This is a genomic window from Haemophilus parainfluenzae (assembly GCF_900450995.1).
GTDB lineage: Bacteria > Pseudomonadota > Gammaproteobacteria > Enterobacterales > Pasteurellaceae > Haemophilus_D > Haemophilus_D parainfluenzae_O.
Window position 1 is genome coordinate 1,523,358 of sequence record NZ_UGHY01000002.1, and the last position, 230,686, is coordinate 1,754,043.

The 230,686-nt window shown below is 41.0% G+C and carries 231 protein-coding genes, 4 tRNA genes, 3 rRNA genes, 1 other RNA gene and 15 pseudogenes (2 of these 254 only partly in view); 124 read left to right on the top strand and 130 right to left on the bottom strand.

What is annotated here, in order from left to right:
* Positions 1–934, bottom strand: the 5' portion of a protein-coding gene (gene nhaB / locus DX522_RS07715; RefSeq protein WP_115180378.1) for a Na(+)/H(+) antiporter NhaB. 605 nt of this gene lie to the left of the window's left edge; the window shows 934 of its 1,539 coding nt (coding positions 1–934); its start codon is at positions 932–934; its stop codon lies off the left edge, out of view.
* Between the two features lie 133 nt (positions 935–1,067).
* On the opposite strand from nhaB, the gene fadR reads away from it, so the two are divergent.
* From fadR to ruvX, 4 genes are all read left to right on the top strand, one after another.
* Positions 1,068–1,787: a fatty acid metabolism transcriptional regulator FadR gene (gene fadR, locus DX522_RS07720; RefSeq protein WP_115180903.1), complete on the top strand. Its 720-nt coding sequence runs from the start codon at positions 1,068–1,070 to the stop codon at positions 1,785–1,787.
* Positions 1,788–1,855: 68 nt separating this feature from the next.
* Positions 1,856–2,590: a 16S rRNA (uracil(1498)-N(3))-methyltransferase gene (gene rsmE, locus DX522_RS07725; protein ID WP_115180379.1), complete on the top strand. Its 735-nt coding sequence runs from the start codon at positions 1,856–1,858 to the stop codon at positions 2,588–2,590.
* Positions 2,590–3,150: a YqgE/AlgH family protein gene (locus tag DX522_RS07730; RefSeq protein ID WP_115180380.1), complete on the top strand. Its 561-nt coding sequence runs from the start codon at positions 2,590–2,592 to the stop codon at positions 3,148–3,150. The genes rsmE and DX522_RS07730 overlap by 1 nt, the downstream gene beginning before the upstream one ends.
* Positions 3,150–3,569, top strand: a complete 420-nt coding sequence (ruvX, locus tag DX522_RS07735) for a Holliday junction resolvase RuvX (RefSeq protein ID WP_049362326.1) — start codon at positions 3,150–3,152, stop codon at positions 3,567–3,569. The genes DX522_RS07730 and ruvX overlap by 1 nt, the downstream gene beginning before the upstream one ends.
* A 48-nt stretch (positions 3,570–3,617) precedes the next feature.
* On the opposite strand, the gene pgeF is transcribed toward ruvX, so the two are convergent.
* On the bottom strand, positions 3,618–4,355 hold the full coding sequence (gene pgeF, locus DX522_RS07740; protein ID WP_115180381.1) for a peptidoglycan editing factor PgeF: 738 nt from the start codon (positions 4,353–4,355) through the stop codon (positions 3,618–3,620).
* A 1-nt stretch (position 4,356) separates the two neighbouring features.
* Positions 4,357–5,329: pseudogene (gene rluD, locus DX522_RS07745) on the bottom strand (23S rRNA pseudouridine(1911/1915/1917) synthase RluD).
* Between the two features lie 109 nt (positions 5,330–5,438).
* On the opposite strand from rluD, the gene DX522_RS07750 reads away from it, so the two are divergent.
* The 7 genes from DX522_RS07750 (at position 5,439) to DX522_RS07780 (ending at position 11,911) form a co-directional block, all read left to right on the top strand.
* Complete coding sequence (locus DX522_RS07750) at positions 5,439–6,230, top strand: outer membrane protein assembly factor BamD (RefSeq protein WP_115180382.1); 792 nt, start codon at positions 5,439–5,441, stop codon at positions 6,228–6,230.
* A 92-nt stretch (positions 6,231–6,322) separates the two neighbouring features.
* A non-coding RNA gene (gene ssrS, locus DX522_RS07755) (6S RNA) lies at positions 6,323–6,520 on the top strand.
* A 26-nt stretch (positions 6,521–6,546) separates the two neighbouring features.
* The gene (locus DX522_RS07760; protein ID WP_115180904.1) at positions 6,547–7,119 is read left to right on the top strand and encodes a 5-formyltetrahydrofolate cyclo-ligase; all 573 of its coding nucleotides are present in this window, start codon (positions 6,547–6,549) and stop codon (positions 7,117–7,119) included.
* A 135-nt stretch (positions 7,120–7,254) separates the two neighbouring features.
* Complete coding sequence (gene clpB / locus DX522_RS07765; protein ID WP_115180383.1) at positions 7,255–9,825, top strand: ATP-dependent chaperone ClpB; 2,571 nt, start codon at positions 7,255–7,257, stop codon at positions 9,823–9,825.
* Positions 9,826–9,937: 112 nt separating this feature from the next.
* Positions 9,938–10,531 (top strand): molybdopterin adenylyltransferase, encoded by a 594-nt coding sequence (gene mog / locus DX522_RS07770; protein WP_115180384.1) that lies wholly within the window; start codon positions 9,938–9,940, stop codon positions 10,529–10,531.
* 1 nt (position 10,532) lies between these two features.
* Entirely contained in the window at positions 10,533–10,871 is a 339-nt protein-coding gene (glnB, locus tag DX522_RS07775; protein ID WP_115180385.1) for a nitrogen regulatory protein P-II, read from the top strand.
* The gene (locus tag DX522_RS07780; protein ID WP_115180386.1) at positions 10,871–11,911 is read left to right on the top strand and encodes an AI-2E family transporter; all 1,041 of its coding nucleotides are present in this window, start codon (positions 10,871–10,873) and stop codon (positions 11,909–11,911) included. Before glnB ends, DX522_RS07780 begins: the two co-directional genes overlap by 1 nt.
* A gap of 82 nt (positions 11,912–11,993) precedes the next feature.
* Here the strand turns inward: DX522_RS07780 and secF are convergent, their stop codons facing one another.
* The 28 genes and pseudogenes from secF to DX522_RS07915 all read right to left on the bottom strand — a co-directional run bounded on the left by secF (position 11,994) and on the right by DX522_RS07915 (position 36,549).
* A complete protein-coding gene (gene secF / locus DX522_RS07785) occupies positions 11,994–12,968 on the bottom strand; it encodes a protein translocase subunit SecF (protein ID WP_115180387.1) in 975 nt (324 codons plus the stop codon).
* Positions 12,969–12,978: 10 nt separating this feature from the next.
* Positions 12,979–14,829 carry a protein translocase subunit SecD gene (gene secD / locus DX522_RS07790; protein ID WP_115180388.1) on the bottom strand — a complete coding sequence of 617 codons (1,851 nt, stop codon included), beginning with the start codon at positions 14,827–14,829 and terminating at the stop codon, positions 12,979–12,981.
* Between the two features lie 23 nt (positions 14,830–14,852).
* The gene (gene yajC / locus DX522_RS07795; protein ID WP_005695468.1) at positions 14,853–15,143 is read right to left on the bottom strand and encodes a preprotein translocase subunit YajC; all 291 of its coding nucleotides are present in this window, start codon (positions 15,141–15,143) and stop codon (positions 14,853–14,855) included.
* 102 nt (positions 15,144–15,245) lie between these two features.
* Positions 15,246–15,473, bottom strand: coding sequence for a sulfurtransferase TusA family protein (locus tag DX522_RS07800; protein WP_115180389.1), 228 nt, complete (start codon positions 15,471–15,473; stop codon positions 15,246–15,248).
* A 3-nt stretch (positions 15,474–15,476) separates the two neighbouring features.
* Positions 15,477–15,989: a hemerythrin domain-containing protein gene (locus DX522_RS07805; RefSeq protein WP_262054195.1), complete on the bottom strand. Its 513-nt coding sequence runs from the start codon at positions 15,987–15,989 to the stop codon at positions 15,477–15,479.
* Between the two features lie 64 nt (positions 15,990–16,053).
* Positions 16,054–17,202: a tRNA guanosine(34) transglycosylase Tgt gene (gene tgt, locus DX522_RS07810; RefSeq protein ID WP_065243046.1), complete on the bottom strand. Its 1,149-nt coding sequence runs from the start codon at positions 17,200–17,202 to the stop codon at positions 16,054–16,056.
* Between the two features lie 111 nt (positions 17,203–17,313).
* Complete coding sequence (gene queA, locus DX522_RS07815; protein ID WP_115180391.1) at positions 17,314–18,405, bottom strand: tRNA preQ1(34) S-adenosylmethionine ribosyltransferase-isomerase QueA; 1,092 nt, start codon at positions 18,403–18,405, stop codon at positions 17,314–17,316.
* Positions 18,406–18,839: 434 nt separating this feature from the next.
* Positions 18,840–19,133, bottom strand: a complete 294-nt coding sequence (cas2, locus tag DX522_RS07820) for a CRISPR-associated endonuclease Cas2 (RefSeq protein ID WP_115180392.1) — start codon at positions 19,131–19,133, stop codon at positions 18,840–18,842.
* A gap of 3 nt (positions 19,134–19,136) precedes the next feature.
* On the bottom strand, positions 19,137–20,150 hold the full coding sequence (gene cas1c / locus DX522_RS07825) for a type I-C CRISPR-associated endonuclease Cas1c (protein ID WP_115180393.1): 1,014 nt from the start codon (positions 20,148–20,150) through the stop codon (positions 19,137–19,139).
* Between the two features lie 454 nt (positions 20,151–20,604).
* Positions 20,605–21,357: a nucleotide-binding protein gene (locus DX522_RS07830; RefSeq protein ID WP_262054196.1), complete on the bottom strand. Its 753-nt coding sequence runs from the start codon at positions 21,355–21,357 to the stop codon at positions 20,605–20,607.
* Between the two features lie 65 nt (positions 21,358–21,422).
* Entirely contained in the window at positions 21,423–22,073 is a 651-nt protein-coding gene (gene cas4, locus DX522_RS07835; protein WP_115180394.1) for a CRISPR-associated protein Cas4, read from the bottom strand.
* An 88-nt stretch (positions 22,074–22,161) separates the two neighbouring features.
* Entirely contained in the window at positions 22,162–23,103 is a 942-nt protein-coding gene (gene cas7c, locus DX522_RS07840; protein ID WP_115180395.1) for a type I-C CRISPR-associated protein Cas7/Csd2, read from the bottom strand.
* 22 nt (positions 23,104–23,125) lie between these two features.
* Positions 23,126–24,091 (bottom strand): type I-C CRISPR-associated protein Cas8c/Csd1, encoded by a 966-nt coding sequence (locus DX522_RS11710; protein ID WP_262054197.1) that lies wholly within the window; start codon positions 24,089–24,091, stop codon positions 23,126–23,128.
* Positions 24,088–25,188 carry a type I-C CRISPR-associated protein Cas8c/Csd1 gene (locus tag DX522_RS11715; RefSeq protein WP_262054198.1) on the bottom strand — a complete coding sequence of 367 codons (1,101 nt, stop codon included), beginning with the start codon at positions 25,186–25,188 and terminating at the stop codon, positions 24,088–24,090. The genes DX522_RS11710 and DX522_RS11715 overlap by 4 nt, the downstream gene beginning before the upstream one ends.
* Positions 25,185–25,367, bottom strand: a pseudogene (locus DX522_RS07850) (type I-C CRISPR-associated protein Cas5); the annotation flags it as partial. The gene DX522_RS11715 and the pseudogene DX522_RS07850, both read right to left, overlap by 4 nt.
* A 91-nt stretch (positions 25,368–25,458) precedes the next feature.
* Positions 25,459–25,854 (bottom strand): hypothetical protein, encoded by a 396-nt coding sequence (locus DX522_RS07855; RefSeq protein WP_129110922.1) that lies wholly within the window; start codon positions 25,852–25,854, stop codon positions 25,459–25,461.
* Between the two features lie 51 nt (positions 25,855–25,905).
* Positions 25,906–26,736 (bottom strand): hypothetical protein, encoded by an 831-nt coding sequence (locus DX522_RS07860; protein WP_115180397.1) that lies wholly within the window; start codon positions 26,734–26,736, stop codon positions 25,906–25,908.
* Between the two features lie 49 nt (positions 26,737–26,785).
* Positions 26,786–27,265 (bottom strand): enoyl-CoA hydratase, encoded by a 480-nt coding sequence (locus tag DX522_RS07865; protein WP_111353654.1) that lies wholly within the window; start codon positions 27,263–27,265, stop codon positions 26,786–26,788.
* Between the two features lie 3 nt (positions 27,266–27,268).
* A complete protein-coding gene (locus DX522_RS07870) occupies positions 27,269–28,003 on the bottom strand; it encodes a DUF4376 domain-containing protein (RefSeq protein WP_115180398.1) in 735 nt (244 codons plus the stop codon).
* 10 nt (positions 28,004–28,013) lie between these two features.
* The gene (locus tag DX522_RS07875; protein ID WP_115180399.1) at positions 28,014–28,913 is read right to left on the bottom strand and encodes a phage tail protein; all 900 of its coding nucleotides are present in this window, start codon (positions 28,911–28,913) and stop codon (positions 28,014–28,016) included.
* Between the two features lie 17 nt (positions 28,914–28,930).
* Positions 28,931–29,509 (bottom strand): phage tail protein, encoded by a 579-nt coding sequence (locus tag DX522_RS07880; protein ID WP_115180400.1) that lies wholly within the window; start codon positions 29,507–29,509, stop codon positions 28,931–28,933.
* A complete protein-coding gene (locus DX522_RS07885; protein ID WP_115180401.1) occupies positions 29,502–30,602 on the bottom strand; it encodes a baseplate J/gp47 family protein in 1,101 nt (366 codons plus the stop codon). The genes DX522_RS07880 and DX522_RS07885 overlap by 8 nt, the downstream gene beginning before the upstream one ends.
* 8 nt (positions 30,603–30,610) lie before the next feature.
* A pseudogene (locus tag DX522_RS07890) lies at positions 30,611–30,969 on the bottom strand (GPW/gp25 family protein).
* A 54-nt stretch (positions 30,970–31,023) separates the two neighbouring features.
* On the bottom strand, positions 31,024–31,530 hold the full coding sequence (locus DX522_RS07895) for a phage baseplate assembly protein V (RefSeq protein ID WP_115180402.1): 507 nt from the start codon (positions 31,528–31,530) through the stop codon (positions 31,024–31,026).
* Positions 31,517–32,581: a phage late control D family protein gene (locus DX522_RS07900; protein WP_115180403.1), complete on the bottom strand. Its 1,065-nt coding sequence runs from the start codon at positions 32,579–32,581 to the stop codon at positions 31,517–31,519. Before DX522_RS07900 ends, DX522_RS07895 begins: the two co-directional genes overlap by 14 nt.
* Positions 32,574–32,807: a tail protein X gene (locus tag DX522_RS07905; RefSeq protein WP_115180404.1), complete on the bottom strand. Its 234-nt coding sequence runs from the start codon at positions 32,805–32,807 to the stop codon at positions 32,574–32,576. Before DX522_RS07905 ends, DX522_RS07900 begins: the two co-directional genes overlap by 8 nt.
* Positions 32,788–33,732 (bottom strand): phage tail protein, encoded by a 945-nt coding sequence (locus DX522_RS07910; protein ID WP_115180405.1) that lies wholly within the window; start codon positions 33,730–33,732, stop codon positions 32,788–32,790. The genes DX522_RS07905 and DX522_RS07910 overlap by 20 nt, the downstream gene beginning before the upstream one ends.
* 12 nt (positions 33,733–33,744) lie before the next feature.
* Positions 33,745–36,549 carry a phage tail tape measure protein gene (locus DX522_RS07915; protein WP_115180406.1) on the bottom strand — a complete coding sequence of 935 codons (2,805 nt, stop codon included), beginning with the start codon at positions 36,547–36,549 and terminating at the stop codon, positions 33,745–33,747.
* Between the two features lie 45 nt (positions 36,550–36,594).
* Between DX522_RS07915 and DX522_RS07920 the strand changes: the two genes are divergently transcribed.
* On the top strand, positions 36,595–36,909 hold the full coding sequence (locus DX522_RS07920) for a hypothetical protein (protein WP_115180407.1): 315 nt from the start codon (positions 36,595–36,597) through the stop codon (positions 36,907–36,909).
* On the opposite strand, the gene DX522_RS07925 is transcribed toward DX522_RS07920, so the two are convergent.
* From DX522_RS07925 to DX522_RS08040, 24 genes are all read right to left on the bottom strand, one after another.
* Entirely contained in the window at positions 36,894–37,040 is a 147-nt protein-coding gene (locus tag DX522_RS07925; protein ID WP_262054199.1) for a GpE family phage tail protein, read from the bottom strand. The genes DX522_RS07920 and DX522_RS07925 overlap by 16 nt on opposite strands.
* Positions 37,024–37,308, bottom strand: coding sequence for a phage tail assembly protein (locus tag DX522_RS07930; protein WP_005640664.1), 285 nt, complete (start codon positions 37,306–37,308; stop codon positions 37,024–37,026). Before DX522_RS07930 ends, DX522_RS07925 begins: the two co-directional genes overlap by 17 nt.
* Positions 37,309–37,396: 88 nt before the next feature.
* Entirely contained in the window at positions 37,397–37,915 is a 519-nt protein-coding gene (locus DX522_RS07935) for a phage major tail tube protein (protein WP_005640661.1), read from the bottom strand.
* A gap of 12 nt (positions 37,916–37,927) precedes the next feature.
* Positions 37,928–39,313 carry a phage tail sheath family protein gene (locus tag DX522_RS07940; RefSeq protein WP_115180408.1) on the bottom strand — a complete coding sequence of 462 codons (1,386 nt, stop codon included), beginning with the start codon at positions 39,311–39,313 and terminating at the stop codon, positions 37,928–37,930.
* Positions 39,314–39,323: 10 nt separating this feature from the next.
* The gene (locus tag DX522_RS07945) at positions 39,324–39,791 is read right to left on the bottom strand and encodes a Gp37 family protein (protein WP_115180409.1); all 468 of its coding nucleotides are present in this window, start codon (positions 39,789–39,791) and stop codon (positions 39,324–39,326) included.
* Positions 39,792–39,802: 11 nt separating this feature from the next.
* Entirely contained in the window at positions 39,803–40,237 is a 435-nt protein-coding gene (locus DX522_RS07950) for a gp436 family protein (RefSeq protein ID WP_115180410.1), read from the bottom strand.
* Entirely contained in the window at positions 40,237–40,524 is a 288-nt protein-coding gene (locus tag DX522_RS07955) for a hypothetical protein (protein WP_115180411.1), read from the bottom strand. Before DX522_RS07955 ends, DX522_RS07950 begins: the two co-directional genes overlap by 1 nt.
* A gap of 74 nt (positions 40,525–40,598) precedes the next feature.
* The gene (locus tag DX522_RS07960) at positions 40,599–41,525 is read right to left on the bottom strand and encodes an inorganic pyrophosphatase (protein ID WP_115180412.1); all 927 of its coding nucleotides are present in this window, start codon (positions 41,523–41,525) and stop codon (positions 40,599–40,601) included.
* Positions 41,526–41,536: 11 nt separating this feature from the next.
* Positions 41,537–42,649 carry a peptidase gene (locus DX522_RS07965; protein WP_115180413.1) on the bottom strand — a complete coding sequence of 371 codons (1,113 nt, stop codon included), beginning with the start codon at positions 42,647–42,649 and terminating at the stop codon, positions 41,537–41,539.
* A gap of 233 nt (positions 42,650–42,882) precedes the next feature.
* Positions 42,883–43,380 (bottom strand): phage virion morphogenesis protein, encoded by a 498-nt coding sequence (locus DX522_RS07970; protein WP_115180414.1) that lies wholly within the window; start codon positions 43,378–43,380, stop codon positions 42,883–42,885.
* Between the two features lie 115 nt (positions 43,381–43,495).
* Entirely contained in the window at positions 43,496–44,749 is a 1,254-nt protein-coding gene (locus tag DX522_RS07975) for a phage minor head protein (protein WP_115180415.1), read from the bottom strand.
* A gap of 13 nt (positions 44,750–44,762) precedes the next feature.
* Entirely contained in the window at positions 44,763–46,232 is a 1,470-nt protein-coding gene (locus tag DX522_RS07980) for a DUF935 domain-containing protein (RefSeq protein ID WP_115180416.1), read from the bottom strand.
* 2 nt (positions 46,233–46,234) lie between these two features.
* The gene (locus tag DX522_RS07985; RefSeq protein ID WP_262054200.1) at positions 46,235–47,407 is read right to left on the bottom strand and encodes a terminase large subunit domain-containing protein; all 1,173 of its coding nucleotides are present in this window, start codon (positions 47,405–47,407) and stop codon (positions 46,235–46,237) included.
* 117 nt (positions 47,408–47,524) lie between these two features.
* The gene (locus DX522_RS07990; protein WP_115180417.1) at positions 47,525–48,073 is read right to left on the bottom strand and encodes a DUF3486 family protein; all 549 of its coding nucleotides are present in this window, start codon (positions 48,071–48,073) and stop codon (positions 47,525–47,527) included.
* Positions 48,074–48,082: 9 nt separating this feature from the next.
* Positions 48,083–48,385, bottom strand: a complete 303-nt coding sequence (locus DX522_RS07995) for a hypothetical protein (RefSeq protein ID WP_005661693.1) — start codon at positions 48,383–48,385, stop codon at positions 48,083–48,085.
* The gene (locus tag DX522_RS08000; protein WP_005661694.1) at positions 48,382–48,690 is read right to left on the bottom strand and encodes a hypothetical protein; all 309 of its coding nucleotides are present in this window, start codon (positions 48,688–48,690) and stop codon (positions 48,382–48,384) included. The genes DX522_RS07995 and DX522_RS08000 overlap by 4 nt, the downstream gene beginning before the upstream one ends.
* A 116-nt stretch (positions 48,691–48,806) precedes the next feature.
* Positions 48,807–49,064 carry a DUF2681 domain-containing protein gene (locus DX522_RS08005; RefSeq protein WP_115180418.1) on the bottom strand — a complete coding sequence of 86 codons (258 nt, stop codon included), beginning with the start codon at positions 49,062–49,064 and terminating at the stop codon, positions 48,807–48,809.
* On the bottom strand, positions 49,061–49,288 hold the full coding sequence (locus DX522_RS08010) for a DUF2644 domain-containing protein (protein ID WP_115180419.1): 228 nt from the start codon (positions 49,286–49,288) through the stop codon (positions 49,061–49,063). The genes DX522_RS08005 and DX522_RS08010 overlap by 4 nt, the downstream gene beginning before the upstream one ends.
* Positions 49,272–49,628 carry a hypothetical protein gene (locus DX522_RS08015; RefSeq protein WP_115180420.1) on the bottom strand — a complete coding sequence of 119 codons (357 nt, stop codon included), beginning with the start codon at positions 49,626–49,628 and terminating at the stop codon, positions 49,272–49,274. The genes DX522_RS08010 and DX522_RS08015 overlap by 17 nt, the downstream gene beginning before the upstream one ends.
* Positions 49,629–49,773: 145 nt before the next feature.
* Positions 49,774–50,319, bottom strand: coding sequence for an N-acetylmuramoyl-L-alanine amidase (locus tag DX522_RS08020; RefSeq protein WP_115180421.1), 546 nt, complete (start codon positions 50,317–50,319; stop codon positions 49,774–49,776).
* A 93-nt stretch (positions 50,320–50,412) separates the two neighbouring features.
* Complete coding sequence (locus DX522_RS08025; protein WP_115180422.1) at positions 50,413–51,591, bottom strand: hypothetical protein; 1,179 nt, start codon at positions 51,589–51,591, stop codon at positions 50,413–50,415.
* Complete coding sequence (locus DX522_RS08030; RefSeq protein WP_115180423.1) at positions 51,591–52,559, bottom strand: nucleoid-associated protein; 969 nt, start codon at positions 52,557–52,559, stop codon at positions 51,591–51,593. Before DX522_RS08030 ends, DX522_RS08025 begins: the two co-directional genes overlap by 1 nt.
* 22 nt (positions 52,560–52,581) lie before the next feature.
* The gene (locus DX522_RS08035) at positions 52,582–52,974 is read right to left on the bottom strand and encodes a hypothetical protein (RefSeq protein ID WP_115180424.1); all 393 of its coding nucleotides are present in this window, start codon (positions 52,972–52,974) and stop codon (positions 52,582–52,584) included.
* Positions 52,975–53,484 carry a helix-turn-helix domain containing protein gene (locus tag DX522_RS08040; protein WP_262054201.1) on the bottom strand — a complete coding sequence of 170 codons (510 nt, stop codon included), beginning with the start codon at positions 53,482–53,484 and terminating at the stop codon, positions 52,975–52,977.
* A 101-nt stretch (positions 53,485–53,585) separates the two neighbouring features.
* Here DX522_RS08040 and DX522_RS08045 point away from each other — a divergent pair, with 101 nt between their 5' ends.
* The 15 genes and pseudogenes from DX522_RS08045 to DX522_RS08105 all read left to right on the top strand — a co-directional run bounded on the left by DX522_RS08045 (position 53,586) and on the right by DX522_RS08105 (position 61,454).
* Positions 53,586–53,777: a DNA-binding protein gene (locus tag DX522_RS08045; RefSeq protein ID WP_007525026.1), complete on the top strand. Its 192-nt coding sequence runs from the start codon at positions 53,586–53,588 to the stop codon at positions 53,775–53,777.
* A gap of 82 nt (positions 53,778–53,859) precedes the next feature.
* Positions 53,860–54,012: a hypothetical protein gene (locus DX522_RS11720; RefSeq protein WP_005708272.1), complete on the top strand. Its 153-nt coding sequence runs from the start codon at positions 53,860–53,862 to the stop codon at positions 54,010–54,012.
* A complete protein-coding gene (locus tag DX522_RS08050; protein ID WP_115180426.1) occupies positions 54,009–54,305 on the top strand; it encodes an IclR family transcriptional regulator in 297 nt (98 codons plus the stop codon). The genes DX522_RS11720 and DX522_RS08050 overlap by 4 nt, the downstream gene beginning before the upstream one ends.
* A gap of 10 nt (positions 54,306–54,315) precedes the next feature.
* The gene (locus DX522_RS08055) at positions 54,316–55,293 is read left to right on the top strand and encodes a hypothetical protein (protein ID WP_115180427.1); all 978 of its coding nucleotides are present in this window, start codon (positions 54,316–54,318) and stop codon (positions 55,291–55,293) included.
* A gap of 9 nt (positions 55,294–55,302) precedes the next feature.
* Positions 55,303–57,123, top strand: a complete 1,821-nt coding sequence (locus DX522_RS08060) for a DDE-type integrase/transposase/recombinase (protein ID WP_115180428.1) — start codon at positions 55,303–55,305, stop codon at positions 57,121–57,123.
* Positions 57,124–57,141: 18 nt separating this feature from the next.
* Positions 57,142–58,314: pseudogene (locus DX522_RS08065) on the top strand (AAA family ATPase).
* An 8-nt stretch (positions 58,315–58,322) separates the two neighbouring features.
* Positions 58,323–58,526: a hypothetical protein gene (locus DX522_RS08070; protein ID WP_115180429.1), complete on the top strand. Its 204-nt coding sequence runs from the start codon at positions 58,323–58,325 to the stop codon at positions 58,524–58,526.
* Entirely contained in the window at positions 58,519–59,040 is a 522-nt protein-coding gene (locus DX522_RS08075) for a host-nuclease inhibitor Gam family protein (protein WP_115180430.1), read from the top strand. The genes DX522_RS08070 and DX522_RS08075 overlap by 8 nt, the downstream gene beginning before the upstream one ends.
* Entirely contained in the window at positions 59,040–59,261 is a 222-nt protein-coding gene (locus DX522_RS08080) for an ANR family transcriptional regulator (RefSeq protein ID WP_115180431.1), read from the top strand. The genes DX522_RS08075 and DX522_RS08080 overlap by 1 nt, the downstream gene beginning before the upstream one ends.
* Positions 59,258–59,416, top strand: coding sequence for a hypothetical protein (locus DX522_RS11725; RefSeq protein WP_192574169.1), 159 nt, complete (start codon positions 59,258–59,260; stop codon positions 59,414–59,416). The genes DX522_RS08080 and DX522_RS11725 overlap by 4 nt, the downstream gene beginning before the upstream one ends.
* Positions 59,413–59,820, top strand: coding sequence for a hypothetical protein (locus DX522_RS08085; RefSeq protein ID WP_005661837.1), 408 nt, complete (start codon positions 59,413–59,415; stop codon positions 59,818–59,820). The genes DX522_RS11725 and DX522_RS08085 overlap by 4 nt, the downstream gene beginning before the upstream one ends.
* 44 nt (positions 59,821–59,864) lie before the next feature.
* Entirely contained in the window at positions 59,865–60,344 is a 480-nt protein-coding gene (locus DX522_RS08090) for a hypothetical protein (protein WP_005640641.1), read from the top strand.
* Positions 60,320–60,694 (top strand): hypothetical protein, encoded by a 375-nt coding sequence (locus tag DX522_RS08095; RefSeq protein WP_005661833.1) that lies wholly within the window; start codon positions 60,320–60,322, stop codon positions 60,692–60,694. Before DX522_RS08090 ends, DX522_RS08095 begins: the two co-directional genes overlap by 25 nt.
* Positions 60,691–61,077 carry a regulatory protein GemA gene (locus DX522_RS08100; protein WP_115180432.1) on the top strand — a complete coding sequence of 129 codons (387 nt, stop codon included), beginning with the start codon at positions 60,691–60,693 and terminating at the stop codon, positions 61,075–61,077. The genes DX522_RS08095 and DX522_RS08100 overlap by 4 nt, the downstream gene beginning before the upstream one ends.
* Positions 61,077–61,454, top strand: a complete 378-nt coding sequence (locus DX522_RS08105; protein ID WP_115180433.1) for a Mor transcription activator family protein — start codon at positions 61,077–61,079, stop codon at positions 61,452–61,454. Before DX522_RS08100 ends, DX522_RS08105 begins: the two co-directional genes overlap by 1 nt.
* A gap of 147 nt (positions 61,455–61,601) precedes the next feature.
* On the opposite strand, the pseudogene cas5c reads toward DX522_RS08105, so the two are convergent.
* From cas5c to DX522_RS08125, 4 genes and pseudogenes are all read right to left on the bottom strand, one after another.
* Positions 61,602–62,153: pseudogene (gene cas5c, locus DX522_RS08110) on the bottom strand (type I-C CRISPR-associated protein Cas5c); the annotation flags it as partial.
* Between the two features lie 7 nt (positions 62,154–62,160).
* Positions 62,161–64,632, bottom strand: a complete 2,472-nt coding sequence (gene cas3, locus DX522_RS08115) for a CRISPR-associated helicase Cas3' (protein WP_115180434.1) — start codon at positions 64,630–64,632, stop codon at positions 62,161–62,163.
* Between the two features lie 255 nt (positions 64,633–64,887).
* Positions 64,888–66,267 carry a tRNA 5-hydroxyuridine modification protein YegQ gene (gene yegQ / locus DX522_RS08120; protein WP_115180435.1) on the bottom strand — a complete coding sequence of 460 codons (1,380 nt, stop codon included), beginning with the start codon at positions 66,265–66,267 and terminating at the stop codon, positions 64,888–64,890.
* 178 nt (positions 66,268–66,445) lie between these two features.
* Positions 66,446–67,762 carry an NCS2 family permease gene (locus DX522_RS08125; protein ID WP_115180436.1) on the bottom strand — a complete coding sequence of 439 codons (1,317 nt, stop codon included), beginning with the start codon at positions 67,760–67,762 and terminating at the stop codon, positions 66,446–66,448.
* 199 nt (positions 67,763–67,961) lie between these two features.
* Here DX522_RS08125 and DX522_RS08130 point away from each other — a divergent pair, with 199 nt between their 5' ends.
* A complete protein-coding gene (locus tag DX522_RS08130) occupies positions 67,962–68,492 on the top strand; it encodes an inorganic diphosphatase (protein WP_005695476.1) in 531 nt (176 codons plus the stop codon).
* Between the two features lie 617 nt (positions 68,493–69,109).
* On the opposite strand, the pseudogene DX522_RS11470 reads toward DX522_RS08130, so the two are convergent.
* Positions 69,110–69,324: pseudogene (locus DX522_RS11470) on the bottom strand (MerR family transcriptional regulator); the annotation flags it as partial.
* Between DX522_RS11470 and DX522_RS08140 the strand changes: the two are divergent.
* Positions 69,322–69,489 (top strand): annotated as a pseudogene (locus DX522_RS08140) (S-formylglutathione hydrolase); the annotation flags it as partial. The pseudogenes DX522_RS11470 and DX522_RS08140 overlap by 3 nt on opposite strands.
* Before the next feature lie 215 nt (positions 69,490–69,704).
* Here the strand turns inward: DX522_RS08140 and DX522_RS08145 are convergent.
* The 6 genes and pseudogenes from DX522_RS08145 to DX522_RS08170 all read right to left on the bottom strand — a co-directional run bounded on the left by DX522_RS08145 (position 69,705) and on the right by DX522_RS08170 (position 75,173).
* Positions 69,705–70,181, bottom strand: coding sequence for a hypothetical protein (locus DX522_RS08145; RefSeq protein ID WP_115180438.1), 477 nt, complete (start codon positions 70,179–70,181; stop codon positions 69,705–69,707).
* Positions 70,178–70,351: a YoaH family protein gene (locus DX522_RS08150; protein ID WP_115180439.1), complete on the bottom strand. Its 174-nt coding sequence runs from the start codon at positions 70,349–70,351 to the stop codon at positions 70,178–70,180. The genes DX522_RS08145 and DX522_RS08150 overlap by 4 nt, the downstream gene beginning before the upstream one ends.
* A 21-nt stretch (positions 70,352–70,372) precedes the next feature.
* A pseudogene (locus tag DX522_RS08155) lies at positions 70,373–70,672 on the bottom strand (tRNA pseudouridine(65) synthase TruC); the annotation flags it as partial.
* Between the two features lie 24 nt (positions 70,673–70,696).
* Positions 70,697–71,350 (bottom strand): annotated as a pseudogene (locus DX522_RS08160) (IS3 family transposase); the annotation flags it as partial.
* 154 nt (positions 71,351–71,504) lie between these two features.
* Positions 71,505–71,858 (bottom strand): helix-turn-helix domain-containing protein, encoded by a 354-nt coding sequence (locus tag DX522_RS08165; RefSeq protein WP_115180098.1) that lies wholly within the window; start codon positions 71,856–71,858, stop codon positions 71,505–71,507.
* 90 nt (positions 71,859–71,948) lie between these two features.
* On the bottom strand, positions 71,949–75,173 hold the full coding sequence (locus tag DX522_RS08170) for a S8 family serine peptidase (RefSeq protein WP_115180440.1): 3,225 nt from the start codon (positions 75,171–75,173) through the stop codon (positions 71,949–71,951).
* 204 nt (positions 75,174–75,377) lie between these two features.
* Here DX522_RS08170 and galE point away from each other — a divergent pair, with 204 nt between their 5' ends.
* The 4 genes from galE to DX522_RS08190 all read left to right on the top strand — a co-directional run bounded on the left by galE (position 75,378) and on the right by DX522_RS08190 (position 80,613).
* Entirely contained in the window at positions 75,378–76,394 is a 1,017-nt protein-coding gene (gene galE / locus DX522_RS08175) for a UDP-glucose 4-epimerase GalE (RefSeq protein ID WP_005700019.1), read from the top strand.
* A 79-nt stretch (positions 76,395–76,473) separates the two neighbouring features.
* Positions 76,474–77,748 carry an MFS transporter gene (locus DX522_RS08180; RefSeq protein WP_115180441.1) on the top strand — a complete coding sequence of 425 codons (1,275 nt, stop codon included), beginning with the start codon at positions 76,474–76,476 and terminating at the stop codon, positions 77,746–77,748.
* 98 nt (positions 77,749–77,846) lie between these two features.
* Positions 77,847–78,491 carry an adenylate kinase gene (gene adk, locus DX522_RS08185; protein WP_115180442.1) on the top strand — a complete coding sequence of 215 codons (645 nt, stop codon included), beginning with the start codon at positions 77,847–77,849 and terminating at the stop codon, positions 78,489–78,491.
* 97 nt (positions 78,492–78,588) lie between these two features.
* Entirely contained in the window at positions 78,589–80,613 is a 2,025-nt protein-coding gene (locus DX522_RS08190) for a hypothetical protein (RefSeq protein WP_115180443.1), read from the top strand.
* 73 nt (positions 80,614–80,686) lie between these two features.
* On the opposite strand, the gene lipA is transcribed toward DX522_RS08190, so the two are convergent.
* From lipA to DX522_RS08240, 10 genes are all read right to left on the bottom strand, one after another.
* Positions 80,687–81,649 (bottom strand): lipoyl synthase, encoded by a 963-nt coding sequence (gene lipA / locus DX522_RS08195; protein ID WP_115180444.1) that lies wholly within the window; start codon positions 81,647–81,649, stop codon positions 80,687–80,689.
* Positions 81,650–81,710: 61 nt separating this feature from the next.
* The gene (gene lipB / locus DX522_RS08200) at positions 81,711–82,352 is read right to left on the bottom strand and encodes a lipoyl(octanoyl) transferase LipB (protein ID WP_115180445.1); all 642 of its coding nucleotides are present in this window, start codon (positions 82,350–82,352) and stop codon (positions 81,711–81,713) included.
* Position 82,353: 1 nt separating this feature from the next.
* Positions 82,354–82,632, bottom strand: coding sequence for a DUF493 family protein YbeD (gene ybeD, locus DX522_RS08205; protein WP_049362289.1), 279 nt, complete (start codon positions 82,630–82,632; stop codon positions 82,354–82,356).
* Between the two features lie 107 nt (positions 82,633–82,739).
* The gene (locus DX522_RS08210; protein WP_115180446.1) at positions 82,740–83,927 is read right to left on the bottom strand and encodes a D-alanyl-D-alanine carboxypeptidase family protein; all 1,188 of its coding nucleotides are present in this window, start codon (positions 83,925–83,927) and stop codon (positions 82,740–82,742) included.
* A gap of 18 nt (positions 83,928–83,945) precedes the next feature.
* The gene (locus tag DX522_RS08215) at positions 83,946–84,806 is read right to left on the bottom strand and encodes a septal ring lytic transglycosylase RlpA family protein (protein ID WP_115180447.1); all 861 of its coding nucleotides are present in this window, start codon (positions 84,804–84,806) and stop codon (positions 83,946–83,948) included.
* Between the two features lie 54 nt (positions 84,807–84,860).
* Entirely contained in the window at positions 84,861–85,976 is a 1,116-nt protein-coding gene (gene rodA / locus DX522_RS08220) for a rod shape-determining protein RodA (protein ID WP_115180448.1), read from the bottom strand.
* Positions 85,976–87,952: a penicillin-binding protein 2 gene (mrdA, locus tag DX522_RS08225; protein WP_115180449.1), complete on the bottom strand. Its 1,977-nt coding sequence runs from the start codon at positions 87,950–87,952 to the stop codon at positions 85,976–85,978. Before mrdA ends, rodA begins: the two co-directional genes overlap by 1 nt.
* Positions 87,953–87,967: 15 nt before the next feature.
* Positions 87,968–88,435, bottom strand: a complete 468-nt coding sequence (rlmH, locus tag DX522_RS08230; protein ID WP_115180450.1) for a 23S rRNA (pseudouridine(1915)-N(3))-methyltransferase RlmH — start codon at positions 88,433–88,435, stop codon at positions 87,968–87,970.
* A 39-nt stretch (positions 88,436–88,474) separates the two neighbouring features.
* Positions 88,475–88,783: a ribosome silencing factor gene (gene rsfS / locus DX522_RS08235; protein ID WP_005695495.1), complete on the bottom strand. Its 309-nt coding sequence runs from the start codon at positions 88,781–88,783 to the stop codon at positions 88,475–88,477.
* A 152-nt stretch (positions 88,784–88,935) separates the two neighbouring features.
* Positions 88,936–90,588, bottom strand: coding sequence for a putative transporter (locus tag DX522_RS08240; protein ID WP_115180451.1), 1,653 nt, complete (start codon positions 90,586–90,588; stop codon positions 88,936–88,938).
* Positions 90,589–90,753: 165 nt separating this feature from the next.
* On the opposite strand from DX522_RS08240, the gene DX522_RS08245 reads away from it, so the two are divergent.
* From DX522_RS08245 to mreD, 4 genes are all read left to right on the top strand, one after another.
* Positions 90,754–92,544, top strand: a complete 1,791-nt coding sequence (locus tag DX522_RS08245; protein ID WP_115180452.1) for an ABC transporter ATP-binding protein/permease — start codon at positions 90,754–90,756, stop codon at positions 92,542–92,544.
* A gap of 171 nt (positions 92,545–92,715) precedes the next feature.
* Complete coding sequence (locus tag DX522_RS08250) at positions 92,716–93,771, top strand: rod shape-determining protein (protein WP_049362275.1); 1,056 nt, start codon at positions 92,716–92,718, stop codon at positions 93,769–93,771.
* An 86-nt stretch (positions 93,772–93,857) separates the two neighbouring features.
* Positions 93,858–94,922 carry a rod shape-determining protein MreC gene (gene mreC, locus DX522_RS08255; protein ID WP_070582548.1) on the top strand — a complete coding sequence of 355 codons (1,065 nt, stop codon included), beginning with the start codon at positions 93,858–93,860 and terminating at the stop codon, positions 94,920–94,922.
* Positions 94,922–95,410: a rod shape-determining protein MreD gene (gene mreD, locus DX522_RS08260; RefSeq protein ID WP_014064067.1), complete on the top strand. Its 489-nt coding sequence runs from the start codon at positions 94,922–94,924 to the stop codon at positions 95,408–95,410. The genes mreC and mreD overlap by 1 nt, the downstream gene beginning before the upstream one ends.
* Before the next feature lie 38 nt (positions 95,411–95,448).
* Here the strand turns inward: mreD and rhlB are convergent, their stop codons facing one another.
* The 8 genes and pseudogenes from rhlB to DX522_RS08300 all read right to left on the bottom strand — a co-directional run bounded on the left by rhlB (position 95,449) and on the right by DX522_RS08300 (position 101,717).
* Positions 95,449–96,708, bottom strand: coding sequence for an ATP-dependent RNA helicase RhlB (rhlB, locus tag DX522_RS08265; RefSeq protein WP_115180453.1), 1,260 nt, complete (start codon positions 96,706–96,708; stop codon positions 95,449–95,451).
* A gap of 89 nt (positions 96,709–96,797) precedes the next feature.
* A pseudogene (locus DX522_RS08270) lies at positions 96,798–97,079 on the bottom strand (GNAT family N-acetyltransferase).
* Positions 97,076–97,282 carry a DNA gyrase inhibitor YacG gene (yacG, locus tag DX522_RS08275; RefSeq protein WP_005695505.1) on the bottom strand — a complete coding sequence of 69 codons (207 nt, stop codon included), beginning with the start codon at positions 97,280–97,282 and terminating at the stop codon, positions 97,076–97,078. The pseudogene DX522_RS08270 and the gene yacG overlap by 4 nt, the downstream one beginning before the upstream one ends.
* A complete protein-coding gene (coaE, locus tag DX522_RS08280) occupies positions 97,275–97,895 on the bottom strand; it encodes a dephospho-CoA kinase (protein ID WP_115180454.1) in 621 nt (206 codons plus the stop codon). Before coaE ends, yacG begins: the two co-directional genes overlap by 8 nt.
* Before the next feature lie 86 nt (positions 97,896–97,981).
* On the bottom strand, positions 97,982–98,659 hold the full coding sequence (locus tag DX522_RS08285) for a prepilin peptidase (protein WP_115180455.1): 678 nt from the start codon (positions 98,657–98,659) through the stop codon (positions 97,982–97,984).
* The gene (locus tag DX522_RS08290) at positions 98,656–99,879 is read right to left on the bottom strand and encodes a type II secretion system F family protein (protein ID WP_115180456.1); all 1,224 of its coding nucleotides are present in this window, start codon (positions 99,877–99,879) and stop codon (positions 98,656–98,658) included. The genes DX522_RS08285 and DX522_RS08290 overlap by 4 nt, the downstream gene beginning before the upstream one ends.
* Before the next feature lie 8 nt (positions 99,880–99,887).
* Complete coding sequence (locus DX522_RS08295; RefSeq protein WP_115180457.1) at positions 99,888–101,267, bottom strand: GspE/PulE family protein; 1,380 nt, start codon at positions 101,265–101,267, stop codon at positions 99,888–99,890.
* A 6-nt stretch (positions 101,268–101,273) separates the two neighbouring features.
* Positions 101,274–101,717 (bottom strand): prepilin-type N-terminal cleavage/methylation domain-containing protein, encoded by a 444-nt coding sequence (locus tag DX522_RS08300; protein WP_115180458.1) that lies wholly within the window; start codon positions 101,715–101,717, stop codon positions 101,274–101,276.
* A 143-nt stretch (positions 101,718–101,860) separates the two neighbouring features.
* Between DX522_RS08300 and ampD the strand changes: the two genes are divergently transcribed.
* From ampD to tadA, 6 genes are all read left to right on the top strand, one after another.
* Positions 101,861–102,424 (top strand): 1,6-anhydro-N-acetylmuramyl-L-alanine amidase AmpD, encoded by a 564-nt coding sequence (ampD, locus tag DX522_RS08305; RefSeq protein ID WP_115180459.1) that lies wholly within the window; start codon positions 101,861–101,863, stop codon positions 102,422–102,424.
* 484 nt (positions 102,425–102,908) lie between these two features.
* On the top strand, positions 102,909–103,502 hold the full coding sequence (gene rppH, locus DX522_RS08315; RefSeq protein WP_115180460.1) for an RNA pyrophosphohydrolase: 594 nt from the start codon (positions 102,909–102,911) through the stop codon (positions 103,500–103,502).
* Positions 103,502–104,296: a sulfite exporter TauE/SafE family protein gene (locus DX522_RS08320; RefSeq protein ID WP_115180461.1), complete on the top strand. Its 795-nt coding sequence runs from the start codon at positions 103,502–103,504 to the stop codon at positions 104,294–104,296. Before rppH ends, DX522_RS08320 begins: the two co-directional genes overlap by 1 nt.
* Positions 104,297–104,304: 8 nt before the next feature.
* A complete protein-coding gene (lgt, locus tag DX522_RS08325; RefSeq protein ID WP_115180462.1) occupies positions 104,305–105,114 on the top strand; it encodes a prolipoprotein diacylglyceryl transferase in 810 nt (269 codons plus the stop codon).
* A gap of 10 nt (positions 105,115–105,124) precedes the next feature.
* Complete coding sequence (locus tag DX522_RS08330) at positions 105,125–105,976, top strand: thymidylate synthase (RefSeq protein WP_115180463.1); 852 nt, start codon at positions 105,125–105,127, stop codon at positions 105,974–105,976.
* Positions 105,977–105,985: 9 nt separating this feature from the next.
* On the top strand, positions 105,986–106,504 hold the full coding sequence (tadA, locus tag DX522_RS08335; protein ID WP_111304820.1) for a tRNA adenosine(34) deaminase TadA: 519 nt from the start codon (positions 105,986–105,988) through the stop codon (positions 106,502–106,504).
* Here tadA and ung read toward each other — a convergent pair.
* Complete coding sequence (gene ung, locus DX522_RS08340; protein ID WP_262054294.1) at positions 106,501–107,175, bottom strand: uracil-DNA glycosylase; 675 nt, start codon at positions 107,173–107,175, stop codon at positions 106,501–106,503. The two genes, tadA and ung, sit on opposite strands and share 4 nt — an antisense overlap.
* 250 nt (positions 107,176–107,425) lie before the next feature.
* Here ung and grcA point away from each other — a divergent pair, with 250 nt between their 5' ends.
* The 11 genes and pseudogenes from grcA to DX522_RS08400 all read left to right on the top strand — a co-directional run bounded on the left by grcA (position 107,426) and on the right by DX522_RS08400 (position 115,953).
* Positions 107,426–107,809 carry an autonomous glycyl radical cofactor GrcA gene (gene grcA, locus DX522_RS08345; protein ID WP_005697846.1) on the top strand — a complete coding sequence of 128 codons (384 nt, stop codon included), beginning with the start codon at positions 107,426–107,428 and terminating at the stop codon, positions 107,807–107,809.
* Positions 107,810–107,976: 167 nt separating this feature from the next.
* Positions 107,977–109,772: pseudogene (gene lepA, locus DX522_RS08350) on the top strand (translation elongation factor 4).
* Positions 109,773–109,784: 12 nt separating this feature from the next.
* On the top strand, positions 109,785–110,834 hold the full coding sequence (lepB, locus tag DX522_RS08355; RefSeq protein ID WP_115180465.1) for a signal peptidase I: 1,050 nt from the start codon (positions 109,785–109,787) through the stop codon (positions 110,832–110,834).
* Between the two features lies 1 nt (position 110,835).
* Positions 110,836–111,519 carry a ribonuclease III gene (gene rnc / locus DX522_RS08360; RefSeq protein WP_115180466.1) on the top strand — a complete coding sequence of 228 codons (684 nt, stop codon included), beginning with the start codon at positions 110,836–110,838 and terminating at the stop codon, positions 111,517–111,519.
* Positions 111,516–112,430, top strand: coding sequence for a GTPase Era (gene era, locus DX522_RS08365; protein ID WP_115180467.1), 915 nt, complete (start codon positions 111,516–111,518; stop codon positions 112,428–112,430). Before rnc ends, era begins: the two co-directional genes overlap by 4 nt.
* A gap of 78 nt (positions 112,431–112,508) precedes the next feature.
* Entirely contained in the window at positions 112,509–113,114 is a 606-nt protein-coding gene (locus DX522_RS08370) for a CDP-alcohol phosphatidyltransferase family protein (protein WP_115180468.1), read from the top strand.
* Between the two features lie 11 nt (positions 113,115–113,125).
* Positions 113,126–113,758 (top strand): lysophospholipid acyltransferase family protein, encoded by a 633-nt coding sequence (locus DX522_RS08375; RefSeq protein ID WP_115180469.1) that lies wholly within the window; start codon positions 113,126–113,128, stop codon positions 113,756–113,758.
* Between the two features lie 9 nt (positions 113,759–113,767).
* Entirely contained in the window at positions 113,768–114,700 is a 933-nt protein-coding gene (locus DX522_RS08380) for a phosphatidate cytidylyltransferase (protein ID WP_262054295.1), read from the top strand.
* A gap of 93 nt (positions 114,701–114,793) precedes the next feature.
* Positions 114,794–114,919, top strand: a complete 126-nt coding sequence (locus tag DX522_RS08385; RefSeq protein ID WP_115180471.1) for a helix-turn-helix domain-containing protein — start codon at positions 114,794–114,796, stop codon at positions 114,917–114,919.
* Complete coding sequence (locus DX522_RS11730; protein WP_262054202.1) at positions 114,920–115,147, top strand: hypothetical protein; 228 nt, start codon at positions 114,920–114,922, stop codon at positions 115,145–115,147.
* A complete protein-coding gene (locus tag DX522_RS08400; RefSeq protein WP_262054296.1) occupies positions 115,135–115,953 on the top strand; it encodes an IS3 family transposase in 819 nt (272 codons plus the stop codon). The genes DX522_RS11730 and DX522_RS08400 overlap by 13 nt, the downstream gene beginning before the upstream one ends.
* Before the next feature lie 44 nt (positions 115,954–115,997).
* On the opposite strand, the gene DX522_RS08405 is transcribed toward DX522_RS08400, so the two are convergent.
* A complete protein-coding gene (locus DX522_RS08405) occupies positions 115,998–117,212 on the bottom strand; it encodes a pyridoxal phosphate-dependent aminotransferase (RefSeq protein WP_115180473.1) in 1,215 nt (404 codons plus the stop codon).
* A gap of 155 nt (positions 117,213–117,367) precedes the next feature.
* Between DX522_RS08405 and DX522_RS08410 the strand changes: the two genes are divergently transcribed.
* The 4 genes from DX522_RS08410 to DX522_RS08425 are packed head-to-tail and all read left to right on the top strand — an operon-like array spanning position 117,368 to position 122,519.
* Entirely contained in the window at positions 117,368–118,648 is a 1,281-nt protein-coding gene (locus tag DX522_RS08410; protein WP_115180474.1) for an isochorismate synthase MenF, read from the top strand.
* Between the two features lie 5 nt (positions 118,649–118,653).
* A complete protein-coding gene (gene menD / locus DX522_RS08415; RefSeq protein WP_115180475.1) occupies positions 118,654–120,360 on the top strand; it encodes a 2-succinyl-5-enolpyruvyl-6-hydroxy-3-cyclohexene-1-carboxylic-acid synthase in 1,707 nt (568 codons plus the stop codon).
* 45 nt (positions 120,361–120,405) lie between these two features.
* Entirely contained in the window at positions 120,406–121,149 is a 744-nt protein-coding gene (gene menH, locus DX522_RS08420; RefSeq protein WP_115180476.1) for a 2-succinyl-6-hydroxy-2,4-cyclohexadiene-1-carboxylate synthase, read from the top strand.
* 53 nt (positions 121,150–121,202) lie between these two features.
* Positions 121,203–122,519, top strand: a complete 1,317-nt coding sequence (locus tag DX522_RS08425) for an MFS transporter (protein WP_115180477.1) — start codon at positions 121,203–121,205, stop codon at positions 122,517–122,519.
* A gap of 140 nt (positions 122,520–122,659) precedes the next feature.
* On the opposite strand, the gene DX522_RS08430 is transcribed toward DX522_RS08425, so the two are convergent.
* The 9 genes from DX522_RS08430 to nrfA form a co-directional block, all read right to left on the bottom strand.
* The gene (locus DX522_RS08430; protein ID WP_115180478.1) at positions 122,660–123,754 is read right to left on the bottom strand and encodes a 5-methyltetrahydropteroyltriglutamate--homocysteine S-methyltransferase; all 1,095 of its coding nucleotides are present in this window, start codon (positions 123,752–123,754) and stop codon (positions 122,660–122,662) included.
* 110 nt (positions 123,755–123,864) lie between these two features.
* The gene (locus tag DX522_RS08435; protein WP_115180479.1) at positions 123,865–125,067 is read right to left on the bottom strand and encodes an NAD(P)/FAD-dependent oxidoreductase; all 1,203 of its coding nucleotides are present in this window, start codon (positions 125,065–125,067) and stop codon (positions 123,865–123,867) included.
* A gap of 3 nt (positions 125,068–125,070) precedes the next feature.
* Entirely contained in the window at positions 125,071–126,126 is a 1,056-nt protein-coding gene (gene nrfF, locus DX522_RS08440) for a heme lyase NrfEFG subunit NrfF (protein ID WP_115180480.1), read from the bottom strand.
* A 1-nt stretch (position 126,127) separates the two neighbouring features.
* Positions 126,128–126,658: a DsbE family thiol:disulfide interchange protein gene (locus tag DX522_RS08445; protein WP_115180909.1), complete on the bottom strand. Its 531-nt coding sequence runs from the start codon at positions 126,656–126,658 to the stop codon at positions 126,128–126,130.
* Positions 126,658–128,556 carry a heme lyase NrfEFG subunit NrfE gene (gene nrfE, locus DX522_RS08450; RefSeq protein WP_115180481.1) on the bottom strand — a complete coding sequence of 633 codons (1,899 nt, stop codon included), beginning with the start codon at positions 128,554–128,556 and terminating at the stop codon, positions 126,658–126,660. Before nrfE ends, DX522_RS08445 begins: the two co-directional genes overlap by 1 nt.
* Before the next feature lie 152 nt (positions 128,557–128,708).
* Positions 128,709–129,674 carry a cytochrome c nitrite reductase subunit NrfD gene (gene nrfD, locus DX522_RS08455; protein ID WP_049363046.1) on the bottom strand — a complete coding sequence of 322 codons (966 nt, stop codon included), beginning with the start codon at positions 129,672–129,674 and terminating at the stop codon, positions 128,709–128,711.
* Positions 129,671–130,348, bottom strand: coding sequence for a cytochrome c nitrite reductase Fe-S protein (nrfC, locus tag DX522_RS08460; protein ID WP_005695543.1), 678 nt, complete (start codon positions 130,346–130,348; stop codon positions 129,671–129,673). Before nrfC ends, nrfD begins: the two co-directional genes overlap by 4 nt.
* The gene (gene nrfB / locus DX522_RS08465; protein ID WP_115180482.1) at positions 130,348–131,013 is read right to left on the bottom strand and encodes a cytochrome c nitrite reductase pentaheme subunit; all 666 of its coding nucleotides are present in this window, start codon (positions 131,011–131,013) and stop codon (positions 130,348–130,350) included. Before nrfB ends, nrfC begins: the two co-directional genes overlap by 1 nt.
* Before the next feature lie 72 nt (positions 131,014–131,085).
* Positions 131,086–132,609: an ammonia-forming nitrite reductase cytochrome c552 subunit gene (nrfA, locus tag DX522_RS08470; protein ID WP_177991529.1), complete on the bottom strand. Its 1,524-nt coding sequence runs from the start codon at positions 132,607–132,609 to the stop codon at positions 131,086–131,088.
* A gap of 304 nt (positions 132,610–132,913) precedes the next feature.
* Between nrfA and DX522_RS08475 the strand changes: the two genes are divergently transcribed.
* On the top strand, positions 132,914–133,633 hold the full coding sequence (locus DX522_RS08475) for a DUF554 domain-containing protein (RefSeq protein ID WP_115180483.1): 720 nt from the start codon (positions 132,914–132,916) through the stop codon (positions 133,631–133,633).
* A gap of 21 nt (positions 133,634–133,654) precedes the next feature.
* On the opposite strand, the gene mutM is transcribed toward DX522_RS08475, so the two are convergent.
* The 4 genes from mutM to radC form a co-directional block, all read right to left on the bottom strand.
* Positions 133,655–134,470 (bottom strand): DNA-formamidopyrimidine glycosylase, encoded by an 816-nt coding sequence (gene mutM, locus DX522_RS08480; protein ID WP_115180484.1) that lies wholly within the window; start codon positions 134,468–134,470, stop codon positions 133,655–133,657.
* 72 nt (positions 134,471–134,542) lie between these two features.
* Complete coding sequence (gene rpmG, locus DX522_RS08485) at positions 134,543–134,713, bottom strand: 50S ribosomal protein L33 (protein WP_005613503.1); 171 nt, start codon at positions 134,711–134,713, stop codon at positions 134,543–134,545.
* A gap of 11 nt (positions 134,714–134,724) precedes the next feature.
* Entirely contained in the window at positions 134,725–134,961 is a 237-nt protein-coding gene (gene rpmB, locus DX522_RS08490) for a 50S ribosomal protein L28 (RefSeq protein ID WP_005599762.1), read from the bottom strand.
* A 218-nt stretch (positions 134,962–135,179) separates the two neighbouring features.
* Positions 135,180–135,845 carry a RadC family protein gene (gene radC / locus DX522_RS08495; RefSeq protein WP_115180910.1) on the bottom strand — a complete coding sequence of 222 codons (666 nt, stop codon included), beginning with the start codon at positions 135,843–135,845 and terminating at the stop codon, positions 135,180–135,182.
* Between the two features lie 201 nt (positions 135,846–136,046).
* On the opposite strand from radC, the gene coaBC reads away from it, so the two are divergent.
* From coaBC to crp, 5 genes are all read left to right on the top strand, one after another.
* On the top strand, positions 136,047–137,249 hold the full coding sequence (gene coaBC / locus DX522_RS08500) for a bifunctional phosphopantothenoylcysteine decarboxylase/phosphopantothenate--cysteine ligase CoaBC (protein ID WP_115180485.1): 1,203 nt from the start codon (positions 136,047–136,049) through the stop codon (positions 137,247–137,249).
* 73 nt (positions 137,250–137,322) lie between these two features.
* Positions 137,323–137,778 carry a dUTP diphosphatase gene (gene dut / locus DX522_RS08505; protein WP_115180486.1) on the top strand — a complete coding sequence of 152 codons (456 nt, stop codon included), beginning with the start codon at positions 137,323–137,325 and terminating at the stop codon, positions 137,776–137,778.
* 3 nt (positions 137,779–137,781) lie between these two features.
* A complete protein-coding gene (gene slmA, locus DX522_RS08510; RefSeq protein WP_005698358.1) occupies positions 137,782–138,435 on the top strand; it encodes a nucleoid occlusion factor SlmA in 654 nt (217 codons plus the stop codon).
* Positions 138,436–138,456: 21 nt separating this feature from the next.
* A complete protein-coding gene (locus DX522_RS08515; protein ID WP_005695554.1) occupies positions 138,457–138,675 on the top strand; it encodes a YheU family protein in 219 nt (72 codons plus the stop codon).
* Between the two features lie 16 nt (positions 138,676–138,691).
* Positions 138,692–139,360 carry a cAMP-activated global transcriptional regulator CRP gene (gene crp / locus DX522_RS08520; RefSeq protein ID WP_070712795.1) on the top strand — a complete coding sequence of 223 codons (669 nt, stop codon included), beginning with the start codon at positions 138,692–138,694 and terminating at the stop codon, positions 139,358–139,360.
* 509 nt (positions 139,361–139,869) lie between these two features.
* Here the strand turns inward: crp and nagE are convergent.
* Positions 139,870–141,336 (bottom strand): N-acetylglucosamine-specific PTS transporter subunit IIBC, encoded by a 1,467-nt coding sequence (nagE, locus tag DX522_RS08525; protein ID WP_115180487.1) that lies wholly within the window; start codon positions 141,334–141,336, stop codon positions 139,870–139,872.
* A 230-nt stretch (positions 141,337–141,566) separates the two neighbouring features.
* Here nagE and DX522_RS08530 point away from each other — a divergent pair, with 230 nt between their 5' ends.
* From DX522_RS08530 to nagA, 6 genes are all read left to right on the top strand, one after another.
* Positions 141,567–142,256, top strand: coding sequence for an N-acetylmannosamine-6-phosphate 2-epimerase (locus tag DX522_RS08530; RefSeq protein ID WP_115180488.1), 690 nt, complete (start codon positions 141,567–141,569; stop codon positions 142,254–142,256).
* An 11-nt stretch (positions 142,257–142,267) separates the two neighbouring features.
* A complete protein-coding gene (locus DX522_RS08535; protein WP_115180489.1) occupies positions 142,268–143,206 on the top strand; it encodes an N-acetylmannosamine kinase in 939 nt (312 codons plus the stop codon).
* Positions 143,199–144,065: a MurR/RpiR family transcriptional regulator gene (locus tag DX522_RS08540; protein ID WP_005698439.1), complete on the top strand. Its 867-nt coding sequence runs from the start codon at positions 143,199–143,201 to the stop codon at positions 144,063–144,065. Before DX522_RS08535 ends, DX522_RS08540 begins: the two co-directional genes overlap by 8 nt.
* A gap of 9 nt (positions 144,066–144,074) precedes the next feature.
* Positions 144,075–144,953, top strand: coding sequence for an N-acetylneuraminate lyase (nanA, locus tag DX522_RS08545; protein ID WP_005695560.1), 879 nt, complete (start codon positions 144,075–144,077; stop codon positions 144,951–144,953).
* 91 nt (positions 144,954–145,044) lie between these two features.
* Positions 145,045–145,848 (top strand): glucosamine-6-phosphate deaminase, encoded by an 804-nt coding sequence (gene nagB, locus DX522_RS08550; protein WP_115180490.1) that lies wholly within the window; start codon positions 145,045–145,047, stop codon positions 145,846–145,848.
* 36 nt (positions 145,849–145,884) lie between these two features.
* Positions 145,885–147,030, top strand: coding sequence for an N-acetylglucosamine-6-phosphate deacetylase (gene nagA / locus DX522_RS08555; protein ID WP_115180491.1), 1,146 nt, complete (start codon positions 145,885–145,887; stop codon positions 147,028–147,030).
* A gap of 64 nt (positions 147,031–147,094) precedes the next feature.
* Here nagA and recF read toward each other — a convergent pair whose 3' ends face one another.
* From recF to dnaA, 3 genes are read right to left on the bottom strand one after another with little or no spacing between them, the layout of a single operon-like run.
* Positions 147,095–148,177, bottom strand: a complete 1,083-nt coding sequence (gene recF, locus DX522_RS08560) for a DNA replication/repair protein RecF (protein WP_115180492.1) — start codon at positions 148,175–148,177, stop codon at positions 147,095–147,097.
* Positions 148,178–148,182: 5 nt separating this feature from the next.
* Positions 148,183–149,283 carry a DNA polymerase III subunit beta gene (gene dnaN / locus DX522_RS08565; RefSeq protein ID WP_014064018.1) on the bottom strand — a complete coding sequence of 367 codons (1,101 nt, stop codon included), beginning with the start codon at positions 149,281–149,283 and terminating at the stop codon, positions 148,183–148,185.
* A gap of 10 nt (positions 149,284–149,293) precedes the next feature.
* Positions 149,294–150,661: a chromosomal replication initiator protein DnaA gene (gene dnaA, locus DX522_RS08570; RefSeq protein WP_115180493.1), complete on the bottom strand. Its 1,368-nt coding sequence runs from the start codon at positions 150,659–150,661 to the stop codon at positions 149,294–149,296.
* 318 nt (positions 150,662–150,979) lie between these two features.
* On the opposite strand from dnaA, the gene rpmH reads away from it, so the two are divergent.
* The 11 genes and pseudogenes from rpmH to rlmC all read left to right on the top strand — a co-directional run bounded on the left by rpmH (position 150,980) and on the right by rlmC (position 160,245).
* Positions 150,980–151,114 (top strand): 50S ribosomal protein L34, encoded by a 135-nt coding sequence (rpmH, locus tag DX522_RS08580; protein WP_005539760.1) that lies wholly within the window; start codon positions 150,980–150,982, stop codon positions 151,112–151,114.
* A gap of 12 nt (positions 151,115–151,126) precedes the next feature.
* Positions 151,127–151,495, top strand: a complete 369-nt coding sequence (gene rnpA / locus DX522_RS08585) for a ribonuclease P protein component (RefSeq protein ID WP_014064016.1) — start codon at positions 151,127–151,129, stop codon at positions 151,493–151,495.
* The gene (gene yidD / locus DX522_RS08590; protein ID WP_049374607.1) at positions 151,450–151,713 is read left to right on the top strand and encodes a membrane protein insertion efficiency factor YidD; all 264 of its coding nucleotides are present in this window, start codon (positions 151,450–151,452) and stop codon (positions 151,711–151,713) included. Before rnpA ends, yidD begins: the two co-directional genes overlap by 46 nt.
* Positions 151,713–153,341: a membrane protein insertase YidC gene (yidC, locus tag DX522_RS08595; RefSeq protein ID WP_115180494.1), complete on the top strand. Its 1,629-nt coding sequence runs from the start codon at positions 151,713–151,715 to the stop codon at positions 153,339–153,341. The genes yidD and yidC overlap by 1 nt, the downstream gene beginning before the upstream one ends.
* Before the next feature lie 127 nt (positions 153,342–153,468).
* On the top strand, positions 153,469–154,827 hold the full coding sequence (gene mnmE, locus DX522_RS08600; protein WP_115180495.1) for a tRNA uridine-5-carboxymethylaminomethyl(34) synthesis GTPase MnmE: 1,359 nt from the start codon (positions 153,469–153,471) through the stop codon (positions 154,825–154,827).
* A gap of 23 nt (positions 154,828–154,850) precedes the next feature.
* A pseudogene (locus tag DX522_RS08605) lies at positions 154,851–155,285 on the top strand (manganese efflux pump MntP family protein); the annotation flags it as partial.
* 68 nt (positions 155,286–155,353) lie between these two features.
* Positions 155,354–157,231: a peptidylprolyl isomerase gene (ppiD, locus tag DX522_RS08610; RefSeq protein WP_049383336.1), complete on the top strand. Its 1,878-nt coding sequence runs from the start codon at positions 155,354–155,356 to the stop codon at positions 157,229–157,231.
* 100 nt (positions 157,232–157,331) lie between these two features.
* Entirely contained in the window at positions 157,332–157,682 is a 351-nt protein-coding gene (gene hinT, locus DX522_RS08615) for a purine nucleoside phosphoramidase (RefSeq protein ID WP_115180496.1), read from the top strand.
* Complete coding sequence (locus tag DX522_RS08620) at positions 157,682–158,029, top strand: DUF1425 domain-containing protein (protein WP_049363082.1); 348 nt, start codon at positions 157,682–157,684, stop codon at positions 158,027–158,029. The genes hinT and DX522_RS08620 overlap by 1 nt, the downstream gene beginning before the upstream one ends.
* Positions 158,030–158,032: 3 nt before the next feature.
* Positions 158,033–159,076 carry a beta-N-acetylhexosaminidase gene (gene nagZ / locus DX522_RS08625; RefSeq protein ID WP_115180497.1) on the top strand — a complete coding sequence of 348 codons (1,044 nt, stop codon included), beginning with the start codon at positions 158,033–158,035 and terminating at the stop codon, positions 159,074–159,076.
* Positions 159,073–160,245, top strand: coding sequence for a 23S rRNA (uracil(747)-C(5))-methyltransferase RlmC (rlmC, locus tag DX522_RS08630; protein WP_049383332.1), 1,173 nt, complete (start codon positions 159,073–159,075; stop codon positions 160,243–160,245). Before nagZ ends, rlmC begins: the two co-directional genes overlap by 4 nt.
* 33 nt (positions 160,246–160,278) lie before the next feature.
* Here the strand turns inward: rlmC and DX522_RS08635 are convergent, their stop codons facing one another.
* The 5 genes from DX522_RS08635 to DX522_RS08655 all read right to left on the bottom strand — a co-directional run bounded on the left by DX522_RS08635 (position 160,279) and on the right by DX522_RS08655 (position 164,779).
* Positions 160,279–161,112 (bottom strand): metal ABC transporter permease, encoded by an 834-nt coding sequence (locus DX522_RS08635; protein WP_239649452.1) that lies wholly within the window; start codon positions 161,110–161,112, stop codon positions 160,279–160,281.
* Positions 161,105–161,956, bottom strand: coding sequence for a metal ABC transporter permease (locus DX522_RS08640; protein ID WP_049381584.1), 852 nt, complete (start codon positions 161,954–161,956; stop codon positions 161,105–161,107). Before DX522_RS08640 ends, DX522_RS08635 begins: the two co-directional genes overlap by 8 nt.
* A gap of 3 nt (positions 161,957–161,959) precedes the next feature.
* Positions 161,960–162,868, bottom strand: a complete 909-nt coding sequence (locus tag DX522_RS08645) for a manganese/iron ABC transporter ATP-binding protein (RefSeq protein WP_115180498.1) — start codon at positions 162,866–162,868, stop codon at positions 161,960–161,962.
* On the bottom strand, positions 162,868–163,749 hold the full coding sequence (locus tag DX522_RS08650; protein WP_075875732.1) for a metal ABC transporter substrate-binding protein: 882 nt from the start codon (positions 163,747–163,749) through the stop codon (positions 162,868–162,870). Before DX522_RS08650 ends, DX522_RS08645 begins: the two co-directional genes overlap by 1 nt.
* Before the next feature lie 154 nt (positions 163,750–163,903).
* Complete coding sequence (locus tag DX522_RS08655; protein WP_115180499.1) at positions 163,904–164,779, bottom strand: D-alanyl-D-alanine carboxypeptidase family protein; 876 nt, start codon at positions 164,777–164,779, stop codon at positions 163,904–163,906.
* Between the two features lie 303 nt (positions 164,780–165,082).
* On the opposite strand from DX522_RS08655, the gene DX522_RS08660 reads away from it, so the two are divergent.
* The 7 genes and pseudogenes from DX522_RS08660 to DX522_RS08690 all read left to right on the top strand — a co-directional run bounded on the left by DX522_RS08660 (position 165,083) and on the right by DX522_RS08690 (position 171,446).
* On the top strand, positions 165,083–166,231 hold the full coding sequence (locus DX522_RS08660; RefSeq protein ID WP_049381580.1) for a bifunctional tRNA (adenosine(37)-C2)-methyltransferase TrmG/ribosomal RNA large subunit methyltransferase RlmN: 1,149 nt from the start codon (positions 165,083–165,085) through the stop codon (positions 166,229–166,231).
* Between the two features lie 69 nt (positions 166,232–166,300).
* Positions 166,301–166,843, top strand: a complete 543-nt coding sequence (pilW, locus tag DX522_RS08665) for a type IV pilus biogenesis/stability protein PilW (RefSeq protein WP_049383322.1) — start codon at positions 166,301–166,303, stop codon at positions 166,841–166,843.
* Between the two features lie 74 nt (positions 166,844–166,917).
* A complete protein-coding gene (locus DX522_RS08670; RefSeq protein ID WP_115180500.1) occupies positions 166,918–167,913 on the top strand; it encodes a helix-turn-helix domain-containing protein in 996 nt (331 codons plus the stop codon).
* 18 nt (positions 167,914–167,931) lie between these two features.
* On the top strand, positions 167,932–169,038 hold the full coding sequence (gene ispG, locus DX522_RS08675; RefSeq protein ID WP_049383318.1) for a flavodoxin-dependent (E)-4-hydroxy-3-methylbut-2-enyl-diphosphate synthase: 1,107 nt from the start codon (positions 167,932–167,934) through the stop codon (positions 169,036–169,038).
* A 9-nt stretch (positions 169,039–169,047) separates the two neighbouring features.
* Positions 169,048–170,318, top strand: a pseudogene (gene hisS, locus DX522_RS08680) (histidine--tRNA ligase).
* A gap of 18 nt (positions 170,319–170,336) precedes the next feature.
* Positions 170,337–170,951: a YfgM family protein gene (locus tag DX522_RS08685; protein ID WP_115180502.1), complete on the top strand. Its 615-nt coding sequence runs from the start codon at positions 170,337–170,339 to the stop codon at positions 170,949–170,951.
* A gap of 51 nt (positions 170,952–171,002) precedes the next feature.
* On the top strand, positions 171,003–171,446 hold the full coding sequence (locus tag DX522_RS08690) for a methyltransferase family protein (RefSeq protein ID WP_115180503.1): 444 nt from the start codon (positions 171,003–171,005) through the stop codon (positions 171,444–171,446).
* Positions 171,447–171,501: 55 nt separating this feature from the next.
* Here DX522_RS08690 and sodA read toward each other — a convergent pair whose 3' ends face one another.
* Positions 171,502–172,149, bottom strand: a complete 648-nt coding sequence (gene sodA, locus DX522_RS08695) for a superoxide dismutase [Mn] (protein ID WP_115180504.1) — start codon at positions 172,147–172,149, stop codon at positions 171,502–171,504.
* A 283-nt stretch (positions 172,150–172,432) separates the two neighbouring features.
* On the opposite strand from sodA, the gene ccmA reads away from it, so the two are divergent.
* From ccmA to DX522_RS08755, 12 genes are all read left to right on the top strand, one after another.
* A complete protein-coding gene (ccmA, locus tag DX522_RS08700) occupies positions 172,433–173,074 on the top strand; it encodes a cytochrome c biogenesis heme-transporting ATPase CcmA (protein WP_115180505.1) in 642 nt (213 codons plus the stop codon).
* Positions 173,075–173,080: 6 nt separating this feature from the next.
* The gene (gene ccmB / locus DX522_RS08705) at positions 173,081–173,746 is read left to right on the top strand and encodes a heme exporter protein CcmB (protein WP_115180506.1); all 666 of its coding nucleotides are present in this window, start codon (positions 173,081–173,083) and stop codon (positions 173,744–173,746) included.
* A 68-nt stretch (positions 173,747–173,814) separates the two neighbouring features.
* Positions 173,815–174,555 (top strand): heme ABC transporter permease, encoded by a 741-nt coding sequence (locus tag DX522_RS08710; RefSeq protein ID WP_065243893.1) that lies wholly within the window; start codon positions 173,815–173,817, stop codon positions 174,553–174,555.
* A gap of 29 nt (positions 174,556–174,584) precedes the next feature.
* On the top strand, positions 174,585–174,788 hold the full coding sequence (gene ccmD / locus DX522_RS08715; protein WP_075875723.1) for a heme exporter protein CcmD: 204 nt from the start codon (positions 174,585–174,587) through the stop codon (positions 174,786–174,788).
* Positions 174,785–175,315, top strand: coding sequence for a cytochrome c maturation protein CcmE (gene ccmE / locus DX522_RS08720; RefSeq protein WP_075875722.1), 531 nt, complete (start codon positions 174,785–174,787; stop codon positions 175,313–175,315). Before ccmD ends, ccmE begins: the two co-directional genes overlap by 4 nt.
* Positions 175,315–177,264, top strand: coding sequence for a heme lyase CcmF/NrfE family subunit (locus DX522_RS08725; protein WP_115180507.1), 1,950 nt, complete (start codon positions 175,315–175,317; stop codon positions 177,262–177,264). Before ccmE ends, DX522_RS08725 begins: the two co-directional genes overlap by 1 nt.
* 51 nt (positions 177,265–177,315) lie before the next feature.
* On the top strand, positions 177,316–177,861 hold the full coding sequence (locus DX522_RS08730) for a DsbE family thiol:disulfide interchange protein (protein ID WP_005698393.1): 546 nt from the start codon (positions 177,316–177,318) through the stop codon (positions 177,859–177,861).
* On the top strand, positions 177,861–178,325 hold the full coding sequence (locus DX522_RS08735; RefSeq protein ID WP_115180508.1) for a cytochrome c-type biogenesis protein CcmH: 465 nt from the start codon (positions 177,861–177,863) through the stop codon (positions 178,323–178,325). Before DX522_RS08730 ends, DX522_RS08735 begins: the two co-directional genes overlap by 1 nt.
* Positions 178,325–179,242 (top strand): c-type cytochrome biogenesis protein CcmI, encoded by a 918-nt coding sequence (ccmI, locus tag DX522_RS08740; RefSeq protein ID WP_115180509.1) that lies wholly within the window; start codon positions 178,325–178,327, stop codon positions 179,240–179,242. Before DX522_RS08735 ends, ccmI begins: the two co-directional genes overlap by 1 nt.
* A complete protein-coding gene (locus DX522_RS08745; RefSeq protein ID WP_115180510.1) occupies positions 179,242–179,640 on the top strand; it encodes a VOC family protein in 399 nt (132 codons plus the stop codon). The genes ccmI and DX522_RS08745 overlap by 1 nt, the downstream gene beginning before the upstream one ends.
* Complete coding sequence (locus tag DX522_RS08750; RefSeq protein ID WP_262054203.1) at positions 179,615–180,253, top strand: hypothetical protein; 639 nt, start codon at positions 179,615–179,617, stop codon at positions 180,251–180,253. Before DX522_RS08745 ends, DX522_RS08750 begins: the two co-directional genes overlap by 26 nt.
* 5 nt (positions 180,254–180,258) lie before the next feature.
* Positions 180,259–180,555: a hypothetical protein gene (locus tag DX522_RS08755; RefSeq protein ID WP_070712744.1), complete on the top strand. Its 297-nt coding sequence runs from the start codon at positions 180,259–180,261 to the stop codon at positions 180,553–180,555.
* Positions 180,556–180,613: 58 nt separating this feature from the next.
* Here DX522_RS08755 and hda read toward each other — a convergent pair whose 3' ends face one another.
* From hda to ffh, 6 genes and pseudogenes are all read right to left on the bottom strand, one after another.
* The gene (gene hda / locus DX522_RS08760; protein WP_115180511.1) at positions 180,614–181,309 is read right to left on the bottom strand and encodes a DnaA regulatory inactivator Hda; all 696 of its coding nucleotides are present in this window, start codon (positions 181,307–181,309) and stop codon (positions 180,614–180,616) included.
* A 70-nt stretch (positions 181,310–181,379) separates the two neighbouring features.
* A pseudogene (locus DX522_RS08765) lies at positions 181,380–182,626 on the bottom strand (nucleobase:cation symporter-2 family protein).
* 120 nt (positions 182,627–182,746) lie between these two features.
* Positions 182,747–183,373 (bottom strand): uracil phosphoribosyltransferase, encoded by a 627-nt coding sequence (gene upp, locus DX522_RS08770; RefSeq protein ID WP_005695610.1) that lies wholly within the window; start codon positions 183,371–183,373, stop codon positions 182,747–182,749.
* Between the two features lie 121 nt (positions 183,374–183,494).
* On the bottom strand, positions 183,495–183,833 hold the full coding sequence (locus DX522_RS08775; protein WP_115180512.1) for a hypothetical protein: 339 nt from the start codon (positions 183,831–183,833) through the stop codon (positions 183,495–183,497).
* A 182-nt stretch (positions 183,834–184,015) separates the two neighbouring features.
* A pseudogene (locus DX522_RS08780) lies at positions 184,016–186,258 on the bottom strand (nitric-oxide reductase large subunit).
* 241 nt (positions 186,259–186,499) lie between these two features.
* Positions 186,500–187,891, bottom strand: coding sequence for a signal recognition particle protein (gene ffh, locus DX522_RS08785; RefSeq protein WP_075916204.1), 1,392 nt, complete (start codon positions 187,889–187,891; stop codon positions 186,500–186,502).
* Positions 187,892–188,030: 139 nt separating this feature from the next.
* Between ffh and DX522_RS08790 the strand changes: the two genes are divergently transcribed.
* The 3 genes from DX522_RS08790 to selD all read left to right on the top strand — a co-directional run bounded on the left by DX522_RS08790 (position 188,031) and on the right by selD (position 191,263).
* Positions 188,031–188,816, top strand: coding sequence for an inner membrane protein YpjD (locus DX522_RS08790; RefSeq protein WP_075916206.1), 786 nt, complete (start codon positions 188,031–188,033; stop codon positions 188,814–188,816).
* 78 nt (positions 188,817–188,894) lie between these two features.
* Entirely contained in the window at positions 188,895–190,163 is a 1,269-nt protein-coding gene (locus DX522_RS08795; RefSeq protein ID WP_115180513.1) for an HlyC/CorC family transporter, read from the top strand.
* A 62-nt stretch (positions 190,164–190,225) separates the two neighbouring features.
* Positions 190,226–191,263, top strand: a complete 1,038-nt coding sequence (selD, locus tag DX522_RS08800; RefSeq protein WP_115180514.1) for a selenide, water dikinase SelD — start codon at positions 190,226–190,228, stop codon at positions 191,261–191,263.
* A 47-nt stretch (positions 191,264–191,310) separates the two neighbouring features.
* Here selD and DX522_RS08805 read toward each other — a convergent pair whose 3' ends face one another.
* Positions 191,311–193,128 carry an AMP-dependent synthetase/ligase gene (locus tag DX522_RS08805; RefSeq protein ID WP_115180515.1) on the bottom strand — a complete coding sequence of 606 codons (1,818 nt, stop codon included), beginning with the start codon at positions 193,126–193,128 and terminating at the stop codon, positions 191,311–191,313.
* A 224-nt stretch (positions 193,129–193,352) separates the two neighbouring features.
* Complete coding sequence (gap, locus tag DX522_RS08810) at positions 193,353–194,372, bottom strand: type I glyceraldehyde-3-phosphate dehydrogenase (RefSeq protein WP_115180516.1); 1,020 nt, start codon at positions 194,370–194,372, stop codon at positions 193,353–193,355.
* A gap of 219 nt (positions 194,373–194,591) precedes the next feature.
* Here gap and gmk point away from each other — a divergent pair, with 219 nt between their 5' ends.
* From gmk to rrf, 10 genes are all read left to right on the top strand, one after another.
* Positions 194,592–195,218, top strand: a complete 627-nt coding sequence (gene gmk / locus DX522_RS08815) for a guanylate kinase (protein ID WP_041918290.1) — start codon at positions 194,592–194,594, stop codon at positions 195,216–195,218.
* Between the two features lie 60 nt (positions 195,219–195,278).
* Positions 195,279–195,545, top strand: coding sequence for a DNA-directed RNA polymerase subunit omega (rpoZ, locus tag DX522_RS08820; protein WP_005698386.1), 267 nt, complete (start codon positions 195,279–195,281; stop codon positions 195,543–195,545).
* Positions 195,546–195,623: 78 nt separating this feature from the next.
* A complete protein-coding gene (gene spoT / locus DX522_RS08825; RefSeq protein WP_115180517.1) occupies positions 195,624–197,744 on the top strand; it encodes a bifunctional GTP diphosphokinase/guanosine-3',5'-bis pyrophosphate 3'-pyrophosphohydrolase in 2,121 nt (706 codons plus the stop codon).
* Entirely contained in the window at positions 197,744–199,825 is a 2,082-nt protein-coding gene (recG, locus tag DX522_RS08830) for an ATP-dependent DNA helicase RecG (RefSeq protein ID WP_115180518.1), read from the top strand. The genes spoT and recG overlap by 1 nt, the downstream gene beginning before the upstream one ends.
* A 32-nt stretch (positions 199,826–199,857) precedes the next feature.
* The gene (gene murI, locus DX522_RS08835) at positions 199,858–200,643 is read left to right on the top strand and encodes a glutamate racemase (RefSeq protein ID WP_115180519.1); all 786 of its coding nucleotides are present in this window, start codon (positions 199,858–199,860) and stop codon (positions 200,641–200,643) included.
* 324 nt (positions 200,644–200,967) lie between these two features.
* Positions 200,968–202,506 (top strand): 16S ribosomal RNA (locus tag DX522_RS08840).
* 82 nt (positions 202,507–202,588) lie between these two features.
* Positions 202,589–202,665 (top strand) — tRNA-Ile (locus tag DX522_RS08845).
* A 53-nt stretch (positions 202,666–202,718) separates the two neighbouring features.
* Positions 202,719–202,794 (top strand) — tRNA-Ala (locus DX522_RS08850).
* A 244-nt stretch (positions 202,795–203,038) separates the two neighbouring features.
* Positions 203,039–205,933, top strand: a 23S ribosomal RNA gene (locus tag DX522_RS08855).
* Between the two features lie 149 nt (positions 205,934–206,082).
* Positions 206,083–206,198, top strand: a 5S ribosomal RNA gene (gene rrf / locus DX522_RS08860).
* The 16S, 23S and 5S rRNA genes sit together here with 2 tRNA genes alongside, the layout of an rRNA operon.
* Positions 206,199–206,356: 158 nt before the next feature.
* Here the strand turns inward: rrf and glnE are convergent.
* From glnE to orn, 8 genes are all read right to left on the bottom strand, one after another.
* Positions 206,357–209,290, bottom strand: coding sequence for a bifunctional [glutamate--ammonia ligase]-adenylyl-L-tyrosine phosphorylase/[glutamate--ammonia-ligase] adenylyltransferase (glnE, locus tag DX522_RS08865; protein WP_115180520.1), 2,934 nt, complete (start codon positions 209,288–209,290; stop codon positions 206,357–206,359).
* A gap of 3 nt (positions 209,291–209,293) precedes the next feature.
* Entirely contained in the window at positions 209,294–210,247 is a 954-nt protein-coding gene (gene miaA, locus DX522_RS08870; protein WP_115180521.1) for a tRNA (adenosine(37)-N6)-dimethylallyltransferase MiaA, read from the bottom strand.
* A gap of 1 nt (position 210,248) precedes the next feature.
* Complete coding sequence (gene mutL, locus DX522_RS08875; protein ID WP_115180522.1) at positions 210,249–212,093, bottom strand: DNA mismatch repair endonuclease MutL; 1,845 nt, start codon at positions 212,091–212,093, stop codon at positions 210,249–210,251.
* 8 nt (positions 212,094–212,101) lie between these two features.
* The gene (locus DX522_RS08880; protein ID WP_115180523.1) at positions 212,102–213,715 is read right to left on the bottom strand and encodes an N-acetylmuramoyl-L-alanine amidase; all 1,614 of its coding nucleotides are present in this window, start codon (positions 213,713–213,715) and stop codon (positions 212,102–212,104) included.
* 11 nt (positions 213,716–213,726) lie between these two features.
* A complete protein-coding gene (gene tsaE, locus DX522_RS08885; RefSeq protein WP_115180524.1) occupies positions 213,727–214,197 on the bottom strand; it encodes a tRNA (adenosine(37)-N6)-threonylcarbamoyltransferase complex ATPase subunit type 1 TsaE in 471 nt (156 codons plus the stop codon).
* 115 nt (positions 214,198–214,312) lie between these two features.
* Positions 214,313–214,388, bottom strand: a tRNA-Gly gene (locus DX522_RS08890).
* A 20-nt stretch (positions 214,389–214,408) separates the two neighbouring features.
* Positions 214,409–214,484 (bottom strand) — tRNA-Gly (locus tag DX522_RS08895).
* A gap of 93 nt (positions 214,485–214,577) precedes the next feature.
* A complete protein-coding gene (gene orn, locus DX522_RS08900) occupies positions 214,578–215,126 on the bottom strand; it encodes an oligoribonuclease (protein WP_115180525.1) in 549 nt (182 codons plus the stop codon).
* Between the two features lie 75 nt (positions 215,127–215,201).
* On the opposite strand from orn, the gene rsgA reads away from it, so the two are divergent.
* The 6 genes from rsgA to DX522_RS08930 all read left to right on the top strand — a co-directional run bounded on the left by rsgA (position 215,202) and on the right by DX522_RS08930 (position 223,445).
* Positions 215,202–216,239 (top strand): small ribosomal subunit biogenesis GTPase RsgA, encoded by a 1,038-nt coding sequence (rsgA, locus tag DX522_RS08905; RefSeq protein WP_014065698.1) that lies wholly within the window; start codon positions 215,202–215,204, stop codon positions 216,237–216,239.
* Positions 216,240–216,401: 162 nt separating this feature from the next.
* The gene (gene ptsH, locus DX522_RS08910; RefSeq protein ID WP_005695633.1) at positions 216,402–216,659 is read left to right on the top strand and encodes a phosphocarrier protein Hpr; all 258 of its coding nucleotides are present in this window, start codon (positions 216,402–216,404) and stop codon (positions 216,657–216,659) included.
* Between the two features lie 78 nt (positions 216,660–216,737).
* Positions 216,738–218,465: a phosphoenolpyruvate-protein phosphotransferase PtsI gene (gene ptsI / locus DX522_RS08915; protein ID WP_115180526.1), complete on the top strand. Its 1,728-nt coding sequence runs from the start codon at positions 216,738–216,740 to the stop codon at positions 218,463–218,465.
* A gap of 59 nt (positions 218,466–218,524) precedes the next feature.
* Entirely contained in the window at positions 218,525–219,025 is a 501-nt protein-coding gene (gene crr / locus DX522_RS08920; protein WP_115180527.1) for a PTS glucose transporter subunit IIA, read from the top strand.
* 72 nt (positions 219,026–219,097) lie between these two features.
* Complete coding sequence (gene manA, locus DX522_RS08925) at positions 219,098–220,297, top strand: mannose-6-phosphate isomerase, class I (protein WP_115180528.1); 1,200 nt, start codon at positions 219,098–219,100, stop codon at positions 220,295–220,297.
* A 121-nt stretch (positions 220,298–220,418) separates the two neighbouring features.
* Positions 220,419–223,445: a glycoside hydrolase family 2 TIM barrel-domain containing protein gene (locus DX522_RS08930; protein WP_115180529.1), complete on the top strand. Its 3,027-nt coding sequence runs from the start codon at positions 220,419–220,421 to the stop codon at positions 223,443–223,445.
* 52 nt (positions 223,446–223,497) lie between these two features.
* Here the strand turns inward: DX522_RS08930 and DX522_RS08935 are convergent, their stop codons facing one another.
* The 3 genes from DX522_RS08935 to DX522_RS08945 all read right to left on the bottom strand — a co-directional run bounded on the left by DX522_RS08935 (position 223,498) and on the right by DX522_RS08945 (position 225,011).
* Positions 223,498–224,319, bottom strand: coding sequence for an IS3 family transposase (locus tag DX522_RS08935; RefSeq protein ID WP_115180530.1), 822 nt, complete (start codon positions 224,317–224,319; stop codon positions 223,498–223,500).
* The gene (locus DX522_RS12060; RefSeq protein WP_115180531.1) at positions 224,304–224,657 is read right to left on the bottom strand and encodes a helix-turn-helix domain-containing protein; all 354 of its coding nucleotides are present in this window, start codon (positions 224,655–224,657) and stop codon (positions 224,304–224,306) included. The genes DX522_RS08935 and DX522_RS12060 overlap by 16 nt, the downstream gene beginning before the upstream one ends.
* A 90-nt stretch (positions 224,658–224,747) precedes the next feature.
* Complete coding sequence (locus DX522_RS08945) at positions 224,748–225,011, bottom strand: GrxA family glutaredoxin (protein WP_005695639.1); 264 nt, start codon at positions 225,009–225,011, stop codon at positions 224,748–224,750.
* 131 nt (positions 225,012–225,142) lie between these two features.
* On the opposite strand from DX522_RS08945, the gene DX522_RS08950 reads away from it, so the two are divergent.
* Positions 225,143–226,042: a RimK family alpha-L-glutamate ligase gene (locus tag DX522_RS08950; RefSeq protein WP_115180532.1), complete on the top strand. Its 900-nt coding sequence runs from the start codon at positions 225,143–225,145 to the stop codon at positions 226,040–226,042.
* Between the two features lie 37 nt (positions 226,043–226,079).
* Here DX522_RS08950 and DX522_RS08955 read toward each other — a convergent pair whose 3' ends face one another.
* Entirely contained in the window at positions 226,080–226,682 is a 603-nt protein-coding gene (locus tag DX522_RS08955; protein WP_115180533.1) for a chalcone isomerase family protein, read from the bottom strand.
* A 110-nt stretch (positions 226,683–226,792) separates the two neighbouring features.
* Entirely contained in the window at positions 226,793–228,187 is a 1,395-nt protein-coding gene (fumC, locus tag DX522_RS08960) for a class II fumarate hydratase (RefSeq protein ID WP_115180534.1), read from the bottom strand.
* Between the two features lie 238 nt (positions 228,188–228,425).
* Between fumC and DX522_RS08965 the strand changes: the two genes are divergently transcribed.
* The 4 genes from DX522_RS08965 to DX522_RS08980 all read left to right on the top strand — a co-directional run.
* Entirely contained in the window at positions 228,426–228,857 is a 432-nt protein-coding gene (locus DX522_RS08965) for a DNA polymerase III subunit chi (protein WP_049364362.1), read from the top strand.
* 70 nt (positions 228,858–228,927) lie between these two features.
* Positions 228,928–229,245 (top strand): N(4)-acetylcytidine aminohydrolase, encoded by a 318-nt coding sequence (gene yqfB / locus DX522_RS08970; RefSeq protein WP_115180535.1) that lies wholly within the window; start codon positions 228,928–228,930, stop codon positions 229,243–229,245.
* Positions 229,242–229,697 carry a hypothetical protein gene (locus DX522_RS08975; protein ID WP_115180536.1) on the top strand — a complete coding sequence of 152 codons (456 nt, stop codon included), beginning with the start codon at positions 229,242–229,244 and terminating at the stop codon, positions 229,695–229,697. The genes yqfB and DX522_RS08975 overlap by 4 nt, the downstream gene beginning before the upstream one ends.
* Before the next feature lie 88 nt (positions 229,698–229,785).
* A protein-coding gene (locus DX522_RS08980; RefSeq protein ID WP_115180537.1) for a valine--tRNA ligase crosses the window boundary here: on the top strand, positions 229,786–230,686 show its beginning. It continues 1,964 nt past the right edge of the window; the window shows 901 of its 2,865 coding nt (coding positions 1–901); its start codon is at positions 229,786–229,788; its stop codon lies off the right edge, out of view.

The window sequence follows — 230,686 nt, forward strand, 5'->3', positions numbered from 1 at the left end:
AGCCTAAGATCAACCAAACCGCGATAATAGCTTGGACAGAAAGACGAATCTTATCTTGTTTAGACATTTTTTGTGCATTTTCGCGATCTAAATCCGCTAAGACTTGCCATACTTCTTCTGGTAGTTTTTCGCCATAACCGAATGCTTTAAATTTTTCAACTAAAATACAAGTGAGTAATCCACAGATAAAGACAGGAACAGTGACTGGCGCCATACGGAAGAAAAATTCAATGAAATTCCATTTAGCTTGTTCTGCAATGATTAAGTTTTGTGGTTCGCCCACCATGGTCATTACACCACCGAGTGCAGTCCCCACGCCAGCGTGCATCATTAAACTACGTAAGAAAGAGCGGAATTTTTCTAAGGTTTCGTGATTATTGATTTTGTTATCATCAGAAATATCAACCGCATCTTGTAGGTTTTTGCCTGATGCGACTTTGTGATAAACCCCATAGAACCCCATGGCAACACTGATAATGACTGCTACAACTGTTAGTGCATCTAAGAATGCTGAAAGAAAGGCAGCACTGAAACAGAATGCTAAAGAAAGGGCGATTTTAGAACGAATGCGCACTAATAGTTTGGTGAAGACATAAAGCAAAAGTTGCTTCATAAAATAAATACCAGTCACCATGAAGATTAAAAGTAAAACCACTTCAAAGTTTGCTACGATCTCTGCTTTAACGTGTTCCGCATTTGTCATACCAATAGCAATGGCTTCAAATGCTAATAAACCACCTGGTTGAAGAGGGTAACATTTTAATGCCATGGCTAGGGTGAAAATAAATTCTGCGACGAGTAACCAGCCAGCCACAAATGGGCTTACCCAAAAAAATAAAATTGGATTAATTACCAGGAAGGCAATAATGGTTAATTTATACCAATCTGGACTCGTTCCCAGAAAGTTTTTCATAAATGCTTGTGTGTAAGTCATATCGAACTCCGTTTTTTATAGTCCTGTCATTGTAATATATACTGCTTTAAAGGATAATAGACCAGTTGAAGATTTAGTGAATAAATCACATTTTTTTGATCTTTTTAGACTTTTTTATATTTATTTCATACTCATGCAAACAGATAATACCCTTTTACGGGCTCAAAGCCCAGCCGCGCTTGCCGAAGAATATATTGTTAGAAGTATTTGGGATGATGTATTTCCCGCTGGCACTAACCTTCCTTCTGAACGTGATTTAGCTGATAAAATCGGCGTCACACGCACGACATTACGTGAGGTATTACAGCGTTTGGCTCGTGATGGCTGGCTTACCATTCAACATGGCAAACCGACAAAAGTCAATGATATTTGGGATACAGCGGGTCCAAGCATTATTGAAACCTTAATTACTTTAGATCGTCAAAGCGCGCCGTTAATCATTGAAAATATGCTTTCATTGCGTAGTCGTATGTCTGAATCTTATATTTATGAAGCTGTAAAAAATTCGTATAAAGCTTCGGTTGGTTTGTTTAAGGGGCTAGATTCATTAGAAAATACTGCTGAAAGCTATATGGAATTTGACTATGCGCTATTTCGTCAGTTTACCGTAATGGCTAATAAACCTTTCTATCGTTTGATTTTTAACAGTTTGCGTGGGGTTTATCACAAAATAGGGTTATTGTTTTTCAGCAAAGAAAAACATCGCCAAGTAACTTATGATTTCTATGTTGAATTGCGTGAGATTTGCGAAAAAGGCCAGTCAGATTTGGTGGTGGACTGTATTCGTAAACACAAACAAGTTACTTCCGCTTACTGGCGAGCCATTTTAGAAAATTTGCCAAAAGATTTATAGCAGCAGAATAATATTAAAAGTGCGGTTGAAAATGACCGCACTTTTCCTTATATCAAAGACTCAATATTATGCGAATTCCAAGAATTTATCATCCCGAATCCCTTAAAAATCAATCTATTTGCCAACTTTCAGAGGACGCGGCTAATCACGTAGGACGTGTGCTTCGTATGACTGAAGGTGAGCAAATTGAATTATTTGATGGAAGTAATCATATTTATCCAGCGAAAATTATTGAAGCGAGCAAAAAAGCCGTTAAGGTGGATATTCTTGGTTGTGAATTAAGTGATAAAGAGTCGAATTTATCGATTCATTTAGGGCAGGTTATTTCACGTGGTGATCGAATGGAATTTACCATTCAAAAATCCGTAGAGTTGGGCGTGAATGTGATTACACCATTATGGTCAGAACGCTGTGGCGTGAAGTTAGATGGTGAGCGTATGGATAAGAAAATCCAACAATGGCAAAAAATTGCCATTGCAGCTTGTGAACAATGTGGCCGTAACGTTGTGCCAGAAATTCGTCCGTTAATGAAATTACAAGATTGGTGTGCAGAAAATGATGGCGCGTTGAAATTGAATTTACATCCAAGAGCCCAATATTCTATTAAAACCTTGCCTTCTATTCCCAAAGAAGGGGTTCGTTTGCTTATTGGTTCAGAAGGCGGTTTATCACCTCAAGAAATCGCTCAAACTGAACAACAAGGATTTACTGAAATTTTATTAGGAAAGCGTGTGTTACGCACAGAAACGGCTTCTTTAGCAGCGATTAGTGCGTTGCAAATTTGTTTTGGAGATTTGGGATAATGATGGATTTACAAGGGCAATTTTTAATTGCGATGCCACAGTTGGAGGATTATTTCCAAAATACTGTGGTGTATATGTGTGAGCATAATGAGCAAGGTTCGATGGGCTTAGTGATTAATCAACCCACTGATTTAAGTATTGCTGAGTTGTATTCAAAAATGAATTTTATGATGAAAAATGACCGCACTTTTAGCAATGAACTTGTGCTTGCAGGTGGGCCGGTACATTCTGAGCGTGGTTTTATTCTGCATAAGAAAACTGCGAAAGAATTTGAGCATAGTTATAAAATTACCGATGAGATGTATCTCACCACATCGGCTGATATTGTGGAAACCTTTGGTTCAGAGGATGCGCCCGAAAAATATCTTGTTTCGCTCGGTTGTGCCAGTTGGACAGCGGGACAGCTAGAACAAGAGATTGCAGATAATGCATGGCTAGTCGCGCCAGCGTCAGACACCATTTTATTTGAAACGATTTATGAAGATCGTTACCCCGCCGCGAATCAATTATTGGGGATTAATCCTCATAATTTTGTCTTTTCACAAGTAGGGCATAGTTAATGGACATCACGGCAATCGCGTTTGATTTTGGCACAAAAAGCATTGGTTGTGCCGTCGGGCAAAGTATCACGGGGACGGCGCAAGCGTTACCGGCATTTAAAGCGCAAGATGGAATTCCAAATTGGGATGCTATTGAAAAATGCTTAAAAGACTGGAAACCTGATGTTATTGTGGTGGGGTTGCCTTTAAATATGGATGGTACCGAGCAAGATTTAACACTTCGTGCGAAAAAATTTGCCAATCGCTTAAATGGTCGTTTCGGTATCAAAGTCGAACTGCAAGATGAGCGCTTAACGACGGTTTCTGCTCGAGATGAAATTTTTCAGCGTGGTGGTTATCGTGCTCTCAATAAAGGTAAAGTAGATGGGATCTCTGCTTGCCTGATCTTAGAAAGTTGGTTTGAAAACTATTCAGAATAAGCCAAAAATAAACCGCACTTTAAGGTGCGGTTTGTTGTATTGATAGGTTTATTTTTTTATCCAAATTAGACTCGCCATTCTTCCTGTTTTGCCATCTCGACGATAGGAAAAGAAGCTCTCTTTTTCATTGAATGTGCAATGCTCCCCGCCGTAAATTTGGGTAATTCCTAATTTGTTGAGACGTTGTGTGGCGATTTGATAAAGATTGCCAAGGTATTTTCCTGCTTCATTCGGATCGGGTCGAAAAGCCATTTCTGCAATCGGGTTAAAAGCCATAAATTGCTCAATCACTTCTTTACCAACTTGGAATGCATTAGGGCCGATAGCAGGGCCAAACCACGCAATAATCTCTTCGGGGGCAGATTGGAAACATTTCACGGTTTCTTCTAATACACCATCACAGAGCCCACGCCAGCCCGCATGTGCCGCAGCTACTTCAGTCCCTTGCTTATTGGTGAATAAAACCGGCAAGCAATCAGCCGTCATCACTAAACATACTTGGTTAGGTTGATTGGTGTAAACCGCATCAGCTTCGAAATTATTGCCCTCATAAGGTATCGTAATCACACGAGTACTGTGCGTTTGATTTAAAAACAACGGGAAATGTGGCAGATTAAATTTTTCGACCAATAAAGTGCGGTTAGTTTTGACTGCACTTTTATCATCTTCGACATGATCACCCAAATTGAAACTATCGAAAGGCGGCAGGCTTACGCCACCTTCTCTTGTGGTTGTAAAAGCTTGGATATGTGGTGGAACATTCCAGTTTGGAACAATGGTTTTCATCTTAGTAATCCAACTCGTCTTTGTGTTCGAGGTAATCCGCTTTTAAGGCATGCAGTAATTCGACAAAGTCATCTGGCAATGGGGCATACCATTCCATCATTTCACCTGTGATAGGATGAGCTAAACGCAACATAACCGCATGTAAGGCTTGGCGTTTAAAATTGCGTAGCACCTCAGTGAAGGCTTCGCTTGCATTTTTAGGTGGGCGAGGGCGGCCTCCGTAAGTTTGATCACCCAATAGTGGATGTGCAATATGTGCCATGTGAACACGAATTTGGTGAGTACGGCCCGTTTCTAAACGTAAGCGTAAGCGGGTGTAATTACGGAAATTCTCCATAATGCGATAGTGCGTCACAGCTGGTTTACCCATTGGGTGAACCGCCATCAATGTGCGTTTTGTGGCATGACGAGCCATTGGCTGATCTACGGTGCCACCTTTGGTCATAATGCCACTAGCAACGGCTTCGTATTCACGAGTGATCTTACGTTTTTGTAAATCGCGCACAAGTTTCGTTTGTGCAGGAATCGTTTTAGCGACAACCATGAGACCCGTTGTGTCTTTATCTAAACGATGCACAATCCCTGCGCGCGGTACTTCGGCAATAGGTGGATAGTGATAGAGTAGCGCGTTAAGTACCGTGCCATTTGGATTGCCTGCACCAGGGTGAACCACAAGATCTTTAGGTTTGTTAATCACGATAATATCGTCATCTTCATAAACGATATTGAGCGGAATATTTTGTGGCTCAAAACGGTTTTCATCTTCCACTTCTACCGAAATTTCAATTTGCTCTCCGCCATAAACTTTTGCACGGGGATATCGGTAATTTCACCGTTCATTTTTACTTGTTTTGCTTCAATCCAGGTTTTTAAACGCGAACGGGAATATTCTGGAACAACTCTGCGAGGGTTTGGTCTAAACGCTGTCCCATTTGTTCGGGCTGAACTTCAGCCGTTAAGGTAATTTGTGGCATAAAAAATCCATCTAAAAATTTAAAAAGTTGGCTTATTGTGTAATGTTCTATACAATATTCGTTAATTGTAACTTATTTATTGATTTTCGTAAAAATTAAGGAAAAAAGAATGCGTAAAATAAAATCTCTCGCGCTTATTGCTCTTACCTCATTCGCTATTGCAGCTTGTAGCAGTGGTAATAAAGAAGTGGAGCAAGCTTCTGTTGATGAGCTTTATTCAAAAGGCGCGGCTGCATTACAAGAAGGAAGCTATTCTGACTCGATTCGTTATTTAAAAGCAGCGACAGAGCGTTTCCCTGGTAGTACTTACCAAGAGCAAGCAATGCTTGATTTAATTTATGCAAACTATAAAACACAAGATTACACAGCAACGTTGGTTACTGTAGATAACTACTTACAGCAATTCCCACAAAGTCCAAACCGTGACTATGCAGTGTATATGGCGGGTTTAACAAACTTAGCGACTGCCGATAACATGATCCAAGATTTCTTTGGTATCGATCGTGCAACGCGTGAAACAACTTCAATGAAAACGGCGTTTTCTAACTTCCAAAGCTTAGTGCGTGCGTTCCCAAATAGCCCATATTCACAAGATGCGGTAGCACGTATGGCGTATATCAAAGACTCATTAGCACGTCATGAATTAGAAATTGCTAAATTCTATGCAAAACGTGATGCGTGGGTTGCGGTATCAAACCGTGTAGTGGGTATGTTGCAACAATATCCGGATGCAAAAGCGACTTACGAAGGTTTATTCTTAATGAAAGAAGCATACGAGAAAATGGGTTTACAACAATTAGCGAACCAAACCCAGCAAGTTATCGATGCGAATAAAGATAAACAATTTGCGGAAGTTAAAAAACCGGAAGAGTCTGATTTAACTCAACCAGTTAAAAAATAATTCTCGTCCCTTGTGGGACGAGCTTGAATAAGCAAAATTATTCAAATAAAGGCTAGTCAAACTAATCAAATTGAGCTAGTATAAATTTAAAAGATTTCCTGGGGTGTTCGTGGATGGGTTATGTCCCTGAGCCGATACTTAGAACTTTATAAATCGGTTTCCCGCCATTGGTGTGTAGGCTTGACCTTTGACTTTGTCATTGGACTAAAGAAACCTAAAAATGGCCTTACCGGTTTCCTTGGACCGTCGGGTTCAAGGACTACTACTCGTAGCGGCACTCTGGGACCTTCCTCTTAAATCCATTCTTTCCAATCGAATGAAATCAACACAGCAAACGCTTCGCAATCAGCTCCGTCAACAAATTCGTAAAACACGAGCCAATTTGACCGCACTTCAGCAGCAACAGGCAGAAGATTCCATCACTCAGCAAGCGCTTGCATTAATTGAAGCACAAAATGCGCAGCATATTGCCTTGTATGTTTCCTTTGATGGTGAAATCTCCACGGAGAAACTGATCAAAACCCTTTGGGCACAAGATAAACACGTTTATTTGCCGGTATTGCACCCTTTCAATCCTAATCATCTTTTGTTCTTACGTTATTTGCCAGATACACCAATGGTGAAAAATAAATTTGGCATTTGGGAGCCCAAACTTAATGTACAAAACGTATTGCCTTTGGATGAATTAGACATTCTTTTTACACCACTTGTTGCTTTTGATAAACAAGGGAATCGTCTTGGCATGGGCGGTGGTTTTTATGACCGAACCTTACAAAATTGGCAAAATTCTTCTTTTATTCCTGTGGGATTAGCTCATCAATGTCAGCAAGTTGAACAACTTCCAACAGAAGTATGGGACGTGCCACTTCATCAAATCTTAGTTGCTTAAACCTATCAAGAAGTAAAATTTGATAGAAAAAATTAAAAATTGTCGATTTTTTCTCTTGAAATACCAAAAAAGGGTCTTATTTAATTACTCATAAAGGGGATGACCCCGAGTATTTAATGCAGGAGAAGATAAGATATGAATATTGAAAAATTTACCACTAAATTCCAACAAGCACTCAGTGAAGCACAGTCATTAGCGCTTGGTAAAGATAATCAGTTTATCGAACCAGTGCATTTATTGGCCGCACTTTTAAATCAACAAGACGGTTCAATTGCACCAATTTTAACGACCAGTGGTGTGAATGTAGCGTTATTGCGTAATGAATTAAACGCCGAATTGAATAAATTGCCACAAGTGTCGGGTAATGGCGGTGATGTGCAAATTTCCCGTCAATTACTTAATTTGTTGAATTTATGTGACAAATTAGCTCAACAAAAACAAGATAAATTTATTTCTAGTGAATTGTTCTTATTAGCCGCGCTTGAAGAGCGAGGCACATTAAATGACATTTTGAAAAAATGTGGTGCGAAAAAAGAACAAATTCTACAAGCGATCCAACATATTCGTGGAGGAGAAAGCGTGAACGATCAAAATGCAGAAGAAAGCAGACAAGCTCTTGAAAAATATACCATTGATTTAACAGCTCGTGCTGAAAGTGGCAAACTCGACCCGGTTATTGGTCGTGATGAAGAAATTCGTCGAGCCATTCAAGTATTGCAACGTCGTACCAAAAACAACCCGGTATTAATCGGTGAGCCTGGTGTAGGTAAAACCGCTATTGTAGAAGGTTTAGCACAACGTATTGTTAATGGTGAAGTGCCTGAAGGCTTAAAAAACAAACGTGTACTTTCTTTAGATATGGGTGCTTTGATTGCCGGTGCGAAATACCGCGGTGAGTTTGAAGAGCGCTTAAAAGCTGTTTTAAATGAATTATCAAAAGAAGAAGGTCGCGTGATCCTCTTTATTGATGAAATCCATACCATGGTTGGTGCAGGTAAAACTGATGGTGCGATGGATGCGGGTAACTTATTAAAACCAAGTTTAGCACGTGGTGAATTACACTGTGTGGGTGCAACAACACTAGATGAATATCGTCAATATATCGAGAAAGATGCCGCACTTGAGCGTCGTTTCCAAAAAGTCTTTGTGGATGAGCCAAGTATCGAAGATACCATTGCGATCTTACGTGGTTTGAAAGAGCGTTATGAGATCCATCACCATGTAGATATTACTGACCCGGCAATCGTGGCAGCAGCAACGCTTTCACACCGTTATATTTCCGATCGTCAATTGCCGGATAAAGCTATCGACTTAATCGATGAAGCCGCTTCGAGCATCCGTATGGAAATTGACTCTAAACCAGAGCCGCTAGATCGTCTTGAACGCCGTATTATCCAATTAAAATTGGAACAACAAGCATTACAAAAAGAAGAAGACGAAGCAAGTCGTAAGCGTTTAGACATGTTAGAAAAAGAGCTTGCTGATAAAGAACGCGAATACGCTGAACTTGAAGAAGTTTGGAAATCAGAAAAAGCGACCCTTTCAGGTTCACAACACATCAAACAAGAGTTAGATGCGGCGAAAACTGAAATGGAACAAGCACGTCGTGCAGGTGATTTAAGTAAAATGTCTGAGCTTCAATACGGTCGTATTCCTGAATTGGAAAAACAACTTGCTGCCGCTGAAACCAGCGAAGGCAAAGAAATGACCTTATTGCGCTATCGTGTGACTGATGAGGAAATTGCCGAAGTGCTTTCTAAAGCAACAGGTATTCCTGTTTCTAAAATGATGGAAGGTGAGAAAGAAAAACTCTTACGCATGGAAGAAGAATTGCATAAACGCGTGATCGGTCAAGAAGAAGCGGTAGATGCGGTAGCAAATGCGATTCGTCGTAGCCGTGCAGGGCTTTCAGATCCTAATCGCCCAATTGGTTCATTCTTATTCTTAGGACCAACTGGTGTAGGTAAAACAGAGCTTTGCAAAACTTTGGCGAAATTCCTCTTTGACAGTGAAGATGCGATGGTACGTATCGATATGTCAGAGTTTATGGAAAAACACAGCGTATCTCGTTTAGTGGGGGCACCTCCAGGCTATGTCGGCTATGAAGAAGGTGGTTATTTAACTGAAGCGGTGCGTCGCCGTCCATATTCGGTGATTTTGCTCGATGAAGTGGAAAAAGCACACGCAGATGTATTCAACATTTTATTACAAGTGTTGGATGATGGTCGTTTAACTGATGGTCAAGGTCGTACAGTAGACTTCCGTAACACCGTGGTGATTATGACCTCTAACTTGGGTTCTGATTTAATCCAAGGCAGCAAAGACGAAAGCTATGGCGAAATGAAGGCCTTAGTGATGTCAGTGGTGAGCCAACATTTCCGTCCGGAATTCATCAACCGTATTGACGAAACGGTGGTATTCCATCCACTTGGCAAAGACAATATCCGTGCGATTGCAAGCATTCAATTAGAACGTCTAGCAAAACGTATGGAAACTCGTGGCTACGAATTAGTGTTTACCGAAGCGTTATTAGATTTCATTGGTGAAGTCGGTTACGACCCAATTTATGGGGCGCGTCCATTAAAACGTGCAATCCAACAAGAGATCGAAAACAGCTTGGCTCAACAAGTTCTATCTGGTCAATTATTACCAGGTAAAGTGGTCACCGTGGATTATGTGGATGGCAAAGTTCAAGCCAGACAATAATTTGTAAAATGAAAAGCCATTTAGTGAAAGCTAAATGGCTTTTTTATGCTTTGGTAAAAGATAAAATAGGGTAGAATGACGCTGTTTATTGCGTATAAAAATGAGGAAGAAAATGACCGTACTTTTAAAAATTGGTTTGGTTTCAGTGTCAGACCGTGCATCAAGTGGTGTGTATCAAGATCAAGGGATTCCCGAATTACAACAATGGTTAGAACAAGCATTGGTGGATCCTTTTGAAGTGGAAACTCGATTAATTCCAGATGAGCAGCCATTAATTGAACAAACACTGAAAGAATTAGTGGATGAGCACCATTGTCATTTAGTGCTTACAACAGGTGGTACCGGACCAGCAAAACGTGATGTGACACCTGATGCCACATTAGCGGTAGCCGATCGTGAAATGCCTGGATTTGGCGAGCAAATGCGTCAAGTGAGTTTACATTTTGTGCCGACAGCGATTTTATCTCGTCAAGTTGGTGTAATTCGTAAAAACAGCTTAATCTTGAATTTACCAGGGCAGCCGAAAGCCATCAAAGAGACTTTAGAAGGCGTGAAAGATGAGCAAGGCAAGGTCTTAGTGAAAGGGATTTTTAGTGCGGTGCCTTATTGTTTGCAATTAATTGATGGTATTTATATTGATACCAAGCCTGAGGTGATTACAAGCTTCCGACCAAAAGCCGCACGTCGCGAAAATTTGGAGAAATAAGATGAAAAAAATCGAAGCCATTATTAAGCCATTTAAATTAGATGATGTGCGTGAAAATCTATCTGATATTGGCATTAGCGGAATGACCGTGACTGAAGTCCGTGGTTTTGGTCGTCAAAAAGGGCATACAGAGCTTTATCGTGGTGCAGAATATATGGTGGATTTTCTGCCTAAAGTGAAAATCGAAATTGTCGTGCCAGATGATTTGCTTGAGCAATGCCTTGAAACCATTATTGAAACCTGCCAAACAGGCAAAATCGGTGATGGAAAGATCTTTGTTTATGATGTAGAACGCGTGATTCGTGTTCGTACAGGCGAAGAAAATGAGGAAGCCATTTAGTGGAAAAAAACTTAAATTTTAACCGCACTGTAGTCGCTATGGCGGCTTTAGTGATTGTGTTTGCGGGAATTAAACTGGCGGCAGAGATTGTTGTGCCTTTTTTATTGGCATTATTTATCGCCATTATTTGCTCGCCAGTGATTAAAGCAATGACACAACGCAAAGTGCCACATGGTATTGCGATTGCCTTGTTGTTTATCTTGATTTTAATTGTATTCTTTTTCCTGGCGGGATTAATTAACAGCAGTGTGCAGGAATTTACACGCTCGATCCCTCAATATAAAGTGCTGCTTTCGGAGCGTATAAATGACGTCATAGCATTAGCTCAAAAACTGAAATTGCCGATTGTGATTTCTCGCGAAGCCATTATGGAGCATTTTGATCCGAGTGTGATTATGAACTTTGTGAGCCGTTTATTATTAAACTTTTCTGGCGTCGTGACGAATGTTTTTGTGTTGATCTTAGCGGTGATTTTTATGCTACTTGAAGCACCGACGATGAAGTATAAACTTGCTTTAGTGTTAAGTGATAATGAACATGATGTTGTCGCGGAAGAACATCATATTGATCGTATTTTAGACGGTGTGATTAGTTATCTTGGCGTGAAAACAGTGATTAGTTTGCTTACCGGTATCTCGACGTGGATTTTGTTGGATGTGATGGATGTCCAATATGCCATTTTATGGGCGACGTTAAGCTTCCTATTAAATTATATTCCGAATATTGGTTCAATTATTGCAGCGGTGCCTATTATTGTTCAAGCGTTATTGCTGAACGGATTTGGTGTAGGAATGGGCGTAACCGTCGGTATCATTGCATTAAATATTGTGATCGGTAATATTATTGAACCGAAAATGATGGGTAAAACCTTAGGTCTTTCTACCTTGGTCGTATTCTTTTCATTACTTTTCTGGGGATGGTTACTTGGTACGGTAGGTATGTTACTTTCTGTGCCGCTGACAATGGCGTTTAAAATTACGTTGGAAAGCTCCGAATCAACGAAGAAATATGCGGCTTTATTAGGTGATGTAAACGAATAAAGTGCGGTCATAAAATGACATTATTTTAGCAATAAAAAAGCCACCGCTATGGTGGCTTTCTTTTTATCTTGTGTTCGATAGGTTAAGGTAAATCATCGACTTCTTTATCCACTTTTGGTGAAATCATATGTTCACGGCGTAGGCCGATATCATAAGCAATCGCAATCGCGATAAAGATTGATGAGTAAGTACCAAAACCGATACCAATTAATAACGCTAATGAGAAGTTATGAATTGATGGACCACCAAAGAAGAACAAGGCAATCACAACAAGAAGCGTTGTGAGAGATGTCATGATGGTTCTCGATAAGGTTTGCGTTAGGGAAATATCAATAATATCAATGGTTTCTACACGGCGAATTTTGCGGAAGTTTTCACGCACACGGTCGAATACCACGATACTATCGTTGATGGAATAACCTACAACGGAAAGAATTGCTGCCACGAAGGTTAAATCCATTTCGACTTGTAATGCAGAGAATACACCGAGTGTAATCACCACATCATGCGCAAGTGAGGCAATACCACCAAAACCTAAACGCCATTCAAAACGTGAGCCAACGTAAATTAACATCATTGCCAAAGTCGCAAGGGTCGCATAAACAGCACCTTGAGCCAGTTCTTCACCGACGTTTGGACCCACAAATTCAATACTGTTAATATGAATATTTGGATCAATCGTTTGAAGCATGCTTTTAACGTGATCACCAATGGCAGAATCGTTATTGTCAGCTGGTAATCGGATCATCACGTCTTGTACAGAACCAGTTGTTTGTACAATCGGGCTTGCAATACCATTTTGATTTAATGTGCCACGGATTTTCTCTAAATCAGCCGGTTGTGAGAAGTGAGTATCAAATACCACACCACCGGTAAAATCCAAGCCCCAGTTGAAGCCTTTTGTCACAATGAAGAAGAGGGAAATCGCCATTAAAATCGCAGAAAATGCGTATCCCACAAATCTCACTTTCATAAATTCAGTGAGAGGGAATGGCAATTTAATCCCATTCACTTCACGGATAAAATGTCCGTTTTTATCTTTTGCAAATAATCTCATCTTATCCTACCTAAATTGATAATTTTTCAAGACGTTTACCGCCGTATAGGAAGTTCACGATAGCACGTGTTCCGGTAATTGCCGTAAACATTGAAATTGCCACACCTAATGCAAGAGTTACCGCAAAGCCTTGAATTGGGCCAGTACCCACAGCATAAAGAATGATTGCCGTTAAAATTGTAGTTAAGTTTGCATCGAAGATGGAGGTGAATGCACCGTTATAACCTTCGTTAATGGCTTGCTGGATTGGACGACCATTACGAATCTCCTCTTTGATACGCTCAAAAATAAGTACGTTGGCGTCCACCGACATCCCCAGGGTTAATACGATACCCGCAATCCCCGGCATAGTGAGTGTTGCACCTGGTAGGATAGACATCAAACCAACTAATAAAACGATATTAATCACCAAGGCAAAGCTTGCGATAATACCGAAGATTTTATAGTAAATCAGCATGAAGACAATGACGGCAATTAAGCCCCAGAAGCTTGCATCAATACCTTGTTCTACGTTTTGTGCACCAAGAGAAGGTCCGATTGTACGTTCTTCAACGATTTGCACTGGCGCGATTAATGCACCTGATTTTAATAACATAGAAAGGTTTTGTGCTTCTGCAGAGCTACTTACACCAGTAATTTGGAAGTTAGAACTAAAGCGACCTTGAATGGTTGCGACGTTAATGACTTCTTCATTTTTCTCTAAAATGGTTTTGCCATTTTCGTCTTTTTTACCGTTGTCTTTGTATTCTACATACAAGGTTGCCATTGGTTTCTTATAGTATTTCTTGGTGGTTTGCGACATGATTTCGCCACCTTCACTATCCAAGGTTACACTTACTTGTGGCGTACTGGTGTTTTGGTCTAAACCCGAGCTTGAGTTGATGATGTGCTCACCACCCAATACGGCACGTTTGTAAAGTGCAACAGGTCTACCTTGACGGTCGTATTTGATTTCTGTATCAGAAGGCAACATACCACGAGCAGCGGACTCAGGGTTCACTAACGAATTCACAATGCGGAATTCAAGTGTTGCGGTTGCCCCTAAGATTTCTTTTGCACGCGCCGTATCTTGAACACCCGGTAATTCGATTACGATACGTTCTGCACCTTGACGTTGGATAACCGCTTCAGCTACGCCTAATTCAGCGACACGTTTACGTAAAATCGTTAAGTTTTGCTCGATCGCTAAGTTACGTGATTCTGTTAATGCCGCTTCAGAAAGGGCAAGGTTTAAGGTGTTGTCACCAATATCAGACACGTCTAATGTTGGGTGTAACTGACGAATAATACGCGCTGCTTTTGACATTTGGTCTGCGTTTTCTAATGTGACCGTTGTACCAAATTTGTCGCCATTTTTAATCGCCGTAAACTGAATTTTTTCTTTACGTAATTCGTTGCGTAATGTGTCTTGTAACTGTTCTTGGCGTTTAGCAAGGGCGGAATTCATGTCCACTTCCATCAAGAAACGTACCCCACCACGTAAGTCCAAACCCCATTTCATCGGGTTAGCACCAATGCTGCTTAACCAAGCCGGTGTTGCCGGTGCAAGGTTTAATGCTGTGGTGTAGTTGTTGCCAAGTTTTTCTGCAATTTTATCTTTGGCAAGAAGTTGGTCATCTGTGTTGGTGAAACGGGCAAGAATAGAGCCATTTTCAAGAACGATAGATTTGGTTGGAAGGTTATTTTCTTTCAGTACGTTTTGTACTTCAGTTAATGCGGTGGTGTCTGCTTGTTGTCCGCGAGTACCAGAAATTTGCACCGCAGGATCTTCACCATAGATATTTGGAAGAGAGTATAAAGCACCAATGGCGACCACAAGGATCACCATTAGATTCTTCCATAATGGGTAACGATTTAACATAGTTTTCCCTTTAGGAATTTAAATTAGAGAGATTTTACAGAACCTTTCGGTAATACTGAAACGATATAGTTACGGTTAATCGTGATTTCAGTAGTATCGTTTAAAGCGATAACAATTTCAGCACCTTCGGTTACTTTAGTGATTTTACCAATCAAACCACCGGCGGTTAATACTTCAGTGCCTTTCGCTAATTCAGACATTAATTTTTTGTGTTCTTTATTACGTTTTGCTTGTGGGCGGTAAATCATAAAATAAAAAATTAAACCGAAGATCACGAAAATAAATAATGTGGACATTGGGCTTTGTGCTTCCATTGTGTTTTCCTTATAAAATGAAAAGTTAAAAGTGTGCGTAAAATACCATAAAACGGCATTCAGTAAAAGCCGATGAAGGCAATAACGCCTAGAATTTTGGGATTAATTGATTTTTTTCAAGCAAACTTCGAAGATTTGTTCGGAAAGCCAATGTTGCTCCACTAATTCACATTGATTTTCTTCACAAAAAACAACAAAGTTTTCTACCGCACTTTGACGATTTAATTGCAAAACTAATTCATCATTTGGCGCTAAATTTGCCAAAGCCTTCTTCGCGGTTAAAAGCGGAATCGGGCAGGAAAGTGCGGTCAAATTTAATTGATATTTCATGATTTAAGCTTGGCGACGAGCAAACATAATTTTGCCCATAGCCGTGAGTTGTTCTGCTGATAAATATTGCTTACCAAGCTCAAATAGCGGCTCTTCAAGGGCAATGTGTCTATCATAGCTCGCCACAAACAGCGTAATCAGCCTTTCATCTACATCAGTGCGTTTTTCAACAATTAATTCTTCTAGCTGCTCGGAAAGCTTTGTCCAATTTTCATGCAAAGTAACATGTTGGCGTTCTAATTCATCCACCGACTCTTTCGCTTGAGGTGCTTTTTCAATTAAAGCGGGGAAAAAGTCTTTTTCTTCATCATCATGGTGAAGTGGTGCAGCATGATTAAAATACTGCAAAATAGTTTTCACATCATTTAATACGGCTTGATTCACGCCATTTTTTTCTAAATAACTAGGAAGAATGGTGAGCTGCTTGCAAAAGCGTTTCACTTTACTATGACAAGCATAAAGCATATCAATCGGCTCATTCCAAGTGGCAAATTGTTGAGGTTCGAGGATTTGCATAAGGTTTCCTTTGTTAAAAAGTGCGGTCAAAAAACGCTTCATTTTTCTACCGCACTTTCATCAATTATGATTTATCCGCTAATTGTAATGGTGGAACAGGTTTGCCCATGCGAGCATAGAATTCCACCACAAAATCATCAAAACGATCGTCTTCGATAGCTTGACGAATTTCCGCCATTAAACGTTGATAATAGCGTAAATTGTGAATGGTATTTAAGCGTGCACCTAAAATTTCACCGCATTTATCTAAATGATATAAATAGGCTTTTGTGTAGTTTTTACAGGTGTAGCAATCACATTCAGGATCTAATGGGCTCGTATCATCGCGATATTTTGCATTACGGATTTTAACAATGCCGTCAGTCACGAATAAATGACCGTTACGTGCGTTACGGGTTGGCATTACGCAGTCAAACATATCAATACCACGACGCACGCCTTCCACTAAATCTTCCGGTTTACCTACGCCCATTAAATAACGCGGTTTATCAGCCGGGATTTGTGGGCAGATGTATTCTAAAATGCGGTGCATATCTTCTTTAGGTTCGCCTACCGCTAAACCGCCCACCGCATAACCGTCAAAGCCAATATTCACTAAACCTTCTAGTGATACTTTGCGTAATTCTTCAAATACGCCGCCTTGAATAATACCGAATAGCGCATTTTTATTGCCTAATTCATCAAAGCGATCGCGGCTGCGTTTTGCCCAACGAAGAGACATTTCCATGGATTTTTTCGCATAATCGAAAGTCGCTGGATAAGGCGTACATTCATCGAAAATCATCACGATGTCAGAACCTAAATCATATTGAATTTCCATGGATTTTTCAGGTGAAAGGAAAATGCGCTCACCGTTAATTGGGTTTTGAAATTTCACGCCTTCTTCGGTGATTTTACGTAATTTACCTAAACTAAATACTTGGAAACCGCCACTGTCAGTCAAAATCGGGCGATGCCATTGCATAAAGTCATGTAAATCACCGTGTTTACGCATGACTTCTTGACCTGGACGAAGCCATAAATGGAAGGTGTTACCCAATAAAATTTCAGCACCCGTCGCACGCACTTCTTCTGGTGTCATGCCTTTTACCGTGCCATAAGTACCCACTGGCATAAATGCAGGGGTTTCAACGGTGAACGTACCTTGTGGACGTTCAAATACCAAGCGACCACGACGCGCATTGCCACTGGTTTTATCTAATTCATATTTCATTTTTTTCCTCAACGAATAAACAGTTCGTAGGTTGTTGTTCAATAAAAAAGCCTGTTAGTACAGGCTTCTTGATAGGTATTTTATGAGTTGGTTGAAAATAAGTCAAACCACTTATTCTAACCCTTTCACATTGGGATTTTTAGTAATGAACATCGCATCGCCATAACTGAAAAAACGGTAGCGATTTTCGACCGCACTTTTATAGGCGTTCATGGTGTGGCTAAAGCCTGCGAAGGCAGACACCAACATAATCAATGTGCTTTCTGGCAAGTGGAAGTTGGTAATCAACGCATCCACCACGCGGAAGGACTTGCCTGGATAAATAAAAATGGACGTATCAGAAAAATAAGGTTCAATTAAATCAGGGTTGCCATTTTCTTCTGCAGATAGGGCGGCAGTTTCGACAGAACGTACTGATGTTGTACCTACTGCAATGACGCGTTTGCCCACTTTTTTCGTTTCAATAATGGCATTGCAGACTTCTTGAGAAAGCTCCACATATTCCGCGTGCATAATGTGATCTTCAATATTTTTAACACGTACGGGTTGGAATGTGCCTGCGCCCACGTGCAAGGTCACAAATTCAAAATTAACGCCTTTTTCGTGTAATTTTTGTAACAGTTCATCATCAAAATGCAAGCCAGCCGTTGGCGCAGCCACTGCACCAGGCACTTTGTTATACACGGTTTGATAGCATTCTTGATCCGCTTCTTCATCAGGGCGATCAATATAAGGCGGCAAAGGCATATGACCGATTTCTTGTAACACATCAAGCACATTGCGACTTTTATCCGATAATTCCACTTCAAAAAGCGTATCTTGACGACCCACCATAATGGCTTTTACGCCATTATTCTCACCCAGTTTATCTTCGCCTAAAAATAATTCTGCGCCTTCTTTCGGGGCTTTTGATGAGCGAATATGCGCTAAGAAATGATGTTCACTTAAAACACGTTCGACCAACACTTCAATTTTCCCGCCGCTGGCTTTACAACCAAACATACGAGCAGGGATTACGCGCGTATTGTTAAAAATCAACAAATCCCCTTCGTCGATTAAATCCAATACATCCGTAAAAGTGCGGTGAGAAATTTCCCCGTTTTCGCCATTAAGCTGTAGCAAACGGCAAGAAGAGCGATCTTCTTTAGGGTAACGAGCAATCAGCTCATCTGGTAAGCCAAAATGAAAGTCAGAAACACGCATAATTGTAAATCATGAAAGCTAAAAATGGGGCATAGTCTAGAGCGAATAAGGGGGAAATACAAGGGGGAATATTGTTGGGCATGAATCGGGTTGAGAGATAGAGTGGGAAGGCAAATATTATACTATTCAAATTTATTAAGTTTTGTTTCAACGCATAGCCACCCGAAGGTGGCTGCAACGTTATTCATCTCGCTTTACTTGCGATGATTTGGTTTCAACGCATAGCCACCCGAAGGTGGCTGCTCCCTACATAAAAAAGCAAGACAAATCAGCAAATTAAATACCGTATTTCGCTAACTGATTTTATGATAAGGAGTTTAGTTAGTATAACGGCCACATTGTCGTTATACAAATAGATTAACTTATCCAAATTGTTAAAGAAAACAAAGATCGCTATCCCATCAGGGTTTTAATGAGAACAACAGGTTAGCGAACTAAATGACAAACACGTCTTTAAATACATCTACTGCCGGTTTTGCCCCATGATGCTCCACTTTATTACGCCACTTACTGCCTAAATGATAAAAACGCAGGCTGTCACATGTGGGGTCGTAGGTTTCCAACAGTTTGCTTTTCAACATAACCCATTGGTCAGGCGTGACATCGCATTCAAATACCGAATATTGCGCCCGCACGCCGTAATCTAAGCAATGTTTTGCGATACGACGCAATCGCGCTTGCCCGTTTGGATCGTCAAAAGAAATATCATAAGTAATCAGCATTAACATGGTTTATCTCATCAAAAACGGTGGATATTCCGCCAAATCTCCGCGTAAATGGCGCGCCAACAGCATTGCCTGAATATACGGCAGCAACCCGATTTCCACTTCCTCCCCCAAAAACGGATGAACGATTTTCTCCTGCTTTTTCGCCTGCAAGGCTTGGAACAACAGCTTACGCGCATCGGCTTTTAAGCTTACCGCGCCGCTTGCCTCGGTAACGAAATCCTGCGGTTTGATTTGCCCGCGGTTAATTAGCGACAACACCAACCTGTCAGCCCACCACGCGCGGAATTCTTCCAAAATATCCTGCGCCAAACTGTCGCGCCCCGGTCGATCGGCGTGCAGAAAGCCCACCTGAGGATCCAGCCCCACGCCTTGCAGCGCGCCGCTGATGTCCTTGCCAAGAATACTGTACACAAACGACAACAGCGCATTCACCCCGTCTCTGGGCGGGCGGCGGTTGCGTCCGTCAAAAGTAAAGCCGCTTTTTTCGCTCAAAAGCTGTCCGAATACGCGAAAATAACGCGCCGCCGCATCGCCCTCAATGCCGCGCAACACGTCAAGCCCGTCCGCGCCCCTCAACTGCCGCAGCGAAATATTCAAAGAATCGACCGCACTTTGAATCGCCGCATTCTCGCCATAATTGCGAATCTGCCGTTGAAGCACCCGCTTACTCGCCTGAATCTTTGCAGCAATGATATTGCGCGCAATCGGCGCGGGATTTTGCTCCGACACCCGATACTGCGCCCGACGAAGCAGCACATTGCCGCTCTGCCGCCCCTGAAGTCTCCCCAAGAAACGTCCGTTTTCGGTAAAAAACGCCAAATTCACATTATTTTCACCGCAAAACCCCAGCAAAAACGGCGACACCAGCACATTCCCAAAACAGAAAATATGCCCGATGGAATGCACCGGCAACTGCGCCACCTTCTTACGCTCCTGCTCCACCACCAGCGTCTCTCGCTCCTTATGCAGATAGCTGCCTTGGGTGGTGATATAGAGCGTGTTTTGCAGTTTGCGCATGGGGAACTCCTTGGGGTTTGACCGCACTTTTTTGGTGTGATGGATTTGAGCTACCTGAAAAATGTTAGGTTGGATTACGTAAGATGTCTTAACCCAATAAAACGATTTATTCTCCCAAATATAGTTTTCAGACGACCTTGGTTGTAGGAAATCGTCGTGTTATTTACACTTTTTCTACGGCAGACAGCTTTTATTTTTGCTTGAATGATTCTTAAGCAGCTATCCGTCATTATCAAGAACAGAGCGGGTTTCCCGTGTCTATCAACATTTTTGACAGTTCCGGATAGCTGCTCAAACGGGTCTTCAAGCAAAAGCCAAAAGTGTAAACAACGCTGTTGATTCCCACACCGTCATTTTGCTAGGGACTCTTTCAATCAAAACCTAAGTTATGCTTACAAAATCGAATATCACATAAAAAACAAGCTAATTAACTATAAATTACAACTTTTAAGAGTTACGATGATGCTCTAGCAATATTCTCTGGCGTCATTTTAAAACCACTTTGATTTAATCTTTCCACAAGCCTTGGAACAGTCTCTCTCACATGTTCGTTAAAAGATATATATAAAATTCCATTAGCATCAGATGGGACCTCTAAATGTCCTTTCTTTAAAATAGCCACTCTACTTCTACCAATGGATGATAATAACATCCCCATTTCTAAGACGACATTTTGTCTAGCCCTAGGCTCAGCCTCCTCTGGTCTTGAACTTTTTGAATATCCCATATCACCTGGAGTTAATAGAACAATACCAAAAGTGACTTCAGAAGGATTCTGTCCAATTTCTTTTTCCAAAGCTTCAATGATAGTTAATCCTCCTCCGCTAGTATTTTGCAATACAAAGGGTTCAATTCCTAATTTATGAAGAACCAATTCTAACTGTTCTCTTGCTGCGGTATCGTGACCATGAACGACAAAAACTTTTCCTTTAGCCTCTATTTGAGCAGGAGTAACAGGCTCATTACTAATTTTATTTGAGTGTTGTATCTTGCTGCCACATATTCTATGAACGAATTCAGATAAGTTTTCATCTGTTTTCCCTTGTAAATTTACAGTTCCATTGCTAGACCAAAAATTTAATATGGAACCATTTGGGAATCTAAAGCAATAACAACCATTATTTTGTTTTTCATCATAATTAGAAAAGCCTCCTTCAGTTAATTGGCTTTTTAATTCATCGATATTTCCTGAAAATTTCATTTTCATTTAAGCTCCTTTACTAATAAAAAACTAGATATATCAATAATACATTACTAGGGTAAACCTGAACATCACTCCCCAAACAACTCCGCCACATACCCCACACTCCTATCCCGTTTCCCCAATAACTCCGGCTGGCAAATCTCTACCAGCGAGCAGGCTTTGCAGCGTTTGGCGTAGTCGGGCAGCGGGGTTTGGCCGCTGATTAGGAGTTCGCGGACGGCGGCGATGGTGGCGAACGTGCGGGTTCGGAGGTCGTCTGAAAAGACGACGGGGATGCGGTGGCGGGTTTGCATATACCACAGCGCGCCCTCGCTGACGGTTTGCCCCGTCATTTCTTCCAAACACAAGCCTTGGGCGCAAAGCTGGATTTCGTCTATCGGGTCGAGTTTGGGCTTGCCGCGCTTGTATTCCACGGGTTTCAGACGGCCTGTTTTCGTGTCCACTTCCACCAAATCCAACACGCCGCTGATGCCCAGCTTCTCCGCTGACACATGCACCGTCCGCTCAAAACGCACGCCCTTACGCGTTTCCGGCTCGCCCGAATCCACCCGCTCATGCAGCGCCTTGCCCTGCGCAGTCAAATAATTCTCCGCCCACGCCTGCTCGTTGTGAATCAAGGCACATTGACGCGGACAGAAGGCGTAGTGTTGCAGGGCAGAAAGGGGAATCAGGCGCGCATCCTGATTTTCCCCTTGGGTTTCGGTTAAAAGTGCGGTCACAAAAAACTCCGTTTTTTGAATGTTAGCTACGCCAGCTGCTCCGAAATCATATAAGTGATTTATGAGTATTTTTTGAATGTTTTAGAAGTTAAAAACCATCAAGGATTTCAGGTTTCAATGTTTCTTCACTTTCCTTAACGGTAAGTTTCTCTTCGGTTATATCCTCAATCAGACCATCAATGGATTTATTTTTTATTCTCTCTTCAATAATTTTTCTCAACTTACCATGCACTTTAGCTGAAGAATATTGCCCTGCTTTGCTGTTGTGTTCCCACCAGATGAGTTTCAGCACCTGCATGCTGCCTTCGGGGCGGGCGGATGATGCGTCGCCTTCAAAGAGTTTGGTGAGCACGGCTTTGATTTTTTCGGCATCGTCGTCTGAAAAACCGGTGCGCTCGGCAAGCTGCGGCGACATTGCACCGAAGGCAACGTACACGCCCTGATCGACGCGGTGCTTCATGCCCATAGTGTCGGAGCTTTTTTTCACATCACTATCGCCATCACCATTCACGCTTTTAGTGATCTGTGTACTAGTAATATTAATTGGCTCAACACTAAACGCAGAGTGGATGGTAACTGGACCACGAACAGCAATAGACACACCATCTTCATCCTTCCCGCTAAAAGCAAAAACTTGACCAAAGCTACGTACATCTAGCCATTTTTCACAAGCTTTTTTGGCTATTTCATCTTTTTTTAACTCGTTCTTAGCTGACTTTTGCTTATCTGCATTTTCACCCTTGGTTTCTTCAATGCTGTTTTTGCTGTCTTTTAAATATTTAATAAACACGTCATAACGGTTTTTTAAACTCACCATGCCATCATCTTTACGTTCGTTTGCTTGAACAAAAATTGGGTATTTTTTATCCTGTAAACGGTCTCGAATTTTACGTTTTAAACAGACGTCTGTCATTTCGCCGAAGCCTTGGAAATCGGCACGCGGACGGTTACCGTTTAAGGGGTCGCCGTTAGGGTTGGCGTTGGTTACTTTCAGGATTAAGGCGAAGTCGATTTTTTGGGTTAAGCTCATTTTGGTTTTCCTTTAAGTTGGGTTATTCGTGGGTTTTGGATTTATTGGCTGAAAGCTCGGCAATACGACGGGTGATTTCCATTTTTTGGCAGTGGTAGCCCAAGAGAAATTCGCCGCTTAATTTGTCGTCGGAGGTGAAATCATTGGTGGCAAATAATTCCATAATTTCGCCGATTGCCTGTACACCGGTATCTTTGCCATTGTTGCGCAGGCGTTCTTGATAGGGTTTCAATGCCAGCTCAATATTACGCCATGTGGCAAATGGGTGTTCGGCGAAACGCTGCATATAGCGCTCGGCGGTGGTGGCGCGTTTTTCGCCCGCCAAATACAGGGCGTAGGATTCGGTGTTTTCGGCGACGGCAAGCAGCCTGCCGTACAAGTAGTCGCGCGAGCGGTTTTGGGTATCCAAACTCATAGGGTAAGTTCTCCGTTGTGATAAATCGTGATGACGAGCGCGCCAGCCTTTGTATAGGGCGCAGGCAACGCCGATGTTTCTTTGCCAATTTGCAGATCGGATTTTTTCTCCATCTTCAGGGCGATGATTTGCAAAAGGACTGCAGGCTACCTTAAAACTCTTTTGCACTAAATCTTCAGGGATCGGCACGAATGTTCCGCCTGCGATAACGGGCAGAAGGCGAGCGTAAAGCTGTTTTTTGAGCGTATCGGACAGGGATTTGCCGTACACGGCTTCGGCAATGCTGTAAGGCGACGGCGGGACGAAAGCCCAAAGGGTTTTCTTTTTATCTGATTTTTTAGCATTCGGTTGCTCAATGCTGTAACGCTGATACCAAGAAAAATCGTCAATCCATGCATCCAAATTAGCGAAATAGTCGGCAGGCAGAAATTCTTGGTAATAGGTCAGTGCCATGCGCCCCGGCGTGGCAGAATCGAGCATAATCAGGGAGATTTGTTCGTGGGCTTTCAATTCTGCCTGATAGCCGTGCAGTTTCTTTTTGATAATTTGTGCAGCAGCACGCCCGATATTCACCGACCAATCGGGGACGGTTCTGAGTTTTCAGGTAGCCTTTGGGCGACGATTTCATCAGGATTTTCAACCGCACTTATGTCCAGGTTATCCCAATCGATTTCGCTGGAAATGTCTTTCATCGGAGATGGGACGGGTTTACCGCTGATTGCCCAGGCGACGGTAACTTGATCTCCGTTTCGGATGCCTTGGCGTTTTATAAGCCACTTCAGCATATTAAAGGCTTTTTGAGAAACATCTCTCCCCAAAGCTACTGCTTGCTTGTCTGATAAGAACCGACCAAGAAAAGTAAAGCCACTGGTATCATTAGCAGAAACCAATTTCGCATTACCCTCAATTTTGGGATAAGCCTTTGCCGCATAATCTCTTTCACCAGTGATGTAGCATAATTCTGGTTGTTCACTTTCTTCTCTAGACTGGCTTTCTTGATATTTTATCCATTGTTTTTTTATACTGTTTTTACTCCATAAATCCGAATGTGGGTCGTTAGATATTTCAACAGCCCATACAATGGTCAAGCTAAAAGGATCATCTTTTCCTGCCGACAAAATATTATCCTTGAAAGAAAAAATCTGTTTCTCTAACAAATCTTCAATCAATGAACCTTTTTGAATATATTGCAAAACAATATTTATTTCTTTCAAATTTCCGAACTCAGTCCAGCCAGATAATTGCTTTTCATAAAACTCAAAACAATCTTTATATTTTGCTTTTTCCGTATCGGCAAATTTCTGTTTATCTTCATCAGTCCCTGCAAGAAATTCTTTCCATTTCTTTCCGTTGTCCTTCTCAGCCACTTTAGAAAGATATTCAATTGTTAAGTAATTTCCCGCTGTTTTAGCAATATATTGCAAGCCATCATGTAATGCATAAGAAGCGATAGTTGATCCTGCACGTTTTGATGATTTTTCAGTTACCTGTATCGGAACTTGTTTCTTTACCTCAAATCTCTCTGCCCCAACGAGCTCTGCTTTATCATTCAAAATAACTTTTAAATGAACCGCTTTGGACATATGAAACGGCAATGCCAAATTTTCATCATCCAAACCTTGCTCTTGGACATATTCATACGTCCGATAAAGTTTCTGCATCCAGCTCATAATTCCAGCTCCTTGTCTTCATCTTCCACAGGCTTAACGTTTTCGCCGCGCTTGAACGGTTTTTCAGGCTGCATTTTGCGGATAAATCGGGTTTTCAGACGACCTTCTGTATCGTCGATGCTTGGAAACTCAATCACACCGTTTTGCATATTCGCCATCCAAAAACGGCTGACCAATTTAAAACCGCGCAATATAACTAGAGCTAAAAAAGCGAGATACTAAAAATATCTCGCTTTTTTCATATTCTGTAACAGCATTACAAATTTTAGGTTAGTATGCTATTACGTCTAGTGGGTCAGTATCAGCTATTTCAAACGAAAAACTATCGATATTGTTTTCATTCAAATCAGATAGGTAATTTTTCAAAATTGAAATTACTTCTTCTTTCGACCCTTCTTCTATTTGCCCTTTCGTTAATACATTAGAAGATCGAACTCTCCCATCTAAAATGGTTAGCCTAATTTCCCATTTGTCAAAAAAGACCCAATCTTCTTGTTTTTCATTGAGAGAGTGCTTCCATCGAGATAATTTTGCATTACGAACTTTATTAAAAGTTGTTTCGGTTGAATCATCTAAACAGTTATGGAATGCCAAATGTATTGCGTTTCCTGAAGATGCCATAAATTGCCTCATTTTAAAAACATAAACAATAATTTCCTCACACATAAAAATGTGTTTAGATATTAGATGTGGTTATAATCTAGAATTTCAATGGTGTTAGAATTTATAGATCATATTATCTTCATATTTCCCCGAATAACTCGCCGATGCATTTACCACAATTCTTTTCACACCGTCAAAAACCTGCCAATTATCCACCTTATCTTCTTGTATATACTCAATAAACCGCACAAACTCCGATTTTGTTGAGCTGAAGAAAATATAAGGTGGTCGGGTGATATTGACCAGTCGCAAAAAGTCAATCAAGTCAAAATACGTAGCTTGCTTGTAACTTTCTTGTCTGGTGCAGAGATAAGGCGGATCTAACACAAACAACGCTTTGGGATTATCCGCAAATTTCGGTAGCAACGTATGGAATGACTCCCGCACAATTTCTACACCATCCAAATAACCATCCGCCTTTGGATAATCTGACTGGCGAATACAATGCCAAAAATCACACTGGAACAAGTCCTCAAGAGTTGCAACTTGCTGTCCGCTAAATAGTAACCAGCTAGCCAAGCAGTTTAAGTCTTTGTAACCCTCGAAATCTTGAATGATTCTGACGCATTCTGCCCTGCAATCCTTCGTCATTCGTTTGTTTTTTGGCGTAGCGTTACTAACTGCGGAGTAAAGCTCGGCTCGTAACTTGTTAATATCATCAATATGCACTAATCGTTCTGCGTAGCCGTCAAAATCGTTGTAGATTACTCGCGCTTTCGGTTTGATGTGTTTAGCTGCATGGCTTAATAATCCTGAACCACCGAAGGTATCAATAATCGTCCAGCCTTCGCCATCACCTTCAATGTTTTCATTTAGCACCGTTGCAAAGTGCTTTAGAAACATTCTCTTTTGTCCAACAAACGGTAGCGGTGCTTGTTTAAACATAGTACGCTCCGTTTGTTTGTTTGTTTGTTTGTTTGTTTGTTTGTCATTATTATCCCTTAATAAACATTGCAGCCAACTGATTCGGGCTAAATCGCCAACCTTCTTCACTCCCATGAATCGCATTAAAACACCATTCAGAACAAAAATACTTGCTGCGTTTTTGCTTAATGCTCAACACAATGCCAAGCGCACCCCACCAATCATAAGCCTTGCCAGAAGTGCGGTTAAAATAAGCTTTAATTTGCTCCTCGGTGACCTCGTTAAGGGGGATTAAATCCCATTTGGTGTTATCGGATACATCAATTTGTTTGCAACGCACGCCGCCATCTTGCACGCTGGATGAGTAGCAATCGAACACGGTTTGATGTTCGTAATGATGCCCGTTGGTAAATTCAATGCGTTCCACGGCGATTTCACAGTGGGAGTATTTGCCCTTCGTGAAAAAGCGAGTAGCTCGGTCGGCAAGGGCTTTGAATGGTTCTTTTCTCCAATCACGTTTGTGTTTGTATAACGCCAAATAAATTGCCATAAGCTACTCCGTAAAAGTCGTCGTCCAGCCGTCTGAAAAATCGTAATTGAGCGGATTTTCCACCTGTTCCATTAAATGCTTGTGGCGTTCTGCGTTGGCAAAATCCGCTTGCTCATCGGCAATCAGTTGCAAGGAAAGCTCGTCCAAAATAGCTCCATTAAATGGAACAAACGCATTCTCCATAGTTTTCCATTGCATATTGGGCGGCAGCTGCTCAAGCGTTCGCATAAAGGTGTATTGCTGACGGCTTTCATCATTGGAATGAAACCATTTACCAATCGACCGTACAAACACACCTCCGCGTAAGTTGTCGTGGCGTTTTTGTTTAATACGTTCCCACATTTCGGCTTGTTGTTGGGATTTGATTTCGGCAATTTTCGCTTCATCTTTCACCCATTCTGTGCCATTCCACTTGCACGGTTCAGCAAGAGGCTCAAGCACAGTTAAATTATCAGGCAATTCACCCAGTGCAGTATGTTCTACTTTTTCGCCTGTTTCCTTGCTGTAATAGGTGCCACGATGGTCGGCTTGATATTGCCAACTGTTATCTGCTCGCACAATGACAAAGCCTTGTTTCGGTTGTGGCGGTGCATCTAAATAACTGCCTGCGGAAAGGCTTCCGCCTTCGCTCACATATTCGGTGGTGCTGTGGCTGTAAATATCTTGGTTGTCAGTGCAATACACGGTGATTTCGCCACTGGTTTCGGCAAAGCCGTCTTGATTAAATGTTACGGTCATGTTGTACTCCTTATGCGGCTAGGCAGATGTAGTGATAGGCGATATTGCGTGGGCGGTTTTCGTTAGCCGTTGGAACAACTTTACTTGCATCAAAGTTAAACCAACCGATACTTCTGCCGTCATTGCCTACGCCATCAGGTGTTGTCACAGCTCTTAATCTCTGAGTGTTGTTGCCATTATATGGGTCAAAAATAGCACCGGACGGACTTCTGAAGATCCATCCGTTATCTGTTCCAACCTGCCCTGTAATATTCCGAATCGCATCTCCCTGTGCCGACAACAACCCACGCCCCGCATCAACCCCACGACCATTATCCCAACCGCGAATAAACTCCCCGCGTAAATCAGGCAACTGTCCTGACGGATATTTCTGTGCTAATTTTGGATATCGACGAGTATCAAACCGCTGTCCGTTCATGGCTAAGCAACCTGTTGGGACGGTAGAGAGTGGATAAGGGATAGGGATACCAATAAATAAATCATGTAAGGCATTAAAATCAGTGGCATTGGCTTTTTTCCCGATTTCTGCCAGCAATGTGGCTTTTAAATTTGCATCACCAGCTAATGCACGTGCCAATTCTTCTAACGTGTCTAATGCTGCTGGGGCTGACCCTACCAATGCAGCGATTGCGGTTTTTACAAATTCTGTAGTCGCAATTTGAGCATTATTCGTCCCTGCCGCAGCCGTTGGTGCAGTGGGTATGCCCGTGAATGCAGGGCTGGCTTTGGGGGCGTAGCCAGTGCGGTCTTGGTTGATACCGTCCACTTGGTCTTTTAGCCAATTCGTTCTCGCACCCAGTTCTTTGGCTTGGCGATTATCAATGCCGTCTGGTCCGCCCATTACAGGGTCGGATGTTTCCAGTTGATAGATGTTTTCCACCCATTGTCGGGTTAAGGTTAAATTTGCCATTTTGTTTCCTTTTTGAGTTAAGCTGTGCCTCGGTTAAATCTGCCGTTACGTATTGCCATACCGTTGTGCCGAAGTGTTGCTTGACGGTAGTCTAAGCTCGCTAACACACAGCGAGCAGGAGCAAAAACACGCAAGGTTTTTCGCAGTAAATCGGCTTGGTCGTTGGTGATGGCTTGTTGCAAAATTACGCGGTAATGCGCCCATTTTGAACGGTCGCCGTGGTAGTAAGTGCTATCTCGGATAAATGAACCGTCGCGACGTTTGTCAAACAAGCCTTCAATAATCTCCACTTCGCCAAATCCCAGCTGGCGAATAATTTCTCGCATTGCCCACGGTGTGCCTTTGTAGCGGTGCAGTTCGACGGCTCGCTTGATGAGTTTCCGTTTGGCTTCTACACTTTCTGCAAGTAACCAGCCGTCATAGCTGGTGACACTCCATTTTTCGGCAAGCAGTTCTAAAAACTCGGTCGGGACTAAATCCACAAAGCTAGTCATAATTTGCGATTTATCCAGCCGATTTAACCGCTTGCTAAGGTCAGCAAGTGCGGTCAATTTAGGCGAAGTTTCGATAATGCTGGGATATTGCAACTTAGCCATCTTTCCGCTCCGCGTTAATGTTTATTGTGATGCTTTCGCACTCTGCCCATTGTTCAGGCGTGAGCTCGGTAAGTTGTGGGCTTGCCAAATGCACGTTGTACACGCCCGCTACTTTCAGCACGCTTTGAATATCAAGCGGTACGATGTCCAGCCCTAATTTCTGTGTGCGAGATGAAAGGTAGGTTCGCAAAGCGGTTTCAGCATGAGTTTTCACTTCATTTTCAGCTACTGTTGCCAGCAAATCTAAATTGGCGACCACACGATAGCTTTTGCGTTCAGGTGCAGCCACAATCACGGTGTCGCACAGCGGTCGGCGTTTTTCGCCACTGATGTAATGGCGAATTTTTTCCTGCAAAATCTCAGACGGCAGTCCGTGCTTGGTCAATACTGTGACTTTGACCGTGCCGCCTTGAGGAGTGGAAATCGCCACATCAGAAATCACTTGCGACACGCTACGAGTGTGATATTCGTAAGCGGCAACTGAACCGCAAGTGGTAAAAGCTTCAGGCGCAAGCAAAATCCGCTTGCGGTAGGCATCATCGCTTTCAGTGTCGATACCATTTGCCGACACATCAATATTGGAGACGGTTACATCGGCTGGCAGTTCACTTTTGAGCGTTTTTACTTGCCCGATTTGCCAGCTATTGCCACTTTCGCCTGTGGTTTGGCAAATCGCCGTTACATCCACATATTGCTCGGTGGGGTTAATGCGCACTTCGGTTTGGGTGGAGAATAATAGGCTATCGGTTGCACCAACCAGCGTGCCTTGTGGAATAACAATGGCGGAATGCGAACCACTCACGCTAAAACGCAAAGTGACTTCGGCAGCTTGGTCTGATAAGCGATAACAGCCCATCGGCTCACCGCATAAATCTAAAGCAAGCCCTGTGGCAAATTGCGGAAAAGTTTGCAAAAAAGCGTGGTTAATACCTTGTCGCACCAGCATTTCTCGGTAAGCATAAGATTGAATAATAGAGCGTTCAATGTGGGCAGGTTGCAATGTTTTACTTGTACGCTGCTCGTAGTCGGCAATGATATCGGCTAAAATTTGCTTGATGTCGTCAGAGACAATTTTTACGTCTTCTTTTTTCACTGCGGTTCCTACATTACGAGTGTGGTTTGATAAATCTCCCGATACACTTCATTCACTAACACCCAATAAATCGTCAGCTCAAAATGCGGAGCCTGTCCGTTAATGTCGATATGATCAACCTCGATGCGGGGTTCCCATTTTTGCAGGGCAAGCGTGATTTCACGCACCATATTTGGCAGGGCGACATCTTCGGGCTGGTCAATATATTGAAAATGATCCGACCCAAATTCAGGGCGAAGAATATCCGTGCCTTTGAGGGTGTTGAGAATGTTGGCAATACACTGATGAATATCATCAATGCCTTGCACCGCTTGGTTTTCCGTGGGGCTAATTGCCAGTGGGTTGAGTGTATCGTATTTGTATTCATAGCCTTGATGATACAAGGCTATATGAAGGTGGGCTTTTAAACTGATTTAAAGAATTAGGCTTGAGATGGGCTGGTTGGCTTGCCGTCACCTTGTTCGATGTGGTGATGATTTTTAAGGGAAATACCGTCAGCAATCACATCGCCACCATTTACGTTCACATTACCGTTGTTCACTTCCACTTCGCAATTATTGACGATAACTTTACCGCTGGTGTGAATGGTTAAATCGCCTGATTTACGGTCGTGGGCAATAGTTGTGCCGTTTTTAAATTTTTTGAACCAAATGTCGCCATTGGCAACAGGCGTTTTGTCTTGCTCGTTATAAATCGCCCCCAATACGCAACCACCTTCACCACGTGCATCGAGTAAAATCGCCACCAGTTCACCCTCATCGGGTAAGCAGTAAAACTGGTTGCCGCCTGCGTTGGGCGTTAAGAATGAGAGCCACGCGGTTTCTAAATCTTCAAGGGCGGGGATTTTACACCGCACTTTATGACTTTTCGGGTCGATTGCCGACACAATGCCTTCTTGATAGGTCGCACCAAAATTATGGGTTTGCATTCGTCATCTCCATGCCTAAAGTCATCAAATCATCGGGGATAAATTCCAACATTCGCACTTCGATGTTGGTGATGTAACCTTGTGTGCGTGAAATACTGTGGCGAGATTGCTTGATTAAGTATTTGCCCGAAAATACGCCCAAATTTTTAAGCATAATGGTTGAGCCTGCCACCAGTTTGGGATTGCCAATGAGCGTAATATCGCCTGCACTTTGGTCTTCGTTTTGCTCGCTTAATGCTGCGTCACCTCTGGCATCAATCTGTTCTTGGCTTTCGCCACGGGTGGTAATTTTGAGCGTATCGCCACTTGCCGCCTGTGCCTGCTGCATTTTCGGGCGAAGTGCGTTGGCTTTTTTGCTTTTTTTTACCACTTTTTTACCGCTTGTATCAAAGCCCTTGATTTCCACCTGCTTTGCCGTGTCTTTAATGCGATCACGCAAGCGAATGCTGATACACTGGGTTTCGTCCAATACTGCCACAGGCTCGGTTTGCCCGAGTTCATCTTTATCGGTAAACACCAGTTGATTGCCCACAATCTTGAAACTGTGATGATATTCACGAGCAAGGCGTGCTAAAAATTCCACGTCGCGTTCTTGATATTGGGTAATGCGTTGAATAGGAATTTGGCGAATTTTGCCCACCACTTTGAGTTTCAAGCGATTTGCCACCGCTGCCACCACTTGGGCGAGCGTGGTGTTCTCGTAGGCTTTGGGTTTTAATGTGCGGTTAGCTTTGCTAATGCCAGTGGATAAGGCTCGCAAGGTAATGCTGGACGGACGATAGCCATATTCTACCTCGTCAATCTCAAATGCCCCAATTTGCACCAGAGACTCGCCCTGATAGCCAATCGCCGCCTTGAGTTTGTCGCCCTGTGTCGGAAACCATTGGCGAATCCATTTGCCACTGATGTCCTCAAAGGAAACAGAAAGCTCATCCGATTGTCCTTCCAAATAGTCGGTGTAGGTCAGCTCAATCAAGGACGGCTCAATCTCCGCCGTGATATTGGTTTTCTCATAAAAGAGCGTTAAATCAGGTTTTTGCACGTTACTCATCGGCATTTCCTCGCAACCAAGGCGGCAGATTTTCGTTTTGGGTTGGTTTCACGTTCAGCACAGGGATAAACACCGTCGCTCCTGTGGGTAACACTTCGCAAAAACTCAACTGCGGATTAGAAGAAATCAAGCGACCATATTCCAACGCATCGCCATAGTAATAATAGGCAAGGTTATCCCAACGTTCGCCTTGTTTGACGATGTGTTTAAGGACGGTTTGTGTCATCGTTTACCTCCGTTTCGGCTGGATTTTCTTCATCGGTTCGCAGTACAATCCAAGCGGTCATTTTTGCCACAGGATTTGCCAAATTGTCTAACCGTTCATTGATATTGCTCAGACTCTCATCGGCAGGTTTAAACCAATCGTCCCAGCCGCTTGATTCGGCTTTACTGAAACTCTGTTTCATTATTTGCAAATTGTCATACACCGCCGACACATCACTGCTAAATTCGCTGACCACAGGCAAGAAATCTCGCACGCCAGCCAATGCCGACTGCATTCCCGCCACGTCGCCAAAACTCCCCAAGGCGTTATTTAAATTCGCCAGCGTGCTCGGCAAGTATGCCAACGCTGATGCAGGATCGCTTACCAGTTGGCGAACCACGGCAACGGTATTGAGGACTTCGTCCACCGCTCGTTTACCTTGCTGATAAATCTCCACCGCATGGCTGACGGCACGTTTTGCGGTAGAAAGCGTATTGACTAAGCCTTGCGGCAAAATCGAACCGAGCAAGGATTTTCCACCCACATTTAACGCCGCACCCAGTAGGCTGTTTTGTCCATTGCCGACAAACTCTTTCAAGCTGATATTCATCTCGCGAGCTAAGGCATTACCTTTGCCGTCGGTAAATAGTGTGGTTGATGAAATATCGGTGATCACAAAATTGCCTTTGTATTTTGAACCCCACATCAAGGCAAGGGCGTCTTGCTTGGCTTTTGCCGAAAGTAGCGATTGATAACGACTTTCCACGCCGCCAATTTTGTGGTGCAGGCGAATGGCAAAGGATAAATCTGTCAGTTTTTCACCCATCGCTTGCAGTTTTGGCTTGCCTTTGAGCACCGCGTGTTCAGCAAAATCTGCAGAATGGGTCTCTGAAAAGTCGGTCAAATTGACCGGCTCAAAGGCGATATTGCCTAGCATAAAATACATTGTTGTTTCTCCTTAGTAGGCTCTCCGCTGACGTTGGTCTAGCACGCGATTAAGCAGGCGTTCAAATTCCACAAAGCTCATATTCAACCCTTGCTGCACCTGTTCCATTACGCCCTGATTTTGGCTACCGTTCACGTTAATGGTCGGGTTGAAATTGACCACGATGCCGTTGTGCTGATTGGTTTCATTATTTGTAACGGCGTTTCGGTTTAACGGTTGATAATCGTGAAAGATTGACGCTTCTGTCTCCCTCTTTTGTAAAGATGGGTTAGGGGAGATTTGGGCGTCAGGGTTAAAATCAGGCGTGCGGAAATCGGTCGATTGATTAAGTCCAAGCAGATTACCAACAAAATTCGCCCCGAATTTCACATCGTCCCACAGTGTGCCGAAAAAGCCTTTTTTCTCGTTTAACAGCGGTTTAAAGGCGGTTTCAACGCTATTTAAAACAGGCTCAAATTTCACCGCACTTGAGAGATTTTTGCTGGCTTCTGTGGCGAGTGGTTGGGCGTTATCCATCCCGATTGCCAAGCCTTCCACCACGTTTACACCGTAACCCTTAAAGACGCGGCTTGGCGAATGAATGCCGAGTTTTTCTTTAAACCACGATGTGATATTTCCACCGAGATCTAGCACACTTTGTTTTACCGTCTCCCACGTGTTTTTGATGCCGTTTACTAATCCGCTGATAATATTCGAACCAAATTCGGTAAACTTCGCTGGCATATCAATACCAAACCACGACAACACGGTGGAAAATACTTGCTGGAATAATCCGAGTGGCGACCAGTTGAGAATAGTGGCGGTGATGTTGCCAATGCCTGAGTTGAAGAAGTTGGTGATGTTATTCCAAAGTTGCCCGAAGTAATCCGACACACCTGTCCACGCACTCGAAACCCATTCAGTTGCTCCTGTCCAAATGCCTTGCACCCAGTTGCAGAAGTTTTGGAAGTAACCTGTGACTTTCGTCCAAAGGTTGGAAAACCAAGCTGAAACAGGTTCCCAATTGTCATAGATGAGATAGGCGGCAACAGCGATGGCGGTAATGGTTAAGCCGATAGGGTTGGTAAGCAAAGCTTTCCCTAATCCAATAAAAGCTTTTTTCGCAACACCAAAGGCTGAGCCAAGCCATTTCATTACTCTACCTGTTTTGGTAACTGTACCCGTTAAGGTTTCAAGTTCTTTGGCTGCTTTAATTGCCTTAAATACTTTAAATGGCATAAATGCTGCTGAAAAAATGGATGCTATGCCACTAAACGCAAATTTTGTTGCTAATACGCCTGTGCTTAGTAAGGAAAAACCGCCTACAGTAGCAGCGATCCACTTAATCGCTGTTTTATGCTCGCTGACAAAAGGTGTCAATGTATCTTCAACAAAACCTTGTAGTGCTTTCGCTCCCGATTTAATATCATCGGCAAAAACAGACCCTATATTCCCGACCGCACTTTCCCATGCACCGCCTAAACTCTCAAGGGCAGAACCAAGTGTTTTCGTTTTTTGGGCGACGCGTTCTTCAATACTGGCTTGGTCTTTCATTTTCTGTAAGAAATCTTGTAAGCCTGTCGTTCCTTTTTCACCTAATAACAAGGCGACACGCTTACCCTCAGTGCCAAACATTGCATCAGCCACATCTTGTGCAGCTTGGTCGCCAAATTTTGCTCGGATTTTTTGCAGTTTCTCAAGCTCCTTGACCATTCCGTCAATACCTTTGAAATTGCCTTTTTTATCCCAGAAGTCAAACTTCACACCGCTTTTTTTGAGAATATCCCGAGCTTCTGCCTTCATCCCTTTTTTGGCTTCAGCAATCATTTGCGGACCTTTACTCATTCTGTCAAGCATTGTTGAAAAGTTTGTACCGAATGATGTGCCTTCTAAACCTTGTTGAGCAGCAAGCCCCTCAATCGCAAAAATTTTCTGTGAGTTTTCTAGCCCTGTTAATTTCATCGAACGAACATTAGACGCATAGTAGGTCATTGCCCCATACATATCGTCTTTTTTCATACCTGCAGCAAACATTGCTCGTTGTAAATCGTCTGCTGATGCTCCAAGTTCAGCTTCTGATAAACCGTGAGATTCCATCATCTTTGCAAAGAACTCACCTCCTTGCTCTTGATCCATTTCAAGTAAAACGTTGAGTTTTGCCGATGTTTTTAAGCCACCGTTAATCAAAGTGTCATCAGAGACACCTTGCATTTTCATTGCTTTGGCGAGCTTGTAGAAATCTTCACGCGTTCCTGGTAAATCCGTGCCAAGTTGGTCGGCTATTTTGCCGATTTCCTTAAATTTGCCGAATGTGCCGTCAGCCTTCATCATTGAAATTTTCAGATTATTTGCTGCTTCTTCCTGTTGCATATAGGTTTTCACAGCATTCCACGTAGGTAACGCTACGCTAGCTGTTATTGCGGTAGATTTAGCTAACTTACCTTTTAATTCATCACGGTTTTGTTTGCGTGCCTGTTGTTTTTCTAAAGTACTAGATAAGGAACGTTGAGCTTTTTCAGAAGATTGAATAGCACGGGTAAAATATTGTTGCTTTTCTGCCGTACGAGCAATTACTGCCTGCATTCGTTCATAACGGCGAGTAAGCTTACCAATATTCTGATCTCCTGAAAGATAGGCAAGTTGCATTTTTTGATGTAGTGCGGCTTGACGTTCTTGCCATTTCGCCATTTTTGCACCCAATTTTTCGTTTTGCTGGGTTGCTTTACCCAAATTATTAGAAAGGTTTTCAATGGTTTTATTCGCCTTTCCAAAGGCAGCAGAAAAACTACCTTTTAAAGAGGCACCAATAACTAAACCGAGTACTAAATTATTTGCCATTTTTTGCTCACTATGTTAAATATACGAAAAATTCAGGAGGCATTTATGTTTGGCTTGTTCAAAGAAATCATAGAAGACTGGAAAGATTACGATATAGTAGAAAAAGCCTACTGGTCTGTGATAGGTTTATTGTTTTCTATCGGTTTTTTAGCGTTTTCTTGGTGGTATTGGGTAGGTATGTTTAATGCCACAGACAACTTCTTTATTGCTTTTGGTGTGGGTTTTATTCTTTATCTTGTATTAGGCACAATTATCGCGTTAGTAACTGCCCCTTTAATGACCTTGCTTTCTTTAAGTGCTGCAACAATCACAGGGGCAATTATTGGACTGGTTAAATTTTATCGTCAAGCACGTATATAACCCGCCTTAACTTGACGGTTGGCTTGAGCAAGCCAGTCGTCTAATTCTTTTAACGTCCAATTATTGATTTCTTCTGCAGAAAAGCCAAACCACCAAACCACATCAGCAATCGCATTATTTAACGTCTCCATCGGTATCATCTGAACCAAACAGAAATCGTTGTACCTGAACATAATCTTTCCATTTGATTAAATCCATATCTTCCAACACCAAACCACAGCAAAGTGCTGCAACGATAATTTCACGATCTTCGTTAGTTTTACCTTGCTGACTTGCTGTACGAAAATCTTTTACCAATGGTTCACGCACTTTTAACTCTTCGAGCGTTGTGCCATCAGGTAATTGGACAGGGCTAGACAATTTAATGGTTGTGCGAACCGCATCGACTTTTTGAGACATAAAAAACTCCTTGTGAGTGTGTTGTTTAACTTTCACAAAGGAGTTTACTTAAATGGGCTTTAAAGGTCGTTTAAACTGCTTTAAAGAATTACTGCCCGATATTAGTGCGGTATTTTTGCAATACATCTTGACCGTTTACGCGATAGATGTTGGCAAGCACATCTACAAACAAAATTTCTTTGCCTGCCAGCGTTTGCTTGATAGACATAATTTGGAAGCTGTCGGAATGTTCCGTTGCTTCTTTATTCTTTAAGCTTCCACCTGTCGTCTTGTTAAATGCCACGTTCATCGTGGTGACAAGTGATTCTTCCGCAGCCAAGCCGCGAGAATCAAATACCTGCACATTAGAACGTGCCATAAGCTGCACATTTTTATAAGGGTTATAGGCGTTTACTCGCACTTCAGGATAGAAACTATCCCAAATCACTTCGCCTTCCATTGCGTTCAACCCTGCAGGGAGTTTGATTGTGCCGTGTAGCCCTAAGCCTTTGTGTTCAATAAACTCGAACTCGATGTCAGGCAATTTAAACTCTTTGGCTTTGCCAAGTAGCGAGTTGCCGTTCATATACACATTGGCGTTCACAATCTGATGAATTGCGGTACTCATAATTTTCTCCTTCTAGCGTTGTGACACCAAGTTCACTAAGTATTTACGGGTCATTACCGATTTATTGCTGATAAGCTCGGCTGGCAATTTCGGCGTGTATTCATACATCAACGGCACGTGACCTTTGCTAAATTCATCCACCAAGTCGGTATCGTAGTCAAGGCTGACGCGATAACCTACAATACTTGGCAAGGCTCGCAAATAGGTGTCCACTGTTTCCAATAAACTGTCAATCAACGCATCATCAATCGGGCGGTCGATAAATTGCAACTCGGTGCGGCGAATGCTTTCGTCGATTAAATCACCTGTGCGCAACGCCGTTTCAAAATTGATGATATGGGTTACCGTTGGATAGTTTGACGAACGGTTACCCCATAAGCGGAAGCCTGTGCCAAAGCTATTGAAAATCGTGGTAATACCCACCGCGTTAAGCAGGTTGGTTTCCGATTGCTCATCGTCCACGCGAGCGGTTAAAGGCACTTCCATCCCAATTACGCCTTGCAATTGACGGTTTGAAGTGGAGAACCAATAGCCGTTGTCGGTATCGGTTTTCATCCGCAAGCCTGCTGCGTGCACCGCTAAACTTTCAAGCGTATTGCTAGAGCCCAACGCATAAGGGAAGAAGTGGCGCACACGTTCAGAACTTGCGGAGGCATTCAATACACCAATCGGGCCGCGAGCTTGAATCGCTTTAGAAAGCGATGTGCCTTTCGGCAATTGCACATAAGCCACTGCTTTTAACTGTTCAGCTAATGTTGAAAGAGCCGCTGCACAGCTTGCCGTTTTGTCAAACTCTGGGCAGATTAAAATTTTGGCATCCGCACCGTATAAATTGAAACCGTCACGCACCAATTCCAAGCCTTTGCGTTTGCCGGTAGCAGCGTCAATACCGCCTTTGATGTCCGCTTCGGTCACTTTTTCAGGATCAGCATAAGCGTAAGTCGCTTTTAACCCTTCGTGGCGTGTAGTAAAGGTAATTTCACCTGTTTGCAAGTTTACGCTGTAATCAGTGCCTTCTTGCAAGGTTTGGCTAGATGATTGAATGCTGATGTTCAATAAGCCTGCTTTCGCTGTTTTTGCCATTAAGGTGGAGCTGTCTTGTGTTAAGACTTCGTCTGTAATGTCAGTTTTGTGTTTTTTCGGATCTAACACATTGACCACATACACCTTACCTGCGGCATAGCGAGCCAATACGTCAAAAGCGTCTGGCAACGTGAAGCCTTGGTTTAAAATCACACCAAATTGAGCAAAATCTTTGGTGGTTTGGCACACGGTCAATTCATTGACTGCGCCGATAGGTGCAGTCCCTACGATGCCAATAATTGCACCGTCCACCGTTTCCACCGCGACAGAACCGCCTGCCACGCGTGTTGTTTTCGTTCCGTGATGAAACGCCATAATGTTCTCCTTATGGTTCTTTGCGGCGATAACGTGCCGCGGTAAATTTTGGTAAATTTTGCGGCTGGTGTGCTTCCACCTGCCACGTTTCGGTTTGAATAACCAGTTGGTATTGCCACAGCCCATTGTCTTCGCCTGCAAACTCTTCGCTAATCAAATGACAAGCGGTGCAATTGGTCGGCTTAAATCCCACAATCGCCAGCCGTAACTGGTCGAGCATTTCCAACGCCCCTGTATCATCGTGCTGACTGCGGGCAATCACCGTGAGGGCAATCAGCACTTTGCGGCGTTGTTGGATAATGTCGGTGCTATCAAGGCTTTCAAATTTTGACCCAGCATACTGCACCAACACCGCACCGAATGGGTCGAGCAGGTTATAGTGTTCAAGGTCATCAGGGAACAGTTCGATGCTGAAACTCGTGGTCTTCTGTTCGACATGGTCTCTGATGCTTTGCAAAATGGGTAAAGTGGCACTCATTGATGCTCTCCTTAATAGCCCGACAAATCCAATTTCTGTGGCGCACGGGCTTTAAACTTTAAAGCGGACGGCAAGTTGTCATCTTCTGCCATTCCGACTTCCAGCAAGCCCAAATGCAATTTGCCATCGGCAATACGTTCTAAATCTTTTAATGCTTGGGCGTGCGCGTCTTTCACATTGGGCGGAAAGCCTTTGCCATCGGGACGGCGTGAATAAAGCCAGTAGCGAGCCAGTTGTAGGCAAATGTTACGCACTAAGGTCGGCACTTGATTTAACGGCAACTGATAACGCGATCGAAGATAACCGTCCACGGTTTCAGTGGCGTATTCGCACGCTTTGGCAATCACAGCTTGGTTGGCTTCTGTTGCTCTGCTATTATCCGTTGAAAGTTGTCTTAACGTGACTTCGTCCATCACGTCCGTTAAATCTTGTGCCTGAATGTACATTATTCTTTGCCTTCGCCTTTGTCGTTTTTATTCGCTTTTTCCGCTTCTTTACGGGCTTTTTCTTCCGCTGCTAAGCGAGCCTTTTCTTCCGCTGCTAAACGAGCTTTTTCAGCTTCTGCTTCCGCCTGCTTGCGTTTTTCGTCTTCGGCTTCGTCTAATTGCACATAAAGCGAAATGCGAGCGGCTTCTTCGTCAGTCAGTTCGAGCTTATCGCCTTGCTCATAGCGTTGATTGTTGTGGTAAATCGCCATGGTGCTGATGACGGCGTAGAGTTTGGTTTTGTCCATTGGTTTTCTCCTAGTGAAACGGTGTTACAAATCTCCCCTAACCCCTCTTTACTCAAGAGGGGGATTTTTTGAGGTTATAAGCAACCTTTGATTAAGTAGCCTGCCGATGCACCGAGTAAGTGCGGTTTGTGAATATCGGTGGTGCGGATCACTTCGAGCTTGCCACCGTTTTCTTTGTAGGTATCCACAAATAAACCACCTTGACGACGGACGGTGTAACCATAAGACGGCTCGTAAACCGTGCCTTTGCGTTCGGTTGAACGTGGCGCAACGTAAGCAAGTACAATAGCGTCCGACCAGATGTCTTTAAGCTGATTGCTTTCTTCGTAAACGGCTTCGCCGATTTTCACGGTGTCGATACCAATCAATTTGGCGAACACTTCAGGCGTTACAATCGCCACCTGTGAGTATTTGAGTTTTTCAATCACCGCAGGGTGTTCTTTCAACGCCGCCCACACATCGCCTGCAATCACGCATACATTCGGCTTGCGACCAATCGCACGCTTCACGGCACGAATGCCGGTGTCGAACATCGCAAAAATGTCTGCTTGTTTGCTGGTGATTTTTGATGTACCGCTTAACGTGATTTTGTTGCCGCTGTCGTATTTGTTTTCGTCTAAGGCGAGCGTTGCCACTTCTTTTTCACGACCGAGTGCAATCACATCTTGGGTGGTGTTTAAGGCGAATTGACGGAGCGAGAAAATTGCTTCGTTTTCTTCGCGGTAGTCGATGGCGTATTCTACATCGTGCTCTTCCAACGCCACGTCGATTGCCGTGATGTCTTCAGGGTCTAAACGGTTTGACGTGCCGCGTAAGTTACGCACCGTGCTAGGTAAGCGGAATGCAAGGCGACCGAATTTCGGAATTTTGCCCGCTTCTTTGTCGATTTCGACGGTCGGCATTAACATTTCGCCGATGAGTTCTAAATTGTGATAACCCTGTGCCAATTTGGTTAAAACAGGATCTTGCACACGGAGTGCTGCGAGATTGTGAGCAGTCATAAATTTCCCTTCTATTGATAAATTGCGTTAAAGGCGGCGGTGTAGCTCACGCCGTGTTCTTTGGCATACGCCATAATTTTTTGGTCAGCTTCGATGCTGGCAGGGTTTGTGCCTTCGGCATATTCCACCGTACCATCTTGCGGTGCTGCCGCTTTGTCTTTGGTGGCGACTTCACCGAAGTTCACCACTTGTGGCTGAGCACCCAAAAAGGCTTTGAGTTTGCTGTGTAGGTTTTCGCCTTCGCTAAATTCAACTACACCACCTTGCATTGTGGTGGAAGCATAGTTCAATAAATCTACCGCTTGCTGTTTAGCAATCGGGGCAAGTTTGCCCGCTTTGACTAAGCCTTCGGCAAAGTCGGCATTTTCGGCTTTGGCTTGGTTGAGCGCGGTTTCAGCTTTTTCGGCTTTCAATTTTTCGTTTTCTGCCTTGAGCTGTTCAATTTCTTCAGGTGTCATTTCAAGTTCTCCTTCGGTTGATTGAGCTGGGTCTGAAGTTGGGTTATTCGGTTCATTAAAATTCGGCACAGGAAAACCTGCTTCATCTTGTTGATACCGTTTCAAATCATTGCGGATAGATTCTTCTACCACGCTATTGACTAAATAATCAGGCAATGCTTTGTCGGCTTCATCTTGTCCGTGTTTGCCAATCAGCCATTCACGCAAACGTCGCCACAAACCTGCTTCCGCCCAGTCGGAAAAATCCACTACGCCTTGTTCGTTTTCGGCAAATTCAGGGTTACGCAAGCCTTTTACGGCGGGTGGCATTGCCCCTAAGAAACCGACGTGGCGTAAGTACAAACTGCCCGAGCAAGGATTGTTTGGGCTATCGGCAAGATAGAACGAAGACGACACTTTCTTAAATCGTCCTTTTTCCACCATTTCGGCAAATTCAGGATCCACTTGGTCGAACTCGGCTTTGAGTACATCACCGTCCAACTCAAGGCGTTTTACCCAGCCATAGGCAGGTGCATTGTGTTTTGGGTGTCCAACTACCGCGGGGGATTCGTGAAAGTTTACGTCGTAGGCATTGACGGCTTGTTGCAAATCATCGATGGTAATTTCCACTTCTACGCCATTTGCATCTAGTCGTTTGCCAGCTTTGAAAATTTCAATCAGGGTCATTCGGTTCTCCTTGTGTTGCGAACATCATAGAAAAAACGACCGCTTGTTACTTTTAAACTGGTTTAAGGAATGAAAATGTGAAAGAGAAAGTGAGAAGGGAGTGAATGGGGCGTTTTGGCGTGTTTATCGGTGTTTATAAACACGCCCAAGGAGATTTAGACGATAATTTATCGAATAGGATTTAAAACGCCACAATGGGCGTTTTATGCGTTATTTTTGAAAATTGGGCGATACTATAGATTTTGGTCGATTTGGCGTTGTAAAACAGCCTTTGCTTTCTCTAATAATTTTTGCTCATTTTGTGAATTGACACCTAACCACGGACGAGCAGGAATTTTTGACTGTTTAGCGAAGACGGTGTTGTCGCCTTTACCAAATTTTAATCGCTTGCCTTTCTTCGGTTTAATGACACCACCGAATTGGTGCAATCTGGCATACTTGGCATCTGAACTAAATTCAACGCCGTTGTCATCGTAGTTGTAAGCCGTTCTCTCAGATAAATAACCTCGATGTTTTAAGATTTTGTCGTTGCCTTTTATCTCTTGGGTTATCGGCGAAAGCGGTTGCCAGTTATTGCCTTCAGGATCAACTTCCTGCTTAAAGCGTTCCGTATGGATTTTTTTCAAGGTTTCGCCCAGCACGCCATAGAGCTTGCGAGGGTGTTGCAGTTGTTGGGCAATACTGTGGAGTTTTGCGGCTGCTTGGATGTCGTTGAGGGTGATTTTGATCATAACATTTGCCTTTTAAAAAAGAGTGGCGTATAGTCATTTTAACGGTGGGGGTTTCCTACTGGAAAGGTTGTGCTGTCAAAGGCTCATTATCCTGTTCGAATCAGGCAAACCACCGTTATAATTTCCCCCACAACACTTCATATTTGTGCATTCCTGACTTATCTGTAAACACACTCGCCGTTCTGACCAAATTGACTCTATGAGGTAGCTTTTTCTTACTTAATTCATCTTTCAGTTTGATTTCATAGTCCATTTTTACCGCAACTTTGCCTTGCTCGGTTTCATAGATAAAAAGCAAGGTGGGTAATTTCTGATCACGTTCCAACAAAATCACCTTTGGATTTCTCAACTTCTCTGGCAACTGCTCCCAAAACTCAATCGGCAGGTTAATGCCTTTGGTTTGCTTGGTATCACGCAAGGCGTGCAATACATCTTCATCACGCACGGCAATCACGGCAGATTGTGGAGCTTTTTCAAGTGCGGTCAATTTATCAATCACTTTGGCTGGGATTATGCCCACGTTTTTCATTTGTCCACGTGCCATTTTTTCGGTGGCAACGGTATCTACCATCGACTTCATCGCGCCGTTTAACATCATCACGGCACGCGGATTTTGTAACACGTTTTCAATCAGTAGGCTGGCAAGTTTTGGCTCGGCATTGACGAACTTATTGAACAACAGCTGATCCACGTCCGTATTTCGCCCTGCAGTCAAGCGTTCAAAATTATGCGGTTGAAATCCTACATCATAGCCTTTCGGTACACGTACCATTCGTGGATTGCCGGAACGTGTGCCTACTAGTTTTTCTTCCCATTTGATTTCAGGCGATGGACTGACGGTTTTACCCATCTCTTTCAAATCATCCTCATCGTGGGCGGTCACGGTGCAGTGGCAGCCATAGGCTTTAATGGGGTAGTAATAACGCCAAAATGGATCGCTTGCCGGCAAAATCGTGCCGTCCAAATCAATATGCTCTTGGCGTGGATGGGCGTTGTCGTGGTGATGATATTCCCAATAAGGCATCACATCGGCAAGGTCTAAATGCTGCTGCAACCGTCCGCGATTGTAAGCAGCATAAACGTTGGTGTCGTAAATAATACGGGTTCGCCAATTTCTGCCGCCGTTGTAATCCCAGCCTGTGCGAGCGACAACCTCATCAAAACGCTTGCGGAAGCCTTCCAGTGTTTCGCCGTTGTTGATGGCTTCATCTACCGCTTCACGAAAGGCAAGTAGCACCTCATTGCGGTTTGCTCCTGCGACCATAAAAAAGTAGTCGTGTTCTTCGCCCAATACGTCCAAATAGCTGTTGGTTGGTAGATTGAGCTTTTTCTCAAAGTATTTGACTTGATTTTCAAAAGTGAATTTCATTCACAAATCTCCCCTAGCCCCTCTTTACGAAAGAGGGGGACTTGACACGCTCATCTTCTACGGATTGTCGCCCTGCAAACTGTGCCGCAGTTGAACCCCACGCTAGCAGTTCGCCATATTCGGCATAGCTGAGTTCTGGGATTAGGCTATCAAGTTGGTTGCGAAAATCTTCCAAACTTTCAGCTTGCCCTAAGCGGTCGCGAATATCGTGTAGCCAAGTTTCAACAACGGCTTCGCCTTCCACTTCCAACTGTTCGCCAATGGTTTCAATCACGCTTTTGGGGATTGGCTCGGCAAAATCCACCTTATCCGTCCCTTTCTTTTGTAAAGATGGGTTAGGGGAGATTTCTTGCATCACAATATCGCCCTCTTCAAAACCATAAGTGCGGTGGATATATTGCTCGGTAAAGCTCACGCCGATTTCGGTCAAAATCTTGTCGCGTTCCGCCTGCAGTTTGTCAATGCTTTCTTGCTCGAATAGCTCGAAGGTTGGCAAGGTGTCCACGCTGAAATTGAGTTCACAAATCCACGCCAGCAACTGATTGAACACGCCTTCCACAAGGCTGGCGTCATCGTTGCGAATATCACGCGTCACTTCTAGCCCGGCGGTGGCAGAGGCTCGGTTAGCTTCCGCTTCAGTGGTTTGGTTTTGACCGAGTAACGCAATGGCGATTTCTGATTTGCAGTAACGTAAGAAATCATCGAATACTTGTGAGCTTGCCCCTTTGCTTGCACTTTCTTTTAAATCAATGGAACTATCTTCAGGAATGGCAGCTACGGCGGTTCCCAACATCTTTTCCATACTATCCAAAAGTTCATCAATTTCGTGAATTTGGGCTTGGCGTGGGTGTTTACCGACCAGCCACGGGCTGCCATATTTTTCCATAAATTCCAACCAGAATTTAAAGCCTCCTTTCTTAAACGTTGCCGCCCAGAAGCAGAGCGAAAGATCGCCCAAGCCATACGGGTTGATATAGGTCGCATTTTGGGTTGCCAGCAACATTCGATAAGGTGGCAGTTCTTCGCCGTTGATGTTCTCTTTGGTACGAAGTTTAAGTTGGTTTTCCTCATCGAAGACGAACCACTCTTGCGGTTTGCCGACAATGGCAACAGGCAACAACAAGCCGTCTTTGCTTTCCCACATCACTTCCAACGCCTGATAACCAAACAACGTGGCATCTAAAATTTGGCTGATAATATGCGACATCGGCAAGCGGTCGAAAAATGCGGTTAAAATCTCATCCGTTTTTTCATTGCCTGTTGGGGTAATGCGCCATTCTAGCCCTTTGATTGCCGCTTTTCTGCGGCGAACACAGCCGCCTACGTGGCTGTCGGATAGGATTTCACGGTAAGCCGAAATATCCTTGCCCATTTTTTTCAACACAGGATCGGGGTTCGGCAGGTAGTGCATAAACGCCCAATAATCCACCGCGTTGGCACGGCTGGCGATGATGCCGATTAGGTCTTTTTTCTTTGGTGTCATCGTTAATATCCTACGGTTAAATCCTTGCTTTTACGCGGTCGGCGGCTGTGTGCCATTACAGGCTGCATCACGGCATCGGTTGCCGCAGTTAATGCTAAAAAGCACGCCCAAGTGCGGTCAGCGTGACCGTTGCTATCGCTTTCAGCGGTAAAGCGTGGCGTGCCGTTTGCCCCTGTAATTTTTTTGAGTTTATGTAAATCTTCTCGCAAATTGCTGTTGCCTTGCGGTATACGAATTTTGCGATCTTCAAAGGCGGTTTTGCCAATAGTTGCCATTTTGAGCTTGGTCGATAAATTAAACAGCGTGCCTGCAATGCGTTTGCCGTGTTCAGCTTGGGCATCTTCTACCATTTTTTCGCCCATTCCTGTTTGGTCAAGATTGCCTGCCACAACGTGATACTGCTTCATAATGCGGTTGAGTTCGGCAAGTTGTTCACGCAATGGCACACGTTTGAGTTCCACGATTTCACGCGTCCAATAAACATCGCCCACCAATTCAATCACCCAAATAACGGTTAAGTCGTTACGAGCCGCAATATCCATTCCCACAAAGCACGAACCGCCTTGATAAAGTTCAGGCTTGCCTGCTTGTTCGTGTTCAACGGCATCAATCAAGTCGTAAGAAAGCCAGCTGCTTGCTTCATCAAGCCATTTGAGTTCAAACTCTTGAGCCCACGCATCTTCATCATTCAAACCTTTGCGGAGTTGTTCGATATTACGCGGTAAACCGTCTGCCACCGCTTGGTAAATATCCACGGTGTGGCGTGACCATTCGGTATTCTCCAAGTCGGTCATCAACTCGTAAAACTTGTTGCCCTTGCCGTTAGGCGTTGAAACCACACGTAACTTCCAGCCTGCGGAAATGACAGGGAACAGAGCTTTCCAGATTTCACGACTGTCGGCGTGGAACGCAAATTCATCTAAAAACACATTCGCCGAAAAACCACGAGCAGTGTCGGGGTTAGCTGGTAATGCTGTGATTTTGGAACCATTGGGGAAAATCACTTCCAACGCATTGATGGTTGGGCTAAAAGGCACTTCAGCAATTTCACACGCCACGCCAATGGCTTCAAGGTGGCGTTTTACGCCCTCATTGATGGCTTCTTTCGCTTGGCGTTCGCCTCGCGATAAAATGACCCATCGGGTGCGTTCTCCCGAGCTTCCGCTGCCAAACAATCCAGCACAATTTCAAAGGTGGTGGTAAAGGTTTTGCCCGATTGACGGCTAAACATCGCCACTTTGAAACGGCTATCATCTTGCAGCCAGCGTTTTTGGTAATCGTATAAAACGGTGTTATTGGTTGATACCATAGATTTCCAAAATACTTTGTCGCACACGCTCGAGTGTCGGTAAATCTGAGCCGTCTTTTTCGGCGGTGCGTGCGAGTTCATCCAGTTTTGCCTGCACTTTGGCTTTGTGTTCGGCTTGATATTCTTTCAGCTTCACACTTGCCGTCGTCATTGAGGCGATGTTTTTGCCAATCATACCCAGTGCTTTTAGGCGGTCTTTTACGCTTAGGCTTTCCACATTGCGGGCTTCAATCAGCAAATTCATTAAATCAGTTTGCACCAGCCGCATTAGGGCGTCCGATTGGCTATCTCCCTCATCGTCTACCTGCTCGGTAATGAGCTTTGCCACTTCTGCCGCGTCTTTAATCGCTTTCAGGCGACTTTCAATTTGTTTGCCATAACGATGAATTGCCGACTTGCTGATTTGATAGCCCTTCTCACGCAGGAGATTTTCCAATTCCACATAACCTGAAAAACCGTTCTCAGTTAAGGCGCGTTCCAGCCAGCGGCGAACATCTTCGGGCAGTTTTTCAATACTTGAGCGAGGTGCCATAATTTCCCCTTACGCCCAATACTTTTCAGGGCGGGCAATACCGGCTTGGCAGTCGATGGTGTATTCCACAATGTCCACACCCAAGCGGTTAATATCTGCAAACCACACGCCGTGCGGTTGTTTGGTCAGTTCCACCAGTTTGCGGTCGGAAAGGTATTCCAACTGCTGGCGGATTTCGTGCGGTGTTACATTTGGGTAAATGCCTGCCATCACATCACGCAAAAATTGTTCGCTGGTGGTGTATGGCATGGCTTTGTGTAAAGTATTGAGCAAGTGCCAACGCATACCTTCTCGGCGGGCTTTTTCCATCATTTTGCACTCTCCATTTTGTATAAATCACTTAAGGTTTTGTGTAGGGCGTCCATTTTAGCTTCCAGCACCGTTTGCCCACGAATGTAGTCATCACGCAGGACATAAACGAGCGGCAGACTCGACTGCATTTGGTTGAATTGCTTTTCCAATTCTTCCACTTTGTCGTTTACTTTAAGCTGGTTTTGGTGGCGCTCACTCAAACTGTTTTGGAACTGCGATACTAAAATCTTGGCAAAGCCAAAACAGCAACCGAGAAACGACAGCAACAACCCGACCAAGTGCCAAAATTCCACGTTAATGGTCATTGTTCGTCTCCTTGCAGATTTCCCGATAGGTCGCGTTATGCACCGCAATTTGACGGAGTGTTTCGGTAGTATCTTGGCGACTGGCTTTAATTACCCCAAAACCTGAGCAGCTTGGGTTAATCACGGAGATCGCCTTGTTGTTGCAGGCGGTCAATAAGCCCATTGCGATCAGAAGTGCGGTTGTTTTCTTCATTCTTTTTTCTCGTTTCAAAATGTTTCACTTGAGTTTGAGCTACTACTTTTTCTTGTTGCAGTTGCTCGTTTTGCTTAAACAAGCGGTCGATTTCTTGCCCTGCCTTGCGAATTTTGTAGCAAGCCACACCCACACCAAGCAATACAATGGCAGAAAAGCCTAAAATCAGATAAAAAATCATTCTTCTCGCCCCCGATTATTTAACGCATTAGCAAAACCTTTGGTCGCCACGCCACCACCGCAGAATAGGGCGAAGGTGGTAAAGAGTTCGCCTACATAAGTGCGGTCAAGCCAGACGGCATACACCAAAATGCCTGCCATCAATAACGCTCCGAAAAATTGGATAAAGGCGGTGGTGGAAAGACGACCGTTATCGTTGGTAATCAACTCACTCAGTTTTTTCATTTTCTTTTTCCTTGTTGAAATAGTTTTGTTGGGCTGAAGCATAGCCAAAGAAAGTCAGGATACTCGCACAAACAAAGTAGCCGTAATATGCCAACATAATGCCAAGCAAAGTATTTGTGATCATTTCCCAATGATACTTAGCTTTGGTGTATTGGAATCTCGGCTTTGAAGAGCCAAAGAACATTGCCAATATCGCAAGTGCGGTCATAAAGTAAAAGAACCATTCATAGGCTTGTACAAGGTTTTTAATGCCTAATTCATTGGCAGAAATAAAACCACCGAAAATAATGATTTCCCATACCAAAGAGAAAAAGGTAATTCCGCGAATTTCTCGTTTCATTTTAGTAACTCCAGCGTAAGTAAAAGGCAGTAGCAGCGGTTGTGCCACCGTTGATTTTGCGATTTCGTTTGGCGTTGCTACTCATTCGCCAACCTCGTGTAAATTGCTTCTGATGGTTTGGAAAACGTATTGATGCACTCATCATTTATCCCTTAAATAAATGCTCAACATTCACGACCTCTTCGCTATCCAGCCAGCTCCACACATCAAAGCACGGGCAGTCTTTAATCCATTCGTTTGGGCTGATTGTGCCGTCACCGTTGAGGTCTGGGCTTAGATCACGATGTCCACAAATGCGAGCACTGGGATATTTGGCTTCTAATTGGCGAAGCAAGTGGTGCAGAGCTTTCCATTGGGCTTCCGTATATTCGCCGTGATTGCGTTTGTCTTTGGTAATCCCTCCGACCAAGCAGATACCAAGGCTGTAAAGGTTATGCCCTTTAACGTGTGCGCCTATTTCGCCCTCTTTGCGACCAGTTTCGACAGTGCCGTCGGTGTCAATCACAAAGTGGTAGCCAATATGTTGTAAGTGCGGATTGAATTGCTTGTAATTGCCAGCTAAACGCTGAAAGCCACGCTGTTTGTGCCAGTCGTTAATACGCTCTGCAGCGGTTTGGGTAGCGGTGCGAAGTTGCTTGCCGTTTTGAGTGGCTGAGCAGTGGATCACGATTTTGGTGATGGGAAAAGACATAAAAAAACTCCTATTAACTTTTTATAATTAGTTTAAAAGTTAATAGGAGTTTAGATATGATAGAGCTTTTCGCCTTTTAAACTGATTTAGAAATCAGCCGTAAACAACCTCTATAATATGGAGATAAAGACAAAATTTTGTGAAGGCATAGAAGAAACAACTTCCAACAACAACTAATAATAGCCAGTAAAGCATTTCTTGCTTTTTGAGTAACGTTTCAATTTTTTCTTTATCTTTTTGCCAATCTGGTTTTAATTGTACTGGTACTTTACCTTTTTGTTCAAATTGCTCGACATCATTTCTTAGATTATCTAATACTTGTTTTTGATAAGTTAATCCTAGAAAACACATCGCACAATAAAAACAAAGTGCCACATATACTAACCAGTTATCCCCTGATTTCAGGGATGTAGGAATAGCTGTTAAAAGTGGCAAACCCAAAAATTGAGGCAACATTTTACTGATACTGTCATTCACTCTAGAGACAAACTTTTCGCTATTTTCTGTGAGTTTTTTCACAAATTTCTCATAGCTGAAATTTTCCATATAGAGTGCATATTGTTTTCGCACGGCTTCATCAATTTGTGCAATTTGCTGTAGCACATCAATAATACTCGCCCCTTGCGGTAAGGTGTCTGCAAAAACAAAGGCTAAAATAGACTTTTTCTCATCAATATGTGAACTGGTCTCTTCATCATTAAGCCAATCACCAAAATCAAGCATTAGCTGTAGCTGTTGACTATCTAATTCTTGTAATGAGTCACAGAATGATGAAAGTTGTTTAGGCACATCAATCGACAGCTCAAAGGTTTTCTTACTAAAAAAAATCAGTTTCTTATTCACGTTATCAGAATAAGATGCCATAGAAATAAGTTGATATAAAAAGGCTTTAATTCCCTCATAATTCAAAAGGTATTGTGGCTTTTCTACATCATCAAACGCGATGTTTTCAGATTTAATAAAGTACGGCTTGTTACTCATCTTCGGATTGTGAAGATGAGTCATATCCCCTTTTACAAATCCTTCAAAATCATCATACAAACGCCCCAATGCAAGTGCAGGAGAGCCAATGACTAATGGAATAGCGTGGTTGGCTTCTAATTCATTGCTATCCGTTTGGATACCTGACTCATCGTAATGCTCATCAGATGAAAGAAATTTAAGTAATTCAACATCTTCTGCAGAATTAGAGCAAAAGATCGCCTTATCCGAGTTCTCAACAAACTCAGATTGACGGTAAATTTTAGCTAAATCTGCAAAAGTGATTGTCATTATTCAAAGGCTCCTAATAATCCTTCTGGTGGGTTATTGATAATAATTTTACCATTATTCAGCTCAATATCGCCACTTGAAACAGCAGTGCGATCAAAACTTAAACGCCAATGCTTTGTTTTACCCGTAAATGTTGAGAGTTTTTTAATGGAACGTTTATCAGGAATAAAACCATCTGCAATGCCATTTTCAGCATCTGCCAGTTTATCTTTTAATTCTTGTGGGTTTTCAGACCACACGCGATTAGCGAACGTTTCAGCAGAGAATGGCTCTTCATTTTCGCTTATTTCGTATAAGTATGCTTGAGAACGTTCAAAGAAAGCGGTCTTCTGCTCAATATCTAATTCTTGCTCAGTGGCAAATTCTTCTAGCCGCTCGACCAGTTTTTTCGTTTCTTGTTGGGCAATAAGCACATCATTACAACCTAAGAAAGACTTAAAGTATTGTGCAATATCGCCCTGTCCTTTTAAAAAGCTAATATAACGCTGTTCACCTGCTTGCCACGCGGTTAAGTTAATGCGTCCTGCATATTTTAAGTGTTCAAGGGCAAGTACTTCTTCTTCCTCTAACTGCCAGTCTGTTGTAGAAAAAGCAGTTTTCTCAGACAACATCGCAATTAAGAGATATTCACTATGGTTTTCTTCAAAGTGAATAATAAAGACTTTTCCGCCTGTCGCTAAAAGTTGCTCTTGAATACGGTTAGATAACGTATTCATCATTCTTTCTGTGGCGTTATAGAAATCTTGATTTTCCAAATACTCACGCACAATTCTAGGCATCGGGTAGCTATCTTCATCGGCATCAAATTTACCAAATCCCTTTCCTGCCTTTCCTGAATAGGCTTCGACTAATTTATTTAGAAAATTTAAATGTACGTTGGTCGGTACAATTTCAGTTGGGCTAGGAACAATGCTTGGGCTACCTTGCGCTTCTTTATTTAAAATATGGTAAATAATATGCTTAATCATATTTTGATTCCTTAATGATAAATTACTGTTGTTCTGCTATTTTTAGCCACATGAAAAGCCATAGCAGGCCGCCGAAAAAGAACCATGTCATTTCGGGCGAATGAAAGTATTGTGAACCGATATAGCTAATCACAATACTTAATACAAAACCTACTAAGCCAATTAAAGAGCAAAAGCCTTTTTGTTTTTCTCGCTCACGTTGCTCTGCAATCTGTTCTTGTTCATTGAAATACTGCTTAATCCCAAAGGTGCATTTGCCGTTGTAGCAGTATTCATTGAAACGGTAGCTTTCGCCGCCGCACTGTGGGCAAATCACGATGTGTGGGCTGTTTTTATCAATCGCTTTTTCGGGTTGATGAAAGTGGGCTTCATTTATGTTGTTAAACTGCTCAACATTGTCAATTTTAAAATCCATTTATTTCCCTTTGTTGAACTGAATGCCACCTTCAAGGTGTTCGATGTTGTTTTGTTGTTCTACGTTGCCAATGTGCATTTTTGTAGCGGAATTGCCTTGCGTTGTGTTAGCCTTCGCCGCCATTTTGGCAACATTCAAAATCATTTCTTTGCCTTCCTTATCAGCGGTCCGGAAATACTGCAAAAGCAGGTTCTCGGCTGGCATTAAATTTTCCATTTCTCGGTTTGGGTCAAAGTGTGGCTCATCAGGCTTAGGCATATCTTTTAACATTTCCTGTTCTATCGCTTCATAGGTTTCACGGCGATGTCCAAGCAAGATGTAATCCATATCAAGGTTTAATTCTGGACATTTGGCTTTTAGGGCGAAGAGTTCTTTTTCGGGGAAACTTTCTCTCGTTTTTCTTCCATTAAAAGCCGTTGGCTTCATACCTAAAATTTCAGCAATCTCTTTATCCGTTGCTACATTTAGTTCATTTTTTAAGCGAAGTAACTTTTCTTTAAAGGAATTCATAATTTAGCCCTTGATAAATCCATAAATAGGTATAAAATCCACAAATGTGAATTAAGTTGTTTTAACTTACTGAATTATACCACAACAATAGGAGCTAAATAATGAGCAATGAAGCAAAAACCCCCGATCAAATTCGATTGGAGTTTTATCGAAATGGGCAAACTTTTCAGCAATGGGCGATTGAAAATGGCTATCACCCCGTGTTGGTGAGTAAGGTGCTAAACGGTGCCGTGAAAGCCAATCGTGGAAAAGGTTTGGAAGTTGCCGTGAAATTGGGCTTAAAAGCCGCTTAAAACTTCTTTTGCTCTTTAACAATTTGGAAAAAACAGCGAAAAATCGACCGCTCTTTATTTTAGAAAATAATAGGAGAACAAGATGAAACTGTTAAACAGACTAATGAGTTACCTACTCAGAAAACAAGGTTACAAAGTGATTGACCCTATCACCCAAATTGATTTATCCACGCCAGCGTTTATGCGTGATCCGAATGCGGTGGCTCGGTTGAAAGAGAAAGGATTTTTACAATGAAAAAAATTAACGGTACGCAGCGTGCGTTGCGGATTTTAAAAGCCCTGAAAGGGCGAACGTTGGACGGCTTAAGCAATAAGGATTTGTGCGAAGCGATTGATGAAACACCGGTGAATATCACGCGAGCCACGGCGATTTTAGAAAGCGAAGGCTTTTTGCGCAAGTTGCCGACTGGCAACTGGACGCTCAGTTTTGCCCTGCTCAACCTTGCGGTGTGTTATGAGCAGGATATGCAGGCAGTGAATGAACGGTTTAATGAAGTACGCCATCGAGTGATGACAGGTGGTTTTTAAGGAGTGAACAATGACAGATTTAAGATTAAGTGAACAGCAAGATGCGGTGGCGTTAGCCGCAAAAGCAATGACCCAAGATATTGTAGAAGCCCACGAAGCTATGGGTATGGTTAGAGCGTTTGGCTTTGTAAACAAACTGCTGACCGTCGGCACTCTTAAAGTTATGAGAGAAGTTAAAGAAGCCAAGAAATACAAAGGGTTAGTAACCTACATTGACGGAGAACTGACGACGGTCGGCAGTTGGGAAGAGTTTTGTAAGGCTTGCGGATTAACTAGACAAAAAGTTGATGAAGATTTGCAAAACCTTTCTAAATTCGGAGAAGAATTTTTAGAAACCAGCCAACGCCTCGGCTTAGGCTACCGCGAAATGCGAAAACTTCGCCAGTTACCCGAAGAAGCCCGAGCGGAAATTGTGGACGCGGATTATTCTGCAACAACGGATAAAGAAGAGCTGATTGAGAAAATCGAAGATTTAACCGCCCAGCACGCAAAAGAGAAAGAAGCCTTGCAAGCTCAACTCAAACGCAAGTCGGACGATTATGAAGCACAGGCGAAAGTGCTTGCCACTAAAAATGAGCGCATCAACCACTTAGATTTGGAGCTGGCGAAGAAAACCAAAGCGATTGAAACCCAAACACCCGACCAACGTGGCGGTGCGTTACGCGAAGTGGCAGCGGAGATTAGCTATAAAGCGGAAGCGGTGCTGCGCGGACAAGTGTTCCAAGCCTTTGAAGCCTTAACCGCCCACACCGAAAGCACAGGCATTGACCATAAGCAGTTTATGAGTGGCGTGCTGGCGGAGTATCAGTTGATTTTGTCGGAGTTGAAAGAACGCTTTGGACTAGACGACACGCCAAGCGGTGAAGCCTTGCCGGAATGGGCGCGAGAAGATTATCAGCCTGACGGCAAGTTAGATGAAAGTGAAAGTAGTATTTTGGACGAGATTGAGAAAGATGCACTCATTCAAGATGCAGAAGTGGTGGGTTAAGGAAATGCAATGGCAATACTACCGAGCGTTCTCGCCCAATATGCCGACCGTGTGGAGAAAGCAGGCTTTGGCGAGAAGGAAAAAATTATTGAAGAAGGGTGCAACAAAACAGGCTTAAGCCGTGCCACTTTTCTTCGGCAGATTAAACCGTTTCGACCGGCAAGCGGTCGCAAAGTGCGGTCGGATAAAGGGAAGCATCAAATGGAAAGCAATGAGCTGAAATTGATTAGTGCGGCGTGGTTACACCTACGGCGCAAAAACGGCAAAACGATGGCAACCTTGGAGCGGATTTTGGATATTTTGCGCGCCAATAACAAAGTGAAAGCGGAGTTTGTGGACAATCAAACCGGCGAAGTTCGCCCTTATTCGGCAAGTTCAGTGGAACGTGCATTACGCAATGCCAATTTGCACCCTGACCAGCTGTTACGCCCTGCCCCTGTAGTGCAGTTGCAAAGCCGACACCCGAACCACGTTTGGCAAATCGACCCGTCTTTGTGTGTGTTGTATTACCTGAAAGAAACCGGCAAAGGCAATGGGTTGTGCGTAATGGAAGCGGAGCAATTCTACAAAAACAAGCCGGCGAATGTGGCGAAAGTAGAACCACAACGAGTGTGGCGGTATGTAATTACCGACCACGCCAGCGGGGTGATTTATGTGGAATATGTGTATGGCGGTGAAACGGCGGAGAACATTTCGGAAACCTTTATCAACGCCATTCAGAAGAAAGATAACCCTGCCGAGCCGTTTTTCGGTGTGCCGAAAATTTTGATGTTCGACCGCGGTTCTGCCAATACATCGCAAATGTTTACGCACTTGCTGAACCAGTTAGATGTGAAAATTGAAGTGCCGAAAGCCCACAACGCCCGAGCCAAAGGGCAAGTGGAAAAAGGCAACGATATTGTGGAACGGCAATTTGAAAGTGGGCTGCGATTTATGAATGTGAGTGGTTTGGCAGAGTTGAACCAGCTTGCCCACCAATGGATGCGGTATTTCAACGGAAAAGCCATTCACAGCCGACACGGTATGACACGCTACGGTGCGTGGCGAAAAATCCACGCTAATGACTTGTTATATCCGCCAAGCCGTGAAATTTGCCAAGAGCTGATGATTACCGCACTCACGGAGCGATTGGTGACGGATAAGCTGGAAATCGGCTTTGAAAACCGAAGATACGATGTGCGTGATGTGCCTGATGTAAAAATCGGCGAGAAAATCACGGTGGGCAAAAATCCGTACCGCCCTGAATGTGTGCAGGTGCAGTGTTTTGAGCAGATTTTTGCCGATGACGGCACAATGAGCCTGAAACCTTACTGGGTGGTGCTTGAACCAGTAGAAATCAACGATCTGGGCTTCCGCGTGGATGCGGCGATGATTGGCGAAGAGTACAAAGCCCACCGTAAAACGGTGTTTGAAACCCACAAGGAACAGGCGGAGCAACTGGCTTATGGTGTAGAAACCGAAGACGAGTTGAAGCGTGCGAAGAAAGCCAATGCCCCGTTATTCAACGGCGAAATCAACCCTTACAAACACATTGAAGAAAGCAAGCTGACGTGGTTTTTACCGAAAAAAGGACAAGAACACGAACTCACTACCAACGCCCGACGGGTGGAGCAAAAGCCGATGTCGGCGGTGGAATTTGCCAAAAACGGCAAGGCACGCTGGGGCGAGTTGTGGAATGGCGAGTGCTATCAATGGGTGAACGGCAAATATCCGCAAGGTGTGCCACAGGTGGAAGTCGAACGGTTGCTGGGGCTGGGGTTTGATGAGTTTAAGGCGGAGTTTGTTGCACCAGAGCCAACAAAATCACATTTGAAGTTGCTCGCAGCTTAATGATGAACGGAGCATTTTATGCTGAAACTAAAACAGGTGCTGATTGATAAGGGCGTGAGCCTGCGACAGTTGGCACAGATGATGAACGTGTCGCCTGCGACCATTTCCCAGTTGATTAACCACGATCAGCGGGTGAGGGATTGGGCGGCATTTGAGAAGAATTTAATAGCGGCTTTGCAAAAAATTGGGATAAACCAACCGCTTGCAACGCTATTAGAAAAGGAAGCGACAGGGGAAAGTTTGGCGACCGAGCCTGCCGCTTCCGCCCTTAAAACAACACAAGAGATTAAGGACGAGATTATGTTACTCGCAAAACAGGCTTTATTTCCAGCCACTAAGAAACATTTTTCATTACCGATTGACCCTTTTTCCGTCGATATTCGCTCGGCTGACGAAGTTTTCGCCACGTCTGACATTCGTTATGTGCGGGAGTAGCTCTATCAAACCGCCAAGCACGGCGGTTTTATGGCGGTGGTAGGCGAAAGCGGTGCAGGTAAATCTACGCTCAGACGAGATTTGATTGACCGTATTCGCGCCGAAAACGCCCCGATTGCGGTGATTGAGCCTTACATCATCGCAATGGAAGACAACGACATCAAGGGCAAAACGCTCAAAGCGGCACATATTGCCGAAGCGATTATTTCCACCCTTGCCCCATTGCAAAGCGTGAAGCGTTCGCCTGAAGCACGCTTCCGCCAGTTGCACCAAGTGTTGAAAGAAAGCTGTAAATCGGGTTATTCCAACGTGCTGATTATTGAAGAAGCCCACTCGTTGCCCATTCCCACACTCAAACACTTGAAACGCTTTTTTGAGTTGGAAGACGGTTTTAAAAAGCTGATTTCGATTGTGTTAATTGGTCAGCCTGAATTGAAGTTGAAGCTGTCGGAACGCAACACGGAAGTCCGCGAAGTGGTGCAACGCTGTGAAGTGGTGGAACTCGCCCCGCTTGATGCAGAGTTGGAAAACTATGTGGCATTCCGCTTGGCAAAAGTGGGCAAAAAACTGAGCGATATTTTTGAAGAAGACGCGTTTTTGGCGGTTCGACAACGCTTAACGGCGGTGGGACGAAATAAAACCACGACCAGTTTGTTGTATCCATTGGCAGTCAATAATTTGCTCACAGCAGCGATGAACTTAGCGGAAAGTTTGGGCGTACCGAAAGTGAATGGCGATGTGGTGATGCAGGTTTAGGGGGCGAGATGAAGAAAACGATCTTGATTTTGACCGCACTTTTGTTGGTTGGGTGTGATGACGGAATGATACAAAAGCAAACGTGGGCTTATGCCGAGCTTTGTATCAGCGGTGTGGTTTATCTCCGCTCACCCAATGGTAGCTTAACCCCAAAAATTAACGCAGATTTTTATCCTTACACTTGCACAAAAGGAGTAACAAATAATGGCTAAACGAGCAACAAGAGTAAAAAGCGAAGTTCAAGAAATCGCCCTGCAAACCCAAGATGAAGTGGCGTTGGCGATTAAGCAGAGCGGCGATTTGGAACGTGAGCAGGTGCGATTGGTTTCCCTGCAAGCGGATGAGAAAGCGGCGGTTGATGAAAAATACACGGCTCAACTGACCGCACTTAAGGAACAGGTGAAGCCGTTACAAAAAGCAGTTCAGGCGTATTGTGAAAGTCGCCGTTTGGAACTGACCAACGGTGGCAAGCAGAAGACGGCGTACTTTACCACAGGCGAAGTACAATGGCGTGCCAAACCGCCGAAGGTGGGGATTAGTTCGATGGCGAAAGTGATTGAAAATATCAAGAACTTGGGGCTGTTTCAGTTCTTACGCGTGAAAGAAGAAGTGAACAAAGAAGCCTTGCTTGCTGACCCGAATAACGCCAAGGCGATTGCAGGTGTGAGTATTCGGGAAAATGAAGAAGAATTTGTCATCAAACCGAATGATGAGGAGGTGCGCTAATGGGGCGAAGACCGAAAATCGACCGCTATGTTCTAGAAGAAGCCTATCGCGAAGCAACGGAAACCGCAGCAGCAATGGAACGTTCGGGCAATTATGCCCGAGCTAGTGAATTGTGGGGAGAAGCAGCAAAACAAGCGGTAACACTCAAACAACGTGAGTGGTGCAACACACGCAAAACCTACTGTAAAACATGGCAAGGTAAACGGGAGAAAAGACAATGATTTCCACACTAGATGCCTTAAAAATGCAACTTCGCCAAGCGATTATTCAGCTGGAACAGGCTGAAAAATCACTAGATAAAGAAGAAATGATGCACGCCAGTATTTATGTGCAGAATGCGAAGGGGATTTTGATGAAAATGGGGGTAAGACTGTGACAAACCATTATATCTCTATCATCAACATTGAACTTGAACCAACAAAAGACGATTTAACGTTCAAAATAGGTATTAACTATAAACCCAAACCACCGAATGCAGTAAGCAATATTGTGACTGATTTAATGGCTACAATGCCAGTCATTCTAACAAAAACATGGAATGATATGATTAAGTTAGCTCCCGAAATTGAAAATGGTTTTATGGCTACGCTTCACTTTGATTTCTTTCGAGATGAAGATGGGGATTGGGCAACTAATGGGCATATCGATAAAAAAGAAGGCATTGATCCATTATTGATGGGATTAGCAAAAATGATTTTTACTGATGATCCTGTTATTCAAAAAATACTGGAAACAAATGAAGAACCTAAATATGTTCAACACTTTGATCCAACTTGCTAACTAAACCGCCTTCGGGCGGTTTTCTTGTATTAGGAGAACCGAAAATGAAAGTGAAATGTAGTGCGTGTGGAGCGTTGCATTCGTTGGACGCGTTGATTGCCAACAAAGCAGCAAGTGATGCCTTAAATGCGGCATTGTTGGTGAGTGGTGAGTTAGGCGAAGCCTTAATTCGTTATTTGGGGCTGTTTCGTCCTGCGAAAAGTTCGCTCACGTTCGACCGTGTGGCAACCTTGCTGGGCGAACTCACACCGATGATACAGGCTAAGATTATCAAACGTGATGGGCGTGAGTTTCCTGCACCGCCTGAGGCGTGGATTTATGCCATTAACCAAATGATGGCGAACCGTGTCAATTTTACCCTGCCGATGAAGTCACACGGTTATTTGTTGGAAATTATTGCAGGCTACAAGCCTATCGGCACAGCGGTGGCTGTGCAAAATCCTGAGCAAAATCGACCGCTTGCAAGCAATAAAATGAACGCAATTAAAGGAGCGTTGGAATGGGGCAAAACAATCAATGGCTAAAACCTGTGCTAGCTCAAGGCGTGGCAATGTTATTGCTGTTACGCCTAAAAAATTCGCCAACGGAAGATGTGATACAGCCAACACTGGAGGCGTGGTATCGGGTGATCACTTATAAAAAGTCGTGGGATATGGAGTTGGATAAGGTGCGGTTTGAGACGGCATTTATGACACTTGGGCAGACTTGTGATTGGTTCCCCACACCAAAACAACTGCTAGAAGCCTTGCCACAGCGTGAATATCCTGAGCTTCCGCCACCACCGCCAAAAAGTGTAGAAGAAATGGCACTGGAAAAGGCACAAGCGGAAAGTAATTTACAAAGATTGAAAGCAATTTTAAGGGGTAAACGATGAGAAAACGATTATTGCAGCTGGTGCATATTGGGAAAAGTCAGTTGGGAATGGACGATGAGACGTATCGAAGTCTATTATCTCAACAATTCTACCAAAATTCTGCGAAAAATATAAGCTATTCAGAGCTAGTGAAACTGGTCAAAATACTGCAACAAAAAGGTGCAAAAATTCGCTTACCGCATGATGTTTCACAGCTTTCTGCCGTTCAGCGGAAATTGTGGGCGGTTTGGAAGGCTACAGCCTATGAAAGTACGTCTGCAGCATTGAATGCGTTTGTTGCTCGATATTATGCGGACGTTGCAGACTGGCGTGAGCTGGATAGTGAGCAAACGACATCTATTATTGAGCAGTTAAAACAGTGGAAAAAACTAGTAGGTAAATGATGAATGAAGCCAGATTTGACAATAATGACTTTCAAACCAAAGCCCCTGATTTATTGGCAGATTTGGCGAAATATACGGTAATGGCGGTGCGTGAATATTACCCTGAAATAGACGCGGAAACCGCGGAAAATATCGGCATGATTGTAGCATTGAAGACGGGCTACAACTGGGGCGGTTTGAATGTGTATGTGCCGAAATCAATGTCGCTTTTCGCCTGTGAACGTGAAAAGCAAATTTTCAACGAGTTCACGGGCAATAATCACGCCTACCTTGCTAAGAAGTATGGTTTATCTTTGCAATGGATCTACAAAATCGTCAAACGCGTGCAGAAAGAAGAAATTGCCAAACGGCAGTTTGATATGTTCGCTCAATCCTAAAAAACAAACCCAGTGACCGTAAAAAGTCGCTGGGTTTTCTTTTTCTCTATGTGTAACTCTATTTCATTTCGCCTTTTTCATTTCTTCCCACTTCATCCAAATTTTTCCCATTTATGTTGGATTATTTTTAGTAGTTATGTTGGATGGGTTTACCAATTCGGGTTTTCCGGTTTCTTCGGGATAGCCGAAACTATGGAACATCAAGCCGAAATCCAAATTATCGATTTCATCGTAAAACCCTTCGCCTTCTCCGAAAGTGCACGGCTCGACATAGCCTTGGCAATCGCGCGTGCCGAGAAAAATATCCTGCCGCCCGCCGCGTTCCAACATTCTTCTGGCAATGGCGATATGTTTGCCGAAATTGCGATCGCCTGCCAATTCTTCCCAATACTCGTTCCATTCAAAATGGGCTTCTACTTGGTATTCCACGTCCTGCAAAAAGGTGTAAATCGCCAAAGTGTTGCCACCGTTCCAATCCAGCGGCTTGGTGGATTTGCTTTGGGTGCGAATGGGCTTCATTACGCGGATGCGATCGATGCACCAAATCAACGTGGGTTTCCAATAGATGCTTTTGACAATGCCTTTAATAGCTTCGTATGTCGGCACTTGGTAGCTGAATTTTTCGCCGCCGATTTTGGTAACAGGGTCGGTAAACAAGGCTTGCCGCCCCCATACGCGGAAACTGATTTTGCTGTCCATATTGCTCCTATAAATCGTAAAAAGTCATTTCACTTGTTTCATCTAAAGACAAACCGAATTCATCGTTGTAATAGCGTTCTTTGAGATAATCAATGCCCGAGCCTTCAATGGCTTCATGCAGGGCGTTTTCTTTTTGCAATTTATCCCAAACGTTGGGGAAGACGTTCACGCTGTAACGCTGGGCTTTTTGCAAAGTGCGGTGCATTTCTTGGGGACTCCATTCGCCACAGAGTTTGGCAATGAGTTCCGCGCCTTCGCCATACGGCACAATCACAGCGTGTGTCGGCGCATCTATAGCTTGGAAAGCGCGCCCTGTGCTTTTGAAGGATTGCATTAGAAGTGGTAATAGTTTACTTCTTTTATTGTTTTTTTCACCATAAGGATTCAGCGCGTTATCGCTCAACCAATCCAGCAGTGAACCTGTTGTGCTGTTTTTGACGGAATACGCCATTTCATCGCTGCGCTGGTAAAAATAGTATTCAAAATAACGCTTCATCGCTTCTGGCTGCAAAATATCCTGTCCGGCAAAATCGCGAAACACGCGTTCAGCATGGGTTTTGCCTGCCTGAATATCGGGCAATATTCGCGTAAAATCCTGTTCCTGTAAATTCAACACCCAAACCTGTCCTTTACCTTTCTTCTCACCGTGCCGGTTACAACGTCCCGCCGCTTGGGCAATGCTGTCCAGCCCGCCCAAGGCGCGAATCACGCAAGCCATAGAAATATCCACGCCGGCTTCAATCAACTGAGTGCTGATGCAGATAACGGGTTGTTTGTTTTCCAGACGAGCTTTGATGGTGTCAAAAATCGCTTTGCGGTGCGCCGCACATTGGTGGGTGCTTAAATGAAACAAGGCCTCGGGCGGCACGTTCTGCCTTTGGCAATATTGATAAAGCTCCTGCGCCCATTTTTTGGTATTAACGATAAATAGGCAACTTTGAGTCGTCTGAAACTGTTTCAGTAAAAATGTGCCTGCTTCTTCTACATTCCAGCCTCCTACTTTTTCGTTAAATTGGATTTCTACTCGGGATAACTCATCAAATAATTTATCCAAATCCTGATGTTTACCCATGATTTCAGCATCTTCTGACAGCCTTAATAAACCGAGTGAAGCAATGCTTTCCCTTTTATCTTCAGGGAAATTCCGCAAACCCGATTCACCGAGCAGAGGCTGCGTCGCTGTGCACAAAACCGCTGTGCTTTTGCCAAAGGTCGTCAGCCAGTTCAATACGTTGCAAAATAAATGCACGCATTTCACAGGCAGGGTTTGGATTTCGTCAAAAATCAAGACGCTATTTGTCATCGGGTGGATATGGCGTGCGCCGCGCGTACCGCCGCCGAACCATGCGTCCAAAAACTGCACCATCGTGGTAAACACAATGGGCTTGTCCCAGTTTTCGGATAGCAGTTTGTCCTGCCAGCTTTGCTTTTCGGGTTCTAAATTGGAATGGTGTTCCAGTACCCAATCTTCACCAAGAATCTCACGCACGGCTTGGGCATTTTGGTCGATGATGGAAGTATAAGGAATGATGTAGATAATGCGGTCGAGATTGTGCTTTTGCGTATGATGGAGGGCATAGCGCAAGCTAGCCAATGTTTTACCGCCGCCAGTTGGCACGGTAAGCGTATAAATACCTTGAAAATCGACCGCTCTTTTTAAACAGTCGTCTGAAATTTTGCGGCGGATTTTATCGATAGGATAACGGTTTTCAAAACCTGCTAATTTGGTTTCCAACTGATTAATCGCCGATTGCCAATCAGGTTTCTCCGTCAAGCGGCGGACTTCTTTTTGCGCTTCCCGTTCAAAATCTGAGCTGTTGATACGGTCGGCATCAATCAGGCAACTAAACAGAAAACGGGTCAGGCAGCCGAGATAAAATTCTTTGATTTTGTTATTGGTGGCTTGGTCAGAGAGAATCGGTTTCACTGCATTCAGCAGGCTGCGAATCAGGTTTTCGCCAGCCAGTTCTTTCGCTTTTTGCTGAACGGCTTCATCGGCATTTCGTTCGCATTCCGACAAATGCGTCAGTTCATCAGTTTTATTAAACCGCTCAATCCATTTCGGATTACCTTCTCTATCCAAGCAGTCAATCAAGCCTTCGCCATGGTGTGATGCAATGCACAAACCCAGCATTTGTCCGAAAAATTCGCCGATGCCCTGTGCCGCACCGAATTTTCTCAATTCGCGGTAAACCCATTGCGCACCGGCAGTAGAATGATCCACTTTACTACCGTTCAGCATACTTTCTTCATCATCCAAATCAGGATTCAACAAACCTGTTTCATCATGGATATATTTTTGGAATTTGCGGGAATATTTACCGAAATCATGCATGAGGCCAAGTAATTCTCCAGCTGATTCTAAATTTAGTTTTTGAGCAAATACTTTGGCAAGAACAGCTGTTTCTTTCAAATGGGCTTGAACGGATTGGATTTGTCCATCTGATTTTCGGAGATGGGCGATATAAGGATCTTTCAAGACTATTATCCCATTGTTAAATATAAATAATGGAAATAGTGTATGCTTTTTTATTGTAGCTTCAATATGTTCATGAAATATATATCAATTTTGTGATCTATATCTCATAAATTATTTTATGACATAAAAAAAGCCCTTTCAAAAAGGTGAAAGGGCAAAATATTTGGAGTCATACTATGAGTTGTTGAATTAACAAATCAGGTATGGGATGCATTATAGCGCATTCGTTAATAAATGCAACAATTTTTTAACAAATTAATTGTGTGGATTGCGTGTGTTGGTGTTGACCAAGTTTCGCATCAACAATGCATAATCAAGTTGGACGTCTTGTGGCACATCTAAAAAGACAAAATGCCCATCACCTAGTGCTGCATCAACCGCTTCATTTTTACGATTTAGCATTTTTTCAATTTTGAAATTGATATTCCCCTGAGGGGTCATCATTTCTACATCATCACCAAGTAGGAATTTGTTCTTTACCGCTACTTCAGCCATACCTTGTTCGTTACGTTTACCAGTAAATTCACCGACAAATTGTTGGCGTTCAGAAATAGAGTAGCCATATTCGTAATTTTGGTATTCATCGTGCGTATGGCGACGTAAGAAACCTTCGGTATAACCTCGATGCGCAAGGGATTCCAATGTATCCATTAAGCTTTCATCAAATGGTTTGCCCGCAGCTGCATCATCAATGGCTTTGCGATAAACTTGTGCGGTTCTTGCACAGTAATAGAATGATTTAGTACGGCCTTCGATTTTTAAAGAATGGACACCAAGTGCGGTCAATTTTTCTACGTGTTGTACTGCACGCAGATCTTTTGAGTTCATAAAGTAGGTGCCGTGCTCATCTTCAAAAGCGGTCATTTGCTCATCTGGCTTTTGTGATTCGGTATAAAGGAAGACTTTATCCGTTACTGCACCTTCGCCCAAGGTTGGCGCCACATTTTTCACTTCAATTTGTTGAGCAGGATCGATTTTTGGCACGATGTTGCCCACTTCATCCGTGGTGCCTTCTTCCATTTTATATTCCCAACGGCAAGCATTCGTGCAAGTGCCTTGGTTTGGGTCGCGTTTGTTGATATAGCCAGAAAGTAAGCAACGGCCAGAATACGCCATGCATAACGCACCGTGTACGAAAATTTCGAGTTCGATATCGGGTACGTGTTGGCGAATTTCAGCGATTTCTTCAATGGATAATTCGCGCGATAAAATCACACGAGTTAACCCCATTTGTTTCCAGAATTTTACCGTTGCCCAGTTTACCGCATTTGCTTGTACAGAAAGGTGAATATCAATATCTGGGAAGTTTTCACGCACCAACATGATTAAGCCTGGGTCAGACATAATTAAGGCATCAGGGCCCATGTCGATGACAGGTTGTAAATCTTTGATAAAGGTTTTGAGTTTGGAGTTATGCGGTGCAATGTTTACGACCACATAGAATTTTTTGCCAAGTGCATGGGCTTCATCAATCCCGATTTTTAAATTGGCATGATTAAATTCATTGTTACGTACACGTAAGCTGTAACGAGGTTGGCCTGCATAAACGGCATCTGCACCATACGCAAAGGCATAGCGCATATTTTTGAGGGATCCTGCAGGGGAGAGTAATTCAGGTTTAAATGGGGTTGTCATAATATTCTCTTGTCTGATTTCAGGTCAGTAGCTTGCTTTTGGCAAGCCGTAGTAAAGGCCTGTATTTTAGGCAGATTTAGGGATTTGTAAAGTAAAAGTGCGGTTGGTTTTTCGATTGTTTTTTAGGCTAGAAATAAAAAAGGCGAACCATTCGTTCGCCTTATCAAGATGCATTTAATTAAATCGCCCAGCCGCCAGCATAGAATGCGACAAGTACAATGGCGATGATAATCGTACCGATATTGAGTTTTTTCACATCACCACTCACGATACGACCAATCACTAATGCCGCAAAGCCAAGCATGATACCCGTTACGATGTTTGCCGTTAACACGATGAATACCGCACAAACTAAGCCGCTCATTGCGCCGACGAAATCATCAAAGTCTAATTTGCTCACATTACTTAACATTAATAAGCCCACATACATTAATGCTGGAGCAGTTGCATAACCTGGCACTAAGAATGCAAGTGGTTGGAAGAATAACATTAATAAGAACAATACGCCGACGACGATAGCGGTGATACCGGTTTTACCGCCTGCGGCTGTTCCTGCTGCTGATTCGATATAAACGGCGGCTGGCGCAGTACCAAATAAGCCTGAGAATAAGCTACTTACAGAGTCAGAGGTTAAGGCTTTGCCGCCATTGATGATTTGTCCATCTTTATCTAATAAGTCCGCTTGTCCTGCAACGGCACGAATCGTACCTGTTGCATCAAATACGGCGGTCATCACTAAAGCAAAGACAATGGGTAAAATGGCTGGTTGTAATGCACCTTGTAAATCTAATTGTAAGAAAAGTGAGCTTTCACCAAAGGTTGGCATTTTGAAGATTTGGCCATTGAATGTGACGTTTGGATCGAAGATTAAACCTACGATAGTAATCGCGATGATGACCCACAAAATCCCGCCTTTCACTTTCATTTTTTCCAAGCCGATAATGAATGCAAGGCCAATTAAAGACATCATTACTGGGAAAGAGGTGAAATCACCTAATTTAACCGGTAAACCCGCTTGGTTGCCGACCACTAAGCCTACGCCGTTTGCGGCGATTAAAAGTAAGAATAAGCCGATCCCGATCCCCGCACCGTGTGCAATGCTTGATGGCAGATTACGTAAAATCCATGAACGAATACCTGTTGCCGAAATTAAGGTGAATACCAAACCCATGAGGAATACCGCACCTAATGCTACAGGAATAGAAACATGTTGACCGATTACTAAGCTAAATGCAGTGAATGCGGTTAATGAAATGGCACAGCCGATCGCCATTGGCGCATTTGCCCAAAAGCCGATTAAAATCGATCCAAGTCCCGCCACTAAACAGGTTGCAATAAACACAGATTCTGCCGGAAAGCCTGCATCACCAAGCATTTTAGGCACAACAATTACGGAATACACCATGGCTAAGAAGGTGGTTAAACCCGCAATGATTTCTTGACGAACCGTTGAACCGCGTTTGCTGAGTTCAAAGGTTTTTTCTAAACTTGACATAAAGTCCCCTAGGTTAATAATCAAAAAAAGACGTGCTATTTTATAGCAAATTATTTAAAAGTAAACGTTTGCGCAATCGTTTTTTTGTCAGTCTGCGGGAAAGTGCGGTCAGTTTTGAGGATGTTTTTCACATATTTTTTTATCGACTAAAAACTGCTATACTCTGTAAGTTTTTAACGTAATCAAAAAAGGAAAAACAATGGCTGATTTTAATCAAATTTTAACGCCAGGCGATGTAGATGCCGGCATTATCAATGTGGTAAATGAAATTCCAGAAGGTAGCTGCCACAAAATCGAATGGAACCGTAAAGTTGCAGCGTTCCAATTAGACCGTGTTGAGCCAGCGATCTTCGCAAAACCAACTAACTATGGTTTCATTCCACAAACTTTAGATGAAGATGGCGATGAGTTAGACGTTTTATTATTAACTCGCCAACCACTTGCGACAGGTGTATTCCTTGAAGCAAAAGTAATCGGTGTAATGAAATTCGTTGATGATGGCGAAGTGGACGATAAAATCGTTTGTGTGCCAGCAGATGATCGCGACACCGGCAATGCATATAACAGCCTTGCAGATGTGCCTGCGCAATTAATCAAACAAATTGAATTCCACTTCAATAACTACAAAGCATTGAAAAAACCAGGTTCAACAAAAGTGACTCACTGGGGCGATGTAGAAGAAGCAAAAGAAGTGATTCGTGAATCAATCAAACGTTGGAATGAACGTTAATTTTTCATGTTAATGAATTTAAAAGGCATCAAGTTGATGTCTTTTGTTTTTTTCTTCATTGGCCATAGGTGATCTACCTTATTATGATAATTGTGGCACATTTATCAATTTGGATGGTTAATTGGAGCTACTATATGTTGAAAACAATTTAGAAAGTTATATATGCTATTGAAGAAAATGTATCTTTCAGTGTTAAAGCCTGCATCTCCATTTCTATAGGCTCATAAGTGAAGTGATAAAGCAAATACATGATAAATTAAAAGAAAAGGAGAAAAAATGAGATATATTTTTCTAACGTTCTTATCTGTTCTTGCTGCCTTTATTTTATTTTTTTTTTTTTTTTGCGTTAATTTATATAAATATAGATGTTGGAATTGATAATATTCAATATACCAGAGTTTTATATAGGTCTCTTGAAGCATCGATTAAATTACACGTAATTATTTTACCTATGCACTTTTGGCTATCTAGAAAACAAAAGCGTAAAAGTAAAGCAAGATAGTAACTATTTAATAGAAAATAATAAAAACTAGTTATGTCTATGCAATTTAAAGCATCAAAGTACAAAGTGCGGTCAATTTTGACTTGCACCCCAAAAGTTGGACTAAGCCCCTAACTTAGGTTGTTTCAGGAATCTGTGGCAAATTTACGGCTTCCACCGAGCCTAATGCTTTGGCTTTCAAATAATGCAAGGCGTTCGTCAATGGTATCGTCGCCAATAGTGGTGCATTCAGCGAAGCGTTTGATGTCTTTTAAGCTCATTCCTGTATTTTTCAAGCATTGTAATACTCAACCATTGCAAGTCGTTATCTGTAAAACGGCGATTGCCGTGCGCATTGATCAGGGCTTGTAAGATGAGTTTTTACCAACACAATTACGCAAGATTTTATCGAAACCTGTCGATGTGCACTTCCACAAAGGCTACGATCATAGCTATTACTTCATCGCCAGTTTTATTGGTGAGCATATTGCCTATCATGCGGCATTTTTGAAGTAACTAAATAGTAGCTGTTTCCAAAGCTTTTCGATGAGCAGGTATGGTTAATTGACAAATAAGTATCTAAAAATATGACTGTAGTAGTGTGCTAGCAATGTTGGAATAGAGAGAAGGTTTTTATCCAGATATCGGCTATACAAAAAATCTGCACCTTAATTAGTTGATTGCTTAGTTCAACTAATTAAGGTGCAGATTTTTTGTCTGATGCTTATATATTATTTTACTATTTCAAATGCAAGGTTTCTAAATACATAGTTACCAATTTGCACTTCCATTCCATATTTACCAATTGGATCTGACTTACCAAATTTCCAACAACGGGTAATATTTTCTTTATCTTTTGCAATCACATCACCAACAATTAAGAACTCTTTTTTGTCTTCCGATGCAGTAACGCTCATTCCTTCAGAGGCAAAATTGGTTGGTGATGGTGCATAAAATGCTTCAGCAATGCGTACTCGGCCTGTTAATGGCACATTGAGAGAGCTCCAACAGAGTTGTTGATTTTGACTTCTTGAAATTTGAGTTCCTTTTACAAGGTTAGGTGATTTTGAGCTAACATCATACACATTTAAAACGACTGCAGGCTGACCATTTATTGGATCTTTAGCAGTAGATGTGGTTTCTGTTTTAGGTGCAGCCATTACACTAGCAGAAATAAGTGCTAATGTTGCAATCATCATTTTTTTCATTTGATTCCCTCCGTTTGATCTGATTGATTTTGTTGATATTTTTCTCTTAGTTGATTCGCAATAATTTGAATTGCTTGTCCCATACTGATGCCTTGTTTTGCAAGTTTCTGGATTTCTTCAACCGCTTCTTGTCGTTGCTCATGCTTTAATGAAAGTAGTGCATTATCCATTTTGTTTCTCTTTTTGTCTAATTAAAAATCAGGAAAACTCCAATTAAAGAATTGAAAAAGCCTTTGCCATTGGTCATCAAGCAGTGCTTTTATCGTGATTTTTTGCGAAGTTTTCGGATGAACGAAACGCAAAAAATGCGAATGTAACATCAATCGATTTACGCCTGAGTGTTCATTTAAGGCACGGTTTTGATGTAAGTCACCATATTTAGTATCGCCCATAATCAGGTGGAAAAGGTGCTTCAAGTGCCGTCTTAGCTGATGTTTTCGCCCCGTTTGCGGGAAAAGTTCGACCAATGAATAACGTGCTGTTTGATGCTGATCTGACCCCAAAAAGTTAGACTGTTATTTAAAGGATTGTTTTCGATATTGTATCGGACTCAGTCCTTTTAATTTTAGTTGAATCCGTCGATGATTATAGTAATCCAAATAATTTATGACAGCATCAACTATCTCTTCTTTTGTTTTAAATTCTCGACCATAAAAACATTCCGTTTTTAATCGCCCAAAGAAACTTTCCATCGCGGCGTTATCTAAGCAATTCCCTTTTCTCGACATACTTTGAATGATGCCATGTTCAGCCAAGATTCGACGATAAGCTACCATTTGATATTGCCAGCCTTGGTCTGAATGCAAAATGACACCACAAGCCTTATTTAATCCTTTGACGGCTTGCATTAACATGTCCTCTACTTGTGCCCAGTTTGGGGAATAGCTGAGATTACATGAAACTATCTCATTGTTAAATAAGTCTAAAATTGGAGATAAATAGACTTTACTCCCATCTTTCGCCTTAAACTCTGTGATATCGGTCACCCATTTTTGTTTCGGGGCCGTTGCACTAAAATCGCGTTCAAGATGATTCGGTGCAATCACCCCTATCGTGCCTCGATAGGTCGTCAATTTCTTGCTTTTTCTTGACCGCACTTGAAGCCCAAGTGTCTGCATTAAACGTTGAACTTTTTTATGATTCACGCCTGGCAAGCTGGCATGAACACGTCGGTAGCCATATAATCAGGATGATTGGCTTTGATGCGTTGAATGGTCTTTTTCAACAACTCATCCTTATCCGGTTTAATCTGACGTTTCGCAAAAAACGTACTACGCGCTAACTGTGCAAAGCCTAAAAGCCATTTTAACGGATAGCGTGTTCTTAACCTTTGGATAATTTCCGTTGCTCGGCTTCGTCCTGAAGTCTGAGCCTTCTCAACTCCTTTAGGTAGGCCACCTCCGCTTCAAGCTGTAAAATTCTCAGGCGTAAACGGTCTTCTTCAGTTTTGGGTGGCGGTGGCATTTTTGCATATTTGGGTTTCATCGGCGGTCGTCCTGATGGTTTACGGGGAATAAGTCCTTTTATGCCACTTTTTTCAAACCGTTTCAACCATGTCCCGACTAGGGTGTTGGAAGGAATATTGTAAAAACGCGCAGCTTCTCTAATACTCATTTTTCCATTCAAAATAGGTTGGAGAGCCTGTAATTTAAATTCGATTGTGTAGTGTTTACCCATAAAAAAATCTGCACCTCAATTGTTGGTTTGTTGAGTCCAACTTTTGGGGTGCAGATCAAACTGACCGCACTTTTGTCTTATTGAATATCGTTAAAACGAGAAACGTAATTCCGCATTCACATTATTCGCTTTGGTATCGTGGTTGTAAGCACCTTGATAGCCCACTTTCACACTGAATGTCGGCGTGAATTGCGCTTGTAATGCCACACCTGTCGTGACGACATTTTTCAATTCTTTACCATAAAGATTCGCGACACCTTGATTATTGATTACCAAGCTGCCTTCAGCGGCTTTATCTTTGTGGAAACGATGATAAGCCACATCACCTAATAGATTTAATTGAACGCCACCAATTGCAAATGGAATGGATGGACGTAAACCTACAGAGGTGACGATTAAATCACGATTGTTGTCTTTTAACTGCACTTCACCTTTAGTCACACCTTTATTTTTGATGTGCATATAGCTTACACCAGCATAAGGTTCAATCGCAAAATGTTCGCCTTTTAAGCCAGTGTAGGCAAGCTCAGCAAAGACATTTTGTGTTTGGCTATGGCTTTTCACACCTTGTGCAAATTCAGCACGTTGTTCGTGTTTTCCCCAGCTTTGAATAAAGCCAATTTTTGGTGTTAATACGTTGAAACGATGTTCAGCTGTTAAGCCTAAATGTACAGCACGATCTTTCGAAGTACGGTCAATTTTGTGGTTATTTTGTGTTGAGCCGACAAATACACCTAAATGTTTGTTTGTATCAATGGTTGCATCAATACCCACAAGTTGATTGTACGCATGGCTGCTTAAACTATCCGTGCTGAAGTGGGTGAAGGTGCCACTTGTCCAAATTTGTGTACCTGCATTAAGTTGAGCTCTTACTGCACCTGGTTGAGCAAGTTGCTGACGAAGCAATAAGCCATTTAACACATTGTGTTGTTCGGCAGCGAGATCTTCATCATAGCTTAAACGAGCAAAAGCTTGGCGAGCGTTCTCTTTTGTTCCCCAAATGAGACTTTGATAAAAGGCACTGCTTGTTGCTGCATCTAAAGCATTGGCGATAGCCACTTCATTTTCAGTAGTTGCTGCAGATGAAAGGGCTTTTTTCTGAACGGTCACTTTCAGCGTATTTGCATTACTTTCATTTTTAACAGCAAAGAAATCATAAGTACGAGGTGTTTCAACTATCGCATTTTCAGCTCCTACAAATGAGCCAGTACCTTGTACTGACACTGCTTTTTGTGGATTTTGTTGTAATTGAGGCAGAATTTCTTCGTCAAATTTATTTGGCACTAAAATAGAGCTGTCGGCAAAGGTTGCATTGACGTTAGCAATATCATTATTCAGTAAGAAACGACCACCTTTTTCCACTGTTGCGGTAACCGTTTTCGCGGTGCTGGTTAAGGTTTCGGTGGCAAATCCATTCTCACTTGGTTTAGTGATTTCCGCTTTCGGTAATACTTCCAATGTTGCACCTTGTTTTACGATAACTTGTTGTGCCGAACCAAGGGATTGATTTAACCCTGAAAGCTGACCTTCATTTACAGTAATTGCACCTGTGAAGCTGTTATTACCGGTGAGGGTTAAGGTGCCAGAACCATTTTTAGTTAAAGCACCGATATAACCTTGTGCGGCACGTTCATTACGAGCCACTTCACGCGCTAAACCGACTTGATATTCAGCTTTTTCTTCTGCTGTCGCGCCCGCACGATTTTGCATTAACGCTTGTAATTCAGCTTTGCGTGTTGTCCAAGTTGCCGCTTCAGCTTGATCTTCGACTTGACGTGCTTTGATGGCTTTACCGCTAATATCATTTGACCAAACATCATTTTGATTGAGGTTGATTTTCACGTTTCCTAAGAATTGACCTGGGCCAAACATCGCTTTGCCAAGATCTAAAATCCCCCAACCCCAAACGTTACTTGGTACACCTTGTTCAGTTTCCCAACGTTCTAACGGTTTACCTTCAAGCCCTTTACGAAGCGTGGTTTGTCTTGCTGTGGTTAGCATGACATCACGCGTTTGATCGGTTGTCATGTATGGATAGCGAGAAAGAATGACACCTAACGCGCCACTTACATGAGGTGCAGCCATTGAAGTACCACCAGCCGATTTGTAGATAGGCTCACCATAAGTGTCGTTGTCTTGTAATTGAATATAGGCAGAATAGATGTTGGCGGATGGCGCCGCAATCGTCCACCATTTTGAATGGCCGGCGAGGTTAAATTCTTGAATATCTGCACCTGCTTTTTCATCACTCACATCTCCATTTGAGTCATTCGGATAGCCTTCACCGCCGACTTGACCGGTGACGTTTACCCAGTATTTTTCTGCATCAGGTCTGAAATAGGGCAACATAGCACGCGTAAAGGACTCCGACATCATACTGCGGTTACCTGCGGTAAAGACTTGAATTACTTGTTTATTTTTTGCCACTTCATAAGCCGCATCAACAAAGTTTTTCTCACCACTGGTCACAAATTGATAATAAGCTTTTTCAGCCTCTCCTAAGTTACTTAAATAAATATGTGCCGCAGGACTAGAAATTGGCTCAGGTGCTTTTGGTACATCATAATATTGCACGCCATATTCAGGCACATCACGCCAATCATATTTTGGTTTGTAGCCTTGTGCGCCAGCAAAGGATGAATTAACACGACGGTTTGAACCCCAACTGTTATTAATCACTTTTGCACCGGCATCTGCTAGGGCAGAGTAGCCCTGTAAGAAGAAACTATAGTCTTGGTTTGGGCCATAGGTCATGTTGTCGTTACCACCGGTATTGGCAGAATACAGATTAGCGCCGAATGCTACACCGTGCATCTCATTGCCGTCACGCGTTGCCGCCATTGTCCCACCAACATGGGTGCCGTGCGCATCATTGGTATATTTATGCCATGTGCCGTCAATATTGAAGGCTTCACCTTTAGTGAAGACGCCATTATCTGTTTTATCGAAATTGCGTTTGCCGTTTTTTACCGGTTCGTTTTTATTAATTGGGCCATTTCCCACAGAGGCATCGGGATAACGCATGCCATCTTTACTGTAAGTCCCTTCTGTTTTTACAACGTGGATTCGACCATCTTGAAATTCAGGGTGGTTTAATAGTACGCCAGAATCCATCACGCCAATTTTCACGCCAGAACCATTAAAGCCAAGGGAGTAAGCCGTGGAGGCATTCATTGAGGTCAAGCCCCAGTCTTTGAGGTATTCAGTACTTTCCCAGCTTTTGGTATTACCGGCTTGGCCTTGTTCAGAATAAGCGGCTGCATTGGCGGCATACCAACCAACGAGTAATGCGAGTGCAGTTTTTTGAAGTTTCATGTTGTCTTCCTTTATCTTTTTGATTTTCGCTGGCTATTATTCGCCTCATCGCGAAGCGCTTCAATGACTCAAATCAAAATTCCAAAGAAAAATGTTTATTCTGTGACAACGATCACACCAAAGTGCGGTCAAAAGAGGGGATAAATTTATGTATCGTAGAAATCAATGTTATAATTTGCGAACAAAATGATTAAGGAGTAACTCATGGCTATTTTAGTAACGGGTGGCGCAGGCTATATCGGTTCACACACTGTAGTGGAATTATTAAATGCAAATAAAGAAGTGGTGGTATTGGATAATTTATGCAACTCCTCCCCTAAATCTTTAGAACGAGTCAAAGAAATTACCGGTAAAGACGTGAAATTTTATGAAGGCGATATTTTAGATCGTGCTTTATTACAAAAAATCTTTGCTGAAAACAGTATTCAATCGGTCATCCATTTTGCGGGTTTAAAAGCTGTGGGTGAAAGTGTTCAAAAGCCAGCTGAATACTATATGAATAACGTATCAGGCACGATTGTTTTGATTCAAGAAATGAAAAAAGCAGGCGTGTGGAACTTTGTATTTAGTTCATCTGCAACGGTTTATGGTGATCCAGAAATTATTCCAATTACAGAAGACTGCAAAGTGGGTGGTACAACCAACCCTTACGGTACATCTAAATACATGGTGGAACAAATTTTGACTGATGTTGCTAAAGCTGAACCGCAATTTAGTATGACGATCTTACGTTATTTCAATCCAGTAGGCGCTCACGCAAGTGGCTTGATTGGTGAAGACCCAAATGGTATTCCAAATAATTTATTGCCTTACATCAGCCAAGTTGCCATTGGTAAATTACCGCAACTTTCGGTATTTGGTAGCGATTATGATACCCATGATGGCACCGGTGTACGTGATTATATCCATGTGGTGGATTTAGCTATCGGTCACTTAAAAGCGTTAAATCGCCATGAAAATGACGCAGGTTTACACATTTATAACTTAGGTACGGGTACTGGTTATTCTGTGCTTGATATGGTGAAAGCGTTTGAACAAGCAAACAATATCGAAATTCCATATCGTCTTGTTGCTCGTCGTCCTGGTGATATTGCAACATGCTATTCCGATCCAAGTCTTGCAGCAAAAGAGTTAAATTGGACAGCTGAACGTGGTCTTGAGCAAATGATGAAAGATACATGGAATTGGCAAAAAAATAATCCGAAAGGATACAGAGATTAATCTCACTCTTGTTGGGCGGAGTACATTCCGCCCTTAATATTTCAATCAAATAAAACACGCTCAAAAATAACCGCACTTTATGTCAGAACAATCCCTTTCTAGTCAAATATTTACCCGAAAAATGCTGATCTGTGTCTTTACTGGATTTAGTTCGGGTTTACCACTTTTCGTGTTATTGCAAATGTTGCCAGTGTGGCTGACAGATAAAGGACTTTCCGTTGAATTAATCGGTGCCTTGACAGGGGTGATGGTGCCATATGGTTTGAAATTTTTATGGGCACCATTATTAGACCGCTATTTCCCGCGTTTTTTAGGGCGTCGTCGTAGTTGGTTATTGATTTCTCAAGTTGTTTTGCTGATTTCCCTTTATGCGATTAGTCAGTTTGATCCCGTGGCAGAGTTAAGTATGGTGGCTAAACTTGCGACATTTATTGCCTTTTTCTCTGCGACACAAGATATTGTACTCGATGCTTATCGTCGTGAAATTTTAACGGATAATGAATTAGGATTGGGGAATACCATCCATATTAATGCTTATCGAGTTGCAGGCTTAATTCCTGGGGGGCTATCGCTTTATTTAGCGACGATTTATCCGTGGGAAACCGTCTTTTTATTGACCGCACTTTGTATGCTAGTGGGCATATTTATGACGCTCTTTTTGGCAAAAGAACCTCAGGTTGCACAGGTCGATCGTGATCAACCTTTCTATATGGTGTTTTGGATACCGCTGAAAGAGTTCTTCCAACGTAAAGGCGTTGCTCAAGCCATTAGTTTTTTACTCTTTTTATTCTTGTATAAGTTTGGTGATTCGTTTGCTACTACGTTACAAACTAAATTCGTCTATGACATGGGCTTTGAAAAAGAACATATTGCGTTGGTGGTAAAAAGTACCTCTCTTTGGGCAAGTATCTCAGCCGGTCTCGTCGGTGGCGTGATTATGTTACGCCTAGGCATTAACCGTGCATTATGGGTATTTGGTTTTATCCAATTGATTACTATTGGTGGATTTATTTGGTTGGCTGCATTTGGACATTTTGACCATATCGGTGCTGCAGAACTTTGGAAATTGGGTTTCGTGATTGCGGGTGAATATATCGGTGTCGGTCTCGGTACTGCTGCCTTTGTCGCCTTTATGGCTCGCGAAACGAATCCGCTTTATACAGCCACTCAATTAGCCTTATTTACCAGCCTTTCTGCTTTACCAAGTAAAGGACTTGGTATGTTATCGGGTTACTTGGTCAAGGCAGTGGGTTACTATCATTTTTTCTGGATTTGTTTATTCCTCGCTATCCCAGGAATGATTTGTTTATTCTGGGTAGCACCGTGGAATGAAAAAGGAAATAAAAAAGCTTAAAATAAAATAAAGTGCGGTCAAAATTAACAGCAAAATCATTTGACCAAACAAGGCTTTAACGGTATTTTAAACGGGTCTATTATTTATTGGAGATTTGTATGAAAATTATTCTTTTAGGTGCACCAGGTGCAGGAAAAGGCACACAAGCACAATTTATTATGAACAAGTTTGGTATCCCACAAATTTCAACAGGGGATATGTTCCGTGCCGCGATTAAAGCGGGGACAGAATTAGGCAAACAAGCAAAAGCATTAATGGATGAAGGGAAATTAGTACCGGATGAATTAACTGTTGCATTAGTAAAAGATCGTATTTCTCAACCAGATTGTGCAAATGGTTTCTTATTAGATGGTTTCCCTCGCACGATTCCACAAGCGGATGCGTTAAAAGAGTCAGGCGTGAAAATTGACTACGTTTTAGAGTTTGATGTACCAGATGAAGTGATCGTTGAACGTATGAGTGGTCGTCGAGTACACCAAGCATCTGGCCGTTCTTACCACATCGTTTACAACCCACCAAAAGTGGAAGGTAAAGATGATGTAACGGGTGAAGATTTAATTATCCGAGCAGATGATAAACCAGAAACCGTGTTAGATCGTTTAGCGATTTACCACAAACAAACCAGCCCATTAATTGATTATTACCAAGCTGAAGCGAAAGCAGGTAATACTCAATATTTCCGTTTAGATGGTACTCAAAAAGTGGAAGCTGTAAGCCAAGAATTAGATAAAATCTTAGGCTAAAAAAGATGGAAAACTGACCGCACTTTGAAGAGAAAAGTGCGGTTAATTTTTCAAAAGGATTTTGAAATCGTAAATTGAGATCGCATTTAGGGACGTTATGAGCAAGAAAAAAACAATAACATTGATGATTTCGGCTATCGCAGTGGCACTTGGGATCGTCGCACAATTTTATACTAATCACAAAATTGATCAGGTATTAAAAAATTTCCCTTACTCTTTAGATAATCAAGCGACATTAAACGTGACACAAACTGCGAAAAACTTTTTTATTCGTGAGTTAATCTTTAGCGTAAAAAATAGTGATGCGAAAAACACAAATGTCATTTCAACTAAGCTCACCGCTCTGCCTTTCTTCATTACAGCGGAGTCTCAGTTATCCGATCAGTTAGTTCGTCAATTAAATAAAACATTAAATATTACGATTGATAAAAACACAATTAATAGCAAATTTTCGCCAGTAGGGGATTATTTACAGTCTGATATATTGACAGAATTCCGTGATTTTGCGAATAAGTCCCAAAACCTTTCTATCGGTCTTCATTTCTTAAAAAATAAAGAAGTTGAGCTAAAAACAACCCTTAGTGGTTTTAATTACGATAAAGACACTAAACTGGAACAAATTGAAGGTGAAGCTCGTCTAGTGCCTGTCGGTGCAAATCAGTATGACCTATCAAGTATAGAATTAACTGCGAAAAATGCCGAATTAGCATTGTTAAATGGTGAAAATACACATATTTATCTTAAAAATGCGACTTACTATTTTGATGTAAAACCAGGCGAGACAGATAAACGCGATCTTAATACAAAATTCAGTAGTGATATTTTGCGCATTGCCAATAAAACCCGTACAACGGAAGAAAGCCAAGCAACAGCAGGTGGATTAAATTTATTCATTAAACAAAATGGTGTACCAAGTGCTGTCAATTTTTATAACGAGTTTCAAAAATTAAGTGGTGGTTCACTAGACATTAAAGATGGCGTCAGTTTGTTAACGAAAATTTTTACACAAAACGATCGTTTTGATGGTTCGTTATCGGTACTTTCTGTCAATGTCCCTAAAAATAATCAACCTTACTTTAACTTACAAAATGCAGGCCTTGAACTTAAGTTAGCGAATACTGATTTAACTAAAGCCAATGTGGATTTCAAATTAAATGTTGAAAGTGTGAAGCAAACCCCTTCCGATGAAGAGCGTAAATGGGAAGCTAAAGGCGGTAAGGTAAATATTCAGTTAGATGATTATAACGTGGAAAATGAACTGGCTTTTGTTCCTTTCTTATTGGATGCTTTTGCTAAGAAAGACACGCCAGCAAAAGAGAATAAAGATTTCTTAAATGCCAAAGATAAATGGGTAAAAGAATTTAGTGGTAAAACCAATATTGAGGCTACATTAAAATCATTTAATATGGCCGATTTAGTACTTGATGACGTATCAGCCAGTGATAAGACGGAAACTTTAGACAATGATCAATATAATGAACATATCACATTGTCAGCGAATAAAGCTAGTTATCCAAGTGCAGGTTTCCAATTTGAAAAATTAGCGGTTGATGCGCCATTTAAAATTAATCATAGCAAAGCGCATTTATCAGCAAGATTTTGTTCAGCACCGTTTTATGGGGCCTTATGTAGCACGCATTTAACGTCAACCACATTTGATAAATACATCAAAAACTCTTGGAAAGAGCTTGATTTAATCGTTGATGATGCAACATTGAATTTGAATCTAAATACTTATCCGGAAACCAATGCTTATCCTGTTAAGTTGGAAGTGAGTGGTATTGTGCCTCAAGTGCCAGAAGATGATTCATCCGACATGATTCCAGATAATATTGAAGGCACATTTAATCTGACATTAAGTAAAATGTTATTTGATGATCAAAATGAAAAAGCCTTAGCCATTAAGGAAAATTCATACTTTTGGCAATATTTAAGGAGCTTTGTGAAACATGATGGAAAACTTCACCGAGAATTTGTGGAAGAAGGTGATAATTACGTTTCTAGAGTTGAAAAAACGGAAAATGGCTATTTAATTAATGGTCGTACGCTTGAAGATCTTCGTCAAGAAAGCATGATGGAGACTGATGAGAGCGAAGAAGAGAAGGCGGCAGCAACTGACTAGTAGTTGAAAGGATAACATAAAAAATGACCGCACTTGAGATCCAAAGTGCGGTCATTTTTTTAGCTGTTTTCGATTACTTCACTAATCCACCACTTGCTTGTAAATCAGCATGGTAGGAAGAGCGAACAAATGGACCACAAGCTGTGTGTTCAAAGCCCATTGCGTTGGCTTTATCACGGAACTCATCAAACTCTGCTGGTGGCACATAGCGAGCAACTGGTAAGTGATGGCGACTTGGTTGAAGGTATTGACCCAGTGTAAGCATGGTTACGCCATTTGCGCGTAAGTCTTCCATCACTTCAAGGATTTCTTCATTGGTTTCACCCAGCCCAACCATTAAGCCTGATTTAGTTGGGATATTTGGGAACATTTCTTTGAAATCATGAAGTAATTTTAAAGACCATTGATAATCAGCACCTGGACGAATTTCTTTATACAAGCGTGGTACATTTTCCAAGTTGTGATTGAATACATCTGGTGGATTGTCTTTTAATTTTTCTAAGGCTTGAGTGATACGTCCACGGAAATCAGGCACTAAAATCTCAATTTTAATGCCAGGATTTAATGTACGCACTTCTTTTACACATTCAGCAAAATGACCCGCACCACGATCAGGTAAATCATCGCGGTCAACAGAGGTAATCACCACATATTTCAACTTCATATCTTGGATGGTTTCAGCTAATTTACGTGGTTCATCAGGATCTGGCGGTAAGGGTTTACCATGTGCAACGTCACAGAAAGGACAACGACGAGTACAAATTGCGCCTAGAATCATAAAGGTTGCTGTACCATGGTTAAAGCACTCGTGTAAATTTGGGCAAGAAGCTTCTTCACATACCGAATGTAACCCATGACGGCGCATCCCATTTTTAATGGTCTCGATCTTTAATGAGCTAGACGGTAATTTGATTTTCATCCATTCCGGCTTTTTCAATAACTCTTGATTAGGATCGATATTTTTAACTGGGATAATCGATGTTTTGGCTGCATCGCGGTATTTTACGCCGCGTTCCATTTTAAAAGGCGTTGACATTGTTCTTTCCTAAAGAAAAATGCCTAATTCAGGCATTTTTTATGTGTTATAAAAGTGAATGTTATAAATTTGTAACATTATAGCCCAAAAGTTCGGCAAAGTGTTTAATTAATTTGGGGGAAACCTTGTCAAGTGTCGCCTCTTCTTTACCGATAAAGTCAGCAAGTTGACACATTTCAAGTCCTGCATAGCCACAAGGATTAATGCAATGGAAGGGGGTGAGATCCATATTGATATTAAACGCTAAGCCATGGAAAGAACAGCCTTTGCGGATACGTAAACCTAATGAACAGATTTTTTTGCTGTCGATATATACGCCTGGTGCATCAGGTTTGGGATAACCTTCAATGCCATAGTCTGCGAGGGTTTTCACGACAGATTGTTCAAGTGCGGTCACTAATTGACGAACATTTAAATGTTCATGACGTTTAATATCAATGAGTACATACATCACCTGCTGACCTGGGCCATGATAAGTAATTTGACCGCCGCGATCTGATTGAACAACAGGTATATTACTACTTTGTAATAAGTGCTCTGGTTTGCCTGCTTGGCCTTGTGTGAAAACAGGATAATGCTCAACTAACCAAATTTCATCAGTTGTTTCTGCATTTCGATTATCCGTGAATTCCTGCATTTTATGCCAGATCTCTTGATAATCTTGTAATCCTAATTGACGGACAACTAAATCAGTATTGTTCATTTTAGATAACCATTTTGACGCCTTCAACTTTTGCAAGTTCTTTGTAGAGAGTTTCTACTTGCTCAAAGTTTTGTGCCACGATATCAATTGAAACTGAATTATACGTGCCTTTGCTACTGCGTTTTTCTTTTGGAATATAATCACCCGGTAAATATTTTTGTATCACCGCAACGATGTCTTGTGCTAAGTTCTCACGGTTAACACCTGCGACTTTAAATGTCATTGCAGCAGGGAATTCCATTAATTCTTTCAGTTTTTCATAATCATTTTCTGTTGTCATGTTGCTTCCTTATTTAAGAGTAAGGTGCGTGAATCAGTTAAATTCACACACCTTACGAATTTATTGATGTGATATAAATGGGGAAGTGCGGTTAATTTTCAAGGTGTTTAGTCAAATAATCCTTTAACTGTTAACACTAACCAGTCCCAACCTTTACCTAAGAAACCGCCTTCTTGCACATCTTCTAATGCTTGAAGATTTACGGTGGCGACATCTTTACCGTCTAATTGATAAACGATTTTACCCACTACTTGGCCTTTTGTTAAAGGTGCTTGTAAGTATTTGTTATCTAATTCATAACGAGCTTTTAAGTCAGTTTGTTTACCTTTTGGCAGAGTGATAAAGCCATCTTCTAAGACACCAAGTTTAACGTCACCTTTATCACCGTAGTAAACCGATTGTTTTGAAATTTCTTCGCCTGCTTTTTGGGTTTTTAATGTTTCAAAGTTAGCAAAACCCCATTGTAAGAGTTTTTTACTTTCTACTTCACGGCCTTTATAGGTTGGTACACCCATGACAACAGAAATCAAACGCATATTGTTTGGACTTGTTGCCGATGCGACAAGGTTATAGCCAGCTTGGCTTGTGTGGCCGGTTTTCATCCCATCAACGTTAATGGTTTTATCCCATAATAATCCATTACGGTTAGGTTGTTTGATTTTGTTGAAAGTAAAGTCTTTTTCAGCGTAGATTTTATATTCTTCCGGTAAATCACGAATAATGTGTGCACCAATAATCGCCATATCACGTGCAGTTGAATATTGGTTTGGATCGTCTAAACCATGTGGTGTAGTGAAGTTAGTATTTTTTAAGCCAAATTGTTGAACATATTTATTCATAGTATCAACGAAGTTAGCTACTGTGCCCGAAATATGTTCAGCCACTGCCACACAAGCGTCATTACCAGAAACAATGATAATCCCTTTGTTTAAATCACCTACAGATACTTGTTGATTGAAATTTAAGAACATTTTTGACGAATCAGGGAAATTTCTACCCCAAGCGGTTTCGCTAATCGTCACCATATCTTCATTGTGGATTTTACCTTGTTTTAATGCCGCACCAACCACGTAGCTAGTCATCATTTTTGTTAATGAAGCAGGGTATTGGCGTTGGTCTGGGTTAAGTGATGCAAGTACTACACCAGAATTGTAATCCATTAAAACATAAGTTTGTGCATTCACTTCCGGTACTGCGATACCGTATTGAATATCCTCAGCGGCAGCAAATGTTGATGCTGCCATTAATCCCGAGCAGAGTACAATTTTTTTCAATTTTGCCGATTGTTTTAACATAGCATTTCCTTTAATAGCTTATTGGTTTTTATAAGTATAAACGATTACAGGTTGCCCATTGATCGTTTTTTGTAATTTTGTTTTTAATTGATTAATATCCGCTTGATCCGCAATTGGGCCAAAATGGATTTCGTAGTTTCGTCCATTTTGGTTAATTTCGGTTTTTATGTCATCTAATGCGAGCTTTGTGATGATGTTTTCTGCTTGATTTTTTGACGACAGCGCGAGTAGTTTTAGCTTGAAGACAGTTTTTGCATCGCTTGTGCTGTCTGAGTTCTGATTTTTTTTTTCGCTATTTTTATTGATGGCTAAACGATCACTGGCTTCTTGCGTTTTAGCATGCTTAGCGAGTGTTTTAGCTCCTGCACCTGAAATTTGACCTTGATTATCTACATGTAAGGCTTCAATTCTAACATGTCCCGTTCCACGAGCAATAAGCCCCAATTCTTTAGCTGCAGAATGCGATAAGTCGATGATACGTTTCTCACTAAACGGACCTCGATCATTAATCCGTACAATCACTTTACGATTATTGTGTAAGTTTGTGACAACCGCATAAGAGTTTAAAGGCAATGTTTTATGTGCAGCTGTAAAAAGTGATGAATCGTAGCGTTCACCATTGGCTGTTTTTCTTCCATTAAATTTATTGTGATAATAACTTGCGGCGCCTTCTTTTGAATAGTTTTTTGATTCATCTCCTTGTGTAGTATAAGTTTTGCCGTTTACTTCATAACTTTGTGGTGTAGGAATAGTTGTTTTTATAGATAAAGAATCCCCTTGGATGCCATACATTTTTGGGGTATCAGCAAAGCTAGATAAACTAAATCCCATAATTAATGTGAAAAGTGCGGTCGTTTTTAAGATGTTTTTTAATTTCATACTTATTACTGTCAATATTATTGCTGTATTCCTATAAGAAAGCCAAAAAGGAAATTAGTTCCCTTTCATAAAGCGAGGTTTGTGAGTATGAATGGACATCACTAAACCAAAGCTCGCCATGATAGCGACATAAGAGGTGCCCCCATAGCTAAAGAGAGGCAAAGGCACACCAACCACGGGCAAAATACCGCTCACCATACCAATATTTACGAAAACATAAACGAAGAATATCAGTGTGGTAGCACCAGCAAGAATACGCCCGAAAGAGGTTTCTGCATTTACCGCAATCATTAAGCCACGGATAATAATAAACAAATAAATTGCCATCAGAATAAGAAAACCGACCATTCCATGTTCTTCACTCATCACGGCAAAAATAAAATCAGTGTGTGGTTCAGGTAAAAATTCTAATTGGGATTGTGTCCCTTGCATCCATCCTTTGCCAGATATACCGCCTGAACCGATAGCAATTTTGGATTGCAAAATATGATAGCCCGCCCCAAGAGGATCTTTCTCTGGGTCAAGTAAGGTTAATACACGCATGCGTTGGTAGTCATGCATTAAATACATCCACATGATAGGAATAAATGCTGCTAAGCCAACTACTGCAGCAAGAATAAGCCACCAACTCATGCCTGCTAAGAATACCACGAATAAGCCCGATGCACTAACCAGAATTGATGTACCCAAGTCAGGTTGAATAGCCACAAGTAAAGTTGGTACCATAATCATGGTGATAGCAATGAAAGTTTCGCTTATTTTCGGTGGTAGTGGACGGTTACCTAAATATACCGCTACCATTAATGGAACCGCGAGTTTTACAATTTCAGACGGCTGAAAGCGAATAAAGCCGAGATCTAGCCAACGCTGTGCTCCTTTACTAGTTGTACCGAAGGCATCAACTAAAATCAGCATAATAAAACCAACCAAATATAAATAAGGGGCGAGACGCTGATAAAATTTAGGGGGAAGCTGTGCCATAATCATCATGACAACAAAACCTAATATGACCTGAATGATACGGTTTTGGAACATTACTTCACTGGCACCAGATGCACTATAAAGCACAAGCATACCATAGGCAGTAATGGCGCCTAAACCAATAAATAATAAGAAATCAATATGTAAGCGTTGCCATAATCGCAAGCATAAAGGCACTTTTTCTTCCATTATTCATTCTCACTTGGTTGGGGTTCTTGCGCTGGTACGTCTAACTCAGTTTGGTCCGTCATCTTTTCTTTTTCTGCATTTTGTTGATGTTCAATTTGCGGCAAGCGTTTATTTAGATAGAAATCCATAATTTGACGCACAATTGGCGCAGCATTACTTGAGCCGCCACCTGCATTTTCTAAAATAATCGTGACAACTAATTTCGGATCTTCGTAAGGTGCATAAGCAGTGAACCAAGCATGGTCATGCAATTCTTTTTTCAATCCTGCAGCATTATATTTTTGGTTTTCTTTTAAGCTGAAAACCTGCGCAGTACCGGATTTCCCTGCTACATGGTAATTCGTGCCGATAAAGGCTTTTCGTCCAGTCCCCGCACCTGAATTCACCACATTGAACATACCTCGCTTAGCTGCGTCCCAATAAGCTTGTTTAGGATCGGTAATATCTTCATATAAAAGTGGGTCTTGATAGGGCTCAATGGTGGCACCTTCAACTGATTTCATTAAATGTGGTGTATGAATTTTACCGTTATTGACTACAATAGAGGTCGCTTTTGCTACTTGTAATGGTGTCGCTGTCCAATAACCCTGACCAATACCTACTGAGATTGTATCGCCTTGTACCCAAGGTCTTTTATAACGTTTTTGTTTCCATTCTTTACTCGGCATATTGGCTGTGGCTTCTTCTTGAATTTCAATACCTGTAGGCATACCAAATCCAAAACGTTTCATCCACATAGAGAAACGATCAATACCTAAATTAAAGGCGGTTTGATAGAAGAAGGTATCCGATGATTCAGTAATGGCTTTGTTTAAATCCGTATAACCATGCCCTGTTTTTTTCCAATCTCGGAAGCGTTTTGTGGAGTTTGGTAATGTCCAGTAACCAGGGTCAAAAATCGTGGTGTTAGGTGTAATCACCCCTTCAGTTAATGCTGCAACAGCAACGAATGGTTTTACAGTGGAGGCAGGTGGATAGACCCCTTGTGTCGCACGACTATAAAGCGGTCGAGTAGGGTCTTCTAGTAAACGTTTGTAATCGCTAGAAGAAATACCATCGACGAATAAATTATTATCATAGCTTGGTGTTGAAACCATCGCTAATACGCTGTTATCTTTCGGGTCAAGCACAACGACAGCGCCTTTTTGACCTGAAAGGAGCGACATAATGTAGCGTTGAAGGGTGAAATCGATTGTCAGATGAATACTTTTACCCGCAGTGGCTGGTTGCTCACGTAATTTACGGACAACTTTCCCGCGGTTATTGATTTCCACCTCTTCAAAACCCGTCGTACCGTGGAGTTGTTCTTCGTAATAACGCTCAATACCCAATTTCCCCATGTCCGTAGAGCCAGAATAGTTAGCAAATTTTTCCTCTTTTTTGAGGCGCTCAACATCTCGGTCATTAATACGTCCCACATAACCCAAGATATGAGTCATAGCTTCGCCGTACAGATAATTTCGTTTGAAATAAGGACGAATGTCAAGGCTTGGATATTTATACTGGTTTACTGCAAAACGGGCAATTTGTTCTTCCGTTAAGCTAGGTTTGAGTAAAATCGGTGTATAGCGTGTGCCGCGACGACGCTCTTTTTGGAAATGCTCAATGTCTTCGTCTGTGAGCCCTACAACATAGCGCAACTCTTCAAAAGTGCGGTCTAAATTTTCAGTTTTTTCTGGCACGATATATAAGCCGAAAAAGGTGAGGTTTTCAGCCAGTAATTCGCCGTAACGGTCGTAAATTAATCCACGAGTAGGAGGAAGCGGAAGCAATTTAATACGGTTACCATTCGAGCGAGTTTGGTACATGTCGTAATTCACCACCTGGAGATGGTAAATATTGGCAAATAATACGCCACTTAATGCCAAAATACCGATGAATGCCACCAATGTCCGACGCGCAAACAAGTTCCGCTCCGCTTTCTTATCGCGGATCGGTTCGTTGGTTGGGGCAGCAAAGAATTTCTTTAAATTCATCGGTAGTGTAACGCGTTATTCTCTGTGATAAGGATGATTTGTGGTTAGCGACCAGGCACGGTATAAGCTTTCTGCCACGACAACCCTCACTAATGGATGTGGCATTGTGAGCGGAGAAAGTGACCAGCTTTGTTCTGCCGCAGCTTTGCATTCAGGGGATAAACCTTCAGGTCCACCAATAAGCAAACACACATCACGACCATCGTTTTTCCAACTCTCTAATTGTTCAGCAAGTTGTGGCGTTGTCCAAGGTTTGCCTGGAATATCTAATGTCACCACTTTGCCTTTTCCGCAAGCGGCAAGCATCGCTTTACCTTCTTGTTCTAAGATGCGTTTAATATCCGCATTTTTTCCACGCTTGCCTGCTGGAATTTCAATGAGTTCAAAAGGCATATCTTTAGGAAAACGACGTTGGTATTCTTCGAATCCAGTTGTCACCCAAGCTGGCATTTTTGTGCCCACAGCGATTAATGTGATTTTCATCCTTTTCCCTTTCAAAACACAATCAAAATTGACCGCACTCTATGCCCAAAGTTTTTCTAACTGATACATCTCACGTGCATCACGTTGCATAATATGTACGATAGTTTGACCGAGATCGACCACGATCCAATCAGCCGTATTACGACCTTCTTCACCAAAGGTCTCATAACCGGCTTTTTTACATTCCGCAATAAGGTTATCGGCCATAGCAGAGACTTGACGGCTAGATGTGCCGGTACAAATAATCATATTTTCAGTAATCGATGATTTGCCTTTTACATCAAAATGCACAATTTCTGTGCCTTTTAAATCATCGAGTTTATCAATTACAAATTCAACTAATGACATTTCTTTTCCTATTTGAATAAAGCGGTGAATTCTATCATTGAATGAGGGAAAGGGGTAGGCTTAGGGCGGATTTTATTTGAATTGTTTTATGATTGTAATGGTGCTTAGCATAAATATTGGGGCAGTGATACTGCCCCAAGTTTGAAAGGGTATTAAACCCATAAAAGAATCACTAACAATTGTGGTGAAATGATCCGCAGGAACATTGTGAGCGGATAGACTGTCGCATAGGAGAGTGCAGCAGCACCACTTCCTTCTTTCAGTTCATTGGCGAAAGCAAGCGCAGGAGGATCCGTCATCGAACCCGCCAATAAACCACAAAGTGAAAGGTAGTTTAATTTAGCATATAAACGCGCAATAACACCCACAATCATTAATGGTACGAGTGTGATAAAAATACCGTAGCCCATCCATTCAAGACCAGAACCATTGGTGAGTGTGTCCACAAAGCTACCACCAGATTTTAAACCCACCACAGCGAGGAAGAGCACAATACCAATTTCTCGTAAAGCTAAGTTAGCACTTGGCGGCATAAACCAATAGAGTTTACCGATAGAGCCAATTCGAGCTAGGATTAACGCGACAACTAATGGTCCACCAGCAAGACCTAATTTTAATGCCACAGGGAAACCTGGAATATAGAAAGGAATGGAGCCGAGTAATACCCCTAACCCAATCCCAATAAATACTGGCAACATTTGTACTTGTAGCAGTTTCTGTTTGGCGTTTCCAATAACTGAAATGGCTTGATTGAGAATGTCGGTTTTGCCAACCATATGCAATACATCACCAAATTGAAGTGTTGTATGCGCAGTTGGTACCAGTTCCACACCGGCACGATTTAAACGTGAAATCACTACACCGTATTTTTGATGAATGCCAAGATGACGAATTTGTTTCCCTAGAACCTTTTCATTTGTCACGACCACGCGTTCAGAACGAATTTCGCCACTCAAGCTTGCTACAGGGATATCTACTTCTTCCCCAATAATTAGGTGCATTTTTTTCAACCCTTCAGGATTACCGACCAAATGTAAAATATCGCCAAGTTGAACATCGGTATCCGCTTTTGGCACAATGACGAGCTCACCTCGTTTCAAGCGAGAGCATACGACATCTTCATCATCAAAACCAGGAATCTCAATCAAATGGATACCATTAAGATTAGTATTGGTGACTTTCAGAGACATGCTTTTGAGGGCTTCTTTATCGTGACCACTTTCTTTTTCAAAATTTACTGCTTCTTCATCCACTTTAATTTTAAAGAAAAGACGAATAAGCCACATAGAAAGCAAAATACCACAAATCCCAAAAGGATAGGCCATGGCGTAGGCCATCCCCATGTTAGACGTCGTCTGCGACATGCCTAATTCTGACAGAATTTGCTGACCTGCACCGAGAGATGGCGTATTTGTGACAGCACCGGAGTAAATACCAAGTGCGACATCAAGGGGAATATCTGCAAACTTATAAATGAGAATCGTCACTAACGCACCGAGCACAACAATTAAGATCCCTAACCCATTTAAGGTTAATCCTGATTGCCGTAAGGAAGCAAAAAAGCCCGGTCCTACTTGAATACCAATTGTATAAACAAACAGAATTAAGCCGAACTCTTGCACAAAATGTAACGTATGACTATCCAGTTTAATGCCATATTGCGTAGTAAAATGGGCAACCAAAATACCACCAAATAATACGCCACCAATACCTAATCCTACACCTTTAATTTTAAAATGCCCGATCCATAGACCAATTACGGCAACGAGGGCAAGCAAACTAATGGTAATCGCAGTTTCACTCATACCGACCTCTAATTTATTAAAAATTTAACTATTTTGGATTATATCAATTTGATTTCCTACCCGCTTGTAACAAAGTCAAAAAATGTTATATCCATCACATTTTTTCTTGCTTAAAAATAAACACCGCCTAAAATGACCGCACTTTTTTGATTTTATAGGTTGATTATGGATTACGCTCAAGAGGCCATTAATTCGCTTTTATGGATAGTAAAAACACTAGCGATGACAGCTGTCGTGTTTAGCTTTGGTATTTTCTTATTAGTCCGTTTTACCCATTGGGGTAAACAATTTTGGCAATTTGCGGGTGGGTATCTTTCACCACGCCGAAGTATTAAACCTCTGCTATTTTTCTTGTTAATTGTGGCGATGACATTGGTCAGTGTGCGTATTAGCTTGGTGCATTCCGAGTGGTATAACAATATGTACACATCCTTACAGGAATTTAATGAACCTGTGTTTTGGGATCAAATGGTGCTGTTTTGTGTGATTGCGACAAGCTCAGTCATGACGGCATTACTTAGCTACTATTTAGAACAACGCTTTTCTATTAATTGGATTGAATGGTTGAATAGTCAGTTAGTAGGTAAATGGATGGATAATCGTGCGTACTATAAAACCCAGTATGTTTCTGCTAACTTAGATAACCCCGATCAACGTATTCAACAAGATGTGCAATCTTATGTGAGAACTTCGCTTTCCTTAAGCACTGGTGTGATTGATGCTGTCACCTCGATGATTTCTTACACGATCTTATTGTGGGGATTAGCGGGGCCGATGATTGTATTTGGTACTGAAATTCCTCGTATGATGGTGTTCTTGGTGTTCACTTATGTGATTATCACTACTGCGATTGCATTCCGTTTAGGACGTCCGTTAATTATGTTGAATTTCGTCAACGAACGCTTAAACGCTAACTATCGTTATTCTTTAATTCGTATCAAAGAATATGCAGAAAGTGTAGCATTTTATGCGGGTGAGAAAGTCGAGAGTAGCCAACTTTATAAACAATTCGGATCGGTGATCAATAACATGTGGGATATTGTTTATCGAACTTTAAAATTTTCTGGTTTTAACCTAGTGGTTAGCCAAGTTTCGGTTGTGTTCCCTTTGCTCATTCAAGTGGGACGTTATTTCGAGAAGCAAATTAAACTCGGCGATCTTATGCAAACGCTACAAGTATTTGGTAAGTTGCATTCAAATCTTTCGTTCTTCCGTAATTCTTACGATGGTTTTGCTGGATACAAAGCCACATTAGATCGTTTAACAGGCTTTAGTTATGCGATTGATATGGCGAATCGTCAATCTACGTCGCATTTACATGAACACGAAACAGACGTGATCTTTAAGGATTTAAGCATCAGTAATCCATTTGGAAAAACCTTAATTGAGAATTTAAATTTAACTCTGCCAAAAGGTTCAACCCTATTAATCCAAGGTAATTCAGGCGTGGGGAAAACCACGTTGTTGAGAACCGTGGCAGGGCTGTGGGCGTATTCTGAAGGGGATGTATATTGTCCAACCTACCAGCTTTTCTTATCGCAAAAACCTTATTTACCACAAGGTAGTTTATTGACTGCACTGGCTTATCCGAATGAAGAAAAGGTCTTTAATCATGATGAGATGATTGAAGTATTAAAACAAGTGTCTTTAGGGCATTTACAAGATCGTTTAGATCAAGAACAAGACTGGACACGTATTCTTTCTCTCGGTGAGCAACAACGTTTGGCTTTCGCTCGTTTGTTATTGCATAAACCAAACGTTGCTTTCTTGGATGAGGCAACTGCGAGTATGGATGAAGGCTTAGAAGATACGATGTATCGTCTATTAAAAGAACGTTTACCTAATACAACGGTTATTAGCGTGGGGCATCGTTCAACTTTACAAGCTTTCCATCAGCAACAATTGATGATTTTAGGCAATGGCGAGTGGAGATTCATTGCCCGAAATCTCGTTTAAAACACCATTAAAATTGACTGCACTTACCTTGTTAGAAAAAATAGTGAGGTAAGTGTAGATGAACAAAGTAAAAAATCCTGTTATCAAACTCAATTTTTTGGTACATTTAGCACAATTTTTTTCTATGCTCAGAAATGAGTAATTTTTCACCAAACTAATGACGGAATTCTTATGTTACTCAAAAAAATTCGTGGTTTATTTTCAAACGATCTTTCTATCGATCTAGGTACAGCAAATACATTAATTTACGTAAAAGGCCAAGGCATCGTACTTGATGAGCCTTCAGTGGTGGCAATTCGTCAAGACCGTATGGGCGCATACAAAAGTATTGCGGCAGTAGGTAAAGAAGCAAAACAAATGCTTGGTCGTACCCCAAAAAGTATCGTGGCTATTCGTCCGATGAAAGATGGTGTAATTGCTGATTTCTCTGTGACAGAGAAAATGTTGCAATACTTTATCAAGCAAGTACATAGCGGTAACTTTATGCGTCCTAGCCCGCGCGTACTCGTTTGTGTACCAGCTGGTGCAACTCAAGTTGAACGTCGTGCAATCAAAGAATCAGCATTAGGTGCAGGTGCACGAGAAGTGTATTTAATTGAAGAGCCTATGGCGGCAGCTATCGGTGCAAACTTGCCAGTTTCTACTGCGATTGGTTCAATGGTCATTGATATCGGTGGTGGTACCACTGAAGTGGCGGTGATTTCTTTAAACGGTATCGTGTACTCATCTTCTGTACGTATTGGTGGTGACCGTTTTGATGAAGCGATCATCTCTTATGTTCGTCGTACTTTTGGTTCCGTTATTGGTGAGCCAACTGCAGAGCGTATCAAGCATGAAATTGGTACAGCGTACATTCAAGAAGGCGATGAAATTTTAGAGATGGAAGTGCACGGTCACAATCTTGCGGAAGGTGCACCACGTTCATTCAAATTAACTTCTCGTGATGTACAAGAAGCCCTTCAACAACCATTAAATGGTATTGTTGCAGCGGTACGTACAGCGCTTGAAGAATGCCAACCAGAACACGCCGCAGATATTTTTGAACGCGGTATGGTGTTAACGGGTGGTGGTGCCTTATTACGCAACATTGATATATTGTTATCAAAAGAATGTGGCGTACCAGCAATCATCGCAGAAGAACCATTAACTTGTGTAGCTCGTGGTGGTGGTGAAGCAATCGAAATGATTGATATGCACGGCGGCGATATTTTTAGCGACGAAATTTAATCTCTAAAAGTGCGGTCAGAAAAATCGGCGTTTTTAATTCGTCTGATTTTTTGACCGCACTTTTCCTTTCAACCCTAGGACAGTGAATGAAACCCATTTTTGGTAAAGCACCACCATTAGGTATTCGACTCGCATTAGCAGTGATTGCTTCGATGACACTCATTTTAGTTGATGGGCAAACCTCATCAATGACGAAGGCGCGTAGTGTCATGGAAACTGCTGTGGGGGGCTTGTATTACCTTGCGAATGGGCCAAGAACGGTTCTAGATGGTGTATCAAGTAACCTGGTGGATACCAATAAACTGCTTATTGAAAATAAAGTATTGCGTGAGCAGTTGCGTGAGAAAAATGCCGATCTTTTATTATTGGACCAACTCAAGGTAGAAAACCAACGTCTTCGTTTACTGCTTAATTCGCCTTTACGCACCGATGAATATAAAAAGATTGCAGAAGTGCTCACAGCAGAAACCGACGTCTATCGTCAGCAAGTGGTGATCAATCAAGGTGAACGTGATGGTGCTTATGTCGGTCAGCCAGTGATTGATGAAAAAGGGATGATCGGACAGATTATATCTGTCGGCGAGAATACAAGCCGAGTATTACTTTTGACCGATGTGACCCATTCAATTCCAGTGCAAGTTTTACGTAATGATGTGCGCGTGATCGCGAGTGGCACAGGGCACTCAGATGAACTTACCTTAGATAATGTGCCTCGTTCTGTGGATATTGAAAAAGGCGATTTATTGGTGACTTCCGGTTTGGGCGGCCGTTTTGTGGAAGGCTATCCTGTGGCTGTTGTGCAAAGCGTCTCTCGTGATGGCTCAAATTACTTTGCAACGGTGAAAGCGAAACCTTTGGCTGAGTTAGATCGTTTACGTTATTTGCTTTTACTTTGGCCGAGCAATCTTGATATGTCGAAAGTCAAATCCATGTCACCAGAAGAAGTGCGTCGCCTTGTACAGCAACGTTTAGAAAGTCAAGCTAATGAAGCAACTCATTCAGTGAGTAAAACCAAAATTACAGATGATCAAGAGGATGGCGTACAGCCGCATACAGGAAAAGAAATTGTGGATCCTGACATTCCGACCACAATGCCTCAACAAGAGGAACCCATTTCTCCAGATCAGCAACAACATAGGGAAGAAGACTAATGCAAGGGCGTTTTATTTTTCAATGGGCGACCATTTTATGCTTCTTTGTTGTGGCATTAATTATGGAATTAGCACCATGGCCTGCAGGCTTTCAAGCTTTTAAACCGTCTTGGTTGGTTTTAGTTTTACTTTACTGGACGCTTGCTTTACCTGATAGAGTAAGCATTGGTTGGGCGTTTTTACTGGGGGTTTTATGGGATATTGTGCTAGGCTCTATTCTTGGGGTTCATGCACTGGTACTTTCAGTCGCCTTCTATTTTGTTTCCAAATATTACCTAATTTTGCGCAACCTTTCTCTTTGGTTCCAAAGTTTATTGGTACTTCTTTTCGTTTTTGCGATTCGAGTAGCTATTTTCTTGGTTGAATTCTCTTTGCATGGGGCATTTTTCAACTGGCAGGAAATCTTTGGTGCCATTGCATCAGGTGTGTTATGGCCATGGGTTTTCTTATTGATGCGTACTGCACGTCGAAGAGTCGGATTGCATTAATCGTAAAAAAAGCTGATGAAGGAGTTCATCAGCTTTTTTTAGTTTTTACGACGATAGTTTGTTTTTCGTGCTGTAGTATTTCGCATTTGAGGTACAGGATTGCGTTTTAAACGATAAGGTTTTGGAATATCACTAATCAATGAATTCGGGTCATATTGGCTGACCGGAATAGAATGACCAATGTATTCTTCAATTGCCGGTAAATTCATCGCATATTCTTCACAAGCAAAGCTGATAGACACCCCACTTTCACCTGCTCGACCAGTACGGCCAATACGGTGAACGTAATCTTCTCGGTCATCGGGTAGATCAAAGTTAAAAACATGAGTCACGTCTGAAATATGCAATCCACGCGCAGCAACATCAGTTGCAACGAGAATATCGAGCTCACCATCGGTAAATTGTTTGAGCAATGAAAGGCGTTTTTTCTGTGCTACATCCCCTGTGAGTAATCCCACACGATGCCCATCCGCCGCTAAATAGCCCCAAATTTCTTCACATTTATGTTTAGTATTTGCAAAGACAATACAACGCTCCGGCCATTCTTCTTCCATTAACGTGAGTAAGAGAGGGATTTTATCTTCATTTGACGGATAGAAGAGTTCTTCTTTAATTCGATGCCCCGTTTTTTGTTCTGGTTCAATTTCAATGTATTCTGGGGAATTCATATCTTCAAAGGCAAGTTCACGTACTTTGTAAGAGAGCGTAGCAGAAAAGAGCATGGTGAGGCGTTCTTGCGGAGAAGGACACTTGCGTAATAAATAACGAATATCACGAATGAATCCTAAATCAAACATGCGATCCGCTTCATCTAGTACCACAACTTGAATGTCATCTAAACGAATAATACCTTGTTTAACATAATCAATCACTCGGCCAGTAGTGCCAATTAAAATATCTACACCGGCTTCGATAGCTTTGAGCTGTTTATCATAGCCATCACCACCATAAGCAAGAGCGGTTCGTAATCCACTTGTTTTAGCTAACAATTCTGCATCATTATTAATTTGTACAGCCAGTTCACGGGTTGGGGCAAGAATTAATGCACGAGGTTGATTGGTGATAAAATCAGGTTGATGCGTTAATAAGTGATGAAATGTTGCTGTTAAAAATGCCATGGTTTTACCCGTGCCAGTTTGTGCTTGGCCAGCAACATCTTTTCCTTGTAAGGTAATCGGTAATGATAACGCTTGAATCGGGGTACAATATTCAAATCCCTTGTCTTGTAGGGCTTTTTGTACGATAGGATGTAATGGAAGATCAGCAAATCGCTGCTGACTTAAATAATTTTCTTGCATGATAAATAATAGTTCTCATAAATAAATGGGGCTAAGGATAGCACGAAGTCAGAAAAATATCCTTAAAAACGACACGTTTATTAATAGGATTAAGCTTGTGATTGAGCAGATTGGGGTCGTTCCCATTTTCTTGCAATATAGCTACAAGTTGGGTGCAAAGTGAGCTTTTTAGCCTGGATAAAATGAATTAAGGCTTGATAGAGTTTGTCTGCTACACCTTGTCCTCGAAGAGAATCATCAACAAACGTATGATTAGCATTAATGGTATCGGGTGTTTCATAAAAATAGGTGAGTTTCGCGATTTTCTTGCCTTGTTCATCGAGTAAGAAAAACTCTCCCTATTCAGCATTATCGTGATGCTGAAGACTCATTTGATACTCCATTCATCACTGAGATTGGGATCCATGGCAAAATCTGCAGTATCACTTGGAATGGCTTTTTCTTCTGCAGCCCATTCCCCTAAATCAATGAGTTGGCAACGTTTGCTACAAAAAGGGCGAAATTGACTTTCCTGTGTCCAAGGTACAGGCTTTTGGCATGTCGGGCAGGGGACTTCAAAAATTTCATCAGACATTTTTCTTTCTCGATTCACTTAAATAAAATTGGTGTAATTCTAGCACTTTTTGTTTTAAGTGCGGTAAGTTTTCAGGCAATTTTGCATCATTTGAAATAATATCATCTGCCCATTTTAATCGTTCTTCACGGCTGACTTGTGCATTCATAATGGCTTGAATTTGCTGAATATTATTATGATCTCTTGATGATGCACGAGCCAGCTGAGTTTCAGGTTTTACATCGACAACAAGTATGCGGTCGCAAAGCGTGGTGAGCTTATTTTCAATGAGCAGTGGGACGACAAATAACGTATAAGGAGCATTCTGACTGTTTAACTGTGCTAACATTCTTTCGCGAATCGCGGGATGTAATAAATGATTGAGCCAGTTTTTCTCATTTTCGTCTGCAAATACTTTTTTTCGTAGCTCGGCCCGATTTAATTCACCTTCTTCAGTCAGAATCGATTTTCCAAAGTGCTCAGCAATTTGAGTAAGCAGCGGCGAGCCTTTTTCAACCACTTCTCTTGCCACTATATCAGCATCAACAATGGGTACACCAAGTTCAACAAAAAGATTTGCAATCGTACTTTTTCCACTACCGATGCCGCCAGTGAGGCCCACAATATAAGTCATAATATTCCTTTCTACTTGATTTAGGGGGGATGTTTTACATCTATCCCTTAAACACAATATTTTTCAATGTTGCCAATATATTACATTTATAAGCTTATTGCACTGGTGATGATTAAAGATAAGCAAAGAAAGGGACCGAAAGGTAAAATGGGCTTACGAGAAATCCAATAGACTATGATACCGAATAGACAGGCGATGAATAAGAAAAGCGGTAAGTGCGTGATGGTGAGATAAGTGCCGATTCCTAAAGCGAGCCAATAATCGCCACGGCCTAACGCTTCTTTCTTGTAAAACCATTTAGACAAATGATAGATAATATAAAAAAAACCGAAAAAACTAACCGAGCTTTCTAAACTTTGAGAAAGCGTCAGAATTGAAAATTCTTGATGTGCGCCGAATAAACCTAGGAAAAATAAAAAGAGGCAAGGTGTCGGTGAAATCAGTTGATAATGCCAGTCTAGCCAACTGATAACAAAAAGTAGACTAAGCGTAATCGCGAGCCATAAAGTAAATAATTCATCCTGAATAAAATAATAGAGTGCAGCAAAACAGAGTCCAAACCCTAAAAAATAAAGGAAAATATGACCGCACTTTTGAGATTGAATCGCCGCTTTTTCGCCATGGAAAATAGGACTGTTTTCAGGATAAAGTTCGATATAGTTTTGATAAATTTCTTGTTGGAGATTGGGGATAAAGCGATCGATATAAAACCAAGCAAAGATACCCGCTAAAGCACCTAATAAGAAAAAGGCGAATATCATCATTGGATTACGGATCCCATATTAAAAATTGGCAGATACATGCCCATCATAATAATACCGATTAAACTACCAATGATGAGCATCATTAAAGGCTCTAAAAGTTGGGAAAGTAAATCAATTTGATGATTGAGTTTTTCTTGATAGTTATCAGCAATATGACGCAACATCAACGCAAGCTTTCCACTTTTTTCTCCAATCTGTAGCATTTGTTGTGCTTCCATTGGGAAAAGGTGACTACTGACGCTTTCAGAAAAAGGGTAACCTTGAGAAACCCATTGTAAAATTGATCGCACTTCTTGTTGTAGCAGGATATCGCCTTTTAAGGTACGTTGTGTTTGCCAGGTTTGTTGTTTGGGGAGGAAGCTATTTAACGCAGGCGTTAATGCCACTCCGGATTGAAGCATTAATTGGAGGTTATGGCTAAAACTGATTAGGCGAGAAAGGCAAATGATATTGCCCCAAATTGGCATGCGACTAATTAGTGCATTCTTTTTTTGATTCAGCCAAAGGGAATGTTTTAATGCCATCTTCAACATAAAAATAGCGAAAGTGCAGGCAATCATTAACGCAACAAAATGATGTTGTAGGAATTGAGACATCGCTAATAATACGGCAGTCAATGTGGGTAACTCAGCAGAGTTTTTGCCATACATTTCAGCAAATTGTGGTACAACGAAAAGTAATAAAATCAACGTAAGTGAAAGCGAAATACCTAATACCATGGCTGGATAAAGCATAATTTTTTGCAATTTGCGTTGAAGCGTTAATGATTGCGTTCGACGCTCTGCAATTTTAGTGCATACCTCTGCCAGTTTTCCTGTCATTTCTCCCACCTGAATGAGCTGAATTTCTTGAAAATTTAAATACTTTCCTTGTATTTCCAAGCTTTGTGAAAACGGAAGACCACTTTCAATTAACTCAATTAAGGCGCTAAGCCACTGATGCAAACCCAATTGTGTGCAGTTGTCTTGCAAAATATGTAATGCATTTTTTAATGGAATGGCAGAATTGAGCAATGTAGCCAGTTGATTCAATAAGGCACTGATTTCTGCATTTTTAGGTTTCTGATTAAGTTGCCAATCTTGTTGCAAGCGAATGTGGCTAAAACCTTTTGCGATTAACTGGAATTGAGCAGCTTGTTTAGATTGAGCAACAAGGCTACCTTTTTGCCATTGTTGCCGCTGATCATAGGCTTGGAAGTAAAAGAGTTTTTGCTTTGTCATAGAGACTCCTATTTTTTGCCTAACACGCGTTGAATCTCATCGAGATCAGTGATGTTATCTTTTACTTTTTCTAACGCGCTTTGATAAAGTGAGTCAAAATCGGTTTGGTAACGGTTGTTTTCGCATTGTAAAAATTGATACACCCCAATACGCCCTTGATACCCTTGATGGCAATCACAAGAATCACCAAACTCTTGACTGCACTTTAAGCAACGTTTGCGCACCAATCGCTGTGCGATAACTAATAAGAGACTATTTTCAATTTCGTGAGATTGAATGCCTAATTGCTGTAAGCGCGAAATTGCTGAGATGGCATCATTGGTATGCAAGGTAGAAAGTACTAGATGGCCAGTTTGAGCGGCTCTTAATGCCATTAATGCACTTTCTTCGTCTCGAATTTCACCAAGCATAATAATGTCGGGATCTTGCCGTAAAAATGTACGAAGTAATCGACTAAAATCTAAACCGATTTGCGGATTCACTTGAGTTTGAATGATGCCTTCCAATTCAATTTCAACGGGATCTTCTGCCGTCATAATATGTTTATCTGGCGTATTGAGCCATTGAAGTGCGGTATAAAGTGAGATACTTTTTCCGCTTCCCGTTGGTCCAGTCACCAGGATTAAACCTTGCGGTTGGCTGAGTGCATGTTGAAATTGACTTTGTTGCTTTTGTGTCATGCCAAGTTCAGCAAAACTTAATTGAACAGGTTTATTTTGTTGTAATCGTAATACCGCTTTTTCTCCCCAATGCGTGGGCAAGGTAGAAAGGCGGAAATCTAAAATATCGGAGAACGTCGTTTTGAATTGAAAGCGGCCATCTTGTGGTAGCCGAGTTTCACTGATATCCAGTTTGGCTAAGAGTTTTAAACGAGAAATCACACGATTGGCGAGCGATTTACTGATAATCGGCTGTGATTGAAGTACGCCATCAATACGCAAACGAACTAAAAGCCCATTTGACTGAGTTTCTAAATGAATATCGGAGGCATTTTTTTGTAGGGCGGTTTCAAAAATACCATTTAATAATTGAATAACGGGTTCATCATCATTAGATAAATTAGCGGTGCTTTCATCTTCTGAATGATAATAAAACGTCGCTTGTTCTTCTATTTGATTGGCTTTCGGTGCAAGGGATTGTAAAAGTTGTTTGAGTTGATGTGTTTCAAATAAAATCGGTTCAACTAATTTTCCACTTAAAAAAGCAAAGGTTTCACAAGCTGCAAGATTATTCAGCGAATCCACCGCAAGCCATAAATGGTGTTCGTCTTCTTTAAGAGGGAGCGCAAAGTAACGTAACAGCAAAGCTTGTTGCTGTTGGTTTTGTTGCCAATATTGTGGCGAGATCTGATAAATCTCGCCATTTTTTGCCATTGCTTGATAAGCCATATTTCGCTATTTAGCTGGAGAGCAGAAACCTGCTGGGAATAAATCCGCATTACTTGGGCAGGCTGTCGTCCAAGTGACACCTGCTGAGGTAGAGCCTGCTGCAGTTAATGAATAACTGATCCCATCCAATGTGCCATTTCCTGTTACCGTAATCACACCCGATTTCGTGGTAATGGATTTAACATAGCCTTTTGCAGTAGTGATGTCTGCTGCAATGCCATTTGAACCACCTGAACAGTTTGTCGGGACATTGGTGCTATAGACGCATAACTCCACATCAGATTTATAAGGCGCCGAAGCTTGCAACAATTCGGAGATGGCTGCTTTTTTGGTATAATTTTGATACGACGGAATGGCGATCGTCGCGAGAATAGCAATAATCGCAATCACGATCATCAATTCAATTAATGTAAAACCTTTATGTAAAGGTTTAGAAAAAGTCAGTTTCATTAAATTAATTTCCTTTTGGTGGAATAAAAAAATGCCAGAATTTTGGCTGCAACATTGTGTAAAAGGGAAAAATGAAAGTAAAACTGACCGCACTCCTTTTGCGATCGAGATCGCAAAAATGAAATTTAATCGCAGAAAAACAGATGAATAAGATAAAAAATGGCTGGTTAAGCCAGACAAGAAAAGTGATTTCACCACATTTTGATGAACGTCCTGATGTAGAGGATATTTCATTACTCGTCATTCATTACATTAGCTTGCCGCCAGAACAATTTGGTGGTGGATATGTAGATGATTTTTTCCAAGGCAAACTCGATCCCACTATCCATCCTTATTTTGAAGAGATTTATCAATTTCGTGTATCAGCCCATTGTTTAATTGAACGTGATGGCAGAGTGACACAATATGTCAGTTTCGATGACAGAGCGTGGCATGCAGGACTTTCTTGCTTTGAAGGACGCGATAAATGTAATGATTTTGCGATTGGGATTGAGCTAGAGGGCAGTAATGAACAGCCTTTTACAGTGGAACAATACCAAACACTTGCTGAATTAACACGAGATATCATGCAAGCTTATCCGAAAATAACGCTCGATCGTATCGTCGGGCATTGCGATATTTCGCCTGGTCGTAAGATCGATCCGGGTCAATATTTTGAATGGGAACGCTATTTAGCGTTAGTCAAAAAAGGCTTGGATAAAAAATAATCACTAAAATTTTTGATTGAATGTGAATAAGATAATTTCTGTGAATAAGCCTTATCTTAATGAAATTAAAGCGAAAATTTACTCTCTAAAATTGAAGCTAAAATGCTGAGAAGAGTTATGCAACACTCGCCATTTGCTCAATCACAATTTTATCCACAGAAATATTGAATAACTCACCGCTGTTATTTCTTCACCAAGCAAGGAATGTTTAAATTAAAAAATGGCTGAATTTTTGACCGCACTTTGACGAGAAAAAGTGCGGTCATTTTTTTCGGAAAATTTTTTGATTAAAGGTTATGCAAAAATGAAAAAGTGAAGTGAGAAAAGCATTTTTTGATCTTTATACACAGTTAAATTTAGACTATCCAAGTGTTACCCACAAAGTTATCCACAACAGGGTAAATATGCCCATTCGGTTGATAAAAAAGCGAATTTATGAAACAATCTGCAAATTATTTTTGTATAAAATTTAAGGTGAACGATAGTGATCGATTTTGATGGCTACCGTCCAAATGTAGGCATTGTCATTTGTAATCACAAAGGGCAGGTGCTTTGGGCTAAACGATACGGGCAGAATTCGTGGCAATTCCCGCAAGGTGGGATTAACGATAATGAAAGTGCCGAACAAGCCATGTATCGTGAATTATATGAAGAGGTTGGCTTGCAACCTAAAGATGTGAAGGTGCTTTATGCCTCTAAACATTGGTTGCGTTATAAGCTGCCGAAAAGATTGCTGCGTTATGACAGCAAACCCATGTGTATTGGGCAAAAACAACGTTGGTTTTTGTTGCAATTAGTGGGTGATGAAAAAAATATTAACATGAACACAACAAAATCACCAGAATTTGATGGTTGGCGTTGGGTGAGTTTTTGGTATCCCGTACGTCAGGTTGTATCCTTTAAGAAAGATGTTTACCGCAAAGCGATGAAAGAGTTTGCTCAAGTAATGTTTGGCAACGAAAAGACATTACTTGAAAATACGCAAGAGCATGAGGCAAATAAACCTTATCATGCGCCGCGTAAAAGTGGTTTTTCTAAATATCAAAAACGTTCATCTTATAAGTCAAGGGGACAATAATGCTCACTTTTATTCTACTTTGTTTGCTTGTCGGGTCTGTTGTTGGTTTTCTCGCTGGATTATTTGGCATTGGTGGAGGATTAATTATTGTCCCAACCTTGGTTTATCTATTGCCGATGATAGGTGTGCCTGAGCCATTGTTGATGTCCGCGGCATTAGGAACTTCATTTGCGACCATTGTGATTACCGGATTTTCTTCTGCGCAGCGTCATCATAAACTAGGCAATATAGAGTGGAATGCCGTTAAAGTATTGGCACCGATGGTCATGATTTCGGTCTTTATCTCTGGTTTGTTTATTGGCAAGCTTGATCGTGAGGTATCCGCTAAAATCTTTGCCTGTTTAGTCGTGTATTTAGCGACCAAAATGGTGATTTCTATTAAGAAAAACACAGGGAAAACCAAACCTTTAACAATGCAAGCTTCTGTTATTGGTGGTATTTTAATTGGGATGGCATCAAGCGCAGCAGGCGTAGGTGGTGGTGGTTTTATCGTGCCATTTTTAAATTCCCGCGGGATTGATATGAAAAAAGCCATCGGTTCTTCTGCATTCTGTGGTGCACTTCTTGGTTTATCAGGCATGTTTAGCTTTATGGTGAGTGGTTGGGGCAACCCTTCCATGCCGGATTATTCCCTAGGTTATATTTATTTACCCGCAGTGCTCGGCATTACGGCCTCCTCATTTTTCACTTCTAAATTAGGGGCAACAGCGACCTCAAAACTCCCTGTATCAACCTTGAAAAAAGGCTTCGCCTTGCTATTAATTGCAATCGCAGTTGATATGTTTATGAAATAAGGAATGTTATGAATTCAGAATTTTTGATGCTGCCACATTTTGATCCGACTATTTTCACTTTAGGTGATAGCAATATAGGGTTGCGTTGGTATGGTTTAATGTATTTATTAGGCTTTATCTTTGCTCGTTGGTTAGCTGTTCGTCGTGCCAATCAGTCAAACAGTGGCTGGACCGTCGATCAAGTGGATACGTTACTTTTTAATGGCTTTATGGGCGTGTTCTTAGGTGGCCGTATTGGTGATGTTTTCTTCTATAATTTTGATCATTTTGTGCAAGACCCGCTGTATTTATTCCGTGTTTGGGAAGGCGGAATGTCATTCCATGGTGGGTTAATTGGTGTGATTATCTCAATGATTTGGACTTCTTATTCTCAAAAAAGAAGTTTCTGGCAGACGGCAGATTTCGTGGCGCCCTTGATTCCATTTGGTTTAGGAATGGGACGAATTGGTAACTTTATCAATTTAGAACTTTGGGGACGAGAAACCGATGTGCCTTGGGCCATGATTTTCCCAAATGATCCATTATTGTTGCCTCGCCATCCTTCACAGCTTTATGAAGCATTTTTAGAAGGTTTCGTGCTGTTTATTATTCTGAATGTCTTTATTAAAAAGCCTCGCCCTGCAGGTTCGGTAGCAGGATTATTCTTGGTTGGTTACGGGATTTTTCGTTTTATCGTTGAATATGTCCGTGAGCCTGAAGTGGAATCTTTCTTAGGCATCATGACACGTGGCCAAGCTCTTTGCTTACCGATGATTATCGGTGGTGTATTAATTATGACATGGGCATACAATCGCACGAAAAGTGCGGTTCATCAGTAAGGAGTTTTTTATGAAACAATATTTAGATCTTTGTCGACGCATTGTAAATGAAGGTGAGTGGATTGCTAACGAGCGCACAGGAAAGCGTTGCCTTACAGTGATTAATGCAGATTTAGAATATGATGTTGCCAATAATCAATTTCCCTTAATTACAACGAGAAACAGCTATTGGAAAGCAGCGATTGCGGAATTTTTAGGCTATATCCGTGGTTATGATAATGCCGCAGATTTCCGTAAGCTTGGTACCAAAACATGGGATGCAAATGCCAATGAAAATGCCGCTTGGCTTGCTAATCCACATCGTAAAGGCACCGATGATATGGGGCGCGTTTATGGCGTACAAGGCAGAGCATGGCGTAAACAGAATGGCGAAACCATCGATCAACTTCGTAAAATTGTGAACAATTTAAGCCGAGGGATTGATGATCGCGGTGAAATCCTGACTTTCTTCAATCCAGGTGAATTTGATCTAGGCTGTTTGCGTCCTTGCATGCACACACATACTTTCTCTTTAGTAGGCGATACATTGCACTTAACGAGCTACCAACGCTCTTGCGATGTGCCTCTTGGCTTAAACTTCAATCAAATCCAGGTCTTTACTTTCCTTGCTTTGATGGCGCAAATTACCGGCAATAAACCGGGTAAGGCATATCATAAAATTGTAAATGCGCATATTTATGAAGACCAACTTGAGTTAATGCGTGATGTGCAATTAAAACGTGAACCATTCCCTTCACCACAATTAGAAATTAATCCTGATATTAAAACCCTTGAAGATCTTGAAACTTGGGTAACGATGGATGATTTCAAGGTGGTGGGTTATCAATCTCACGAACCAATCAAATATCCTTTCTCTGTTTAGGCATTCAAAGTGCGGTCAGATTTAGACGAGAAATTTATGCAACACGCCCTGATGCTTGCCGATCGTGCAGAAGCACTCGGCGAGATTCCAGTCGGGGCTGTGTTGGTAGATGATGAAGGAAATATTCTCGGTGAAGGTTGGAATTTATCTATCATTGAAAATGATCCGACCGCTCATGCTGAAATTGTCGCATTGCGTAATGCTGCACAAAATATTCAAAATTATCGTCTGCTCAATACCACGCTTTATGTCACTTTAGAGCCTTGTACCATGTGTGCTGGCGCGATTTTGCATAGCCGGATTAAACGATTAGTCTTTGGTGCGTCAGATTATAAAACGGGAGCTGTAGGTTCTCGTTTTCACTTCTTTGATGATTATAAAATGAATCATACGTTAGAAATTACCTCTGGCGTGCTGGCAGAAAAGTGCGGCCAGAAATTGAGTGATTTTTTTAAAAAAAGACGAGAGCAGAAAAAGGAAGAAAAGCGGGAAAAAAATCTCCCGCTTGATGTTGAGCCACAATCTTAAACTTGCCAATCAATTTCAGCTAAACCATGTTGCTTTAAGTATTCGTTGGTCTTAGAAAAATGATGACATCCTAGAAAACCACGATGTGCAGAAAGTGGAGAAGGGTGCGGGGCTGTTAAAACATAATGACGATTGCGATCAATAAATTGCCCTTTTTTCTGCGCATGACTTCCCCAAAGTAAAAATACTACTTTTTCACGATATTCATTGAGTGCTGCAATTACTTGGTCTGTGAAGATTTCCCAACCGAATTTAGCGTGTGAATGTGCCATGCCACGTTCTACAGTTAGCACGGTGTTAAGCAACAGTACACCTTGCTCCGCCCATTTCACCAAATAGCCATGATTTGGCATTTGAAAACCAGGAATATCGTTAGCCAATTCTTTATACATATTCAGTAGAGAAGGGGGAATGGCAACCTCAGGTTTCACCGAAAAAGCTAAACCGTGCGCTTGATTTGGGCCATGATAGGGATCCTGTCCTAAAATGACAACTTTCACCTCATCAAATGCCGTATATTTAAAGGCATTAAACACTTCGTCTTGTGGTGGATAAATGGTTTTTCCTGCTAGTCGCTCTTGATGTACTTGACGTAGAATGTGTTTAAAGTAAGGTTTTTCTTTCTCTTGACCGATAACATCTGTCCAAGTTTTCATTCTGTATTTCCTTATTGTATAAGCTTGGGCATATTATAAATGAAATTGCTTAGAAAGGCTTTACCTAAGAGTGATGTTAATATCTTGTTAAATTAGAAGGTGTATTGAGGCCTTGTTTAGAGAAAAACCTTAATCTAGATCAATTTTGCAAAAATACTCGAAAAAAAGAATCTGTTTTAGGTCAAAATTAATTGAATTCTTCAAATAGTTTGATAAACTTTGCACAGTTTAATAAATATACAAACGCCAAATTAGGAGGCTCTTTATGATCAAAGGTATTCAAATTACTCAAGCAGCAAATGACAATCTTTTAAACTCATTCTGGTTATTAGACAGCGAAAAAAATGAAGCTCGTTGTTTATGTGCAAAAGCTGAATTCGCAGAAGACCAAGTAGTAGCAGTGAGCGAATTAGGCCAAATCGAATACCGTGAATTACCGGTAAACGTAGCACCAACTGTTAAGGTTGAAGGTGGTCAACACTTAAACGTAAACGTATTACGTCGTGAAACGTTAGAAGATGCAGTAAACAACCCGGATAAATACCCTCAATTAACTATCCGTGTTTCTGGTTACGCAGTACGTTTCAACTCTTTAACACCAGAACAACAACGCGACGTTATTACTCGTACTTTCACTGAAAGCCTATAATTTCAGCTTGAATGAAAAAAGAAACCCGAAGTAATTCGGGGTTTTGTTTTATGTAAAAGGTTTGAAAATTTGACCGCACTTTTCCCTTTCATCCCTAGCGATTTCCGTGCTTTTCAGGTACAATCCGCCAGTTAAATTTAATGATTTTTGAGAAAACTAATCTATTTATGAAGAATATTCGCAACTTTTCTATTATTGCCCATATTGACCACGGTAAATCGACCCTTTCTGACCGATTAATTCAGACCTGTGGGGGCTTTCGGATCGTGAAATGGAAGCGCAAGTGTTGGACTCCATGGAGCTTGAGCGTGAGCGCGGTATTACCATTAAAGCGCAGAGTGTAACCTTAAATTATCAAGCCAAAGACGGTGAAACATACCAATTAAACTTTATCGATACACCAGGACACGTGGACTTCTCTTATGAAGTATCACGCTCTCTTGCAGCTTGTGAAGGGGCATTGTTAGTTGTGGATGCAGGACAGGGCGTAGAAGCCCAAACCTTGGCAAACTGCTATACCGCCATTGAAATGGATTTAGAAGTCGTGCCGATTTTGAATAAAATCGATTTACCGGCAGCGGATCCTGAACGTGTTGCAGAAGAAATTGAAGACATCGTCGGTATTGATGCGATGGAAGCTGTACGTTGTTCGGCTAAAACCGGTGTGGGTATCGAAGATGTATTAGAAGAAATCGTTGCGAAAATTCCCGCGCCAGAAGGTGATCCTGATGCACCGTTACAAGCATTGATTATTGACTCTTGGTTCGATAACTATTTAGGCGTGGTGTCATTGGTTCGTATTAAAAATGGTGTCTTGCGTAAAGGCGATAAAATCAAAGTAATGTCTACCGGACAGGCTTACAACGTTGATCGTTTAGGGATTTTTACGCCAAAACAAGTGGATACGACAGTATTAAATACCGGCGAAGTGGGTTGGGTAGTTTGTGCGATTAAAGATATTTTAGGTGCGCCAGTTGGGGATACTTTAACGCTTCAACATAATCCAGCAACTGAGGTTTTACCAGGCTTTAAAAAAGTAAAACCGCAAGTTTATGCAGGCCTTTTCCCGGTTAGCTCTGACGATTATGAAGCTTTCCGTGATGCGTTAGGTAAATTAAGCTTAAACGATGCGTCGCTTTTCTATGAGCCAGAAAACTCGACGGCTTTAGGTTTTGGTTTCCGCTGTGGATTCTTAGGGCTTTTACACATGGAGATCATTCAAGAGCGTTTAGAGCGTGAATACGATCTTGATTTGATTACCACTGCACCAACTGTAATTTATGAAGTCGAAATGACCAATGGTGAAGTAGTTTATGTGGACAGTCCATCAAAACTGCCACCGTTAAATAATATTGCGGAAATTCGTGAACCGATTGCAGAGTGTAATATGCTTGTGCCACAAGAATTCTTAGGCAATGTCATTACCCTTTGCGTAGAAAAACGTGGTGTACAAACCAATATGGTGTATCACGGCAACCAAATTGCGTTAACTTATGAAATTCCAATGGGCGAAGTAGTATTAGATTTCTTCGACCGCTTGAAATCAACATCGCGCGGTTATGCGTCTTTAGATTATGGTTTCAAACGTTTCCAAGCGGCAGACATGGTGCGCGTGGATATCATGATTAATGGTGATCGTGTTGATGCGTTAGCGTTGATTGTTCATAAAGATAATGCCCCTTATCGTGGTCGTGAATTGGTTGAAAAAATGCGTGAGCTTATTCCACGTCAGCAATTTGATATCGCGATCCAAGCCGCGATTGGTAACCACATTATTGCGCGTTCAACCGTAAAACAATTGCGTAAAAACGTATTAGCAAAATGTTATGGTGGTGACGTGAGCCGTAAGAAAAAACTCTTACAGAAACAGAAAGAAGGTAAAAAACGAATGAAATCTTTAGGTAATGTGGAAGTGCCGCAAGAAGCATTTTTAGCGATCTTACATGTAGGTAAAGATAAATAGGAAAGTAGAGCAATGTCGAATGTATTTTTTATTCTGTTGTTAGCCGTGGGCTTTGCCGGTTGGAAAGCGTTAGATTATTTCCAACTGCCTAACACATTCAGTATTTTATTGCTGATTTTAACCGCACTTTCCGGCATTTTATGGTGTTATCACCGCTTTGCCGTGATGCCGAGACGCCGTCGTCAAATCGCTCGTGCAGAACAACGATCAGGCAAAGCATTAACGGATGAAGAAAAAGCGAAAATTGAGCCTATTTCAGAAGGTTCAGAATTTATTTCTTCGCTTTTCCCTGTGTTATCCGTGGTATTCCTTGTGCGTTCATTTATTTTTGAACCATTCCAAATCCCATCAGGATCAATGGAAGCGACCTTGCGCGTAGGGGATTTTCTCGTCGTTAATAAATATACTTATGGCATTAAAGACCCAATTTTCCAAAATACGATTATTGAAGGTAACAAACCTGAACGTGGTGATGTAATTGTGTTTAAAGCGCCGGAACAAGCGTTACTTCGTACAAGTTTAGGAGCAACTCGAGCGGCTTATGCTGAAAATCTTGCGTTAACATCTAAAAATAATATGTCAGGTGTGGATTACATCAAACGTATTGTGGGTAAAGGCGGCGACCGTATTATCCTTGATGTTGAAAAAAGTGCTTTAACACTGATTTATGGTAAAGATGGCAAACCATGCGAAGTAGATTGCCAAACTAAAGCGTTTGAATATAAACAAGAACCCACAAATCCAGCATTCCCAACGCAAGTGGAATATTTGGAAATCGGTGACGTGACACACACGATTTTAGTGGAGCCAATGCGCCGTTATTCGGGGATTGAATTCTATCCACAAGAAGGCTTACCTACTGCAGAATGGATTGTGCCTGAAGGGCAATATTTTGTGATGGGGGATAACCGTGATCATAGTGATGACAGCCGTTTTTGGGGATTTGTACCAGAAAAAAATATCGTGGGTAAAGCCACTTATATTTGGATGAGTTTAGAAAAAGAACCAAATGAGTGGCCTACAGGCTTCCGTTTAGACCGTTTCTTTACAAAAATTAATTAATATGAATCATTTAGATCGACTAGAACGAAAAATTGGTTATCAATTTTCCGATCTAAAACACTTAAAATTGGCACTGACACACCGCAGTGCCGCCACTCAACATAATGAACGCCTAGAGTTTCTAGGTGATTCTATCCTCAATTATGTCATCGCAGATGTGCTTTATCATCAATTCCCTCGTTGTAATGAAGGTGAACTAAGCAGAATGCGAGCAACATTAGTGCGTGAGCCTACACTGGCAATGATTGCCCGAAATTTTGAACTTGGGGATTATATGTTCTTAGGTTCTGGAGAGTTGAAAAGTGGAGGATTTCGTCGAGAATCTATTTTAGCTGATTGTGTTGAAGCGGTAATTGGCGCAATGGCATTAGATTCAAGCTTTGATAAAGCGGCAGATATTGTGCGTAGTTGGTATAAAACTTTATTGACTGAAATTAAGCCTGGTGATAATCAAAAAGATGCCAAAACGCGTTTACAAGAGTATTTACAAGGTAAGCATTTCGCCTTACCAACCTATGAAGTAATAAAAATTGAAGGCGAAGCCCATTGTCAAACCTTCACCGTGGAATGTACGGTAAAAAACGTACCAAATATTGACCGCACTTTTATTGCGAAAGGTTCTAGCCGCCGTAAAGCAGAACAAGCGGCCGCAGAACAAATCTTAAAAACATTGGAAATTAAATGACTGAATTAAATCAAGAGCAAGAAACCTATTGTGGCTTTATCGCTATCGTAGGGCGCCCAAATGTAGGGAAATCCACCCTGTTAAATAAAATTTTGGGGCAAAAAATCTCGATTACGTCTCGCAAGGCGCAAACCACGCGTCACCGTATTGTGGGAATTAAAACGGAAGGCATCTACCAAGAAATTTACGTAGATACGCCGGGACTTCATATCGAAGAAAAACGAGCCATTAACCGTTTAATGAATCGTGCAGCAAGCTCAGCGATCGGGGATGTGGATCTCATTATTTTTGTCGTGGATGGCACACATTGGAATGCCGATGATGAAATGGTGTTAAATAAATTACGTAATGCCAAAGCGCCTGTCGTACTTGCCATCAACAAAGTTGATAATATTAAGAATAAAGATGATTTATTGCCATTTATTACAGATTTAGGCAGTAAGTTTAACTTTGCTCACATTGTGCCAATATCCGCGCAACGTGGTAATAATGTCCATCAATTAGAGAAAATTGTTCGTCAATCATTACGTAAAGGCGTTCATCACTTCCCTGAAGATTATGTAACAGACCGTTCACAGCGTTTTATGGCATCAGAAATAATCCGTGAAAAATTAATGCGTTTTACGGGTGAAGAATTGCCTTATTCTGTTACTGTTGAAATCGAACAGTTCAAAGTGAATGAACGTGGCACCTATGAAATAAATGGATTAATTCTCGTTGAACGTGAAGGCCAGAAAAAAATGGTAATTGGTGCGGGCGGTCAAAAAATTAAAACCATTGGTATGGAAGCGCGTGCTGACATGGAACGCTTATTTGATAATAAAGTACACCTTGAACTTTGGGTCAAAGTGAAGTCCGGTTGGGCGGATGATGAACGTGCCTTGAGAAGTTTAGGTTATATGGATGAATAAAAAACTTGAGTAATACTCTATACCGTCCTATTATTGGAAACATATTTATGTTTTTTAATAAAAACAAGGAGATGGTAGATGAGTATCTATGCTTTAAAACCCAAATTTCAGAATTTACTTCGGCCTTTAGTTAGGCAATTAGAGGCAATTAGCGTAACAGCAAATCAAGTTACCCTAATTGCCTGCTTACTTTCTATTTTATTAGGTGTGGTTCTCGCACTATTCCCGACATTTTCTTCTCTTTTCTTCCTTATTCCTATTTGGTTGTTTTTGCGTATGGCGTTGAATGCCATTGATGGCATGCTCGCACGTGAATTTAATCAAAAAAGTCGATTAGGTGGTTATCTTAATGAAATTACTGATGTCGTCTCTGATGCCGCACTTTACCTTCCTTTTGCTTTTGTCGCGCCTTTTGATGGAGTTCAAATCTCAAGTATTATTTGGCTTGCCGCGTTGAGTGAGTTATGTGGTATTTTGGGGCAAGTTCAAGGCAAAACGCGTCGTTATGATGGCCCAATGGGTAAAAGTGATCGTGCATTCGTGTTTGGTGTACTCGGTTTGCTCTATGCGGTGAATGGTAGCTTGCATTCGCTTTTCTGTTGGATAGCCAATATCGTGATTATTTTGCTCATCGTGACTTGTATTAAGCGAGTAAAAAATGGTTTAGCCGAAGTGACGGAGTAATAGGAGCAAATATGATCGCGAGATTAATCGATTTTTTATTGTGTCGTTTTGCTTCTTTTATTACAGGCGTTCGACCACAAACCGCAATTACGGAACAATCTTCAGAAGGGCATCGTGTCTATTTTGCTAATCATAACAGTCATGGTGATTTCATCTTACTTTGGATTTCATTACCTTATGAAGTGAGAAAGCAAACACGTCCTGTTGCAGGCAAAGATTATTGGACGAAAGGTGCAATTCGCCGCTTTCTAGCCTATAAAGTGTTTAATATGTTACTGATTGAGCGTAATAGCCAAGATCCACAAACGGCAATACGACAAATGACGGAAGCATTGGAGAATGATTCGCTTATTCTTTTCCCTGAAGGCACCCGTAAAACGGATGATGATTTGCCTCTTCAACCCTTTAAAAGTGGCTTGTATTATCTAGCTAAAGAAAATCTTGATTGTGAATTTGTCCCTGTTTGGATTAGCAATATGAATAACGTTTTACCAAAAGGCTTTATTTTACCGATCCCGTTGTTATGTGATCTTTATGTCGGTGAACCACTAAAGATTGGGATAGATGAGACTAAAGGTGAATTTTTAACACGTGCTCAATCGGCATTATTAAGTTTAAACATCAGTGAAAAAGGCAAATCTTAGGAGTAAATGATGACGGAAATATGGCAACTCTTCGGTGGTTTATTTATCGCCTTAATTTTTGCTTCCACCGTTGGATATGTTTTAAAACGTAGAGCAGGTGTGGATACCCCTAATAGTGTCATTGATAATCTGAATGCACGCATCAATGCTTGGTGGGTGATGATTGGGATTATCTTTATTGCGAGCTTATTGGGCTTTTATGGCGTGATTGTGCTCTTTTTGATTATTTCATTTATGGGATTGCGTGAGTTTCTTTCTCTATTGAATATTCGTCGAGGCGATCATCTTGCACTCGCAGCCTGTTTTTATGTGATTTTGCCATTGCAATATTTTTTAGTCGCCATTGATTGGTTTAGTATGTTTACTATCTTCATTCCAGTATATGGATTCTTATTTTTACCGATTCTTTCAGCATTACTTGGTGACCCAGCGAATTTCTTAGATCGTTCTACGAAAATTCAGTGGGCATTGATGATTAGTGTATTCTGTATTTCACATATTCCGGCTTTACTGACACTTGATATCTCAGGTTATGAAGGAAAAAATCTTCTATTAATGATTTTCTTAATCTTGGTGGTACAGTCTAGTGATGTGTTGCAATACGTTTGGGGTAAACTCTTCGGCAAACATAAAATTGCGCCAACCTTATCTCCATCTAAAACAGTAGAAGGCTTTTTCGGTGGGGTATTAAGCGCAAGTTTATTAGGGATGATGCTTCATTGGATGACACCATTTAGTGCATGGCAAGCGTTTTTAATGAGTTTGTTAATTTGCTTAATGGGATTCTTAGGTGGACTCGTGATGTCGGCAATGAAACGTAGTATGGGCGTGAAAGACTGGGGTAATATGATCAGTGGCCATGGCGGTATTTTAGATCGTATGGATTCGCTTTGTTTCTCCGCACCAATTTTCTTCCATGTTGTGCGTTATTTCTGGGCTTAGTCATAAATAATAAAATAAAAAAAGAGCGGTTAATTTGATCTGCACCCCAAAAGTTGGACTCAACAAACCAACAATTGAGGTGCAGATTTTTTTATGGGTAAACACTACACAATCGAATTTAAATTACAGGCTCTCCAACCTATTCTGAATCGAAAAATGAGTATCAGAGAAGCCGCGCGTTTTTACAATATTCCTTCCAACGCCCTAGTCAGGACATAGTTGAAACGGTTTGAAAAAAGTGGCATAAAAGGACTGATTCCCCGTAAACCATCAGGACGACCGCCAATGAAACCCAAATATGCCAGAATGCCACCGCCACCCAAAACTGAAGAAGACCGTTTACGCCTGAGAATTTTACAGCTTGAAGCGGAGGTAGCCTACCTAAAGGAGTTGAGAAGGCTCAGACTTCAGGACGAAGCCGAGCAACGGAAATTATCCAAAGGTTAAGAACACGCTATCCGTTAAAATGGCTTTTAGGCTTTGCACAGTTAGCGCGTAGTACGTTTTTTGCGAAACTTCAGATTAAACCGGATAAGGATGAGCCGCTTAAAAAGGCCATTAAACGCATCAAAGCCAATCATCCTGATTATGGCTACCGACGTGTTCATGCCTGTTTACCAGACGTAAATCATAAAAAAGTCCAACGCTTAATGCAGACACTTGGGCTTCAAGTGCGGTCAAGAAAAAGCAAGAAATTTACGACCTATCGAGGCACGATAGGGGGGATTGCACCGAATCATCTTGAACGCGATTTTAGTGCAACGGCCCCGAAACAAAAATGGGTAACTGATATCACCGAGTTTAAGGCAAAAGATGGAAGTAAAGTCTATTTATCCCCAATTTTAGACTTATTTAACAATGAGATAGTCTCCTATAATCTCAGCTATTCCCCAAACTGGGCGCAAGTAGAGGACATGTTAATGGAAGCCGTCAAAGGATTAAATAAAGCTTGTGGTGTCATTTTACATTCAGACCAGGGATGGCAATATCAAATGGTAGCTTATCGTCGAATCTTGGCTGAACATGGCATCATTCAAAGTATGTCGAGAAAAGGGAATTGCTTGGACAATGCCGCGATGGAAAGTTTCTTTGGACGATTAAAAACAGAATGTTTTTATGGTCGGGAATTTAACAGTAGAGAGGAGATAGTTGATGCCGTCAGAGATTATTTGGATTACTATAATCATCGACGGATTCAACTAAAATTAAAAGGACTGAGTCCGATACAATACCGAAAACAATCCTTTAAATGACAGTCTAACTTTTTGGGGTCAGATCAATTAACCGCTCTTTTTTATTATTGCTGATAAGTTTCTAAGAATCGAGCCAGTTTGCCAATCGCTTCTTCTAATTGGCCTGTATAAGGGAGTGTCACGACACGGAAGTGATCCGGTGAGTGCCAGTTAAAGCCTTTACCATGTACCAAAAGCACTTTCTCTTTACGTAATAAATCGAGCACAAATTTTTCATCACTATGAATGTTGAATTTTTGGATATCGAGTTTCGGGAACATATACATTGCTCCCATTGGTTTTACGCAGCTAATACCAGGGATTTGAGTGAGCAACTCGTAGGCTTTATTACGTTGCTCAAGTAAACGACCGCCAGGTTGAATAAATTCATTAATGCTTTGATAGCCACCTAATGCCGTTTGAATGGCGTGCTGCATTGGTACGTTTGCACATAAACGCATAGATGCCAGCATATCTAGGCCTTCAATATAGCCTTTGGCATGTTGTTTCGGCCCATTTAAAATCATCCAACCTTGGCGGAAACCCGCAACACGATAAGCTTTTGATAAACCATTGAATGTAATCGTTAATACATCTGGTGCAAGGGCGGCGATATGATGGTGGATAGCACCATCGTAGAGAATTTTGTCATAAATTTCATCCGCAAAAATAATCAGATTATTTTCACGTGCAACTTGGATAATTTCTTCGAGTAATGCTTTACTGTATACCGCACCAGTCGGGTTATTTGGGTTGATCACCACGATAGCTTTGGTTTTGGCATTGACTTTCGCGCGAATATCATCAATAGCAGGGAACCAGCCTGCTTCTTCATCACATAAATAATGTACCGCTTTTCCGCCAGAAAGCGTCACCGCAGCTGTCCATAACGGATAATCTGGCATTGGGACTAATACCTCATCACCATCATTAAGAAGGGCTTGCATTGACATGGTAATCAATTCAGATACACCATTCCCGATGTATACATCGTTTACCGTTGCATCATAGATGCCTTTTGATTGGTAGTATTGCACGATAGCTTTACGTGCAGAATACAAGCCTTTAGAGTCGCAATAACCTTGTGCAGAAGGTAAATTACGGATGACATCTACTAAAATTTCATCTGGCGCTTCAAAGCCAAATGGGGCAGGGTTACCGATATTCAGTTTTAAGATTTTGTTGCCTTCTTCTTCTAGGCGTAAAGCTTCTTTGTGAACCGGTCCGCGAATATCGTAGCAAACGTGTTCTAATTTGTCTGATTTTGGAAATGAGCGCATTAATAACATCCTATGATAATTAGATTTTCATTCAAAAAATTATGTCTAATTTACGCTTAAATTCTTATCTTGAAAAGATTTAATAAAAAAATTTTTTGAATGTATTAAAGTGCGGTAGAATATAAGCTAATTTTTTGTGTATTTTATTATTTTTCATGGGCCCTTTAGAACAAGCTAAATCTGCGCTAATTCGCCAATTTGACGCTTTGGCAACAACGGAGCAGCAAGCATCTATTGTACATCTTCAAACGAAGGTGGAATCGGATGTTGATCTTTTGGCATGGATGAAAGGGCAGTCAGTCTATCCGCAATTTTATTTGCGTTTTCGTGATGAAGCTAAAACCGTCGCTGCCGTGGGTAAAGTGCGGTCATTTTCAGATGTGAATTTGGCACAGCAATTTATTCAAGAGCACGGTTTCCCTTTAGTGGGCGGTTTACAGTTCCAAGGTGAAAGTCAGTTTATTTTGCCTCAAGTTTTAATTGAACAGCAAAATGGTGAGACAGTAGTTTCTGTTTTTGTTGAAACAAATAAGCTTGATTCAGCAAAAGTGGTTCTAAATTCATTTGAAAAAACGACCGCACTTTTACCCCTCAATCAATTAACCATCGAAAACGTAGAGCCAAAAGCGAATCAAGGCACTTGGTGTGATTGGGTCAACCAAGCACTTACCCAAATTCGACAAGGGGAATTAACCAAGCTCGTCTTAGCAAATGAAACAGTGTTTCGTATTCAAGGTGAGTTAAACGGAAAAGATTTTCTTGCGGCAAGCCAAGCAAAAAATAGCGGTTGTTACCATTTTCTATGGGCAGATAACGCCCAAAACTGTTTTGTGGGCTCAACACCAGAACGCCTGTTTGCACGAGATAATCGCCAGTTATTTACGGAGGCCCTTGCGGGCACAGCGCCTGTTAGTGATAATCCGAGTGAAAATGATGAACGTGCGAATTGGCTGTTAAATGATGAAAAAAACCTCAATGAAAACTGGTTGGTAGTTGAGGATATTTCACAAAATATCAGTCACTTAGTGGAACAAATTACTGTTGATGATGTCGCATTAAAGTCATTACGCAAAGTGCAGCATTTGATTCGAAAAATGCAAGCAGAATTGACCGCACTTTGTACGGATGCCGATTTACTGAAGGCGATTCATCCAACGGCGGCTGTATCAGGCTTACCACAGCAGCAAGCAAAGAAAGCCTTGGCTGAAATCGAAACTTTTGATCGTCGTTGGTATGCCGGTACATTAGGCATGATGAGTCAACATCTTTCAGAATTTTGCGTCACCATTCGTTCGGCTTTTATTGAAGAAAACCGAGTGCGTGTATTTGCTGGAGCCGGTATTGTGGAAGGCTCACAACCTGTAGAAGAATGGTTAGAAATTGAACGTAAAGCGGCAGGGCTCATTTCCTTGTTTGCAGAGAATAACGGAGAATAAGAAGAATGTCTGTAAGCGTATTTAATCGTTGTTGGTCAAAAGTGATCTTAGAAACCTTGGTTCGCCAAGGAGTGAGTCACTTTTGTATTGCGCCTGGTTCTCGCTCAACACCTTTAACGCTAGAAGCTGTGCGTTTACAAAATGCCTCTCGAGCAACTTGCCATAGTCATTTTGATGAGCGTGGCTTAGGCTTTTTTGCCTTGGGGATTGCAAAATCCACACAAGCACCTGTTGCTGTGATTGTAACCTCAGGCACTGCTGCAGCAAATTTATATCCAGCGATTATTGAAGCTCGCCAAACAGGCGTGAATTTAATTATTCTTACTGCCGATCGACCACCTGAATTGTGGGAATGTGGTGCGAATCAAGCGATCGTGCAACAAAATATGTTTGCTGATTACCCAGTGGCAAGTGTCAATTTACCGAAACCTCAAGCCGATTATGGGGCAAAATGGTTAATTTCTACGTTAGAACAAGCATGTTATAAACAAAAGCAACAACCAGGCGTGGTGCATATCAACGTACCTTTTGCAGAGCCACTTTATAATGCGCAAGAACAAGAAATTGACGGTCATCCGTGGTTAATGCCAATTCAACGTTGGTTAAGTCAGCCTAAAAATTGGGTTGATCATCAGCCATTACAACAAGAAGTGTTGATGCACGAGAATTGGGATACTTGGCGTACGAAACGTGGTGTCATTGTGGCTGGTCAATTAACGCCTGAACAAGCAATGGGGATTAACTCGTGGGCAAATACCATGGGCTGGATTTTGCTGACGGATATTCAATCTGGTGTCGAGCCACTTACCCCTTATGCAGATATTTGGCTAGCAAATCAAACTGTGAAGCAAAAATTACTTCAAGCAGATATCGTAATCCAATTTGGTTCTCGTTTTATCAGTAAACGTATTAATCAATTCTTAGCGGAATTCCAAGGCGAATTTTGGGTGGTGGAGCAAAGTCAAAATGCAGTCGATCCAAATCACCATACGCAAACTCGCTTTAACGCCAAAGCACATCATTGGTTGCGTGCACATCCGCCATTGCGTCAAAAACCTTGGTTACTCGAGCCACTTGCGCTTTCAAAATTCTGTGCAACCTTTATCGAACAACAAGTCGGTGGTAATCTTAATGAAGCCTCACTAGCACATCATATTGAGCGTGTTTTACCTTACAACGGTATTCTGTTCTTAGGAAATAGCCTTTTTGTAAGATTGGTTGATGCGTTAACGAAACTACCAGAAGGGTATCCAATTTTCACCAACCGTGGTGCAAGCGGGATTGATGGCTTATTAGCCACGGCTGCAGGTATTGGTATCGGCGCCGATCAGCCAGTGGTAGCCATGATTGGTGATACGTCAACACTTTATGATTTGAACTCTTTAGCCTTATTTAAGAATGTCACTCAACCGACTATTATTTTTGTGATTAATAATAATGGCGGTGCAATCTTTGATATGTTGCCGGTGGATGAAGAGGTGAAAGAGCAATTCTATCGTTTGCCACATAATGGCGATTTCTCTCAAGTCGCCGCAATGTTTGGTTTAAAATATGCTTTACCTTACACCTGGGCAGATTTAAGCTCAGTGTTAAAACAAGCTTATACTCGCCGCCGTGCTACGCTCATTGAGATAAAAACAAACCCTAGCGATGGCAGTGCAACTTATAAGCGCTTGATTGAACAAATCAGCCACGCCGTGGTTGGTGAATAATTCATTTCCCCTCTTAAATCAGAGGGGATTTCTTTATATGGCATTATGATGAATCTTATCTTCCTCCACGGCTTACTTGGTACAAAATCGGACTGGCAAAAAGTCATCGAAAATCTACCGCACTTTCATTGTCTCTCTCTCGATTTACCGTTTCATGGAGAGAATAAAACTGTAGCGGTTGAAGATTTTGAGCAAACGGCCCAATTTCTTGAAAGCCAAATACAAAGTCTCATAAAAGATGAACCTTATATCCTGATCGGTTATTCACTTGGTGGGCGAGTCGCACAATATTATGCAATACATGCTCAAGTGCAAAGAGGCAATTTACAAGCAGTGATTTTAGAAGGGGCGAATTTAGGTTTGCAGTCTGAGCAAGAAAAACAAAGTCGTTTAGTTAATGACAAAATGTGGGCTAAGCGTTTTTTCCATGAACCCCCTGAAGCCGTACTCGAAGATTGGTATCAACAACCCGTCTTTTCTCATTTGAATGAACAACAACGCAAAGCATTAATTGAAAAGAGAAAAGTCAATTGTGGGGCAAATATAGGCAATATGTTATTAGCCACTAGCCTTGCCAAACAGCCTGATTTTCGAGAGAAAGTGCGGTCAAGTTTGCTGCCATTTTTTTATTTTTGTGGTGAACGAGATCAGAAGTTTCGCCAAATGGCAGAGGCTCATCAACTTGATTTAACGATTATTCCTAATGCTGGTCATAATGCACATTTAGAAAACCCAACATATTTTGCTGAAAAAATCGAAAATATCGTATTAAAAATTGCTCAACCTTAAGGGAAATGCTAGGATTTAGCCCTTTCATTTTATTTGACTCTTAAGGAAGCAAAATGTCCTCACAACTTCGTAATGATCCATTTAAGGTTGCTTTGGCATCCATGGTGGGTACTGCAATTGAATTCTTTGATTATTATATCTATGCCGCTGCGGCAGTATTAGTTTTTAACACGCAATTCTTCCAGAGCGGTGATCCGCTTTCAGATGATTTACTTTCTCTTTCCACATTAGCCTTAGCGTTCTTTGCTCGTCCAATTGGCTCTGCTTTATTTGGGCATTTCGGTGATAAGATCGGTCGTAAGAAAACCTTGGTCGCCTCTTTGGTTTTAATGGGGGGCTCTACGGTTATTATCGGCTTGTTGCCGACTTATTCTCAAATTGGTATTTGGGCACCGATTTTGTTATGTATCTGCCGCGTCGGTCAAGGTATTGGCCTTGGTGGTGAATGGGGTGGCGCCGCTTTAGTGGCAACAGAAAATGCACCAGAAGGAAAACGTGCTTGGTATGGTACATTCCCTCAATTAGGTGCGCCAATTGGTTTATTTGTGGCTAATGCGACCTTCTTCTTAGTGAGCTATTTCTGGGGCCAGCAAGCCCTTGTTGAGTGGGCGTGGCGTATTCCATTTATCTCTTCTTTAGCCTTAGTTTTAGTTGGGTTATATGTTCGTTTAACCTTACATGAAAGCCATGTGTTCATTGAAGCAGAAGAAAAAGGGAAAAAATTAAAAGCACCGGTGAGTGTGGTATTCACTAAACACTTTAAACCAATGGTGATTGGTACCTTTATTATGGTGGCAACCTATTCCTTGTTCTATATTATGACCGCCTTTGCACAAGCGTATTCTCGCACACCGTCAACCCTTTCAGAAGCGGGTTATCCAATGGGGTTAGGCATTCCTGCCAATACCTTCACGGGATTACTTTTAATAAGCGCGATTGTTTTTGCGATTTTTATCAGTATTTCAGGCCTTTATGCAGATAAAATTGGTCGCCGTAAATGGTTGATTTGGACAACGGTCAGCATTTTAATTTTCGCGTTATGTATGCCATTATTCCTTGGAAATGGCACACCAACCTCCGTATTTGCTTTCTTGGTAATTGGTATGGCATTAATGGGCATGACATTTGGCCCAATGGCAGCGTTATTGCCTGAATTATTCCCAACAGAAGTGCGTTATTCTGGGGCTTCTTTAGCTTACAACATTGCATCGATTATCGGGGCTACCATTGCAGCAATGATTTCATTAAAAATCAATGCTCTCTATGGCTTAATGGGCGTGGGGATTTATTTAGCCATTAATGCATTTTTAACCTTGTTAGCATTATTAGCCTCAAAAGAAACGAAAAACGTCGATTTAACGCAAATCTAGCGACAAATCGATAATGATAAAGCTGATGTGGATAACATCAGCTTTTTTATTTATTGAAAGTAAGCAATAAAAAAGAGCGTATTGCTACGCTCTCAGCCTATAAAAGTACGGTTTAAAAACAGTATGTTTTATGAAAAGAATTAATCTTCACCCCATACTTCTTTAGCAATTTCTTCAACATAACGGACTTTTGTCCATTGTTGCGCTTCCGTCATGATATTCCCTTCTTCTGTTGACGCAAAACCACATTGTGGGCTTAAGCAAAGCTGCTCAAGTGGAACATATTGAGCCGCTTCTTTAATGCGTGCTTTAATAGCTGCTTTATCTTCTAATTCAGGGAATTTTGAACTGATTAAACCTAATACAACACGGCCTTTGTGTGGATTATTGGCAAAATGTTTTAATGGTTCAAATCCACCAGAACGTTCGTCATCATATTCTAGGAAGTAGCCATCGTATTGGGTTTGGCCGAATAACGCATCCGCAATAGGATCGTATGCACCGGTTAATAAATAAGTTGAACGGAAATTGCCACGACAAACATGCGTTGTGATAACCATATCTGCTGGTTTAGCAGCTAATACTACTCGAATATTTTCAAGCGCCTGTGCTTTATCTGCTTCAAATTCTGGTTTTAAGTGATTGTTACAGAGTGAACCCCAATATACATCATCAAATTGTAAATAACGACAGCCCGCATCATAGAAGGCTTTAATCGCATCTTTATACGCTTGTTGAACATCTTTGGCAAATTCTGCACGTGTCGCATAAACGCCTGTATCCCATTGGATTGGATACATTAATTGATTCGGACTAGGGATGGTATATTTTACGACGCCACGATCCCCAACAATATCTTTTAATTTTTTGAAATGTTCGATAAATGGATGGTTTGGATTCCAAGAGACTTTACCGCAGCAGCGAGTATTGTAAGGTTTGGTTTCCACGCCATTAAATTTATAACCGTGTTCAGGGTGATAACCTTCGATGCCATTTAGGTTTTCTAAGAAATCAATATGCCAAAATGCACGACGATATTCCCCATCTGTGATCACTTGAATACCGGCATTTAACTGTGCTTGTACTAATTTAGCAATTTCTTGATCTTCAACTTCCGTTAATTGTTCACGAGAAAGTCCGCCTGCTGCAAATTTTGCACGGGCTTCTTTTAAAGGTTGAGAACGTAAATATGAGCTCACAGTATCAGCGTGGAAGGGAAGTGTTTTTGATGTCATGTTTATATCCTTCTTTTTTATTTTCGTGTGATGATTTTAACGTAAGGATATTTCATGATCAAAGTAATGATTTTTTCATTCATGATGAAAATAATTAATGCAGATAAAGATTAACTTTCAGCAATCCCCATTGCACAAACAGCAGCCGAACTCCATGCCCATTGGAAATTGTAGCCGCCTAACCAACCGACAACATCGAGCACTTCACCGATAAAATAGAGACCTTTAATCTTTGTCGCCTCCATAGTTTTAGATGAGATCTCATGAGTATCGACCCCCCCCATTGTGACTTCAGCCGTGCGGTAGCCCTCAGTGCCATTAGGAATGAATTGCCAATTGTGGATTAAATTCTCTAAACTTTCTAACCGCACTTTACTTAAGTTCGCAATCACTTCATCTTGAATCAAGTCTTGTTCTAACCAAAGCTCGACTAATTTTTTCGGTAATAAGCGACTTAATACGGTTTTTAACTGCAATTTTGGCGAAGATTGACGCATCTCATCTAGGTGATGTCGAATATTGTTATAAGGCAATAAATCTAAATGAATGCTTTCACCAGGTTGCCAATAATTGGATATTTGTAAAATAGCAGGGCCTGATAAGCCACGATGGGTAAACAGCATTTGATGAGTAAAGGTTTTGTGCTGATTCGTTGCAGCCACATCTAATGAAACGCCAGAGAGTGCCGAGTAGAATTTTTCACTTTCTCGCCACGTGAATGGCACAAGACTTGCTCGCGGAGGAATCACATTTAACCCAAATTGTTCTGCAATTTGATAGCCAAAAGGCGAAGCGCCTAAGCCAGGCATAGAGAGCCCGCCCGTGGCAATAATCAAATTTTGGCATTGCCATTCAACTGTATTTACCTTTAATTTGAACCGTGCATTAGGGATATTTTCAATGGCCTCAATATCACTGACTTCGCTTCGTAGTTGAATGCTGACACCGTATTTGTCACATTCGGCTCCGAGCATCTTCACAATATCTTCTGCGCCATTATCACAAAATAACTGACCTAATTCTTTTTCGTGGTAAGGGATGCCGTACTCAGCGACTAAAGCAATGAAGTCCCATTGTGTATAACGTTTTAAGGCAGATTTGACGAAATGTTTATTTTGGCTGATATAACGGCCAGATGTGATTTCCATATTGGTGAAATTACAGAATCCACCGCCAGACATTAAAATTTTTCGACCAATTTTCTTACCGTTATCAAAAATGGTGGCTTGTTTGCCCAGCTTGCCTAACTGTGCGGCACAAAATAAGCCGGCAGCACCGGCTCCAATAATGATATTTTCTGAATAATGAGACATAGCTTATTGTGAGGTTTGTCCTTTTTCAAAATAGTCTATCATTTTGATTCGTTGGATGACAGTACGGCGATCCACGGCAGCATTACCAGAATCTAATAATTGCTGCCAATAAGCTTTGGCTTTTTCAGCTTCATGATTTTTAAAGGCTTCGGTCGCCAATAATGTCATTACTGATATTTCATGTTTATCTTGTTTTAACGCCTCATCCATTATTTGCTGGATTTGTGGTGTGATGTTTTGACCGGCTTGATAATAAAGTGCGGTCGCTTTTAGGCCTAAAATAGCGGGAGTTGTGCCTGAAATTTTTTCTGCATTGCTATAGGCGATGAGCGCATGATCAAATTCATCATTTTGCATGTAGGCATCACCTAGCTGAGCCCAAAGCTCAGGGTTATTTACATCTTCTCGAATTTTATTTTGAATTTTGAGCACCATATCTTCTTTTTGATGCACCATTGATGTATCTGTTTTTTTATTGGCAAGCTCAAGCATCTCTTTTTCGCCTTGTTGAACACGTTCAAAACGATCAAGGGAGAAGTAATAACTTAAGGGAAGAATTAATAAAATAGCAAAGACCCAAATGGCGGATTTGGTTTCAAATTTGACCGCACTTTTTTCTTCTTTAGGGGCAGTATGAAGTTGATTTTCGAGTTGTTTTGGCTCGCCTTCTGATTTTTTAGTAGAAAATAAAATTAACGCAAAAGCCCCAATTAATAACAAAATAGGCAATAGCCAGAGTAGTGCTGTATTCCATTGGAAAGGTGGCTTATAGTTTACGAAATTACCGAAACGAGCTGTCATCGTGTCGATAATTTGCTGATTCGTTTTTCCTTCATCCACCATTTTATAGACTTCAATACGTAAGTCATAAGCAATTGGTGAATTGGACTCAACTAAGTTTTGATTCTGACATTGTGGGCAACGTAAGGATTTCGCCAGTTCAACAGCACGAGTGCGATCGGTTTGGTTTTTAAACGCATAGGTATCCACCATTTCTGCGTGAGCAAAAAGGGCGAAAGTCAGTAAAAGTGCGGTCAGAAATCGGGTTAATTTTTTCATTTTACTTTTTAGTTAATTCATCAAGTTTTGGTTTGATCTCAGTGAGCCATGTCTCTCTATCCATATAGCCAGAATGACGATAACGGATCATGCCGTGCTCATCGACAACATAGGTTTCTGGTGCGCCATCTACGCCTAATTGCATCGCAAATTCACCACGGCTATCGTCAATAGTGAGTATAAATGGATTGCCCATGCGTTCGAGCATTGCAATACCGTTTTGTGGTTTGTCACGATAGTCGATGCCCACAATTGGCACTTCTTTTGAAATTTCCATCAAAAGAGGGTGTTCCTGTTGGCAATAGCCACACCAACTTCCCCACACGTTAAGTAGGAACGGTTTTTGGGGAAAATCTCTTGGGCTGACAATTTGACTCGGTTCAAGTAGATTTGCTTGATAGAATTCTGGCACAGGCTTATCAATGAGTGCTGAGGCAATTTGTTTTGGATCTTTGTGTAAGCCAACAAAAAGCAGTAAGCAAATACTCAATAACAAAATCAGCGGTAAAAACAAAATAAACTTTTTATTCATCACGTTTTTCTCTTCAAATTGATGGCTGAACATAATGCGCCAAGTGCCATTAAAATGCCCCCGAGCCATAACCAGCGAATAAGCGGTTTGTAATGCAATCGGAATGTGAACTCGCCTTTGCCTAAGTTATCACCCATAACAATGTATAAATCGCCCCAAAAGCCAGCATCTAACCCTACTTCACTCATGGTCATAGTTCGAACATCATAATAACGGCGTTCCGGTACAATTTCAGCGTACGGTTTGCCTTGTTTTGACACGCTAACGAAAGCGACTTCGGCGGTAAAGTTTGGCCCAATTTCATTGGAAAAACGATCGTAGTGGAATTCAAATTGACCTAATTGTTGGCTTTGTTGTGGTGCAAGTCTAACACCTAACTCACTGCCAAAGTAACTACTCATTACGGTACCCATTGTGGCAATCGCCACGCCGCAGTGTGCAAGAATCATTCCAAAATAGGCAAGTCTTACTTTTGTCCAATTTTGCCATAAGGTGACGAATAATACCCAAATAGCGAGGGTGAGTAATACATAAGCAAAGAAATGGAAACGTAACGCACTGTCATTTTGTAACGCGTTCCAAATCATGCCATAAGCAATTACTGCAGCGGGAATAAGTAATAACAGACGTTTGAAAAAGCGTTTTTTGTCTGATTTAAACCAGTTTAAGCAAAGTGTACCCGCCATGGCAAAAATTACTAACGTGAGCAAGGGCAAGAAAATACTATTAAAGTAAGGTGCCCCCACAGAAATACTTCCCCAATTCATGGCTTGGAATAGCATTGGATAGAAAGTGCCTAAGAAGGTACTGACGGTTGCGACGGTCAATACGATATTTAAACCTAAAATAGCCCCAGTTTTAGAAATGAGTGGAAATTTGACCGCACTTTCATTGGTATTTGTGCGTAGGGCAAATAAACTGAGTGAGCCGACAGTCAATAAGAAGAAAATAAGTAATAGTACATAACCACGGGAGCTATCTAAAGCAAAAGCATGAACAGAGGTTAATGCACCTGAACGGACAATAAATGTGCCTAATACACTAAATGCAAAAGTGAGTAGGGAAAAGAGTGTTGTCCAGTAGCTAAACATGCCTTGTCTTTCAGTCACCATTAAGCTGTGTAAAAGTGCAAGTCCTAATAACCATGGCATAAGTGAGGCGTTTTCTACAGGGTCCCAGAACCACCAGCCACCCCAGCCTAATTCGTAATATGCCCACCAGGCACCGAGAACGATCCCTAACGTTAAGAATAACCAAGAAACGAGAACCCAAGCTCGCATCGCACGCGCAATTACTTGTGCAGAACGATTAAAGATTAAGGCTGAAATTGATATGGCAAAGTTAACAGCAAAGCCCACATAACCCACATATAAAAGCGGCGGATGGAAAATTAAGCCAATATCTTGCAGCATTGGATTGAGATCTCGCCCTTCTGCAGGGGCAGGAAAAGCACGTCCAAATGGATTGGAGTAGAATAAAATGAAAATAGCAAACCCAAGACAAATTAAGCCGAGTAAAGAAAGGGTTTGTGCAGAAAAAGTGCGGTCATTTTTGCGAGAGAAAAAGGCAAAAGCCACTAACCAAAGACTTAATGTGAAAAGCCAAAATAAAATAGAGCCTTCATGTCCGCCCCAGGTGGCGGCGACTTTAAAAAATGTCGGGAGTTGAGAATTGGAGTGCGCTGCCACGTATTCCAAAGTGAAGTCATCTGTTGCAAAAGAGTAGGCAAGAATACCGATTGAAACGCTCGTAAAAATACCGAAACAATAACTTAATCCCCAAGCTGTGTTGGTGAGAGAGGGTTTATTTCGCAAAATACCTATTTGCGGCACGATGGAAAGTAAGATCGCCGCGGTGGTAGCAAAGAGTAATGAGAGAAATCCGAGTTCGGGAAGCATAGTATTCTTCAGTATTATATTAAAGGTTGTATTTTACAAAATAAGGTTAATTTTAAGCATGAAAAACATACGTAAAATTAACCGCACTTTATTCTTCTAAATAAACAAAAGGCGTATTGTATACGCCTTTTGATTAAATAAGAAGTTTATCCTTACGCAACGGTAAGTTGTCCGCCGTACAAGATGAAGTAACGTAAGCAGAGAACCCCTATTAAGTCGAAGATTGACACAAGGATAATAAAGTTCTTGTTGTATTTTAAGTTGTCTTTTACTGCAAGGTTCGCAAGTAGAGGAATGATGATACCAATTAAGAATACCCCAATCCAGAACACTGCACCCCAGAAGCCGGAAAGTGCATTGTGTAATGCAACCACTTTCTGACCACCACCGAAGTGTAGACCAACAAAGAAACAGATTAATAAACCAAGTTCAGTCACCATAATTGGCACTTCAAATTTATGAATGAAGTGTGATTCATGGCTATCACCCTTTAATTTACCTGCAATGAGGATAAATAAGAAGGTTGCTGCGATACCTGAAGAGGTACCAGAAGCCAGGAATAACGCTGGTAGAACAGGGTTATTCAACATTGGGTAACTGATCAATGCTGAAAGTAAGAAACCAGTATAAGCCCCTAGCACAGCGGCTAAGATGAAGAGAATAACTTCTACAGGACCAGTTAAACGTTCTAATACATTGATAATTTTACCGACGAAGCCGAGTTTTGGCATAAAACGTTGAATGAACGCCATGATATCTTCTTTGAAGATAACCGCACACCAACATACCAAGAACAGCATATAAACTTGGAATAACATTACCCCCATAGACATTACAGAGTTGAATTGATAGTTAAACATCAATTTCCAGAATGTCCAAGGACGTGCCAAGTGGAAAATTAACAGGGTTAAACCAATTAATGTTGGCACAGAACCTAAAACGGCGGCCGCTCGGATAATCCAGTTTTTGCTAGGATTTTCTAATTTGTGACTACGTTTATAAGCAATCGCTAATTGTACCGCACCGGAAGAAATACCAAGTAAGAATAAATAGATAGCGATTGTTGAATCCCACACCAAATTAGGTGTGTGAAACGGAACAGGATAATCTAATGTCATCTTCTTGGCTCCCCGTGTTGGAATGGAATATGGTAAAGATTTGGTTGAGTACCTAATTCCACTTTAGTGCGATAAACCGGATTTTCTTTCACTTTGCGGGAAACTGCACTGCTTGGATCATTCATATCGCCAAAGGTTAATGCTTTGGTTGGACAAGCTTCTACACAAGCAGGTTGTTTGCCAGCTGCTAAGTTTGTATCGCGACAGAAGTTACATTTATCCGCAGTACGGTGTACTGGGTGAATGAAACGTACGCGGTAAGGACAAACTGCAACACAGTATTGGCAACCTACACAAAGATCTTTATGCACATCGACGATACCTGTTTCAGGATCAATAAATGATGCACCGGTCGGACAAACTGCCACGCAAGGGGCGTTTGTACAGTGTTGGCAAGATTGACGGAAAAACTCGTATTCTTGATTTGGGAATTCGCCGTAAGGTTCACTACGGAGAATTTCCAAACGTGAAACGCCTTCAGGAACGTGGTTTGTTTCACGACAAGCATCCATACAAGCGGTACAGCCGATACAAGCTGTTTCGTCGTGTACCATTGCATAGCGTTTCGGTTTATCCGCCTTTTCCTCTTTCGCTAAAGAGGTAACTGATGTCCCCGTCATAAGGATTAATGCCCCCATGCCGGAAACAAAGTTTCGGCGTGAACAAGCTGTCATTATTTATCCTTTTGTTCGGTTGATTGCGTTTGTGATTGTGTGTCTTTTGCCGCTTTGCGTTTTTGTTGTTCGCCGTGGCAATCTACACAAAGTTTCACACGATTTTTCGGTTGAATACCTTTCATCGCATCATCTTTCGGGTGTAATGTGTGGCAGCTTGCACAAGGCAATTTCATTGCGTGAACATCGTGCGCCCAAAGTTTTTCACGAAGTTTTGCAGGTTGGTGACAAGCAAAACAAACTTGGTTTTGTTCTTGCGCGGTATACATTGGTTTTTTATCACCAAAGATATCGCCATCAAAACGCATCACATCTTTTGCACCACGACGGTGATCTTCCGAAATATTACCGTGACAGTTTACACAGTTAATCGGTTTACCTGTGTTAGGGCTTTTTTGATTTAAGTGTGCGCCGTGGAATTTACCAAAGTGTAATTCACCACCAGATTGATCTAAAGTTTGGTTTTTATCAACTTGGTCAAATTTGTGACATTTCGCACAATATTGGTTTGGGTCACGTTGGTTATCCAATTGTGGCTCATAAGTGAGTTGAGAGGCAGGTGTTTTTGCCATATCTTCCGCACTTGCAGCCATTGGCATTGCCGCAAGCATTGCAAGCAATGCGAGGGATTTTGCCGATTTGCTGATTAAAGAAGTTAAATTCATTCTGATTACCTCAAATATATGGTTAAAAATGACCGCACTTCGACACTTTAGTTACAAAGTGCGGTTCTTTTTTTATTGTTTTGTTGCGGTATCTTCAGCTAATTTGCCATTGGCTTTCGCTTCTTTTACCCATTGAGGTACAACAGTTTCTAAGAATTCTTTTTTCGCTTTACGTTCTTTCTCGATATCAATACCCATTACTTTCCATGCTTTATCAGCTGTAGAAATATCTGGTACTTCAACCGGAGTTTTCACGCCATGTTTAGTTAAGATTGCTGCAAGTTTAGCGCGTGCATCCGCTGCTTTGTCTATACCAGAACCTAATACGCGAAGCATTACATCAGGTGCGTGCATGTGACCACCGTGGCTTGCTGCTGTGTAGTCCCAACGCCATTGAGCGTGACGGATATCCATTAAAACAGGTTCCATTTCTTCTTTAGTTGCACCTGCATCCCATGCCGCTTTCGCTTCAAAGTGAGCACGAACAAGTTGATCTTCTAAACGACCCATTACATCTTTCACTTCTTTTTTACGTGAAGCAACGATGTCTTTAAGTTTTTCTTTGCTTTGATCGTGACAGTTTGCACAAGTGGTATCAAATGCATCGAATGGGTTTTGGATTTGGTGGTCGGTGTAAACTTTACCGTCTTTACCTTGTACTTTAGGCATGTGACAGTCGATACAAGTTACGCCGTTTTTACCGTGCATACCTAAAGACCAAATTTCAAAGTCAGGGTGTTGCGCTTTTAACATTGGTGCTTTAGAAAGAGAGTGAGTCCAGTCACTGAAGCCGATATCATCATAGTATTTTTCGATGTCATCAACAGTTTGACCGTTATCCCAAGGGAAGGTTACTTGTTTTAAGTCGCCCGCGAAGTAGTATTCAACGTGACAGTTTGCACAGATTTCAGCACGTTTTTCAGTGCGAGCAGCTGTGTTAAAGCTTAAGTTAGCTTGTTCTTTACCTTCAGCTTTTGCTTTTGCTTGAAGTGCATTATTTAAGTGATCTAATGCACGAAGAACGTGTGGACGAGCAATACGTAATGCTGGTTTGCCTTCGGCAAAGTCTTTTGATGTAGTATCGTGACAGTCTGCACAACCGATTGAGTTGACCACTTCAGGTCCACCTTTAGCCCATTTTGCACCAAAGTAACCATCTTCACCCCATTCTGCAATTAAACGAGGAACGTCTGGACCTTTACAAGTCCAACATGCCATTGGTTGTGGGCCATCATTTGCATTTTTGGGCGCACCAGTACGTAAAATATTACGTACATCTTCTACTGCATAAACGTGACCACGAGGTGCGTTATATTCTTTTGCGAAAGAATAGCCCCCCCATAACACGATTAAACGAGGATCTTGTTCATCAGCATAGATGATTTTGTCGCCTTTTTCAGTCGCTTTCCACGAATTGAATTGGCTAGGATATTTCTCAGCAAATTTTTCATTTACTGCTTCAATTTTTAAATTGGGGTTCGCTGCTTCCACAGGTTGTTCAAGAGGTTTGTACACCATTTCAGCCATCGCTGAGTTGTATACACCTAAAGCTGCGAAAGAAGTGGCCAAAACAAGGCTTTTTCTCAATGCGTTCACGATAATCACTCCATTAGGAAAGAATAAAAAAAACAATTTAAAATGCGAACAATTCCTATTAAGCTTTTGAATTCGCTCATAAAAATGGCTCAACGCAAGCATAAGATACCAAAAAGTAGTAGTTTTTATACGGTTTTTTTTCAAAAATTTGAGGTTGATCAAACTTTAAAATCAAAATACTTATAAAGAGGTATGTTGAGTATTAGAAAAGTGGTAGGTGAGTTGCATATTAAGAGGGAAAAGTGCGGTCGATTTTCATCTTGTTTTTCGTATAATAGGGTGAGTCAACTCGGAGAAGAATAATATGATTATCGGACCTTATATCAACGCACTGGCGATTATCAGTGGCGCAGTTATCGGTGCGGCGCTCGGTGGACGCATTCCAGAGCGTTTACGCACTAATCTAACCTTAATCTTTGGCTTGTGTTCGATGGGCATGGGTATTGTGATGATGGAGAAAACCACGAATATGCCGGCAATGATTTTATCGCTGTTATTAGGGACGATAATTGGCGAGTTGCTTTTATTGGAACATGGGATCAATAAGCTTGCCTCATCAGCGAAAGGCCTTGTTGAAAAGATGTTTCCTGATACACCAAGTAGCATGAATAGCCAAGAAGAGTTCTTATCTAAATTTGTTGCGATTGTGATTTTGTTTTCATTTAGTGGAACGGGGATTTTCGGGGCGATGAATGAGGGGATGACGGGGAATTTTGATATCCTTATTGTAAAATCCTTTCTAGATTTTTTCACCTCGATGATCTTTGCTACATCCCTCGGCATTTCAGTGGCAAGTATTTTTGTGCCACAAACATTGGTTCAAGTGATCTTAGCTTATTCTGCGGTGTTTATTATTCCTTTCGTGACACCTGAAATGCGAGGTGATTTTGCTGCGGTAGGCGGTATGCTAATGATAGCTGCGGGCTTTCGCATTTGTAATATCCAAATGTTCCATGTGGCGAATATGCTGCCGGCTCTTTTCCTCGCCATGCCAATTTCTCATTTCTGGAGTGCCTTTTTCTAAAAAATAGGCGTGTAATAACGCCTATTTCTTTTTCTGACAATGAGGGCAATAAAAGCTATTGCGTTGCCCAATAATCATACTTTCAATATTTGTGCCACATTTTGGACAAGGTTTATCTTTGTTTCCGTACACTAACAATTCCTGAGCAAAATAACCAGGGCGACCATCGGGTTGTAAGAAATCTTTTAATGTTGTTCCACCTTGTGTAATGGCTTTTGCTAATACGTCTTTAATTGTTTCAACGAGTAAGGCACATTGGCTTCGCGTAAGATTTTCGGCTAATTTCATGGGGTGCAAACCACATAAAAAGAGTGTTTCATTGGCATAAATATTTCCTACGCCCACGACGACGACATTATCCATTAAAAAGGTTTTAAGTGCGGTCGATTTCTTGCGTGATTTTTTAAAAAGGTATTCGGCGTTAAATTCATCTGAAAGCGGTTCAGGACCAAGTTTTAGGAAAAGATGAAAGTCATCTAAGTTTTCATTCCATAACCATGCACCGAAGCGTCTAGGGTCGTTATAACGCAGTAATTTCCCATTATTCATTACAATATCAAGGTGATCGTGTTTATCAATAGGACTATCGTGCGGCACAATTCGAACAGAGCCAGACATCCCTAAATGACCAATGATGTAACCTTTTTCTGTATGAATAATGAGATATTTTGCACGACGAGAAGTATCTAAAATTTTGACGTTTTTGAGCGTTGTTAATTCTGGAGAAACCACCCAACGTAATTGGGGTTGGCGCACTACAATTTTTTCAATGGTAAAACCTTTCAAATAGGGGGTGACACCGCGTAGGGCTGTTTCGACTTCAGGAAGTTCAGGCATAGATAATCTCGGTAATGAATTTGTGATATAAAAAAACCCGAACAATGTCGGGCTTTTTTCAAATCGGCAAAATTATTTGATTTTTGCTTCTTTATAGATAACGTGTTTACGCACTACTGGATCAAATTTTTTGATTTCCATTTTTTCAGGCATATTACGTTTGTTTTTATCAGTTGTGTAGAAGTGACCAGTCTCTGCTGTAGAAACTAAACGGATTTTCTCACGAGCGCCTTTAGCTGCCATGTTTTAGCTCCTTAGATTTTTTCGCCACGAGCACGGATTTCAGCTAACACTGCATCAATGCCTTTTTTATCGATAATACGCATACCTTTCGCAGTTAAACGTAAGGTCACGAAACGGTTTTCACTTTCAACCCAGAAACGGTGAGTGTGAAGGTTTGGAAGAAAACGACGACGTGTCGCATTCAACGCGTGTGAGCGGTTGTTACCCACAGCTGGACGCTTGCCTGTTACTTGACAAACTCTAGACATAATAATCTCCAATAATTTAAATATAAGCTCGAGCTTATGGTTCGGATAATGAAGCTTAAAACTAAGCTTGCTTCCTCGTCAGGTCGCAGTATCCGACCCACTTACTATATTAAAGGTCGCAAATTATACTGACTTTATTTTCATTTCTCAAGTCCAAAAGCGATTTTTCCGTCTTTAAATGGAAATGAACGATAAAAAAATCATCAAATTCCCTAAAACTATAACAGATTATGTTCAGCAAAAGAATAACAACTCCCTTTGCCGACAATAAAATGATCCAAAATACGAATCTCTATTAATTCAGCTGCTTCAATAATTTTTTGTGTAATCACTTTATCGGAATAGCTCGGTTCTGCTAGGCCAGAAGGGTGGTTGTGAGCCAAAATTAAGGCGGCCGCATTGCAGTAAAGGCTTTCTTTGATAATTTCACGTGGATAAACATTCGTCACATTAATTGTGCCTAAAAATAACCGCTCTTTTTTAATCAAACGATGTTGATTATCTAAAAATAACACCATAAAAATTTCACGTTCTTCGTGGTGAAGCTCCGTTTGAAGATAAAGCTTTACCGTAGATGTGTCGCTAAATACATGCTCTATCAGTAATTCTTGCTTCAGATACCGCTTTGTCATTTCTGTGGTGGCTTGCAGTTGAATAAACTGCGTAATGCCTAATCCTTTTACTTTGCAAAAGGCTTCTTTATCTGCACTTAATAAGGCTCGAAGGGATCCAAAATGTTGCAGCACGCTATGTGATAATTCCATAACAGGGCAACCTTTAATCCCTGTACGTAAGAAAATAGCGAGTAATTCGTGATCTTCTAGGGCTTCAACGCCATATTTCAACAATTTTTCACGAGGCATTAAAGGAGAGTTTGTCTGCATATTAATTAATGAAAAGAAAAAAGTGCGGTCAATTTTCATGATGTTTTTAGTCATTGCGAATTGTCTATTTTATTTTTGGAACAGAGATCGCAAAAATAAAATTTTTTATTGGCGAAATTTGAAGTAAAATAGGCGACCTTAAGTTGTTAAGTACTAACACACAAAACATATTCATTCTATTAAGTCATAGCGGAGTAGCAAATGAGCTTGAGCGGAAAGCGTATTATTGTCGGAATTACAGGAGGCATTGCCGCCTATAAAACCATTGAGTTTATTCGTTTATTACGCAAATCTAACGCAGAAGTTCGAGTGGCTTTAACGCCTGCAGCCGCTGAATTTGTCACACCTTTAACGCTACAAGCCATTTCAGGTAATGCGATTTCTCAATCTTTACTTGATCCTCAAGCTGAATTAGCCATGGGGCATATTGAGCTGGCCAAATGGGCTGATGCGATTGTGATTGCGCCAGCTAGCGCCGATTTTATTGCGCGTTTAACCGTTGGAATGGCAAATGATTTACTAAGTACGATTTGTCTCGCGACAAGTGCACCTATTTTGCTCGCACCGGCTATGAATCAGCAAATGTACCGCCAGGCGATTACACAACAAAATTTGACCGCCCTTTCTGCGCGAGGTATTCATTTTGTTGGGCCAAATAGTGGTTTTCAAGCTTGTGGCGATGTGGGTGCGGGTAGAATGTCTGAGCCAGCTGAAATTTTTGACTCGCTTCAATCACTTTTTGTGGTTCAACAAGATTTAGCTGATTTAAGCGTCGCTATTACGGCAGGCCCGACGCGTGAAGCTATCGATCCGGTTCGTTATATTTCTAATCACAGCTCAGGTAAAATGGGCTTTGCAATTGCCGAGGCCTTTGCAAAACGTGGGGCAAATGTCACCTTAATTGCGGGACCTGTTAATCTGGCTACACCGAAAAATGTTCATCGTATTGATGTGACAACCGCCCATGAAATGTGGCAAGCCTCCCTAGAAAGTGCGGTCAAAAATAGCATCTTTATTGGCTGTGCCGCTGTGGCTGATTATCGAGTTGCGGAAGTCGCGGATCAAAAAATTAAGAAAACCAATGATAACGATGAGCTTTCTCTTAAATTGGTGAAAAATCCAGACATTATCGCGAGTGTGGCAAGTTTAGAAAAAGATCGTCCATTTGTTGTGGGCTTTGCAGCTGAAACGCAAAATGTCGCTGAGTATGCGAAGAGCAAACTTCAACGCAAAAATTTAGATATAATTTGTGCTAATGATGTATCGGGCGGGCAAGTATTCGGACAAGATCAAAATGCCTTGCAGATCTTTTGGAAAACAGGCGAAAAAGCGTTGCCGTTAGCTGATAAAAATAAATTGGCAGAAGTGTTGGTCACTGAAATTGTTGAGCATTATCACAAATAACATACGTTCAAAATTCGTTGGATTTTGTGACTGCACTTTTGTATGACAGATTTCTTTTAAAGGATAAATAAGCATGAAAAAAATTGATGTAAAAATTTTAGATAGCCGTATAGGCAACGAATTTCCTTTACCAACCTATGCAACCAAAGGTTCAGCCGGTTTGGATTTACGTGCATTACTTGAAGAAGGCATTGAAATTCAACCAGGCGAAACCAAACTTATTCCAACAGGCCTTTCAATTTATATTGCCGATCCAAATCTTGCAGCAGTGATTTTGCCTCGTTCTGGTTTAGGTCATAAACACGGTATCGTATTAGGTAACTTGGTCGGCTTAATTGATTCAGATTATCAAGGTCCATTAATGGTGTCTGTATGGAATCGTGGTCATGAACCGTTCAAAATTGAAGTTGGTGACCGTATTGCGCAATTAGTCTTTGTGCCAGTAGTACAAGCAGAATTCAATATTGTCAGCGAATTTACCGAAACTGAACGCGGTGAGGGCGGTTTTGGTCATTCAGGTAAGAAATAAACTATGGTAGAACAATTATCTCTCGTAGAAGTTGATGAGATTGCCGCGGAAATCAAACCGCCAAAAATCGAAAAACGCACGGTAAAAGAACGTCGGCAACAAGTGTTGACGGTGCTTACCCATATGCTGCATTCTGAACGGGGAATGGAACGTATGACAACAGCACGTTTAGCGGAAGAAGTAGGGGTGTCAGAAGCGGCTCTTTATCGTTACTTCCCAAGTAAAACTAAAATGTTTGAAGCGTTGATCGATAATATTGAAGCGAATTTATTTAGCCGTATCACCACATCAATTCGTAATGAAACCAATACGATGAATAGAGTGCGTGACATTATGCAGATGATCCTTGACTTTGCACGTAAAAACCCAGGTTTAACACGTATTTTGACTGGACATGCCTTGATGTTTGAAGAGCCACTTTTACAGGCGCGTGTCGCGCAATTTTTCGATCGTCTTGAAATGCAATTTGTGAATATTTTACAAATGCGAAAATTACGTGAAGGGCGGGGTTTTAATGTCGATGAACGTATTATTGCAGGGCATTTAGTGACCCTTTGTGAAGGGCAGTTTATGCGTTACGTCCGCACAAACTTCCGTTTAGGCGCCAATCAAAGTTTTGAACAGCAATGGCGTTTTCTAGAACCGCTTTTTGCTTAATTGACTTTAGTTGATAAATATATGATTATTCCGTGGCAAGAATTGCCAACAGAAACCTTAGAAAACATTGTGGAAAGTGTGGTACTTAGGGAAGGTACTGATTATGGTTCACACGAGTTTTCTTTAGAACAAAAAAAACAACACCTACTAAACAAGATTCACAATGGAAGTGCAGTGATTGTTTGGTCAGAATTACATGAATCCATTGATATCAAAGATAAAATGGAATTTCTAAAATGAATCAATAGGAGCTTATATGTCAGAAGATGTAGAATTACTTGAAGAACAGAATCAGCAGGATGATGAGCAAGCTCGAGATCCTGCCCTTGACTGGTTCCTGACACACTGCCACTTACATAAATATCCTGCAAAATCAACGTTAATTCATGCAGAGGAAGATGCGAATATTCTGTATTTCTTAATTAAAGGGACTGTGATGGTTTCGTCAAAGGATGATGAGGGTAAAGAGATGATTTTATCTTATCTTGGAGCTGGGCAGTTTTTTGGTGAAGCAGGTTTGTTTGAGGAGGGGTCTAAACGTTCAGCTTGGGTTAAGACAAAAACGCCTTGTGAGATCGCAGAAATATCTTATAAGAAATATCGTCAGCTAGTTCAGATTAACCCAGAAATATTGATGTTCTTGACTGCACAATTGGCTAAGCGCTTACAAAATACTTCCCGACAAGTGACAAATTTAGCCTTTCTTGATGTAGCGGGTCGAATTGCGCAAGCGCTTATGCATTTGGCAAAACAGCCTGAAGCCATGACTCATCCTGATGGTATGCAGATTAAAATTACGCGTCAGGAAATCGGTCAAATGGTAGGCTGTTCACGTGAAACCGTAGGACGAATAATTAAGATGCTGGAAGATCAAAATCTAATTCATGCGCACGGTAAAACCATTGTGGTTTACGGCACTCGATAGTAAAAATAACCGTCTTTAATAAGACGGTTATTTTGTTTTTGTTACATTGATGTGATAGTTGAAATGCCTTTGTTAATTTTTATACGAAAAGCGAAAAAATACTTCTTTTAGTGCAATATCTTAATTGACAAAATAGCGGAAGACTTCTATCATACCACTGCCTTCCAATGTAGTTTCTTTGGAAGTCAGGATTGGTCTCCTGAATATATAAGTGGCTTTTAAAAGATTCTTAATCTTTTAATTTTATATCGCAGACTGGAACTCCAGAGATGCTTTAAATCTATGGTGGGCTAGGTAGAAATCCCGCAGGGATGCGATGCAGTAAGCCACTTGCTGTTAAGACCAATTCTGCTTAGTTCCACCACCCTTCAAAACAATCTTCAATTTTCAAACTTTCATTTAACTCACTTCGAACGAGAAATTCTCAGCTAAAGTGCGGTCATTTTTTACTTTATTTTTGGCAAAAAAACACCGACCCATTTCTGAGTCGGTATTTCATTTGGTGTGTGTTATTTCACTTTTTGTTTCATGGCTTCTGCCACAAGTTCCGCTTCAGGGCCGAGAACCACTTGTAAGCCATCGTTACCGATTTTCACGATACCTTTGGCGCCAAGAGACTTAAGCTGTTCTTCATTAATTTTGTGTTGGTCCACTAAGCTTAAACGTAAGCGAGTGATACAAGCATCAATATTTTTGAAGTTATCAGCACCACCTAAAGCATCAATAAATTTGACCGCTCTTTCTTCGCGAGATTGGTTCGCTGCTGATTGTGCTGCAGTGGTTTCTTCTGCTTCTTCTGTGCGACCTAATGTTTTTAAGTTGAATGCTTTAATTGCAAAACGGAATACTGCATAGTAAATCACGAAGAATACTAAGCCTTGTACGATTAGCATATACCATTCAACGGCTAACGGGTTGCGTGATGAAAGCACCATATCTACGAGACCCGCACTGAAACCGAAGCCCGCAATCCAATGCATTGTTGCCGAGATAAAGACGGAAATACCGGTTAATACCGCATGGATGAAGTAAAGCACTGGCGCAACAAACATGAAAGAGAATTCTAATGGCTCGGTGATACCTGTGAAGAATGAGGCAAATGCACCCGCAAGCATGATTGATGCCACTTTCGTTCTTTGACTTGGTTTAGCACTGAGATAAATCGCTAATGCGGCACCCGGTAAACCGAACATCATGACAGGGAAGAAACCGGCTTGATACATACCAGTGACACCAACCGTTGCCGTTCCTTCAGCAAGTGATTTCGCACCACCTAAGAAGTTTGGAATGTCATTGATGCCAGCTACGTCAAACCAGAATACAGAGTTCAATGCATGGTGTAAGCCAACAGGAATGAGTAAACGGTTAAAGAAACCGTAAAGACCTGCACCAACAGCGCCTAAATCTTTAATGCTTTCACCGAATGACACTAAACCGCCGAAAATATATGGCCAGATGTAAAGCAATACGAAGCTGATGAACATCATGACAAAAGAAACGACGATTGGCACGAGACGTTTTCCGCTAAAGAAGGAAAGCGCTTTTGGCAATTCTACTTGATAGAAGCGGTTATAAAGTTCAGCCGAAATCACCCCGATCAAAATCCCAATAAATTGGTTATTGATTTTCCCGAAAGCGGCGGGTACTTCACTTACATCAATATGTTGTAGCTGAGCAACACTGCCAGGTGAAAGTAGAGTGGTTACCACATAGTAACCCACTAAACCTGAAAGCGCAGCAGAACCATGTTTGTCCTTAGATAAACCGAAAGCAACACCAACGGCAAAAAGCAGGCCCATGTTATCGATGATAGCACCACCTGATTTAATTAAAAATGCAGCAAGTTGACTGTTAGCTCCCCAGCCATCTGGGTCAAGCCAATAACCAATCCCCATCAGTACAGCTGCTGCTGGTAAGACCGCAACAGGTACCATTAAGGCCTGCCCAATTTTTTGCGCATAACCTAACACATTCATTTTTTTCTCCTATTTTTATTAATAATGAAGTATTACTTCATATTTTAAAGTAAAAAAAAATATTTTGTATAGATGTTGTTACTTTATCTCAAATTTGAGAAGTCGATCACAAATTTTGAAATTGCACTTCAAAAAATATTTTTTTATGGTGCAAGTTTTACTGTGTTTTACTATAATGACCAGAAAGCCCAAAAGGAAACCAAGTGTTACTGTCTAATGTAGGAGTTTATATGTCGAAATTATCACATAATGAAGTCTTAGATAAAATCAAATTTGGTCTTATTGCTTCTTGTCAGCCTGTCGATGACGGCCCGATGGATAAACCAGAAATCGTGGCAGCCATGGCACAGGCTTCTGTTATTGGTGGCGCAGCGGGCTTGCGTATTGAGGGTGTAGAAAATCTTAAAGTAACACGCCCTACTGTGAATGTACCGATTATTGGTATTGTGAAACGTGATTTACCTGATAGCCCTGTACGAATTACTCCGTTTTTGCATGATATTGAAGATTTAGCGAAAGCCGGTGCAGATATTATTGCAGTGGATGGTACGAACCGTCCTAGACCAGTAGATATTGAAAGTTCGGTCAAAAAAATTCACGAATTAGGCTGTTTAGCCATGGCGGATTGTTCGAATTTAGAAGAAGGCTTGTACTGTCAAAAACTCGGTTTTGATATTGTGGGCAGTACGATGTCTGGCTACACAGGTGGCACTGTGCCGGAAGAGCCTGATTATCAATTAGTTAAAGATTTGAAAGCGGCAGGCTGCCGAGTCATGGCGGAAGGACGTTATAACACCCCTGAGTTGGCGAAAAAAGCAATTGAAATTGGTGCTTATTGCGTGACAGTTGGCTCCGCATTAACGCGTTTAGAGCATATTGTAAGTTGGTTCGCACAAGCTATTCGTTCAGCGAAAAAATAAAGGAAGAAGACATGTCATTAACAGTGGATAGTGGTCAGACATTACAGCGTTGTTTGGCATTAGATATTGGTGGCACGAAAATCGCTTCTGCTATAGTGAAAAATGGTGAAATTAAACAGCGAAAACAGATTTCTACGCCACAAGATGATGCTACGCAAGCGATGCATCAAACCCTTGCTCAGTTGTTAAAAGAATATGAAGGGCAGTTTGATTATGTCGCCGTTGCTTCAACGGGCATTATTAATCAAGGCGTTCTGACCGCACTTAACCCTAAAAATTTGGGTGGATTGGCTCAATTCCCATTAAAAGACAGTATTGCACAACATACCTATAAACCGATTGGTTTGCTTAATGATGTGCAAGCTGCAGCCTATGCAGAATATCAATTACAAAACCCTAATGATGTTCAAAACTTTGCCTTTATTACGGTTTCAACAGGCGTAGGGGGCGGTTTAATTTTAAATCATCGTTTACTTACTGAACCAAACGGCATTGCAGGACATATAGGGCATACTTTGGCTGATCCTAATGGCCCCATTTGCGGCTGTGGTCGCCGTGGCTGTGTTGAAGCCATTGCATCAGGTCGAGCGATTGAAGCAGTTTCTTCTCAATGGGATGATCCTTGTGATCCGAAAGAAGTTTTTGCACGTTTCCGTCAAAATGATGAAAAAGCAACCGCACTTGTGACTCGTTCAGCTCAAGCCATAGCGAATTTAATTGCGGATTTGAAGATTGGATTAGACATGCAAAAAGTCGTGGTTGGCGGTAGCGTAGGGTTGGCTGAAGGCTATTTACCGCTAGTTCAATCTTTATTAAGTGAACTTCCCGCTGTTTATAATTGCGAATTAGAAAGTGCTCAATTGGGACAAGATGCAGGCTTGATTGGGGCAGCTTATTGGGTAAAAGATTGCTTATTACAAGCAAAAAATACGGGAGTGGTTTATGGCTAAAAATGGCAATATTTTAAATACCATTAGCTCGTTGTATCGTAGTTTAACGAAGACTGAAAAGAAAATTGCGGATGCGATTTTATTGAATCCCGATCTTGCGGTGCAGGCTCCTTTAGCTGAAATTGCCGCCCATTTAGAAGTGGGGGAGGCGACCTTTGTGCGTTTTTGCCGTACTCTCGGCTTTAAAGGCTTCAGTGATTTTAAATTGGAATTATCCATCGAGCTTGCCACAAAAGATGGCAAAGATAACACCGTATTAGATTCAGATATTACCGATTCTGACAACTCATTGAATATTGCGCATAAGCTGAAATCTGCCATCAATAACGTGATGGATGAAACCATCAATTTATTAGATTTTGAGCAGTTGGAAGAAGCAGTAAAAGCCATTCAGCAAGCAAATCGTGTTTTCTTATTTGGTGTGGGTACATCCGGTATTACCGCGGAAGATGCCAAAAATAAACTGATGCGTATCGGTGTGCAAGTGGATGCCACGGGTAATAATCATTTTATGTATATGCAGGCATCGTTATTGACGAAAAAGGATGTGGCAATTGGTTTGAGCCATTCCGGTTATTCTCAAGAAACCACTCATACCATGAAAATTGCGAAAGAAAATGGCGCCAAAACCATTGCGATTACGCACAGCTTGCGTTCACCCATCACAGAATATGCCGATCTTGTTTTAGTGAATGGAAATAAGCAAGGCAAGTTGCAAGGCGACTCTATCGGCACGAAGATTGCTCAATTATTCGTATTAGATTTGATTTACGCTTTATTAGTACAGGCATCACAGGAAAGTGCGGTCAAAATAAAGCAAAAAACATTAAATGTCATTTTAGAACAACGTATCAAATAGGAGAGAAAAATGCGTAACTTAAAAGGTATTTTTAGTGCGTTATTAGTATCATTCAATGAAGATGGCTCTATCAATGAAAAAGGTTTGCGTGAAATCATTCGCTATAACATTGATAAGATGAAAATTGATGGTTTATATGTAGGCGGTTCAACAGGTGAAAACTTCATGCTTTCTACGGAAGAGAAAAAACAAATTTTCCGTATCGCGAAAGATGAAGCAAAAGACCAAGTAGCACTAATCGCACAAGTGGGTAGCGTGAACTTACATGAAGCAGTGGAATTAGGTAAATATGCAACGGAATTAGGCTATGACAGTCTTTCCGCAGTAACACCGTTCTACTACAAATTCAGCTTCCCTGAAATCAAACATTACTATGACACTATCATTGCTGAAACAGGCAATAACATGATCGTGTACTCAATTCCGTTCTTAACAGGCGTGAATATGGGGATTGAGCAATTCGGCGAACTTTATAAAAACCCGAAAGTGCTAGGTGTGAAATTTACCGCTGGGGATTTCTATCTATTAGAACGCTTGAAAAAAGCTTATCCAAACCACCTCATTTGGGCTGGTTTTGATGAAATGATGGTGCCAGCTGTATCTCTTGGTGTAGATGGTGCGATCGGTAGTACATTCAACGTAAACGGTGTGCGTGCAAGACAAATCTTTGAATTAACCAAACAAGGTAAATTGGCTGATGCGCTTCAAGTTCAACACGTGACCAATGACCTTATCGAAGGCATTTTAGCGAATGGCTTATATCTCACTATCAAAGAGTTATTGAAACTAGATGGTGTGGATGCAGGTTATTGCCGTGAGCCAATGACAGCGAAAGCAACACCAGAGCAATTAGCGAAAGCGAAAGAGTTAAAAGCAAAATATTTATAAATTAATGGAAAAGTGACCGCACTTACTTCTTTCCTCTCTCTATAGCGAGGGAGGAAAGAATGTCAGTGTGGTACGGATAAGGAAGGTTATTATGCGTCTCATTCCTCTTAACAATGAACAACAAGTCAGCCGTTGGGCGGCGCGTCATATTGCTGATCGAATTAATCATTTTAAACCTACCGCAGAACGTCCTTTTGTATTAGGTTTACCAACAGGTAGTACACCACTTAAGACTTATCAAGAGTTGATTAAATTAAATCAAGCGAGAGAAGTGAGTTTTAAACATGTGGTGACCTTTAATATGGATGAGTATGTTGGTCTGCCAAAAGAACATTCAGAAAGTTACCACAGTTTTATGCATAATAATTTCTTCAATCATATTGATATTCAACCGCAAAATATCAATATTTTGAATGGTAATACCAATGACCATGATGAAGAATGTCGCCGTTATGAAGAAAAAATTAGATCTTACGGCAAAATCCATTTATTTATGGGCGGTGTGGGCGTTGATGGCCATATTGCCTTTAATGAACCTGCGTCTTCTTTAAGTTCGCGTACCCGTATTAAAACTTTAACACCTGATACCATTATTGCTAATTCTCGTTTCTTTAATAACGATGTAAATCAAGTGCCCAAATATGCTTTAACAATCGGCGTGGGTACATTACTTGATGCTGAAGAAGTGATGATTTTAGCAACAGGTCATAATAAAGCCTTAGCCGTGCAAGCTGCAGTTGAGGGCAGTATTAATCACCTTTGGACAGTGAGTGCTTTACAGCTTCATCGTCATTTCGTTTTGGTATGTGATGAGCCTGCATTGCAAGAATTGAAAGTGAAAACAGTGAAATATTTTACCGAATTGGAAGGTCGCGCGATTCATAGTGTGTTATAAGTGCGGTTAATTTTAATTTGATTTTAGGAAGGTATGATGAAGTATGCATTAATTAACAGCGTAATCTACACGAAAAATGAAGTGTTAAGAGATTATGCAGTGATTATTGAAGGGGAATATATTCAATCTGTTATTCCACAAAGCGAATTAGAAAGTGAGATTAAAACCATTGATTTAAAAGGGCATAATCTCACAGCAGGCTTTATTGATTTGCAATTAAATGGCTGCGGTGGCGTGATGTTTAACGATCAAACAAGCGTAGAAACATTAGAAATCATGCAAGCCACTAACTTGAAATCAGGCTGTACTAGTTTCTTACCAACGTTTATTACTGCACCGGATGAAGATATCAAATACGCAGTAAATATCATGCGTGAGTATTTGAATAAGCATAAAAATCAAGCGCTTGGCTTACACATCGAAGGACCTTATTTGAGTCTAGAGAAAAAAGGCGTGCATCGCCCGGAATATATCCGTGAAGCGACGCCAGAGATGAAAGATTTCTTATGTGATAATGCAGATGTCATCACCAAACTTACGATTGCTGCTGAAAACCCAACGGTGCAATATATTCCTGATTTTGTGAAAGCAGGCATTATTGTGTCTATTGGTCATTCTAATGCGACTTATGAAGTGGCGAAAGCTGCCTTTCATAAAGGTGCGACTTTTGCTACTCACTTACACAATGCCATGTCGCCGATCAGCTCAGGACGTGCGATGGGCGTAGTTGGTGCGGTATTAGACTCCGATGTTTACACAGGCATTATTGTAGATGGCGTGCATGTGAATTTTGGTAATGTTCGTTTAGATAAGAAAGCGAAAGGTGACAAACTTTGTATTGTGACCGATTCCATTGCTGCTGCAGGTGCACCACCTGAATTGGAAACCTTCACTTTTGTAGGAAAACCGATTTATGTGAAAGAAGGTCGTTGCTACGATGCAAATGGTACGATTGCAGGTGCATCAATTACCATGATGGAATCCATCAAAAATGCAGTGGAGTATGTGGAAATTCCATTAGCAGAAGCCATTCGCATGAGTAACCTTTACCCTGCGAGAGCGATTGGCGTAGATGACCGTTTAGGCTCAGTTGAAGCAGGTAAAGTCGCAAACTTAGCGGTATTCACAAAAGATTATGACGTGATTGGTACCGTATTGAATGGTGAATGGAAACCAAACTAAAGTGCGGTCAAAAATAGTATTGTTTTAAATGTAATCCGATCCTTAAACAAGATCGGATTATTTTTTATAGTTGCAATTCGGTGATCTTACCGCTATCTACTTGGAACAATTTTCCTTTTCCCACTTGCATCTCTTTGAGTTGACCTTGAGTAATAGCGGTTACGAAAACTTGAGAACCACTTTGTTGCAAGCGTTCCGCAAGCAGGGCTCGTTTATGTTGATCCAACTCAGAGGCAAAGTCATCAATTAAAAAGATGCAATGACGCTGTTTTTGAATCATTAAATGTTCACCTTGCGCTAAACGTAGTGCGCACATCAATAATTTTAATTGACCACGAGAGAGCACATCTTCTACAGGTAGTCCATTGGCTTTAAAGCGGAAATCCGCTTTTTGTGGACCAGAAACCGTATAGCCAATGGCTTTGTCTCGCTCAAAGTTTTGCGCCAGTAATTCACCATATTCTGTTTCTTTCTCCCAGCCTTGATGAAAGCTAACAGTAATCTCTAATTCAGGTAAAAATAACTGGCAGGTTTTTTCAATTTCTGGGCGCAAGGCTTCTGCATATTCAGCTCGCCAATCACTCACTTGGTGGGCTAATTTAGCTAATTCAATATCCCATATTTTTATTGCAGAATAAGGCTGATTTTGACTTAATGCAGCATTTCGCTGTTTTAATAAGCGGTTTAATGCAACCCAAGAGGAATGGAAACTATTATGGTGGTGGAATAAGCCCCAATCTAAAAATGCACGTCGAAAACTAGGGCCGCCATTTAATAAGGTAAGTCCTTCAGGCGTAATTAATTGCATGGGTAAAAGGTGAGCGAGATCGGCAATTTTGTTACCATCTTCACCGTTTATTTTTGCAATGGTATTACCTTGACGAAGTTTTTGTAAGCCAACAGACCATTGATGCTGACTTTCTTGAATTTGGCCAAAAAGCGTGAAATGCGGTTCATCGTAAGAAATGATGCGATTTGCGACCGCACTTTTGAAAGAGCGTCCATGTCCGAGATAAAAAATTGCTTCTAATAAGCTCGTTTTTCCGCTGCCGTTGTTACCAACTAAAAAGTTAAAGCCGTGATCAAATTCAAGATCCACGGCATTTAAATTTCTAAATTTTTCAACAATTAAGCGGGAAATGGCCATTATTCTTAGAGGCGCATTGGCATAATGACGTATTCTGCGCTTGCATCTTCACTGTTTTCAATTAAACAGCTTGATGACGCATCAGTGAGGCGAATACGTACTTGTTGGCATTTTAAGGCGTTCAATACATCTAAAATGTAAGTCACATTAAAGCCCACTTCCATTTCTTCACCTTGGTAGTTTACATCAACAATTTCTTCCGCCACTTCGTGTTCTGGGTTAGATGCGGTAATTTTAAGTTGGTTTTCACTTAAGTTTAAACGCACACTGCGCACACGCTCATTAGAAAGGATAGAAGCACGTACAAAAGCTTGTTTTAAGGTTTCCCAGTTACCTTCTACGATACGCGTTGCATTACGTGGTAATACACGACGGTAATCAGGGAAGCGACCATCAATGAGTTTTGAGGTAAACACAATGTGGTTTAAGTGGATACGAAGATTATTCGTGCCGATTTGCAAACGAGCAAGTTCGTCACTGCTTTCTAATAAGCGATTCAGTTCTAATACACCTTTACGAGGGAGGATAACTGAATGGGTTTGTAGATCTTGATCTAATTCGATCGTACAAACGGCAAGACGGTGACCGTCAGTTGCAACAGTACGTAATAAATTACCTTCCGTTTCAAATTTCATGCCGTTTAAGAAATAGCGGGCATCCTGGTTTGCCATTGAAAATTGGGTTGCTTCAATTAAGCGACGCAAGGTGCTTTGCGGTAAGGCAAAATCCACTTCAGATTGCCAATCCGTTAGATTTGGGTATTCTTCAGCGGGCAGAGTAGTGAGATTAAACTTACTGCGACCTGATTCTACAATGGCTCGATCTTCTTCAAAGGTAACTGTAATTTCAAATTCATCTGATAGCGTGCGGCAAATATCTAAGAATTTTTTAGCCGGAATAGTGAACGCGCCATCAGCGGTTGAAGACGAAAGTTGAGTATAGCTAGAAAGCTCAACTTCAAGGTCTGTCCCTGTGATCGTTAAACGGTTATCTTCAATTTGTAATAACACGTTATTTAATACAGGAATATTCGGACGATTGCTCAATACGCCACAAACTTGCTGTAAGGGTTTTAATAGATTTTCTCTTGAAATGCTAAATTGCATCATTGGCTCCTTATGCAGATAATGTGCGAATTAAATTCGCCCAATCTTCTTGAATACTGCTGTCTTTTTCACGGAATTTTGGCACTTCACGACAAGCATTTAAGACTGTCGTATGGTCGCGTTCAAAGGCACGACCAATTTCCGGTAAACTTTTATTGGTTAATTCTTTTGCTAATGCCATCGCAACTTGGCGTGGGCGAGTGACTGATCTCGCTCTGCTTTTTGATTTTAAATCCGCCACTTTAATTCGATAGTATTCTGCCACGACTTTTTGAATGTTTTCAATGGTTACCAAACGTTCTTGTAAGGCAAGAATATCTTTTAATGTGTCACGCACAAAATCAATATCAATGTGACCACCTTTGAAGTCTTGCATCGCTTTCACACGGTTTAACGCACCTTCTAATTCACGAACATTGGTGCGTAAGCGTTGGGCGATAAAGAATGCCACTTCTTCTGGCAGCTCCATATTATGTTCTTCTGCTTTTTTCAGTAAAATCGCAACACGAGTTTCTAAATCAGGTGGTTCAATCGCAGTGGTTAAACCCCAGCCGAAACGAGATTTTAGGCGTTCTTCAATTTTCTCAATTTCTTTTGGATAGCGGTCAGAAGTCAAAATAATTTGACGGCTAGTTTCAAATAAACTATTGAAAATATGGAAAAATTCTTCTTGTGTTTTTTCTTTCTCTGCGAAGAATTGAATATCATCCACTAATAATGCATCGAGAGAACGATAGAATTTTTTGAATTGATCCATTTTATTATCACGCATCGCTTTGACCATGTGCTGCATAAAGTTATTAGCATGGATATAAAGCACGCGAGCATTTGGCTTATTCGCTAAAATACCATTACCGATGGCGTGTAATAAGTGGGTTTTACCTAAGCCTGTCCCGCCATATAAAAAGAATGGGTTTGCTGTTGGTTCACCTGGTGCAAGAGCAAGTTTTTGACCTACTGCACGGGCGAGTTGGTTTGATTTACCTTCAACAAAGTTTTCAAATAAATGTTTACGATTTAGGTGTGATTCAAATTTAGTCGGCGTATCAGATTCTTGCTGAAAACTCACCGCACTTTCTTGATGATTAGTTGTTTGAGTTGGGGCCGATTCAACAGCTTTTGGAGCTGGTTTTACCCCTTCTTTTACGATAATCTGTAAATTTGGATTTTTAGCAAGGGCTTGGCAAATTTGATGAATTTGAGCCAAGTAATGATTTTCCACCCAGCTTTTTACAAACATATTGGACGCATATAACACCACTTGATCTTGTGAGATGACATCCGCTTGTAATGGGCGTAACCAAGTGCTGAGATCCATCGGAGAAACCTGATCTTGTAGTTGAGATAAGCAATCTTGCCATAGGGTGGAAAGGCTCACGATAAATTATCCTTATGTTATATGCGAATAAAATAAAAGCCGCAAAAGTGCGGTTAAAAATCGAAGAGAATTTTACAATAATTTAGGCAAAAGATCTTCTGTTGCTCATCAAAAAAAGACAAAAAGGTTGCTTGAGATTTTGCCCAAAATCCGTATAATCCCCACGATTTTAGAAGAAACGGAAGATTATTTCGGAATTTTCTCTTTTCTTATTTGACGAAAGCCCAATTTATGATTAAAATTGCGGTCTATTTTTTATAACCCTTGTTGTGTTTTGAATATCAAAACAGTAAACCATTTTGATTTAGGTAGATTACAATGAAACGTACATTTCAACCTTCTGTATTAAAACGTAGCCGTACTCACGGTTTCCGTGCTCGTATGGCAACTAAAAACGGCCGTCAAGTTTTAGCTCGTCGTCGTGCTAAAGGTCGTAAGAGTTTATCTGCATAATCACCTCTTTTAGTGATTAAGCTAAACTTCTCTCGGGAGTTACGATTGTTAACTCCCACTCAATTTAAAAATGTCTTCGAACAACCGTTTCGAGCAAGCACCCCTGAAATTACCATTCTCGCACGCAAAAATAATCTTGAGCATCCACGCTTAGGTTTAACTGTGGCTAAAAAACATCTTAAACGAGCGCATGATCGTAATCGTATTAAACGTTTAGTTCGTGAAAGTTTTCGTTTATCTCAACATAATTTGCCCTCTTGTGACTTTGTCTTTGTGGCGAAACGTGGCATTGGTCAGCTTGATAATCAAACGTTTTTACAAACTTTGGATAAATTATGGGCACGTCACATTCGTTTGGCGCAAAAATCCTCATCGCTTTAATTAAGTTTTATCAAGTAGCGATTAGTCCTTTAATCGGGCCTCGTTGTCGTTTTGTGCCAACCTGTTCTTGCTATGGTATTGAGGCGTTAAAAACACATGGATTGTTAAAAGGTAGTTGGCTTACGCTAAAACGTGTATTAAAATGTCACCCCTTAAGCGCCGGTGGATTCGATCCTGTTCCGCCGAAAAAGATTAATAATAACGATGAGAAAAAATAATGGACTCAAGACGTAGCCTATTAGTGCTTGCACTACTTTTTATTTCTTTCCTTGTTTATCAGCAATGGCAACTTGATAAAAATCCACCGGTTCAACAACAGACCACGGAACAAACAACAACCGCCTCTTCTGATGTACCGGCAAGTTCTTCTTCATCTGCTGAAGTAGTGGCAGACTCACAAACCAAAGGTCACATTATCACATTAGAAAATGATGTATTCCGTTTGAAAGTAGATACATTAGGTGGTGATGTAATCAGTTCTGAATTATTAAAATATGATGCAGAATTAAATTCAAAAGAACCTTTCGTTTTATTAAAAGATACAAACGAGCATGTTTACATTGCACAAAGCGGCCTAATCGGTAAAAACGGGATCGATACAAAAGCAGGTCGTGCACAATATCAAGTTACGGGTGATAATTTCAAATTAGCAGCAGGTCAAAATGAACTTTCTGTACCATTAACATTTGAAAAAGATGGTGTCACTTATCGTAAAATCTTTGTATTAAAACGCGATAGCTACGATGTAGGTGTTAACTTTGAAATTGTGAACCAAAGTGGTAGCGCAATTGAAGTTGAACCTTACGGCCAATTAAAACATACATTAGTTGAAAGCAGCGGTAACGTGGCAATGCCTACTTATACAGGTGGTGCGTATTCTTCTTCTGAAACAAATTACAAAAAATACAGCTTCAGCGATATGAAAGACAAAAATCTTTCTATTGATACCAAAGCAGGTTGGGTTGCTGTTTTACAACACTATTTCGTATCAGCTTGGATCCCAAATCAAGATGTAAATAACCAACTTTATAGTATTACAGACAGCAAAAATAACGTTGCGTCTATTGGTTATCGTGGTCCAGTAGTATCTGTTCCAGCGGGTGCAACAGAAAAAATTACCAGCTCATTATGGACAGGTCCAAAATTACAAAACAAAATGGCTGAAGTGGCTAACCACTTAGACTTGACTGTAGATTACGGTTGGGCATGGTTCATTGCAAAACCATTATTCTGGTTATTAACCTTCATTCAAAGTATTGTATCTAACTGGGGTGTGGCAATTATTTGCGTAACCTTAGTAGTTAAAGCGATTTTATATCCGCTTACAAAAGCACAATATACTTCTATGGCAAAAATGCGGATGTTGCAACCGAAAATGCAAGAAATGCGCGAACGTTTTGGTGATGATCGCCAACGTATGAGCCAAGAAATGATGAAACTTTACAAAGAAGAAAAAGTAAATCCACTTGGCGGTTGCTTACCATTAATCCTTCAAATGCCAATTTTTATCGCATTATACTGGACGTTTATGGAAGCGGTTGAACTGCGTCATGCACCATTCTTTGGTTGGATTCAAGATTTATCGGCACAAGACCCTTACTACATTCTCCCAATCTTAATGGGCGGATCAATGTTCTTGTTACAAAAAATGTCACCGACACCAGTTGCAGATCCAATGCAACAAAAAGTGATGAATTTCATGCCATTGATCTTCATGTTCTTCTTCCTCTGGTTCCCGGCAGGTCTCGTACTTTACTGGTTAGTGTCTAACTTAATCACTATCGTACAACAACAAATGATCTACCGTGGTTTAGAGAAAAAAGGGTTACACACCCGTAAAAAATAACAGATAGAAGGCATCGAAAGATGCCTTTTTTCTATCATTGATTGATATATAATCTCATGGGCGTATTAATGCGCCCTCTCATTTTTTTATCGCAGATAAAAGTGCGGTCAATTTTTAGTGAGTTTTTATGAAAGAAACAATCGTCGCACAAGCGACAGCGCCAGGACGTGGTGGTATTGGTATTTTGCGTGTATCTGGCCCGAAAGCGGTTGAAGTTGCACAAGAGGTACTAGGTAAATGCCCTAAACCAAGAATGGCAGATTATTTACCTTTTAAAGATGCTGATGGCACAGTATTAGATCAAGGCATTGCGCTTTATTTTAAATCGCCGAATTCCTTTACAGGTGAAGATGTATTGGAATTGCAAGGGCATGGTGGACAAGTAGTATTAGATTTGTTGCTAAAACGAATTTTACAGCTTGATGGGGTTCGTCTTGCACGTCCAGGTGAATTTTCTGAACAGGCTTTTTTAAACGATAAATTAGATTTAGCTCAAGCAGAAGCGATCGCGGATTTAATTGATGCCACTTCGGAGCAAGCTGCTCGTTCAGCATTAAAATCATTACAAGGTGAATTTTCTAATAAAGTGAATCAGTTAGTGGATTCCGTGATTTATCTGCGTACTTATGTGGAAGCGTCGATTGATTTCCCCGATGAAGAAATTGACTTTTTGGCAGACGGTAAAATCGAAGCAAAATTACGAGAAATTATCACTCAGCTTGATTTAGTCCGTAACGAAGCGAAACAAGGCTCGATTTTACGTGAAGGGATGAAAGTGGTGATTGCCGGTCGTCCAAATGCAGGTAAATCAAGTTTACTGAATGCTTTAGCAGGCAGAGAAGCAGCCATTGTGACAGATATTGCAGGAACAACGCGCGATGTGTTACGTGAGCATATTCATATTGACGGTATGCCTTTGCATATTATTGATACGGCAGGCCTTCGTGAAGCGACAGATGAAGTTGAACGTATCGGGATCTCACGTGCCTGGACGGAGATTGAGCAAGCCGATCGTATTATCTTAATGTTAGACAGTAGCGATCCTGATAGCCAAAATATCGAAAAAGTGCGGTCAGAATTTTTATCAAAATTGCCAAATAATATGCCAGTGACCATTGTTCGCAATAAAGTAGATTTAAGTGGCGAGGCAGTTGGGTTAAAAGAAGAAAATGGAACAACGACCGTTTGTTTATCCGCCCAAACACATCAGGGTGTAGATTTATTGCGTGAGCATTTAAAACAGGCGATGGGATTCCAAACAGGGATGGAGGGTGGTTTCTTAGCGCGCCGTCGTCATCTTGATGCCTTAGAAAAAGCCGCTGAACATTTACAAATTGGATTAGTCCAATTAACCGAGTTTCATGCTGGGGAATTGTTAGCTGAAGAACTTCGTTTAGTTCAAGCTAATCTGAGTGAAATTACGGGGCAATTTACCTCAGATGATTTGCTCGGCAATATTTTCAGTTCTTTCTGTATTGGAAAATAGCTTATAGTTTATGACTTTTCATATGTTGTGGGTTATTCCAAGGTATTATGCCAGCAATCGGCTATGTTGTTGGACTGCAATTTAGTCAGATGATTCAAAATTGGGACCATTGGATTGCCTTTGCTTTACTTGCGCTTATCGGTGTGAATATGATTCGTGAAGGGCTGAGTTCAGATGATGAACCTGCGCCCTCATTGATTAATTTAAAACACGTGCTAACACTTGGTGTGGCAACGAGTATTGATGCGTTAGCCATTGGTGTCTCTTTTGCTTTTCTTTCCGTGGACATTTTGTTGGCTGTCTTCATCATTGGTTTAACAACCTTTGTCATCTCTTTTATTGGCGTAAAGAGCGGTCATTTTTTAGGGAGAAAATTCAAAAGCAAAGCAGAGATTTTTGGCGGTTTAGTGTTATTAGTCATGGCTGTGAAAATCCTACACGAACATGGTGTTTTTTAAGTGCGAATTTTCGCCTTTTAGATTATAATCTTACGAACTTTGTCTTTTTTTAAAAGGGTAATAATTGAATGTTAATTGAAAAAATGCATGGCATCGCCCATAGCTTTATCGGAAAAGCGATCTTTGCTTTAATTCCAGTTTCATTTTTGATTGGTGGGATGTCAGGTTATCTGTATAGCAGCAATGATAGTTTTGCGGCAAAAGTAAATGGCGAAACCATCTCTCAACAAGATTTCTTAAATCGTTATAACCAGGAGTTTGAAGCGCGAGCTCAACAAGAAGGTGAGGGCTTCCTAGCGAAAACTGACTCGGTGGAATTTGTGACCGCACTTCGTCAAAATTTAATTCAACGTTTAGTGGATCAAGAATTAATCCGTCAATATGCGAAAGAATTAAAATTAGGTGTAAGTGACGACATGATCAAACGTGCGATTGTAAGCGATCCTAACTTACAATCTAACGGTAAATTTGATAATACCCGTTATCAACAATTATTGACTCAAAATGGTTTAACGTCAGATACTTATGCGGCTATTTTACGTAATGCATTAACACTTGAACAAATGCAAAACGGTTTAGCTGATAGTGAATTTGTTGTGCCAGCTCAAGTAAAAGATAGTGCACAAACCTTTTTCCAAAAACGTATCGCTCGTCTTGCAACCCTTCCATTAGCTGATGAAGTAGCAAAACAAAAGGTAACAGAAGAAGAAATTAAAGCGTATTACGATACGAATGCGAAATCACTTGTTCAACCTGAACAGGCGAAAGTACAATATATTCTCGTTTCAGCGAATGCATTAGGTAAAGCACAGCCTGTAACTGAAACACAAATTGCGCAATATTATCAAGAAAATAAAGCACAATTCATTAGCCAAAAATTAGCTCATATTCAACTATCAACTGAGAAAGAAGCGGATGCCGTTTATCAAGAACTACAAAAAGGCGCTGATTTTGCTGAATTAGCAAAAACAAAATCCCTAGATCAACTTTCTGGTGCACAAGGTGGTGAATTAGGTTGGGTAAAAGACAATGAATTACCGAAAAACTTTGAAGATGCGGCATTATTATTAAATGTTGGTCAATATAGCACGCCAGTTAATGTGGATGGGGCTTACCATATTATTTTAGTGCAAGATCGTAAAGAACGTACTTTAGACGAAGTAAAAGAGCAAATCGCGAATATCGTACGTAAAAACCTTGCAGGAAGTCGTTTCCAAGCAGTAGAAAAAGCGGTTCGTGCAAAAGCGGCAGAAAGTAGTGATTCTTTAGCTGCGGTAGCAGAAGCAGCCGGCGTGAAAGTGGAAGAAACAGATTATTTCGGTAAAAATAATATTCCTGCGGTATTAAATTTCCCAAATGTGACTTCAGCCATTTTCGAATCAGATATTGCAAACGGCGGCGCAAATTCTGAGCCATTAACTGTTGGTGAAAATGAATTTGTTGTGGTACGTGTCGTGGATCATAAAGCTGAAGGTTTACAAAGCCTTGATGAAGCTAAATCAACGATTGAGCAGTTCTTAAAACGTGAAAAAGCCGATAAAGTATTAGCTGAAAAAGCAGAGCAAGCGGTTAAAGCGCTATCTGCCGATCCAACCAAATTACCTGCCGGTATTAGTTTTGGTGAGCCACAAACCTTTACGTTAGTGGATAATAAAGATCCAGTGCTTTATGAAGGTGTATTTTCCATTGCAAAACCACAAGATGGCAAAGCAGCTTATCAAGTTGCTCGTAACAGCAAAGGTGATGTGATTGTGGTTGCCCTTGAACGTGTAGAAGAACCTACTTTAAATGAGCAAGAATTAGCGAAATTTAGCACTCAACTTGTTCGTGCACGTCAAGGTGAATTGCAAGGACAGTTAATGCAAGCGTTACGTGAAAAAGCACAAATCGAGATTAATACCAGCTTTATTAATCAAGATGATTCAGAAGAAGGTGCGGTTCACTAAGCCGATTGAAATGTCATCCATCATCAATTTCTGATGGAAAATAAAAGTAAAGTGCGGTAAATTTTGACCGCACTTTTTTATATAAAACAAGGAGAAGACTATGGCTCAAGAAACCATTTTCAGCAAAATTATTCGCAAAGAAATCCCTGCCCATATTGTTTATCAAGATGAATTAGTGACCGCATTCCGAGATATTTCACCTCAAGCGAAAACCCATATTTTGATTATCCCAAATAAAGTCATTCCAACGGTTAATGATGTGACTGAACAAGATGAAGTTACCTTGGGTCGCTTATTTACTGTCGCGGCTAAAATTGCTAAAGAAGAAGGCATTGCCGAAGACGGTTATCGTTTAATTGTGAACTGTAATAAACACGGTGGACAAGAAGTATTCCATATTCATATGCATCTTGTTGGTGGTGAACCTTTAGGTAGAATGTTGGCGAAATAATGAAAAAGATCCTAATTACAGCAACGGTATTATTTTTAACGGCTTGTTCATCTGCACCAAATATTGTGGGAACAAATAAACCGATTTTAAATATGGCGGCAAATTTAGCACCGGCTTTAGATGTTGATTTGTCGGATAATACAGCAGCTTTAAAAAATAAAACTACGCAACAACTCAATGTGCTTTACCATCTTTATTGGTATAACACACAAGGTGTAACGCAAGTTTGGCCGAATCAGCAAGAAAGCCAATCAGGCAATATTTTATTGCAACCACAAGAAAAGAAAGTGTTTGAACTGCCAAAACCAAGCACAGAAAGTAGCAATTATCGTCTTTACTTACAATAGTTTATGTCTACATTATTAATTGACCTTGAAGGTCATGAGCTCAAACAAGAAGAAGTTGAATTACTGGAACATCCTTTAGTTGCCGGTTTGATTTTATTTACCCGCAATTTTTATGATCGTCAGCAAGTTCAAGCGCTAATTAAATCCATTCGCCAGAGAGTAAAAAAGCCTTTATTGGTCACGGTCGATCAGGAAGGTGGTCGCGTGCAACGTTTCCGTGAAGGTTTCACTCAGCTCCCTGCGATGCAGGCTTTTGCGGCATTAGTTGAGGACTCAGCTCAGCAACAGCAAATAGCAAAAGAAGCGGGTTGGCAAATGGCGGCTGAAATGGTGGCGCTAGATATTGATTTGAGTTTTGCTCCTGTGTTGGATTTGGGTCACGAATGTCGTGCGATTGGTGATCGTAGTTTTGGCTGTGATGTAAAAAGTGCGGTCAATTTGGCGGCTGCTTTTATTGATGGTATGCACCAAGCAGGCATGGCAACAACAGGAAAACATTTCCCAGGACACGGTCATGTTTTAGCTGATTCTCATCTTGAAACCCCTTATGATGAGCGTGCAAAAGAGACGATTTTTAATCACGATATTTTACCATTCCAACAGCTGATTCAACAAAGTAAGCTTGATGCGATTATGCCGGCTCACGTGATTTATACACAATGTGATAGCCAGCCAGCAAGTGGTTCGAGTTATTGGTTAAAAGAGATTTTGCGTAAACAGTTGGGATTCCAAGGGGCGATTTTCTCTGATGATTTAGGCATGAAAGGCGCAGGCTTTATGGGTGATTTTGTGGCTCGTAGTGAAAAAGCCTTGAAGGCTGGTTGTGACTTATTATTGCTTTGTAATGAACGAGAGGGTGCCATTCAAGTGCTTGATAATCTGAAGTTAGAGGAAACAACGGAGCATTTCGCAGCACGCCAAGCTCGCTTGAAATCGCTCTTTAAACAAAAATCCTTTGATTGGTCAGAACTCACAAAAACTTCGCGCTGGATTGAAAATTATCAAAAACTGACCGCACTTCAACAAGAGTGGCTTGCTTCTAAATGATTGATTGCCATCATTATCAAAAAGGCGATTGCCGTTCTTGTCAATGGCTTGACATGCCTTATGAGCAGCAACTCGCCAAGAAAGAGGAGCACCTTAAACAACAACTTGCCAAATTAGATTGTGATAATTTAATTTGGCATCCGCCTTTTTATTCCTCCGAGTCTGCCTTTCGTAATAAAGCCAAAATGGTCGTAAGTGGCGCGGTGGAACGTCCCATTCTAGGTATTTTACAAGACCCGAATGATCCACAAAGTGCGGTAGATTTATGTGATTGTCCGCTTTATCCGCAACGCTTTGTAGAGCTATTCCCGATTCTAAAAGATTTTATTGGGCGCGCTGGTTTAGTCCCTTATAACGTAGCTAAACAAAAAGGTGAGCTGAAATACATTCTGCTTACAGAAAGCCAACATACAAAAAAATTGATGTTGCGTTTTGTATTGCGTTCAGAAACTAAATTGCCGTTAATTCAACGTGAATTTGCAGACTTATTGGAAAAATTACCACAACTTGAAGTAGTGAGCGTGAATATCCAACCTCAGCACGCCGCGATTTTAGAAGGTGAGAAAGAAATCTTTTTGACGGATCAGCACACTTTATCGGAAAGCTTTAACGGTATTCAGTTGTTTATTCGCCCTCAAGGTTTCTTCCAAACGAACCCACTTGTAGCACAAGGGCTATATGCAACGGCACAAGATTGGGTGCAAGATTTACCAATTACTAAACTCTGGGATCTTTTTTGTGGCGTTGGTGGCTTTGGACTTCATTGCGCTAAAGCTTTACAGGATAAACATAAACAAGAAGTGGAATTGACCGGGATTGAAATTTCCCCATCTGCTATTCAAGCGGCTACTCAATCCGCTCAGGTGTTAGGGCTAAACAACGTTAAATTCCAATCTTTGGATGCCGCTAATTTTGCTTTAACACAAGATGAAAACAAACCCGATTTAGTGATCGTCAATCCGCCTCGTCGAGGTATCGGAAAGGAACTCGCTGAGTTTCTCAATGAAATGCAACCGAACTTTATTCTTTATTCCAGCTGTAACGCGATTTCCATGGGAAAAGATTTGCAGCATCTAACCAATTATAAACTTACTCAAATTCAATTATTTGATATGTTCCCGCATACAGCGCATTATGAAGCACTGATATTGTTGAAACTCAATTCCTAATAAAAAGCTAACATTTCTGTTAGCTTTTTTTATTTAGAAATTTAACCGCACTTTTATTTTGCTATAAATTAGCGCAATTAAGAAAAATATGGCCTGTAACAAAATAATACATGCACCTGTGGACGCATCAAAATGATAGCTAAGTAGCACGCCTAGTAGACTTGCAGTTACAGCACTAATGATCGCGATAACAAGCATTTTATCGAAGCGATTCGTCAGGGTTAGCGCAGTGATGCCAGGCGCAATTAGCATCGCTACAACCAAAATAACCCCAACGACTTGCATCGTACTCACAATGGTGAGTGCGAGTAATGTGAGTAAGCCATAGTGCAGTAATTTAGGCGAGAGACCTGCAACACGGGTATGGCTAGGATCAAAGCAATAAAGCAGAAAATCACGACGCTTTAAGCCAAGCAAAATAAAAATAATCAAGGCGATGATAGCCGTTTGAATCAGCTCTTGTCGGCTTACACCCAATACATTTCCAAATAAGATATGTGTAAGATGTTGTGAGGTTTGGATTTTAGTGAACAACACCAAACCAAGGGCAAACATTCCCGAAAATACAATCCCCATCGCGGTATCTTCTTTGATTCGACTGTTCTCTTTTAAATAACCTACACCTAAGGCACAGGCAATACCTGAAACAAAGGCACCAATCACTAATGGAATACCGGCTAGAAAAGCTAGGACAATGCCAGGTAGGACAGCATGGGAAATCGCGTCACCCATTAATGACCAACCTTTCAACACCAAATAGCAAGAGAGTAGTGCACAGATAACGGCAACTACTAATGCGGTAAGTAACGCATTTTGCATAAAGGCAAATTGAAATGGCTCAACGAAAATGGCGAACATCTCAGTCATAATCCACCGCCTTACGTCGTTTTTGACTCATTAATCCGTATTTAGGCGAGAATAGAAAAGCCAATAAAAATAACAAGGTTTGCAATGTTACGATGACACCACCTGTGGCGCCATCCAGATAATAGCTTAAATAGACACCGACGAAACCAGTGATTGCGCCTAATGCTACGGCAATTTTGATAAGAGTTTTGAATTTATCTGTGAGTAAATAGGCAGTTGCACCTGGCGTGATTACCATCGCAATCACTAAAATCGCCCCGACAGTTTGTAATGCCGCAACGACACAAGCACTCAAGAGTGTAAAAAAGAGAACTTTGTAAAACAGTGGTGAAAGTCCAACTGTAATTGCTTGTGTTTCATCAAAGAAAATCAGTAACAGATCCTTCCAAAAAATAAGCAATAAGACCAAGCAAATCAACATAATAATGGCTACTTGATAAATATCTTCATCGGCAATCCCGAGGATATTACCGAGAATAATATTTTGCACATTTATTGAAGTTGGATTCAGAGAAATAATCAACAATCCCAAGGCAAAGAATGTGCTGAAAATAAAGCCGATAACGGCATCTTCTTTGAGTTTAGAAATGGATTTTATCCATAAAATGGAAAGTGCGGCCAAAATTCCGGCAAAAAAAGCACCTAAAGCATAGGGGAGTGAAAAGGCATAAGCTATCGCCACACCCGGTACCACCGAATGAGAGAGTGCGTCGCCAATTAATGACCAGCCTTTCAACATTAAATAGGCAGAAAGAAAGGCACAAATTCCACCAACTGCGGCACTTATCCACATGGCTTTTTGCATATATTCATAGGAGAAAGGTTCTAGCAAATATTCAAGCATGGCTTATTCCTTGTCATGCGGAGGCACTCGGCAGGATTTTACAGCCGTTGCAGGCGGATCATTTTTGGTTTCGCCATAAAAGACAACAGGGCGTTCATCATCTGTGAGAACGGTTACCGCACGTTTATCTTCATCATTATGCAGATCTTCACCTAATAATTTGACGTGTCGTAATACACCACCAAAGACTTTTTCCAAATTATGCTGATTGAATGTATCTTCCGTTTTACCGGCGGCAATCACAGTACGGTTAATCATTACTACTTGATCACAAAAATCTGGTACAGAGCCTAAATTGTGGGTAGAGACTAAAATTAAATGGCCTTCAGTACGTAATTGGCGAAGGAGTTCCACAATAGCATTTTCAGTTTTAACATCTACACCCGTAAAAGGCTCATCGAGTAAGATAATCTTACTTTGTTGTGCTAATGCTCGAGCCAAAAATACGCGTTTTTTCTGTCCACCAGAAAGCTCGCCGATTTGTCGTTCGGCTAAATGCTCGATGTTTACCCGTTGCATCGCTTCGAGCACTTTTTGTTTGTCTTCAGCCTTTGGAATGCGTAGGAAATTCATATAGCCGTAGCGTCCCATCATGACAACATCATAAACGGAGACTGGAAATTGCCAATCGACTTCTTCCGCTTGCGGTACATAGGCGACCAAATTTTGTTTCAACGCTCGATTAATTGGCAAACCACAAAGCGCAATATTGCCTTGCTGTGGTTTAATTAAGCCCATGATGCTTTTGAATAGCGTGGATTTTCCGCTCCCATTTACACCGACAAGAGCACAGATGGTTCCCCCTTGTAATGCAAAGGTAACATCATAAATTGCAGTGTGCCCGTTGTTGTAACGCATGGTTACGTCATTAACGGAAATAGAAGCGGAAATAGAAGCGGAAAGTGCAGTCATTATTTTTCAAATCCTTTGACTATGGTGGATACAGTGACATTCAGTAAGTCAATATAAGTTGGTACAGGACCGTCAGCGGCAGAAAGGGAATCGACATAAAGCACGCCACCGTATTTGGCACCGCTTTCTTTCGCTACTTGTTGAGCAGGTTTGGCTGACACGGTACTTTCACTAAATACCACAGGAATGTGATTTTTTTTCACTAAATTGATAAGTTTACGCACTTGTTGAGGCGTACCTTGTTGTTCAGCGTTAATTGGCCATAAATAGCCTTCTTTGAGATCGTAATCTTTCGCTAAATAACTAAAGGCGCCTTCACTGGTGACTAACCAACGTTGGTTGGCAGGAATTTGTGCGAGTTTTTCACGTAAAGGTTTATCGAGTTGTTTGATTTTTTCTGCATAAGCTGCCGCATTTTTTTGATAAGTATCAGCATTTTGCGGATCGTATTTAACTAATGCATTTTTAATATTTTCGACATAAATCAACGCATTAGATGGCGACATCCAAGCGTGTGGGTTAGGTGCATCTTTATAAGGGCCTTCATAAATAGAAAGTGGTGTGATACCTTCGGTTACCACAACGGCTGGTTTGTCTTTGATATTTTGGAAGAAACGTTCAAACCAACGCTCTAAATTTAATCCGTTCCATAAAATTAAATCAGCAGATTGAGCTTTTACAATATCTTTAGGGGTCGGTTCATACTCGTGAATTTCTGCACCAGGTTTGGTGATAGATTCCACCGTCGCGGCATTACCTGCAACATTTTGTGCAATATCCTGAATAACCGTAAATGTGGTCACCACTTTAAATTTCGCTTCGGCTTGTAAAGCAGCTAAACCTAGAGCGATAACAGATAGGCTTTTAAATAAATGCTTCATGAGATCTCCTTAAAAAATAATGATTGATTAGAATTCTGCATAATAATACCACTTTTTATAAGACCTTCAAATGAAAATAATTATCAAATCAATAGGTGGTTAAAATTAAAAAGTGGAAAATTTTGTGCAAAATTGACCGCTATTTGTGAAAGGATTAACCACCAACTCGCTGGATTAGACGATCCATACCACTCTCATCATAACCTTCTTCATATTGGTCTTCATCAACGGTAAAGTTTTGCATGCTACGTCCAGCAGTACAGCCATATTGTTCCAGTTTTCCTTTCGTAAAGTTGCTACGAAATGCGGATGAATGGTTATTTAAACTGATCACACCGATGGTAGAGTGATTACATGGATTTTTATTCACGAAAACTAAATTATAGCCAGATTCGCGAATATAGCCGGTTTTATTTATTGCTGCATCGAAGACTTCTTCACGCACTAATTTATTGGTGTTTTTGACGAAAACACTGCGTCCGCCAGCTTGAATGAAGGCACTTGGCATATTAGAAAGATTTTTGATTTGTGCTTTATTGAGCGAGTATTTGGCTAGCTTAACTAAATCCATTACACTTGAAATGTTGCTATCAGATAAACCTGAACTGTCTGAAAAGCGAGTAGAGCGCATGCCTAATTCTCGTGCTTTCTCATTCATTTTTTGGATAAATTGCAAACGACTCATGCCCGCAGAGCGAGAAAGTGCATGGGCAGCATAGTTATCAGAATGAACGAGCATTGCTTTTAACAATTCATTACAAGAAATTGGCGTATATTTAGGTAATTTTGTATGAGTGCCTTTGATGTAATCGAAATCATCGTCTGTAATTGAGGCTGTACAGTTTGTGTTTCGATTATTTTCAAGAAACACATTCGCCGTCATTAACTTGGTGACAGATGCGATAGGTTGCACATGATTAGGTGAGCTACTTTCGAGCACGCGATCATGGGTGAAATCATACACGACATAAGATTGTGCCGTTGCCATTGCTGGCACTAAACACAATACAGAAAGAACTTTTTTTAACATATCTTTTAATATAGCCAACTCAGAGAATAAAACGAAGTGCACATTCTATCAGTTTTTGTAGGGGTTTGGGATGTATGAAAGATAAAAAATTCGAAGTTTTTTTAACCGCACTTTTCCCTTTCATTTTTTTGATTTTTGCGATGTGGATCGCAAATAAGTGCGGTCGAAATTTTCGTTGTTTTTTAAATCTGCTAGCTTATCTGTCGGTAAATCTGTAAAATCTCGGCTCATTTTTAATATGCGAATTTTTTGTTGCTCAATTATGAGTAACATCATCGCCGTAATGTGTAATAACGAGGCTTTATGTTAGAACAACCCCTTTCATCCGAAACGAATACAAAAAAGATTAACTTAATGGATTTAACGCGTCAGCAGATGCGTGAGTTTTTTGCTGAATTAGGCGAGAAACCATTTCGTGCGGATCAATTAGTGAAATGGATTTATCATTTTGGCGAAGATAACTTCGACAATATGACCAATATTAATAAAAAATTACGAGAAAAATTAAAAGCGGTCGCTGAAATTAAAGCGCCTGAAGTCGCGGTTGAGCAACGCTCTGCAGATGGCACCATTAAATGGGCGATGCAGGTAGGTGAACAGCAAGTTGAAACGGTCTATATTCCTGAGGCGGATCGCGCAACACTTTGTGTCTCTTCTCAAGTAGGCTGTGCGTTAGCTTGTACTTTTTGTTCGACAGCACAGCAAGGCTTTAACCGTAATTTAACGGTGTCTGAAATTATTGGGCAGGTTTGGCGTGCATCAAAAATTATCGGTAATTTTGGTGTGACGGGTGTTCGTCCGATTACCAATGTGGTGATGATGGGCATGGGTGAGCCATTACTAAATGTGGCCAATGTTGTACCCGCGATGGAAATTATGCTGGATGATTTCGCGTATGGGTTATCTAAAAGACGCGTGACGTTATCCACTTCTGGTGTCGTGCCAGCACTTGATATGCTGCGCGATAAGATTGATGTGGCATTAGCGATTTCACTTCACGCACCGAACGATGAGTTGCGCGATGAAATTATGCCGATCAATAAAAAATATAACATCAAAATGTTGATGGATTCGGTGCATAGATACTTAGAAGTATCAAATGCTAACCATGGTAAAGTGACTATTGAATATGTGTTATTAGATCATGTGAATGATGGCACAGAGCATGCGCATCAATTAGCCAAAGTATTAAAAAATACCCCATGTAAAATTAATTTGATCCCATGGAACCCATTCCCAGAAGCGCCTTATGGTAAAAGCTCAAATAGCCGTGTCGATCGTTTCCAAAAAACATTAATGGAATACGGCTTTACGGTGATTGTGCGCAAAACCCGTGGTGATGATATTGATGCGGCTTGTGGTCAGTTGGCGGGCGATGTAATCGACCGAACCAAACGTACAGCAATGAAACGTAAGTTTGGCGAAGGTATTGACGTAAAAGCGGTTAACTAAGCTAAATATAGCAATACTTGTAAAGGGAAAATGGCCCGAGGAAGAGTGATAAGATAGAGGAGTGATAAGATGAAATTAATCCCGATTAACATTCTAAGTGCGGTCATTTTTCCTTTTGTTTTTTCTGCTTGCGTCTCTCAGTCTTCTGTTGATTTTAATAAACAACAAGCAGCAAAAGCGCGCGTTGAATTGGCATTAGGTTATCTGCAACAAGAGGATTTTGTTCAAGCAAAACTGAATTTAGATAAAGCCCTTGAGCATGATGACCGCTATTACCTTGTGCACTCAGCACTTGCGCATTTTTATCAATTACAAGGCGATACGGAAAAAGCGAAGCAAGCTTATTTACAGGCGATTAAGTTAGACGATAAGCAAGGGGATGTGTATAACAACTTTGGTGCATTTCTATGTGGGCAAGGTGAGTTTGAACAAGCTTATTCACAATTTAATGCAGCACTTGCAGCACCGAATTATTATCATCAAGCCGATACTTACGAAAACATAGCACTTTGTGCTTTTGCCGGAAAACAAACCGATGTTTATCAACAAGCGTTGGAGAAATTGCGCCAAGTTGATCCTTCTAGAGCGGAAAAGCTCTGTTCACTCAAATAATCATTGCCAAAAGCCCCTTTCGACTTTAGAATTTAGCATTTAGTTTTTTGTTGCTATTTCTTCATTTTATACCTATGAATACAATCCTTGAACAAACCGAAAAAACAGATATCTCCTTTGGGGATAAACTTCGTCAAGCTCGCGAAGCATTAAATCTATCTTTAGAAGATGCTGCAAAGGCAATTTCTTTACGCCCAAGTATTTTGGAACAATTAGAAAATAATGAATTTGTCCAAAAAAATGTGCCATCAACCTTTATGAAAGGGTATGTGCGTAGTTATACGAAATTTTTACGTATTCCTGAAAGCGAATGGGTGCATTTGACCTTTGGTGAGGCATATAAAAACGATTTAGGTAAAAATGCACGTGTGACGCGTTCAGTAAACCAATACTCTTCTCATAGTCGCTGGGTCGGCACACTTACAACCATTATCTTACTCACGGTAGTTGGAATGACAGGCTTATGGTGGTGGCAAAATTATCAAAAATCAAACGAAGAACGTGATAATTTAGTGCAAACCTACGTTGAAAAAGAAAAAACAGTCGCGGCAAATAGCCAGTCTGCTACGTCAAATAATGAAACTGCGCCAGTAGCGGAAGCAATAAATAATGCCGCTGTTGAATCTGTGGTTTCAAAGACTCAAGAGAATCAAGCTCAAACAGTAAACGCGGAAGTTTCAAGCTCAGCAACTTCAGCACCTACTGTTGAACAAGCTCAAGCATCTGTTGTGGGACAAACGTTACCTAACACAGAACCAACAACAGAACCAACCGTACCAGATGCGCAAAGTGCAGTTGAAAAACCCGCTATTTCTGAAGCACCAACTACAGTGAAAGGTGATCTCGTTATTGAGATTACCAAAAATTCAAGCTGGATTAGTGTGAAAGACCAAAACCGTAAAGTATTAGCGCAAAAAGAATATAAACAAGGTGAAACCTTAACCTTTAATGGTGACGAATACGCCTTGATTATCGGTGCGCCGGGTAACGTTCGCATTACTTATAAAGGCAAAGCGTATCCGCTTACCGTTGATGGCCGAGTGGCTAAATTTAAATTACCAAAACCTTAACGAATAATTTACGAAAGAATGTCAGCAGTAAAACCTACTATCAAGCGTCGTGAATCGACAAAAATTTATGTGGGCAATGTACCAATCGGTGGTGATGCACCAATTGCCGTACAATCCATGACAAATACTCGCACAACTGATATTGAAGCGACCGTTGCGCAGATTAAATCATTGGAACGTGTCGGCGCAGATATTGTGCGTGTTTCTGTACCAACTATGGATGCCGCCGAAGCCTTTAAAATCATTAAACAGCAAGTGAATGTGCCATTAGTGGCGGATATTCATTTTGACTATCGTATTGCGTTAAAAGTGGCTGAATATGGGGTGGATTGTTTACGTATTAATCCAGGCAATATCGGTCGTGAAGATCGTATTCGAGCAGTAGTTGATTGCGCACGCGATAAAAATATCCCTATCCGTATAGGTGTTAATGCTGGCTCATTAGAAAAAGATATTCAAGAGAAATTTGGTGAACCAACACCAGAGGCCTTATTAGAATCAGCCTTACGCCATGTTGAGATCTTGGATCGTTTAAACTTTGATCAATTTAAAGTGAGCGTAAAAGCATCCGATGTCTTCCTTGCAGTGGAATCTTACCGTTTATTGGCGAAAGCCATTAAACAACCATTGCATTTAGGCATTACGGAAGCGGGCGGTGCACGTGCAGGAGCAGTGAAATCTGCAATTGGTTTAGGTATGTTGTTAGCGGAAGGTATTGGTGATACCTTGCGTGTCTCTTTAGCCGCCGATCCTGTAGAAGAAATCAAAGTTGGTTTTGATATTTTGAAATCGTTACGTATTCGTTCTCGCGGGATTAACTTTATTGCTTGCCCAACCTGCTCTCGTCAAGAGTTTGATGTGATTGGAACCGTTAATGCGTTAGAACAACGTTTAGAAGATATTATCACCCCAATGGATGTGTCTATTATTGGTTGTGTGGTGAATGGCCCGGGTGAAGCATTGGTGTCAGACCTAGGTGTTACCGGTGGTAATAAGAAAAGTGGCTATTATTTAGATGGCGAGCGTCAAAAAGAACGTTTTGATAACGACGCGATTATTGACCAATTAGAAGCAAAAATTCGTGCCAAAGTTGCACAACAAGATCCAAAAAATCGAATTATTTAAGGAAAACTCGTGGCAAAAAATATTCAAGCAATTCGTGGATGAATGACTGTTCCCCAACTGAATCTCCACTTTGGCAATGGATTGAAGGGCAGGTTCGCCAAATTTTAAGCAGCTATGGCTATTCAGAAGTGCGTATGCCAATCGTGGAAAGCACACCATTATTTGCTCGTGCAATCGGTGAAGTCACAGATGTTGTCTCAAAAGAAATGTATACATTCTGGGATAATGATGAACAATTAACACTTCGCCCAGAAGGTACGGCAGGATGTGTGCGTGCTGCGATTGAGCACGGTTGGATTTACAACAATGAACAACGTTTATGGTATATGGGACCGATGTTCCGCCATGAACGTCCACAAAAAGGTCGTTACCGTCAATTCCACCAAGCAGGTGTAGAAGTATTTGGTATCGCAACCCCTGAAATTGATGCTGAGTTAATTATTTTAACGGCACGTTTGTGGAAAGCGTTAGGTATTGATCAACATGTCTCTCTTCAATTAAATTCGATTGGTTCATTAGAAGCACGAGCAAACTATCGTTCTGCATTAGTAGCCTTCTTAGAAAATCACCAAGATTTAATGAGCGAAGAAGAGAAAGAACGTCTTGTAAAAAATCCATTACGTATTTTGGATACTAAAAATCAAGCATTACAAGATGTATTGGACGGCGCACCAAAATTATTGGATTATTTAGACGATGAAAGTCGCGAGCATTTTGCGCAGTTATGCGGTCTATTAGATGCGGTTGGTATTCAATATGAAATTAATCCAAAATTGGTTCGTGGTTTAGATTATTATAATAAAACTGTATTTGAATGGGTGACATCAGCATTAGGTGCGCAAGGTACTGTATGTGGTGGTGGACGCTATGACGGCTTAGTTGAACAACTTGGTGGTCACGCAACCAGTGGTGTTGGTTTCGCAATGGGCTTAGAGCGTTTAGTGCTACTCGTTCAAGAAGTGAATAAATCGATTCCGGTAAAAAGTGCGGTAGATATTTACGTTGTTTATCAAGGTGAAGGCACAACATTGGCCGCATTTCAACTAGCGGAAAAACTTCGCTCAGAATTACCGCACTTAAGCACCATGTTGCATTGCAGCGGCGGTAACTTTAAAAAACAATTTAAACGCGCAGATAAGTCTGGTGCGACTCTAGCCCTTGTACTTGGCGAAAGTGAAGTGCAAAATAATCAAGTTGTGGTAAAACACTTACTTGGCGCAGAAGAGCAGCAAACCATTGATGTGGATAATTTGATTGAACACGTGAAAGCCCAATTTTAATTTTAGAAGGATAGGAAAATGGCGTATACCATTGAAGAAGAACAAGAACTGAACCAGTTAAAAGAATGGTGGAAAGACAATGGCAAAACTATTATTGCCGCTTTTATTCTTGGTGTAGGCGGGATGTTGGGTTGGCGTTATTGGCAGTCTTATCAAGCCAATCAAATTATACAAGCGTCTGCTGAATATGATGCGTTAGTTTATACAGCAAACAAAGATGCTGCAGCGCAACAAGCTAAAGTAGCTGAATTTGTGAAAGCGCATGATAAAACCAGCTATGCGGTATTTAGCTTATTAGATGAAGCAAAAGGTTTCGTTGCAAAACAAGATTACGCCTCTGCTGAAAATAGCTTGAAACAAGCAATTGCTCAATCACAAGATGATATCTTAACTTCTCTTGCTGCGCTTCGTTTGTCTGCAGTGCAATTCCAACAAGGTCAATTTGATGCAGCATTAGCAAGTCTAAATCAAGTGAAAAGCCAAGGCTTCAGTGCGCGTAAAGATCTTTTAGCGGGCGATATTCAAGTCGCAAAAGGCGATGTGAATGGTGCTAAAGCAAGCTTTGAGAATGCACAAAAAAGCGGTAACCCGTTAGAAAAACAAATGGCGCAGATGAAATTAAATAATCTGTAATATTTTAATTAGCCCGAATTTCTCGGGCTTTTTTATTGGATTTTTGATCTTATGATTCAGAAACCTATTGTGCCGCCACCCGTCATTTTTATTGGCTGTGCACTTATCATGGCATATTTGCCTAATCCTTACCCGCTCGAAATCAATGTATTAGCAGTTTATTTGATTATATCGGTTTCTTCTGCTATCGCTTTTTTTAGCCTTTGGCAATTCTATAAAAGTAAAGCGAATATCAATCCTATTCACTTAGAAAAAAGTAATGTGTTTGTGGTAAATGGTATTTATCGTTTTAGCCGTAACCCAATGTATTTAAGTTTAGCAGGCTTGTTAGTGGCATGGGCGCTTTATTTACAAAGTGCGGTCAGTTTTCTAGGTGTTTTTCTGTTTATTTATCTCATCACACAATGGCAAATAAAACCTGAAGAATACTGGCTAGAGAAGAAGTTTGGTGAGTCTTATTTAGCTTATAAGAAAAAAGTCAGACGTTGGATTTAACTAATAAAAAAATCGCCTAAAAATAGGCGATTTTTTTATATATTTTGAGAAGCGATTATTTAGCTGCACATCCGCAATCTGCTAATTTTTTAGCAAAACGCTCTGCAACAAAATCCCAGTTTACGACGTTCCAGAATTCTTTGATGTAGTCTGGACGACGGTTTTGGAATTTCAAGTAGTAAGCGTGCTCCCAAACGTCTAAACCTAAAAGAGGGAAACCTTCACAACCTGCGATTTCTTTACCCATTAACGGAGAATCTTGGTTTGCGGTAGAAACAACAGATAATTTACCTTGGTTGATCACTAACCATGCCCAACCAGAACCAAAACGAGTCGCTGCAGCTTTTTCAAATTCAGCTTTGAAGTTTTCTACAGAACCGAAATCACGTTCGATAGCTGCTTTTAAATCACCCTGTAAAGTGGTGCCTTTTTTCAATGATTTCCAGAATAAGCTGTGGTTTGCGTGACCGCCTGCGTTATTACGTAATGCTGTACGTTTTTCAGCTGGGATTTTGTCTAATTGGCTGATTAATTGACCTGAGCACATTTCAGAAAATTCAGCAGGTAAAGTTTCTAACACCGCGTTTGCATTGTTTACATAGGCTTGGTGGTGTTTAGAGTGGTGAATTTCCATTGTTTGTGCATCAAAATGTGGTTCTAACGCATCATAAGCGTAACCTAATTCAGGTAGAGTATAAGACATAATATGTTCCTTTTTTAAATGAAGTTAAGGTAATGTTTTTGATAAAACAACATCAAAAAGTAGTTAAATGGTAGCAGAAAATTTGATTTAGATCAGTAAATCTTTTAATTATTTGATTATCCGATGAATAGACTAGAAAAGCTTAATTTGTTTTAAATCAATAAACACACCAATCTACTTCTAAATAGTTATACCTTTTAGCCCTTAAAATCTCGTCAAAATTCCCCCTTGTGGTAGAATACCTGCTGATTTTTCACAAGATTTTATTTTTAAGGATGAGATTATGTTTCCTGCTCATCAACTTCAATTAGAACAATTAGCGTGCCAGCGTGGCGATCGTGTGTTGTTCACTGATCTTTCACTGCAATTTCAAAGCGGTGATTTCGTGCAAATTGAAGGGCACAATGGTATCGGCAAAACAAGTTTATTACGGATTTTAGCCGGCCTTGCACAGCCTGTAGAAGGTAAAGTGCGGTGGAATTCAGACGAGATTACAAAACAACGTGAAGAATACCATCATCAACTGCTTTATCTCGGCCACCATTCTGGCGTAAAGCCTGAATTAACGGCATGGGAAAATTTAAAATTTTATCAGCAGATTAGTCAAAGCAAACAAGGCACCGATATTTTATGGGATGTGTTGGAAACAGTGGGCTTACTTGGTCGAGAAGATTTACCGGCAGCTCAACTTTCAGCAGGTCAGCAAAAGCGCATTGCCTTAGCGAGATTATGGATCTCTGAAGCGCCACTTTGGATTTTGGATGAACCTTTTACAGCAATAGACAAAAAAGGGGTTGAAGTTTTGACCGCACTTTTTGAAAATCATGCTAAAAAAGGTGGAATGGTGATTTTAACAAGCCACCAAGAAGTGCCAAGTACGTTATTGAACAAAATCAATCTCGCTGATTATAAATATAACTGTTAGATTTTTATGATATTTTTACAGATTATAAAGCGTGAGCTGAAGATTGCGACCCGTAAACAAGCGGAAATATTGAACCCGCTTTGGTTCTTTTTAATCGTGATTACGCTGTTTCCATTGGTGATTGGGCCGGATCCTAAACTCCTTTCTCGCATTGCACCAGGGGTTGCTTGGGTGGCGGCATTGCTTTCTGCGTTGCTGTCTTTTGAGCGCTTATTCCGAGATGACTTTATTGATGGCTCTTTAGAACAATTGATGCTCACGGCTCAACCTTTAGCGCTAACGGCACTCGCAAAAGTTGTTGCACACTGGCTATTAACTGGTTTGCCGTTGATTTTACTTTCACCTATTGCGGCTTTATTGCTTTCGTTGGAAGTGAATATTTGGTGGGCGCTGGTGGTCACCTTGTTAGTGGGAACACCAATTTTAAGCTGCATTGGCGCGATTGGCGTGGCATTGACGGTAGGATTACGTAAAGGTGGAGTATTGCTGAGTTTACTTGTGGTACCATTATTCATTCCGGTTTTAATTTTTGCCTCAGCAATTTTAGATGCCGCTGCGTTAAATCTCCCTTATGGCGGACAGCTTGCTATTTTAGGTGCAATTTTGGCTAGCGCGATGACCTTATCGCCTTTCGCTATTGCAGCGGCACTACGAATTAGTTTAGATAATTAATCACTATTACGGTGAAAGTGCGGTCAGATTTTTAACTGTTTTTTATTTTTTGGAATTAAGGATCTTTTATGTGGAAGTGGTTACATCCTTACGCAAAACATGAAACCCAATATCATTTATGTGGCAAATTAAGCCCATTTTTTGGTGTGATTGCGGTTTTATTATTGGCTGTTGGCATCGTGTGGGGCTTAGCTTATGCACCGGCTGATTATCAGCAAGGCAATAGTTTCCGAATTATGTATGTGCATGTGCCAGCGGCGATTTGGTCAATGGGCGTATATGGCTCGATGGCGATTGCTGCGATTATTGCGTTAGTTTGGCAAATTAAAGCTGCACATCTTTCTATGGTTGCCATGGCGCCAATTGGTGCGATGTTTACCTTTATCGCGCTAGTCACAGGCGCAATTTGGGGTAAACCAATGTGGGGAACCTGGTGGGTGTGGGATGCGCGTTTAACCGCAGAACTCATTCTTTTCTTCTTATATATCGGTGTATTAGCCCTTTATTCTGCATTTTCTGATCGTGCGGTGGGTGCAAAATCAGCGGGCATCTTGTGTATTGTAGGCGTAGTGAATTTACCAATCATTCACTTTTCCGTAGAGTGGTGGAATACTTTACATCAAGGGGCAAGTATCACGAAGTTTGAAAAACCTTCGATTGCAACGCCAATGTTAATTCCACTGATTTTATGTATTTTTGGATTTTTATTTTTATCCATTTGGTTTACGCTCGTGCGTTATCGCGTTGAATTGCTAAAAGAAGACAGCAAACGTCCATGGGTAAAAGAGTTAGCAAGTAAGCTAAAATAGTTTTTCATTTTTATTTTAGGGAGCGGAAAATGTTTTTCCAAAGTTGGAGTGATTTTATCAATATGGGAGGCTACGGTTTTTATGTGTGGCTTTCCTACGGCATTAGCCTTGTGGCAATGAGCATTTTGGCGATACAAAGCGTCAAGGGGCGTAAAGCGGTGTTAAAAGAAGTGTTACGCGAGCAACAACGTGAAGCCCGTTTAAACCAAGCAAATAAAGGAAATACCCTATGAATCCAAGACGTAAATCAAGACTCTCTATCATTATATTTGTGATTTTAGGTATTTCGATTGCAACAGGTTTGGTGCTTTATGCGCTTCGCCAAAATATTGATTTGTTTTATACACCTTCGGAAGTCTTAGAAGGGAAAGATGGAAATCCTGATCAAAAACCTGAAGTGGGCCAACGTATTCGTGTTGGTGGCATGGTAGTCGAAGGTTCTGTTAGTCGAGATCCAAAAAGTCTCAAAGTTCGCTTTGATGTGAATGATATTGGTCCATCAATTACAGTAGAGTACGAAGGTATTCTGCCGGATCTTTTCCGTGAAGGGCAAGGTATCGTTGCGCAAGGTGTACTAAAAGAACCAACCTTATTAGAAGCAACAGAAGTGCTTGCTAAGCATGATGAAAACTATGTGCCGCCAGAATTAGGTGAGAAAATGCAGAAAATGCATAAACCAATGGGGGCAGAATTAAAAGGCGAGAGTGAAGCTGATCGTCGTTATAAAGAAACCCAGCAAAAATCGCAAGAAGGTCGCTAATGATTGCTGAATTAGGAAATTATGCGCTTGCTTTAAGCCTTGCCGTTTCATTCTTTTTAGCTATTTTCCCATTATGGGGGGCTGAAAAAGGTCATTCTCAACTTATGTCATTGGCTCGTCCAATGACTTATGGTTTATTTTTTACTTTAACCATTGCGTTTGCTGCATTGTTTTACCTCTTTGCTGTCAATGATTTTAGTGTGCAATATGTGGTGAATAATTCTAACAGTAGCTTACCGATTTATTATCGTTTATCTGCCGTTTGGGGTTCACATGAGGGCTCATTATTACTTTGGATTTGGTTATTAACACTTTGGGGCGCAGCCGTAGCCTTATTTAGCAAACACTTGCCACAAGAAGCCGTAGCTCGTGTGTTAGGTATTATGGGGATTATTAGTATCGGCTTTTTACTCTTCGTCTTATTTACCTCAAATCCATTTACACGTACATTCCCTGATTTCCCAGTAGATGGCAGAGAACTCAACCCGATGTTGCAAGATGTGGGCTTGATTTTCCATCCTCCATTGCTTTATATGGGATATGTTGGTTTTTCTGTGGCTTTTGCCTTTGCGATTGCCTCATTAATGACAGGGAAATTAGACTCCGCTTGGGCAAGATGGTCTCGCCCTTGGACGATGGCAGCTTGGGTCTTTTTAACACTCGGAATCGTGCTCGGTTCTTGGTGGGCCTATTATGAGCTAGGCTGGGGTGGCTGGTGGTTCTGGGATCCTGTAGAAAACTCCTCTTTAATGCCTTGGCTTGCAGGAACCGCATTAATCCACTCTTTATCGGTGACTGAAAAACGTGGCTCTTTTAAAGCTTGGACTGTGCTTTTAGCAATCCTTGCTTTCTCACTTTGCTTACTGGGTACGTTCTTAGTTCGTTCCGGTATCTTAGTATCAGTACATGCCTTTGCTTCAGATCCTACACGTGGTTTATATATTCTTGCTTATTTGGTTGTGGTAATTGGTGGTTCTTTAACCTTGTACGCTTACAAAGGCAACCAAATTCGTTCGCGTGATAATGCAGAACGCTATTCTCGCGAAACCTTATTGTTATTAAATAACATCCTATTAATGACCGCACTTTGTGTGGTGTTCTTAGGAACGTTATTGCCATTAGTTCACAAACAATTAGGTTTGGGCTCTATTTCGATCGGAGCGCCGTTCTTTGATCAAATGTTCCTGATTATTATGACCCCATTTGCCTTATTACTAGGTATTGGGCCATTGGTTAAATGGCGTCGTGATCAGTTCTCTGAAATTCGTACACCGGTTGTAGTGAGTGTGATTGTGATGGCGATTGCAGGCTTTGCCTTACCATATTTCCTACACAATAAACTCACTGTTAGTGCGGTGCTTGGTACTATGATGTCTGTCATTATTGTATTACTGAGCCTCTACGAAATGAAACAACGTGCAACACACCGTGAATCTTTCTTTAAAGGTGTTACCAAGCTTTCCCGTTCCCATTGGGGGATGATTTTGGCTCACCTTGGTGTAGCCATGACAGTTTGGGGAATAGCCTTTAGCCAAAACTTCAGTGTGGAACGTGATGTGCGAATGGCTGTTGGTGATACAGTGCAGATTGCTAATTATGACTTTAAATTTGCTGGCGTGAGTGATGCAAATGGGCCTAACTATATGGGCGGTCAAGCACAAATTGATATTTCAAAAGAGGGTAAAACGGAAGCAACATTATTTGCCGAAAAACGTTTTTATACCGTCAGTAAAATGCCAATGACGGAAGCGGCAATTAATTGGGGCTTTACTCGCGATCTGTATGTTGCTTTGGGCGAAAAGATAGATGATAACTCATGGGCGCTACGCCTTTACTATAAACCTTTTATCCGTTGGATTTGGATTGGCGGATTGTTTATGGCATTAGGTGGATTGCTCTGTATGTTTGACCGTCGTTATCGTTTTAGTCGATTAGTTAAACAGTCTTAATTGTAATAAGGGGTCATTGCCCCTAGAAATAGATGTGAAATTGATAGTGTTATGAATAAAAAACTACTTATCCCACTTATTGTTTTTCTTGCGGTAGCTGCAGCTTTTTTAGTTCAGTTAGGACGCAATGCGCAAGGTGATGATCCCAAAGCGTTAGAATCAGCTCTCGTGGGTAAACCAGTGCCACAGAAAACATTAACGGATTTATTGGAAAATAAAACCTACGGTAATGAAATTTTCCAACAAGGTAAACCGATTCTCTTAAATGTGTGGGCAACTTGGTGTCCAACTTGTTATGCTGAGCATCAATACTTGAATCAATTGGCTAAACAAGGCGTAACAATCATTGGTATCGACTATAAAGATGAATCACCAAAAGCTGTAAAATGGCTAAAAGATTTAGGCAATCCTTATAGTCTTGTGCTTAAAGATGAAAAAGGTTCTTTTGCATTAGATTTGGGGGTTTATGGTGCACCGGAAACATTTATCGTTGATGGTAAAGGCGTGATTCATTATCGCTTAGCCGGTGATGTGAATGAACGCGTTTGGAATGAAACTTTAAAACCGATTTATGACAAACTCGCGGAGAAACCATAATGAAAAAATCATGGCTTTTTTTAACCGCACTTTGTGTGAGTATCTCAGTGACTGCCTCTATTGATGCACTAAATTTTGCCTCGCCAGAGCAGGAAAAGGATTATCATCAATTAACGCAAGAGCTTCGTTGCCCTCAATGTCAAAATAACAATATAGCCGATTCGAATGCAACTATTGCTGTAGATATGCGTGGCAAAGTATTTGAATTGTTGCAAGAAGGCAAGAAACGAAGTGAAGTCGTCGATTATATGATTCAACGTTATGGCAATTTTGTGACCTATGATCCACCAATGACGACGTCAACAATCGTATTATGGATTGCCCCAATTTTGTTAGTGTTGATTGGCATTTTATTTGTATTTAAACGTAAATCAAAAAAAACAAGTACGGTTAATTCTGACGCGATTTTAGATGATGAAGAGAATGCGCGTTTATCGGTTTTACTCAAAGAAAAGGATAAATAATGAATTTTGCATTAAGTATTATTGCGCTCACTTTAGTCGTAGCATTGATTTGTTTTTATCCATTGTTGCGTTCTGTTAAAGCGAAAGAAGATAAAAAACGTGATGAGTTAAATAAAGCATTGTATTTTTCTCGCTTAAAAGAGATTGAGCAAGATAATCAGCAAGGTTTAGTTGAGAATGTTGAACAACTCAAACAAGAGCTACAGAAAACATTATTGGAAGATATTCCTCAACAAGAAACACAAGCCATCGATAAAAATGCCAAAAATTACGGTAAGTTGTGGTTTGTTTCTGGTTTATTAGGTTTGGCCATTATTGCATCGGGAGCTTATTTCCCTCTGGGATCTTGGAAAGCCGAGGATATGATGGAAAAAACATTGGCAAAATTACCTTACTTCTTTGAACGAATCAAAGAAGAAGACACAAACCCAATGACGGATGCAGAAATGCGGCAATTTTCGACCGCTCTTCGTTTGGATTTACAAAAAACTCCAAAGGATGCTAAAAAATGGTGGTTGTTAGGTCAGGTAGGAATGAATTTAGGTAATGGAAAATTAGCCTTTGATAGCTACCAACAAGCGAATAAACTTGAGCCGGATAATTTAGATTATAAGCTTTCTTATGCACGTATGTTAATGTCTTCTGAAGATCAAACGGATAAACTGAAAGGTAATCAGCTTTTACGTGAGATTATTCGTCAAGACCATTCTAATCCTGAAGCCTTAAGTTTACTGGCTTTCAGCTATTTTGAAGGTGAGGATTATAAAATGGCAGCAGTAACCTGGGCAATGATGTTACGTTTATTGGAGCCGGATGATCCTCGGGTGCCAATGCTTGAGAAGAGCATTCGTGCTGCACGTGATGCCCTTGCTTTACAGGAAGAAGAAAAAGCAAAAAGTGTCACACCGGAGAAATAATGAAATCTCAATTATTAGGTTTTCACCATATTGCAATTATTGCTTCGAACTATGCACGTTCGAAGCATTTTTATATAGATATTTTAGGGACTAAAAAGCTAAATGAAACTTATCGGGCAGAACGAGATAGTTATAAATTAGATTTAAGTTTTCCTGATGGGAGTCAAATAGAGCTATTTTCTTTCCCAAATCCGCCTCAAAGAGTAACCAACCCCGAAGCTTGTGGTTTGCGACATTTAGCATTTAAAGTCGAAAATATTGATGAATATGTCGCTTATCTTTTGGAAAATAGTATTAATTGTGAACCAATTAGAGTTGATGAATTAACAGGAATGAAGTACACTTTCTTCAGAGACCCAGATTATTTACCTATTGAATTATACGAAAATAATTATTAACGTAGAAAATCAAATTATTATGAGTCATATTAAGAAAAAAATTGGGATTTACTCTTTTTGTGTTTTAGCATCATCAGTTGTTTTAGCCGAAGGTAGTAGTGTTGTATATGCAACCAAAATGACAACTCCTGAAAATCATGTCGCTGTGAATATTTCTGAGAGCAACGTGACAGAGACGGTAAAATATATTGATGGAAAGGCGAAGAGAAGTTTAGATCCTACATCTGAAAAAGATATGGCAGAGTTGGCCAATAGTGTTGAGTTTGAAGTATATAAATTTAACGAGAGTGCTTCTTCAAAAACAACTTTTCTTTCACCAGCCGGGATCTGTAGTGGGTTTAAGAGTGATGATGGAGTAGATGTAACAAACTCAAGCAGCTATTATATTAAGCCTAATGATGCAAGTGAATATTATGGCAGCGTTTTAGGAGCGACAATTTATAAAAAAGGTGAAACGAAAAATTCACAGTATGTTCCTGTTTATGCAATAAAGAATGCCAATGTTGCAAAATACATTGAAAAAAATGAAGATCTAAACGTTAGAAAAAAAGCTAATGAGCGGATTAAAGAAGGCAGAGAAACACTTAATAAAGAGGTTTGTAATAAAAGGTAAAATTTATGAAAAAATTAATCTCTATTGCGGCATTAGCTGTTTTGACAGCTTGTACCGCACCTCAAGAAGCTTCTAGCATTGGTAATGGAGCAGCAGTGTATGATATGAACGCAGTGCAGGATTATAATACTCGAGTAATAAGTGGTAACACTGTTACTGCTCGAGAAAAAGCGAGAGTCGCACAAAGAGATAGTGTTCCAAATGAAGTGAATGCAAGCGATCATCGTCCAAAATCAACTGGCTATTCTCGCTATCCTGTAGCGATTATGCCTGCATTTGGTTATTGCCATCACTGCTGGTAATTAAATGACTAAAAAAATTAACCGCACTTGAAAAAGTGCGGTTAATTTTTTTATCTGTTTATAAGCCTAAAATAGATTTCACAAAAGGAATGGTCAGATTTCGTTTAGCTTGCAATGAGGCTTTATCGAGTTGAACTAACGCCTCTTTTAATGTCGCCATATCTCGATCTAAACGAGTAAATATAAAATTGGCAGTCTCATCTGAAAGCATAATGCCTCGCTGATGGGCATTTTGTTTCAATACAGCGAGTATTTGTTCATCGCTGAGTGGAATCAATTGATAACTTTCTCCCCATTTTAAGCGAGAAGCAAGATCTGGTAATTTAACGGGGAGAGCAGTTGGAGATTGAACTGCACTGACAACCAATAAGGTTTTACCATTAGCTTTAATACGATTAAAGAGATCAAATAAGGCTATTTCCCATTCTGAATTTCCAATAACCGCTTGCAAATCATCCAGGCAAATCAATTCTTGCTGTTCTAAATTTTCAAAAACAGCCGTGGAGAAATATTGTGATTTGCTCAATGGAACATAAATCGCACTACGTTGTTGCTGAATATATTCATTACAGAGTGCGCGTAGAAGATGAGTTTTTCCGACGCTTTGGTTTCCCCAAAGGTAGAAAAATTGTTGCTGTAAATCAGTCATATTTTGACGCAAAGAATTGAGCAATAATGCATTATTATCGCTATAAAAATTCTCAAGCGTTTCATCATCAATTTGATGAATAGGTAAAGAAAGTTGCTGATTCACGGATTAACGAGTTGATTTAAAATAAAAAGAAAGGGCTAAATTTTCATTTAACCCTTTTGTTTGGGAAGTTTTATTCTACTTCATTTTTTGCTTTTGGCAAAATCAAGTTCAGTACAATCGCGACGATAGCACAAAGACTGATACCTTTTAGGGAAACAGCATCGCCGACGTTGACAAACATATTACCTATCCCGAAAGTCATCACCACAGAAATAATGCAAAGATTACGAGGTTCGGTTACATCCACTTTACCTTTAATTAAGGTGCTCATCCCGACAACGGCAATTGAACCGAATACCAACATCATAATCCCCCCATTACGATGGTCGGGATAGTAGAAAGGAATGCACCTACTTTACCACAGAAGGAAATTGCAATTGCCCATATCGCTGCCCAAGTCATAATATTGGGATTAAAGTTGCGAGTTAGCATTACAGCACCCGTTACTTCAGCATAAGTGGTATTTGGTGGACCACCTACTAATGACGCTGCAGCCGTTGCGACACCATCGCCTAATAAGGTGCGGTGTAAACCTGGTTTTTTAAGAAAATCTTTACCTGTTACAGAACTGATTGCCATAATACCGCCAACGTGTTCAACGGCTGGTGCGATAGCAATGGGTAGCATATAAAGAATGGCTTCTAAATTAAATTCTGGTTTAGTTAATTGGGGTAATTCAAACCATTTTGCGTCTAAAACAGGTTGGAAGTTAATTAAGCCTAGGAATAGACAAACCACATAGCCAGCAACGATACCAAACATAATTGGAATCAGTTTCATCATACCTTTAGCAAATACCGCAACAGAAAGGGTAGTGACTAAAGTAATCATAGAAACCAATACAGAGTGCTCATAGCTATATGCACTGTTTTTACCTAATGCCATATCCACAGCAACGGGGGCAAGCCCCATACCAATAATGATAATTACGGGACCAACAACAACAGGCGGGAAGATGCGCTCAAGTGCAGCACTACCGCGTAATTTTACTAAGGTTGATAGTGCGAAATAGACTAAGCCTGCACAAGCAAGTCCACCCATTGTGGTTGGGATGCCCCAAGTTTGTACGCCATATTGAATAGGCGCAATAAAGGCAAAAGAGGAGGCCAAGAAAATAGGGACTTGTTTACCAGTACAAAGTTGGAAAAGTAGTGTACCGATACCCGCGGTAAGAAGAGCTGTATTAGAATTTAACCCAGTGATTAAAGGAACTAATACTAAGGCGCCAAAGGCCACAAATAACATTTGTAAACCGACAAACGCTTGTTTGCCCATGCTTTGCACCTCAACAGGTGCGGTTGTAGTTTGATTACTCATTTAGTTTCAACTCTCGGTTTGAATTAACTGAAAGTGCGGTCGGTTTTAATGCTTTTTTAGCTTTTGTGTTTTCACGCACGGAAAAAAGACGGCTATAAATGCCGTCTTATTAAAAGGGAATTATTTCGTCCCAAAAATCTTATCGCCAGCATCACCCAAGCCAGGGATGATGTAGCCTTGTTCATTTAAGTGATCATCAATCGATGCGCAATAAAGTTCGATATCTGGATGTGCTTTTTCTAATGCTTTGATCCCTTCAGGCGCCGCGACTAATACTAATACTTTGATGTGTTGGCAACCTTTTGCTTTTAATAAATCAATTGTGGAGATCATTGAACCACCGGTTGCGAGCATTGGATCCACAACGATAGCTAAACGTTCTTCTAAATCGCTCGCGAGTTTTTGGAAATAAGGAACGGGTTCAAGGGTTTCTTCATTACGATAAATCCCAACCACACTGATACGAGCACTTGGAACATGTTCTAATACACCATCCATCATGCCTAGACCAGCACGTAAAATTGGTACAACAGTAACTTTTTTACCTTTGATACGTTCGATTTCAACTGGGCCATTCCAACCTTCGATAATCACTTTTTCTGTTTCAAGATCGGCAGTGGCTTCATAGGTAAGTAAGCTACCCACTTCAGTTGCAAGCTCACGGAATTTTTTGGTATCAATATCAGCTTCGCGCATCACGCCTAATTTATGTTTAACAAGCGGATGTTTAACTTCAACGAGTTTCATCTTTTTTATCCCTTTTAAAAAACAAATCGAAGAATTCTATATCAGAAATATTGAATTTCCTAGTGTTTTTATTATGACAGTTCGGTATAAAAACAATGATAAAATTGATCGCACTTTGCTATTAAATACATCCACCACAGCTCCCACAGCGCCAATCTTCCTTATTCACCGCTTTATAGAATGCTCGTATGGTTTCTTCTTCTAAAGGGATATTGTGCTCGATAAAAACATCAGAAAGCCAATCGATGTTTTCCACAATCCAATCATCTTCCATTAAGCCTTCTCGGTAAAGTTCATCTTCGGGATCCATGAAATTATAAATATTATTTGTTCCCATATCTTTATCTCGACGTTCAATTGGCAGTACCACAGGTAAACCGAGATAAGTAATGTCCCAATGACCTAGACATAGCGTATTGCCTTTTGATGACCAACTCGCATTGAATGGATTGTCACTCATGTTGAAATGTTATAAAAAAAGTTGAAGGTATGGAGAGTATAGATCTAAAGACAAATTTAATCATACTTAAAAGAAGGTAAATGGTTTGATGGAGATCAAAGTGCGGTCAGAAAATTTAACGGATTTTTCACAAATAAAAAGCGGCCAGTTACTTAGCCGCTTTTGTATGATAATAAACCTAGTTAAGCTGTTTTTTTCGGTTTGAAGAAAATCATCGTAAAGATTTGCCAGAAGAAGGCTAGTGCACCGAAGATGAATACCACATCACCACCTAAACGAACCCAACGTAAGGTATCGAATAATGGTTGTTGCATAAATTCTTCACTACGTGCATACCATAAACCTTCAGAGATACTTGCATATCCTTGGATAACACCGATAGGTAGTAAGCTTGATATGATCATGAGTACTAAACCGCCGTTTAATAACCAGAAGCCCCATTTCATTAACTTATCGTTAAATGGCGTATCTGGACGTAAATAACGAGCGATTAAGAATACGAAGCCTAATGCTAAGAAACCATACACACCGAATAATGCAGCGTGCGCGTGAACGGCAGTCGTGTTCAAGCCTTGAACATAGTAGAGTGAAATTGGTGGGTTGATTAAGAAACCAAATACACCTGCACCTAACATATTCCAGAATGCGACGGCTACGAAGCAGTAAAGAGGCCATTTTAAACGGTCCATCCAAGGTGTTTTTTGTTGCATCGCCCAGTGTTCCCAAGCTTCATGACCTAATAACACTAATGGAACCACTTCAAGCGCAGAGAATGATGCACCTACTGCGATAATTGGTGTGGTTGCGCCAGCGAAGTATAGGTGGTGGAATGTACCAGGAATACCGCCGATTAAGAATAATGCCGCTTCAGTAATGGTTGCCACAGTCGCAGTACGACGTGAAACTAAACCTAAACTTACGAAGATGAATGAAAGCGCTGCTACAGAGAATACTTCGAAGAAGCCTTCTACCCATAGGTGAACTACCCACCAGCGCCAATATTCCATCACAGAAATGTGAGTGTGTTCACCATAGAATAATGCTGGACCATAGAATAAACCGATCGCAATTACTGAGGCGAAGAATAATGCCAATAAGTTTTTATCACCAGGTTGTTTGAATGCGTTCACTGTACCGCGGAGCATTAAGACTAACCAGAATAAGATGCCTGCGAATTTCACTGCTTGCCAGAAACGACCTAAGTCAATGAATTCATAGCCTTGGTGGCCGAACATGAAGCTCCATTCTTCAGGGAGAATATGAGCAATTGCTAAGTAGCTACCAGTGAATGAACCAATGACTAATACCACTAATGCCCAGTAGAGAACATCCACACCCAATTTTTGGAATTTCGGATCTTTACCGCCATTAATGATTGGTGCAAGGAATAAACCACCGGCTAAGAACGCCATTGCAATCCAGAATAAGGCAGCTTGAATATGCCATGTACGCACTAATGAATATGGGAAGTATTGAGAAATATCAATACCATAGAATTCCTGACCTTCAACCGTATAGTGTGCTACAACCGCACCTAATGTGACTTGCAATACGAAAAGAGCAAGCACAGTAAAGAGGTATTTACCTAACGCACGTTGAGAAGGAGTAAGTTGTAATTTTGTGAGTGGATCGAACTCAGGCATTGGTGGTTCTTTTTCATCTTCACGTTTTTTAAATGACCAAATCCATACCACAAAACCAATACCTGCAATGAGGAATACCACACTCGCAATAGACCAAATCACGTTTTCTGGTGTTGGTACGTTATTAATTAACGGTTCATGTGGCCAGTTATTGGTGTAACTTGCGTGAGTGTTTGGACGTTCAGCTGATGCAGTCCATGCTGTCCAGAAGAAGAATTTAGCTAAGTCTTTACGAGCTTGTAAATCAGGAAGAGTATTATCCTTCATCGCAAAGTGTTCACGAGTGACTTTAGTTGCAGGATCATCACCATATAAAGAAATGTAGTATTGTGCAGTTTTTTCTATTGCCGCTAAACGGGTGTTTGAAAGCACAACAGTACCGTTTTCAACTTTGCTACCACGATATTCTTTGGTTAAACGCGCTTTTAATAAAGTTTGTTGCTCATCATTTAAATCAGAGAAGTTTTTACCAAATTCTTGATTCGCTGTAATATCCAACCAGTTAGTTAATTCACGGTGAAGCCAATCTGCCGTCCAGTCAGGCGCTTGGTATGCACCATGCCCCAAATAGAACCTACTTGCATACCACCAGTGGTTTGCCAAGCGGTTTGACCATGTAAAATTTCATCGTGAGTAATCACTTTTTCACCTGATTCTGAAACATATTGTTGCGGAATTGGTGGTGCTTCACGATACACTTCGAACCCATAGTAACCGAGAATGGAGAATGCTCCAATTAATACGGCGACTAATAGGTACCAGAACTTTTTATACTGTCCCATTTTATCACTCCTAGATTATTAGAAAATATCACTTCCTGATGATTAAATGTCGTAGACAATCATCAGAGACTAGATTTTACGCCAAGTAAAATACTTGAGCAATTATATCGGCTATCGATTGATGAAAATATTACCAAAAACTGAGTAATTTAATCGGATAATAGGGGGTGCTAACTAAAAAGATAAAAAATGCGGCCAAAAACCTATTGATTTTTGACCGCACTTTATTTGAAGAGAGGGATTAACGTTTAAACATGCCGCCTAAACCGCCAAGGCCACCTAAGCCGCCTCCGCCCATTAAGCCTTGCATGCCGCGCATCATTTTCGCCATTCCGCCTTTGCGCATTTTTTTCATCATACGTTGCATTTCATCAAATTGTTTCAGCAACTTATTCACATCTTGCACTTGTGTTCCGGAACCTAATGCAATACGACGACGGCGAGATCCTTTAATAATATCTGGATTGGCGCGTTCTTTTAAGGTCATGGAATTAATGATGGCTTCCATTTTGATAAACATTTTGTCATCTACTTGATTTTTGACATGATCCGGTAAGTTTTTCGCACCCGGTAATTTTTCAAGCATCGACATCATACCGCCCATTTTTTTCATTTCACGGAGCTGTTCACGGAAATCGTCTAAGGTGAAATCATCACCTTTCTTGAATTTCTGTGCCATTTTTTCCGCTTTTTCACGATCCACTGAACGTTCTAGATCTTCGATAAGAGAAAGTACATCGCCCATGCCTAAAATACGCGACGCTACGCGATCAGGGTGGAATGGCTCAAGGGCTTCTGTTTTTTCGCCCACGCCAAGGAATTTAATCGGTTTGCCAGTGATTTGACGAATAGATAAAGCCGCACCGCCACGTGCATCACCGTCCACTTTGGTTAAGATAACCCCAGTAAGCGGCAAGGCTTCATTGAAGGCTTTTGCTGTATTTGCTGCGTCTTGACCGGTCATTGCATCAACGGTGAAGAGAGTCTCAATTGGATTTAATGTCGCATGAACTTGCTTGATTTCATCCATCATCTCACTATCAACGTGTAAGCGACCTGCCGTATCGACAATTAACACATCGTAGAATTTGAGTTTAGCGTCAGCAAGTGCCGCTTTGGCAATCTCTACCGGTTTTTGTTTGACATCTGATGGGAAAAAGTCCACGCCAACAGATTGTGCTAATGTTTCAAGCTGTTTGATCGCCGCAGGACGATATACGTCGGCAGAGACTACAAGCACTTTCTTTTTATGACGTTCACGTAAGAATTTTGCTAATTTACCCACGCTGGTGGTTTTCCCCGCACCTTGTAAACCTGCCATTAAAATAACTGCGGGTGGCTGTGTCGCCAAGTTTAAGCTCTCATTGGCTTCACCCATGGCTTTTTCGAGCTCACGTTGAACGATTTTTAAGAACTCTTGGCCAGGTGTTAAGCTTTTATTGACTTCTTCGCCTAACGAGCTTTCTTTTACTTTGGTGATAAATTCACGTACGACAGGTAAAGCAACATCAGCTTCTAATAACGCCATGCGTACTTCGCGTAGCGTTTCTTTAATATTATCTTCAGTTAAACGCCCTTTACCGCTAATGTTGCGTAGCGTTTTGGAAAGGCGATCCGATAAATTCTCAAACATTTTAAATCCTGTTTTTTCTTAAAAAATTGCCGTGATTATACCGAAATTTGGGCGTTTTTCATCATTTCAAATAAAATTATGGCGATCTAGAGAAAAGATCCGTTAAAATAAGAATAATTCCTAGTAAAGAGAAAGCATTATGTGGTTTGCCCTTTTTTCGATTATTTTTTACATTCTTAGTCTGTTATTGATCGTCCCGTTTTTGATGAACTCATCAGAAGGGAAGTTGAGTCAAAGCAAAATTCCATTTTTTCTGACCGCACTTGCCGCAATTATTCTGCATGCTGTTAGCACTTTCCCTTTGTTAGAGGATCTTGCTTCAGGACAAAGTTTTACGCTAATGGAAATCGCTTCCTTAATGAGTGTAATTATTGCCGCATTGGCGACGCTTTCAATGTTTCTCGTTTCCACAATGTGGTTTGTTTTACCGATTGTGTATGCGTTTTCAATCATTAGCTTGATCTTTGCGACGTTCTTATCAAGTCACATTATTCAAATGTTGAATCAGAACACATTGATGTTGTTCCATATTGGCTTGTCGCTGTTTACCTACGCTGTGTGTTTTATTGCAACGCTTTATGTGATTCAGTTAGTCTGGTTAGATCGCAATTTGAAAAAGCGTAAAATTCAATTTTCGCCAGCAATTCCACCATTGATGACAGTAGAACGTCATTTCTTCTGTTTATTTGCGATGGGAGAAGTTTTACTCACGCTGACTTTAATTTCGGGTACTTATCATGTGTTGCAAGCCGTGACCCTAGAAAATCTGCACAAAGCGATTTTTTCTTTCCTTGCTTGGATTAGTTTTGGTATTGCTTGTTTTGGTCACTGGCGATTAGGCTGGCGTGGAAAAAGGATGATTATTTACGCAATTTCGGGTATCATTCTGCTCACGATTGGCTATTTTGGTAGCCGTTTGATTTAGCAAGAATCAAAGAATAAGTAAAAAGTGCGGTAAAAATGACCGCACTTTTTGTTGATTAACAAACAAAAGGATTGACCCTTGGACAGTATCCCCCTTAGTACTTTATTTATTACACTCATTATTTGTTTAGTTTTATCAGCCTATTTTTCCGGCTCAGAAACTGGCTTACTCTCTCTCAATAAATATCGTCTTCGTTTTATGGCGGAACAAGGCAATAAAGGCGCGCAAAAAGCAGAAAAACTGCTCGAAAAGCCAGATACCTTGTTAAGTTTTATTCTGATCTTTAATAACCTTGTTAACATCAGCGCTTCAGCTATTGCAACCATGATTGGTATGCGTTTATATGGAGATGCGGGTGTGGCCATTGCAACAGGTTTGTTAACCTTTGTGATGCTTGTTTTTTCTGAAATTTTCCCTAAAACTGTCGCGGCAATGCACCCTGAAAAGGTGGGATTATTTTCAAGCCATATTTTGCTCTTGCTATTAAAAGTATTTTATCCATTAGTTTGGTTAATGAATCTTTTCACGAAGACATTAATGCGAATGGTGGGTTTAAAACCCGATATGCAAAAACAAGTGATTAGTCGTGAAGAACTTCGTAGTATTGTATCGGAAGCGGGAGAAGCCACGCCGGATGAACAACATCCACAAATGTTGCTTTCTATTTTAGATATGGAAACGGTGACAGTCGACGATATCATGGTGCCACGCAACGAAATTGCAGGAATTGATATTGATGACGATTGGAAAGCCATTATGCGCCAGCTTAATCATGCACCACATAATCGAATTGTGCTGTATAAAGGCAGCCTTGATGAGCAAGTTTTAGGTATTTTGCGTGTGCGTGAAGCGTTTCGTTTGTTATTAGAAAAAAATGAATTTACCAAAGAAACCTTATTACGTGCCGTCGATGAAGTGTACTTCATTCCAGAAGGGACACCACTAAAAACACAATTAGCGAATTTCCGTACGAAAAAAGAACGTATCGGTTTAGTGGTAGACGAATATGGTGACATTAAAGGATTAGTCACTCTTGAAGATATTTTAGAAGAAATTGTGGGTGATTTTACCACCTCTACAGCACCGACTATTGAACAAGAAGTGGTGCAGCAATCTGATGGTTCAATGATTATTGAGGGTTCGGCAAATCTTCGTGATTTGAATAAAATGTTTGGTTGGGAATTAGATACAGAAGATGCTCGCACCTTTAATGGTTTGATTCTTGAGCATCTTGAAGATATTCCTGATGAAGGAACAGTTTGCGAAATTGATGGCTTGCAAATTACGATTTTGGAAGTCAGCGATAATATGATTAAACAAGCAAAAGTGGAGAAGTTGGCGTCATAAATGCCAGATTTTCTGACCGCACTTTTAGCTTAAAAGGTATGTGATTTTAGCAAGGATTTAGCATGACGGATGAGATTCGTTTAACACAATATAGCCACGGCGCAGGTTGAGGCTGTAAAATTTCGCCTAAGGTGTTAGGGACAATTTTACAGACAGAAATCGAAAAATTTACCGATCCGAATTTATTGGTCGGGAACGAAACAGCGGATGACGCAGCGGTTTATGATCTTGGTAATGGTACTGCAATTATCAGTACCACGGATTTCTTCATGCCGATTGTGGACGACCCTTTTGATTTTGGCCGCATTGCTGCAACCAATGCCATTAGTGATATTTTCGCAATGGGTGGTAAACCAATTATGGCGATTGCCATTTTAGGTTTCCCGATTAATAAATTACCGGCAGAAGTGGCACAGAAAATAGTTGATGGCGGCCGTTTTGCTTGTCATCAAGCGGGGATTTCCCTTGCTGGAGGTCACTCGATTGATTCACCAGAACCTATTTTTGGTTTAGCCGTAACGGGTGTAATTGCAACGGATCGTGTAAAACGTAATGCCTCAGCAGAAGCAAATTGTAAGCTTTATTTAACCAAGCCATTAGGTATCGGTGTGCTGACTACTGCTGAGAAAAAAGGCAAGTTAAAACCAGAACATCAAGGCTTAGCAACGGCAGCAATGTGTCAAATGAACCTGATTGGTAGCCAATTTGCGGAAGTTGCAGGTGTAACTGCCATGACGGATGTAACCGGCTTTGGTTTATTAGGACACTTAGCTGAAATCTGTGAAGGCTCAAATCTTAATGCGGTTGTGCATTTTGATAAAATCAAATTATTAGATGGCGTAGCGGATTATATTGCTGAAGGTTGTGTACCAGGTGGAACCAACCGCAACTTTGAAAGCTATGGTCATAAAATCGGCCCTCTTACGGATTATCAAAAGGCGGTACTTTGCGATCCTCAAACTTCAGGTGGCTTGTTGATTGCGGTTAAACCTGAAAGTGAGGCGGAAATTTTAGAGATTGCGAAAAAAGTGGGCATTGAGCTTAGCGAGGTCGGTGTATTAAAACCTAACCAAGAAGGTGTGCTGGTCAAAGTCGAATAAATCATTTTTGTTAAACTAAAAAGTGCGGTGAAATTCACCACACTTTTTTATTCTTTATTTTCCTTGTTCTCTTTATTGTTGGAATACATCGAATCAATGATATGACGATAGCGTTCCATAATTACTTTTCGGCGTAATTTGAGCGTAGGCGTGATTTCACCAAGTTTGACGCTAAATGCCTGAGAGAGTAGCGTAAATTTCTTCACTTGCTCGAAGTGTGCCAGTTCTTTTTGAAGACTTTCGATACGTTGCTCAAACATTTTGATAATTTCAGAGTGTTTGAGTAATTCCATGCGATCTTGATACTTAATATTCAGTTTTTTCGCATATTCTTCTACGCTATCAAAACAAGGTACGATCAACGCTGAAACATATTTTTTAGCATCGGCAATAATCGCAATTTGTTCGATAAATTTATCTTTGCCAATTTTACCTTCGATATATTGTGGTGCGATGTATTTGCCGTTAGAGGTTTTCATCAATTCTTTAATACGGTCGGTAATAAATAAATTACCATCAGCATCAAATTCACCTGCATCTCCCGTTTTTAAGAAGCCATCTTCAGTGAAGGCTTGAGCCGTTTCTTCTGGCTTTTTATAGTAACCTTTCATCACCATGCCACCACGCACCAGAATCTCGTTATTTTCTCCAATTTTAACTTCGGCATTTGGCATCAATTTACCGATAGAATTCGGATTAAAATGATGGTCATCCCAACAAGAAACGGTTGCCGTGGTTTCTGTCATGCCGTAACCGAGTTTGATATTTATCCCAATGCTATGGAAGAAAAGGCCAATGGTTGGTTCTAATTTTGCGCCACCGCAAGGCATCATTTTAATTTGTCCGCCTAGCAATGAACGTAGTTTAGAAAGTACCAGTTTATCGGCAAGAGCATAGCGTTTTTGCAAGAAGAACGGGACTTTTTTATTTTGAGAGAGAAGATCAAAACGTTTTTGTCCCACTGCAATCGCCCAGTGGAAAATCATCTGACGAATAAAAGGCGCTTTTTGGACTTTATCAAGCACAGCAGAATAAATTTTTTCATAGAAACGCGGTACTGCACACATAAAGGTCGGACGAATTTCCGTTAATGATTCACGTACTTGATTGGTGTCTTCGAGATAGCAAAGAATTGCTCCGCGATGTAACACATAGGCAACCCAAGCACGCTCAAAAATGTGGCTGAATGGTAAAAAAGAAAGTGAAACCTCATCTTGATTAACATCTAATGCAATATCATGGGCTTCAAGTTGATGAGCCAAGTTACTGTAATCAAGCATTACGCCTTTCGGTTCACCTGTTGTGCCTGATGTGTAGATGATCGTGAATAAATCATCCATCGTTTTATTTGCTAAGCGAGTTTCAAATTCAGTTTGGAATTCTTCGGTACCTAATTGAATTAAATCTTCCCAATAGCAAGAAAGAGTATTTTCAGTCAGTTGAATTTGTTCTTTCATAGCCACAATTTTTTGTAATTGTGGACACTGATGCGCAATTTCTAACGCTTGATCATATTGTTCTTGATCACCGACAAACAGAATTTTGACATCGGCGTGATTTAAAATAAATTCTGCCTGTTGTGCAGTATTGGTCGCATAAATTGGAACGGTGATGGCGCGAACTTGAAGTGCCGCAATATCTGCGATTGTCCAACGTGACATATTGTTCGCAAAAATTGCAATTTTATCTTGTACTTGAATATTGCAAGCAAGAAAAGCTAATGAAAGCTGATCAAGCTGTTGTTGAAATGAGTTACACGAAATATCTTTCCATAAGCCATTAATTTTATGGCGAAGTGCGGTTGCATTTTGACGAGTTTTTGCCTGTTGGCGAATTCGATTGACGAAATGACGTTCTAAATTCATAAGCCTTATTTGAGCGAACAACTGTACGCTAATATAAACGAAATAAATTTAAAATCTAGTGAAATGTTGTTATTTTGTGAATATAGAATAAATAATAGACATATTTATTTTTCTATTTTTATCTCCGGATGAGAAATAAAGAATTTAAAAATATTGATTAAGTGAAATGGATTGGAAATAAAAAAACCGCTCTAAAAGAGCGGTTAATTTTTTAGATATTTTGATTAGCCTTTGTAGTTGTAAACGTGTGCAACTAAGTCTAATACTTTGTTTGAGTAACCAGTTTCGTTATCGTACCAAGATACTAATTTAACGAAAGAATCAGTTAATGCGATACCCGCATCAGCATCAAATACAGAAGTTAAAGCACAACCGTTGAAGTCTGTAGAAACTACTGCATCTTCAGTGTAACCTAAAACGCCTTTTAATTCGCCGTTGAAAGTTTTACCTTCAGCTGCATCTTTGATTGCTTGTTTGATTTGTTCGTAAGTTGCTGGTTTTTCTAAGTTTACAGTTAAGTCAACTACAGAAACATTTGGAGTAGGAACACGGAACGCCATACCAGTTAATTTACCGTTTAATGCTGGTAATACTTTACCTACTGCTTTTGCTGCACCGGTAGATGAAGGGATGATGTTTTGTGCCGCACCACGACCACCGCGCCAGTCTTTAGCTGATGGACCATCAACAGTTTTTTGAGTTGCTGTGGTTGCGTGAACAGTGGTCATTAAACCATCTTTGATACCGAAAGTTTCGTGAACAACACGTGCTAAAGGTGCTAAACAGTTTGTAGTACAAGAAGCGTTAGACACGATGTCTTGACCTGCGTATGCACCGAAGTTTACACCACGTACGAACATTGGTGTGCTATCTTTAGAAGGACCTGTTAATACGACTTTTTTCGCACCAGCAGTGATGTGTTTACGTGCTGTTTCATCGGTTAAGAATAAACCTGTTGCTTCAACTGCAATATCAACGCCGATCGCACCCCAGTTAAGGTTTGCAGGATCACGTTCAGAAGTAACACGGATAGTTTTACCGTTTACGACTAAGTTACCGTCTTTAACTTCAACAGTACCGTCAAAACGACCGTGAGTTGAATCGTATTTCAACATGTAAGCCATGTATTCAACGTCGATTAAGTCGTTGATACCTACAACTTGGATGTCATCACGATGTTGTGCTGCACGGAATACGATACGACCGATACGGCCGAAACCGTTGATACCAATTTTAATAGCCATAAGATTTTCACCTTCTATTTTTTTAAGTTAAACAAAATCATTGCTCTCACGAGTTCCCGTCGATTATAACATGGGCATTTTGATAAAAAAAAGGGTATATACCACTTTTTTGTGATCTCGATCACTTTTTAATGATTTGTAAAAACAAACGAAAATTTGACCGCACTTTTCATTTTCTTTTTGTATAATAAAAACAAACAACAATAAGAGGTTTCAATTATGTCTCAAGGTAATTTATATATTCTTTCTGCACCGAGTGGGGCGGGCAAGTCATCATTAATTTCTGCGTTATTAGAAAAAAATCAAGGCACGAAAAAAATGGTGTCTATTTCACACACAACGCGTTCTCCTCGACCAGGCGAAAGTCATGGTGTGCATTATTATTTTGTTTCAGTAGAAGAATTTGAAACCTTAATTGAAAAAGGTCATTTCTTAGAATATGCAAAAGTGTTTGGTGGCAATTATTACGGCACTTCATTGCCAGCAATTGAAGAAAACTTAGCAAAAGGCATTGATGTGTTTTTAGATATTGACTGGCAAGGTGCGCAGCAAATTCGCCAAAAAGTACCTTCTGTAAAAAGTATTTTTATTTTGCCGCCATCATTGCCTGAATTAGAACGTCGCTTGGTTGGACGCGGACAGGATAGCAAAGAGGTTATTGCTGAGCGAATGTCAAAAGCAATCAGCGAAATTTCGCATTATGATGAATATGATTACGTTATTGTGAACGATAATTTTGAACAGGCATTGGCAGATTTGCAAAGCATTTTGCAGGCAGAACGTTTGACTAAAGCTTATCAACAAACAGAAAATGCAGACTTAATTCATCAGCTACTAGCAAAATAAGCTTGAATTGAGTACAATATTTCCCCTTTATAGACATTATTTTTAACATCGGAGTAAAACATGGCTCGAGTGACTGTGCAAGATGCAGTAGAAAAAATTGGTAACCGTTTTGATTTAATTTTAACCGCCGCTCGTCGTGCGAGACAATTAGAGTTACATCAAAGTGAGCCGTTAGTGCCGGAAGATAACGATAAACCAACTGTAATCGCATTACGTGAAATCGAAAAAGGTTTAATCAACCAAGAAATCATGGATGCAAAAGAGTATTTAGATGCAGCAGCTTCTCAACGTAACGAAGAAGTGGCAGTAGCGTTAATCGCAGAATAATCTCATTATTAAAGTGCGGTCAAAATTAAAGCTATTTTGATCGCCTAGTCTTTCTCTCTACAAAAAGTCAGGTGTCCTTTGGAATTGTTTGCAGATTTAGATCGAATTATTCAGGGGTATTTGCCCGCCGATAAAATTGAATTAATCAAACGTGCATTCGTCATTGCGCGAGATGCTCACGAAGGACAATTTCGCTCAAGCGGCGAACCTTACATTACTCACCCTGTTGCAGTAGCTTCAATTATTGCGGAAATGCATTTAGACCATGAAGCAATCATGGCTGCATTATTGCATGATGTTATCGAAGATACCCCTTATACCGAATCCCAATTAAAAGATGAATTTGGCGCTAGCGTAGCCGAAATTGTTGATGGTGTATCTAAACTAGATAAATTGAAATTCCGTACTCGCCAAGAAGCACAGGTTGAAAACTTCCGCAAAATGATTTTAGCGATGACTCGAGATATTCGCGTGGTCTTAATCAAACTGGCTGACCGAACCCATAATATGCGAACGTTGGGATCATTGCGTCCAGATAAACGTCGTCGTATCGCAAAAGAAACCCTAGAGATTTACTGTCCATTAGCTCACCGTTTAGGCATCGAGCATATCAAGAATGAATTAGAAGATTTATCTTTTGAAGCAATGCATCCTCGCCGTTATGAAGTACTTAAAAAGCTCGTCGAACAAGCGCGTGGCTCTCGTCAAGAATTGATTCAACGCATTTCTAATGATATTTCACAACGTCTTGATAATGTAGGCATTACAAATCGTATTTGGGGACGTGAAAAACATCTCTATAAAATTTACCAAAAAATGCGCACGAAAGATCAGAAATTCCATTCCATTATGGATATTTATGCTTTCCGCGTTATTGTGAATTCGGTTGATGATTGCTATCGCGGATTGGGGCAAATGCATAGTTTGTATAAGCCTCGTCCTGGTAAAGTGAAAGATTATATTGCCGTGCCACGTGCAAATGGCTACCAAGCACTACAAACCTCGATGATAGGTCCTCATGGGGTGCCTGTGGAAGTCCACTTGCAAACTGAAGAAATGGAACAGGTTGCTGAAATGGGAGTTACTGCTCATTGGGCGTATAAAGAAGGTGGTAAAAACGATAGTACCACTGCTCAAGTACGCGCGCAGCGTTGGTTACAAAGCCTGGTAGATATTCAACAAAACGTGGGTAACTCCTTTGAGTTTATTGAAAATGTAAAATCTGAGTTTTTTCCGAAAGAAATCTATGTATTTACGCCGAAAGGTCGTATCGTTGAATTACCAATGGGCGCAACCGCTGTCGATTTTGCTTATGCAGTGCATTCTGATGTGGGAAATCATTGTGTTGCGGCAGTAGTAGAGCACAAACCTTATCCGTTATCACAAGCTTTAGAGTCTGGTCAAACCGTTGAGATTGTGACCAGCGAAAATACTCATCCAAGCGTTAGCTGGTTAAATTTTGTAGTGACGGCTCGCGCAAGAACCCGTATTCGTCATTTCTTAAAATTATTGCGTGCAGATGATGCCGTTCAAACTGGTAAAAAACAGCTAGAAATGGCCCTAAAACCACATTATCTCTCTGAGGTTTCTGAAGAGAAAATCCAAGCGTTACTAAATGAATTGAACCTCTCAAGCCTCAATGAGCTTTTTGAGGAAATCGGCGTAGGTAACCAAATGTCGAGTATCATTGCTCATCAATTAATGGATGAGGCTATTGAAATTGATGTGGATGGTGTATCTGAAAACACACAAAGTACGCTAACGTTAAGCCGAGATGGCGAAATGAAAGCGTCTTTCGCTCAATGTTGTCATCCAATTCCGGGTGATCCGATCGTAGCATTAAGCACGGCGAAGAAAGGTGTGGTCGTACATCATCAAGCTTGTTCTAATTTAACGTCAGGTAATGCCAAAGATTTCACCGCGGCAAAATGGGAAGAGGCTGAAAGTGCGGTCAATTTTGATGCCGAATTACACATTGAAATGCTTAATGAACAAAATGTATTAGGTAGTCTCATGACAGCGGTCGCGACTTGTGAAAGTAATATTCAAAGTATTTGGACTGAAGAATTAGAGAATAATCTGCTATTAGTCATTATCCAAGTTGGTGCGAGAGATGTCTATCATTTAGAAAACATTATGCGAAAAATCAAACAAATTACCAGTGTGATTCGTTTGAAGCGCAATATTAATGAAGCATAATGAGCACACAACTTCTCGATGCCGTTCCTCTAACCACTTTATCTGGTGTAGGCGCGGCAATCTCCGATAAATTAAGCCGTATTGGAATTCATAATCTCCAAGACTTGCTTTTTCATTTACCTATCCGTTATGAAGATCGCACGAGAATAACACCCATTGCGGATCTTCGTCCTGAACAATATGCCACCATTGAAGGGGTTGTCCAAACCTGTGAAGTTGCCTTTGGGCGCCGTCCTATTTTAACTGTAAGTCTTTCTGATGGAACGAGCAAGATTATGCTCCGTTTTTTCAATTTTAATGCGGGAATGAAAAATAGTTTTCAGATTGGTACGCGCGTCAAAGCGTTTGGCGAAATTAAACGTGGACGTTTTATGGCAGAAATTCATCATCCTGAATATCAAATCATACGGGATAATGCGCCATTGGTTTTAGAGGAAACGCTCACACCTATTTATTCCACAACGGAAGGTTTAAAACAAAATTCATTACGTAAGCTAACCGATCAAGCATTGGCTTTACTCGATAAAATCCAATTAACAGAAGTTTTACCTAATGAATTTAATCCACATCCTTTTAGCTTAAAGGAGGCTATTCGATTTTTGCATCGTCCGCCGCCAGATATCTCATTAGATATTTTGGAGAAAGGACAACATCCCGCACAGAAACGACTTATCTTTGAAGAGCTTCTTGCACATAATCTTGCGATGCAAAAAGTGCGGTTGGGTACGCAGCAGTTTTTAGCGTTGCCATTGCATTATCAAACCGATTTGAAGCAACGTTTTCTTGCGTCTTTGCCTTTTCAACCAACAAATGCTCAAAATAGAGTAGTAGCGGATATTGAACAGGATTTAGCGAAAGATTATCCAATGATGCGACTTGTTCAAGGGGATGTAGGCTCGGGGAAAACATTAGTGGCAGCTTTAGCCGCCTTATTAGCGATTGATAATGGCAAGCAAGTGGCTTTAATGGCGCCGACAGAGATTTTAGCGGAACAGCATGCGAATAATTTCCGCCGTTGGTTAGAACCTTTTGGTATTGAAGTAGGCTGGTTAGCGGGTAAGGTGAAAGGGAAAGCTCGCCAAGCGGAATTGGAAAAAATTAAGTCCGGTGCGGTACAAATGGTAGTGGGCACACATGCTTTATTCCAAGAAGAAGTGGAATTTGCTGATTTAACCTTGGTGATTATTGATGAGCAGCATCGTTTTGGTGTGCATCAACGTTTGATGTTGCGAGAAAAAGGTGAAAAAGCAGGATTTTATCCGCACCAACTGATTATGACAGCAACACCAATCCCAAGAACATTAGCGATGACGGTTTATGCTGATCTTGATACGTCGATTATTGATGAATTGCCACCAGGTCGAACGCCGATTACGACAGTGGTTATTTCAGAAGAGCGTCGTGATGAAATCGTGGCTCGAGTCAAAAGTGCCTGTATTAATGAAAAGCGTCAGGCTTATTGGGTTTGTACGTTGATTGATGAGTCTGAAGTACTAGAAGCGCAAGCAGCCGAGGCCATTTGGGAAGATTTAACGAAAGCCTTGCCGATGCTTAAAATTGGCCTTGTACATGGGCGAATGAAACCGCAAGAAAAACAAGATATTATGGCTACCTTTAAAAATGCAGAGCTCGATTTGCTTGTGGCTACAACTGTGATCGAAGTGGGCGTAGATGTGCCGAATGCCAGTCTAATGATCATTGAAAATGCAGAGCGTTTGGGCTTATCACAACTTCATCAGTTACGTGGTCGAGTAGGGCGTGGCAGTACGGCGTCTTTTTGTGTCTTAATGTATAAACCGCCGTTGGGTAAAGTGTCGCAAAAACGTTTACAGGTATTGCGTGATAGCCAAGATGGCTTTGTGATTTCAGAGAAAGATTTAGAAATTCGTGGTCCAGGTGAGGTGTTAGGTACCAAACAGACGGGGATCGCCGAATTTAAAGTGGTGAATTTAATGCGCGATCGTAAAATGATCCCAACCGTTCAACATTATGCTAAGGCATTAATTGTAAAATATCCGGATGTGGCAGAAAGTTTAATCCGCCGTTGGCTAAATAATCGAGAAATTTATTCGAATGCCTAAAGTGCGGTTATTTTTGAAAGAGTTTTATATAAATGAATAAATCAACGGTGCTTTTCTTTGATTCTGGAATGGGGGGCTTAAGCGTTTATCGAGAAGCGAAAAAGCTGATGCCAGATAACCATTATTTGTATTGCTTTGACAATGCAGGCTTTCCTTATTCAGAAAAATCAGAAGAAACAATTATTCAGCAAACATTGGATATTTGTAAAAAAATTAATCAGAATTATCCACTTGATGCTATTGTGATCGCTTGTAATACTGCGAGTACTGTTGTATTACCGCCTTTACGTGAGCAATTTTCTATTCCGATTGTAGGTACTGTGCCAGCCATTAAGCCAGCAGCAGAAATCTCACAAACGAAACATATTGGTCTATTGGCGACAAAGGGCACGGTTAAACGCCCTTATGTTAATGATCTTATCCATCAGTTTGCCACCCATTGTATAGTTGAACGATTAGGCTCCACTAAGCTGGTTGAAATCGCAGAGCATAAAATCCAAGGGAAATCGGTTGATTTGATTGCATTGAAAAATGAATTAAGTCCTTGGGCCTCAATAGAGAATTTAGATACGATTTGTTTAGGCTGTACGCATTTCCCTTTAATTAAAGATGAAATTCAAATTTGCTTACCTCAAGTGAAGAATTTTATGGACCCAGGATTCGCTATTGCCAAGCGATTACAGTTCTTACTTGATAAATTAGAAGTGCAGTCAAAATCAGAAGTGAAAAATCAGGTTTTCTGTACGCAAGATGTAGAGAATAAACACCAATTAGAACAAGCGTTGGCTCTCTGGGATTTGATGGCATTACCGTTTTAAAATGATTTTTTCTTGTCATGTTGGTGTGTTTGTAAGCAAATAGCAAAAAAATTTACATTTTTTTACAAAAAGATCTTGCAAAGAATCCTGAAGGTCTTATAATACGCCCCACACAACGACGCGCTGTTGTGAAGCTTTATAAAAACCAGTGCGTCGTTCTTTTTTGCTCTTTAACAATGTATCAGACAATCTGTGTGGGCACTTGTTGATTGACTTGTTTTAAAAATATTTTTAATTTTGAAGTCTTAATAGGTGCTAACTAGAAATTCATAATACTTTTTAAGTAGTGACATTTTATGTCAGCAGTATTGAGCGATTGAACTTGAATTGAAGAGTTTGATCATGGCTCAGATTGAACGCTGGCGGCAGGCTTAACACATGCAAGTCGAACGGTAACATAAAGAAGCTTGCTTCTTTGATGACGAGTGGCGGACGGGTGAGTAATGCTTGGGAATCTAGCTTATGGAGGGGGATAACTACGGGAAACTGTAGCTAATACCGCGTAATATCGAAAGATTAAAGTGTGGGACCTTCGGCCACATGCCATAGGATGAGCCCAAGTGGGATTAGGTAGTTGGTGAGGTAAAGGCTCACCAAGCCGACGATCTCTAGCTGGTCTGAGAGGATGACCAGCCACACTGGGACTGAGACACGGCCCAGACTCCTACGGGAGGCAGCAGTGGGGAATATTGCGCAATGGGGGCAACCCTGACGCAGCCATGCCGCGTGAATGAAGAAGGCCTTCGGGTTGTAAAGTTCTTTCGGTAGCGAGGAAGGCATTTAGTTTAATAGACTAGGTGATTGACGTTAACTACAGAAGAAGCACCGGCTAACTCCGTGCCAGCAGCCGCGGTAATACGGAGGGTGCGAGCGTTAATCGGAATAACTGGGCGTAAAGGGCACGCAGGCGGTGACTTAAGTGAGGTGTGAAAGCCCCGGGCTTAACCTGGGAATTGCATTTCATACTGGGTCGCTAGAGTACTTTAGGGAGGGGTAGAATTCCACGTGTAGCGGTGAAATGCGTAGAGATGTGGAGGAATACCGAAGGCGAAGGCAGCCCCTTGGGAATGTACTGACGCTCATGTGCGAAAGCGTGGGGAGCAAACAGGATTAGATACCCTGGTAGTCCACGCTGTAAACGATGTCGATTTGGGGGTTGAGCTTTAAGTTTGGCGCCCGTAGCTAACGTGATAAATCGACCGCCTGGGGAGTACGGCCGCAAGGTTAAAACTCAAATGAATTGACGGGGGCCCGCACAAGCGGTGGAGCATGTGGTTTAATTCGATGCAACGCGAAGAACCTTACCTACTCTTGACATCCAGAGAACTTTCCAGAGATGGATTGGTGCCTTCGGGAGCTCTGAGACAGGTGCTGCATGGCTGTCGTCAGCTCGTGTTGTGAAATGTTGGGTTAAGTCCCGCAACGAGCGCAACCCTTATCCTTTGTTGCCAGCGATTAGGTCGGGAACTCAAAGGAGACTGCCGGTGATAAACCGGAGGAAGGTGGGGATGACGTCAAGTCATCATGGCCCTTACGAGTAGGGCTACACACGTGCTACAATGGCGTATACAGAGGGAAGCGATAGTGCGAGCTGGAGCGAATCTCACAAAGTATGTCTAAGTCCGGATTGGAGTCTGCAACTCGACTCCATGAAGTCGGAATCGCTAGTAATCGCAAATCAGAATGTTGCGGTGAATACGTTCCCGGGCCTTGTACACACCGCCCGTCACACCATGGGAGTGGGTTGTACCAGAAGTAGATAGCTTAACCTTTTGGAGGGCGTTTACCACGGTATGATTCATGACTGGGGTGAAGTCGTAACAAGGTAACCGTAGGGGAACCTGCGGTTGGATCACCTCCTTACCAAAAACGAGAGACAATAAGTGTCCACACAGATTGATTGATATATTGTAGACAATATCGAGCAGAAAGTCGTTATTCCCTTGGGTCTGTAGCTCAGGTGGTTAGAGCGCACCCCTGATAAGGGTGAGGTCGGTGGTTCAAGTCCACTCAGACCCACCACTCAAACTGAGTGAGTGATGAAGGTGAATAAGGTAATAAATAAACGATGACATGGGGATATAGCTCAGCTGGGAGAGCGCCTGCCTTGCACGCAGGAGGTCAGCGGTTCGATCCCGCTTATCTCCACCACTTATCATCGTTAAGTAAATTGAGTAAGTTAATAGTTAAAATACTTTAATGAGTTTATTTAACGATGATAACTGAAAATGTTATTTCTGTTCTTTAACAACTAGGAAACAAGCTGAAAAACTGAAGAGACTTTCAAGTCCTTTTAAGGATAAGAAAAAGTCTGAGTAAGAATAAAATCTTGATTGAACAAAAGCAATCAAGTGTTTAGTTGAAAACACAACATCAAGAATTTTTGAGGTTGTATAGTTAAGTGACTAAGCGTACAAGGTGGATGCCTTGGCAATCAGAGGCGAAGAAGGACGTGCTAATCTGCGAAAAGCTTGGATGAGTCGATAAGAGGCGTTTAATCCAAGATATCCGAATGGGGAAACCCAGTAGATGAAGAATCTACTATCACTTACTGAATCCATAGGTAAGTGAGGCAAACCGGGAGAACTGAAACATCTAAGTACCCCGAGGAAAAGAAATCAACCGAGATTTCGTCAGTAGCGGCGAGCGAACGCGAAGGAGCCTGTTAGTGATAATGACAGAGACAGAGGAACAAGCTGGGAAGCTTGGCGATACAGGGTGATAGCCCCGTACTCGAAGTCCAGGTTATGGTACTAAGCTAACGATAAGTAGGGCGGGACACGTGATATCCTGTTTGAAGATGGGGGGACCATCCTCCAAGGCTAAATACTCCTGATTGACGATAGTGAACCAGTACTGTGAAGGAAAGGCGAAAAGAACCCCGGTGAGGGGAGTGAAATAGAACCTGAAACCTTGTACGTACAAGCAGTGGGAGCCTGAAAGGGTGACTGCGTACCTTTTGTATAATGGGTCAGCGACTTATATTTTGTAGCGAGGTTAACCGAATAGGGGAGCCGAAGGGAAACCGAGTCTTAACTGGGCGTCTAGTTGCAAGGTATAGACCCGAAACCCGGTGATCTAGCCATGGGCAGGTTGAAGGTTGGGTAACACTAACTGGAGGACCGAACCGACTAATGTTGAAAAATTAGCGGATGACTTGTGGCTGGGGGTGAAAGGCCAATCAAACCGGGAGATAGCTGGTTCTCCCCGAAATCTATTTAGGTAGAGCCTTGAGCGGACACCTTCGGGGGTAGAGCACTGTTTCGGCTAGGGGTCCATCCCGGATTACCAACCCGATGCAAACTACGAATACCGAAGAGTGATACTCAGGAGACACACGGCGGGTGCTAACGTCCGTCGTGGAGAGGGAAACAACCCAGACCGCCAGCTAAGGTCCCAAAGTCTATATTAAGTGGGAAACGAAGTGGGAAGGCTTAGACAGCTAGGATGTTGGCTTAGAAGCAGCCATCATTTAAAGAAAGCGTAATAGCTCACTAGTCGAGTCGGCCTGCGCGGAAGATGTAACGGGGCTCAAATATAGCACCGAAGCTGCGGCATCAGACGAAAGTCTGTTGGGTAGGGGAGCGTTGTGTAAGCGGATGAAGGTGTGTTGAGAAGCATGCTGGACGTATCACAAGTGCGAATGCTGACATAAGTAACGATAAAACGGGTGAAAAACCCGTTCGCCGGAAGACCAAGGGTTCCTGTCCAACGTTAATCGGGGCAGGGTGAGTCGGCCCCTAAGGCGAGGCTGAAGAGCGTAGTCGATGGGAAACAGGTTAATATTCCTGTACTTGGTAAAGCTGCGATGTGGGGACGGAGTAGGTTAGGTTATCGCACTGTTGGATATGTGCGTTTAAGTTGGTAGGTGGGAAGTTTAGGCAAATCCGGACTTCCTTAACACTGAGAGATGATGACGAGGCTCTACGGAGTTGAAGTAACTGATACCACACTTCCAGGAAAAGCCACTAAGCGAAAGGCTTTACTAAACCGTACTGAAAACCGACACAGGTGGTCAGGTAGAGAATACTCAGGCGCTTGAGAGAACTCGGGTGAAGGAACTAGGCAAAATAGCACCGTAACTTCGGGAGAAGGTGCGCCGGCGTAGATTGTAGTCCCTCGCGGGCGAAGGTTGAACCGGTCGAAGATACCAGCTGGCTGCAACTGTTTATTAAAAACACAGCACTCTGCAAACACGAAAGTGGACGTATAGGGTGTGATGCCTGCCCGGTGCTGGAAGGTTAATTGATGGTGTAATCGAAAGAGAAGCTCCTGATCGAAGCCCCAGTAAACGGCGGCCGTAACTATAACGGTCCTAAGGTAGCGAAATTCCTTGTCGGGTAAGTTCCGACCTGCACGAATGGCATAATGATGGCCAGGCTGTCTCCACCCGAGACTCAGTGAAATTGAAATCGCCGTGAAGATGCGGTGTACCCGCGGCTAGACGGAAAGACCCCGTGAACCTTTACTATAGCTTGACACTGAACATTGAATTTTGATGTGTAGGATAGGTGGGAGACTTAGAAGTAGTCACGCCAGTGATTATGGAGTCGTCCTTGAAATACCACCCTTTAACGTTTGATGTTCTAACGAAGATTACGAAACGTGGTCTCGGACAGTGTCTGGTGGGTAGTTTGACTGGGGCGGTCTCCTCCCAAAGAGTAACGGAGGAGCACGAAGGTTTGCTAATGACGGTCGGACATCGTCAGGTTAGTGCAATGGTATAAGCAAGCTTAACTGCGAGACAGACAAGTCGAGCAGGTACGAAAGTAGGTCATAGTGATCCGGTGGTTCTGAATGGAAGGGCCATCGCTCAACGGATAAAAGGTACTCCGGGGATAACAGGCTGATACCGCCCAAGAGTTCATATCGACGGCGGTGTTTGGCACCTCGATGTCGGCTCATCACATCCTGGGGCTGAAGTAGGTCCAAGGGTATGGCTGTTCGCCATTTAAAGTGGTACGCGAGCTGGGTTTAGAACGTCGTGAGACAGTTCGGTCCCTATCTGCCGTGGGCGTTGGAGAATTGATTGGGGCTGCTCCTAGTACGAGAGGACCGGAGTGGACGCACCACTGGTGTTCCGGTTGTGTCGCCAGACGCATTGCCGGGTAGCTAAGTGCGGAAGAGATAAGTGCTGAAAGCATCTAAGCACGAAACTTGCCAAGAGATGAGTTCTCCCAGATTATAAATCTGTAAGGGTTGTTTAAGACTAAGACGTAGATAGGCATGGTGTGTAAGCGGTGCGAGCCGTTGAGCTAACATGTACTAATTGCCCGAGAGGCTTAACTATACAACGCTCAAGGGTTTTGGGTGTTGTAATGATACAAAGACGAAACTCAGAGAAGAAAGAGAAAGTATTGAAGGTGAATCAGCTTGTTTGGTTGTGAGACGCTAGAGATAGCGGAGCAGAGAGAAAATAGAAGTTATTAAAGGAATAATCCTGGCGGCGATAGAGCGGTGGTCCCACCTGACCCCATACCGAACTCAGAAGTGAAACGCCGATGCGCCGATGGTAGTGTGGGGCTTCCCCATGTGAGAGTAGGACACCGCCAGGTAGTGAATGTAGAACCCCGAGCTGAATGGCTTGGGGTTTTTGTTTTTAGATTGGATTTTAATAAAATAAAAGTGCGGTAGAAAGTTAGGCTGTTTTTACGTAGAGAATATATAAAAGGGCGTTTATCCCAACTATCTGGGGATAGACTCCTTTAATCTTTTAAGAAAATAGCTTATTCCAGAAAGAACAGACAAATTCTCTTTCTTCTGCAAACGCCGAATCATCAACAATGACAGGATTTCCTAATAAGTTCAGATGATGAATTTTATTACGCAGTGTCACGTAGCAGGATTTGAGCTTTTCACATTCTGTTAGAGAAATAATGTGATATTCTGCCATTGAATCAAAGATACGAACGTTATCAGACCATTTGGTTAATATTGGATTAGCTGGGGCATTCGCAAGCATCAGATACTGGGCGATAAATTCAATATCGGTAATGCCGCCACGATCGGTTTTGATATTAAAAAAGCCATCTTTTGTATGAGATAAATGTTCGTACATTTTTTCACGCATTTCTCTTACTTCGATTTTTAGCTGATTAATATCTCTTTGAGCGGAAAGTACATTACAGCGAATTTTTTCAAATTCTGCTTTTAATTCAGTTTCACCAGAAATGGCACGGCTACGGACAAGCGCTTGTTTCTCCCATGTCCAAGCCTCATTGAGTTGATAGTTTTCAAATGCTTGAAGTGAACAGCCTAATAAGCCAGCATCGCCTGAAGGACGCAATCGCATATCAACATCGTAAAGTACGCCTGCACTGGTATTCATGCTAAAAATGCTAACAATTTTTTGAGCCAGTCTTAAATAGAATTGATTGCTATCAATGGATTTTTTCCCACCAATAGTTTGGCCTTCAACAGCTTGGTATAAAAAGACTAAATCCAAATCAGATTTATATCCGAGTTCAATTCCGCCTAATTTACCGTAGCCAATGACTAAAAAGCCTTTTTCAGTTTTATTTACAAGATGTTCGGGGACCCCAAATCGTTGACTGACTTGTTGCCAAGCAAAATTGACAACGGCATCAATGATTGATTCAGCCAGATAAGTGAGATGATCGCTTACTTTCATAACAGGCAATACACCGAGAATATCAGCGGCTGCAACACGTAATAAAATAGACTGTTTGAATTGGCGTAAACCGTCAATAAATTGCTCTTCATCGTCTTGCGGTAATCGCAGCATATATTGCTTCAATTCATCAGGGTACTGTGTGAAAGGTAATGGATTACGTAGTGCCTCAGTATTTAATAATTCATCGAGTAGAATAGGGTGGCGAGCCACTTGTTCAGCAATCATCTGTGATTGCGAACATAGTTCAATGAGCTGCTCAATGGCTTGGGGATTTTCTAAGAGTAATTCTAAATATGTCGTTCTACTCGCAATTTTATCGACAATATTGAGGATGCGTGGCAATAAAGTGCGGTAATTTTTTTGCTCAAATATTTGAGTGAAGATATTTGGCAATAAGTGAGCTAAAACTTCTCGACCACGAGAGCCAATAACTCGGCGTGCAAGCCCATCTTTGAATTGAATAAGTTTATCTAAGATATCGGAAATCGCGTCCTCATCAATGTGGTTATCGACTAGCATTTGTTCAATATCATCGAGATCACCTTCTAAAAAATCAATCCACTGATTATTATCATCGCTACGTTCATCTTTTTCTTCACCAATTAATGCATCAAAAACTGACCGCACTTTTTGTTGGTGTGCCTGTAATATTTGATAGAAATCATCCCAGCTTTCAATTTGATAAGATTTTATCGTAGCCTGATTGTTCTCATCTAAATAAGTGTATTCTCGACAAGCAATCATTAATCTAAGGCAATTTTCTTCATCTGTTGGAAGTAGTTGCGTTTGTTGGTCATCAATGGCTTGAAGCACGTTTTCAGTACGACGAAGGAAGATATAAGCTTCTCTTAATTCATGATATTGCTGAGGCGTAATTAAACCAAGATCTCGTATTTCAGGGAGAAGTTTAAGCAATTCATGTTGTTGGAGCTTAATCTCTCGTCCACCTCGAATCAGTTGAAAAACTTGCACAATAAATTCGATTTCTCGAATCCCGCCTGCGCCTAACTTAATATTGTCTTTTAAGCCACGACGACGCACTTCACGCTCAATTTTACCTTTCATTTCACGTAAAGCTTGAATCACACTAAAATCAATATAGCGTCGATACACAAAGGGGCGAAGTAATTGCTGCAAGGTTTTTACATTGGGATCTTGCTCATCTGCGCCTAAAATACGCCCTTTGATCATGGCGTAGCGTTCCCAGTCTCGTCCTTGATCTTGATAGTATTGTTCCATAGCAGAAAAACTTAAGGCAAGTGCACCACTGTCGCCAAAAGGGCGAAGGCGCATATCTGTACGATAGACAAAGCCATCTGGCGTAAATTGATCCAACGCATTAATCAGACGTTGTCCTAAACGGGTAAAAAATTTGGCGTTATCAACGGCTCGTCTTGCTCCAATGGTTTCGCCTTGTGAAGGATAGGTAAAAATTAAATCAATATCAGAGGAGAAATTTAGCTCAAAACCACCTAATTTTCCCATGCCAAGAATATAGAGTTGTTGTGGGTTGCCATGTTCATCACAAGGCGTACCCATTTCTTCGCAAGCTTGTTTGTACAGCCAATCTCTCGCACCAATGATAAGACTCTCAGCAAGTTGAGAAAGACGAATAAAAATTTCTTCTACGGTGGCAAGATTCAAGCTTTGACAGAAACTTAGTTTCGCCATTTCTTGATTTCGAAAATCTCGTAGCGTTTTGTAAAGCTGTTCTTCATTTTGGATAGTGGAGAGTTGGTCAGCTAAACGGCTAGCATAATGTTGACAATCTGAAAATTGAGGAGGTGTTTGCCACCATTGGGCTGAAAAGTGCGGGTGTTTTTTTAAGACTTTTTCCAAGAAATCAGACAGACTGATGGCATAGGTTATTTGTCCGATTGGTGTCATGAAATCTGTTGCGCCTCGCTCGATTTGTTGGGTTATTTCATTAAGATTCATTTCAGGGAAATGTTGGCAAAGCACTTCGCCAAGTTGAATGAGTTTTTCAGTCGAAAGCGGAAGTGAAAGCGCCATAATTTACCCCTTAAAATGTTCGTCAATCTTGCGTAATACGATTTCTTTGGCTTGTTGCAGTTGCAGACTATTTAGCCAATTTAATGGTGTTTTCCAGCCGCGTAGCCAGGTGATTTGTCGTTTGGCTAATTGTCGAGTTGCACAAATACCGCGGAAGACCATTTCTTCATGATCATAGTCACCTCGTAAATATTCCCACATTTGACGATAGCCCACACAGCGGATAGAAGGCAAGTCAGGATGGAGATCTTCTCGTTGATAGAGTTTTTCCACTTCTTCTTGGAAGCCTAATTTGATCATTTTATGGAAACGTTGTTCAATACGTTGATGTAATACCGCACGATCTTCTGGTGCAATAGCGAATTGTAAAAATTGATAAGGCAATTCTTCGCCTTTTTGTTCGGTTAATTCCGTTAATGATTTGCCCGTTAAATAGAATACTTCTAATGCACGATTAATGCGCTGTGAATCATTTGGATTAATACGCTCTGCTGAAGTAGGATCAATTTTTTGTAATTCTTGATGAAGAGTAGGCCAGCCAAGTTCTTGAGCTTTTTCTTCAATCTCTAAGCGTAACTTTTCATCAGCAGATGGAAGGGGTGAAAGTCCCTCAATCAATGCTTTGTAATACAACATCGTGCCGCCAACCAAAAGCGGAATTTTACCTTGTGCGGTAATATCGGCCATTTCTCTGACCGCATCGTCACGAAAATTCATCGCAGAATAACTTTCAGCGGGATCTAAAATATCAATTAAGCGGTGAGGGGCAAGGGCAAGTTCTTCTTTAGAAGGCTTTGCCGTACCAATATCCATACCTTTATAAATTAATGCTGAATCGACACTGATCACTTCCACTGGCAGACTTTGACGTAATTGAATAGCAAGATCTGTTTTTCCTGAGGCCGTCGGCCCCATTAGAAAAAGTGCGGTTGGTTTGGAGTCAGTTTTTTGTGTCATATTATAAATCAGTTAAAAAAGGCTGCCAGTTAATCGGTTTCAGTAATGTATTAAATTTCTCTTGATGAGCTTTATTCAGTAAGCGTTCCGTTTCACTTAATAAGCTGACTGCATCCGCTAATACTTGAATTGGTTTCATCTCTAGCTTCTGACAAAGTGCGGTCAGAAAATCAGGCATATTTTCTAGATGTTCAGCGAGTAGGCTCACCACACATTTTTGTAAATTTTGTGTACGTAAAACCGTAGGCACTTTGTTTAGAGTGAGACGTAGCTGGGCTTCATTTTCAATAAATTCAAAACCACTTTGTTGGAAAAAAGCTTTTTGTTTTTTCCATTGTTCAAATTGTTTTTCATCTAATCGGAAAATAATCGGAATGAGCAACGGCTGTTGTGAAATTTCACCTTGTTGTAAGGTTAATTCATAATTTAAGGTTTGCAATTTAGCTAATGACATCAAATAAAACAGCTGATTTTGTTGTAAAAGCAATGCTTTATTTTCAATCAAGGCTAATGCGCGTAAATAGCCTGGTTCACTTGTCTGTGGGAGTTGTTCAACGACAGGTGCTGTTAAAACTTGAGAATTTTCCGCAGGACGTACTAATTCCCCATATACGCGTTGTTCAGTCTTTGTAGGTTGCTCGCGATAATCATATGACGGAATGTATTCACTACGATTTGAAAAGTGCGGTCGATTTTCTGATTGTTTTTCACGAGATTGATGATAATTTGAAGTGAAAATATTTTGCCCTGCTGCTGCACGATTGGGTTTTGTTTCATAGTACGTTTGATACGAAGCCGAAGGCTCTCTTGCCTCATTTATCGCTGATGCTAAATCTAATTCAGTTTGAGGAATAGCATTGAGTGCATTTGTTACGCCTTGGCAGATAAAGTCATGAATTAAGCGAGCTTGATGGAAACGAACTTCATGTTTTGTAGGGTGTACGTTGACATCGACATCATGTGGATTGAGGTCGATAAATAGCACAAATGCAGGGTATTGCTCAGTATGCAAATGCTCCGCATACGCTTGACGAATGGCGTGGGTGATCACTTTATCACGCACCATTCGTCCATTGATATAGCAATAGCTCAAATCATTTTGAGAACGTGTAAATTCAGGTGTCGCCACCCAGCCAGAAAGATGCAGATCATCATGTTTCCAATCAATGCGCAAGGCATGTTGAACAAAATCATCGCCACAAATGGCGGCAACACGTTTTAGTTGTTGTTCTTCATTCGTTGCAGGACGATATTGTCGAATCATTTTGCCGTTATGTGTGAGCGTAAAAGCAATATTGAATTTTGCTAAAGCAATTCGGCGAATGACTTCATCAATATGAGCAAATTCTGTTTTATCAGTGCGTAAGAATTTACGACGAGCAGGCGTGTTAAAAAAGAGATTCGCGACTTCAACTGTTGTGCCGACAGGATGAGAGGCGGGTTTAATTGTGGTTTCCATCTCTCGTCCCTGTGCATAGACTTGCCATGCTTCATTTTGCTCCACTGTGCGAGAGGTAAGTGTGAGACGAGAAACCGAGCTGATACTGGCAAGGGCTTCACCGCGGAAACCTAAACTTAAAATGGCTTCTAGATCATCAAGATCGGTAATTTTACTGGTTGCGTGTCGAGCCAGCGCAAGGCTTAATTCTTCTTTAGGAATGCCACTACCGTTATCTCGAATACGAATCAGACTGGCACCGCCGTTTTCAATATCAATATGAATTTTATTGGCACTGGCATCAAGGCTATTTTCCACCAATTCTTTCACCACAGAGGCAGGGCGTTCGACCACTTCACCGGCGGCAATCTGGTTAGCCAGCTGTGGAGAAAGAATTTTGATTGCCATAGGATTCCTTATTTTTCTTTAAGTTTGATTTTTTGCCCAGTTACGACTTTGTCGTTTTTCAATGTTGGGTTCAGTTTTAAAAGACGATTAACTGGTACATTGTATTCACGAGAGATAGCATAGATAGTTTGATCTGCTTTCACCGTATGGTAAAGCGGGGTTTCTTTCTTGCCATCATCTTTCTTTTCATTTCCTTTTGAAGAAGCGTCTTTTTTATCGTTGCCTTTTTTCTCTGGCTCTGTTTTAGTCTCAGCTTTTTCTTGTCTTTTATCTTTTTTAGAAACGGCTTTTTCAGCTTCAACAATTTTGCTGTTTTTCCCTTTGTCATCGGCTTTGGCTTTATCATCCGATTTAGGTTTTTCTTCTACCTTTTTACCTTTGCCGTTATCAGGAATTTTAATGGTTTCATTCAGCCAAAGTTCTTTACGTTTAAGTTTATTTAACTCAATAATTTCACTGACTTTCACATCATATTTGTTCGCCAAGCTACCAATGCTTTCACCTGGTTTTACTTTATGACGTACGCCGCTATCTTTGATATCGGAAGGGCGGTCAGATTTTTCGATGTTTTTATTTTCTTCTTTAGTTGGTTCTTCCGCTTTTTTGCCTTTGCCATTATCAGGAATCTTAATGGTTTCATTTAACCAAAGTTCTTTGCGTTTCAGTTTATTTAACTCAATGATTTCACTGACTTTGACATCATATTTGTTTGCTAAGCTACCAATGCTTTCGCCTGATTTCACTTTATGGCGAATACCGCTGTCTTTCACATCGGAAGTGCGGTCAGATTTTTCATTATTTTTGTCGTTTGATTTTATCGCTTTGGTGTCTTGCTCATCACTAGGTGGAACAGCAATCGCTTTTAAATTACCATTGCGATAAGCGACTAAGCCTTCATAAATCATATAAGCAATACGACGACGATAAGCAATGGTATTCAGTTTTTGTTCTTCTTCCATATTGGACAGGAAACCTGTTTCCACCAGAACAGAAGGAATATCGGGTGAACGCAATACGCCAAGGCTTGCATGTTGTGGCGTGCTACGACTTAATGAAGTCACGCGAGCAAAGCGACGTAAAATGCTGTTACCAAGTTCATAGCCTGTACGTTGGCTGTGACCAAATTGCAGGTCGAGTACAGTTTGATCTAAATATTTGTCATTGTTATTGGAAAGTACTTTTCCTGCACCACCTAAAAGCTCAGAGCGTTTTTCATCATCTTCTAACCATTGACCCATTTCATCGTTGGCGCGACGATTGGATAGCACCCAAACAGATGCACCACGTTGGTCTGCATTAAGAGAGGAGTCTGCATGGATAGACACGAGAAAATTCGCTTTGTATTTACGTGCAATTTCAGAGCGTTCTGGCACAGAAATGTAGTAATCGCTACTGCGTGTTAAGACGCCTTTGAAATTAGGATCTTTATCTAATAAGGCTTTTAATTCTTGCGCGATAGAAAGGGTGACATTCTTTTCATAAATGCCGAGATTTTTTCCGATTGCACCGGGATCTTTACCGCCATGGCCGGGATCAATGGCAATTGTCCATTGTGGCGCGGCAAATACGGTAGTAGAAATTAGAGAAAATATTCCAAAAAGAAACGAAAATTTTGCTTTCATGTAAGTCAGTTTTATAGTTGTGTCAAAATATGCTCACTCACTGAGTTTTGAGCAATTAGCGTAATGTTTCGAGCATCGTCGTAATAATCAATATTCACCAATAAATCAGCCTCAGGCAAAATGCCCTCACCTTTTTCTGCCCATTCGATTAAGCAGATACAATTTTGGCTGAAATAATCACGAATACCCATAAATTCTAATTCTTCGGGATCGGCAAGACGATATAAATCAAAGTGATAAATCATTTTTCCTGCAATGCTATATTCTTCCACTAACGTATAAGTAGGACTTTTGACATTGCCTTGATAGCCTAAACCTTGCACCATTCCGCGAGTCAGGGTGGTTTTCCCTGCGCCGAGGTCGCCATTGAAATAAAGCACAATAGCGTTATCTTTCGGTTGTTTTACAAGCACTTCTGCGAGTTTTTTACCAAAACGGAGCATCGTGCCTTCATCAGGAATGTATTGGGTTAATTCGGTCATTCTTAGAGTGATTTTTTAGGTTAAAGTTTCTGAGGAATTTTATCGTATTTTGAAGGGAATATGTAGGGAAAATACAATAAAAAATCCGCTGCTTTTCAGCAACGGATTGAGAATTTGGAGCGGGAAACGAGGCTCGAACTCGCGACCCCGACCTTGGCAAGGTCGTGCTCTACCAACTGAGCTATTCCCGCAGGGCATTCATGTGAAAATTTGGAGCGGGAAACGAGGCTCGAACTCGCGACCCCGACCTTGGCAAGGTCGTGCTCTACCAACTGAGCTATTCCCGCATTTCACATTGGTGAATGAGGCATCATTATACGAAAAAATTTATTCAACGCAAGCGCAGATTTCGCAAATGATTGAGTTTGCCTAAGTTTTCATCAACCCAGATTAATAAAGTGCTCACGGTAGTAAGATAACTCTTTAATTGATTCACGAATATCATCAAGCGCTAAATGAGTATTGCCTTTTTTGAACCCATCTAAAATCTCTGGTTTCCAGCGAGAAGCCAATTCTTTTAATGTACTGACATCCACATGACGATAGTGGAAATAATCCGCTAAATCAGGCATATATTTATAAAGAAAGCGTTTATCTTGTGCGATGCTGTTACCACAAATCGGTGAAGCACCTTTAGGTACCCAACGTTTTAAAAAATCTAATGTTTGTAATTCTGCTGCACGTTCGGTGAGTTTGCTCGCTTTGACACGGTCAACTAAGCCATTTGCCGTGTGGGTTTTTACGCACCATTCTGACATTTTGTTTAATAATTCATCACTTTGATGCACCGCAATCACAGGTCCTTCAGCTAAAATATTGAGATCTTTATCGGTCACAATGGTCGCGATTTCAATAATGCGTTCTTTTTCAGGATCTAATCCTGTCATTTCTAAATCGATCCAAATCAGATTTTGTTTATCTAATTGCATAATATAAGGTATCCTATAAACATTTTTAATCCCGTTTATTTTAACGAAAAACATCGGAAAAAACGACCGCACTTTATGAGCAAACGTAAACTAACGCAAAATCAAACTCGTCGAATTCAATCAAATAACGCGAAAGCCTTGCATCGCCACAAGAAGAAAGAAGTGGAATGGCAAGATGATATGCTAGGTGAAAGCCAAGATGGGGTAGTTGTTACGCGTTATTCGGTTCATGCAGATGTGGAAAATGCACAAGGGGAAATTTTCCGTTGTAATTTACGTCGTACACTTTCTAGTCTCGTGGTTGGAGATAAAGTGATTTGGCGACAAGGTAATGAACAACTTCAAGGTGTGAGTGGCGTGATTGAAGCCATTCACCCAAGACAAAATGAAATTGCTCGTCCAGATTATTATGATGGGTTGAAACCAATCGCGGCCAATATCGATCGTATTATTATTGTTTCTGCGGTTGTACCGGTACTTTCACTCAATATTATCGATCGTTATTTAGTGGTGTGTGAAAATGCGGGGATTGAACCTGTCATTGTGGTGAATAAAGGCGATTTACTGGATGCTGAGCAAGAGCAGGAAGTGGAAAGCCAGTTACAGATTTACCGTGATATTGGTTATCAGACCATCATCATTTCTGCTGAAACCGGAAAAAATATGGAAAAATTGACCGCACTTTTAAGTGACGGAACATCCATTTTTGTGGGGCAGTCAGGGGTAGGCAAATCCAGTTTAATTAACCATATTTTACCAACGGTCAATGCGCAAGTCGGTGGCATCAGTGAAACCTCAGGCTTGGGGCAACATACAACCACCTCTTCTCGTTTATATCATTTGCCACAAGGCGGCAATTTGATTGATTCACCGGGTATTCGTGAGTTTGGTTTATGGCATTTGGAGCCAGATCAAATCACCAAAGGCTATCGTGAATTTCAATATGTCTTAGGTACGTGTAAATTCCGAGATTGTAAACATTTGAATGATCCTGGCTGTGCATTACGTGAGGCAGTTGAAGCAGGTCGGATTTCACCAATACGCTATGAGAATTATCATCGCCTCATTGAAAGCTTGAGTGAGACGAAATCACAACGCCATTTTTCTGCGTAGTATATCTTTTACTCAAATTAGGTATGCAAACGTTTAAATTTTGTGATGTAGCTCAATTTTTTTTGTGTTTTGCCTTGATTATTGGGTATTTAATAGCGATACTACCGACAATTTATAGATTAGATTGCTTAAATTTTACTATTACTAAATAGAGGTAACATTATGTTCTCAAAAGATGTAGAAATTACAGCCCCTAATGGTTTACACACCCGTCCAGCAGCGCAATTTGTGAAAGAAGCAAAAGCCTTTGCTTCTGATGTAACAGTCACTTCTGGTGGAAAAAGTGCAAGTGCGAAAAGCTTATTTAAGCTACAAACCTTAGGTTTGACGCAAGGAACTGTAATCACCATCTCGGCGGAAGGTGAAGACGAACAACAAGCCGTTGAACATTTAGTAGCATTAATTCCTACTTTAGAATAATTGACGATAGCCACAGGATTCCTATTCTATGGCTATTTTTTATTTAGCCTTTAATAAATTATTTCGGAATGTAAAATTATGATTACAGGTATCCCAGCATCGCCAGGTATCGTTTTTGGTAAAGCTTTAGTATTAAAAGAAGAAAAAATTGTTCTGGATTTCCAAAAAATTTCAGAAGATCAAATCGAGTCAGAAGTTGCTCGTTTTTATGCGGGCCGTGAAGCAGCAGTTGAGCAACTTAATTCTATTCATCAACGTGCATTAAAATCTTTAGGAGAAGAAAAAGCGGCCATCTTTGAAGGCCATTTAATGATCCTTGAAGATGAAGAATTAGAAGAAGAGATTATTGATTATCTTCGTTTACATAAAGTAAATGCGAGTGTCGCTGCAAGTAAAATCATCGATCAACAGGTTGAAATGTTATCTGAAATTGATGATGAATACTTAAAAGAACGTGCAGGTGATATTCGTGATATCGGTAATCGTTTAATCAAAAATATTTTAGGTATGCACATCGTCGATCTTGGTGATATTGCCGAAGAGTCTATCCTTGTGGCTTATGATTTAACTCCATCAGAAACCGCTCAATTAAACTTAGAAAAAGTATTAGGTTTTATCACTGATATTGGTGGTAGAACCTCTCACACCTCCATTATGGCTCGTTCACTTGAATTACCGGCCATTGTTGGGACAAATGATGTCACAGCGCGAGTGAATACCGGTGATTATCTTATTTTAGATGCCGTGAACAACCGTGTTTACGTGAATCCGACTCAAGCTGAAATTGACGAATTAAAAACACTAGAAGCAAAACTTGCTGAAGAAAAAGCAGAATTAGCGAAATTAAAAGATTTACCGGCAGTGACCCTTGATGGTCATAAAGTCGAAGTGGTAGCGAATATTGGTACGATTCGCGATTGCGAAGGCGCACACCGTAATGGTGCAGAAGGGGTAGGTTTATACCGTACAGAATTCCTCTTTATGGATCGTGATCAATTACCAAGCGAAGAAGAGCAATTCATTGCTTATAAAGAAGTGGTTGAAGCAATGGAAGGGCGTCTAGTGGTATTACGTACCATGGATATCGGTGGTGATAAAGAGCTCCCATATTTAAATTTACCAAAAGAAATGAACCCATTTCTTGGATGGCGTGCAATCCGTATTGCCCTTGATCGTCGTGAGATTTTACATGCGCAATTAAGAGCGGTATTACGTGCTTCTGCATTTGGTAAACTAGCCGTGATGTTCCCGATGATTATTTCGGTAGAAGAAATTCGTGAGTTAAAATCTGTGCTTGAAAGGTTAAAAGCCGAATTACGTGCAGAAGGTAAGGCTTTTGATGAAAGCATTCAAGTAGGTGTCATGGTTGAAACGCCATCTGCAGCAGTGAATGCGAAATTCTTAGCGAAAGAAGTAGATTTCTTTAGTATTGGTACAAACGATTTAACCCAATATACCTTAGCCGTTGACCGTGGTAACGAATTAATTTCTCACTTATACAATCCAATGTCACCTTCAGTGCTTGGTTTGATTAAACAAGTGATTGATGCCTCTCATGCTGAAGGTAAATGGACTGGTATGTGTGGTGAGTTAGCTGGTGATGAACGTGCGACCTTATTGTTACTTGGTATGGGCTTAGATGAATTTAGTATGAGTGCCATTTCAGTACCACATATCAAGAAATTAGTGCGTCATGTGAGTTACCAAGAGGCGAAAGCATTGGCAGATGAAGCATTACAAAAACCAACCGCAGCTGAAATTGAGCAATTAATTCAAGCTTTTTTAGCAGAAAAGTCGTTAAACTAGATACAAAAACAGAGTTTTACGTTAAAATACCAGCCATCTTTAATAGATAGGAGATTAAAATGGGCTTATTTGACAAATTATTTGGTTCAAAAGAAAACAAATCAGTGGAAGTAGAAATTTATGCGCCACTTTCTGGTGAGATTGTGAATATCGAAGATGTACCAGATGTTGTTTTCTCTGAAAAAATCGTGGGTGATGGTATCGCGATTCGCCCAACAGGTAACAAAATTGTTGCGCCTGTTGATGGTGTAATTGGTAAAATTTTTGAAACTAATCATGCTTTCTCAATGGAATCAAAAGAGGGAGTTGAATTATTTGTTCACTTCGGTATTGATACTGTTGAGTTGAAAGGTGAAGGGTTTACCCGAATTGCTCATGAAGGCCAAAACGTAAAACGTGGTGATACAATTATTGAATTTTATTTACCAACATTAGAATCAAAAGCCAAATCAGTTTTAACACCAGTGGTTATCTCTAACATGGATGAAATTTCATCTATTGAGAAAAAATCGGGCGAAGCGATTGCTGGAGAATCTATTGTTCTAACTTTAAAGAAATAAGATTCACTGATTAAAAGATCCGCTTTAAATGAGCGGATTTTTTTATACTTATTCTTTTTGAGGAAGGTAAAAATGATTTATCGATTAACGGGCCAAGTACAGCATTATGCATGGGGCGGAAAAAACTATATTGCCTCACTGATTGGATTATATTTAGCGAAAGATCAACCTTGTGCTGAATGGTGGTTAGGCGCGCATCCATCAGCACCTTCTGAAATTGAGAATGTAACAGGTAAACAATCCCTTATTGAATTTTTATCGCAAAATCCGACCGCACTTGGGCAAGCAAGCCGCCAGCAATTTGGTGATGAACTCCCTTATTTGTTAAAAATTTTAGATGTTGAAAAACCGTTGTCGATTCAATTGCATCCAACTAAAGCACAAGCTGAAAAGGGATTTGAGGCTGAAAATGCAAAAGGTGTATCACTCACTGATAGCACACGGACTTATAAAGACCGAAATCACAAACCAGAAATGATGATTGCCTTATCTGATTTTTGGCTTTTACATGGTTTTAAAACAAAATCTCAAATACTTGCCACATTAAATGTGCGCCCCTCTTTGCAACCTTTGGCTGAGAAACTTGGCACACAAAACCTTGCTGAATTTTATGCGGATGTAATGTTGGCGGATCAATCCACGCTCGCAAATTGGCTATTACCTATTATTGAAGCTAACCAACAGCCTTATAAAAATGGCGAGTTGGCGTTAGATAACCCTGATTATTGGGTGCTATATACGATGGAAGCCATGGCGATTTCACCTGAAAAATTAGATGCAGGCTTAGTGTGTTTTTATCTCTTTAATATTGTGCATTTAAAAGAAGGAGAGGGCATTTTCCAAGATGCGGGTATTCCTCATGCTTATCTTCGCGGACAAAACGTGGAGTTAATGGCCTGTTCTGACAATGTGATTCGTGGTGGCTTAACACCAAAATATGTCGATATTGTCGAATTATTAAAAATTGTGGATTGTCGTGAAGTAACACCTCAAATTATCTCAGCGGCACCTCAAAATCAGTCAGAATTTACTTATAAAACGCCAGTAAACGATTTTGCTTTAGCTCAAATTCGTGTTGAACCAGAACAGCATACTAAAGTAAATCTTCAAAGTGCGGGTATTTTGTTAGTGATGCGAGGCGAGCTAAAAATACAAGAAAAATCAGCTACACTTACCTTGAAACAAGGTGAGTCAGCATTCATTACAGCGGATTCTAACGTTGAGATAATGAGTGAAAAAGGCGGTTATGTCTTCTTGGCAAAATTGCCATAAAAATTAATGTGATAAGTATCACGATTTGTAAACTTATCGCTAGATTAGTCGAAGATTTTAGGTATAGTGAGCGTCATTCAGGCGCCCTTTTTTATGTGTCTAAATTGCATTGGGAGTTTTTATGTTGTTGCCTCGCTATTTTGAAGATCCGCAAACCTTGCACGTGAATACCACACCACATCACGCTTATTTTATTCCTTTTTCTTCAACTGAAAGTGCGGTCAAAAAGACACGAGAATTTTCCCCTTACTTTACCTTACTAAATGATGAATGGGATTTTGCTTATTTTGAAAGCTATACTCACTTGCCTCAAGATTTCCTTCATTTTTCCTTTACGGATAAAATCCCCGTTCCTTCCAATTGGCAAAATTATGGTTACGATAATCATCAATATACCAACGTAAATTATCCTTTCCCTTTTGATCCCCCTTATGTGCCCATTGAAAATCCTTGTGGTTTGTATCATCGCGTTTTTAATGTCGAAATCAATGCCGAAAAACGGTATCTCTTAAATTTTGAAGGGGTAGATAGCTGCTTATTTGTCTATGTGAATCAACAATTTGTGGGCTACAGCCAAATTAGTCATTGCACCAGTGAATTTGATATCACTGACTTTTTACAACAAGGGGAAAACCACTTACATGTTCTCGTGTTGAAATGGTGTGATGGCAGTTACTTGGAAGACCAAGACAAATTCCGAATGTCTGGTATTTTCCGAGATGTTTATCTATTAGAACGAGAAAAAAATTACTTACAAGATTTCTTCATTCAAACGCAATTTAATCAAGAATTTACCAAGGCTCGATTACATGTGGCCTGTCAGTTTACAGAATGTGAACAACCTATTTCTTGGCAATTATTTGATCCTCAAGGTAAATTGATAACTGAACAAGAGGGACATGCTTTTCATGCTGAAATTGAAAGTGCACAATTATGGCATGCGGAGAACCCTCGTTTATACACGTTGATTTTGCAATATGGATCAGAGGTGATTTGCCAAAAGGTCGGCTTGCGTCATATCGAAGTGAAGAATGGGGTAATGTTATTTAATGGGCAAGCGATTAAGTTTAAAGGTGTTAATCGCCATGATAGCGATCTGAAAACGGGTTATGTCATTAGTCGAGAACAAGCATTGCAAGATTTACGCTTAATGAAACAGCATAATTTTAATGCCATTCGCACAGCGCATTATCCTAATGCCCCTTGGTTTACAGAATTGTGTGATGAATATGGTTTTTATGTGATTGCGGAAAGTGATATTGAATCACACGGCACGAATGCAGTCTATGTTGAGTCACCCGAAACCAGTATTTTGTTAGGGGTAAAAACAGAGATTGATCATGAAGCAATTCGTCAAAAAACAATCGACAATTATTGCTATATGGCTCGAAGCCCTGAATTTAATCAAGCCATTTTAGACCGCACTTATGCCAATATTGAGCGAGATAAAAATCGGCCTTCTGTTGTGATTTGGTCATTGGGAAATGAAAGTGGCTACGGTGAGAATTTTGAGCAAGCGGCCGCTTGGGTAAAACAACGTGATCCAAGTCGTTTAGTGCATTATGAAAATGCGATCTTTCAACATTCAGCCCATCAAAATGATACATCCAATTTAGATTTTCATAGCGAAATGTACACCAGCACGGAAGAATTGGATGCTTATTTTGCCGATGCCCAAAATCAAAAGCCGTATCTTTTCTGTGAATATTTGCATGCGATGGGGAATTCTTGCGGGGACACGGAAGATTATTTCCAAACTATGGAACGACATGCAGGCGCTTGTGGTGGATTTGTGTGGGAGTGGTGTAATCATTCGCCTTATTTGCCAAATTCAAGCAAGATGGGCTATGGCGGGGATTTTAATGACACACCGAATGACGGTAATTTTTGTGCCGATGGATTAGTGACGGCAGACCGTCAAATTCAAAGCAATTTGTTGGAATACAAAAATGTGTATCGTCCACTTCGTGCTACCTTAAAAAATGGTCATGTTGAACTCAAAAATTATTTGGATTTTACAGATGCGGCAGAGGCCATTTCGATTCATTATCAAATCACCGAAGATTTTGCTGTTATACAAGAAGGTCAAATAGATGATTTAAACATTGCGCCAAAATCAACCGCACTTTTGCCTTTAATATTGCCAACAAGTAGCGGTTCATTACAAATGTTGACCTTAACCTATCATCAAAAAACAGAAGCAGGTTTAATTCCCCGAGGCTATTGTTTGGGATTTGATCAGATTATTTTGTCGGCGCAATCACAATTATCCACAAATGAACTCAAATCAAATATCCAATCAATTTCTGTTTCAGAATATGCCAATTTAATTTCAGTTAAAGCGGCAGATATTGAATACCAGTTTGATCAATATAAAGGCACTATTCAACAAATTAGCAAAGATGGCGAGCCTTGGTTAAATCAACCAGCCGATTTTAATATTTGGCGAGCGCCTTTGGATAACGATAGTTTAATGAAAGCACATTGGCTTGCTGCAGGTTACGATCGTGCGACGAGTCGTGTTTATGATTACCGTTTAACCAAGCAGGAAAGTGCGGTTGAAATTACCTTTAAATTAGGATTGGTTGCCGTATCAAAAGCACGAATTTTGACATTGAATGTAGTGTATCGTATTGAACAAAATGGATTACTTCGTATCAATATTCATGCTGAAAAACAACCGCATTTGCCATTCTTACCACGCTTTGGCTTGCGTTTCTTCCTTAATCAAGGATTCAATCAAGTGGAGTATGTAGGCTATGGACCAACGGAAAGTTATCTGGATAAACATCACGCCACGACTTTTGGTCGTTATAAGACAACGCCAGAAAGTAATCATGTGCCTTACTTAAAACCACAAGAAAATGGCAGTCACTATGGTTGTCGTGAACTGAAGGTGGCGAATTTGTCAGATTGCTTTACCGTGCAAAGTGGTATGTCTTTTAGTATGAATATTTCCCCTTATTCTCAAGAAGAATTGGGCAGTAAAAAGCACCAATATGATTTGGAGAAAAGTAGCAGTACGATCTTGTGTGTGGATTATAAAATGAGTGGAGTAGGTTCCAATTCTTGTGGACCCGCGTTAAAAGCGCAATATCGTTTGAATGAAACAGAATGGGATTGGGCAATCTCGTTGCAAATTAAATAAGATGAAATATAAAAGTGCGGTTAAAATGATCTGACCCCAAAAAGTTAGACTGTTATTTAAAGGATTGTTTTCGATATTGTATCGGACTCAGTCCTTTTAATTTTAGTTGAATCCGTCGATGATTATAGTAATCCAAATAATCTCTGACAGCATCAACTATCTCTTCTTTTGTTTTAAATTCCCGACCATAAAAACATTCCGTTTTTAATCGCCCAAAGAAACTTTCCATCGCGGCGTTATCTAAGCAATTCCCTTTTCTCGACATACTTTGAATGATGCCATGTTCAGCCAAGATTCGACGATAAGCTACCATTTGATATTGCCAGCCTTGGTCTGAATGCAAAATGACACCACAAGCCTTATTTAATCCTTTGACGGCTTGCATTAACATGTCCTCTACTTGTGCCCAGTTTAGGGAATAGCTGAGATTATATGAAACTATCTCATTGTTAAATAAGTCTAAAATTGGAGATAAATAGACTTTACTCCCATCTTTCGCCTTAAACTCTGTGATATCGGTCACCCATTTTTGTTTCGGGGCCGTTGCACTAAAATCGCGTTCAAGATGATTCGGTGCAATCACCCCTATCGTGCCTCGATAGGTCGTAAATTTCTTGCTTTTTCTTGACTGCACTTGAAGCCCAAGTGTCTGCATTAAACGTTGAACTTTTTTATGATTCACGCCTGGCAAGCTGGCATGAACTCGTCGGTAGCCATAATCAGGATGATTGGCTTTGATGCGTTTAATGGCCTTTTTCAGCTGCTCATCCTTATCCGGTTTAATCTGAAGTTTAGCAAAAAACGTACTACGCGCTAACTGTGCAAAACCTAAAAGCCATTTTAACGGATAGCGTGTTCTTAACCTTTGGATAATTTCCGTTGCTCGGCTTCGTCCTGAAGTCTGAGCCTTCTCAACTCCTTTAGGTAGGCCACCTCCGCTTCAAGCTGTAAAATTCTCAGGCGTAAACGGTCTTCTTCAGTTTTGGGTGGCGGTGGCATTTTTGCATATTTGGGTTTCATCGGCGGTCGTCCTGATGGTTTACGGGGAATCAGTCCTTTTATGCCACTTTTTTCAAACCGTTTCAACCATGTCCCGACTAAGGCGTTGGAAGGAATATTGTAAAAACGCGCGGCTTCTCTAATACTCATTTTCTCATTCAAAATAGGTTGGAGAGCCTGTAATTTAAATTCGATTGTGTAGTGTTTACCCATAAAAAAATCTGCACCTCAATTGTTGGTTTGTTGAGTCCAACTTTTGGGGTGCAGATCAAATTGACCGCTCTTTTATATTTTTAGCAATAATTAAGCCACAACGTTAAATTGTTCTTTCATTAATGCTTCGAAATCAGTGCAACCACCGATTGGTTTTTCATCGATAAAGATTTGTGGCACAGTTTCCACTTCTTTACCGACAGATTTTGATAAATCTGCTTTAGAAATACCTTCAGCGATAATATCTACATAGCGATAATCGAAATCCGCTACTTCACCTTTTAATTTTTCAGCAAGGTTTTTTGCACGTACACAATAAGGGCAGCCTGGACGACCAAAAATAACTACGAACATAAAATTTTCCTTTTATTTAAATAAAAATTCACCCTAATTCTACTCTATTTCCACAAAAGCAGAAATCATTTTTCAGGATTATTGTGATTGGTGTAATATATCAACACCTCTTTTCATAAGGATATAGCTGAATGAAATTATTGATGCTTTGCCGTGAGCCTCGCCTTTATAGCTGCCAGCGTTTAAAAGAAGCAGCAGAAAGTTGCGGGCATCAAATGGATATTTTGGATCCTAATCGTTGCATTTTAAAACTCGACAAAAATCAACCGCACTTTTCTTTGTATTATCAACAAAATGCAGAAAGTGAGCTTTATTTATTGCCTGATTATGATGCTGTACTACCACGCTTTGGGACGACAAGCACCCAAATGGGGTGTGCAGTATTGCGACATTTCCAAGGAAAAGGCGTCTATTGCCTTAATAAAGAACAAGCATTTTTAGCCGCACGCGATAAATGGCGTAGTTTGCAGATATTATTGGAGCAAGGTATTGCAATACCAAATTCAGTCTTATCCGGTTGTGAAGTTGATCCTAAACAAGCCATTAAGCAAATAACCGCTCCAGTGATTATTAAAACCTTAAAAGGTTCACAAGGTATTGGGGTGATCTTGGCTGACCGTCCACAAAGTGCGGTCAGTATTTTAGAAACGTTAAAAGATGCGAATGTCCCTGTTTTGTTACAAGATTTTGTCGAAGAGGCAAAAGGGACTGATATTCGCTGTTTTGTGATCGGTGATAAAGTGGTCGCCACAATGCAGCGTATTGGACAAGATGGTGAGTTTCGTGCAAATTTTCACCGTGGTGGCGCAGCAGAAAAAATTAAACTCACTGAAGAGGAAAAATCTATTGCCATTCGAGCCATTAAAGCCTTAGGGCTTGTTGTAGCTGGTGTTGATTTGATTCGTTCAAAAGAAGGTTTATTGGTGCTTGAAGTAAATGCTAGCCCAGGGTTAGAAATGATTGAGAAAACCAGTGGCATTGATATTGCATTGCAGATGATCTTGTTTTTAGAACAGCAAGTGAAACAATAAAAAAAAGGGCGAATCATATCATGTTCGCCCTTGTTGTTTATCCTTTTGCGTCTTGTTTAAAATCGTAATTTGGTGGTAATTCCGGCGTCGTATTTTCTTCATCAAAAGGCTCGCTTGCGGGTTGATGTTGAAATTCTTTGCTATCGTGAGCCGGTTTTTCTTTACCTAATAATTGAGGTTGTAATTTGATAAAACTACTTTTATCTGAAAGCCATACATCAATAAACGCTTGTGTGAATTTTTGATCGAATTCATGATCTAACACGGTATCATTCAACACAAAATAGCCTTTATCCGCTAAGGCAACAAAATTTAAGATGTCGTTTGGTGAAAAATCAGGGAAGATTTCCTGCATTTTTTTGAGCCATGCCGTAGTGTCATCTTTACTTAAATTTTGTGATTCCATTTCTTTGGTTAAAGCAATGGCAAAATTTTTCCCTTCAACTGGTTTTTCATATTTAATCGAAAACATTAACGGACGTTCATTTTTTTCATAGGAACCCGTTTCAGAATATAAGCCGACAGTATAAACATGGAATGGCCCCCATGTGTATTCAGCATTGCCGACCGGTTGCCATTGGGCAAAAAGTGCGGGGGAAAATAAGGCTGAAATGGCAGCAATAATAAATTTCAGTTTCATAGTTTTTTCATGTCAAAAATATTACCGTGATTATAACAAAAAAGTCCTTTAAAAAAACACAAATAAAAAGGCAGGTATACCTGCCTTTGACATCAAATTATTGGGGGAGTTTATTTTAAGCTACCCACCATATCTTCAGGACGAACCCATTTGTCGAAATCTTCGGCTGAAACTAAGCCTAAGTTAATCGCTTCTTCACGTAAGGTTGTACCATTTTTGTGTGCAGTTTTTGCAATTTTCGCTGCATTTTCGTAACCGATATGGGTATTAAGTGCGGTTACTAACATCAATGAATTTTCCAATTGTTGTTTAATGCGAGGGTAGTTCGGTTGAATACCGGTTGCGCAGTGTTCATCAAATGATACGCAAGCATCACCCAATAATTGTGCAGATTGTAAGAAATTCGCCACCATGACAGGGTTAAATACGTTTAATTGGAAATGACCTTGTGAGCCAACGAACGCGATAGTAGTATCGTTACCGAATACTTGCGCACACACCATGGTTAACGCTTCACATTGAGTAGGGTTCACTTTACCTGGCATGATGGAAGAACCTGGTTCATTTTCAGGAATTAAGATTTCACCGATACCAGAACGAGGGCCTGATGCTAATAAACGAATGTCGTTTGCAATTTTGAATAAGCTCATCGCTAATTGTTTAATTGCACCATGTGTTTCCACAATCGCATCGTGAGCTGCTAACGCTTCAAATTTGTTTTCAGCAGTCACGAATGGTAAGCCAGTGAATTTTGCGATGTAATCCGCCACTTTCACATCATAGCCTTTTGGTGTGTTCAAACCAGTACCCACTGCAGTACCACCAAGTGCTAATTGGCTTAAGTGCGGAAGGGTGTTTCTTAGTGCGCGTAAACCGAAATCTAATTGTGCGGCGTATGCAGAGAACTCTTGACCTAATGTCAATGGGGTGGCATCCATTAAGTGAGTACGGCCAATTTTTACCACATCTTTAAATTCTGCTGATTTTTGTGCGAACGTTTTTTGTAGACGTTCCACACAAGGAATGGTGTGTTCAACCACTTTTTTGTATGCGGCAATGTGCATCGCAGTTGGGAAAGTGTCATTTGAAGATTGTGATTTGTTTACATCATCGTTTGGATGGATGAATGATTTTTCACCTAATTTACCGCCATGTAAAACGTGAGCACGGTTCGCTACCACTTCGTTCACGTTCATGTTTGATTGTGTACCTGAACCAGTTTGCCAAATGACTAATGGGAATTGGTCGTCTAATTTCCCTGCCAGGATTTCATCACAGGCGGTCGCGATTAAATCACGTTTCTCTGCAGGTAATACACCTAAATCAGAGTTTGCGAAAGCAGCGGCTTTTTTCAAATAACCAAACGCTTCAATAATTTCGTGCGGCATAGAGGCAGCCGGACCAATTTTGAAGTTGTTACGGGAACGTTCGGTTTGTGCTGCCCAGTATTTATCTGCAGGAACTTGAACTTCGCCCATAGTGTCTTTTTCAATACGAAATGCCATGTGATACTCCTATCATCGAAAATAAAAATAAATCTTCGAAATTCTAACACCTACGAGTTATGAATGGAATGTAACATAAAGGTTAAAAGTTACTTTTGTGATGTAGATCATAAAAGTGCGGTAAAAAATTTCCGTGTTTTTTCTATTTACGTTAATCACTTTGTTGATGATTTATTTTTTAGTGCTTTTTTGATAAAATTCGCCAGTTTACAAAACGATAAATGGGGAAGTCACAATCATGGCAAAAAACGCACAATTTTATCTCTTAAATCCAGAAAAGAAGATAACCGTTGAGCAACTTGCCTGTGATCTTGCCGCTCAAGCGTGGCGTTTAGGCAAGCGAGTTTTAATCGCGTGCGAAACAGAAGAGCAAGCATTTTTAATTGATGAAGCATTATGGCAACGGGATCCGAATGAGTTTGTTCCTCATAATCTTTCAGGCGAAGCAACACAATATGCACCGCCAATTGAGATTAGTTGGAAAGGCAAACGCAATGCCCAACGTCGTGACTTACTGATCAATTTGCAAATGGAAGTGCCGGATTTTAGCCACAGCTTTACACAATTAATTGATTTTGTACCGGTAGAAGAAACGCAAAAAGCTCAAGCGCGTGAACGTTATAAACAACTGAGACAGTTAGGCTGGACGTTGAGCACGGAGCAGGTATAACGATATAAAAAAAACTCTTTGCCAAAGAGAGGGATGGTTACAAAAAACACTTAAAAATTGACCGCACTTTATGAACGATATTACCTTTTATCAACGCTTCGAAGCCGATATTCTCGCAGGACGTAAAACCATCACCATTCGAGATAAATCCGAAAGCCACTTTAAAGCAGGTGATATTTTGCGTGTTGGGCGCTTTGAGGATAATCAATATTTTTGCACCATTGAAGTGTTAAGTGTATCGCCGATTACTCTTGATGAACTGACAGAGCAGCATGCGAAGCAGGAAAATATGGAGTTGGATGAATTGAAAGAGGTGATTCAGAGGATTTATCCAAGGGAAATAGAATTTTATTTAATTGAATTTAAATTATTGAAGGAAATGTTATGAATAAGCCATCATGTTTGTCTAGGATTAATTTTGTCATTTTATTATTTTTGCTTTGCACTTATTTAGGTTTTATAAATCCTAAAAGTTGGATTGATAATATACATAGCAAATCAGGAATAGAGGTTATCACCCCAATTCAAGCATTAGAAAACAAAGTTACAGAACTCAAAAGAACAGTTGATACTAGTAATGTTTTTTGGGGAAACGAATATCATAACTTAATTACTAAAGAAGAGTTCAATAAGTACCAACATCTGTCAAAAAGTACTGTCGATTGGATTATAGGCTCAATTAAAAATCTACAAGGTAATATAAATTTGAGTAACCAAATTGCTTATTGGAGGTCTGAATATGAAAAAAAATATTGTGATGATAACAATTATATTAATAGAGATGTATGTAAGAACATAAATACGCATTTGTTTAATTTAGAACAAAAGTTATCAAAATAATAGGTATTTGTAGGGTGCGCGTAAGTGCACCATATTTGAAAATAATTTGGTGTACTTACGCGCACCCTACCTAAAGAAGAGAGCAACAATGACACAAAAATTTGAAATGGCAGACCGTTTTAATCCGTCTGCGGTAGAACAAGCCCTTTATCAACATTGGGAAGAGAGCGGTTATTTTAAACCGTCTGAAAATGAAAATGCGCCGAGCTATTGCATTGCAATTCCACCACCGAACGTAACAGGTTCTTTGCACATGGGGCACGCTTTCCAACAAACCTTAATGGATACCTTAATCCGTTTTAACCGTATGGAAGGGCATAACACCTTATGGCAAGCGGGTACAGACCACGCGGGTATTGCGACCCAAATGGTGGTGGAACGTAAAATCGCGGCAGAAGAAGGTAAAACTCGCCATGATTATGGTCGTGAAGCGTTCATCAACAAAATTTGGGATTGGAAAGCCTATTCTGGCGGCACAATCAGCCAACAAATGCGCCGTTTAGGTAACTCAATCGACTGGGAACGTGAGCGTTTCACCATGGATGACGGTTTATCTAATGCAGTAAAAGAAGTGTTTGTTCGTTTGCACGAAGAAGGCTTGATTTACCGTGGTAAACGTTTGGTAAACTGGGATCCAAAACTTCATACCGCAATTTCTGACTTAGAAGTAGAAAACAAAGAGAGCAAAGGTTCCCTTTGGCATTTCCGTTATCCATTAGCAAACGGTGCGAAAACGGCAGATGGTAAAGATTATGTAGTGGTGGCAACCACCCGTCCAGAAACCATGTTGGGCGATACGGCTGTGGCGGTGCATCCTGAAGATGAGCGTTATCAATCTTTAATCGGTAAAACGGTGGTTCTGCCGTTGGCAAATCGTGAAATTCCAATTATTGCCGATGAATACGTCGATCGTGAATTTGGTACTGGTGTGGTGAAAATTACTCCAGCGCACGACTTTAACGACTACGAAGTCGGTAAACGTCACAGCT

Coding starts and splice junctions, on each gene's coding strand:
- fadR (WP_115180903.1), top strand. CDS start 1,068: ATGCAAACAGATAATACCCTTTTACGGGCTCAAAGCCCAGCCGCGCTT.
- rsmE (WP_115180379.1), top strand. CDS start 1,856: ATGCGAATTCCAAGAATTTATCATCCCGAATCCCTTAAAAATCAATCT.
- DX522_RS07730 (WP_115180380.1), top strand. CDS start 2,590: ATGATGGATTTACAAGGGCAATTTTTAATTGCGATGCCACAGTTGGAG.
- ruvX (WP_049362326.1), top strand. CDS start 3,150: ATGGACATCACGGCAATCGCGTTTGATTTTGGCACAAAAAGCATTGGT.
- pgeF (WP_115180381.1), bottom strand. CDS start 4,355: ATGAAAACCATTGTTCCAAACTGGAATGTTCCACCACATATCCAAGCT.
- DX522_RS07750 (WP_115180382.1), top strand. CDS start 5,439: ATGCGTAAAATAAAATCTCTCGCGCTTATTGCTCTTACCTCATTCGCT.
- DX522_RS07760 (WP_115180904.1), top strand. CDS start 6,547: ATGAAATCAACACAGCAAACGCTTCGCAATCAGCTCCGTCAACAAATT.
- clpB (WP_115180383.1), top strand. CDS start 7,255: ATGAATATTGAAAAATTTACCACTAAATTCCAACAAGCACTCAGTGAA.
- mog (WP_115180384.1), top strand. CDS start 9,938: ATGACCGTACTTTTAAAAATTGGTTTGGTTTCAGTGTCAGACCGTGCA.
- glnB (WP_115180385.1), top strand. CDS start 10,533: ATGAAAAAAATCGAAGCCATTATTAAGCCATTTAAATTAGATGATGTG.
- secF (WP_115180387.1), bottom strand. CDS start 12,968: ATGAGATTATTTGCAAAAGATAAAAACGGACATTTTATCCGTGAAGTG.
- secD (WP_115180388.1), bottom strand. CDS start 14,829: ATGTTAAATCGTTACCCATTATGGAAGAATCTAATGGTGATCCTTGTG.
- yajC (WP_005695468.1), bottom strand. CDS start 15,143: ATGGAAGCACAAAGCCCAATGTCCACATTATTTATTTTCGTGATCTTC.
- DX522_RS07800 (WP_115180389.1), bottom strand. CDS start 15,473: ATGAAATATCAATTAAATTTGACCGCACTTTCCTGCCCGATTCCGCTT.
- DX522_RS07805 (WP_262054195.1), bottom strand. CDS start 15,989: ATGCAAATCCTCGAACCTCAACAATTTGCCACTTGGAATGAGCCGATT.
- tgt (WP_065243046.1), bottom strand. CDS start 17,202: ATGAAATATGAATTAGATAAAACCAGTGGCAATGCGCGTCGTGGTCGC.
- queA (WP_115180391.1), bottom strand. CDS start 18,405: ATGCGTGTTTCTGACTTTCATTTTGGCTTACCAGATGAGCTGATTGCT.
- cas2 (WP_115180392.1), bottom strand. CDS start 19,133: ATGTTAATGCTGATTACTTATGATATTTCTTTTGACGATCCAAACGGG.
- cas1c (WP_115180393.1), bottom strand. CDS start 20,150: ATGCGCAAACTGCAAAACACGCTCTATATCACCACCCAAGGCAGCTAT.
- DX522_RS07830 (WP_262054196.1), bottom strand. CDS start 21,357: ATGAAAATGAAATTTTCAGGAAATATCGATGAATTAAAAAGCCAATTA.
- cas7c (WP_115180395.1), bottom strand. CDS start 23,103: ATGAGCTTAACCCAAAAAATCGACTTCGCCTTAATCCTGAAAGTAACC.
- DX522_RS11715 (WP_262054198.1), bottom strand. CDS start 25,188: ATGAGCTGGATGCAGAAACTTTATCGGACGTATGAATATGTCCAAGAG.
- DX522_RS07855 (WP_129110922.1), bottom strand. CDS start 25,854: ATGTGTGAGGAAATTATTGTTTATGTTTTTAAAATGAGGCAATTTATG.
- DX522_RS07860 (WP_115180397.1), bottom strand. CDS start 26,736: ATGTTTAAACAAGCACCGCTACCGTTTGTTGGACAAAAGAGAATGTTT.
- DX522_RS07865 (WP_111353654.1), bottom strand. CDS start 27,265: ATGGCAATTTATTTGGCGTTATACAAACACAAACGTGATTGGAGAAAA.
- DX522_RS07870 (WP_115180398.1), bottom strand. CDS start 28,003: ATGACCGTAACATTTAATCAAGACGGCTTTGCCGAAACCAGTGGCGAA.
- DX522_RS07875 (WP_115180399.1), bottom strand. CDS start 28,913: ATGGCAAATTTAACCTTAACCCGACAATGGGTGGAAAACATCTATCAA.
- DX522_RS07880 (WP_115180400.1), bottom strand. CDS start 29,509: ATGGCTAAGTTGCAATATCCCAGCATTATCGAAACTTCGCCTAAATTG.
- DX522_RS07895 (WP_115180402.1), bottom strand. CDS start 31,530: ATGCAAACCCATAATTTTGGTGCGACCTATCAAGAAGGCATTGTGTCG.
- DX522_RS07900 (WP_115180403.1), bottom strand. CDS start 32,581: ATGAGTAACGTGCAAAAACCTGATTTAACGCTCTTTTATGAGAAAACC.
- DX522_RS07905 (WP_115180404.1), bottom strand. CDS start 32,807: ATGACACAAACCGTCCTTAAACACATCGTCAAACAAGGCGAACGTTGG.
- DX522_RS07910 (WP_115180405.1), bottom strand. CDS start 33,732: ATGTATTTTATGCTAGGCAATATCGCCTTTGAGCCGGTCAATTTGACC.
- DX522_RS07915 (WP_115180406.1), bottom strand. CDS start 36,549: ATGGCAAATAATTTAGTACTCGGTTTAGTTATTGGTGCCTCTTTAAAA.
- DX522_RS07920 (WP_115180407.1), top strand. CDS start 36,595: ATGTTTGGCTTGTTCAAAGAAATCATAGAAGACTGGAAAGATTACGAT.
- DX522_RS07925 (WP_262054199.1), bottom strand. CDS start 37,040: ATGGAGACGTTAAATAATGCGATTGCTGATGTGGTTTGGTGGTTTGGC.
- DX522_RS07930 (WP_005640664.1), bottom strand. CDS start 37,308: ATGTCTCAAAAAGTCGATGCGGTTCGCACAACCATTAAATTGTCTAGC.
- DX522_RS07935 (WP_005640661.1), bottom strand. CDS start 37,915: ATGAGTACCGCAATTCATCAGATTGTGAACGCCAATGTGTATATGAAC.
- DX522_RS07940 (WP_115180408.1), bottom strand. CDS start 39,313: ATGGCGTTTCATCACGGAACGAAAACAACACGCGTGGCAGGCGGTTCT.
- DX522_RS07945 (WP_115180409.1), bottom strand. CDS start 39,791: ATGAGTGCCACTTTACCCATTTTGCAAAGCATCAGAGACCATGTCGAA.
- DX522_RS07950 (WP_115180410.1), bottom strand. CDS start 40,237: ATGTACATTCAGGCACAAGATTTAACGGACGTGATGGACGAAGTCACG.
- DX522_RS07955 (WP_115180411.1), bottom strand. CDS start 40,524: ATGGACAAAACCAAACTCTACGCCGTCATCAGCACCATGGCGATTTAC.
- DX522_RS07960 (WP_115180412.1), bottom strand. CDS start 41,525: ATGACTGCTCACAATCTCGCAGCACTCCGTGTGCAAGATCCTGTTTTA.
- DX522_RS07965 (WP_115180413.1), bottom strand. CDS start 42,649: ATGACCCTGATTGAAATTTTCAAAGCTGGCAAACGACTAGATGCAAAT.
- DX522_RS07970 (WP_115180414.1), bottom strand. CDS start 43,380: ATGATCAAAATCACCCTCAACGACATCCAAGCAGCCGCAAAACTCCAC.
- DX522_RS07975 (WP_115180415.1), bottom strand. CDS start 44,749: ATGAAATTCACTTTTGAAAATCAAGTCAAATACTTTGAGAAAAAGCTC.
- DX522_RS07980 (WP_115180416.1), bottom strand. CDS start 46,232: ATGACACCAAAGAAAAAAGACCTAATCGGCATCATCGCCAGCCGTGCC.
- DX522_RS07990 (WP_115180417.1), bottom strand. CDS start 48,073: ATGGCACCTCGCTCAAGTATTGAAAAACTGCCCGAAGATGTTCGCCGC.
- DX522_RS07995 (WP_005661693.1), bottom strand. CDS start 48,385: ATGATGGAAAAAGCCCGCCGAGAAGGTATGCGTTGGCACTTGCTCAAT.
- DX522_RS08000 (WP_005661694.1), bottom strand. CDS start 48,690: ATGACCATTAACGTGGAATTTTGGCACTTGGTCGGGTTGTTGCTGTCG.
- DX522_RS08005 (WP_115180418.1), bottom strand. CDS start 49,064: ATGATTTTTTATCTGATTTTAGGCTTTTCTGCCATTGTATTGCTTGGT.
- DX522_RS08010 (WP_115180419.1), bottom strand. CDS start 49,288: ATGAAAAAACTGAGTGAGTTGATTACCAACGATAACGGTCGTCTTTCC.
- DX522_RS08015 (WP_115180420.1), bottom strand. CDS start 49,628: ATGAAACGAGAAATTCGCGGAATTACCTTTTTCTCTTTGGTATGGGAA.
- DX522_RS08020 (WP_115180421.1), bottom strand. CDS start 50,319: ATGTCTTTTCCCATCACCAAAATCGTGATCCACTGCTCAGCCACTCAA.
- DX522_RS08025 (WP_115180422.1), bottom strand. CDS start 51,591: ATGACAATCACTTTTGCAGATTTAGCTAAAATTTACCGTCAATCTGAG.
- DX522_RS08030 (WP_115180423.1), bottom strand. CDS start 52,559: ATGATTAAGCATATTATTTACCATATTTTAAATAAAGAAGCGCAAGGT.
- DX522_RS08035 (WP_115180424.1), bottom strand. CDS start 52,974: ATGGATTTTAAAATTGACAATGTTGAGCAGTTTAACAACATAAATGAA.
- DX522_RS08040 (WP_262054201.1), bottom strand. CDS start 53,484: ATGAATTCCTTTAAAGAAAAGTTACTTCGCTTAAAAAATGAACTAAAT.
- DX522_RS08045 (WP_007525026.1), top strand. CDS start 53,586: ATGAGCAATGAAGCAAAAACCCCCGATCAAATTCGATTGGAGTTTTAT.
- DX522_RS11720 (WP_005708272.1), top strand. CDS start 53,860: ATGAAACTGTTAAACAGACTAATGAGTTACCTACTCAGAAAACAAGGT.
- DX522_RS08050 (WP_115180426.1), top strand. CDS start 54,009: ATGAAAAAAATTAACGGTACGCAGCGTGCGTTGCGGATTTTAAAAGCC.
- DX522_RS08055 (WP_115180427.1), top strand. CDS start 54,316: ATGACAGATTTAAGATTAAGTGAACAGCAAGATGCGGTGGCGTTAGCC.
- DX522_RS08060 (WP_115180428.1), top strand. CDS start 55,303: ATGGCAATACTACCGAGCGTTCTCGCCCAATATGCCGACCGTGTGGAG.
- DX522_RS08070 (WP_115180429.1), top strand. CDS start 58,323: ATGAAGAAAACGATCTTGATTTTGACCGCACTTTTGTTGGTTGGGTGT.
- DX522_RS08075 (WP_115180430.1), top strand. CDS start 58,519: ATGGCTAAACGAGCAACAAGAGTAAAAAGCGAAGTTCAAGAAATCGCC.
- DX522_RS08080 (WP_115180431.1), top strand. CDS start 59,040: ATGGGGCGAAGACCGAAAATCGACCGCTATGTTCTAGAAGAAGCCTAT.
- DX522_RS11725 (WP_192574169.1), top strand. CDS start 59,258: ATGATTTCCACACTAGATGCCTTAAAAATGCAACTTCGCCAAGCGATT.
- DX522_RS08090 (WP_005640641.1), top strand. CDS start 59,865: ATGAAAGTGAAATGTAGTGCGTGTGGAGCGTTGCATTCGTTGGACGCG.
- DX522_RS08095 (WP_005661833.1), top strand. CDS start 60,320: ATGGGGCAAAACAATCAATGGCTAAAACCTGTGCTAGCTCAAGGCGTG.
- DX522_RS08100 (WP_115180432.1), top strand. CDS start 60,691: ATGAGAAAACGATTATTGCAGCTGGTGCATATTGGGAAAAGTCAGTTG.
- DX522_RS08105 (WP_115180433.1), top strand. CDS start 61,077: ATGAATGAAGCCAGATTTGACAATAATGACTTTCAAACCAAAGCCCCT.
- yegQ (WP_115180435.1), bottom strand. CDS start 66,267: ATGACAACCCCATTTAAACCTGAATTACTCTCCCCTGCAGGATCCCTC.
- DX522_RS08125 (WP_115180436.1), bottom strand. CDS start 67,762: ATGTCAAGTTTAGAAAAAACCTTTGAACTCAGCAAACGCGGTTCAACG.
- DX522_RS08130 (WP_005695476.1), top strand. CDS start 67,962: ATGGCTGATTTTAATCAAATTTTAACGCCAGGCGATGTAGATGCCGGC.
- DX522_RS08145 (WP_115180438.1), bottom strand. CDS start 70,181: ATGAAAAAAATGATGATTGCAACATTAGCACTTATTTCTGCTAGTGTA.
- DX522_RS08150 (WP_115180439.1), bottom strand. CDS start 70,351: ATGGATAATGCACTACTTTCATTAAAGCATGAGCAACGACAAGAAGCG.
- DX522_RS08165 (WP_115180098.1), bottom strand. CDS start 71,858: ATGGGTAAACACTACACAATCGAATTTAAATTACAGGCTCTCCAACCT.
- DX522_RS08170 (WP_115180440.1), bottom strand. CDS start 75,173: ATGAAACTTCAAAAAACTGCACTCGCATTACTCGTTGGTTGGTATGCC.
- galE (WP_005700019.1), top strand. CDS start 75,378: ATGGCTATTTTAGTAACGGGTGGCGCAGGCTATATCGGTTCACACACT.
- DX522_RS08180 (WP_115180441.1), top strand. CDS start 76,474: ATGTCAGAACAATCCCTTTCTAGTCAAATATTTACCCGAAAAATGCTG.
- adk (WP_115180442.1), top strand. CDS start 77,847: ATGAAAATTATTCTTTTAGGTGCACCAGGTGCAGGAAAAGGCACACAA.
- DX522_RS08190 (WP_115180443.1), top strand. CDS start 78,589: ATGAGCAAGAAAAAAACAATAACATTGATGATTTCGGCTATCGCAGTG.
- lipA (WP_115180444.1), bottom strand. CDS start 81,649: ATGTCAACGCCTTTTAAAATGGAACGCGGCGTAAAATACCGCGATGCA.
- lipB (WP_115180445.1), bottom strand. CDS start 82,352: ATGAACAATACTGATTTAGTTGTCCGTCAATTAGGATTACAAGATTAT.
- ybeD (WP_049362289.1), bottom strand. CDS start 82,632: ATGACAACAGAAAATGATTATGAAAAACTGAAAGAATTAATGGAATTC.
- DX522_RS08210 (WP_115180446.1), bottom strand. CDS start 83,927: ATGTTAAAACAATCGGCAAAATTGAAAAAAATTGTACTCTGCTCGGGA.
- DX522_RS08215 (WP_115180447.1), bottom strand. CDS start 84,806: ATGAAATTAAAAAACATCTTAAAAACGACCGCACTTTTCACATTAATT.
- rodA (WP_115180448.1), bottom strand. CDS start 85,976: ATGGAAGAAAAAGTGCCTTTATGCTTGCGATTATGGCAACGCTTACAT.
- mrdA (WP_115180449.1), bottom strand. CDS start 87,952: ATGAATTTAAAGAAATTCTTTGCTGCCCCAACCAACGAACCGATCCGC.
- rlmH (WP_115180450.1), bottom strand. CDS start 88,435: ATGAAAATCACATTAATCGCTGTGGGCACAAAAATGCCAGCTTGGGTG.
- rsfS (WP_005695495.1), bottom strand. CDS start 88,783: ATGTCATTAGTTGAATTTGTAATTGATAAACTCGATGATTTAAAAGGC.
- DX522_RS08240 (WP_115180451.1), bottom strand. CDS start 90,588: ATGAGTGAAACTGCGATTACCATTAGTTTGCTTGCCCTCGTTGCCGTA.
- DX522_RS08245 (WP_115180452.1), top strand. CDS start 90,754: ATGGATTACGCTCAAGAGGCCATTAATTCGCTTTTATGGATAGTAAAA.
- DX522_RS08250 (WP_049362275.1), top strand. CDS start 92,716: ATGTTACTCAAAAAAATTCGTGGTTTATTTTCAAACGATCTTTCTATC.
- mreC (WP_070582548.1), top strand. CDS start 93,858: ATGAAACCCATTTTTGGTAAAGCACCACCATTAGGTATTCGACTCGCA.
- mreD (WP_014064067.1), top strand. CDS start 94,922: ATGCAAGGGCGTTTTATTTTTCAATGGGCGACCATTTTATGCTTCTTT.
- rhlB (WP_115180453.1), bottom strand. CDS start 96,708: ATGCAAGAAAATTATTTAAGTCAGCAGCGATTTGCTGATCTTCCATTA.
- yacG (WP_005695505.1), bottom strand. CDS start 97,282: ATGTCTGATGAAATTTTTGAAGTCCCCTGCCCGACATGCCAAAAGCCT.
- coaE (WP_115180454.1), bottom strand. CDS start 97,895: ATGACTTATATTGTGGGCCTCACTGGCGGCATCGGTAGTGGAAAAAGT.
- DX522_RS08285 (WP_115180455.1), bottom strand. CDS start 98,659: ATGATGATATTCGCCTTTTTCTTATTAGGTGCTTTAGCGGGTATCTTT.
- DX522_RS08290 (WP_115180456.1), bottom strand. CDS start 99,879: ATGACAAAGCAAAAACTCTTTTACTTCCAAGCCTATGATCAGCGGCAA.
- DX522_RS08295 (WP_115180457.1), bottom strand. CDS start 101,267: ATGGCTTATCAAGCAATGGCAAAAAATGGCGAGATTTATCAGATCTCG.
- DX522_RS08300 (WP_115180458.1), bottom strand. CDS start 101,717: ATGAAACTGACTTTTTCTAAACCTTTACATAAAGGTTTTACATTAATT.
- ampD (WP_115180459.1), top strand. CDS start 101,861: ATGAATAAGATAAAAAATGGCTGGTTAAGCCAGACAAGAAAAGTGATT.
- DX522_RS08320 (WP_115180461.1), top strand. CDS start 103,502: ATGCTCACTTTTATTCTACTTTGTTTGCTTGTCGGGTCTGTTGTTGGT.
- lgt (WP_115180462.1), top strand. CDS start 104,305: ATGAATTCAGAATTTTTGATGCTGCCACATTTTGATCCGACTATTTTC.
- DX522_RS08330 (WP_115180463.1), top strand. CDS start 105,125: ATGAAACAATATTTAGATCTTTGTCGACGCATTGTAAATGAAGGTGAG.
- grcA (WP_005697846.1), top strand. CDS start 107,426: ATGATCAAAGGTATTCAAATTACTCAAGCAGCAAATGACAATCTTTTA.
- lepB (WP_115180465.1), top strand. CDS start 109,785: ATGTCGAATGTATTTTTTATTCTGTTGTTAGCCGTGGGCTTTGCCGGT.
- rnc (WP_115180466.1), top strand. CDS start 110,836: ATGAATCATTTAGATCGACTAGAACGAAAAATTGGTTATCAATTTTCC.
- era (WP_115180467.1), top strand. CDS start 111,516: ATGACTGAATTAAATCAAGAGCAAGAAACCTATTGTGGCTTTATCGCT.
- DX522_RS08370 (WP_115180468.1), top strand. CDS start 112,509: ATGAGTATCTATGCTTTAAAACCCAAATTTCAGAATTTACTTCGGCCT.
- DX522_RS08375 (WP_115180469.1), top strand. CDS start 113,126: ATGATCGCGAGATTAATCGATTTTTTATTGTGTCGTTTTGCTTCTTTT.
- DX522_RS08380 (WP_262054295.1), top strand. CDS start 113,768: ATGACGGAAATATGGCAACTCTTCGGTGGTTTATTTATCGCCTTAATT.
- DX522_RS08385 (WP_115180471.1), top strand. CDS start 114,794: ATGGGTAAACACTACACAATCGAATTTAAATTACAGGCTCTCCAACCT.
- DX522_RS08405 (WP_115180473.1), bottom strand. CDS start 117,212: ATGCGCTCATTTCCAAAATCAGACAAATTAGAACACGTTTGCTACGAT.
- DX522_RS08410 (WP_115180474.1), top strand. CDS start 117,368: ATGGGCCCTTTAGAACAAGCTAAATCTGCGCTAATTCGCCAATTTGAC.
- menD (WP_115180475.1), top strand. CDS start 118,654: ATGTCTGTAAGCGTATTTAATCGTTGTTGGTCAAAAGTGATCTTAGAA.
- menH (WP_115180476.1), top strand. CDS start 120,406: ATGATGAATCTTATCTTCCTCCACGGCTTACTTGGTACAAAATCGGAC.
- DX522_RS08425 (WP_115180477.1), top strand. CDS start 121,203: ATGTCCTCACAACTTCGTAATGATCCATTTAAGGTTGCTTTGGCATCC.
- DX522_RS08430 (WP_115180478.1), bottom strand. CDS start 123,754: ATGACATCAAAAACACTTCCCTTCCACGCTGATACTGTGAGCTCATAT.
- DX522_RS08435 (WP_115180479.1), bottom strand. CDS start 125,067: ATGTCTCATTATTCAGAAAATATCATTATTGGAGCCGGTGCTGCCGGC.
- nrfF (WP_115180480.1), bottom strand. CDS start 126,126: ATGAAAAAATTAACCCGATTTCTGACCGCACTTTTACTGACTTTCGCC.
- DX522_RS08445 (WP_115180909.1), bottom strand. CDS start 126,658: ATGAATAAAAAGTTTATTTTGTTTTTACCGCTGATTTTGTTATTGAGT.
- nrfE (WP_115180481.1), bottom strand. CDS start 128,556: ATGCTTCCCGAACTCGGATTTCTCTCATTACTCTTTGCTACCACCGCG.
- nrfD (WP_049363046.1), bottom strand. CDS start 129,674: ATGACATTAGATTATCCTGTTCCGTTTCACACACCTAATTTGGTGTGG.
- nrfC (WP_005695543.1), bottom strand. CDS start 130,348: ATGACAGCTTGTTCACGCCGAAACTTTGTTTCCGGCATGGGGGCATTA.
- nrfB (WP_115180482.1), bottom strand. CDS start 131,013: ATGAATTTAACTTCTTTAATCAGCAAATCGGCAAAATCCCTCGCATTG.
- DX522_RS08475 (WP_115180483.1), top strand. CDS start 132,914: ATGATTATCGGACCTTATATCAACGCACTGGCGATTATCAGTGGCGCA.
- mutM (WP_115180484.1), bottom strand. CDS start 134,470: ATGCCTGAACTTCCTGAAGTCGAAACAGCCCTACGCGGTGTCACCCCC.
- rpmG (WP_005613503.1), bottom strand. CDS start 134,713: ATGGCAGCTAAAGGCGCTCGTGAGAAAATCCGTTTAGTTTCTACAGCA.
- rpmB (WP_005599762.1), bottom strand. CDS start 134,961: ATGTCTAGAGTTTGTCAAGTAACAGGCAAGCGTCCAGCTGTGGGTAAC.
- radC (WP_115180910.1), bottom strand. CDS start 135,845: ATGCAGACAAACTCTCCTTTAATGCCTCGTGAAAAATTGTTGAAATAT.
- coaBC (WP_115180485.1), top strand. CDS start 136,047: ATGAGCTTGAGCGGAAAGCGTATTATTGTCGGAATTACAGGAGGCATT.
- dut (WP_115180486.1), top strand. CDS start 137,323: ATGAAAAAAATTGATGTAAAAATTTTAGATAGCCGTATAGGCAACGAA.
- slmA (WP_005698358.1), top strand. CDS start 137,782: ATGGTAGAACAATTATCTCTCGTAGAAGTTGATGAGATTGCCGCGGAA.
- DX522_RS08515 (WP_005695554.1), top strand. CDS start 138,457: ATGATTATTCCGTGGCAAGAATTGCCAACAGAAACCTTAGAAAACATT.
- crp (WP_070712795.1), top strand. CDS start 138,692: ATGTCAGAAGATGTAGAATTACTTGAAGAACAGAATCAGCAGGATGAT.
- nagE (WP_115180487.1), bottom strand. CDS start 141,336: ATGAATGTGTTAGGTTATGCGCAAAAAATTGGGCAGGCCTTAATGGTA.
- DX522_RS08530 (WP_115180488.1), top strand. CDS start 141,567: ATGTCGAAATTATCACATAATGAAGTCTTAGATAAAATCAAATTTGGT.
- DX522_RS08535 (WP_115180489.1), top strand. CDS start 142,268: ATGTCATTAACAGTGGATAGTGGTCAGACATTACAGCGTTGTTTGGCA.
- DX522_RS08540 (WP_005698439.1), top strand. CDS start 143,199: ATGGCTAAAAATGGCAATATTTTAAATACCATTAGCTCGTTGTATCGT.
- nanA (WP_005695560.1), top strand. CDS start 144,075: ATGCGTAACTTAAAAGGTATTTTTAGTGCGTTATTAGTATCATTCAAT.
- nagB (WP_115180490.1), top strand. CDS start 145,045: ATGCGTCTCATTCCTCTTAACAATGAACAACAAGTCAGCCGTTGGGCG.
- nagA (WP_115180491.1), top strand. CDS start 145,885: ATGAAGTATGCATTAATTAACAGCGTAATCTACACGAAAAATGAAGTG.
- recF (WP_115180492.1), bottom strand. CDS start 148,177: ATGGCCATTTCCCGCTTAATTGTTGAAAAATTTAGAAATTTAAATGCC.
- dnaN (WP_014064018.1), bottom strand. CDS start 149,283: ATGCAATTTAGCATTTCAAGAGAAAATCTATTAAAACCCTTACAGCAA.
- rpmH (WP_005539760.1), top strand. CDS start 150,980: ATGAAACGTACATTTCAACCTTCTGTATTAAAACGTAGCCGTACTCAC.
- yidD (WP_049374607.1), top strand. CDS start 151,450: ATGGGCACGTCACATTCGTTTGGCGCAAAAATCCTCATCGCTTTAATT.
- yidC (WP_115180494.1), top strand. CDS start 151,713: ATGGACTCAAGACGTAGCCTATTAGTGCTTGCACTACTTTTTATTTCT.
- mnmE (WP_115180495.1), top strand. CDS start 153,469: ATGAAAGAAACAATCGTCGCACAAGCGACAGCGCCAGGACGTGGTGGT.
- ppiD (WP_049383336.1), top strand. CDS start 155,354: ATGTTAATTGAAAAAATGCATGGCATCGCCCATAGCTTTATCGGAAAA.
- hinT (WP_115180496.1), top strand. CDS start 157,332: ATGGCTCAAGAAACCATTTTCAGCAAAATTATTCGCAAAGAAATCCCT.
- DX522_RS08620 (WP_049363082.1), top strand. CDS start 157,682: ATGAAAAAGATCCTAATTACAGCAACGGTATTATTTTTAACGGCTTGT.
- nagZ (WP_115180497.1), top strand. CDS start 158,033: ATGTCTACATTATTAATTGACCTTGAAGGTCATGAGCTCAAACAAGAA.
- rlmC (WP_049383332.1), top strand. CDS start 159,073: ATGATTGATTGCCATCATTATCAAAAAGGCGATTGCCGTTCTTGTCAA.
- DX522_RS08635 (WP_239649452.1), bottom strand. CDS start 161,112: ATGACTGAGATGTTCGCCATTTTCGTTGAGCCATTTCAATTTGCCTTT.
- DX522_RS08640 (WP_049381584.1), bottom strand. CDS start 161,956: ATGCTTGAATATTTGCTAGAACCTTTCTCCTATGAATATATGCAAAAA.
- DX522_RS08645 (WP_115180498.1), bottom strand. CDS start 162,868: ATGACTGCACTTTCCGCTTCTATTTCCGCTTCTATTTCCGTTAATGAC.
- DX522_RS08650 (WP_075875732.1), bottom strand. CDS start 163,749: ATGAAGCATTTATTTAAAAGCCTATCTGTTATCGCTCTAGGTTTAGCT.
- DX522_RS08655 (WP_115180499.1), bottom strand. CDS start 164,779: ATGTTAAAAAAAGTTCTTTCTGTATTGTGTTTAGTGCCAGCAATGGCA.
- DX522_RS08660 (WP_049381580.1), top strand. CDS start 165,083: ATGTTAGAACAACCCCTTTCATCCGAAACGAATACAAAAAAGATTAAC.
- pilW (WP_049383322.1), top strand. CDS start 166,301: ATGAAATTAATCCCGATTAACATTCTAAGTGCGGTCATTTTTCCTTTT.
- DX522_RS08670 (WP_115180500.1), top strand. CDS start 166,918: ATGAATACAATCCTTGAACAAACCGAAAAAACAGATATCTCCTTTGGG.
- ispG (WP_049383318.1), top strand. CDS start 167,932: ATGTCAGCAGTAAAACCTACTATCAAGCGTCGTGAATCGACAAAAATT.
- DX522_RS08685 (WP_115180502.1), top strand. CDS start 170,337: ATGGCGTATACCATTGAAGAAGAACAAGAACTGAACCAGTTAAAAGAA.
- DX522_RS08690 (WP_115180503.1), top strand. CDS start 171,003: ATGATTCAGAAACCTATTGTGCCGCCACCCGTCATTTTTATTGGCTGT.
- sodA (WP_115180504.1), bottom strand. CDS start 172,149: ATGTCTTATACTCTACCTGAATTAGGTTACGCTTATGATGCGTTAGAA.
- ccmA (WP_115180505.1), top strand. CDS start 172,433: ATGTTTCCTGCTCATCAACTTCAATTAGAACAATTAGCGTGCCAGCGT.
- ccmB (WP_115180506.1), top strand. CDS start 173,081: ATGATATTTTTACAGATTATAAAGCGTGAGCTGAAGATTGCGACCCGT.
- DX522_RS08710 (WP_065243893.1), top strand. CDS start 173,815: ATGTGGAAGTGGTTACATCCTTACGCAAAACATGAAACCCAATATCAT.
- ccmD (WP_075875723.1), top strand. CDS start 174,585: ATGTTTTTCCAAAGTTGGAGTGATTTTATCAATATGGGAGGCTACGGT.
- ccmE (WP_075875722.1), top strand. CDS start 174,785: ATGAATCCAAGACGTAAATCAAGACTCTCTATCATTATATTTGTGATT.
- DX522_RS08725 (WP_115180507.1), top strand. CDS start 175,315: ATGATTGCTGAATTAGGAAATTATGCGCTTGCTTTAAGCCTTGCCGTT.
- DX522_RS08730 (WP_005698393.1), top strand. CDS start 177,316: ATGAATAAAAAACTACTTATCCCACTTATTGTTTTTCTTGCGGTAGCT.
- DX522_RS08735 (WP_115180508.1), top strand. CDS start 177,861: ATGAAAAAATCATGGCTTTTTTTAACCGCACTTTGTGTGAGTATCTCA.
- ccmI (WP_115180509.1), top strand. CDS start 178,325: ATGAATTTTGCATTAAGTATTATTGCGCTCACTTTAGTCGTAGCATTG.
- DX522_RS08745 (WP_115180510.1), top strand. CDS start 179,242: ATGAAATCTCAATTATTAGGTTTTCACCATATTGCAATTATTGCTTCG.
- DX522_RS08755 (WP_070712744.1), top strand. CDS start 180,259: ATGAAAAAATTAATCTCTATTGCGGCATTAGCTGTTTTGACAGCTTGT.
- upp (WP_005695610.1), bottom strand. CDS start 183,373: ATGAAACTCGTTGAAGTTAAACATCCGCTTGTTAAACATAAATTAGGC.
- DX522_RS08775 (WP_115180512.1), bottom strand. CDS start 183,833: ATGAGTGACAATCCATTCAATGCGAGTTGGTCATCAAAAGGCAATACG.
- ffh (WP_075916204.1), bottom strand. CDS start 187,891: ATGTTTGAGAATTTATCGGATCGCCTTTCCAAAACGCTACGCAACATT.
- DX522_RS08790 (WP_075916206.1), top strand. CDS start 188,031: ATGTGGTTTGCCCTTTTTTCGATTATTTTTTACATTCTTAGTCTGTTA.
- DX522_RS08805 (WP_115180515.1), bottom strand. CDS start 193,128: ATGAATTTAGAACGTCATTTCGTCAATCGAATTCGCCAACAGGCAAAA.
- gap (WP_115180516.1), bottom strand. CDS start 194,372: ATGGCTATTAAAATTGGTATCAACGGTTTCGGCCGTATCGGTCGTATC.
- gmk (WP_041918290.1), top strand. CDS start 194,592: ATGTCTCAAGGTAATTTATATATTCTTTCTGCACCGAGTGGGGCGGGC.
- rpoZ (WP_005698386.1), top strand. CDS start 195,279: ATGGCTCGAGTGACTGTGCAAGATGCAGTAGAAAAAATTGGTAACCGT.
- recG (WP_115180518.1), top strand. CDS start 197,744: ATGAGCACACAACTTCTCGATGCCGTTCCTCTAACCACTTTATCTGGT.
- murI (WP_115180519.1), top strand. CDS start 199,858: ATGAATAAATCAACGGTGCTTTTCTTTGATTCTGGAATGGGGGGCTTA.
- glnE (WP_115180520.1), bottom strand. CDS start 209,290: ATGGCGCTTTCACTTCCGCTTTCGACTGAAAAACTCATTCAACTTGGC.
- miaA (WP_115180521.1), bottom strand. CDS start 210,247: ATGACACAAAAAACTGACTCCAAACCAACCGCACTTTTTCTAATGGGG.
- mutL (WP_115180522.1), bottom strand. CDS start 212,093: ATGGCAATCAAAATTCTTTCTCCACAGCTGGCTAACCAGATTGCCGCC.
- DX522_RS08880 (WP_115180523.1), bottom strand. CDS start 213,715: ATGAAAGCAAAATTTTCGTTTCTTTTTGGAATATTTTCTCTAATTTCT.
- tsaE (WP_115180524.1), bottom strand. CDS start 214,197: ATGACCGAATTAACCCAATACATTCCTGATGAAGGCACGATGCTCCGT.
- orn (WP_115180525.1), bottom strand. CDS start 215,126: ATGCAATTAGATAAACAAAATCTGATTTGGATCGATTTAGAAATGACA.
- rsgA (WP_014065698.1), top strand. CDS start 215,202: ATGAGCAAACGTAAACTAACGCAAAATCAAACTCGTCGAATTCAATCA.
- ptsH (WP_005695633.1), top strand. CDS start 216,402: ATGTTCTCAAAAGATGTAGAAATTACAGCCCCTAATGGTTTACACACC.
- ptsI (WP_115180526.1), top strand. CDS start 216,738: ATGATTACAGGTATCCCAGCATCGCCAGGTATCGTTTTTGGTAAAGCT.
- crr (WP_115180527.1), top strand. CDS start 218,525: ATGGGCTTATTTGACAAATTATTTGGTTCAAAAGAAAACAAATCAGTG.
- manA (WP_115180528.1), top strand. CDS start 219,098: ATGATTTATCGATTAACGGGCCAAGTACAGCATTATGCATGGGGCGGA.
- DX522_RS08930 (WP_115180529.1), top strand. CDS start 220,419: ATGTTGTTGCCTCGCTATTTTGAAGATCCGCAAACCTTGCACGTGAAT.
- DX522_RS12060 (WP_115180531.1), bottom strand. CDS start 224,657: ATGGGTAAACACTACACAATCGAATTTAAATTACAGGCTCTCCAACCT.
- DX522_RS08945 (WP_005695639.1), bottom strand. CDS start 225,011: ATGTTCGTAGTTATTTTTGGTCGTCCAGGCTGCCCTTATTGTGTACGT.
- DX522_RS08950 (WP_115180532.1), top strand. CDS start 225,143: ATGAAATTATTGATGCTTTGCCGTGAGCCTCGCCTTTATAGCTGCCAG.
- DX522_RS08955 (WP_115180533.1), bottom strand. CDS start 226,682: ATGAAACTGAAATTTATTATTGCTGCCATTTCAGCCTTATTTTCCCCC.
- fumC (WP_115180534.1), bottom strand. CDS start 228,187: ATGGCATTTCGTATTGAAAAAGACACTATGGGCGAAGTTCAAGTTCCT.
- DX522_RS08965 (WP_049364362.1), top strand. CDS start 228,426: ATGGCAAAAAACGCACAATTTTATCTCTTAAATCCAGAAAAGAAGATA.
- yqfB (WP_115180535.1), top strand. CDS start 228,928: ATGAACGATATTACCTTTTATCAACGCTTCGAAGCCGATATTCTCGCA.
- DX522_RS08975 (WP_115180536.1), top strand. CDS start 229,242: ATGAATAAGCCATCATGTTTGTCTAGGATTAATTTTGTCATTTTATTA.